Genomic DNA, 230,686 nt, shown 5'->3' with positions numbered 1-230,686 from the left:
TAGGGTTCGAGAAAAGCACCTCTGTGTCCGCCGCCTCTACAATTACACCATTTAAGAAAAACACGGTTCGACCGGATACACGTGCGGCCTGATGCATGTTATGAGTTACCATAACAATGGTATACTCACTTCTTAGTTCCTGAACAAGCTCTTCTATCTTGAGAGTGGATACAGGGTCGAGGGCAGAGGTTGCCTCATCCATTAGCAGAATATCAGGCTGTACCGCTAACGCTCTAGCAATACAAAGCCGCTGCTGCTGTCCACCAGACAAGCTAAGGGCAGATTTCTTCAGAAAATCTTTCACTTCCTCCCATAGGGCGGAGTGACGCAAGCTTTTTTCTACGATCTCATCCAGTTCACTTTTGGAACGGATGCCGTGTAAACGGGGACCGTAAGCTACATTGTCGTAAATCGACTTAGGAAAAGGATTCGGCTGTTGAAACACCATACCGACCTGCTTACGCAGGCTTTCCACCTCTACCTCATCACTATAAATATTTTTGCCACCGATGTTTACAGTTCCTTCTATACGTGTGCCAGGAATCATATCATTCATACGATTCAATGTGCGAAGCAACGTGGATTTCCCACAACCGGAAGGTCCAATAAAAGCGGTAACCTGTTTCTCCGGGATTTGCAGATTCACATTCTTCAGTGCGTGGAACGACTCATAGTAGAGATCAAGATTCTCTATGTCAATGATGGATTTCATTAGTGTTTACGTCTCCTTCTCATCATCTTCGATCTCCATGATAAGCTTTTAGTGTAAATACAGTTGGAGAGAAATGTTAACGCAATGTAAAATCAGTGAGATGAATGGGTCCACATCACAGTATTTCCCCAGAAGCCAACTAGTACTCCGAGCATTTCTTATTTATGAAAAGTATAGAAAAAATAGAACTCCAGTCACTCTAAATGACCGGAGCTCTTTTTTTATTAACCACTAATTTATAGCCTACGCCTCGAATCGAATCGATATGAACGGATTCTGGATCCAGCTCAAGCTTTTTACGAAGTGAACTCACATGCACGTCCACCGTACGCTGCCCGCCAATATAATCAAAGCCCCATACAGCATTCATGAGATCATCTCTCGTCAACACAACTCCTGGCTTACGAGCCAAATATAATAGCACTTCGAACTCTTTCGGCCGCAAATTAATACTATGACCACCGAGGGAGACTTCATATCTCTCAGGGTAAATCTCTAATTGACCTAAAATAATGGTAGAAGCAGAGATAGGTGTTTCTGTCGGTGCTTCCTCAGCAAGTCCAGAAATCCTCCGAAGTACAGCACTTACTCTAGCGAGCAGTTCAGAGACGCCGAATGGTTTGGTTATATAATCATCAGCTCCTGATTTCAGCCCTCTAACTACATCTTCTTCCGCATTTTTGGCGGTCAACACAATAATAGGTGTACGGATACCTTGTCCACGCAATTTATCAAGGATGTCTATGCCATTCATACCTGGCAACATCAGATCTAATACGATCAAGTCAAAAGGTTCCCTCGTCGCACGATCATATCCTGCCGTACCATGATCCTCTACTGTTACCTCGTAACCTTCCTGCGTTAAGTTATAGGACAGCAGCCGGGCCAGTGTCGGTTCGTCTTCAATGACAAGCAATCGTTGAGCCATAGGTTCCCCCGTCTTCCATTTAGTTTGATTTTTACAAAACAACAACAAAACAATCATATCACCACAATGTTAACTCGGTGTAAAATCGATGAGGTGAATTCACAAAAATCTAATCCACCTTTTCTTCCTGCAAGAGCGGCAACTCAATAATAAATGAACTTCCGATCCCCAGATCACTTTTAACCGAAATCACACCATGGTGCAAATCAATCAAGTGCTTCACAATAGACAGTCCCAGCCCCGTTCCACCGGAGCTTCTGGATCTTGCCTTATCCACTCGATAAAAACGTTCAAAAATACGCGGCAGATCCTTTTTGGGAATTCCCATCCCTGTATCGGTAACGGTAAATTGGACATTCTCAGAACCATCTGGCTTCAGTATATTCTTAACATAGACTTTTACGCTACCCCCTTCATGCGTGTAATTAATCGCATTGGAGAGCAAATTCATAAAAATTTGACGTAGTTTATCTTCATCGGCCTCAATGAACAGCTCCTCAGGAACCTCTACGTTAAGACTAATACTTTTCTTCTCAGCCACTTTGCTAATGGTTCCCAGCACGGAATCAAAGAATTCAATGATGTGAACAGGCGAGCAATCGAGTTGCACACGTTTAGATTCGATTTTAGATAATTCAAGAATATCTCCAATCAAGCGATTTAAGCGTTCGTTCTCATCATAAATAATTTGCAAGAAGGAACGGGCGGTCTTCTCATCCTTAACCCCACCACCCAGCAAGGTCTCAGCAAATCCTTTAACAGCGGCAACCGGCGTCTTCAATTCATGGGATACGTTAGCGACAAATTCACTTCGCATCCTCTCCAGGCGACGAATCTCTGTTACTTCCTGCAGCAGGAAGAGCATGCCTCTATACGTCCCATCCTGGATCATAGGCACTGCGTCCATGCGTACAATCCGCTCTCTCGGATTGTAAATACTTCGTTCTTCATGGAGCGGTTCTTTATTCGATACCCCTTCTTCAAGCAGCCGCGTTAACTCATAATGACGCTTTAGCTCCTTGTACGAATGACCCGCCATTTCACTGTTGCTAACATCCAGCATCCGCTCTGAGGCTCGGTTCAGCAGGGCAATTTCTTCGTCCGCATTGATCATTATAATGCCGCCAGTCATATTGTCCAGTACGCTTTGCAGCAAATCCTCATTATCACGAATGGTCTTAAGCTGAGCTTGAAGACTGTCAGCCATGGCATTTATCGCTGTTGCCAGTTGCCCGACCTCATCTTTACGCTTCAAATGGACTCTTGCATCATAATCAAGATCTGTAATACGCCGCGCAACTCTCGTGATTTGTTCAAGCGGTGAAGTCATACTAGATGCCACTTTGTAGCTGACAATAGTTGCTGCCAGGAACAAAATAACTAACCCCCCAGCCATAATCATCCAAGCACGGTTCAGTCCTTCCGCTACTGCATCCAGTCCCATCGAGACCCGAATGTAACCATCAAAACCTTGATTTGAAGTCACTCGCTCTGCTACATATAACATCTCGCGATCTAAAGTTTCGCTGTAACGAATGGCTCGGCCAGTCCCCTCTTTAGCCGCAACAATCTCCTCTTCACGATTAGCGTGATTGTCCATCTCCAGAGGATTTTTCTCTGAATCCCCTAAAACTTTACCTGACTTACTGATAAAAGTAATCCGGGAATCTAGAAGCTCGGCGACATGCTCTGCCTGCTCCGTGTAATACGGAATGGCATTGGTGGCGTTCATATCTACAAATTCCAATGTGCCTGCGAGTAGATTTATTTCCCGGGACATGTTCTCTTCGAGAGCAGCTATATGGGAGCTCTTAAACAGATGAGCCATCGTAAATCCAGTGCCAATCATGGAAATACCGATTAAGGCCATAAGTATAAACGTAAGACGAGCGCGAAACGGTTTCATCTGAAGTGTGCCTCTCCCTTTTTCATTGTATCTTTTATCCTAACTTCATTTTCATCAAAAAACCAGTGCAACTATTTTCGTGACATAAATCCCTACTATAATAGATTATATAAAAATAACAGCCCAAGTTGATTATCTCTGGACTGTTACTTTGTATTACTTTTGTAAAATATTATGATTTCATTCTATACAGGTTGCAAGAAACCACTGATTGCCCTGAGTATCCCTAATCCCCGCTCCTCTTTCCCCATAAGGCTTATCTAATGGTTCTTCAATGATGGATGCCCCGGCATCCAAGCACTTACGAAAGGTCTCATCCACATTTCTTACGTATAGATGAATAGCGAGCTGTACGGGTGAATATTTCTCATTCGCTTCGGAAACCTCAATAATCGAATCTCCTATTCTAAGTTCTGCATGTCTAATCTTGCCTTCATCATTCCGCAGCATATCATTAATTCTTGCATCAAAGCAGTTCACAACAAAATCAATCAATTGATCTGCATCAGCCACAATGAAATACGGAGTAACGTTAAGAAGACCATTTCTAATATAATGTGGTACCATTCGTAAACCTCCTTTAGACAAGCATAAACACCTTCGACGTCACTATCATATGGACACTAAGTGATTACACGAGGAATATAAGGATAAATTATAGCGTGGAACATATAAATTCTTATATTTTTGATAAAACCGGAGAAAAAGCCATAGCAGCGGATGTCCCCACTTTATGACTAATTCACCGGACTGTACCTGACTTATTTAAATACAGGTTCTTTAAACTGAGTTAATTTTGCTGCGGAATCTTTCTCTACATCTGCGTGCAGACTGTTGCCATGGGCATCCATCGTTACAATAGCAGCAAAACCATCCACATCCAAATGCCACATTGCTTCAGGAATGCCAAATTCCATAAAATCAACAGCATTTACCTTCTTGATGCATTCCGCATAATACTGTGCGGCGCCGCCAATTGCATTGAGATATACGCCCCCGTGCTCCTGAAGAGCTTTTAACGTTTTTGGACCCATTCCACCTTTTCCGATGACGGCACGAATTCCAAATTTTTTGATGATATCGCCTTGATAGGGCTCTTCACGGATACTAGTAGTCGGACCCGCTGCTTTAACATGCCAGCCTTCCTCGTCCTTCATCATTACAGGACCACAGTGATAGATAACTGCACCGTTCAAATCCACCGGAGCCTCATGATCCATTAGATATTTATGAAGTGCATCGCGGCCCGTATGCATTTCACCGGATAAAATTACTACATCCCCAACTCGTAAACTACGAATATCTTCTTCACTAATCGGTGTAGTCAGGCGGACTTCGCGAGATCCAGCAGCTGCATTGTCTTCACTTGCATCTGCCACCTCCGTTTCCGACGCCTGGTCCCGTCCATCATCAACCGAAATCCCTGTACCACTCTCGTACAGCCAGTCCTCTATATTGCCCGTTGACGGATCAACCAGCACGCCTTGGCGTCGGAAAGCCCAGCAGTTGTAGGCAACAGATACGAAAAAGCTGGCTGGTAAACGATTCATAACGCCGATCTTACAACCAAGCAGCGAAACTTCCCCACCAAAGCCCATCGTTCCAATACCCAGCTTATTGGCGTTTTCCATGATGTAGTCTTCCAGCTTGTTGAGATCCTCTATTGGATTAACATCCTCCACTTTGCGGAACAACTGCTTCTTAGCCAGCTCATAGCCAGTTGTTCGGTCACCGCCGATACCAACACCAATAAAACCAGCGCTACAGCCTTGCCCTTGTGCCTGATAAACAGCATGTAAAATACATTTACGAATTCCGTCCAGATCACGGCCTGCCTTGCCCAATCCTTCTAATTCTGCTGGAAGGCTGTATTGAATATTCTTATTCTCGCAGCCGCCACCCTTCAGAATCAGTCTGACATCTATTTTTTCCTCTTCCCATTGTTCAAAATGAATGACCGGTGTACCTGCTCCCAAATTATCTCCGCTGTTCTCACCTGTCAGTGAATCTACAGAATTTGGACGAAGCTTGCCATTCTTTGTTGCCCGTACAATGGCGTTATGAATATCTTTTTTCATCTCAATCTGATTGATTCCCACAGGTGTGTGAATAATAAATGTAGGCATTCCCGTATCCTGACAGATCGGTGATACTTGCTGCTCAGCCATTCCGATATTTTGAGCAATCGTAGTTAACGCAAGACCTGACCGGGTAGCTCTGTCCTCTAGTGCGCGACCCTTGGCGACCGCCCGGCGTACATCACCCGGCAAGTTCGTGGACGTTTCAACAATTAGATTATAAATGCTGTCTTCAAAATGCTGCATATTCATTCAAGCTCCTCTCAGCAGATCCAGATTATCAAAAGTCTGATACAATTAGTATAATAATATCATACCTAGCAGCTCATGAAAGGGGTTACTTTAAAATTGAACTACCATTTTTCCGCCTATTTATACCGGCTTCAATATATTCAGCGCTGGAGCCTAATGCGCAGCACCGCACCTGAGAACGTTGCTGAGCATTCTTTTCATGTAGCTCTGCTCACACATATGCTCTGTTCCATTGGCAATATTCATTATGGACGTTCATTAAACGCCGAAAGAGCAGCAACTATGGCCCTGTTCCATGATGCCAGCGAAGTGTTCACGGGTGACATTGCCACACCAGTGAAATACAATAATCCTCGGCTACTTACCAGCTTCCGCGAAATGGAAAGAATTGCTGCGGAACGCTTGACCGGTATGATTCCTCCCGAGCTTCAGGGTATTTACACGCAGCTCATGCAGCCGGAAGACAGCTCTCCAGATTCAGAGGACGTTCTGCTCCACAGCTACGTTAAGGCTGCCGATCGACTGGATGCTTACCTAAAATGTGTCTGGGAGGTTGCTGCGGGCAACCGCGAATTCGCAGCGGCGAAGGAGCAGACGGTAGCAAAGCTGCGCGGGCTTGGCTTAGAGGAAGTGGATTATTTCCTAACTCATATGGCTCCAAGCTTTGAAATGTCTCTGGATGAACTCTCTAACGGAAACTAAAATCCCAAGATCAATACAAAAAGCTCTAATTCGGCTAACCCTGAATTAGAGCTTTCTGTATAAGAATCTAGGTTTGGTTGGCTGAGCATCTACCCGTTTACGACCTCGCCACCATTTACATGGATAACCTGTCCGGTCACATAACTCGAATCGTCGGAGGCTAGATACACATAAGCTGGAGCCAGCTCCTCCGGTTGTCCCGGTCGCTTCATAGGCTGTGTACCGCCGAACTCACTAACCTGCTGTGCATCAAAAGTAGATGGAATAAGCGGTGTCCAAATTGGCCCCGGAGCAACGCCATTTACCCGAATGCCCTTCTCTGCCAAATTCGTAGATAAGGAACGCGTGAAGCTCAGAATGGCTCCTTTCGTTGACGAATAGTCCAGTAATTGTGGACTACCACGATAAGCGGTAATAGAAGTCGTATTAATGATAGCAGATCCTGCTTTTAGATGAGGCATAGCCGCTTTGGTCAAATAAAACATTGCAAATATATTCGTACGAAATGTACGCTCTAGCTGCTCGGACGTAATATCCTCGATTTTAGCTTGTGGATGTTGCTCCGCCGCGTTATTGATGAGAATATCCAGTTTCCCGAGGCCCTCTACCGTTTGTTTAATGAGATCTTTACAGAAGGATTCCACACCAATATCTCCAGGAATCAAAATGCATTTGCGACCTTCCTGCTCCACCTGACGTTTCGTTTCCTCTGCATCAGAGTGTTCATTCAGATATGAAATAACTACATCAGCGCCTTCTTTTGCAAAAAGAACAGCTACTGCCCGTCCGATCCCGCTGTCTCCTCCAGTAATAAGTGCCGCCTTGCCCTGCAACTTACCTGCCGCCTTATAATTAGCCGGCTCATATTTCGGCAACGGCTTCATTTCACTCTCAATCCCTGGTTGATGATGTTGTTCTTGCGGGGGTAAGGTTTTTGTAGATTGCTTGTTGTCTGACATAATCCCTAGCTCCTCTCGTGAAGCAATTGATAGTTAACTGATTGTCTTAGGATGGCTCAAGCGTATATGTTTATACGCTGGCTTTATCATTTTTTTCAAATTGCCGTATGGAAAGTTACTTACCACAATACAGATAGAATCAAACAATCCGAAGTTTTTTGAACACAAAAAACCCGCTCTCCTTTACGGAAGCGGGCTCATAGTCGTACAGATTAAATAATATCGTTAAATACCATGAAGAATACCATAAGCAGCAATGACACGGACAGCAGCGCACTAAGTGTACGCAATTTGCCTGTTTCTGCTTTGACGTCACGATTCTCACGAATTCCAGCAGCAGCAAGACGCAGAGGCTTGCTCATAATACCACCAAGTGCAAACATAGCTAGCAGCAGGACAACAATAATAATCATCCAGGCTACAGAATAATCGCCCTTGGTCATCATGTAACCACCTGTAAGCAGTTGAATCACCAAACCGTACTGTGCAAAGCGGTTAAATCCAGTAACTGCACTTAATGTACCTTCTTTTGCTGCAGGCGACAATTTCTCAGCACGACCGATGATGAAAGGCAGTACAAGGTAAAATCCTAGCGCCAGTGTCCCGATCATATGTAAGAAAAACAAAACATTCCAATCCATATCATATCTCCTCCAATTTAACTGTGATAATAGTTACATATAATTATACCCATAATATTAGAATAAGAAAAGCAACTTAGGTGTCCATTTATTGAAGTTGTTGATATAAAAAAAGAGAGCGCCCTTAAGCCTTTTCACGGCGTTCGGGACCCTCCCTTTCTTCTGACACAATCTACACAGATAATATTGCAGTTACGCTACGTACGGACTCCGCGGACTTATCCAAAGCCACTTTCTCCTCAGCCGTAAGCTCCAGTTCAAAAACCTTCTCAATCCCATTCGCACCTAGAAGAGCTGGAACGCCCAGAAATAGATTGTCATAACCATATTCGCCTTCAAGCAAGGCAATAACCGGAATGATCCGTTTCTTATCCTTCAAGATCGCTTCTGTCATTTGAACTAAAGAGGCAGCAGGAGCATAATACGCACTACCATTTCCTAAAAGGTCAACGATTTCCCCGCCACCCACACGTGTACGCTTCACAATCTCCTCGATACGATCCGCAGAAATCAATGTATCAATTGGAATGCCTCCGACACTAGAATAACGAACGAGCGGTACCATATCATTGCCGTGTCCGCCGATTACGAAACCACGTACATCTTCAACGGATACGTTCAGTTCTTGCGCAATAAAAGTGCAGTAACGGGCTGTATCCAGCACGCCGGATTGTCCGATTACTCGATTCTTCGGAAAGCCTAACGCTTCAAACGCAGCATAAGTCATCGCATCTACCGGGTTACTCAAAATGATTACGATAGATTCAGGAGCTACTTGCCTTACGTTCTCGCATACGGACTTCACAATCCCTGCATTGATATTCACAAGATCGTCGCGGCTCATCCCAGGTTTACGGGCAATCCCTGCAGTGATAATTACAATATCAGAATCTACAGCGTCTTCATAACTTGAGGTCCCTATAATATGACTGTCGAATCTCTGCACAGGACCAGCTTCTTGCATGTCAAGCGCCTTTCCCTTGGTTGGGTTCTCCATTTGTGGGATATCGAGCAGCACAACGTCACCAAGTTCCTTTTGAGCTAACATAAGAGCTGTAGTAGCGCCGGTAAAACCGGCACCTACCACTGTAATTTTATAACGCTTGATCGCCACAGATTCGCCTCCTAGAAATGATAAAGGTAAGGCTAATGTTATCTGGCAAATCTAACCTAAAGGTGGTTAATAATTTCGTCAGCAAATGCGGAGCATTTCAGCTCAGTTGCACCTTCCATCAGACGGGCAAAGTCATAAGTCACGGTCTTATTGTTAATAGCAGTTTCCATACCTTTATAAATCAGGTCCGCTGCTTCCTGCCAGCCCAAGTGCTCCAAGAGCATTACGCCGGACAGAATGACAGAACCAGGATTCACAACGTCTTTGTCTGCATATTTAGGAGCTGTACCATGGGTAGCTTCAAAGATGGCGTGGCCAGTAATGTAATTAATATTCGCTCCAGGAGCGATGCCGATGCCGCCGATTTGTGCTGCCAGTGCGTCGGACAGGTAATCCCCGTTCAGGTTCAACGTAGCAATAACATCGAAATCAGTTGGACGAGTCAGAACTTGTTGCAGTGCGATATCCGCAATTGCATCCTTGATAATGATTTTGCCAGCAGCTTCAGCATCCTTCTGAGCAGCATTAGCAGCAGCCTCACCATCACGTTCCTTAATCACATCATATTGGCTCCAAGTGAAGACCTTATCTCCGAACTCTTGCTCAGCTACTTCATAACCCCAGTTTTTGAAGGCACCTTCAGTGAACTTCATGATGTTTCCTTTGTGAACAAGCGTTACGCTCTTACGTCCGTGCTTGATCGCATATTCAATGGCAGCGCGCACCAAGCGCTTCGAACCTTCGGAGGATACCGGTTTAATACCAATACCAGAAGTTTCAGGGAAGCGGATTTTGTTAACTCCCATCTCTTTTTGCAGGAATTCGATGACTTTCTTCACTTCAGCAGAGCCTTCTTGATATTCAATCCCTGCATAGATATCCTCTGTATTCTCACGGAAAATAACCATATCCACCAGCTCAGGACGTTTAACAGGAGAAGGTACACCTTGGAAATAACGAACTGGACGCAGACATACGTACAAATCCAATTCTTGACGCAAAGCTACATTTAATGAACGAATACCGCCTCCGATTGGAGTAGTAAGTGGGCCCTTGATCGCCACAAAATATTCGCGGATAGCTTCGAGCGTATCATTTGGCAGCCATTCACCATATGTATTGAAAGCTTTTTCGCCAGCAAATACTTCGTACCAAGCGATTTGCTTAGTGCCACCATAAGCTTTAGATACTGCTGCATCAAGTACGCGCTTGGAAGCTTTCCAAATATCACGGCCTGTGCCGTCACCCTCGATAAAAGGAATGATTGGATGATTAGGAACTTGTAGTTTTCCTTCTTTAATCGTGATTTGTTCGCCTTCTGTAGGTAGATCGAATTTTTCTAGTTTCAACATTTGAGTGTATTCCTCCTAAAGTTTTGTGGGATTTAAATAGCATTGACAAGCATCGAACAAAACTCTCGTCAAAATTAAAAATATAAATTTAAAATACTATGGCTAGGGTTCATTCTACTAAACTTTAGGAGCAGCCTGCAAGGCTGCTCTCCTATCTTTCATCTACTGGAACGTATTTCTGTTCGACCATACCCGTGTATTCTGCACGTGGACGAATAATGCGGTTATCAGTATATTGCTCCAGAATATGTGCAGTCCAACCTGAAGTCCGGCTAATTGCAAAAATAGGAGTGAACAGTTCACGATCTATGCCAAGCTGTGTATAGACAGAAGCCGAATAGAAATCAACATTAGGTCTTAATCCCTTTTGCCCGGTAATCAATTGTTCAATATTTACGGACATGTCGTACAGGGTGGTGTCATTTTTCATCGTGCCAAGCTCCAGCGACATTTTCATCAAATGCTTTGCACGTGGATCACCATTCTTATACACACGATGACCGAAGCCCATGATCTTCTCACGGTTATCCAGTTTCTTACGGATAAACGGTTCAACCGCTTCCAAACTTCCGATCTCTTCTAGCATCTTCATAACAGCTTCATTTGCCCCACCGTGAAGCGGGCCTTTGAGCGCACCAATAGCGGAGGTAACCCCAGAATAAATATCGGATAATGTCGCAACTGTAACCCGGCCAGCAAAAGTTGAAGCATTCAGCTCATGGTCCGCATGAAGAACAAGTGCGGTATCAAGTGCTTTGACAGATACGCTGTCCGGATCTTTTCCCCACAGCATATACAGGAAGTTCTCAGCAATAGAAACGCCTTCTTTCGGAGCCACTGGTTCGAGCCCTTTGCGAATACGCGACAGTGCCGCCACAATTGTCGGGAGTTGTGCCTGCAGTTTTACCGCCTTAATCTCGTTCGCTTCTCTGCTCATATCGTCCGCCGCTTCATCATAGAGAGCAAGGCTTGATACAGCCGACCGCAATGCTGCCATGGTGTTGGCGTCTTTTGGATAGAGCTTCATTTGCTCGATTACCTGTTCAGGAATCTGTGCGAAGGCACTAAGATCCCGCTTGAGCGCTTCCAGCTCTGGCACCGTCGGCAGACTGCCGAACCATAACAAATAAGCTGTTTCTTCGAAGGTAGCATGTTCTGCAAGTTCATCAATATCATAACCGCGGTAAGTGAGTACACCATCCACAATGGAGCTAATGGATGAAGTTGTTGCAACGATACCTTCCAAGCCTTTGGTAGCTGTCATAGCATATCTCTCCTTTGCCAACAAGGTATAAAAACAATCTTAGTTCCATGAAAACATTTCCAATTAAAAGCATTAAAAAATCTAATAAGTGCGTGTAAGAACATCTCCGTCAGGAATGCTGTATGACCAACTTACTTTTTATCTTTATTTATCATACTGGATTTTGTCGGTTATGTGAACAATGTGGAAGCTTTGCAGCGCATCAAATGATTTTATCAGAGAGATAGAAAAAAACTTCTAACCCCCTGATTCAATGATTCCATTTCAGTTTATAGTTGCCGGCCCATTCTAATATTTATCCCGCATTCTAGTCTTTAAATCGATCCTATGAATATATATGAAGACGAGCTCTTATTCCCCTGTCTATGCAGGAATGAAGAAGGTGTGGTCTCGGTATGGATCGTTTGGTATTAAAAAGACTGCTGCGCGGCCTGTGGGTCGTTCTGGCAACTTCCATCCTCCTGCTCGCAATCTATTTATTACTTCCGCTGTTATACCCCTTGTTGCTTGCTTGGCTGCTCGCATATATCATGCATCCATTAGTGCTTATTCTTAAAGGCTTTAAATTACCAAGCTGGCTTGCGGTATCACTCGCGCTCCTATTTTACATAGGCGGAATCACACTAGTCTTAACCGCAATGATTACAAGACTCGTAAAAGAATTAATCGTCTTGCTGCAAACCTTTAATCTCCACACCGACCAATGGAAGGATCTTCTGATGTCCTTAAGCCAGAATGCAAGCATTCAGAATATCATCAACCAGATTAATCAATTTTACCAAGACAATCCTGACTATCATGCTACGATTGACAGCAATATCAGCAGAACAACGGAAACTGTAGGTTACGCAGTCACGCAAGTGGTCACGGGATTCTTTAATATAATATTGAAACTGATCTCCGCACTTCCTAGTATGGGTACGATTCTTATTGTGGTTGTCCTCGCTGCCTTTTTCATTAGTACGAGTTGGGAGCGTCATAATGATAAACTTACAGGCTGGCTGCCGACAGCATTCCTAAAGCCTGTGTCAGGTATCTGGAAAGATTTACGCAGAGCGCTCTTTGGTTATCTTCGCGCCCAGGTAATCCTGATCTCCATCACAGCGATCATTGTAGTCATCGGGCTGCTGCTGCTGGGTGTGAAGTCTGCATTCGCTATCGGCTTAATGATTGGCTTTGTGGATCTACTGCCTTATCTCGGTGTGGGAATTGTGATGCTGCCTTGGGCGCTATATTCTTATATGACGGACAATCTAGCGCTAGGGATAGGAATATCCATACTCTACGCTGTTATTCTTATTACCCGGCAGGTACTTGAGCCGAAAGTGCTCGCTAGCAGCATTGGACTTGATCCCCTTGCCATGTTGATTGGCATGTTCGCCGGTCTGCAGTTGTTCGGTATGCTAGGGCTGATCATCGGACCCGTTATCCTTGTAGTCCTTGTTGCCTTTAACCGAGCTGGCGTATTCCGAGCTTTACACAGCTACATTGTTAGCGGCAGATTAAGATAGGAACCGAAAAGCATCGATTCGTAAAATAGCAAACAGAGCGGGCCCTTCAGCAATGACAGGGGTCCGCTCTGTTTATTGTTGTAAAAAAGATTACTAACGACGGTAAAAGGTGAAGGTGCCATTCTTCATCTTCTTCTCAATCCACTTCAGCAAAAATATACGGTACAAAGGCCGGGTCAATGGAAATACTAGCGTAAAACCGACAATATCGGTTACGAAACCTGGCAATATCAGTAGTAATCCTCCGAAAAAAATACATAAACCATCCAGCATCGTCCGTCCAGGAACGCGGCCCTCCTGCATATGTGTTCTGCTGTCCTGCAGCACTTTTTTACCTTCAAATCGCATCATTAGTAGACCGATTACTGAAGTGGTCAGCATAAGCAGCAACGTTTTAAATGCTCCAAGTTGATCTGCTACGTAGATAAAACCGAATAATTCCACAGCAGGAATAATAAATAGTCCAGCCCATAACCATTTGCTTCTAATCATACTGAACCCCCTTCTTCCCGCAGCGCCTCTTTTATTGCGTGAAAGAGCTCTGGAAGGGCTCTATCCAGCCTAGCAGGCCTCCATTCCTGGTTCACCCAAACATGACTTGTCGTGCCGGTAACCAGCAGTTCCCCAGGTGGATCCATCGACCGCAACTCCCCTAGAGTAGCCAATAAACCTTCTGAATTTCTACCTTCTTCTTCCGAGAGCCTCCGCACTTGATACTCAAATACGACTCGCAACGCTGAGAAGGCAGTCATTCGCGCATACACGGAGATAAGATCATCATATCGTGCCGGACTTTTAAATTGCAAATCTGCTGAGGTGACAGGAAGTAAGACGCCTTGTTTCTCAAGTTCGCGATAAGTAAAACCAACCTGACGAAACATCTCCGTACGACCAGACTCAAACCAGTTCAAATAATTCGCATGATATACGACACCCATCTGATCACTTTCCTGATAGCGAACACGCAAGGTTGACTTATACCATCGGCTGGGCAATCCAGCTCTTTCTAATTCCATCTATTAATACTCCTTTCAGCATAGCAGCAGGGGAGCGTTTAAGCCTGGACCCCGCCTGAAGATAGCGTCGTCGATAATTTGCGCCGAGAGCTTCTGGCAACATAGAACAGCAGCATTGCTCCTGCGATAGAGCTCAACATACAAGACAGATTCATTACTTCTACACCGCCTTGATTGAGCAAGAATCCATTCAGTAAATTACCGACAATGCCAGAAAAACCTGCAAACACCATATTAAATACACTTTGGCCAGTGGCCTGCATCTCGTTAGACGTGATCTGAGATACATATTCGACTGCAGCAATATAAAAGAACCCAAATGAAAGACCATGCAGCACTTGCACTCCGATCATTACCGATGGATAAGGAAAAGCAACCTGAATACCCCACCGCAAAACATAAATAAGAGCCCCAAGGAGCAAGGTCCGCTCCCGACCCAACCTCTTAATCACTTTAGAAGCAAACAGCATGGAAGGCACATTCGTCACCGATGCGAGAAAGAGCGCAATCCCTGCATAACGCGTAGACCCACCAACCGATTGAAAAGCGATTACAAAGTATGTACCAAAAGCAGCCATCGTCTGGTTCACAAGAAAGCTCCCACCCAAAAACGCAAGGAAAACCCGATTCCCCAGCAGTTGTCTTACCCCCTGAGTAAACGATTGCCTCATCATATGATTCTCTTCCGCCTGCTTCGGCAATGTAAACGCAATAAGGACTGCAATCAGATTAAAAAAGAGAAAAGGCAGCCATATCGTGGATACAGAGAAGGTAGAAACGTATACCCCTCCTGCATAAGCTCCCAGAGCCGCTCCAATGCTCATCATAAGCCGGATGCTACCGTAAGTGGCTCCAGCTCTATTCGCCGCCGAGATCGCGTAAGAATCAGCTATAGGAGCCTGTGTAGAGGAGAAGATCGTTGAAGCGGTATAGACCATTAGCAGCACTATAAAATATTCGGAACGGTAAAAGACAGCTAATAAAGCTGGAACCGCCACACTTAGGATTAGTACTAAACGCGTCTGATTATACCGATCAGAGATAATCCCCCACATCGGCTGAATGGTGATTGCAACTAGTGTGCCTGTTGCCATTAGTATACCTATCTGTCCACTATTAAGTCCATTATGGACCAGCAGCAGCGAAAGATAAGAGCCAAATGAACCGCCGGCCAATCCTAAAAACAGATAAAAGCCGCGCAGCTTCGATAATTTTTCCATTTGTACTATGAGTCCTCCAGCTTTATATTTTTATATTTTAACAGAACACCCGTACTTCATATGTAATCATCGCATTTAATATAGCAGTACTATAAAAGGCGGTGGACAAGTTGAGCACAAAATATAATTCTCTCATGGTAAATCATCCTTGTCTAACAGACAAATCTAATGCGAGCAATAAACAAAGCTCTGCCTTTGGCTGGTCTTCTAAGAATTGGAGTGGTTACACTGTTACTGGTAGAAAAGGGGCATTCAATCGCATTTCTGGTGAATGGATCGTCCCATATATAAAACCAACCCACAAATCTACCTATTCCTCCGCATGGATTGGCATCGACGGCTTCAAGAACAGCAGCCTTATCCAGACGGGAACAGGTCATGAATTCGTAAATGGGAATGCACGTTATTACGCCTGGTGGGAAATACTACCTGACGCTGAGACCGTAATCCCTTTTCCAGTATACCCTGGAGATCATATGAAAGGTACTATCACAAAAATAAGCCATACGAAGTGGTCTATCTCACTCCGGAATTTAAGCCGAAATTGGACCTTCCGAACGCTTCAGCGATATACTGGTCCACAGACCTCCGGCGAATGGATTATGGAGGCTCCCGAGGTCGATGGTTCCATCGCAAAGCTGGCCCGCGTTGGTACTACCTATTTCAACTGCTGCCGAATCAATGGAAAACGACCTAGGTTAACTCTTTCAAATGGAGGGATCATGGTCCAGAATAACACCACCGTTGCGGTTCCTTCCAGTCCAAGCCCTCGAGGGGACTCTTTTAGCGTCAAACGTATATACTAACAGCATAAATGGATTAAGTACAAAAAAAGAGCTGCCTCATTTGTAGATTTTCACTACATCTGAGACAGCTCTTTTATTTAAAGAAATATAAGTTTCACACTATACATTATCCTTATATTTCTCACATAAACGCTTACCGTCCTTTAGGGACGCCAACCGCGTTTTGGCTTAGCTAAGTAAAAACTATGAATCAGGCAAAGCACTGTCGAGTACTACTCGATTGTGCTTACTTTTACCAAGTTAGTGGAACCGGAACGTCCAAGTGGAATTCCTGCAGTAATCACAACTAGGTCGCCAGCTTGAACCAGACCGGAATCCTTACCACCTTGGATTGCTGTTTCAAGCAATTCATCTGTGGAAGTAGCTACTTTACCGAATACTGGCGTTACGCCCCAAACGAGGGACAATTGACGCATAGTTCTTTCTTGTGTTGTAACAGCAATGATTGGTGCTTTAGGACGGTATTTGGAAACAACGCGTGCAGTATGACCTGTAACAGTCGAAGAAAGAATAGCCTTAGCGTTCAAATCCAAAGCGGAAATAGCAACGGATTGGCTAATAGCTTCTGTAACTGTAGTTTCTTGTGCAGTTTGTTGTTTCGAGAAAATTTCATGATGATCCAAAGCGGACTCCGCTTTCTCAGCAATACGGGACATTGTAAGAACGGATTCTACTGGATATTTACCAGCAGCAGTTTCTCCGGAAAGCATGATTGCATCTGTTCCGTCGAAAATAGCGTTTGCTACGTCACTTGCTTCAGCACGAGTAGGACGTGGGTTACGTTGCATCGAATCCAGCATTTGTGTAGCTGTGATTACTGGTTTGCCAGCAACATTACATTTTTGAATCATCAATTTTTGAGCCAAAGGTACATCTTCAGCTGGAATTTCAACACCAAGGTCACCACGAGCAACCATCAGGCCATCGGAAGCTTCTAAAATTTCATCAAGGTTGTCAACACCTTGTTGGTTTTCGATTTTGGAAATGATTTGAATGTGAGAAGCGTTGTTTTTCGAAAGCAGCTCACGAATTTCCTGAACGTCGCTAGCTTTGCGAACGAAGGAAGCGGCGATAAAATCGATGTCCTGTTCGATACCAAAAAGAATATCGTTGGTGTCTTTTTCCGTAATACCCGGCAAGGAGATGTTTACTCCTGGTACGTTAACGCCCTTCTTGCTCTTGATCGTACCACCGTTTACAATACGGGTCTTGATTTCAGTTCCTTGAATGTCGACAACTGTCAAACCAATCAGACCGTCATCAATAAGGATGGTGGAGCCTACTTGAACATCATTAGGAAGCTCGCTGTACGTGATGGAAATACGTTCTTGGGTGCCAAGGATTTCTTCCGTAGTTAGTGTCAGGTACTCGTCCTGAACTAGTTCAATCGGTTCTACTTCCAACTTGCCTGTGCGAATCTCCGGTCCTTTTGTATCGAGCAGGATAGCTACAGTTTTGTTCAGTTCCTTAGATGCTTGACGGATCGTTTTAATCCGAGCACCATGCTCTTCAAAATCGCCGTGGGAGAAATTCAAACGGGCCACATTCATTCCAGCCAAAATCAATTTTTTGATATTCTCCAACGATTCACTCGCAGGTCCGATCGTACATACAATTTTACTTTTCCGCATTAGGTTTTCCTCCGTTTTTTCGTTCTCTCTGTCTCACTTTTTCCAACTACAAAATCTACTACAAGGCTAACTAATTAAATAGGAACTTTGTCACATGTGCCTTTAACTACGCCCTTATGAATATTACTGCAACTTAGACACAAAATCAATGTTGTAGGCTCTTTTAGAGTAATTTGAGCTCGAATTATCTGTATGCACAAAAAAAATTAAAATAATCCCGAAATTACGTCGAGATTATTTTAATTCCAATAAAATCTATAATTTACACGAAATTGAATATGGTCCACTAAGTATGGTTATATGTCTTAAAGTGCAAATGGAAACACTCTTTTTACACTTCAGTTTCCACTTCTTCTTCAAGGAAAATCTGCTCCTGCTGGACTTCAGCAAACTCACCTATTTTACGGAATTTACGATAACGATCTTCTTTCAATTCCGCTCTATCCAGAGGAATTAGCTCCTGCAAGTGACGCCATAACGCATCCTTAATCGCAGCTGCCGTAGCTTCGTAATCACGATGAGCGCCGCCTTTTGGCTCAGGAACAATCTCTTCAATGACTTCCATTTCAAGCAGATCAGATGCCGTTATCTTCATGGCCTCCGCAGCTTGATCAGCCTTCGAAGCATCCTTCCATAGAATCGATGCCGCACCGTTAGGGGATATCACCGAATAAATGGCATGCTCCAGCATAAGCACTCTATTACCAACTGCCAGTGCTAGTGCGCCACCACTTCCGCCTTCACCAATAACCACACAGATTACAGGGACACCAAACTGAGACATCTCGCGTAAATTACGGGCAATTGCTTCAGATTGTCCTCTTTCCTCAGCTGTATTGCCTGGATATGCACCTTTCGTATCCACGAAGGTTATAATGGGACGATTGAACTTGTCCGCTTGCTGCATCAAACGCAGTGATTTACGGAAGCCCTCAGGGTGTGCACTGCCGAAAAAGCGTAAAATATTCTCTTTCGTATCCTTACCGCGCTGCTGGCCAATGACCGTAACCGGGACGCCGTTAAGCTTGGCGATACCGCCTACAATAGCAAGATCATCCCCAAACATTCGATCCCCGTGAAGCTCAATAAAATCTGTGAAGATCTGCCCCATAAGATCAAGAGAAGTCGGACGTCCCTGATGTCTGGCTAGATGCATTTTTTGGGAAGGGGAGATGTTAGAATAAACTTCCTCCTCAAGCACACGGTACCGTTCTTCCAGTCTTGCTATCTCATCCGTAAAATCAATACTCTTCTCTTCGCCGAACTGCTTTAGCTCGGCAATTTTCTTGCGCATTTCAACCAGAGGCATTTCAAAAGGCAACTCTCCTGCCAACCTAAAATCCCCCTTTCACATCATGCAATTCCAAAATTTTGGTCAGTGTGGCGCGCATTTCTTTACGATGCACAACCATATCAATCAAGCCATGCTGCAGATTAAATTCAGCCGTCTGGAAATCATCCGGAAGCTTCTGGCGAATCGTCTGTTCAATGACTATACGTCCTGCGAAACCGAATACCGCCCCAGGCTCAGCAATAATAATATCGCCCAGACTGGCAAAACTCGCAGAGACTCCGCCAGTTGTCGGATCCGTAATTATAGAAATATAAAGGCCGCCCACTTCGTTGAAACGAGCAAGCGCTGCACTTGTCTTCGCCATTTGCATAAGACTTAGAATACTCTCCTGCATTCTTGCTCCACCAGAAGTAGAGAAAATAAGGAGTGGAAGCTGCTTCTCCGTGGCTTCTTCAATCGCCCGGGTAATCTTCTCACCGACTACAGATCCCATACTGCCGGAGAAAAATTCGAAATTCATCACAGCTACAATCACTGGATGTCCGCCAATAGATCCCTGCCCCGTAATCACGGCATCAGTTTGTCCCGATTTCAGTTGCTGTTGCTCCAGTTTAGAGGCATAACCCGGGAATTTCAGCGGATCTATAGAATACATTTCACTATCAAACTCGATAAAGCCCTCTGGGTCTAACGTCATAGCAATACGCTCAACGGCGTTCAAGCGCAGATGATGACCACAAGTAGGACATACTTTAAGATTCTTTTCCAATTCCTTGCTATACTGGATCGTTCCGCATTTATTACATTTACTCATTAATCCTTCTGGAATTTCCCGTTTGGGGCGTTCGCCTTCTGCAGGCACGCCGCTTCGCTCCAGACGTTCTGAAGGAATAGTCGCGTACTTCCGTTTCTTCTGAAATAAATCTTTGAACACACCCGCACCTCTTCAGCCGTTTATTTGCGTTATGCAGCTTGCCGCTGTCATGACTTTTCTCTTGATAGAAATTCAGGGATGCAGAATAAGATTAAGGACTTCCTGTACTTCCTCCAGTTCACCCGAAGGAACCAATATCTCAAACTGCTGCTTGGACATATTGATTGGACGGCATTTTACTAAAAAACCTTCTTCAGTCAGCTTACTCTTAATCATATCCGCCACTTTGGCGGTCGGCGCGATATATATTACCGTCCACATGCCTTGCAAGGCCTCCCCAATCTTAATTCCCAGCCGTATCCCGTATAATGGAATTATGATAACACAGTTTTCTTTTTTCCCGCAACAGGCGTAGGGCAAAGGAAGCAAGACTGAGGAACTCGTTCAATCGAAATGAATCGGGTCATTTATTCCGTGTCCGTGACTAGAGGATATACTTTTGCCCCTTCCTGCCGATGAGCGATTCTAGCAGAAGCAGCTGCAGCGATACCCGCTACTAAGTCATCCAGGAACACGTGAATCCTCCCCTTATCATCGTTCAATTCACCAATGATTCCAAGCTTTATTTTGTCCAAGTACCCAAATCCTGTAAGTCCGATCATCCCATATACCCCTGTGATGCCAAGGGCTAGAGTCTCGTCCGCTCCATAAAGTGATTCATCCGCTTCCATTACTGCCTGAAGCGGCTGCGGAAGCAGTCTCTTCTCGGCCAGTTCATCAAGTGCGATCCCCGTCATTAACGTGTACTGCACTTCTCTTTTTCCCAATACAGATTTCACACTGGAAAGGCATTCTTCCTTGGATAAACCGGGGTAATAGACCGATTGTAAAATATATACGATTTCAGCAATGGAAGAAAGTGATACGCCTCTACGTTCCAACAGATCAACTGCCATTTGATAGGACATGATGTGATTCCCCTTTCCGCCCAGGGATTCGCCCTGTGGTTTCCTAATGTATGCGGAAAAAGGTGGAATTGTTCTTATTTTATTCTTACAGTACCTTCCCCGAGCATAGACTCGATAGCTGCGATTAGCTCTTCTGAAGGCTTAATCCGATAGTTATCGCTAAGGGCCAGGAGCTTCTGATCCCGTTCGTAGAACAGAATCGTCGCGACTGGGCCTGGATGATTCTGCAGCAGCTCCTTCAGATGCGACAGCTGCGCAGCATTCTCGGCGGCCGGCGTGATTTTGATAAAGACACGCTGGCCTGAGCCCGGCGCTGGCGCAGCGGCCGGTGCAGGTGTTGCAGGCGCAGCTGCGCCGCCTGCAGGTCTGCCAGCGGGGCCAGTAGCAGCCCCGCCGACCCGCGAAGCAGGAGCTGCGCCGCGTGGCGGTGCTCCTGCTGAGGCCGAGCGTCCCGCGCTATACGAGCGGGATGCGGCGGTACTACGGCGCTGCAGCAGGGCGCGGAGAGTCTCCGCGGATAGCAGCGCCACTTCCTCGGCCAGCAGCTTGAAGCCTTCGTCCTCCTGCTGCACCTTGGCGCGCAAGGCCAGCAGCGCGCCCTTGGCAATCAAGCTGCGGCTTCGCTTCCACACCTCGGGGAAGAGCACGACTTCGCAGCGCTCGATCTGATCTTCCCATTCGATGAAAGCCATCGATTTTCCTTGCTTCGTCGTAATTTCCTTAACGGAAACAACCATGCCGGCCGTAACCGTCTGACTCTCATCTGCGGCTTCACCAAGATCCATTAGCCGCTGTATGCCCGGCTCCTCCAGCAGCTCAGCGCTATCATCGAGAGGATGACCTGATAGATACAGCCCCAGCAGCTCACGTTCCATCTCCAGCTGCTGTCCTACAGTGAACTTAGGGATATCCGGATACCGAATTTCCCAGTTCGGCGTCTCCACCAAATCGTCGAACAGCTGAATTTGCAGCTCATCTCGCTCTTTGCGCCATTTCAGTGCAGCGTCAACGGTCTCGTCCAACATAGCCAGCAGCTGGGCCCTATGACCCGGCAGACAGTCAAAAGCTCCTGCCTGCAGCAAAGACTCCACTACCCGCTTGTTGCAGACCCGCAGATCCACACGTCGACAGAAATCGAGCAGGCTGTCGAATGGCCGCTCCTTGCGGACCGACATAATATTCTCCACTGCTAGCGTGCCGACGTTCTTAATCGCTGCGAGCCCAAAGCGGATATGCCCTGTTCCCGTTTCCTCTCCTGGAACAGGGGTAAACAGTACGCCGCTCTCGTTCACATCCGGCGGCAACACGCCGATGCCCGTGCGGCGGCAATCCAATACATATTCTGCCACCTTACGGTGAGTACCCATCACAGCGGTCAGCATAGATGCCATAAACTGCACCGGATAATGCGCCTTAAGATAAGCCGTCTGAAAAGCCAGCACGCCATATGCCGCCGCATGCGCTCGGGGGAAGCCGTAATCGGCAAACCTTACGATCATATCATAGACGGCATTGGCATCCGTTTCGTTATAGCCTTGCTGCAAGCTCCCCTGTACAAAATGGCTGCGTTCCTTATCCAGTGTCTCGCGCTTCTTCTTAGAGACTGCTCGGCGGAGCAAATCCGCTTCCCCAAGGGAGAATCCAGCCATAAGCGAAGCAATCTGCATGATCTGTTCCTGATACACAATAATTCCATAGGTATCCGCTAATATAGATTTCAAATCAGGATGCGGATACTCTACTTCGATTTGACCGTGCTTACCTGCTATAAATTTCGGGATAAACTCCATCGGACCCGGACGATATAGCGCTAGAACGGATACGATATCTTCAAAGCCATTTGGCTTCAAATCCTTAAGCACACGTCTTACACCCGCCGACTCCAACTGAAAGACCCCAGTCGTCTCACCAGCACCTAGCATTTCATACGTGAGCGGATCATGATCTGGTATGATTTTAAAATCTGGAACACTGCCACTCATTTCTTTAATCGAATTCATACAGCGCTCAATAATAGACAAGGTGCGCAGTCCCAGAAAATCCATTTTCAGCAGCCCAACACTCTCCAAATGCTCCATAGAGTATTGAGTTAACGCTGTACTTTCATTGCCCTCTTGAAGGGGCACAGCATCAGTTAGAGGTCCTTTGGAAATAACAACCCCGGCAGCATGTGTCGAAGCATGACGAGGCATACCTTCCACTTTCATTGCCATATCCAGCAAGCCTTTGATCTTAGGATTACTGTCATACAGCGCTTTAAGGTCTGGAGTAGTCTCCAGTGCTCTTGCAAGGCTGATTCCTAGTTGCCCTGGGATGAGCTTCGCAGCTTTGTCTACCTCGTTATAAGGTAAATTCAGCACCCTGCCCACATCACGAACCGCAGCCCGTGCAGCCATGGTTCCGAACGTAATGATCTGCGCCACATGTTCTTTGCCGTATTTCTCCACCACATAAGCGATAACCTCATCACGACGCTCATCACTAAAATCGATATCAATATCCGGCATCGTGATCCGCTCTGGATTTAAGAAACGTTCAAAGAGCAAGTTATACTTAAGCGGATCTACATCCGTGATTCGTAGGGAGTAAGCGGTAAGACTCCCCGCCGAAGAACCCCGGCCCGGCCCAGTAGCAATCCCCTGGCGATGACAATAAGCGATAAAATCCCACACAATTAGAAAATAATCGCTAAAACCCATACTCTCGATAACGCCAAGCTCATAGGCAAGACGCTTTTCAGCGGTCTCCCTTTGTTCAGGCGATGCCCAAAGCGGTGTGTCTATATACCGTTCTTCAAGCCCTTTAAAGCACAACTCCCGCAAATAAGCAGCGGAGTCCTTACCTTCTGGAATAGGTGAATAGGCAGGCAGAATATGCTGGCCAAAGGTAAGCTCCAAATTACATTTTTCTGCGATTACCAGCGTATTGCTGATAGCTTCAGGCACATGCGGAAACAATGCCGCCATTTGATCACTACTTTTTAGAAACAGCTGATCTGTTCCGATCTTGAGCCGTTCCTCATCATCCACCGTTTTACCTGTTCCAATACAGATCAGAACATCCTGTACCTCAGCATCTTCCTTGGCTAAATAATGAACGTCATTCGTAGCTACAAGTGGGATCTCACAGGCCTTGGCAAGTGCGATCAGCTTCGGATTTACTCGCTTTTGCTCGGAAATTCCGTGATCTTGAAGCTCCAGGTAGAAGTCTTCGCCAAAAATCTCCTTATATCGCAGCGCAGCCTTTCGCGCCTCGTCATCTCTTCCATGCAACAGATGCTGCGGTACTTCGCCGCCTAGACATGCACTGAGGCATATGATCCCCTCCGAATGAGCGGCCAGAACCTCCATATCAATACGCGGTTTATAATGATGACCTTCCAGATGGCCGATAGAAATCAGCTTCATCAGGTTCTTGTAGCCGGTTTCATTCTTGACGAGCAGAATCAGGTGATAAATCGGTTGATCTTTACGACTGCCTCGCTCACGGCGAGAGCCCGCGGTTAAATAAGCTTCACAGCCGATAATCGGCTTGATTCCATTCTCTTTACACGCTTTATAAAAGGGGATCGCCCCATACATCACTCCATGATCCGTAAGCGCCAGCGACTTCATGCCGTATTCGCCGGCCCGGCGCACGAGATCGGTAATGCGCGCCGCCCCGTCCAGTAAACTGTATTCGCTGTGCACATGCAAATGCACGAAAGGGCTCATTATCCCACTTCCTTTCTACTACAAAAATCAAACATAAATAGTTGTTCAAAAAGTCCGCTTTTGATCACGAAGCAACCCAAGAAGCTTACTCGACATCGAAGATTGAATTCAGGCGAAACTTCCGGTGCTCACGTAGCTTCCACTACGCTCCGCTCCTCAGTTTCTACCTTCTTTCAATCTTCTCAGTGCTGAAAACCGTACTTTTTGAACTCGCACTATAAGATGAAACTATTTTATCATATTAAAGGGGGACCCGCCCATAGAATGGATTAAGAGCACATGGACAGGCAACGATTATAGATGCCTCGTCCGGGAAGGGGCCTTTATGAGCATTTTTATGAGCAAAGCGATCCTCGATTTCTTTATCGCCTTCGGCATCGTCCTTGGCGGAGCTATGGTCGGCGGAATCGGCGCTGTAGTATCCCTGCAACCACCGACGCAAACGATGCTAGATGTAGCAGACCGGATTAAAATATGGGCACTTGCCGCCGCTGTAGGGGGTACTATGGACCCTTTACGGGTCATTGAAAGCAATATGATTGGAGGCAACCTCTCCCCAGCCATTAAGCAAATCATGTATATTGCCTTCGCCTTTCTCGGCGCTCATATGGGCAGCGAGCTAGTAAAATGGGTGTGCGGCAGGGGGTAACGCCAGTGAGAGTTCCACCATTCAGTCGTTTTCGTAGATTCACCCAAATTTCCGCTATATTCATGCTGGGGATCGTCGTAGGAGCCGTCATATACAACGCTATATACCATGTTGGATTTAACGTGTTATGGCTGAATAATGCAGACCTGCGTGTACAGATCGAGCAATATCAAGAGGATATTAAAACACTCAAAAAATACAATAATACCTCTACCGTAATCAGAGAAATCAAAATTCGATCAGAGGAAAGCAAAGCAGAAGGCTCAACCTCAGTTGATCCCGTAACGTTAAAATTAATACTTAGTGAAATACGATCTGATCTGGAGCCCATGCGTGGCCGCAGCATGTTCGATATTGACACAGACAGTAAACTGGTTAGGCTGCTGCTGGATGGCAAACTTTACATTGTGCGTGATAAGGAATACTCTGTCAAAATCCGGACGATGCTCGTCATGGAAGGCGTTCTGCAAATCTGGGTGGAAATCAATCCTTTTAAGCGCAACTAACAACAATCGTGTGATACAATAATGGACAGACAAAAGTGGAAATTACTTCAAGGCTTTTGCACGACATGATAAAGGAGCTGGCTGTCCATGGTTTTATTTATCAAGTACTTATTGTTCATCCTGCTGGTGATCTTTGTAATCGGCGCTGCTGTGTACAGCTTATCCTCTCGCCGTGCCTTAAATCCCCAAGATAAGGGGCTAAAACGCTCCGTCATGAATGTGATGCTGGGCGCTATGCTCGTAACGCTCTCCCTGATTTCCATGTTTCTATTTCGCGGCTCCACCATTAATATCATTGTTGAAGCTGCCTTTCTTCTAATCGGTGTATTTAACATCTTCTCAGGAATACGCAGCTATAGTTACTACAGCCGTAGCCGTAGCCAGGAACAACACCAGTCGAAAGCCTAGACTATCCCTCTGATAGGATTACAAGAATAAAATAGACTACCCTCTCTATCATCGTTGAGGGCAGTCTATTTAAGCATGTTTGTGATTCATTGTCTATTAGCCGTGATCAATGGATTGTAGCATCAGGACAGCTTTCGCTACCAGAGTATCTGAATAGCTGATCTCTACTTCAAGCTTACATGTACGGCGACTAATCTCGAGCAGTCTCGGCATTACAATAATGGCGTGTTCAATCTGTACCGGCCGGATAAAATAGGTGGACATATTATCTAATACATAGTCATTTCCTGTAATATCCTTAGCGGCCTTAAACGCAGAGAGCGTCATTAGCGTAGACAATATACCTTCAGAAATGGTACCAAGGTCTGTGGCCATCTGAGGCGTAATAAAACCATGGAAAAACAATCGGCCCTCTTCATCCCGCTCATCCGCAAAACCGTTCCAGATGAGATGATCGAAGGTCTCCCCAAGCTGTGGAGTGTTACGGACATCCCGCAGACTTTGCAGCACCTCTTTACGGGTTAGGGAGCCCACCAATTTGCGGTTACGGTCTACAATGGGTAGGAAATCGACGCCTTCCCACATCATGATCTGCGCAGCTGAAGCTAGTGAGGTATGCAGTGCGGCGGTAACCGGACTCCGAACCATAGCCTTTTCAATACTTTGCCCTTCTGTAAGGTCCTCTACTTCACGTCGGCCGATAATACCAATCACTCGGTTCCATTCATCTGTAACGGGAAAACGCTGCTCTCCAGTTTCCTCTGAAATCTGTCGTAGCTCACCTACGGTGCTTGAAATTTTTAACGTAATCATACGCGGTTTGCTGTCAACAATATCTTCTACCAGCATAATTTTTTTCTTAATCAATCTATCAAAAATCGCACGGTTAATCATTGATGCCACGGTAAACGTGTCATGTCTTGATGAAATGATGGGGAGATCCAGTTCGTCGGCTAATGCCTTCACTTCACGGCTCGTCCCGAAGCCACCTGTAACCAGAACTCCGGCACCCTGCTCTAGCGCCAAGGAGTGAACATCATCGCGGTTACCCACAATAAGCAGACTGTCTGCGTCTATATAACGAATCATCGCGTCGACCTTCATCGCACCGATTACATATTTATGTAGATGTTTACTCAGTCCGCTAGCACCGCCGAGAACATGGCCTTCCACAATATCAACCACGTCACCAAACGTCAGCTGTTCAGAAATGTTACGAGGCTTCTTTTCTACACGTACTGTACCAATCCGTTCCTTCGTAATAACAATCCCAAGATTCTCAGCTTCCTTAACGGCACGATAAGCCGTTCCCTCACTGACCAGCATTTCTTTTGCAAGCTTACGAACAGATATTTTGGAGCCTACCTTAAGACTTTCAATATGCTGCAGCAGTTGCTCGTGTTTAGTAATTGCATCGCCTTGACCTTCCAACTGTTACACCCCCGTACTCCGATCTGTACTATACTGTACTCATTATACACGGAGAGAATAGCACAGTACAACCGATTCATAAGCATCGAATTCGAATTTAATTGCCCGTTATTTAGCAACCTTTTCCTCTTTTTTATAGTCTGAGAGTTAAAGAAAGAGGAAAGGAGTATTATGGATATGAATAAGAACATGTTAATAATATTTACCAGTACTTTACTTTTCATAGGACTGATCGGCTGTGGAAATACGAGAACTGAAGTAAAACAATCAAGCCAAATAGAGCTGGATGCACAAAAAATAGTTTCTATTAACTTAATAGAAAAAGACCAGCCGGTGACGACTATTTCTGAAGCATCATCCTTGGAACGTTTCGTTCAAGTCATAACTACTGCAGAATATGATAAAGGACAATTAGATATTGCTCCAAGTGATTACAGAACAACCGTAAACATGAAGGACGGCATAAGTTATGAGTTCTCTTTTTGGATCGTCGGAAACAACAGTGGGTTACTCATTAAATCGGGACAAATGGGCCACTACCGTCTTTCAGATATCAGCAAAAAGGAGTTGTTGGACTTATTCCAATCGACTGTTAAAGAAGTTAAGAATTCTCCAGCAGACACTACTAACCCACAACCCCCTAACGTTCAAGTTACTGTTGGCGGTGAGCAATTCGATGCCATTCAAGGCTCTTATTGCTGGAATGACAATGGCAAAGGCGTCTGTGTAGATATGGCTTCTTACGATCAATTAGTTACCAAGCAGAAGGTACATCCCAAAGCCATCAGCCGTGACCAGGTAGAACTCAAATTCTCATCTGCACCCAAGGAGATAGAGGTGGTGGCTTCATTTCCTGGTGAGGAACGTCCGGACGAAGCTCTTTCCGTAGAAAATAACAGTTTTCAACTCACAGCAGGTAGCGGAAAACATCTGTATATAATCCAAGCAAGATGGCCTCAGGGGAGCGCCAGTTATGTATTTGAAGTGGAATGCTCTGTCAGTAAAGAGTAACCCTTTTGTTAGACAAACCGGGTAGTGGGTAGACGAATAGAGAATAGTCCCTAGAAAAAAGGGAAAATATGTTATGATGGAGAGGTGAAAGGGGATGACTTTATGCAATTTCTTTTTATACTCGCGATTCTCGTTCCTGCGGTATGGTACTACGCGGCTCTAGGTAAACGGATATCTGCAGAAGAAAAGAAAGCTGGAAAAGATCTCTCCGATGAGATCAATCCTTTTACAGGTGCAAGATAACTTTAATCCCCCTGCTTTGCGGGGCAATTTTAAAGCCCACCGGCTTAATCTAGTGGGCTTTTCTGTGAATCCAGGGGATTTATACCCCTCTTTTCGCCCATTCGGCGTTTTCACGGGAATATCAAATCTAGTTACTTAAGGAAGCTACCCCAATTCTATGATCTTTGTGTAACTCTAGTTTCTTCTTTCCATTTGGACTGCCATTGCTCCATCTTTGCTTTTCGCACAGCTTCCAAACGCTTGGTCTTCTCCTCATCAACACCGATAATAAAATGCAGATGTGCCGCAATGACCATAAAGGCGAAAAGTGACCAGACCACCCCAAAACCAAATACCCAGCTAGGCCCATTCGCAAGCGATAACTTCGGCAGAGCATACAAAAGCATGGCCAACGCCAGCAACAGATAGACACCATGTTTAAACTTGTTTCTTTTTCTCATAACTAACAGCTCCTCGTAGACAAGATATTCGATTGAATCTATATCTCTACTCTATGAACATGAAGCCCATAATATGAGACAAGTCCATAAAAAATATACTTCTATTCAAAAAATTATATAAAATAGTACGCATTTATATGGCTAGCAAAGCTTATATATGAGATGATAATTTCATTTAGGGGGCGATTTGGAATTGAATGCAACTTATACTCATACCGAATACATAATTCGAAAAAAGGTATTTTCGATCATGGGTGCGAAGCTTCATATTTATGATAATGCTGAGCAGCTTGTACTCTATTCACAAATGAAAGCATTTAAGTTAAAAGAGGATATTGCACTGTACACAGATGAATCTATGCAAAAGGAGCTTCTGCGAATAAAAGCCCGTAATGTGGTCGATTTTAGCGCTACTTATGATGTGCATGATACGGAGACTGGCGAGCACATTGGTGCACTGCGCCGCAAGGGACTCAAATCTATTTTGAAAGATGAATGGCTGATTCTCGATCGCCATGATCAGGAAATCGGAAAAATCAAGGAAGATAGCACCGCGATGGCTTTACTCCGCCGCTTCATCTCTATTATCCCTCAAAAATATAATATCGAGATGAATGATACAACGATCCCTACTTTCAAACAAAATTTTAATCCATTTGTTACAAAAATCATCGCTGACTTCTCTGAAGATCCCAAAGGAATGCTTGATCGCCGCCTAGGTTTGGCTGCTGGTATTCTTCTCTGCGCAATCGAAGGAAAACAAGATTAGCGGGTTTGCTCATACTAGTCACAAGAATAAATAGGGTGTTCCCAAAGCCAACCGGCTTCGGGAGCACCCTATTTAGATTGCACCTTTAATACCTTTCAGATGAATACCCGCTTACTAAAAGCGTTTATTCGCCATACAATTGCGACAAGCTCTCGGTAATGATCTTGTTTACATCCTCGATTACAACACTCAGGCGACGTTCTGCATCGAACAGACGGCGAATCCCAAGATTCATGTTAAGCACTTCGAATAATTTCTCCATCTTTTCCATTTCTTCCTGTGGAGGCATATCTCCGCTCATCATCCGTTGTTGAAGCTCCATTTGACCATTGCGGAAGTTGTCAAGCATCGCTTTGGCTTCAGGATCAGTTTCTACCAGTTTCATTGCGTTGGTGATATCCGCTACCTCAGTGCTTTCTTTAATGGCTTTCGCCAGTTCATGTGCTTTGTCGTGAATACTCATTATGATTCCTCCTAAAAGTTTTGTGAGCATATGCTTCCTGATTTCACTTCGTACAAAACTCACTTCGGAAGCATGAGCTTAAGTTTTGTGAGCCACTACTTCTCGATTCGTCTTCGTACAAAATTCACTTCGGAAGCGTTGCTTAAGTTTCCAAATATTGATTCATCCATGCTTGTTTCGCTTCTTGGGTCAGACTTATGAAATGATGCGGCAAGGTTTTTAAAGAGTAGGTCAATCACCAAGGGTCATATGTCTCCATATGATGAATGATATGTAACCCTTAGCTACCAAATTGCCGGCATCATGCTGCCTACCGGAAGGAGATCCACGATGTCCCAATTCAAGATCCCGGTCCATACGGTCCACTCGGGCATCCTGCAGGAAAACGCTATAATGCTTGGCGAACGATCCATGAAAAGACTCAAAATCCCGGCTCACGGAACGCTCCAGCTGGCTTTCGGCTCTTTCCGGCAGGAGGTTACCATTATCCCGGCTCCCAAATCCGAAAGCCTGCGTGTAAGCGAAGGACTGGCGCGGCGGACCGGATGGAAACATCGGCAAACCCTCAACGCCTCTTACAGCTCCGTAAGTCGTACCTTGCGACTTGGACCGTTGATCGGTGTACTCGTCAGCCGTGACCATCCAGATAATCTCGACAGGCTGTTTGGACCCATTACCATGTTCTGTCGAGAATTAACAAATGCCTGCCACGCACAAGGCGCCTATGTATATTTCTTTACCCCGGAAGCGCTGGAAACAAGCAGCTCTTCCATCCAGGGCTGGGTATACAACGAGGGTTGGAGGAAAATGAGTCTGCCCATCGCCGATGTAATCAACAATCGGCTAACGACGCGAAAGGTGGAGAATAAACCTAGCGTACAGCATTTTTTGGCGGATGTAAAATCACGGTATGGAACGCATTTCTTCAACGAAAAATTTCTTGACAAGACAGAAGTATTTGAAGCTTTAGCGCAAGACCCTTCATTGAAGCGGTATTTACCGGAATCGCATGCTTTAAACGGTTTTGCTGTGGTAAAGAAGATGTGTAGCCAATATCCAAGCGTATTTCTAAAGCCTGTACGAGGCAGTCTCGGCAAAGGCATTCTCCGAATCTCCAAAGATGAAGGCGGAGGATACCGTTTGTTATCAACTACCTCTATAGGTACACGCAAGCAAAGCTACCCGACTTTAGCTAAACTGTACCAGTCTATTGCTCCCAAGATGAAAACAACGCGCTACCAGATTCAACAAGGATTGCCCTTGATGGAGCTCGGTAAGCGTCCTGTAGATTTTCGAGCTCTTGTACAGAAGAATGGTACCGGTAAATGGGGCGTTACCTCCATTGTCGCTCGCACCGCTGGAAGCAATCATTTCGTCTCCAATCTAGCAAGAGGTGGCAGTCTTAGTACTGTCCGTGAAGCCGTTAGCAAGAGCAGCCTTCCTCCAGGTACCAAGGATAGCGTACAGCTTCAGCTTCCAAGAGCAGCACTTGCCATTGCAAGAGGCGTAGAAACCTTTATCCCTGCACATTTCGGAGAGCTCGGAATCGATCTGGCACTGGATCAATCCGGACGAATATGGCTCTTGGAGGTTAATTCCAAACCTTCCAAGAACGATAACACACCGCTAAACGATCAAAAAATCAGACCGTCCGTCAAGCAAATGATTCTGTATTGCCGCTATTTGGCCGGTTTATAAGGAGGACACAATGACTGAAACAGCTATGGGGTTCCTCGGCATTATGACGGGCCGTCGCCACGGGAATCCTCCGATTGCCGAGCCAGAATTTTGCAGTCATTTATGCCGTGCAGCTCCGCGATATAACCTTAAAGTCCTCGTGTTTCATCCGGACGGAGTAGCGGCAGACGGGTCATCTATAACCGGTTATACATGGAAAGACGGAAGCTGGCACAATACAACCTCTACACCACCAGATATCATTTATAATCGTTGTTTTTACAATAGTCCGAAAGAAAGAAAAGAAGCTTCGTCTGCCCTCTCTTTCCTTCACCGTTCACTACCTTGGTCAAGAGGTTTACCTGATAAATGGGGCGTATACGAGATCTTGAAGCGCAACCGAAGAGCCGCTATTTTACTTCCGGAAACTGTACTTTATACCGGTACACGCAAGTTAAGCAATATGCTTGCTGAAAGAGAATACGGAGTTTTCCTAAAACCCAAAGCAGGCTCTCATGGCAAACGTACATTGCATGCCATAATGCAGAACAGACGCTCTGGAGGAGGCATAAGAGTACGAGGGCGTGATGGAACAAATACACCCTTTCAATATGTATTCAGCTCGCAGGATGAAGGACTGAACTGGATTCATGAATTTATCGGCACACGCCGCTATATTATACAGCCTTATCTGCACCTAACTAATCGTGAGGGGCAACCGTTCGATGTGCGTGTATTGATGCAAAAGAATGGCCTCGGCCGCTGGGATCTTACAGGCATGGCCGTTCGGCTGGGTAATCATGGTTCACTGACTTCGAACCTGCATGGCGGTGGAACTGCGGTTCCTCCTTTGCCCTTTTTGCTTGCAGAATATGGTCAGGATGGAAAAGACATCATGCAGGAGCTTGCTACAGAAGCTGCATACTTGCCTCCTCTTCTGGAGGCCGCATGCGGTAGGCTTGGAGAACTCGGCCTAGATTTCGGTATTGATTCGAGCGGTCGGATTCATTTACTAGAAGCAAATTCCAAGCCAGGGCGCACGGTATTCCGGCTGACGGGCGACCGCCGGGCTGCTAAGCTCGCCGCCGAGAATCCACTGTCTTATGCGCGCCATCTGCTACTCACACAGCGACGGATACCATCCCTATCTACGGACAGCTCCGTTATAAACGGGAGAATGATAACAATGGTTCCTAAGGAGGATTCATAAATGAGTCTCACTTTTTGCAATGTGCATTTCACTAAGCAGCCCCAAAGAGTTGTATATGTATCAGGTGCACTGATGAAAAGCTTGAAATTAACCGGGAAAAAGAACATACGCCTTAGACTCGGTAAAGATGCCATCCCGACCATGATTAAGCCCATCAAGCGTGCCGGAAATCATCTATTCCTTGCCACTGGTGTAAAGAGTGCTATCAAGGTTCCGAAATCTGGTGGGATCTATTTACGCAATCTACAGAATGACGAAGTACAGCTTGGACCTTTAGTCGGTGTATTGTCCGATGGACCAGCATCTTCAAATCAACCCTTCGGTTCTCGCACTGGCTTCATAAAGCAATTGCTGCGGGAAGGCAGTAATAAATGTTATATATTTGCCTTTATGCCGCGTGATATCAACTGGCAGCAGGAGCAAGTCTATGGTTATTTCTTAACCGCAGGCGGCAAATTCGAACGTAAAATGGTTCCTCTACCTGATGTTGTCTACAATCGGCTACCCAGTCGGAGAGCGGAGACTTCACCTTATATCAACCAGCTTCGCGAACGATTTATGCGTAAGAAAATCCCTTACTTCAACTGGAGCTTTTTCAATAAATCCGATATTTATCGGTTGCTAGAAAATGACGGAGCTGCAAACCGTTACGTACCTGAGACCCACAGCAATCCCTCTTCCGAAAAAATGAGAGAAATGTTGGATCGCCACCACTTTGTGTACTATAAACCTTCCGCAGGCAGCCTGGGTCACGGGATTTACCGACTCACTTATCTGCCGAAAAAAGGGTATTTTGCCCGCTACCGCAAGGGTGGAAAAAACGTACTTCTGCGCTTCACTACCTTTGAAAGCCTTATGCGTATGCTTCGGTCACGACACGGTCAAGGCCTGCAAAATTATATCGTCCAACAAGGAATACGTTTGATTGAAATTGATGGCTGCCCGATTGATTTCCGATTCCATATGCATAAAAACGGCAGTAATCAATGGATTGTAGTCGGCATAGGCGCTAAAAAAGCCGGCCGGGGCAGTGTCACCACTCACCTTAAAAATGGGGGGGCTTTGCTTACACCTGGGCAGGCGCTCGGGCGTGTATTCGGGGGCAGAGCAGATGAAGTATTACAGCGTGCGAAGAGTACAGCCATTAAGCTGGCAGAATCCTTAGAAATCCAGCATCGTCATTTGCTCGGTGAAATTGGCTTTGATCTCGGCATTGATCAGGATGAAGACATCTGGATGTTCGAGGCCAACGCCAAACCAGGACGTTCCATCTTCCGTCATCCTTCCCTGCGCGCTGAGGGCAAAGCTTCCATCGAGCATATTTTGGAGCATTGTCTATACCTCAGCAAATTCCGCAGGAGGGATGAGATGTGAACACCCATATTCCGGATGAAACAAAACCCGTTATTGCCATACTGACAACCAGCGATAAAGTAAGGCAATTTAATGGCAACCGTAATAACTTCCGGGACATCATTCGCACAGGCAAGGAGCTGGGATTTCTTGTCTACGTCGTCACTGTCCGTGACTTGAAGCTCGAGGAACGGATGGTGAACGGTTATGTCCCATCATCCAGCGGAAGAATATGGTACAGCATTCCTGTACCTCTTCCACAAATCATCTATAATCGAATTCCTACCCGTGAGGATGAGGAAAAACCTGCTGTCGTACGCAAAATAGCTCAATGCCTGGAACATCCAGGCATTAAGCTATATAATCCATATTTTTTCAATAAATGGAGTCTATTTGAATGGTTGAAAGGCTCGTATGCTACCTCGAAGCATGTTCCAAAAACCAGACGTTTACGCAGTGCAAATACGCTTATCGCCATGCTAAATAATCATACCAGTCTCTATCTTAAACCTGAGAATGGCAAAGCAGGTAAAGGAATTATGCGTTTAAAATACCGTGCAGATACCACCTTACCCTATCGGCTGCAAATTCAAAGCGGCAAAAAAAATGTGACCTACAAAGCTGCCTCAGTAGAACGCCTCTGGGCACGGATAGGAAAAGAAAAGGGAAGCTCACGCTATATCGTACAGCAAGCTATTGAACTAGCGACTCACCGAGGACGCCCCTTTGATCTGCGTGTACTTCTACAGAAAAACGGCAGAGGCGGCTGGGCAATGACCGGCATAGGTGCGCGTCTAGCTGGTGCCCGCAGCATCACTACGCATGTACCTCGTGGCGGAAGTATCGAGGAGCCCTCCACCATGCTGGAAAGCACATTTGGAACTGAAAGAGCAGCCTCTATCTTAAAAAGTGTACCTACAACTGCTCTGTTAATTGCCAGACAAATTGAAAGAGCCTCTGATTCTATGCTCGGGGAGATGTCAATGGATCTCGGTATCGATGAGAACGGTGGACTCTGGTTCTTTGAAGCGAACTCCCGGCCGATGAAATTTGATGAGCCTGCGATTCGCAAGCTTTCTTTGGAGCGAATCTTTCAATATGGTCAGCACTTAGCACGCCATTCCAAGTAGAATTCATTAAAGGATGTGACACTGCATGCAGATATCCTCCATCTACGACACTGATCCTAAAAAGTGGAAATCGCGGTTAACCGGACTGCTTGAGTTTATAAGAGAGCATGGGGAGCGTCGGATTACAAACCAAGCTTGCAAGGTAATGGCCCGATTAACTCCAGAACAGTTGTCTGAGCCAGGTGTCTCGCTGCTTGTCGCCACCGTACGCGGTCAGAATGGGCGCCAGCTAGCAGGCGTAAGCTTCGTATCCGGTTTCGGTGAAGAGGCCTGTCTCGTTGCCGTGCATCCCTTATACCGAAATAGGCATACAGGCACCGCCCTTATGGCCGCCCAGTTAAATCGTTTAGGGCGTCTCGAATGCAGTGTTGCCAGCGATAATACAGCCAGTCTGAAAATGTGTTTCAACGTTGGTCTTGCCGCAGTGGCGCTTACTAGTGGCCCTACTGGCAAGCCAACTTTATTGATCCGGTCACCACAGAATACCGTCAGTACTACAAACTCTCCACAAGAAGGTGAACTCCTGTGCCAGAGCCCGTCTTAGGCATTCTTACTTTGTATATAAATGAAGCCAAGCAGCTTGAAGAAAAGGCCGTGTACCGGAGAATGATCATTGAGGGTAATCGAATGGGCTTGGATATTTTTGTGTTTACCCCCATGGATGTCCATCCCAGCAAAGAGCAGATCCATGCTCTTGTCTTTGATCCAAAGAGCGGGAAATGGTCACGTAAATGGCGTTCCTTCCCGAACATGATTTATGACCGTTGCCGTATCCAGCGCAGCACGCGCTTTCAGCAATTGCTTCGTTTCCGTGAACGCTATAAACATCTGCTGTTTCTGAATCGTCCACTGCGCAACAAATGGACCATACACCAAACGTTCTCACAAAAGAGTCGCTTCCGGCAGCATATGCCAGAAACATTACTGTATCATTCCTCTGCCGATCTGCACCGAATGCTGAAGCAGAGCCCGGTACTCTATATCAAGCCAGCAAACGGCACAGGTGGGCGCGGTATCCTTAGAATTGAACGGGTGAAGGGTAGTAAAGGGGGCTTTGATATTCAAGGCCGTCGTCAAGATCGCCGGATTATTCCACCCCGAAAGGTCTCTGCCTCCCGATTGGATTCTATCGTTCGACAATGGTGTATTGGTGGACGTTTCCTCGTCCAACAGGGGATCCCACTTCGTCTGCCTGGCGGACGTTTCCATGATTACCGCATGCTCGTTCAAAAAAATGGGCAAGGCGTCTGGGAACTGACAGGTATGGCAGCAAGAGTCGGAGCAGCCCGAAGCGTAACCTCCAATCTTCATGGCGGTGGGCACGCCGTTCGGGCGGAAACGCTGCTAAAGGAATGGCTGGGTAGTCAGGATAAAACCGATAAGGTTATGAAAACTGCCGAGAGGTTAGGACTTGATGCCGCTGCTTTCCTGGAAGAAAGTTTCGGAGCCTTATGTGAGCTCGCTCTGGACCTCGCTATAGATCGCGAAGGAAGAATCTATGTGCTGGAGGTTAATCCAAAACCTGCCCGTGAAGTGTTTGCCCGCTCTGGGGACGGTAACACGTATCGTAAAGCACTAGTACGTCCTTTGGAGTATGCGCTATGGTTATATAATAATAAAGGTGCCCCAGCGGCGGCTAAGACTACTGAGGAATAATATGATACACAAAAACAAAACAACCGCCACTCTGCAGGATGCAGAAGGTGCGGTTGTTTGTTGCGTCGTTTTTTCATTTTTGGCTAAAGCAGGCTTTATGAATTCATTGCTGCCATTATGGATTTATGATTCCGGACTGAATCAGAAGTCTTCTTACTGCAGCGGCTGCCTCGGCACGAGTTATATTCTCGTTAGGCGCCAGCCGCTCATTTCTACCTACAATGATGCCGGCAGAAAGATTCATTTTCACCTCTTTTTCTGCCCATTTGGCGATCGAACCCGAGTCCGTAAAGGACTGTAGCAGCTGTAAAAACTGCTCTTCACTGCGGGAAGACACTAGCTCCGTAATTTTCATCGCTCTGCTGACGATGGTCATTGCTTCTTGCCGGGTGATGCTGTTATTCGGTCTGAACGTTTCGTCAGGATAACCGGCAATCAGCCCCCTCTCTATCGCAACTTCCATTTCCCGTTCATACCACACATCTGCCGGGACATCACTGAAGGATACAGAACGCTTATCATAATTGACAATTCCCAAAGCTCTGACCATCATAGCCGTGAATTCCGCTCTGGTGATTGCACGCTGTGGCTCATAGAGCGTATCGCTCGTGCCGTTCGCAACGAGCCTGGAGCCCATAACATTAACATCCTGTTTGCTCCAATGCTGCTCGACATCCTGAAACTCTTCCGGATTCCAGATTAATCCGAAGACTCCGGTCTCGAGGCTGTTAATACGCGCATAATAACGTCCATTCTCTATATTTACATAAGTTGGCTGATGATAAATCTCGCCATCCTTGTAGAGAACACCTGTTGTAATCCTCATTCCTTCCGGTACCGGCAACGAATATTCTCCCCAACCTTGACTGGATACGGATCGGGTCTGATTTTTATACGAAGCTTCGATATAGAACTTAACAGGTTGACCTACGGGCTGTACCTGCTCCCTCTTGGCTGCAAGTTTGAATCCTTCAATGTAGCTCTGATCGGCTGCGGTTAATCCTACACGAATCACAAGGTCTTTCGGATTCATATGTTCTTGTCCAAACAGCTTCTGGATTGTATCCAGACTTACATTACCAGCATTCAGCTTGATAGTACCTAAGTCGGTTTCAACCTTAATCACTCCATCCTGATCCTGGAGTTCCTTCAGCCTCTCGCCAGTCAGTTCAGTACTTCTACTGTCTGCTGGTACTTTTACTGGTACTGGATCAGTGCTGACAACATTCGAGTTGCCAGGGTTCTGAGAGTCGCCCGGTTCCTTAGCTGCAATTTGAACCATCTGGAAAATACTGAATTTGTCGATCTGGAACTCTACAAAATCCGGTTTACCTTCAGCGGTGTACCCAATCCGCAGAGGAGAATACACCACAATATCACCGTCACTATGTTCAACATAGATTCTTAGGCGATCTAGGAAGGCATCTCTGGCACTGGAGCTTTGAACAGGAATCTCATTAGCCAACTCAGACAGTGGAATCCGGATAATCGTAGTGATCCCACTGTAGTTAGTCTCAATTCCTCGCGGCATTCCCTGCACTTTAAGGGTCTGGTCACTGGCTAGTGACAACTTCGTAGTACCGATATTAATAGCGTTCGTCTGGAAGGTCTTCTGTTCCTTCAAATCCTTTACCGGTACAATTCTGAAATACAAGTCTGTACCTGCAGCTTCCAGCTGCTTGATACTCGCTTCATCCAAATGAATAGATCCCAGACGAGTGACGATATCCAATGTAATATTACGTCCTGCAAGGGTCAATACGGCCGATGCTGGAATTTCTATAGCTATCTCGTCCGCAAGTGCAGAAGAATCGTCCACGTGATTTATAGTCAGACTTCGATTCGCCAGATCCGGATCATTCGGATTCACCACTTCCACCAAATTAAACATTATATCGTCGTCCACAATGATTGTATCAATCTTAGTCCCATCCGACATGTTGGTTCTTAGTATGTTGATGCCTTGCTGCAGCGTATTGCCATCGTTATTGATGGACAACTCGGCCTGTCTGGAGGTGGCATGACGGATAGCTCCGTCCTTTGTCACACCTAGTGCCTTGACAATCAGCAGATATTTTTTGGTTGCAGTTTTTCCTTTTCTGGTAAAGGTTGCGGTCAGAATGACGTTGGTCTCCTCATTTTTCCGGTTCACTCTGCCCTTAGCTTCTTTAGCGTTCTGCTCAATTCCGATGACTGCCGGGTGGTTAGAGGTCCATGTAATATCAGTGCTGTACTTTCCAGTCTGCAGCAGCACGAAGCCTTCAGTTACACTTTCCCAAATGTCACCTTCCGCAAAAATTGCAGCATCGTCTATCTTCAGATTTCTTGCTGCCTCATCCACTGCTTCTTGATCACTCAGCTTTATAACGATGACCGTAAACGTCCTCACTCTAGGTTCATCCGGCTTGTCCGGATCGGCAAGCTGCACGGTAAGCACTACCTTTACGTCCTCTTCATCCGGACCGGGTCTGCTAATCCGCCCATTGTTGGAGAGAATATCAGGATTACTCGATGTCCAAGTCAATAAGGAACCCGTATCTCCTTTGGTCGTCAAAAACACATTTTTCTTTACAGAAGTCTCGGAATCTCCTGGTGCATATCCAATATTCACATTAAGTTCATCCTGGGGAAGATCAACCAGACTGGTTCCCTTAACCGTGATGTAGAAGTCCTTTTCATGAAAGAATCCATCCTTCGTTACACGAGCGGTCAATCTGACAATCGTATCCTTCAACGGTCGTTTGATTTCACCTGTGTCACTGACAATATCGCTTCTATGGCTGATCCATACTACTTTGGAATCATAAAAGCCCTCCGAGATCAGCTTAATATTATGCGTTACGCTGTCTGCCGTATCCTGATCGGTATAGCCGATTCTCAACAAAGAGATTTCTTCATCCAATTGATCATTAACATCCGCAAGCTTTGCCTTAACGTTAAGGACAAACTCTTTCGTTAAGGTTACTTCACCCTTGCTTACCAGTGCAGTCAGAGTCACCATCTGGTCCCCTTCCAGATAACCAGGACGTGTTACCTTGCCGTCTGTGCCGATGACTTCCGCATTTGACGTACTCCATGCAATGCTGCTGCTGTTGCTGCCTTCCCTCAGCAGTTTCAACAGTGTCTTCACGTCCTCCTGGCGCTCATTATCAGCCCGGATCATCTTCCAGGTCAGCCCTGCCAGGTCTTCGCTTACGGCTTCACTGTCTGTCTTCGGCTGCTTGATGACTGTCACAACGAATTCCTTGGTCTGGACAGCTTCACCCTTGCTTACTTTCGCAATCAAGGTTACCGTCTGGTTCCCATCCAGATAACCAGGACGCGTTACCTTGCCGTCTGTATCAATGATTTTCTTATCCGACGTACTCCAGGTGATGCTGCTGCCGTTGTTACCTTCCTTCAACAGCTCTAGCAGCGTCTTCACGCCCTCTTGGCGCTCGTTATCGGCTCGAATCATCTCCCAGGTCAACCGATCTAAATCTTCAGTAACCGACTGCTCATCGGTACCCGCTGCTTTTTTGACAATAAGAATAAAGGTCTTGGTCTGGACAGAGGAACCGTTCCTGAACTCCGCTGTTAAGGTAACCTCTTGATCCCCTTTCGCGAATGAAGGTCTAGTAACGGTACCGTCAAGCGAGATGACCGCTTCATTCGTAGATGTCCAGATAATCTTACTTCCGTAAGCACCCTTTTCAAGAAGATAAACATCCGAGGTGACAGAAGCTTGCTGGATATTCTTTTCCCGGATCGCGTCCCAGGTAAGATCAGTCATATCCCGAACAATTAGAGAAGCTTCATCCGGCACCTGCAAATCGAAGTTATTCGAGGTGAGTGATGCTGCAGCGTCAATGACAATGGCAGGATCAACTGTGACCGAAGCAAACGCGGAAGCATCGAATTTCTTCGTTGCCTGTCCCGTAAAATGGACTTCGAGTATAGTGTCACTGATGCGCAACACAGTAAAGTCCAGTCCCTCCGGTAGGTTATTGATCGTTACACCAGTGTTAACCTCTTCGGTAAATCTGCCGTTTTTCAGGGTTACCGTCAAGGTCTCCGCAACCGAGCCATCGCCCGCGTCATGGAGAATGTCTGGAGAAGCCATAATGATCGGCGGCGGAGAACGGAATAAGACTGAGAAGGTTGTTGACGGGATTCCTGCAACCGTCATCTCCGCATTATTTATACTATCCGTGATTTCGTGGCTGTTTGCATGTCCAGCAATAGATAAGGTTATTTGGGTAGGATTGTCAATCGTAATACCGCCTACATCCAGTCCAGCCGGCCAATTCACCGCATATACTGAATCTGCAACGGATGCATCAAAGATTCCGTTCTTGAGTTCCAGGACCAGTGCATCGGCAATGCTGCCATCATTAAGATCGGATTCATAAACAGGGGAGTGAACGACCAGAAAAGGCTCCTTGTCCTTAAAATCAATCTTAAACGTATTCGTGCTTAGAGATGTCGGACTTCCGACAAGCTTATCAGCCGCTACTGTTACGTAGGCATTGTATATGTCCTCCGTCTCCAATGCGATGCCGTCAAAGCCGATTTGAAGCTCCTTATCAGAGATTCTCTTCAATGTCGTACTTAGTCCTTCAGGAAGATTTCGAATCTTGATATCAGTTGAACCAATATCCGAAGCAAATTTGCCGCCGGTAACGGACAAAAGCAATGTCTCGATAATCTGTCCGCTGCCGTATACGGCTTCCGAGACAAGGCCTTTATCCAAGCTCAGCATAGCTGGATCAATAAAGGTAAGACCGAAGGTCTTGGTTGTCAAATCAGAGGATGCCCCTATCAGATTCTCTTTGCCGACTGTCACAGATAAGTTATCTACACTAAATTCCTTGCTGTGGTTTACCGCTGCACCGGTCAGCTTGAAGTTAAGCTCGGTATCACTCAGCCGGGTCACCTCAAAGCCCAGTCCAGCGGGCAGGTTGTTGACCCGTATTTTATTCACATCAATCGATTTGGCCAGGGTTGCTCCAAGGATGTTGACCTTTTGGCTGCCCTTCACCGTACCATCATTGACCTCCGTCTCAGTCAGGGCGCCGCTGCCCTCATCCAGCTCGATTTCAGCGAGAACCTCTTTGAAGTCCCGCTCGTCCAGGCTCGTGTAGTAGGTGAAACTCTTACTCTCACTTGGAGCCAGAGCTCCCGAATCCCAGGTCATCGTGATGCCCGCATCTGCCACCACTTCCTGATTTTTAGGCTTCGGACTGTCATACGCCTCAGAGGCATAAGGATTTACATTGGTAAATCCGAATACGGATGCCTTAGCCTGCGGATTGCTTGAGTAGAAGAAGATAGGTGCTCTCGAACCAAATGCTTTATAGAGTGGATCTGCGTCCGAATTGGTCTTCGCTTCTACGACAGCAACGCCATCCTCCTCTACAGTATGAGTTACCCTATTAGCCGTTACATATGATCCGCCCTGGTCTACCGTATTATCCGGATCCATTGAACGCATATACCTCGCTCCATCCCAGGTCTGGTCGGAGAGATTCTTAAGTGTGACGTCATTACGGTAGAACTTGTAATCTTCTTTAAAGCTTATAACCTGCTTAATTTCCATTTTTCCGGCCCATGTTGAGACGATAGTCGCACTCAGGAGCCCTTTCTCCTTCTGCGAGGTATTCAATACCGTGGTCGGCATTTGCTTGGTGTTCATCACAGCCGAATTGGATTTCGCATATGTATTTCCGTCCACCTTATACCCTACAGCGAACCGTTCCTCGGGAGACCCCGGCAAATAATAATCCACCGGCAGATCCAGACCAGTGCCATAGCCGTCATGGTCTGCACTCATGCCAAGATTACTTCTACTGTTTGTTCCGCGGAAGTCCGCGGGTTTATTGCCCTCGGTGCCGAAATCGCCCCAGTTGCTGATTCCAAGCTCTATATATTTCCCTCCCAGGAAAAGCTCAGTTCCGCCTAATCCGCCATATTCGGCCCTTGCCCCCGCTCCATCTGCAGCCGCATTTACTGTTGCAGGAGCAACAGGAACGATGGACAATACCATAGATAGCACCAACATTATCGCTAACAGCTTATACCTCTTCATTGTTCACTCTCCATTCCTTATAGTCATTTTACTGCCATCAATTTTCAGATGTATAAATTCGCGCCAATCTTTCATTTATGCACCTGCAATCCTCCTTTTAGAGAATGTTGTAGTTTCATAAAACCAAATCAATCTCACAAAAAACTCACAAAAACTCGATTGGTGTCGAGATATTTACCCGCAGTACAAAAAAACAGAGCAAACGATGGCTCGTTGGCGCTCTGCCTGCATTGGTTATGAAGACTGTCGAGAGGTTAGGATTAGATGCGGTGGCTAAGACCGCTGAGGCGTAAAATAATAATCAAAAGCAAAATAACCGCTTCTTTGCAGGATGCACAAAGGCGGTCGTTTGTTTATTTCTAAATATTACCTATTCCAATTCCAGCACTTAAAGCAATAAAAAGAAAACTCATTATCATTTTTATGCTCCTTAGACTTACTTCCCAGTTTCTCATCATCAAATAACAATAAATTGTAAATATTCTCTTTTAGTTTTGATTGAAAGCTGAAAGCAAGTCGCCGCTTAGTTATCTGCATATTATCTTATTTTACATACCGATTCCTGATTGCAAATACGACCGCTTGTGTGCGGTCATCGACTTGAATTTTCTGGAGAATTCGATGCACATGAGTCTTAACCGTACTCTCACCAATATAGAGTTTACGGGCAATCTGCTCGTTGCGCAATCCATAAGCCATCTGCTGTAGAACTTGCAATTCCCTTTCTGTAAATGGATCAAGCAATGGTTCATATGAAGCTGAATCCAACGCTTTATCCTCAGGGGCTGACCGCACAGCTTGACCAATCACTTTGGCAGCTACAGTTGTACGATAAATAGCCTCCCCACGGTATGCGGCACGCACAGCATCAACCAATTCGTCAGGTGCAGCATCCTTAAGTAAGTATCCTACTGCCCCTGCGCGGATTCCTCGGTATACGTAGTCTTCTTGGTCAAAAGTAGTTAGGAAAACCACTTTGCAATCCGGCAGAGTTTCAACAATTCTACGGGTCGCATCAATCCCATCTCCCTCATGCATTTGTACATCCATCAGCACTACATGGGGTTCAACTTGAACTGCCAATAGGACGGCCTCATGGCCACCAGATGCTTCACCTACTACCTCCATATCCTCTTGAGCATTAATAATAAACCGCAAGCCATGTCTTACCAGATGCTGATCATCAGCCAAAAGCACCCGGATACTTGGGGTGGTCATAACTTCTCACCTCTTGTTCTATCTTTCGTATCATGCAGTGGAATGTTAAGTGTCAATTTCATCCCCTGTGGCTTCACAGCTTCAACACTTAAAGAACCTCCAGCTCTTTCGCAACGAGCCTTCATACTGGATAGACCAAAGCCAGGAACAACGACATGCTCTTCGCTGTATATGCCATTATCCTCCACAGACATCGCTAGTTTGCCTTCAATCTCCGAGATACATATTTCAACCTCTGAAGCCTGGGCATGGCGAATAACATTCGTCAGCGCTTCTTGAAGCGTACGATATAGTAATTCAGAAGTCTCTGGAGTCCAAAGACTCGTAGGTTCAGGAGTGAAGAACTTAATTGTAAACCCTGCCATTTCCCGTACCTGATTAACCAAACTGGATAAAGCAACTAAACCAAGCCCAACTTCATCGCTGCCCATCCGGTGTGCAACCGTACGTACTTCTTGCAAGCTATGTTTAACTACGTTCAGAATAGTAATCATTGCTTTATCCGCTTCTGCGGCATCTTTTTTCATCATATAGGGTAAAGCTTGAAGCTGTACAATCGCGGATGTTAACCCATTGCCGATGCTGTCATGAAGATCCATAGAAATCCGACTTCGCTCTTCAAGCACTGCATAATGTAGTAAACGTACAGTCGCCTCCTCCAACTCCCGATGTGTATCTTGCAGTTCTTCATGCGTTTGTTTTAGCTGCGCATGAACCTCCCGCAATTCCTCATAATGGCGTTTAGCAGCTTCATTAGTTTCACGTTTTACTCTGCTCCCCCAAAATAAAATATAGGTTCCTGCATGGGCAATGGAAAAGATCAGGATCTGATTGGGTGCCATTTGACAAATTCCAAAAATGAATGCATCCATACTAATTATGACTGTAGTTAGCAAAAGAGATGTGTAAATCGGTAAGCTTAACACAAGGTATCCTATAAGATAGAAGATGAATTCAGCAGCTCCATTGGCTACATTAAAAAAAATAGCATAGGAAACCGTGACTATCCAGATTATCACCACAGCAGCTATACGCACACGATTACCCCGAAGCCACTCTGGAACCCAAATCAAAATAAGGTAAGGAAGCCGGATTAATATTCCTATGACTAACTCTGTCCAAGCCGCCTCCTTCAGAAGACCAACAAGACTAAAGCACAATAGCAAGCTTAAAATAACGTTTCTAACCTGAACCGAAATAGACAGCCAAACCGCTGCAAAGGTCTGTTTAATGATATCCATCCCATTTCAATTAAATATTTTTGGGTTTATTACTGCAAACGTTGCACCTTTAAATAGAGAAAATAGCGGCTTGCACAGATGTTACCCAGCGGAATAAAAAGCATCGCCGTACTTAAGGAGAGCACAGAATAATGTGCCCCCCACGCGCCTGCCAGTTGACGAATGAGCATAATCACAATAAAAATAACGATGCTGGCCAAAGAGCCTTTAGAAGTTATTCTACCTGTAACAGGATGAATACGCACCTTCATTAGCTTTCCTCTCCAAGCACCCGCAGCTAATCCAACGATCAAGCACACGATACACAGCAGGATTCCAAATGGAGTAATTACAGACTTGCCAATACCAGACAGAAGGGAGTATGCAAGTACAGCAGGCAATATCCATAAGCGGGAGGCTTTCACCTCTTTCTCTCGTAATGCTAATAACATCACAACAATTACAACAATTACATAATTGAGCATGTTGGTCACCCTCTTTCGTTTTTCTATATTTGTTGAAAATAATACTTTAAGCTTAATTGAACTCCGGCACGTTGAAGTCCATCCACAGATGGATTCTGAACTCAACCGGAAGGTATTAAACGATGCGAATGCAAAAAAACCGCCCATTCATGGGCGGCCTAATCTACATGTTACCTTGTTTAATCCAAGACCATATTCGGTAAGAGCCAAACAAAGACGCAAACAATAAAAGTGCCAACATGATCAGCCAAATGCCCAGCCGATTTATATCCCGTAGCCCAAATACATTAGAGAATACAAATACACCACAGACTATAAAAAGAACATACATAAAAACATTAGGAATTACCCAAATAATCCGCAGCTTTATGTTTCTATTCTTCAACCCTGTCGCCTCCTTTGGAGTGTCATCTTTATTATACAAATAATTGATAGCAAAATTTAGAAACATCAAAAAAAGGCAAACCTCCACTTACGAGGTTTGCCTTTTTTTGTTTTCCAAATCTAAATCGCGATACTCCTATTCGCTAACCGATGCGTTGTCGTACAAGTCTATCAACTCATTGAAGGAGGTGATAATTACATCGGAGCCCTTCAGCTCATCCTGACGTCCAAACCCTGCATATGCACAGCCGATGACAGTTTGAGCATTTCCCTTACCTGCCTCCACATCGGACGAGCGATCGCCTACCATCCAGGCACTCTTGATTCCATGATTGTCCAGCAAAATGCGCAGCAATTCTGTCTTCGTCGCAGTGCCTTGACCACCCGCACTATACAATCCTTCAAATAACTCTTTAAGCTCATGCACCACAACTATACTGTGAATGTATTCCTCCAGCCCATTACTAGCCACAAACAATCGTACTCCACGCTCTTTTAGGGCAGTCAGTGTTTCGACCACTTCAGGATACAATAACGTCCCACCTGCTTCAAGTCCTTCGACCTCTAGCTGCAACAGCAGCTCATCTGCACGGCGGTGTACCGCCTCATCGGCATCAGGCATAACCTTCTTCCAAATATCTGCCAATAGCATCCCTAAGCTGCTTAGAATACGCTCCTCCGGTGGTGTAGGTCCTGCATATAGTCCCTCTTCCCGCAAAATATCGAACATTTTATGATATGCAGGTAATAAAAGACTTTCAGTCTGGAACAATGTTCCATCCATATCAAAAACAATCGCTTCCGGCTTGTTCAACTCCGAGTGAACCGCGTTCAGTTCTGTTCCTTGTACCTCATTACTCATCTGTTGTTCCTCCCCATTCTCTTTTGCTTCAGGTAAGCACATTCATCTGCACGAATTCTCCAGTACAAGCCCTATGATATATGATATCACTTCAGAATGTCCATGCTCTCCACATTTCTTGTTGCAGTTTATATTTCATTATGATATATTTCAATCTGTAATATAACACATTGAAATATAAAGGAGAGATATCCATGTCACTTCAATTAATCATGCGCTTTCTCAAGCAGCCTGCTACTATCATCGGGATCATAACTGCACTGTTGTTCCAAGTCTTTTTCAGTTTGATCTGGATTACAGGCTATGACCATGTAACCGATCGAGTAGATCGGTTGCCCATTGCTATAGTGAATGAGGATGGTGCCAATGCCCAGCCCATTGCCGAAGGGATTGCAGGCTCGCTGCAGTTCGTAACTAAACAGGACTTCACGCTGAAGGAAGCCCGGAAAGAGCTGGAAAATCGGAAAATTCGTATGATTATTAATATTCCGCAAGGGTTTACCGGACAGATCAGCAATCCTTCCACAAAGGCTGAACTCCGTTACCTCGTAAATGAATCCAATCCGCAAATGGTTAGCAATGTTATGCAGACTGTAGCCCTTAAAGTCACGGCTGCCATGAACACTCAAAGCAGTGATGCAACACTAAACCAAACCCTTGAAGCTATGAAACTGCCGAAGGCACAAGCAGAGGTCATCAAAAGTGCGGCAAGCAGCCGAATCTCCGCAAACGTTCAAATCATCAATCCCACAACTAACTTTGCACAAACTATGGTTCCGTTAATGATTGTTACTGCCTCCTTTACCGGAGCTATGTTGCTCGCTATGAATCTCCAAAAATCGTCCTCCAACCTGTCTGGCCAATTCGGTAAATGGGATCGTTTGGCAGCACGATTCGTAATCATGGGTGGAACAGCCATAATCACATCACTAGTGGGAACTATGATGGTTAACTCACTAGGGATTCACTCTAGCCGCGGTTTTCTACTCATGTGGCTGTTTGAATTCACCGTTATTCTCTCCTGTATGATCCTTGCCCAGTTCAGTCTGCTGCTTCTTGGGGACGCTGGCGCCTGGTTAAATATTGCGCTGCTCTCCATCCAAATGTTGGCTTCCGGCGCAACGATTCCTCGTGACGTATTGTCTCCGTTTTATAGCTGGATCGGTCCCTTCTCACCTGCTTACTACGCGGTAAATGGTATGCTCGACCTGGTTATCGGAGGTAATGGTATATGGAAAGATATGTTCTACCTACTCTGCATTGGCGCAGCAATAGCTGGATTAAGCATTATCCTAACCTTCATTCGTAAGGAAACTCAGTTATCGAGAGAGCAAGAGCCTGTACCAACAAATGCGTAATGATGTAGTTTGTCACTTCGATTATGCCAATTCAAATTGAGAGCGATATGCAGTTGTGATATGGTAGGAGGTGAACGAAAGGAGCGGTAACGATTCATGAACATACAAGATGTGATTCTAGGATTATTATGTGAAAAACCTCAATCGGGTTATGAGATAAAACGGCATTTCGAGGAATACTTCTCTTTTTTCTTTGATGCTAGCTACGGCACTATCTACCCAACCCTAAGTAAGATGGAAAAGCTAGAGCTAATCACCAAAGAATCCGTACGCCAGGAAGGCAAACCTGACAAAAATATATTTACTATTACCCCTGCCGGCTTGAATCAGTTCCATGCTTACTTGCAAAGACCGGCCGAAAAGGAAGTGCTGCGTTCAGATTTTTTTATGCATCTGTATTTCGGAGATAAGACCGATAAAGAGAACATAGATAATCTACTTCGGCAAGCATTGATAGAAAAGCAGGCAATGTACGATGATCTTGATCAGAAATTAAAGCAACTAGATTGCAAACTGTCCCCTTACCAAAAGCTGTGTATGGAACTCGGCCTTGTGCAATATGAAGCCTTTATCAAAAAAGTTCAAAGTGTGCTGGAGCCTGAATAAATATCGTTTGGGCAGTGGGTTTCCTATTTTTTAAGGGGATCTGCTGCTTTTTTAATGTGATATTAAAAAAAGAACCGGCAGCATGCACAATTCTGTGCTTGCTGTACCGGTTCTTTTTTTAACAAAAATGTGTAATCTATCGACTACACTCTGTCAAAGCTAGAAATTAGCTCATCGAGAACATCTTTGCTTACCATTTTACCTTTGAAATTGATGAGGTTCTCTGCGCTTCCGGAGAAGATACAAGTTGGCTCATATTTTCTAAGAATAATTTTCTCTCCATCTACAAAAATCTCGAGCGGGTCTTTTATGTCAATTCCCATCGTTCTACGTAGTTCAATAGGAATTACGATACGTCCCAATTCATCTACTTTTCTTACTATGCCTGTCGCTTTCATCATCGTACATCCTCCCTTGAATTAACATTAATAATCATTTTTGCTAAAAGCTATGTAGGCTTCTATGTGATAGTAATGATTACGCTATACTCTAATATTAAAGTGCTATTCATTCCCTGTCAATTTTATTTCTACAAAATATGATATTTATCGACAATTATTCGACAAAATGATGTACGTTTTCGACAAAATGCTGTAAAGCGAACCAAATTATTCGTCTTGAAATTAATAAATATCCAACATTGCGATTACAAATTAGCTTGCAGAGTATCCCTATTGATACCCTCATTTACCCAATACATCAAGTCTGGAAACACTCCGACGTAAATAAGAGCATAGATATGTTTAGTAGATTTAATACAGACTATTTATGCTTTATGCATCAACTTTTTTCGACAATCTAGCTTTCAACTATGTACTGGTTTAATATAAGTATTACATATTATTAATAGAAAGATCAAATATTGGATAAATTTAGTATAATTAATTGAATTTAATTACAAAAAAACCGACCAGTGATCTCTGGTCGATCTATTCTATCGTTATAGTGGCTTCTCCGTAACCCTGCCATTCGCATCAACAATTGCATTATAAGAAAGGTTATTCATTAGCTTGATCGTCTTCCTATTGTAAGAATCATCCATAAAGTTGGGCTGTCCCCCAATAATCTTGACTGGTGTAATCTTACTCGTCACCTGGGCATCATTAATCTCAAAATTCACTAGCATCGAGTGAAGCGTCTTTTCTCCACCACGTGTTGAACGATTAAACACAAAGTTTCCAAGTGAATAATAGATCGGTTTATTTTTGTAGTATTCAATGCCCATCAGGCAATGGCTGTGTGCGCCGAGTATGATATCAGCACCACTATCAATCATCTGTTTGGCTAGCGTACGGGCATATTTTTCAGGGTAATCCTTAAACTCTTCATTCCAGTGAATGTACACAACCGTGTAATCATTCTCCTTAGACATCTTCTGAATAGCCGTAAGCATAGGCTGCGAGGTGTACGCTGAGGCAGCTCCCGGTTTATTGTTGCCGGCATACCAAGAAGGGCCTGAAAGCACTCGACTTACCCCTAAGATAGCGATCTTCTTCCCCTTTACCGTCCGTGTATACGGTTTGAACGCTTCCTCTACATCTTTGCCTGCTCCTGTATGGCCAATTTTGTTTCGATCCAGATGCACCAGTGTGTCGAGCATAGCGTCTGTTCCGAAATCTAATATGTGATTATTAGCCAAAGATACGCCGTCAATCCCAGCATAGGTTAAGCCACTAAGCACTGTTGGTTTGGACCTAAAGGCAAAGGTCTTCTCTGCAGCCTTCCCTCGAATAGACACTGGCGTTTCTAGATTCGCGAAGGCGATATCTGCCTTTTGCAAGGTAGGTGCGACTTTCACAAACGGAAAGTTCACTCCGTATTTCGCGATCTGATCACCCACAAAACCATCCAAGAGAATATCACCAGCAAAAGCAAGTCTGATAGGTTCTGAAGATGGCGAGGCTGCACTAGATGCAATCGTCGAAGGGAGGATCAGTGATAACATAAGGGTTGTGAGTATCATTCTTCGCAGCATATTCGACCCTAATCTCAAAAATACAGCCTCCTATCATCAGCATTATCTATATTAGCTTATTCTAGCTTACTGGAAATAGATTACTAATTTAAGGGTAAGAAGACCTGTTATCCCTTTGATTTTTTCAAAACAGCCCGGAAGCACTGTAACCCCCCCCACAAATCTGTGGACACAGCATCTGCAGGCAACTCAAAATCCGTCTCCCCCCAATATTGAAAACCAGCCTGCAGCAGCAAATCATTCATAAGATTTAAGTTTACCGTTGGGTAATCGAATGTTAGCACGAGCAACCCTTCTTCATTCAACGTTCGGTGAAATTCCCGTAAAGTGCCCACCGTATCCTCTAAGGTCAAATGCTCCAGCACTGATATGCAAAAAATAGTGTCAAAGCTCTCGTCCTCATATGGAAGAGCCGCAAGATTGGCCTGAGCAAGATGCAAGTTGTTAGTTCTTCTAGCTATAACCTGTTTCGCCGCTTTTTCCCCGATCTCATCTGTAATTGCTTCTAGGATGTCCTCCCGGTAAATAACCCTGCTGTCCATATCGCAAGCATAAACCTCTGCACATACCCCAGCTAAATAAAATTTCAAGGGATGAGGAATTCCACAAGCAGCGTCCAGCACCACACCATGTGGAGAAATGAAGTTAATACACCACTCATATTCAAAGGGACGGCTCCACCAGGATTCTGGCAAATCATAAATTAACTTCTCACGACTTGCATCTGAGTTTACAAAAAAACGCGAGACAAAGGGATGTGTTGGCATGGCCAGGACTCCTTTTTAACGGAATTTAAGGTAGTGAGAGTATATTCATGATTTTCTGATTCATTCCATAACCTTACATAGACAAGAAAAAGACGGCTGCTCCCGAAGGAAACAAACCGCCTTTTTAAGGACCTACACTTATGAGAAGTATGAAAGCGGCTTCGCTTCAACTCCATGTTTCTCGATCAGCGTATCCAATAGCTCAGACCATTCTGCATCCACCGTGCATTGTTCAGGATGTGCCTCAAACCAAACAACCGACTGCTTTATCCCTTCAGTGAAAGGGACGGTCGCCTGGAAATCAGGCACGAGACGTTTGATTTTACGATTGTCAAAAACACTGCTGACCGCTTGATCGCCGATCAAGCCATCCGCCGTCCCTGAAGGAGTGAAGGCTGTGATAAAGTCTGTAGAGATATGAACCACTTTCGGCTCCACCCCTGCCGCTCGCCCGATAGCCGCATAGATCTGATTCCAGTTCAATACCTCGTCAGATGTAATATGAATGGCCTCCCCAATCGCATCCGGATGCCCTAGCAATCCGACGAACCCTTTTGCAAAATCTGAGTTATGCGTCAGTGTCCACAAAGATGTTCCATCTCCATGAATCACTATAGGCAAGCCGCGACGGATACGATCTATCAAGGACCATGGATGCTGTCCACTCGTGAGTGCCGCAGGGATGGCAGTGTTTCCGTAAGTATGGGAAGGACGAACAATCGTAGCCGGGAACCCGCTGCTCTTGTGTGCTTCCATCAATAGCTGCTCGCAGGCTATTTTATTCCTCGAGTATTCCCAATAAGGGTTCTCCAGGGGTGTCTCTTCTGTGATTACATAATTACGCTGCGGTTTCTGGTACGCCGAGGCTGAGCTGATAAATATATATTGCTTCGTCTTCCCTCTGAACAGGTCAATATCTGTCTGCACATGTTCCGGTGTAAAAGCAATCCAGTCCACCACAACGTCGAATTCGTAATTTCGTAATATTTCGGCAGCCTCCGCCGGGTTACGAATGTCTCCTTGAATCACCTTCGCCCCATCCGGAACGAATTCGCCTCTTTGTCCTCTGTTGAACAAATACAGCTCGATCCCTTGCTCTACGGCAAGCGGGGAAACAGCCTGACTAATCAGTCCCGTACCTCCGATAAATAATACCTTCATTTCAAACGCTCCTTATAGAGGATGTTCAAAAAGTCCGCTTTTGCTCACGAAGGATCACAAGAAGCGTACCCGACATCGAATATTGAATTCAGGCAAAACTTCCGGTGCTCACGTAGCTAACACTACGCTCCGCTCCTCAGTTTCTACCTTCATCCAATCTTCTCGGTGCTGAAAACCGTACTTTTTGAACTCTCATTTATAGTAAAAGTAAACCTGGCTCGTTATTTAATCGTTAACATAATCTCGCCATAAGTGCTTTGGCTGCCAACTCAGCAGCTTCTTAGCCTTCGCATTACTGAGTAACGACTCATGGCCTTCCAGCGGCTGACGGTAGTCCGTCACTTCTGGATAACGTGCGGCCATTAGCTCTCTGCTAGGTATAGCCATGCTGGTCTCATCTGCACATATGTTAAGTGCCACCGCACCGAGTCCGTCCGTTTCGATCGCCAATTGGCAAGCTGTCGCTACATCCCGTGTATCAATATAGCTCCACAATATCCGATCGCGCTGCGCTGGATCATGAATGAAGGAAGGGAAACGTTCATACGCGGATGGATCAATGACATTTCCGATTCTTAGGGAAACGACCTGTATGCCCGTTCTGCGCTGGAACATCTCTGCGGTCTGCTCATTCACAACCTTGGACAGACCGTAGCTGTCTTCAGGCAATTGTGGGTGATCCTCATCCATAGGTACATACTGTGGTCCTAGAGGGTTAACCGCAAAACAGATGCCATAAGAGGATTCACTGGAAGCAATAACGGCTTTGCGAATGCCTAGTCCAGCAGCAGCCTCCAGAATGTTGTAGGTGGATACTACATTGTTTTGAAAAGTGACTTCACTTGTCTTTATATTTGCGGCTGGGATCGCAGCCAAATGTACGACTGCATCAGCGCCTGCTAATACGCCATACACTTCACCCAGATTATTCAAATCAGCAATCAAAGTTTGGCACAAAGAATCCGGTGATTTCTGCGTATCTACATTCACAACCTCATACCCTTGTTCTACAAAATGCCGTACTACCCATCTGCCCAGCATCCCGCTTCCGCCAGTAACCACTACTTTCGCCATGATCATATCTCCTTTTTTTATAAAGCTGTCTCTATTTAAGAATCTCTTCAATTTTTTTCAAAGTATCCTCGGTAAGCTCTATCCCCGAAGCCTTAACATTCTCTTCAACCTGCTCCGGACGACTGGCACCCACCAGCGCACTAGCTACATTAGGCTGACGCAAAATCCAAGCCAAAGCCAGATTTCCCACAGAAATATTCAGCTCTGCAGCGACCCCGCTTAATTGACGAACCTTTTCAATCTTCTCTTCCGTAAACGCCTTCTTCAACCGATCCAGCTTAGCCGCACGACTGTCTTCAGGGATTTCTGCGTTATATTTTCCAGTTAGCAGCCCTTGAGCCAGTGGAGAAAATACAACCTGTCCAATGCCACGGCGCTCGCCGAGCGGAATGATTTCTTTTTCAATATAACGTTCGAACATATTATAAATCGGTTGGTTAACCACGATATGATCCAGCAAATAACGATCGGCTACAGCTAAAGCATCCGTCATTTGCGCCGCAGTCCACTCACTAACCCCGACATAATACACCTTACCTTGACGAACCAGATCATCCAGCGCACGCAAAGTCTCTTCAATTGGAGTTTCTGTATCAAAACGGTGGCAATACATAATATCCACGTATTCTACGCCGAGACGCTGCAAGCTTGCATGACACTGTTCCATAATATGCTTGCGGGATAATCCACGATCGTTAGGCCCTGTCCCCATTTCGCCAAATACTTTCGTTGCGAGCACATAGGATTCTCGCGGATAATTCCGCAAGGTCTCGCCTAGCACTTTTTCAGCAGCACCCTTTTCGTAAACATTGGCCGTATCAAAAAAATTCACGCCTAAATCGTAAGCGGTTTCAATGGCTTTAACAGCATTATCTCTTTCTACGTAACCTCCATATGTCAGCCAGCTTCCCAAACTAATCTCGCTAACTTTAAGGCCCGTTCCACCTAATCTACGATATTTCATAATAACTGCTCCTCTCCATAGTTCCGTGTTATGATTTCAGCAGGTTGCCTAGCGAACATATTCATTCTAGAATAGTTTGTATATAATAGGAAGAAGTGAAATTTAGTTTACTATATGATCTCTAGAGTAGTTACTATACAAGAGTATAGTGGCACCAAAACAGGAGGAGATTCCTTGACAACAGCTAAATCTAGCAATAATTATATCCCTAAAACCCCACTTACTATTGAATGTAATGTAGAAAAAACACTTGAGGTATTGGGCGGAAAATGGGCTTTTCTCGTACTAAGAGAGTTATTCGACGGTACCCAACGCTTTGGAGCGCTTCAGCGAAAAATCACTAATGTCAGCCCTCGCGCGTTAACTAGTACGCTGCGCCATTTAGAGGAACACGGGGTACTAGAACGTCACGTGTTTCCTACCGTACCGGTTACCGTGGAATATTCGTTAACTCCAAAAGGTGAGGACTTGCATCAAATTTTGAAGGAAATGAAACTTTGGTCTGCCAAATGGACGTAGCTTTGGTGAGCCGTGAACTAAATTAAAAAGAAGCTATCCAAGAAGTAGAGTACCTACTTATGGGTAGCTTCTTTTTTAGAAACAGGCACAATGCAGTCTTTACTTTAACCGGATAGTGTATGTGCGCTGTGCGCTAGAGTATTTCTTTGTTTTCTACCAAAACAGCCAAATGACAGGGAGGAATTCCTTAATTATTAGTTAGATGATCAAAGATCTCAGAATTTCAGGGGAAATTCCCTAATTATTTCAGAGATTCAGTTACGCTTGTACGGTACCCAGTTGTTTTAGCGTTACTATACGGATCTAATATTTATCCACAATCGCGCCGAGAACTGCCGTATTAACATAGGGCTTTCCTTTGAGGCTTAGCAGCTCCTTCGCAGTTCCTGTAACGACGACTCCATATAACAGTACGTCGCTGGCCTCCGGTGCCGCTTTACCCTTTTTCAAATAATTCGTGATTCGCTCAAATTCTCCATAATACTTGCCCTTCTTCTGAAGTCCATAGGCTAGTGATTGCAGAAATTCCTCTGGTTTCGGGTTAAATAACCCCTCCCATTTGACACCGTAACCGTATACTTGTCTCGCTGATTCTGGCAATGCATACTTGTTTGGACTACTTTCATTTGTGATAAACTCAAGTTTCTTCTTATTGTCATACGTATCTACCCAATACCATGCCTGTGTCAGCTCAGCCGGCAGCATTGTTTCAACCTCGGCCTGTGTATAGCTTTTATCAAAAGAAACTGCCATCTCTACCAGCTTACCTGGATCCATTTGTTCAAGCGCAGGGAGGTCATTCAACACTTTTCCGTTATAATTCACTCCCGGCACGTAGAATAACATTTCCCGCTGTCCATTTTGACTGTTATATCCTCGGTAGTATTCATAATTTTGGCTTGTCATTACCGGGTCAGGCACATTTATACTAGAATATCCCCTATTAAGCAGAGAAAAGCGGCTGCTCATACTAAAATCTAATTTTCGGGTATCCCATACAACAGGTACCCCCTCAATAACCTTGTAAGAGCTGATCTCAACTTTGCCCGCTAAAAATCCTAGATCCAGCTCCGTTCTCAACTCATGAAGGTTAGGACTACTAATCTCCATCATGATCTTCTCCTCATCCAGACCACGCATCGCTAACCAGCTTGTTAAATGAGCGTTGCCCAGCATGCCTCCGAACAATACTATAACGGTCACGACCAGAGAAACGATCGTATTACGAATCATTGTTTTTCGTTTTGCTTTCTTAATTACTTTTGAAAGGTTCTGATCATCCTGTTGTTCCCATGGAGCCGTCATTCCACTTCACCTCTGTACTTTTTTTGGAATTGCTTGCGGGCACGAAACAATGCCGATTTGACCGTATCCGTCGTGATCCCGAGGAGCTCTGCTATCTCCTGATAGGACAGCTCCAGCTCATATTTCATAATAATGAGTTGTTTATGGAGAGGTAGAAGCTCATCCAATACACGTTCGATGTCTTCTCGTTTCTCTTTTAACAGCACATAATCCTCCGGCAGTTCCATAACTGGCACATCCACATCATCAATCGGAATGACTATCCGCTTGCCGCGGCGGCACAGATCATAGTAGCGATTGATCGCCACTTTATATAGCCACGCACTGAATTTGTTCTCATCAATGGAATCGATATACAAAAGAGCCTTATACACCGTTTCCTGTACGATATCTTCCGCGTCGGCTGCAGGTGCCCCGAGACGAATCAAGTATTTTTGGATTTCTAACATTTTCGGTTGAAGTATCTGATGTAGCTGCCCGGGCTTCATCCTGCACCTCCCTTCGTATGTATAACGGTAAAGTTCTCGAAAAGTTAGCTACTCTTAGAAATAAAAAACAGAGAGATTTCTCCCTCTGCTGAACTCTTTTCATATAAAATTAGGCCAGATATGCAGCTACATGCGTTTTAAACTCCGCTGAAGGAACCATTCCCAGCTCCGAACGATAAGCCGTCTCGAATCTCTCATAGAGTCTTGTGATCTTTTCTTTATTTCCAAGTTTGGCATAAATAACAATCATTTGCTGGTTCATCTCTTCATGTAAAGGATATAAGCTTAAGAACTTTTCTAACCGTTGCTCTGCTTTAGGCCAGTCCTGTGAGGCACAATCATTGTCAATTAGGATACGCGTCCAGTTTGTATAATACTTAGCATAAACTTCCTCCAGTGAAATCTTCCACAGATAGGGCTTTCCATCCAGCAAGGGCCCCTGATATAAGAAACAAAGACGCTCCATTTGCGCAGTGTTTTGCTTCCCATCAACCATTTCTAAATGAAATCTTTGATAATCAAGCGCATCATAACTTTCATTTCCCGTCTCCAGCATATATCCATCATTCATTTTGCGGATTTCCATGCCGAAGCCTTTTTCTTTCAGCATTTTTTTCAAGAGGTATATCGTATTATACAAATTGGATGCCCCTCTCTCATCCTGCATATCAGGCCATAATAAATCTATCACTTTCCATTTGCTGATATAACGACCTGCATTACATAAGAAATAAGCGAATAATTCCTCCGCTCTGCGTGTGCGAAAATGAATAGGCTTGCCTTCTGAATCGCAGACTTCAAACCCACCGAAACAGCGGATCATCGGACCCATTTTCTTGGAATCTAGTCTCACCGCAGGTCTCATCCGTTTAACAAGTCGTTCAGTAACCCTGCTGATCGCTTCGGGTGTTATCGGCTTGAGAATATAATCTAGCGCACTTACCTCGAACGCTTCGAGTGCATAATTTTTATAGGCGGTTGTAAATACAATTTCCGGTGGATGCATCAGCTTCTGAATTCTGCTCGCCAGCTCAATGCCGTTCATTTTTGGCATTTCGACATCTATAAACACGACGTCTGGCTGTAGCTCAGGTATGCACTCCAGTGCCTCCAATGGATTTGAAAAGGTCCCACTAATGAGATAATCTGAATTGCGGCTGATCAGTACCTTCATCAAATTCAAAATCGGTTTCTCATCTTCAACAATCACTACACGAATCATCTTGTGTCTCCCCCCATGCCCCCAAGGCTTACTGGTAAATACATCGTCACTTTGGTCCCATACCCAAGGTCAGAATGAATCGTTAAAGTGGCTCCGGGTATAGCGCCTATGCGCTTTCGAATGTTATGGATACCGATACTGCCATCCAACTGCTCGTTTCCGGTTAATTGATATAACAGATCATCTGGTATTCCCACACCATCATCTTCGATGATAACTTTCATGTAGTTCCCTCCAGCTTGAACGGTGAGCGAAACTCTGCCCTGACCCTCTTTTTCAAACAGTCCATGTCTGATCGCATTTTCGACAAATGGCTGAATACATAAGGATGGGATTTCAACAGAACGCAGACCCTCATCCATACGGAAAATAAAATCGAACCGCTCTCCAAAACGAGCCTTTTCAATCTCCACGTAGGCTTGAATCAGCTCTAACTCCCGGTGCAAAGGAACCACTAAAGTGGAACGATCCATATCGAGAATATAACGAATGTATTGGCTTAGCATAGATAACAAATAGGCGGCTTTCTCGCCATCTGTATAGCAGAAAGAGATCACGCTGCTCAGTGCGTTATACAGAAAATGAGGCTTAATTTGGGCCTGATGAAAAGCATACTCATTTCGTATAGCTTCCTGAATCGATGTTTTCATCGCAATCAGCGTATGGATTCTCGCAATCAGCGTCTCTCCATCAAAGGGCTTCGTGATATAATCATTCGCCCCTGCTCGGAAACCTAATGCAATATCCGTTGGCGCGTCCTTAACTGTAGCAAACAGAATAGGTAAATTCAGAATGGAGTAATGCAATCGCAAGGTTCGGCACAACTCAATGCCTGAAATTTCCGGCATCATGACATCCAATATCACTAGATCCACATTGGGGTATTGCTTCATTTTGTCCATCGCTTCATTCGCCGAAAACGCCGTAATTACATTGTAACGATGCCGTCTTAGAATGTTCAGTAGAATATGGATATTAGATGCTTCATCATCCACGATTAAGATCGTATAACCACCACTCTGATCCATAATATCAAGCGAGGTATGCTCAAATTGCGCATGTTGCTCCACGCCCGTAGCAGCTACTTCATGATAGCCTGGAATCCGCTCTATTTTGGGCAAGGTGAAGATCATTCGAGTGCCATGGCCGATCTCGGACCAATCTACCCAAATCTCACCACCCATCCGCTCGATCAGTTTCCTGCTAATGTACAAGCCAATTCCCATTCCAGTGTAACCATCTTGTGGCAGCGGTTTATCGACTTGCTCAAAATATTCGAATATGGCTGTTTGCAGATCTGAAGCTATTCCAGTTCCCGTATCCTCCACTGTGACAGATACTGTATTCCCTGCTACACTGGCCGTGATCTTAATGATTCCTTTATCTGTATGCTTAATTGCATTGTGAACCAGATTGTACATGACTTGTCTTAATCGACTATCATCTGCCAGAACCCAAATATTAGGTTCCACTTGGTTATCTAATACAACGGACTTTCCTGCTAGTTCGAACTGAAGTACATCAAATACAATCTGTGAAGCCACCCTTAGATCAACCACTGTCTGCTGCAATCTTAACTCACCATGCTTCAAAAGACTCACATCAATCAAATCCTGAATGAGCATAGACAGCTTAGTAGAAGTGTCCTTAATTAACCAAAGATTCTGTTTCTGTATAGGATACAGATTATCTTCCCCGTCTTCTAATAAAAACGATGTCATATTCATAATGCCATGCAGCGGAGTCTTGATCTCATGAGAGGTGTTCATTAGAAATTCATCTTTAAGCTGGTTCGAGATTAGCAACTGGCGGGACAGCGTTTCCGTCTTGTCATACGTGTTGGAGAATCGTACAGCTAACATAATGTTGAAGAACACAATAAAACCAATCACTCCGAATTTACCCACCAAATCAGTCTGTAGAACATTTTCAGAATAAAGACTTACATCAAAGAAAAAAATCAGGAGCGAGATCGCCCCGCCAATGAACAGAAACAATTCTTTGCGATCCGTCGTTTCGCTCTGACTGCGAAGATATAAATAGATCATTCTTACGATGATCACTAGCATAACGATTCCAAGATAGGCTACAAACAAATATTTCGCACGAATATGTACACCATACGGGAGCACCAAAACCGAAGCCAGATAAAGGACAAATGGAGATAATACGAGCCTCATCCTCTTACTTGACATTAACCGGGACTCAACCGAGCAGTAAAACATAATAATGATAATTGCGCCGATAAACTGGCTAATTTCCAACAACTTGTAAACTTGTTCAAAAGGTACCCTGGGTAGTAGCTGCTGAAATATTTTCTCGCCATATAGTGAATTATTCAATGAGAGAATTAGCAAATATAAACCGCTGAGTAAGTATGCTTTTTCTCTACGCCCCACGAAAAAGAAGCTGAGATGGTATGCCCCAAACATGCCCAGTATCAAAATAATTCCAATATCTGAGCCGATCTGAATACTGTTCACTTTGGTAATATCCGCATGGACGCCCAGCGGGATTGAATTCACGATCCCTCCCGTAATAAAGTTGAAGTTAGACACTTGTAATACAATTTCTATCTCTGGGGTATTGGAATGAAAAAAAACCGTATACGGCGTATTTCCTGGCTTAAAGAACTCACTGTCCGTTGATGGAACCCCGCTCTCTCCCTCTTGCTTCCCATTGATAAATAACTTTTGAGACATACGGATACTTCTTATTTTCAAACCAAGAATCTCATCCGAATCTTTGACCAGCACTTTGAGTCTGTAGGTGCCCGCACCTTTGCGGTCCATCCCACCTTCTATAATCTTACCTTTCCATGTGCCTGGGACCGTTAAATAGGTAGATTGCTTATCTATTTTGGGCTGAATCTCAGATGGACTCAGTAATTCATTTTCATAAAACTCCCATTCTCCGTCCAGATCAACTAGTCCCTGCTTTTCAAAATCCCATCCTGATAAATCCAGTACGCCATGCTTTGCCACCGGGGTATCAAGGACCTGAATCGTTGGGGAATTTATACTTACTAATAGGGAAAAGGCAAGAATAAAAAACAACCCCATCCCGACTAATCCACGGTATTTCTTCGTCCTCAACCTTCAGGCTCCTCTCTTTGCGAGTAATTCTACTATTCTACCCTGCTGATCTCACCAAAATCTCGCAAATTCCCGCCTGTAAACTAATTCCAGACCCTTCATACTTTGCTGACGTTACTCAGTATAATCGGCACATAGGTAGGCGTCTATCTACTCTTTTATCCTATCCACCCCAAGCATCTCCAGCCCAAGCCGTACACGAATATCTTCTGCATTCTCAGTTAAATAAAGAGCGTAAGCTTTGATAATCGGCGTGTCTAACTCACATTGAAGTTGAAATAGCTTTAGCTGATCGAGATAAGGTTGGGCTATAGATCGTGGTAGAAATCCAAAGCCTGCTCCTAGTAGCAGCATGTCCAGCATAATCATCGAGTGATCAGTTTGAAGTATAGGCACATAGCCCGTTCCAACGATACTAGTAAACCATTCCGGAAACGGACCTCCCCACTCTAAATGACAATACTCCCGCTGAAAAAAATCCTCCCTGCTTACAGGCGTTTCTCTTAATTGTGTGGAGACCAGAATAATCTCATCTTCAAACAGGAGATGTCTGGTCACCTTAGGATGTTCCGGCGGGTCATATTTAATAGCAACCTGGACTATTCCGTCCAGCAAAAGATCACGTATCATATAGCTAGAATCAATATAACTTAGGAATTTGATGGCTACCTTGGGATGATCACGTCTAAATGAAAGAATATGCTGCAGGTAATAATAATGCCATACGGACCCGGGTCCACTCAAAATGATATAGTTCTCCAGTTCTTCGGATAGAGTCACCTTACTCTCTTCAAACAAACGAAGCATCCGCTCAGCATAGGGAACAAAAGATATCCCTGCCTGCGTTAAGCTAACATTCCGGTTATCACGTGTAAGGAGCACCTTGCCCACGGAGTTTTCTAAAGCTTTTATTCTTGCGGTAACGGCGGACTGGGAGATATGTAGATGCTCTGAGGCCTTGGTGAAATTTCGAATTCTGCATACCGCCAAAAAAGCTTCTAATTGAGATAAGTCCATGGATAACACCCTCTATGATTCAAAATATTAATGATTACGATCTATAAAATTCGTTATACAAATTATATGTATTCAGTTATGATTTCGCTATATTTTTAAACTTATAAGTGCTGGAGGAATTTATATGGTTAGCAAAGTGAGCATCGAACAATTACTAACGATTGAAGAATCAATAGATGAGCTTTCAAAGCTTCTGACACTGGTGGTGAAGGATGGAGCCTCCGTTGGTTTCTTACCACCGCTAGATCCATCAGCTGCTACATTATATTGGCACAATGTTTTGGCGCCCGATGTGATTCTTTTTGTCGCAAGAATGAATGATATTATCGTGGGAAGTGTACAACTACATTTATGTACAAAAGCAAACGGAACGCATCGAGCCGAAATCGCAAAGCTAATGACACACCCTAATTATCGCCGTAATGGTATTGCTCGTTCTCTTATGGAAAAAGCCGAAGAAAGAGCTAAGCAGGAAGAACGATCGTTATTAGTGCTTGATACAAGAGAAGGCGACCCTTCCAATCTCCTTTATACTTCAATGGATTACATACAAGCTGGACGTATACCGAGCTATGCAATATCAGCAAATGGTGCATTACAAGCGACGATTTTTTATTATAAAATCATTGGCTAGACATTTTGAACTTAAAAACATTCTAAATGGAAGTGTAGCGGAGGGGAAGTTTGGAACTGTAGGAGCGATAGCGCCCGCCTTTGTCACCGGATTTCAACCGTGAAGCACGGTATATAATCAAGAAATCTGGGGACAACAGCGGCCGGAAGTGCAACGCAGTCACGCAATTACCTTAATAGATAAATCTTAAGTTCAACTAATATAGACATTTGTGAAACACCAAGTTATAGTATTGATAATACTTTTAATAACTATTTTCAAAAGTCTAGAGGTGAATAAAATAAACCAAATCGCAAACAATTCTATTCGTGTTAAAAAGATAAATCAGGAGCTCATCAAGCAAGCCTTGAAATCGATGAAAGAAGGAACCAAATCAACGATTGCTACCGCCACCGGGTTAAGTGTTGCCACTTGCGGAAATATTCTGAATGAGCTTATGGAGACAGGTGAAGTCATTGAGACGGAGCTGGAGGCTTCGAATGGAGGTCGGCCGGCCCGAAGATTCATCTATAATGTCGATTTCTCCTACATCGCATGCATCTATGCCAAAATTGAAGATGGCCAACAATCCTTAACCTATGCCGTAACGAATTCCGTTGGCGAGCGTGTAGATGATGGATATATCAAGGCTGAGAGTATTGACGCTACAACCGTTGATCATTTAGTAGGCACACTAATTCAAGCCTATAACAACATCAAAGCCGTTGGCATTGGAATCCCGGGACTGGCTCACCGTGGTGTCATTAATATTTGTGATATCAAGACTTTAATTCATGCTCCCTTAGAGTCACTCCTCAGAGAGAAATATGAGGTTGAAGTCACAGTCGAAAATGATATGAATCTAACCGTTTACGGATTCTATAAGCAGCAGGATTACGAAGAGGATAAAACCATCGTCGTGTTGACCTTTATCAAAGGAGCCTTTCCAGGTGCAGGGATGATGATCGACGGGCATATCCACAAAGGCAATACTAGATTCGCGGGTGAAGTCTCCTTTTTACCGTTTGGAATGTCACGTGAGGAGCAATTTATCCGTTTGGGGCAGACGGAAACGTTTATCCCCTTGGCAGCGCATACCATCGCCTCATTGACAGCAGTTATTAACCCTGAAACGATAGCACTCACAGGCGAACAAGTTAAACAAGAGGATGTGCCACTTATCTATCAAAGTTGTCTGGCGTTCATTCCAGAAGAGCATATGCCTCATCTAATTGTGCTGGATCACCCTGATGATTATTACATGAACGGATTAATTGCGATCACGCTGGAAAGCTTGACCTATTCGTTGCAGCTGGTTGAAAAGCGCCGGTAAACCAACAAGAACTTCAGGAGGAATTACGAATGGCAACAAACAAAGAGAATATGATTGCAGGAAAGCTTTACATGGCTGGTGGAGAAGAATTAGCTAGAGACAGTAAAAGATCCAGAATGCTCACTCGTTTATTTAACAATACGACGGAAGAACAAGGCGAATATAGAGTAGAATTACTTAAGCAATTATTCGAGTCTACAGGTGAATCGTTGCATATTGAGCCACCTTTCCGCTGCGATTATGGCAGCAATATTACCGTCGGAAATAACTTTTACGCCAATTTCGACTGCATTATCCTGGACGTAGCAAACGTAACAATAGGTGAGAATGTTCTCTTTGGACCTAGAGTAAGTGTATATACCGCTGGCCACCCCATCGATGCGGACGTTCGAATTAGTCTGCTCGAATTCGGTACACCGATTACCATTGGAAACAATGTCTGGGTTGGCGGAAATGCCGTAATCAATCCTGGGGTAAATATCGGCAACAATGTAATCATCGGCGCAGGTTCAGTCGTGACAAAAGATATCCCTGACAATGTAATTGCGGTGGGAAATCCTTGCAGAGTGCTAAGAGAAATTACAGAGGACGATAAACAACACTGGGAAAAGCTTAAAGAAGAGTACTACAGAGACACCGAGCAATAAAGATACCCGATTCCGGAGGTTCTCAAGTTGAAAAAGCGTTTTGGAGGATTTAACAAGGTTTATGCCATGCAATTGGCAACGATCTTCTTGGGTTTTATTGTGTTTGGGATATCAGAAAATATTAAAGGGCCAGCCATTCCAAGAATTCAGTTTGACTTCAGTCTCGACGAAAAGCAGCTGGGCACCCTTTTATCCCTAAACGCACTGGGTTATTTGATCGCCTGTTCCTTTACAGCTGTATTGGTTCGGAAGTGGGGGATCAAGGCTGTCAGTATTATTGCTTTCGCATCCATGATATTCTCTGGCGTTCTAATTTACATCTCACATAGCTATCCCCTCTTCTCGGCTTCATACTTCCTGATGTATATCGGAAACGGAATGCTTGAGATTGGACTTGCCATTCTGGGAGCACGTATCTTCGTTAAAAATACCGGGACCATGATGAACTTATCCCATTTCTTTTACGGATTCAGTTCCACGTTAGCTCCCCTACTGGCAACAGGGCTGATGACGGTAAGTGTATTCGGTCATACTCTGGATTGGCGCGGAATGTATCTAATAATGCTTAGCCTTTCTTTACTGCCTATTGTATTTGCCTTACGGAGTACGTTTCCGGGTGATGATCTTCCGCATGAGGACCGAATCCCTTTAAAAACGCTCGTTCGTGATCCTGCTCTATGGCTCATGGTCCTAATCCTTTCCTTCGGGGTAGTGTCGGAGCTTGCTGTAGGCGGATGGCTCGTAAACTTCCTTGAAAAAGCATACCTGTGGGATACGGTTACTGCATCCGGGATGCTGTCTACCTTCTTTCTCTGCTTCTCGTTAGCAAGACTCCTACTCGGACCCGTTACTGATAAGATTGGATTTAACCTATCGCTTATCATCTTTTCAGCCTTCTCTGCCCTGTGTACGTTTGCCGCAATTTTGGGTGGAGAAAAGCTCGCATTTCTATTTGCCGCTGCAGGAATCGGGATTGCGATGATTTATCCCACGGTTATGGCTTTTATCGCCAAAAGATATCCACATGGCAGCGACACCGCCATCACATTTACAGTCACTTTAATGGGAGTAGGTAGCGTAATCGGCAACTATGCTATAGGGGCAGTGATCGAAGGTGTAAAGCGGCTTTACGATACGGAGTCACAAACAGGCTTGCTACGCGGACTTCAAGCTGGCTATGGTTTTATCGGATTATGTGCGGCGATATGTGCAATATCCGGTTGTGTGTTATATCGTTATTTACATCGCCGCCAAGAACTTATCTAACCTCATCTATATTACTTAACAAACCTGTCGATTTAATCGGCAGGTTTTTTGGATTTCAACTATAGCTTCCCTGTATGTGCTGCACCGAAAGGTGACCAAGATCATCAGTTGATGGACTAAGCGATCCGCAGCCCACTCATTAGCTCCAGTATTTTTCTAACAATTTGCTCCTCTTCGTTGCTCACCTTTTCCATTGCCAATTCACCAAGCTCTGTGTGTTCTCCAACACAAACCGAATGAGCGGAATGTCTAAACATTTCTATGTCGTTAGCATCGTTACCAAAAGCAATAAATCGCTGCATTTCTACGCCTAATTGTTGTAATCCTGTCCATTTATTTATGCCTTTAGGGCTAATATCTATAATGTCCTCTTGACCATGTCTATAAATCACAACAGGTAGTTTATGTAGCTGATCTAATAACTGTTCTCCGTTTAGGCTATTCAAAATAACTATCTTCACAAGCTCATCTAGCTCAGATGGATTTACATTTTTGGCAAGTTGTTCTGGATCTACATTTCTCCGAATGGGATGATCATCAGAACCCGAATATGAATAATCCCAGTGACTGTCAATCAAATAAGCTGCATTAAACTCTTCTATTAATTTCAAGAGGATGTCCGAAGTTTGCGCGTCAAAATGTATCGTCGAAATAACCTCTCCGCCTTTTGCAATAAATGCACCATTCCCGCCAACCATTGAAAAATGGTGCATATGTGCAGGCAACACAGGCAATAAATCACGAATAGGCCGGGCTGACGCAAAAATAACCTCATGTCCTTTTTCAATTAGAGTATCCAAGACTTGTACGATTCGTTTACTCAAAGGTTTGCCGCTAAAACATATGGTTCCATCTAAATCAAAAATAAATTTCATCGTCTATATCCTCCCCTTTTTCTCTATAATAACGAGTTCGTATATAATAGAAAGGACCGATGTCCAAAAAGGAGTACGCAATGAAAACTATTCAGGATCCAAATCTTATAGCACATTACATTACACAATTTAATCTAAATCAAGTATTCACGACATCAAAACATGCTTTAATTCAGTTACGTGTCTATGAGCAGAATGAAATCATTTTGCATGAGGGCGATGAGCTGGACGGAATTTATTTTCAAGTGGAGGGGCGTACTAAGGTCTCTTCTAGTGTGGGAACGGGAAAATCCTTGTTATTACGGTTCTGCTCACCCTTGTCATTATTCGGGGACATTGAATACGTGCAGGAGGTTGTGGTCCAATCCCAAGTGGAAGCGGTACAACAAACCTCTCTCTTATTTATCCCGAAACAAAAGATTGAGTCTGACCTAATGGACAACCATAGCTTTAAAGACTTATTGCTGAAACATCTTTCTTACAAGCTTCTAACCTGCACATCCGCATCACGAACGAACTTACTAGGCGCTGTCGAGGAACGACTTGCAAGTTATTTATTAACGATTAAGCTCGAGCGGGAGTTTGGAAAAGAAATTCAGACACCCTATATCCCAGATATAGCTTCGTTAATTGGGACTACTCCCCGCCATTTAAACCGTGTCATTCAGCGGCTCACCGACACGGAGATCTTATATAAAGTTAAGCAAGAAATTGTCGTGCTCGATTGGGAACGCTTGGACGAAATGTCTAACGGAATAAGATTTGAATAACCTAAAAGCCCATCATTTAATTGAAGATAAAATGATCGATGTCATCATAACGGATATCGATTTTTTCTCCGTTTCTTTTGACAAGATTTATATACAGAGGAGCTGCATCAACACTTCCGCCACCAACTAATACATGGTAGTCATCATTGATTTCATATTTGCGGATGTACAAACCTGAACCGACGTCTTCAAAGGGATACCCTTTAAAATCCTCCCACGACAACGCCTCGCCTTGCTGAGCTAGATCCCGTACTTCATCCATGGACAATATCGCAGCTTTTTTATCATTACAGGCTGAAAGTATAATCGTCAAAGCAAACAATAACAGCATTATCAAGTTACGCTTACTTCTCATTCATAAACCTCCAAACTTTATATTTTGTTATTTATAGGAAAATATAATGTAATAATAACATAGCTTAGACTAGATGTTAAAAAGGAGTAAAGCCCTTTTGGGGGTGCTTTACTCCTCTTGAAATCTTTACTAGGGAGGGATATTGGATGGGTCCGCAAGCTGTGACACTGGAAAATGAATATAAAAAAACAAGTCAATCATGGGGGTATCTGACCATAATAGACCTGTTCTATGTAAGGCTCTAGCTTAATTAGGTTATACCTTTCAAGCATTACTGTGCGTACAAACGAAATGACGAAATCTTTATACGGGTATTACTTAGCTTAATTGTGTTACTGGTTGAATAAAGAATTCATTCGGCACTGGGTAGCCCCCACCCTTGAATGGAAGCAAAAAGGCGTAAACAAAATTTTGCAAGACTCATTCGGTTAACATATTTAGAAACTCATCAAAGCTGTTACTTGTAAAATAAGTTACAGGGTCTAAATCTGAAGATTCTTCATGATTCCAAACGCAAACAGATGGCTGTATTTTATCAGTATTTCTATAGTCTAAACACACAAAGTCACCTGCAAATAGAACAGCTATTGGTAATAACTCAGTACCTACTAAGTTTTCGTCTGAAACAATTCTCTCATCTAACTGAGTTCTAACTACTCCTATATCGTAGAATTCATCATCCCTCTCCCCAGTTACCTTCAAGATACTTAAAAATCTATCAATTGCATAACTATGGTTGTTACACATAAAACTATCTTTTACAGGAGAAGCACCATTAAATTTTTTTATAAATTCTTTATATTCATCCGGTAATTTAATTCTCCACTTGTTTTCTTTTTCAGTCAGCAGAACATCATCCGGCAATGGATATATTATAGTTTCATCCTTAACTTCCATGTCTCTACCTCCTAAAAAATATTATCTCGGAGCGTCAGCCCACATACCTGCCGTCCGCCCACCATTGTGAGGTGTAATATTGTGAATACCAAATGGAACAAGTTCCATTTTACCAGGGATTTCCGTATGATGCCACGTCATTCCTTTTCTTGTGCCACCTATCTGCTCATCTAACCACTTAAACTGTTCTTTATCCGATAACTTCCAAGATTTTTCTGGTAGCTGAACAGTTTCTTTAACTACACCTGCACCGGCAAAATCAGCAAATCCATATCTCATTCCATCAACTTTTGTAACCTTTATTTCAGGAATATGTCTATTTGCTACTGCCATTTCTTTTATCTTTCTTTTTTGAGCAGCAGACAAGCTATCCCCACCAGGGATAGTATCATCCCAAGACCAAGGTTTGTTTGAATCAACTTGTTCTTTGTATATTTTTGCATAATCTTCAATTACTTCATTAAAATTCTTATTCCCATTTATAAAGTCATCTATATTTTTTAGATTTGCTTTATTTGCTTTACCCGTCCCCTCAATCTTACCACCTTTCACATCCCCAAACCCATTCATCTCATTTATATAATGCTCCTGCACAAATGTTTTGGGCAGTGAATTCGAATCCATGGGGATCTTTCCTACACTCAAAGGCACACCTTCTGGCGTGCTTAAAAATGGCTTGAATCTCGGGAGTTCAGCCAAGTGACCGGAATTCTGAAGGACTTTATTAAGGTCTTTCACGCCTTCCATCGCTTTAGTGGCAAAATCTTGTACCCCATCGGCCACTTTTCCTACCTTTGTACCCTTAGTCACAGATAGCCCCGGTACCAATACAGAAGCAGCTGCACCCAGCATGGAAGCCTTTTCCTCCGGCGTTCCCTCATTAAAGTTATGATACATCTTCTTCGCTGCTTCTGCCAATACTTCTGGATGTTGCATGATATAAGATGCTGTATCTGCCATTTCCTGTGTCGTCTTCTCCGGGTCTATGACAAAATGGAATGTAAACGTCACTGTATCCACTACACCCATAACGGTTTCCTCGATAAGAGATCCTACAAATGCCCGCGTAACCGCATCCGCTTGTACTACTTTTTTCCGCCATTCGGTCATTCCGTAGGTTGATTCCAACCACGAATAATATGCCGATAACGAATTGGTCTCGTTAGGTTTTAATACATGCGCATTAAAATAGTTGAGTGTTATCTCATTTTTATTGTTATATGCGGTAATCGGTGTCCCATCTGGAAGCTTCATCGGCGGAATATTCAGTCGTTCCCCTACGAGTTGGCGCTTAGCCCAGGCTCCCTGATCTCCTGGTTCCATCGCCATTCGGAGCATTAGCATATACGATTCATTCTGAACTAATGGTACGCTGCTGGTAGTAATCGACGGATCATAATCACACGCCTTAACCACTGGCTTCTTGAAATAACCGCTTAGATCCTTACCTGCTTTGTAATGGACTTCGTCTATGCCTAGATATTTCAGCTTTTGGCGTGCGTCTTCCGCCAGCTTATGCATTGCGTCCATTTGAGTCTTGTTTCCAAACGCTTGATATACTTTATATGCGGTCTGCGCTTTTGCGATTTGATCCCGTGCCTGGTAGATATCCTTCAGCTTGCTATGGGCTGCAATAGAGTCGATCGTTCCCAGTCCGGAATTCTTAACCGTTGTTTGGAGTTTCTGCACCAAAGGATCGCTATTCAACTCATCCCGTCCCATTAAAGCAGCAACCGAGGTGATCAGTTTCGTGACTATCTTCTGGGCATACGTTGGGATCGGAAACTGTCCACTTGCACTGCCTCCCCCAAGTTTTCCGAACATCCCTCCAAGAGTACCAAGCTGCTGAAAAAGTTGATTAGCCTGCCTCTTGTTCTCATCCTGTGCACCTTGAACACCTTTTACTGCAAGACGAATAATATCTTCAAGCTTTTCAGCTTCTACCGTCAGTTCATTGATAAGTGTCTGAGCTCGTATCAAATCTGAACCCAGCGGAATACCACCCCAGTTATTGGTCTGACCTCTCAGCTGCAAGTAAAGCCGGTTGGTATCTTGGCTTACCAGTTTGATTTTTGTCTGCAGGCGTTCGACTTCATCTTCTTTAAATACCATTTTGTCCAATGCCATTTATGACCTCCAGTTCTTACATTTAGACCATCCAATGCAATACTTCCTTCGACCCCACAGGTCTTTATGTACTACTTCATCTTTAAAAACTTAAGTATTTGGAGCGCATACCTAACCTATATATCGGCTTTACTTCCCATTATTTTACTTTAAATCCTTTCTTTTAATTTCTTTAATTCTAATCACTGCTGTAAGAATAAGTAGATAGCAAAAAAACAGGTGAAGGGTTGGGGAAACACATGTGACTTTGGACAAAACACAATTGCGAGAGTTTATCAAGGAGAGTAATTTAGTTTCTGCAAAAGATGAGCAGAATGCCTTAAAGGATCTATCTACCGAAACGATTCAGGAGATGTTAGAAGCCGAAATGGATACTCATTTGGGCTATGGCAAGCATGAAGACAGGGCGAAACTCACACCAAACAGTCTCAACGGAAAGAGTCGGAAAACGGTAGTCAGTGAGTAGAGCAGGAAATCGTTATCCCTCGAGACTGTCCATGGTAGTTTGAGCCTATTGTCGTTAAGAAGTATCCATCGCACAAAACGGGATCGAAGAACAAATTAGTTACCTTACCTGTATATGTTGACTGGTCGTCACCAGATTGCTTTCGTACACCCTAAACATCGTTACAAGGGTCAGTTAAGTTGCGGATAAAGTCCTATTCTTTGCATTTCACCTTTACTATAGTTGTCGTGCTATCCATCTTGAAAGGTGCGTTTTTTTCTTTCTCAGTATCACATTTTACAGTTGCGAGTAATTTTGAAAAAAACGCAGATAACAAAGGTAACAAAAAACAGGTCAATCATGGTTGTATCTGACCATAATCGACCTGTTTTATGTAACGCTTTAGCGTTAAATAGATTATACTTTTCAAGCATTACTGTACGTACAAGCGAATTGAAGAAATCTTTATACGGGTATTACAGGGGTTAAGCGTGTTACTGGTTGCCCCCGACTTCAGATTATAGAACTATATCTTGGAAGCCTACCTCAACTATTTCTTCATCCTCAATTTTCACGGCAAGCCCATGCTCTATTTCCCAAGTACAATTAAAAAGCAAACCAATTCTTCTAATTCCATTCTTACGTACTCTTCTTATAGTCAATTGAGTGGGTTCAACTAATTTGCCCATTTCTTCTTTATTCTCTATAATTGGTGCAATCTTATCAGCTTCATCCTCTCCTACCATATCTCTATACTCCATATAAACTTCTTGATAATAGTCAAAGATAGCATCCTCTATTTTCGTTATCATATTTTCCATATTGCCAACAAAATTAATATACGCTTCTTTTTGAGCATCTTGAAATTCACCTTCTTCGTTTCCATCAATACTTAAAATAACAATTCTCTCTTGTCCAAAGATCTTTACCTTCTGCTTTCCACTCCAGTATAAATCGTATGAAATTCCACCGAATAATTCATGGTTAAGGCTAGCCATTATGCCATTCTCCTAACTTTTCTTTAATATTATGTTCTCCTACTCCACCCAAGTGATTAAACGTTCCATTAATTTTGCCTGGTACAAGTTGCATACTCTCAAGATCATTTAGTTCATGCCAAGTGTAATTGTTGTCATCTCGCCAATCTGCTACATCATCAGCAGTCCATTTTTTCTCAGGAGTCGACCATTGATTAGCCAGTGTCTCATCAGCATTAGCAAAATTCTTTCTTCTATCATTAGTCATATTAGGGATTTTAACCTCGCCCTTGGTAAAAGGGAAAAATTCGGAATTGCATTCTTATATTCTACTCCATCAACACCTGCTTCATCCAGATACTCTTTAACTTCAGGTTTCTCAGAGACAAACTTAGACTCTCCTCTTTCTGCTTCCCATGTACCATTATTCTTTGGTGTACGGTCTAATCTCTCTTTATAAGAACTATACTTTGGTGTTACGTCATACCCTTTTGTTACATCAGCACCTTACCCGCCCCCTCAACCGCCTTCACTTCTACATCCTTTATTGAATGATTACTCTCACTCTTCCCTTCCAGCTTCTCTCTTAATATCCGGTCCATTTCATTCTTAAAATTGATTTGCATCGGAGTCTGTGGAAGTGCCGGGGTATCTACATCTAGATTATTTATCTTGAATTGAAAACCTTCATTTGTGCTGAATGCCGGCAACGGTTTTTGTACCTCAAAACCTTTTACAGAATCTAAACCTTTTGGAGGCTTTAGACCTCCGCCTCCTGTAGGAAGCAAAGATTTTTCTACCGGACCATACAACAGAGTTACCATTCCCAGACTGTTGAGCCAATGATCCGCTGACCATGCTTCGTCTGGATTAAATGCTCCTTTCGCCATCTCCACTGTTCCAAGTGTTAACCAATCCGCAAACTTCTCCTTTGAATCAAACATATGCTCTGATCGATCTTTGGCTGCCTCATATATCCCGACCGGGATATCTCCTGTTATCCCTAATGTTAACCAGTTGAAAAAGTCATAGGGGGAGTCTGTGGCCTTATCCGCACGAGTTCTTAATGTACCTACAAAACCCGTTCCAATCTCTTTAAAACTGTCTATCGATTTATAAAAGGCATTTTTTAGAATCCTCGGGTTTTGCTTGATCCTCCGTTTTATTCTTTCTAAAAAATCACTGTAGGGTAATCTACAATTGGGATAAATTCGAAGAATCCGCAAGAAAACGAACATAAAAAAACAGGTTGACTATGGTGGTATCTAACCATAATCGACCTGCTAGACGTAACGCTATTGCGTTATTTAAGTTATAAACCTAAGCATTGCCGTGCGTACAAACAAAATAGTAAAAATCTTTATATAGGTAATATATGAGATATATGTGTCATTGTTTGAATGATGGATTGAGTCGGCAAATGATTGATTCCCCTCGAGTTTAGACTCTTTTACTCATCATGATCTTCATCAAAGATAGCTTCAAACTCTTCATCGCTATAATTTCTATTGCTTGGTATATGATAACGTTGAGGTATCCCGTTATGATCTAGCACATGATCAACAGCACCGTCTTCATCAGAAACAACGAAAGTAATTTCGTCATCACCTTCATAATCTTTAGGAGTTATATCCGCCAAAACAAGCCACACACAACCCTTAATTCTATAAAACTCATTATAAAATCTAACAGACTTTTCTATATCATCATGTATAACTCCATACAGTTTAAACTTATCCTTATAATCTCGGGCTATCTTCAAAGCTTGGTTAGCTGTTAGATTAGTATTTATTCTTTCTTGCATTAATCATCAAATCCTTTCCAATTCGATAAAGGCCATTGTCCGTTCCTTAGTTTGAATATATATCTTTGTGCTTCATATATTTCTTCAATACTAAATTCACCTTTATTTTTCATAATTTCTCTATAAACATACTCTTCCTTTTCTAAAGTCGATAATTTCATATAATTTTCTTTTCCAAGTTCTCCAAAGTGCTTAGCGTGATAAGATTCATGAACTACACTTAAGTAAGAAGCATCAGGTCTTAATACGATCTGTCCAGTATTTGGATTGAAACCTCCCACAGCCTTTTCAGGTAGAATAGTTCCCTTCTTATCCATAATAACTTTTATATTATTTAAATTCATTTCGCTTTTAAACTTCTTTATGTCTCTGATACTCATAATTCTTAATCCATCAGTGGTTAATTTATTTTGTCCACTAACAGGCATTTCTTCCCATAATTTAAAATCAATAGTCTCTTGCACTAGATCTATTTCTTTTGGAATCTTTGGCTTTAGCAATCCGCCTTCTGTGGATAATAAAGATTTTTCTACCGGACCATACAACAGAGTTACCATTCCCAGACTGTTGAGCCAATGATCCGCTGACCATGCTTCGTCTGGATTAAATGCTCCTTTCGCCATCTCCACTGTTCCAAGTGTTAACCAATCCGCGAACTTCTCCTTTGAATCAAACATATGCTCTGATCGATCTTTGGCTGCCTCATATATCCCGACCGGGATATCTCCTGTTATCCCTAATGTTAACCAGTTGAAAAAGTCATAGGGGGAGTCTGTGGCCTTATCCGCACGAGTTCTTAATGTACCTACAAAACCCGTTCCAATCTCTTTAAAACTGTCTATCGATTTATAAAAGGCATTTTTAGAATCCTCGGGTTTTGCTTGATCCTCCGTTTTATTCTTTCTAAACAGATTATAGGAATCCAGTTGGGCGACTGATGAAGTCAATTTTATAACATCTCCCCAAGCCTTTCCACCTTGGTTTGTCATCACGTGTACACCCAGACTTACTCCAGTAGCAATCATCTGTTCCATGGTGGTTTGAATGCCTTCCAGTTGGCCTTTTGCCCAGGCTCCCTTCTCCCCTTTTTCCATTGCCGTCCGTAGTAGCAACTGATACGCTTCATTCTGAACTAGTGGTACGCTTCTACTAGTGATAGACGGATCATAATCACATGCCTTAACCACTGGTTTCTTAAAATAAGTGCTTAGATCCTTACCCGCCTGGTACTGGACCTCGTCTATACCCAAGGATTCCAGCTTCTTGCGTGCGTCTTCCGCTAGCTTATGCATTGCGTCCATTTGAGTCTGATTTCCAAACGCTTGATATACCTTATAGGCGGTTTGCGCCTTCGCGATCTGATCCCGCGCCAGGTAGATATCCTTCAGCTTGCTTTGCGCGGCTATGGAGTCGATCGTTCCCAGTCCTGAATTTTTAACAGTTGCTTGGAGTTTCTGCACCATAGGATCCCTCTTCAACTCATCCCAACCCATCAGAGTAGCAACCGAGGTGATCAGATTCGTGACTGCTTTCTGAGCCGTCGTCGGGATAGAAGAATTCCCTATTGCACTTCCGCCCCCAAACCTTTCGAACATACCGCCAAGAACACCGAGCTGTTGAAAAAGTTGATTGGCCTGCCTCTTGTTCTCATCCTGTGCGCCTTGAACACCTTTTATTGCGCCTCGAATGATGTCTTCCAGTTTTTCCGCTTCTACCGTCAGTTCGTTGATAAGCGTCTGAGCTCGTACCAAATCTGGACCCAGCGGAATCCCACCCCAGTTATTGGTCTGACCTCTCAGCTGCAAGTACAGCCGGTTGGTATCTTGGCTTACCAGTCTGATTTTTGTCTGCAGGCGTTCGACTTCATCTTCTTTAAATACCATTTTGCCCAATGCCATCTATGACCTCCAGTTCTTACACTTAGACCATCCAATGCACTACTTTTTTCGACCCCACAGGTCTTTATGTACTACTTCATCTTTAAAAACTTAAGCATTTGGAGTCGCACACCTAACCTATATATCGGCTTGACTTCCCATTATTTTACTCTAAATCCTTTCTTATATTTTTTGATTCTAATGACTGCTGTAAGAATAAGTAGATAGTAAAAAAACAGGTTGATTCTTGTATCTGATGCTTTATATTATTTAATTAACATTGTTAGAAATTCTTCGAAGTACTTACTTGTCAAATAAGTCTCTAAAATATATTGTGTAAACTCTTAAACCATTTAAATGAAAATAATAGAAGGGTTGGGGAAACACATGTGACTTTGGACAAAACAACAATTGCGGGAGTTTATCAAGGACAGTAATTTGGTTTCTGTAAAAAATGAGCAGAATGCCTTAAGGATCTATTTACCGAAACGATTCAGGAGATGTTAAAAACCGAAATGGATACTCATTTGGGCTATGGCAAGCATGAAGTCAGGGCGAAGCTCACACCCAACAGTCTCCACGGAAAGAGTCGGAAAACGGTAGTCAGTGAGTATGGAGAGCAGGAAATCGTTATCCCTCGAGACTGTCTATGGTAGTTTGAGCCTCTTGCCGTTAAAAATCCATCGCACAAAACGTGATCGAATAACAAATTAGTTACCTTACCTGTATATGTTGACTGGTCGTCACCAGATTTCTTTTCTGCATCGTAATCGTCGTTGCAAGTGTCAGTTAAGTTGCGGTCAAAGTCCTATTCTTTGCATTTCACCTTTACTATAGTTGTCGCGCTATCCTTCTTTAAAGGTACGATAGCGTCTTCCTCTCCCTCACTATCGCCACAGGGTAATCTACAGTTGCGAGTAAATTTGAATAAACCGTAAGAAAGCGAACATAACAAAAAACAGGTTAATCATGGTGATATCTGACCATAATCAACCTGTTCATTGCAACGGAATAGCGTTATTAAGTTATAAAATTAAAGCATCTTATGTGCGTACAACCGAAAGGGAGAAATCTTCAAACAGGTATTACATGGGTTATTTGTGTTATTGGGTGGATGATAAGTTCATTCGGCACTGGGTAGCCCCACCAATGAAAAAAACCTTGAAAGGCACGAAGCCAATCAAGGTTTTCATTAACATTAAGATTCAAATGTAGTTCTATCGGGGAAATGTCCATTTTCCCTAATGAAACAAACTGATAACTTTTGTGCTGCTCTATCGAAATAAAATTTTGTTGAAATGTTCGGGTCAGGAATCGGGTCTAATTCGGCAAACTTCCTTGTTATTTTATTTAATTCAATTCTCCCCATAACAATCTCATTCGGACCAAATTTATAAATAACCTTTTCCTCATCTTCCATTTCCTTAAGTAACAAAACGAATGAAGCCAATATATGTCTCCTCCTTATTATGGATTCCACGGACGACCTGATTCTAAAGTTTTATCATGTGCTGTCCTATAATTTGTTTTGAAGATTCCTTCGAATCTCGACTCAAACAATTCATGATTTAGTAAATCTATATCACTTTGATTGTACGTCCCTTTTTGTAGTCGTTCCCAAGCTTGAGCAATATCATAATCAGCATCAAAGCGCCCAACACCATGATCTTTTATATGTTCTTTGATAAACAAATGCTCCTTTATTCTCTGAACCCTACTATCCTTCATACCAGTATTTCTTGTTATTGATGCTACATCCGTGGTTGAACTCCTAAAAGTATCGTACATTTCATCGGCTTTATCAAGATTTCTTAAATATTCATCCGGGTCAAAAATATCAGATTTCCCACCTGACTGAACTTTACCCGTCCCCTCAAGAACCCCTTTCTTCTCTATCTCTTTAAGTAATTCCTTCTCTTTCTTTAAATACTCGCCGTAATTTGAGGTTTCTCGGGCGGCTTTACTTTCCCCAATGTTCTCCAATACTTTCTTTCTGATCTCTTCAAAATTGGGTACCTTTATCTTCGACAGCTTCCCACTTACAAATTTCATCGTACTTGCAAGTACTTTGCTTCCCGCCCTGATCGCTACATCTCCCGCACCTGCAATTACGGTATTGACTCCAACCGTAGCTATCCGTTCTCCTAAGCTTTGCTTTCCATCATCCCGATAATCATTAATGGTATCAAATGCTTCTCCTATCGTACCACTGATTGCACCCGATACCATCGATTTCAATAAAGTTGGTGAGAATTTCCCTAGCATGCCTGGGGTCTTTACTGCTTTTAAATACTTAAACGGTAGTCCTATGCTGATTAGTTGCCCTGCAAATTGCCCAGCCTTTTTCCCGTACGGATCGTCCATAGGATCTACATAACCCTTCGGTTTCGGTCCTACAATCCAATCGGTGATCGTTCCTGCCATTCCAAACGACGCCGTATCGATGGCATGGGTCAGAATACTACTTCCGCCCTCTAAAATATTGGCAATTGTCTGATTTCCAACGCCACTTCCCAGTAGACGGTTTTTGTCCGCTACCTCCTTCTCATGTTTTTCATAATAGGCCTTTGTCTCTGCAAATCTCCGATCCTGTTCCTCTATCGATAGGTCAAACCAGTACGTACCTTGCAATCGCTTGATTACTTCAGGATTGTTCCGATTTAAGATATCCTCATCCGAAACAAAATCATGTGGGTCATATGATCCTATCGTAGACTGTGGCTTCATCATTGCCAATTGTTGCTTCGCCCAGTCCCCCTTCGTGCCTTTCTCCATCGACATTCGTAGCAGAAATGCATATTTTTCATTCTCCATAAGTGGTACACTTTTGGTGGTAATCGACGGATCATAATCACACGACTTGACCGCCGCCTGCTTGAAATAGCCGCTTAGATCTTTCCCCACCTGGTACTGAACCGCGTCGACTCCCATGGATTCCAGCTTCTTGCGTGCGTCTTCCGCCAGCTTATGCATTGCATCCATTTGCGCTTGGTTCCCGAATGTTTGATATACCTTATAGGCGGTTTGCGCCTTCGCGATCTGATCCCGCGTTAGGTAGATATCCTTCAGCTTACTTTGCGCGGCTATGGAGTCGATCGTTCCCAGTCCTGAATTTTTAACAGTTGCCTGGAGCTTCTGCACCATAGGATCCCTACTCAACTCATCCCAACCCCTCAGAGTAGCAACCGAGGTGATCAGATTCGTGACTGCTTTCTGAGCCGTCGTCGGGATAGAAGACTTCCCTATTGCACTTCCGCCCCCAAACCTTTCGAACATACCGCCAAGAACACCAAGCTGTTGAAAAAGTTGATTGGCCTGCCTCTTGTTCTCATCCTGTGCGCCTTGAACACCTTTTATTGCGCCTCGAATGATGTCTTCCAGTTTTTCCGCTTCTACCGTCAGTTCGTTGATGATTATCTGCGCCTGCACCTGGTTTGATCCTAATGGGATACCACTCCAGTTACTAGCTTGACCTTTCAACTGGAGATACAACCGATTGGTGTCCTGGCTTACCTGTCTTATTTTCGTCTGCAGGCGCTCGACTTCCTCTACGTTAAATGTAAGCTTCGTTGACGCCATGTGATTCCCCCTGCTTGCTTCTAATAAAATTAGCTATGCAGCACTCTGCATAGCTAATTGCATTCTTATGTAGTGGGGCTCATGTTGTTGAAAGTATATTGATAGATTCTTAGAAACCTTTTTGAGAGTTCTTAATATTTTTAGAAAGTTCTGAATAACTCTTAGATACATTATTCATATGAGTTCCAATATCCTCAAGCGCTTTGCCAAATGCATCGAAAGTTTTCTGCATACTTTTTACCTTTTCGGCAAAATCTCTAGCTGCTGCATCCTCCCAAATACTATTCAGATTCGTTGCTGTCGTCATAATTTTTTTCATTAATGCATCGTACTCTTGTTTTTGTTTCAAAACCGTATTTGCCTGCGATGCCAATCCCTCGTAACTCAATGTAACTTTGTCTGCCATTCTTAACCTCTCCTTTAAGTAATTGTTTTTTATATAAAAATGAACTTAAAAAATACTTTTTTTCAGATCAATAAGATCTTTTAAGTTCATTATTATAGCTCCGGTTTTCTTATCAGTTTTTTTTGCAAACCCTATCTACCCTGCCCCTGATAGTCATTACGTACCGAGAAATCTGATTCAAACAGAATGATATCCCCAGAGGAAAAAGAGAACGTCTGTCCCATTTCATCTGTGCTCCCATTCATCTGGCCTTCAATCGCCCACATGTTAGCAATCGGTGCCTTGTAGCCTAAAATACGAGTGTCTGCATCTCCATTTTTAGTCGTATAGATTTGGAAATTCACCAGAATATAACCACCAGTGATGAACTCCTTCTCATGCCCATCTAATGCACCTCCATATTGATTCGCCAGAGTGACGATGTTTGTTCCCTTTTGCAGGATATATGGTGCAATCGGCAAGTTATACTCCCCGTACCAATGCTGTACGCTGCGGACGGCTGTGATTGGATTAACTACATTCGGGATGTCGGTCGGGCCGACTAAAGTTCGCGATTCAAAGGGCAGGACTTCCATGTCGTAACCGTAAGCGATTTTGGTTTTTCGCTTTAGATACTGTTTGTAGAACTTAAACCAAGGCGTCTTATTTCGCTCCGCTTGAGTCATTATATAGTTGTATTCATAGCTAGCTGCCGTCGATAATTCACCACTCGATATATTCCGCAAGCCATCCGCCAAGCGGTAGGTCCGGGTGTAGCTCAGCTTGTCCTTTGGGGAGCCGACGCCGATCATCTTATTCTTCGAACCGGAAATATCATAGTACAGATCGACAGGTGTCGCTGTACCTCCGTTTTTCGGAATAAAATAGAAGCTTGGCTCGATCCGGATACCCTCGCCCGGCTGCCACAGGTTCCCGATGGTCCGGAAGTCAAACAGGAAGGAATAGCCGTTATGTGGTACCGTCCTTTGCTCCGTGGGGTGAGAACCCTTGCGGATCGGCAGCTGCCACTGTGGCTGTCCACTTAAAGCGGTCGGTATGCCATTCTCATCATTTCCGCCGGTATAATACATCGCGTTGCTATGCTCAAATGTCCCGACACCCGTTCGAAACACCTTCTCAAACCGGAAATCTCCAATGTCCCAGATCCGGAAATTGAACAGCCGACCGACCACACCCACATTGAAGCTCTCCGATGCGCAGTAATTCCATAAGTCTCCGTTCCGATTCACTTCGCAAAGATCTGAACCATCCGATGGAGCATTAATCGCCCAAGACTGCGTCTGAACCGTATAGTTTCCTTCATCAACCCAGGTTGGCATCTTAAAGATCATGGACGGCGTCCCTACAGGAATGTAGATCCAAGTATCCTCCGGGTAATAATTGCCATTTTGAAACACACCGAAAGGAAATTGAATCCGCTTATTTTTCGTGTATTTGGCATAATCCCGGTTGCCGTACCCAGGGATATTGAGATGCTGGCCGCTCTCTGTAAAGTGTACGGTGAATGGCCGATCCAAGATCAGCACCGCCCTAGTCATATCCGGTGTCATACGTTGATCGAATGGGCGGTTATCGTCTGGAAGAAGCGAGTAGTTGACGACCGGTGTGTGCACGGTGACAGTATTAATTCCGTTTATCGGAAGCACCCTCTCCTCTGTTCCACCGTTGATATTTCCATCCATTGGTGTGTAGGTTACCTCCCCGGAGCTTGGAAGATTAGGAACATTCAGATGTGTAGGCTCAATAATATTGCCCGGACTGTACAGTACGTTTTCACCTATGGGCTGCGGGTTCGGGATGGTCGTAGGCGGAAGACCCATTTCTATAGCTTCATTCCCGTTCATGATCGTCTGCCCAGTGAAGACAAGGTTATCATTTTGCACTTTGATTTTCTTGGCGGCTTCCTCGGCTTTCGGCCGGAAAGTCTCTGTTTCATCGTCTGGTTCCGGCCGGGTCGTTCCTCCATCTTTAACAGTGGATGGAACAGTAATTGAATCCGGAGCATCAGGAGGATAATACTTGCCCGTGGTTTCTGCTGTAAAATCAGGGGCTATATAACCGTTAGGGTCTAAAGTAATCTGTCCTCCAGAAAAAGCATCATTCACCAATAACGCCCGAGCTAGGGAGTAAACTTCCAGTGTATCTATAGTCCAATAAGAATAAGGGCGTTCAATAGTGTAAGAGTATTCGACTTCCTTCGGTTCACTTGTCGGAGCGGGCACAGTCCCTGTGCCTGTGGGAGCCGGTTTTCTAGGATCCCATTTTAGGGTATATGTTTTTTGAATTTTAATGTTATACGTGCAAGTACCTTCCATCTCTACAAAACTATTTCGATAAAGATAACTCTGCGTCGAGACATGGCCATACAAGCTTTCAGAGCTTGGAATACCCTGCAGAACATCAAATTGTTCATTCCCGCGCTGATCTGCTCGTATCTCAGCAGCCACCTCAGGATCCAGATATTCGCCGGGGATCTCCTGGCCTGGAACAGGATCAGTGCATTCTACTGAGGAGTTTCCAGGGGTTGGGGTTGGTCCGGGTGTACCTTTGATATATACGACATATTGATCAGGATAACGGTAGCTATAAGTTTTAAAAATATACTCAAAGTCAGCGTAGTAAAACAGCATAGCTGCATTACCTGCGCTCAATTTTCGATAATACTTTGCATTATCATGCTCTTGTGTGTAAGTAATCGTTGCTCTATCCAAGCTCACTTGACCAGCAACATTAATAGAGTAGGGTAGATAATTGTCCAGCTTAGTCGATAAATCTGTCTTTCCGTGATCAGTTTGATTGGCCTCTACATCTGTTAAATAAAGTATTTTCACATGCTGATTCATGCTAGTAGTATTCTGAGGGATTAGTTGATCCAGAACAGATTTCGTGTTATCCATGTAGGCTGTACTAGTTATATTGGGATACAACGAATTCGTAAAAGGTTTACTGCGAATAAATTCATCTTCTTTTATACGAATAAATACATTTGGATACGCATCCGCTGGGGGACTTGTTCCAGGCCTACTTGGAGGATTACCTAATTTACTTATTATATGATAATCACCTCCAAAAGCTCTCCAACTCGTATCCCCGCTACCCATTTGCCAAGCAAACCATCCGCCATTTCCGGTATTCTCACTAGATACAAACTCAACAGGATCTCCTGAAAATTGTATTTCTTCATTATAGGTCTGGCTATTCACGGGTATTGTTCGAACCACTTGGCCATCTCTCTTGAACTCAATCTTGGTAATAATGTTTCCCGTTCCCGCATTCAGACCTAACGGCTTTGTTTTTAGTCCTGTATAACGATAAAATATCGCACCCGAATCTTTTTTTACAGCACTTCCGTTTGTATTGTATTTATTAGATAAATCTACGGTCTTCCAGATGTGTTCCCCTACTTCGGCGGCTCTTCCTGTTTGTGACTTCAATGTGATAAGCGTCAAGACTAATACCGATACCACTACACTGATTACTTTAATACACTTCATCAACATCCTCTTCACTATTGTTCACTATGAGGATATACACTTAAAATACGTACATTGGAACGAAAGTATCCAGAATTCGGTGTAGTTATCCATATCCACACTGATTCTCTCAACTTATCTTTCGCAACTTTAGGAATAATTAAATAAGGAGCATCACCATATTCTTTGTGAAAGACAGGGGCTGCCATAGTTAGTATGTCCTCTTTTTGCTTAGGATTGGGTAACCCTACTCCTTCAATTTCTATCTTTGCATATCTATCACTGAAATAACGATCTGGTGCATCATTTTTAACCGTTGACTTCCAATAGAGAAGATATGCTTTTTTATAGTTCGTTACGGGGTGACCAGAATTCCCATATTCTCCATAACCCCATTTAAGTGTGCTTAAAGAAGCAATTTGTTTTAAATTAGGATCATTCGGATCTTCTAAGTCAATCGCGATAAGTTCATGCAGGGTCGCCACGTACTTGTTATCCTTGGAGGTTAAGGTTAACTTATCTTCTTCCCATTGATCTTCTATGCTTTCATAGCGCGACCACTTTTCACCACGATATCCAACAATCTCCGGCATCACCGTAAAAATATTCGTCTTATGCCAGGCTATTTCTGCGCTACTAATCGCATACTTATCTGTCGGCAGCTTCCCTCCGCCTTTTACCGTTAATACACGCTCTACGGTAGCTACAGATTGCGCTCTAGTTGTATTTTCCTTTTCTCCAAGCTTACCTGCACCAAGTCCAGAGATTAAGCCCGACTTCGTAGCCAGATACATCCACTTGTCATCTTCCTTTGTCACTAATCCGGTTGCCCGGGCAGCGATACGCGCCATCTCTTGACGGGTTATTGTTTTGTTCCATTCCAGCTCCGAATTAGCAAAATCACTGCTCACGTACAACTTCGCCACTTCCGCAGCATTAACGTAACTTTCATACCATTTGCCTGCGGTCTCCTCCACGCTTTGCCCAGTCGCTGTCACGATCATTTTGATAAATTCCGCACGGGTTACGTTGGCATTAGGCATGAACAGCCCTCCCGGATATCCCACTACATACCCTTTTTTCACCGCCGTATCAATTCCTGATTTCGCCCAATGATTCGCCGTAACGTCACTAAATTGAACGGCGTCAGCCTTAACAGCTGAAGTTGAGGATGAAACTAAGCACACAGCGAGCAGTAAGAAGATCGAGACTGCTTTTTTACTTAGTTTTAATAGAGTATTCATATAAAACTTCCTTCCGTCGCTATTATGTATTAATAGGTAATTCTATTTATTAGACAAATCCACCGTCTTCCAGATGTGTTCATCTACTTGTGCGGCTCTTCCTGTTTGTGACTTCAATGTGATAAGCGTCAAGACTAACACCGATACCACTACACTGATTACTTTAATCCACTTCAGCAACATCCTATTCCCTACTGTTCACTATGAGGATTTACAATTAAAATATCTGCAAAGGAACGAAAATATCCAGAAGTCGGTGTAGCTATCCATACATATACCGATTCACTCAGCTTATCTTTCGTAACTTTAGGAATAATCTTATAAGGAGAATCATCTCGTTTCTTGTGAAAAACTGGTGCGGTCATCGTTAATACACCCTCTTCTTGCTTAGGATTGGGTAATCCTACTCCTATTAATTCTATCTGTGCAAATCCATCACCGAAATAACGATCCGGTGCATCATTTTTCTCCGTTGACTTCCAATAGAGGAGATATGCTTTTTTATAGTTCGATACGGGATGTCCAGGATTCCCATATTCTCCATAACTCCATTTAAGTGTGCTCAATGGAGCAATTTGTTTTAAATTAGGATCATTCGGATCCTCTAAGTCAATGGCAATAAGCTCATGTAGGGTCGCCACGTATTTATTGTCTTTGGAGGTTAGGGTTAACTTATCTTCTCTCCATTGATCTTCAATGCTGGCATATCGCGACCAATCTTTACCACGATATCCAACAATCTCCGGCATCACCGTAAAAATATTCGTCTTATGCCAGGCTATTTCTGCGCTACTAATCGCATACTTATCTGTCGGCAGCTTCCCTCCGCCTTTTACCGTTAATACACGCTCTACGGTAGCTACAGATTGCGCTCTAGTTGTATTTTCCTTTTCTCCAAGCTTACCTGCACCAAGTCCAGAGATTAAGCCCGACTTCGTAGCCAGATACATCCACTTGTCGTCTTCCTTTGTCTGTAATCCAGTTGCTCGAGCAGCAATACGTGCCATCTCTTGACGGGTTATTGTTTTGTTCCATTCCAGCTCCGAATTAGCAAAATCACTGCTCACATACAACTTCGCCACTTCTGCAGCATTAACGTAGCTTTCATACCATTTGCCTGCGGTCTCCTCCACGCTTTGCCCAGTCGCTGTCACGATCATTTTGATAAATTCCGCACGGGTTACGTTGGCATTAGGCATGAACAGCCCTCCCGGATATCCCACTACATACCCTTTTTTCACCGCCGTATCAATTCCTGATTTCGCCCAATGCTTCGCAGGAACGTCACTAAATTGAATAGGGTCCGCCTTAACTGCTGAAGTTGGGGATGAAACCAAGCTCACAGCGAGCAGTAAGAAGACCAGGGCTGCTTTTTTGCTTAGTTTTAATAGAGTATTCATATAAAACTTCCTTCCGTCGCTAATATGTATTTATAGATCTAGATTTACCTAACCGCACAATCCTCAATAAAATACCCTTTTCGCACGGCCTCCTCTGGATCGAATAGACTTTCTATAACAGTAACCCCCGGGGATACACAACTTTCTCCGTAAGCAATATGTCGCCCAGCTGAATTTCGGGTACCTACCAGAACCTTTCGTCGCATTACTGCCCCACGACCTAAGGAATATGCATCCAACAGTTCTCCACCAGGAAGCGGATAACCTTGAATAAAAGCCATGATCCCTACATCCTGTATGGATTGCTCCTGCAAGCCGCGGGGAAGGGTGAACTGAATCGACAAGCCCATTCGTTTCACCAGCTCCAAATGTCTGTTAATGGCTGTTGCCAAGTCTTTTTCAACGAGTGATGTGATCGTACTCTGCCGGATTTCGTGAAATAGTTCTATTGAGGTCAGAGGATTAAGATTGGTCTCAGCCGCCAGGGCTGTATAGTCCCCCTCATAGAATTCATTAGAGCTAGTATCATACACCCGCGCATTGTCATCCAAAGTGAAATAAAGCAAATTGCCGTTCTGAAGCTTGTAGTAGTAGGGACGCTCAGGCCAACTCACAGGCATAAGTTCGTCCTTCCCGCTATCACTAGCCGTGTCGTCCAGAGTAACCAACGTATAGCCGCTATATCCAAACATCACCAGTGCGGGTATATGCATTTTTAAATTGTTCATTTCAGTCTGGTTGTTCTCCAGCCCAAATTTCAAAGCTAAATTACTGTAAAAAACACTTAGCACATCCTGATCCAGTTGCAGCTGGCGTTCCCGCCCATAGTGCACTGCTGTGGTAGTAGGCTGCTGTTCCAGTCGTGACAGATAATCGCCAGCATCATCCACTGCGGCTTGAAAATCATCCGAATAGCGTTTATACATGTCCTGATTGAAGACCTGAAGATCTTCTCGAGTGTCGCCCATAAGAACAAGAGGAATGACCAGAATTAGAAAAACAAGCACAACACTAAGGGGCTTCACTTCGTACCATCCCCCCATACTTCAAATTGACCGGAATCATTTCACTATGAAACAAGAGCGATCGCATCCGTGAGGCAAGTGTCGTCCCTTCAGATTCCAGCCGGACATTAAACAGATCGCCTACATGCATGGTAAACCTTCTAGCTGGATCATCTGCAGCCAGTAAAGGTCCTGAATGCGGATATAAGATTTCCAAAATATCCTTGCTGAAATATCCGTCATATCGGACACTAAAGCTGTTCTGGAATGTAGAATAATCATCAGGATTCGTATATAAGGGCTGTAAATTCTTTTTGTAATACTCCATTTGCACTTTGAAAACACCATATGAAGCATCCAACGAATGAAGAAACAGCTCATAATCGGAAGTATCCACGTACCCTTTAGCACGAACGGTATCCACGAATTCCACCACGGCCGCATTGGCGGCGAGCTTAGTATTCCTTTCTACAACTTCGGATTGACGGAATGCCGGATAGACTCCGAACACAAATGCCAGCAAAATAATAATAATTACACCTTTCAGCGCGTCTGCCATGCGGCTCCTCCTTTCTAACGGGTGGCGGAGATTTCCGTAATCATCTCATCGGTTCGCGTGACTCTTAACTGATAAGCAGCATCAGGCACTCCACGAAAATCCACTGCTGTAAGGTCTGTTTCTTCATTAATTGCAATGCCATCGATATATAAAATATATTCCCCCTCCAGTGCTGGAGGGATCATACCGATGACCTGCTCACCGCTAATTTTGTTCAAATCACCTGTCCCTTTGTAAGGTGCCGATGCAACTGTCGGCAGCTCATAGTGCCTGTTTGGAACAGCACTCTCCATCTCCAGCCGCAAAAACGTAAATCCGCCTACGGCGAACAAGATCCAAGCAAAGAGGGTTAGTAGGAATTGGGTGCTAGTTTTCATTTAGCCTCATTTTGATCGAACACAATTAATCGGACCTCACCGTTATTGTCCCTATGTACGTTAGCCCTGAATAATGAAAGTGTATTTATATTATAATTTTCATCATTTTTCAAATCCTCGCTCTGATCCAGCATTTCCGAAACACTGTGTGATTTTGCCGAATGATTCTTAACAAAACCACCAGTGGGATTCTCATCAGTCTTTCCTGTTTCAGTATCATAGTAAGTCTCATAAGTATTTTTCGCATAGAATCCTTTGTCATTTATTCCTGTCTTAATAAGTATAGAAAACTGAGGGCGACCTTTAAATTTCATAGCCGCATTAATAACATCCTGACCCGAAACATTCTTATTGTCATAGCTATTGAACTCCGCCTGATCGATCATCTGAGTCTGGGCCAACGTCTGCTCTTGGGCACGGATGAAATAATTATTGATCACCAGATAGATACTTACACCCGCAGCCACAATTAAAATAGTCACTATAATTCCGATAACCCATTTAAGTCCTGTCGAAATATTCTCCATATTTGCTCTCCTTCCCCCTTATTTGGGCTGTGTAAATACAATCAGCCTAACCTCTTCGTTCTTATCTCTGAAAATTTCAGCCTTGAAGCGCCCAAGCGTATTAATGTTATATTTATCATCTTCTATATCCATCATTTGAGAAATAGTTTTAGAATCGCCTTTACCCGGAGTAGTAAAATCTAGCACTCCCCCAGAAGAAGATGGGACTGCATACTTAGTCCCATACGTATTATCCGCATAGAATCCATCTGTATTTTCCCCTGTTTTAATAAAAATCGCGAACTGCGGACGTCCCTTATACCGCATGGCCGCATTAATCACATCCTGGCCGGATACATCCTTATTATCATAGCTATTGAATTCCGCTTGATTAATCATTTGGGTTTGGGCCAGAGTCTGTTCCTGTGCGCGGATGAAGTAGTTGTTGATAACCAGATAAATACTTACGCCTGCGGCAATAATCAGAATGGTAACAATAATGCCGATAACCCATTTAAGTCCGGTCGAGATATTCTCCATGATGTTTCCTCCTCACCTTATTTAAAGCTGGTTTTTATTTTTTTGCTCTTTACGGATCTACTCCGCTACGAAAAAAATAGCTGCAATCCGCTCATTTTTATCTTTTATCAGCTTCGCCCTATATCTAGCTTGCGGACTAATATAATATCTTCCTGAAGCCTCCGAGAGTTCTTCTACATCTACACCTCTAGTATCAGGTCCCTCTTTGAAACTCCCACTGGAATAATCAAACGCACGGCAATAATCTTCTCCGTTTGGATTCATGCTAAATCTTCTTTCTGCCTCATTCTGACCATTGGCATATGGTTTTTCAATGTATAAGCAGAAGCCCTGCTGCGATTCGTACCTCCGATAAGCCGTAAGAATCTGGGAGCCGCTGACGATCTGATTGTCAAATGCGGAATATTGCTGCTCCGAAAGCTCCCTGGCCTGTGCCGCCGCCTGGCTATTCGCCAATTCGACAACTGGCTGTGTCTTCCCCCACAAGAACAGACCGGATGATATAATGGCCAGCGTAATCAGAATCGATATCGTTGTTTTCAAAAAGCTTGCTATATTCTCCATGCCTGTATCTCCTTCACATTTTGCCAGTTACAACAGTCAGGTCACCCAGCTGCTGGAAGGCCATATAGACGAAGGGAAGCAGTAAATATAAGGTGAACGTTGCCTGCATCGGCAAGAACCCAAACATTTTACCCAGTGTACTTTTCCTGCTGATGACCTTCTCATAGTGCTCCTTGCGCTGATCCATCGCGAATGCCCTCTCCGCATCCATATCATCAAACGCCTTCTTCACCGGGATCAGATCGGCTGCCACCTGCAAGCGGTCTGCGAGCCGTTCGAGGGGAACGAAACGTGCGTCCTCCTTCAGATTCTCAATAGCACTCCAGCCTCCAGCCTCATAATCCAGCATGCAGCGCAGCAGCTGCCGCTCAAAAATATAGCTGTAACGATGCAGCCACTCTATCATTTCGTACACGCTGATATTCGGAAATTGAGACAGCATCATGGAAAGTGTATTGAAGCCATCCACCTCATTCTGCATTTCCCACTTTCGCAGCTGAGTACGAATGATTAAGTAAGCATCCGGAAGATAAAACCCTGCCAACGCCAGCCCAAAAGCCAGCAAAAGCTCATACCATTTGTAATACTCCTCATGATATTGCTCTACCCTGTTCATTAACTGTGCAGCATAGGCATTCTGGTTCAGATTGTTCTGAAGGAAAGACTTATTCTCCGCTTTCTCCTGAATGTAGGGCAACATCTGATCCGGTGTAATATCCTTCGCTACCAGTTCTCCAATTAAAGTCTGCTCAAAAGCGTACCGTTCCTCGCTAAGCATCTTCTGAGATTCTGTCTGATTGCCGCCTGTGGTGATCTGCTTATTGGGGTACAGGATGTTATGCTTGATATTGGCATGGATCGAGAATTGAAGCGATACGATCAGCATAAAGATAACGAGTGCCGCTAATGTTTTCTGCAGAAAGAAGGCATGTTGCGACAACCCAGAGTTAGCATCCTTCAGTTTGCCGGCTACCTTGAAATGAAGAGGCTCATGTTCTGCCGGTGTGATCCGATCCACCAGTTTGAAAATCCATTTTTTCTTCAGGATCCGATTTAACCACTTACCCTCATCTTTGATAGATTGCGTGTCTTCATCCACACCCTTGAGAATCCGCAAGGCAATAAACGATATTATGAACGTGATATACAGTAAGATTAAAGAATATAACCCCCAGGCCGAATTGTAGTAATTAGATACAATAGGAAACATTCCCTCCGCCCAATTGCGGATTGGATCCAGCATGAATACCGGTGAAATGGCTACAAAAACGATACCGTATAACAAACGATCGATTCGTTCACGGCGATTAATATCCATATGAATCTCTTCTCTGATATTGCCAAGCATCGATAGATAAATCGAACGCTCCCCTTTATGGATATCCGCATCACCATATTCACCTATTTTGTAACTCACCCCAGCCAGTTGCTTCATATAACGGTTAGGTGCAATCTCATAATATTTCTGCAGTTCATCTTCCGGGTCCACCGCTGCCAGAATCCCGGCAATCTGCCTGGCATGCACGGCTACCATTGGTTTCGAGCGTTCCGCAGAATTCTCCAAGCTGACTTGCACCATATGTGTCTGATGATATTCATGACGAATATCCAGAATCATGGACGATTGGTCGTATAACATCTGCTTCACTAAACGCCCAATGAAGAGATCGCTGAGGACACCTCCAAGATATACTGAGACTAGCATAATAGTCGCACGGCTTACCCAGGATGAAGTCCAGAGGAATGAACTCAACGAAATGATCAGAATACAAGCAACAATCATTAGCGTCAGCGCAGCCGCACGACTTCTGATCATGATTTCATTGCCTGCATGAACCAAGGTCAGACGCGAGCGCATCCGGTGAAGAAGTTTCTTCACTAATGGCAGTTCATCAAGTACCGGATAAGTTTTATGGGCCTGCTCCAACCATCTTTTTTCCTTTGTTCTCGTTGGCAGGAGAGCCTTTAGTCGCCTTTGCTCTTGATATTGTGTTCCCTTCAATTTACGCTGCACTATGTTAAGCAGCACAAGCAGGACAACCAGTAGCACTCCCGAGGTTCCCAAAATAATCAACAATAGGTTTTGCAGATTCATGCGGATTGCCCCCAATACTTCTCAAGAAATGCAGCGAATTCTAGTGCATCCTCTTCATCCATATTTTTGCGCATTTCATCGATTTTACGGCTGCTGATCGGATGCTTGGTCACGTATTCTCCGGCTTCCCACATAATGACATCCTTATAGTCATAGGAACGCCGATCTGTCATCCGGCCAAAATATTCGGTCATGGTATCCATAAAAGCATCCAGCTTGTCCGTAATATTCTCAGGATCTTTGTAGTTCTGAGGATATTCAAACTGGGGATCAGCCGGGATAATCTCTGTAATCCGTTCGATATATCTTTTCCCAGCACGCAGTACCAGGTGGACGTTGAAGCCAAGTGCCTCAACAACCTGAACCTCAGCAATTTTCTCATTACTGAAGGCTCCCGATGCGATAAGACTATTGCGCAAAGCGCTGACCAAATTGGGCAGCGTTTTGCCGTGGTGTGTAAATAATGTATATTCAGAAGCTACCTGGGCTGCCTGAATCACATAACTGACCACACTATGAGTAGCCGCCTCACCAACAATATTCACAGCGCCATCCGTTTTTTTCTGCACATCCAGCCCATCCTGCCCACTAACGGAGGGGGTTTCTCTAAACGATAAAATATTTTTACCCGGATACATTTTTCTTGCCCAGATCTCGAAGGAAGTCTCCTGAATCCGGATATTCTTCGCATCAATATATTTGATCAGTGCCTTAAGCAGCGTTGTTTTCCCCGAGCCCTGTCTGCCAGTGATAGCAGTGACCTGATGGCCCAGGATGAGAAAAACAAGCATATCAATCGCAAGCTGTGCCCCTTGATCTTGAATCTGCTGATCCAATTCCACGAGCGAATCGTTAAATTTGCGGACAAAAAAAGCCCAGCTTTCAGCCATTTTGGGCCGCACAACCACGACCCGGCTGCCATCAGCCATATCGTTGATAATATAACCCTTTGATTCATTTAATTGCCCAGGGTTACCAAACCCATAGATATTTTGGCAAACCCGCTTAAGTTCCTTCTCAGAACCAAAACTTAAGAATTCCAGGTGAAGCGACTTTCCCCGATAGAACGTCCACACCGCATCATAGGATTGTGGTATGAAATGCTGCTGCTTCGTATATTCCAGAAAATCTGTAGTCTGAACGACATCAGGAGGCATGCCACTTGTTCCTCCATTGACTCCGTCGATGTTCTGATCTCGAAGCTCATCAATAACGCCGAGCCCCTTATAAATTTGATAAGCTCTCTGGACAATAATTTCAATCTTGTCCTGGATGGACAATCCCGGCTGCTCGGACTGATAGATATGGCGAATCTGCTCTTCGGTGATCTTATACCCCTTAGATCCATCAGGCAGCTTTTGCAGTGTATCCAGGCTATATTTGCTTACTATTACATTAAATGCATTCTGACCATGATCTTTTTTGAAAACATAAAGCAAGATATCGAAGCAATCCTGTGAAGTCAATCGATTCGTATGGCCGAAGCTGATAATCTTATCTACATTTCCTTCATCCAGACCGTAGGTCTGAACCAATAGATCCTTCATATAAAGCTTCACGTATTTTTTAGCGGATAGATCGCCGTGCATGCAACTTCGGAGCGCTTTCTGCAATTCCCTTCGCCGCGCCTTCCGACGGTTGTATTCTTCCTCACTTGGGCTTCCTTCATAAAGAGACGCAGCTATAATCTCCTCAAAAGCCCTTCTCAGAAATAGCACGATTTCATTCATATCATATTTCAGTTGGACGGAAGGTGGAGCAGCATCCTTACGTCTGCCCAGCCATAAGTAGAGGAACACTCCAATAGCTATCAGGACTACAAAGATCAGAATCAGATTAATCATTCGCAACATCCAATTCCGATACTGGAGAAATCTCCAGCATCCGGAAAATAAGCTGTCCCATATGTCGTACCGCCTCAGTGAAGTTTCCATCCTCACTAAACTCCAGAAAACGGGATTTAGCCTCTCTTGTCTTCAATAGAAACTGAACAAAACGCCGTTCATTTTGAGCATCCATATAACCAATATGATGTGGGATAACACCTACTGCTTTTTTCTTCAATTCATACAGCTTAATAATTCTCTCTTTATTGAACCTGGAGCTGCGCTCATAAGCCCCAATACAATAGAGGACTGGCTTATGGCTCGGAACAGGAGCTTTGTTCTTGTTCAAAAAATAGGTATCCAGACTTACCTGATTCTGATTTAGGTTAACCACAATCAAATCTGCCTGCTCCATAACCAGAGACACAACATCCGGATCATCTTCAGAGGAAAGGTCCACAAATAACAAATCATAAAACCTGCGATAATCCTTGTAGATATGCGGAAGCAAGAGCTTTGTCTCATGTTTCTCAGTACTCATAGATCCCCTAAGCAGTTCCAACCGATCCTTAAGAATGGACTCCGCATGATCTCTAATTCCTTCAGGTGTCAGCATTCCACACTGCACTAATCTCTCAATCGCATCCATTCCGCCGGTGGTCTGTGCAGACTGAAGCGTTGTTCTTGTCTGTGAGAATAAATGCTCAAGCACCCCTTGCTCCAAATGCGTATGTGTCATTAACACGCGGATATGATGATCTAGCGCTATGGTAGCCGCAACAGCTGCCATATTCGAAGTTGTTCTCCCCTGCCCTTGAGCAGGTCCCCAGAAAGCTACAAGCACAATTACCTACCCCCGTTTCCTTGCGTACTGCCACAGCTTCTTGATGTCTTGCTTTGGAACATCGCAAATTTCAATCAAAAAGTCATTTACAGCTTCGGCAAAATCCTTATCTACCTTAAGATCCACCCTTCCATCATGGACCCAGTCAATTCTTCGCTCCGGACTACTGATGTAACTGATTTTTGAAGTAATCACTGGATAATATTTATCCACATACTTCAGTCCAAGTCCGCATTCTTCTTCTATGATAAGCAGTACAGTAGGCATTCGTTTCTGATCCAGCAACATATCTACGTTCTCCATAGCCTGACGTTCATAGGTGGTTGCGAAGACAATAATCTCCTCCTCAAGACCCTCAGGATACCCATGATGCCAGTCATACAGAACGATATCCGGTTTGTCAGCTACGCTTGAATCAGCAATCTTTATACCAGACACTTCGCCTTCAAAATACTGATAATTCCTGCTGTTATCCGAAATAATCATGACATCGTTGTTGAAATAACTTTTCAACAGAATAGCCGCTGCCAGTATGAAATCGTGCTTCTCGCAATCCCCTGCGACAACAATGTGCAAATCGGTCACTCTCCTTCCAGCAGACTGTCATCTGTGGCTGCTTCTTTATTCGTCACACCCGTTGAACTCTGGTCTGCACTTGAATCGATCGGCGCTTGATTGGTCCGATCTATCACTCCGTTCACGGATTGGCTTTCATCAACTTTCGCAGCTTCCTCTGCTGCCGCCGCTCCCTGCACAGCCTTTCTCTGGATCACACCACTGCCGCTTGGTGCCTGTGCTCCCACACGAATTCTATCTTCATCCTCCATAACTTCGAGCCGTTTCTCCAGTTCCTTACGAAGATTGGCAGCAAGACTCCACTTGGCCTGATCTATAATGAAAGGATTATCCTTAATTACTCCAAGTACATCCAGATTAGGGACATAATTGACTACAGGTTCAGGCTGAAGCTCCGGTTCTACGTACTGTTTCATATACAGCTCCGCGTTATTTATGTATGCATCCACCAGGGCAGCTTGCAGGAGCTGTGCTTCTTCTTCATTGTCATTAAAAAATGTATATTGATTCGCTAAATCTACGTCCTTCAGCGACTTCTTTCCTACGACTATGTAATCCTCGCCATTCGGGAAAACGATCCGAATATCTACGACATCTTTTTTCGTTAACCGAAGCGGCAGTTTAATATATTCAGTCTCTTCTTTTCGTTCTGATGGCTCCAATCTCGCTTCATCACGTACCATTTCAGTAGTTACCGCTGTGCCTGACAATGCATCAATCTTCAAGTACTTGCCTACAATCGCTTTAGACTCACTGATCAGATTATCCGGTGAGGAGAATTTGGGTAGCTTCTCTTCCATTACATCCTCAGCGGTAATCACCTCTCCAGCTAGCTTTGGAGATATCAGAACATAGGCTGTCTGGGATTGATCCATATAGCGCTGCAAGACTTCATCTTTATCATTCAGCTGTTCTTCGTAAGCTGCCCGCTCGTCGATCAACTTAGCGTTATAATGGCGATAAGTTGCAAACCATACCCCGGATGTGGCAACGGCAACAAGACAACCTGATAGGATCGTATATCTCAGTATTTTTTTCCGCTTACGTATTGCCACTTCAAGACCTCATTTCCATCCCTATTTGATTTTCCCTTTCGATTTTGCGGCCGCCGCTGCCGCTGCTGCCCGTTCGGTGGCTTGTCTTTCAGCTTCCTTAATTCTGGCTGCCTCTGCTCTCTCTTCCTCCACCTGTAATTTATCTGCATAGTTCATCATATTTGATTCAATTTGGGCTATGGCGGCTTTAAATTCGTTCATTTTCTTTATCCATTCCTCACAATGCTGCTTAAACTCTTCCCCACCCAAATCTACCCAATAACCAGACACTCCTGTGATTGCTGCTCTCATCTTATCGCTGCACTCCTGGGCAGGGGAGAGAAGTCGATGGCAATCAAAAGCAATGCCCCTTACCATACCTGAATTCATACCCAGCCTCCTGATTGATAATTACCGGCTCTCCGGAACAAATGAAAATCCTATGCCTATTAATAACAAGGTCACAAACAAAACCGTCCCAACAATTCCCCAGAGCAGCGTTTGCTTGCGAAAGAGCTTTTTCTGAACGGTCAGCAGCTTCATTACCCATTCAACAGCCGCTTTATCTGGATACAAAGGATCTTGATGTGCAGGCATCAGAGTCGTTTGAATTTCTGCAAAATCCTTTTTCAACATTTGTAATACTTCCTGATGTCCATTTTCCAGCAGTAGCCTGCACCGCTTGCGCTCATAAGGATTAAGGGTGTTCAGCTTCTCTTTCAGCAGTTCATACTTCCACATAGCCCCGTTGCCTACCAAAATAGGAATTTGCGAGTTCCACCACAGCTCGAGTCCACTGGTGCCCTTCCGCTCCCGATGGATATCCACCCATAGAATGATATGCGTGAACTCACTGGCCAAAAGCTCCGAAATATCCCACGAATACCCTCTGCGATAGAAAGTGACTCCTTCATATTCGAACATGGTAGAAACCGAATCTTCTTTCTCACCCTTAAAAACAATCTGTTCAAGCGAACTGATTTCGGGCCTGTCATCTCCGCATACCAGGGGCTTCCAGCCCAGTTCTGCCAGACCCGCGGCCAGTAGAAACGCCGCTGCACCTACGTCTTCTTCCCCTCCGACACCACAAACTCCGATGACAAGTGGTACATTACTGCCCAGAATTCTCGCACTAACTGCTGGCGTAGATTTTTCTTCTACCGGAATAGATTGTTCCAGACTCTCCAGCGTTTCCGCTTCGGTTAATGACGGGGTCTCCTTTCTGGCCGGAGGCCCCGGTCTAGACGGAGTTGATCCTGCTGAAGAGCGAGGAGCAACGGATGGTCTCCTGTTGGCGGCATCTGCTACAGTTCTGGAACCGGCCGCCACTGGCTGTGGACGGGTAAGCGACTCCACCGGTCTCGGAGGAGCAGACGGTGCCTCTTCCACTGCCGCGTCAAAAGCTACTCTTGATGATGAGCCTTTAAACGAAGAAAAAAGGCCTTTCTTTTTACCCAGGATATGATAATAATCCCTTGTAGTTTTTTTCTCTTTGATCCAATTCAGAAGATCATCGCCCTGGAATTCCGTAGTGAACTGAAGATCATGTATGTTCATATTTACCAGGGTCCGTATAAATTCAATATCCGTTTGCAGCGCCGGGTCTAACTGAACGATCAGCCGAGTATGTTTAAGATATTTGCGGATCAGTGTCATGAAACTGATAATATCCGCAGCCTTGACCGGTGTGCCCAGACCCGCGCCGCCCTCCATAATTACAATGGATGAAGGATCGACTTCCTTGCTACTGAAACCACTTATAAAACTATGTAATGTAGAATGTTTACCAGAAATTACATAACCCTCATGCTCCAGCGACCTGGATAGCAGCATTATAAGTTCAGGTGAGCAGACTAAGTGTACGTTTTTCATAGGAATCCTCCTTTACGATCTCCCAGCTCAATAGGGCAAAATACGAACTATGGCTCCGTCCCCTTGTATAATCTCTGCGAGAACAGCATGCGGCCCCAACTCCATCCATTCTTCGCCCGTACGGCTGGCTTCACATTTAAATTCCCAGTGATCCGGAAGCCAGTTGGCTTGCTTAAGTAGCTCGATACATTGCCCTGTAGAAATAGAAAGAGAGACTTCCAAATCCAAATACTTCTCTCTTTCACCTTTAAATACAAAAGTAGTCAGTGCAGTTGACATAGTCTGATCCCCCAGATTTGTTAAGCTTCTTGCAGCCAATTACATAATTCATTTACTACTGTAGACAAGGATTGTGTGGTTTGACTGGCGTCTTCTTCCACCCCACGCAGCAGCCACATTTGATCTTCATGAATCAACAGGTTCAGTTCGCGAATCACCTGTGCCTCCTCGGTAATGCATTGGATTTCTGCCAAGGAAGTTATGAATGCACCTGCTTGAAGAGACTTTCCCACCCACGTTTCAAAATCCACTTCTTTATTTATCGCTTTTTGTAATTTATCTTTATCGCTCAATTCCCACACTAAAGGGATTCTCTCAATGACCTGATACATCAGCTCATGTATTGCATAAATCTCCTGAAGCTTATAGGTGTTACTTTCCGGCTGATGCTCAAGTTCAAACCAAACTTCATCCTGAACAAAATAGAAGACCTTGCAAGTCTGTCGATTCGTATGCATAAGCTGGCAAAAATAAGATTTGCAGCTGGATGCAACAGCGATACCTCTATGAAGCACTTCATTCACTTTGGCGAGCCCCGCAAAATCAACCTCTAAATATCCCTTCACTTCCAGCGACCTCATCTGAGCATCCATTAAGGAGCGTAAATTACGCTCCGACTCGTCTTTGAGATCGATTTCCAGACCTGGAAAACTAGTTCCTCCTATCAATGCAGTCAAATAGATAATTTCTAAAGGATGCAATTCAAACATTTCACGAGCCGGCTTCATCGCTTTTTTCACCTGCTTATCTATAGTTCTGTAATCATTTTGAGGCGTGAAATGGTCCCCTCAGTTAGCAGTATCGCTTCAGTATTATCCAATACCTCGTTCAGCTCATGGTATTCCATACTCTCGAGTAGTGGAGCATAAGACAAATGATCATTGGGTCTTCCATCGGACAACAACGCATGTCCACTGTTAATCAGTTCACCCGCAAAATCAGTGACCAATTGCATTTGATTCAGTTCAAACGAATCGCTGCCGACCAGCAGCATTACACCAAGTCCACCGCCAAACCTCGCTACCCGCTCCAAATGATCCAGTGAATCATTCTCCATCAGATCAAAAGCGGACTTAAGATGAGGCATTACAATGACGAGAAGCGGATACTTAGACAGAATATACTCTGCCTCGTCAAACTCTTCACGGTTTTGGGCATCTGCAAAAGCTTGCCGTGCATCATTTTTCCTTAGTTGCAGCTGATCCACTAAAGATTGTGTGAGCTGTAAAAACTCTTCAGCTGTGCACATATAGCGGGTAATCGTTGAACTAGCTTTCAAGCTCGGTATACTGACAACACCACTATCAAACAGATGGAATTCCATATTTACTTCGCCTGCCGATTTATCAAGAGCTTGTACTAAGGCGTTAAATCTAAAGTCCACATGCTTTTGAGTAGTATAAGACACTACAAAATTGCTAACCTGCTTTACATTAATCTCTACCGGAAGTGTAGTATCCCAATCCAGCCCGAGCGGTACCAGATAATTCCCCTGCGCTTGTTCCTTAGGCACACGTTCCAGAAGGTCTGCCAGTGAAAGCTTGTCCGGGATCACTGAAATCCCCACAGGGTTATTCACTCCTGCCACTGCTTTCATCTCCGAACTAATCCGGCGGAGAGAGGCAGCAATCTGATCATCCGAGCTGCCATCCACAGGAAGCGCGGTATGAAATTCCAGAATCCGGTTATCTTTGAGCAGTCCGCGCCCTACGGTATTCGTTGGTTCCATCCCTTCTGTTCTGCCCAGAATACTGGAATAATCCAATCTATCAGACATTTGATATACTAGAGCCTGCTTAATATTCTGGCTGATTCGGTAAGGATAAGAGTTTACAGCATTGGCAGCGAACACGAAGTATATCCCGTAATTACCGCCTTCACGCACCAACTTGGAAAGCTCTAAGATAAAGTCATCATAGGCTTCTGAGAATCCTGTGTAATTATCGAGCAGAATAACAATATAAGGAACCTTCTCTCCAGTGGCCGCACTGTACGAGACCAAATTGCTGATTCCAAGCTGAGAAAACTTACGTTTGCGTTCATCCAATTGGGACAACAACCAACTGATCAGTTTTCCAAGCTTTTGTTCGTCCTCTGGAAAAATAATATCCCCTACATGTGGAAGCTCGTGGAATACTCCCAAGGTGCGTGTACCAAAATCCAATATATAGAAATGAACGTAATCAGGTTCATATTTCAAGGCGAGGGACATGATAATTGTCTTTAACAGCGTAGTCTTACCGCTGCTCGGCGCTCCATAAACCAGTAAATGTCCATCCTGATTAAAATTAATATCCAGATTGTATTGCTCCTGATCTGACGGATTATCAATTCGTCCAACGGTGGCAATAAGATTCTGATCTGGCTGCTTCCATGATTGCCCATCCCAGATCTGATTCTGATCCATAACATCCGCTAAAGTCATAGTCTCCGGAAGTGGAGGCAGCCATAGCTGAAAAGCCTCTCCGATCGATTGCTCAGCAGAAATGGCAGCTATATGATTAACCACAGCCTGCAGCTCACTCAGTTGCGAGGCATGATCACTGTTTTTCACCTTAGGAATCAGAGCTCTGCGTTCACCACTTAGTGAAACGATATCCATCTTTGGACTTCCATCCTGATCTGTCTCCCCTGCTTGATAAGGCGCTCCGCTCCAGGAGGATTGGAACAAAGTGAACACTTCATTATTACCAACTTGCAAATACCCACGGCCTTTTTCTTTGATCTCTGCTGCCTCCGTGCGTTTCAGCATCTCCTGACTATCCGAAGGTGTCTGCACCTTCAGACATAGCTTAAATCTGGAGTTACTCCAGATCTGGTCATCGACTACGCCAGAAGGTTTTTGTGTTGCCAATATTAAGTGAATCCCCAAGCTTCTTCCGACCCGTGCCGCACTGACTAGCTCTTTCATAAATTCCGGTTGATCTGATTTAAGTTCTGCGAACTCATCTACCACTATGATCAAATGCGGCAAGGGAAGGTTAACTTCTTTATTGCGGTAAAGAACGATGTAATTATCAATGCTGGTCACTCCGGCTTCACTGAACAGTCGCTGTCTCCGCAAAAGCTCACTTTTGATGGAGGCAAGGGCCCGATTGATCTGATTACCGCCAAGATTGGTGATTGTCCCCACCAGATGTGGAAGTCCAAGAAAAGCATTAGCCATTCCTCCACCCTTATAGTCGATCAGTACAAAAGCAATCTCATGCGGATGAAAGTTCACTGCCAGACCCAAAAGTAGAGACTGAAGCAGCTCACTTTTCCCCGATCCGGTAGTGCCGGCTACTAGACCATGTGGACCATAGCTTTTTTCGTGCATATCGAACAAAAGAAATTTCCCGCCTGCCCCGAGCCCCAGAGGAATGGACAATGTACGGTTAGCCTGGTTTTTTGACCAGCGCTCCAATACCTTTAGAGCCTCTACCTGCTCAACCTCAAAGCTCTCCAGAAAAGTTACCATTGGTGGGATATAGCTGTTATTTTGACCTTCCTTAATTCTGAGCGGAGACAAAGAACGGGCAAAAAACTCTGAATTTTTTTTATCCAGAGAATCGGCAGAAAAATAATCCGCTAAATGACTTAACAGCTGATTAGTATCTTTTCGAACCATCCCCTTACCATCCTTGATTTCCAGAATAGCCTGGGAATTCAGCGGCAGCGCAACATCAATCTTTTCCGATGTAAAAATGCTGGTCACCCCAAGTGAAGCATTGGCCGAGAGCAAATACTTCATCATATCCGTGCTGTCCCACAGTTCAGGAGCAAAAACCAGAAAAACATAATGCGGGGTCTGCATTGGCTGTAGTCCATAACCATTCGTGCTGTTTTCTTCTCTTTTTCTAAGCTCTGGAAGTAATTCATCCGCAATATTGGAGGCATCAAAGGATGTTGTAGCCAAACTTCTCTGGCTTCGATTTTTATTCCATGTATGGGGCAACCATTTCAACCATTCCCAGTGCTGCAGATCATCAGGCTGCATCACGCATATTACCCTTACATCATCGTAGCCTTGGTGTGTTGTTAAATGAACTAGAACACCATTGAGGAAATCACGAACCTCCTGCTGTTTGCCGTAAATTCCGAGCGTATTAATATTCCTTAGCGGTATGTAGACCGGAATATCTCGCACAAAATACATCTCTTCGCATATTTTACTGGCGATTTCTTCAAGTGGGTTGTCATCGTCAATCGCTTTCGCTTTCGAGCTATATATTGGCACCAGAGCAATCGGCTGGATACCAACACCAACCCTGAGATTCAAAAAGTCATCTTCAATTCCGGTTTTTTCCCACAGCTGCTTGCTTCTCACCCGTACGATTTCAACACAAGATTGAATACTTGGATGGATATATGTATAGGCTTCTCTTTGCGTACTGGCGGCACTTTGTAAATCATTACGAACCTGGAATAAGTAGTTGAGATATTTCTTTTCAAGTTTTTTGTTCTGTTCATGATGTTTTTTCACACTGGATTTATAATTCAAAATTGAAACCATGACCGTCAGAACAGTCATACCCATGGTTGATATCAGCATGGTAAACGACCTGGTCAATGTTGACATAAATATAGAGATGACTAACATCCCGATGGGAGGGACTATAATCGTCAACCATGAGAAGGTTGGTTTTCCCGATGGTCGGGCAGGATCCTCCAAAACCAATTCGCCTTCCGGGTAATTCGGTTTAATTCGAGGGGTTCTTTGTACCTGATTAGTTAGCATTTCTTGAGTACTCATCTTTTTCATCACCACTGGATAGGAATTTTGGATTAACAAGAATAAATAGTGTAAATTTTAAATAAAAAATAAATTATTTTCCAATTTAGGAGATACATACTGCATTATCGGTTCGACGACTAAATAGTTTATATTTTCCATAACATTTTTTGCTAAAATGGTTCAAAGATCCCCAATAAATTACCATTATTTTCATAAAAGTAAAATTACTAGTGTATATAGATCCAGTTCTAAGGTCACCTGATCGTGCTTTATTTTTGATGTAATTTAAGACATTTGGCACATTTACTTTTTTTATTTCTTTTTTGTTCATCTTACTTCTCGGTACTAAAATTACGAGTTTTTTGTATCCAATATTCCATTTTAGACCCTATGCATCAGACCATTTCTACCATACTGGAGAGAATTCATACTTCTGGAAGGAATTAACCCGTGAAAAAACCAGGAAATCCCTGCTAACTCGAACTATTTCCCGGTATCAAATCTCATATATGTTTAAGCAAATGCAAACAGACAACCTCGTATGAGGCTGCCTGGCTACCCTGTATATTCATATTTTCGATTATTCCGAACATCAAATACTTGAACTTGGCTTTTAACGCAAATTTAAACGTTTATTTTCAAGCATATGAAATGTACTCAAGCGTAAAAACTTTCAGGCAAGATCCCCATCGGACTCAGATGACCTTGTTTGCTTCAAAAGATGCCGAAATGAGCTTTTTCGGACTCCAGAGGCGCTATTGAGTTGTTTTTGCGCAAAAACGAGTGCTTTTTGACCACATAACGGCTCCTGAGTCCGAACACTCCGCCAAAAGAAGCAAAATCATAAAATAGCGACTATACAGTCCGCAATCATGGTGCATTCGTAGCTCCATCCATACATTTGCATACGCTTGGTGCATGCAACAATGGCGTCTGAGCTAATGACCACCACTAATCGAAGATCACAGCCCACCCACCAGCTCCATTATTTTTCTAACAATCTCCTCTTCTTCGTTGCTCACTTTTTCCGTTGCCAATTCACTAAGCGCTGCATGATCGCCAACACAAACCGAGTATGCGGATTGTCTAAACATTTCTATGTCGTTAGCATCGTTGCCAAAAGCAATAAATTGCTGCGGTTCTATGCCTGATCGTTGTAGTCCTGTCCATTTGTTTACGCCTTTAGGGCTTATATCAATAATGTCCTCTTGACCATGTTTATAAATCACAACAGGCAATCTATGTAGCTGATCTAATAACTGTTCCCCGTTCAGGCTGCTCAAAAAAACTACTTTTACAATCTCATCTAGCTCAGATGGACTAACATTGTTGGCGAGTTGTTCTGGATCTACATTTCTCCGAATGGGATGGTCGTCGGAACCCGAATACGCATAGTCCCAGTGACTATCAATCAAATAAGTGGCTTCAAATTCTTCGATTAACTCTAAGATACGATCCGAAGTCTGCGCGTCAAAATGTATGGTTGAAATCACCTCTCCACCCTTTGCTATAAACGCACCATTCCCTCCTACCATCGGATAATGATGCATATGGGCAGGTAACACAGGTAATAAATCACGAATAGGTCTGGCTGACGCAAAGATGACCTCATGTCCTTTTTCAATAAGTTCATCCAATGCTTGTACGATTCGTTCACTCAAAGGTTTGCCGCTAAAGTATATCGTTCCATCTAAATCAAAAATAAATTTCATAGTCTGTATCCTCCCCTTTTCTCTATCTTAACGAGTTCATATATAATGGAAAGGACCGATGTCCAAAAAGGAGTACGCAATGAAATCTATTCATGATCCAAATCTTATATCACATTACATTACACAATTTAATCTAGACGCAGTTTTCCCTGAATCAATGTATTCTTTGATCCAAATACGTGTTTACGAGCAGAATGAGATCATTTTGCGTGAGGGCGATGAGCTGGACGGAATTTATTTTCAAGTGGAGGGACGGACTAAGGTTTCTTCCAGTGTGGGGACAGGAAAATCCTTGTTATTACGTTTCTACTCACCCTTGTCTTTATTTGGAGATATTGAGTTCGTGCAAGGGGTTATGATCCAGTCACTAGTAGAAGCCGAACATCAAACCACCCTCTTATTTATCCCGAAACAAAAGGTTGAGTCCGACCTAATGGATAATCACAGTTTTAAAGACTTATTGCTAAGACATCTATCTTACAAGCTTCTAACCTGCACATCCGCCTCACGAACGAACTTACTTGGTGCTGTAGAGGAACGACTCGCAAGTTATTTATTAACGATACAGCTTCAACGGGAGTTTGGAAAAGAAATTCAAACGCCATATATCCCAGATATAGCCTCTTTGATTGGGACTACTCCCCGCCATTTAAACCGTGTTATTCAGCGACTCACCGACATGGAGATCTTATATAAAGTTAAGCAAGAAATTGTCGTCCTCGACTGGGAGCGTTTGGATGAAATGTCTAACGGAATACGGTATGAGTAGGAACACTGTTAATCATTCCAATCATCAACTGTGGTAACTGCATAATCGAAGATATAAGGATCGATGTCATCCTAAACGGAAATCGATCCTCTTCTCTTCTCTTCTCTTCTCTTCTCTTCTCTTCTCTTCTCTTCTCTTCTCTTCTCTTCTCTTCTCTTCTCTTCTCTTCTCTTCTCTCCTCTCCTCTTCGTACCAGGGTATGTAAAGTTAGATTGCCCGTACCTGTGTAGCAGCCCCCAGTTGCACTTTATACATCTAAAAGCTCTCTATCCAACGCTATCACCCATTTAGTTGCACATTGTACAATTATTTAATCGAAAATGAACAGAATGGAGTGAGATCGGGACTTTTAGTTGTACGAATTACACTTATTAATCGAAAATAGTAGGCACACCCTCATATAGTTGTACTTTTTACAATTAAAATTGCCCATCAGTACCAGTGAAACAATTAGGGTTCAGACAAACCGCTAGAATGCACACTGAAATGTCAGGAGCTCCCCCCCAAGGGGCAAATCCTGAAACAGGTGCTTACGGATGTATGATGTGATGTATACGGAAAGATTAACTTTAGCAGCGACACCTCCTCCAGTAAACAAAGCAAAGAACCGATCCTTAAAAACCGGATCGGCCCTATCACTTCCTATTATTAACGTGTAACCAAGGCCAACTTTTCGTTTATCTTCACAGAAGTCCCCGCCTGATTTATGACTTTTGTCGTTTCGGTCGTATTCGTAATGATGATCGGTGTAATAATGTTGAAGCCTTCACGGCGGATGCTTTCCAGATCAACTTCCATCAAGATGTCACCTGCATTCACCGTATCCCCCGGCTGAACCCGAGTATTGAAGTATTTACCTTTCAGCTTAACTGTATCTATCCCCACATGAATCAGTACTTCTGTACCATCATGGCCTACTATCGCAATCGCGTGCTTCGATTTCGCCAGGGTAGCTACTATACCGCCAATAGGTGAAGCTACCTGCCCGGAGGATGGCTCAAGTGCCAACCCTTTTCCCATCGCCTCACTTGCGAACGCCTCATCCGGCACTGCTGAGAGCGGCAATACCTTGCCTGACATAGGACTAGTCAACAATGCGGAATTAACCTTGTCCGTTTCTATAGCACTGGAGTTTACTTCAATGGTCCCTGAATCTTGCACAGGATTGTTTCCGGACTCCTGAGCAGCATCAGCTGCAACCAGCGTATTATCTTCAACATCTTTGAAGCCGAACATGAGAGACAGCAGAAACGCTGCGACAAAAGAAACGACAATCATAATCACACCATAAATAATGTTTGTAGTTCCTCTTTCACCGGAAAAAGCAAGCAGAGCCATAATATTGTTCTGCGGAACATATAGAGTTACATGTACAATCCCCGCGAAGCAGCCTGCGATGCCCGCTGAGATAGCGGCGGCTAACATCGGTTTCTTCAACTTCAAGAGTACACCATACAAAGCTGGTTCGGTGATGCCCATCGTGGAAGAAATCCAAGAAGCGGAAGCTAATTGCTTCATCGACTTGCTCTTAGAGCGAATGGCAACGGCTAACGTAGCTCCAGCCTGAGCAAGGTTCGCACAAATCTGAGCTACCAGAATTAAGGCTTCCTGCCCGGTAGCTGCAAAGGCAGAGATGAATATTGGTGTAAGCGCATGGTGCATCCCAGTCATAACAATGAACGGGAAAGCAGCAGCAAGGAGAGCTACCATGACAAAACCGAGCGTGCCTTGCATCAATTCAATCACATAAGCCAGTCCTTGTCCGGCATAGTTCCCCAGCGGTCCGACAACGATTAGCGCCAAAGGTGCGCTGATCAACAATAGCAGCGTTGGATTTAACAGGATTTTCAGCATATTAGGAACGATTCGATCTATATATTTCTCAATATAGGACATCATCCATACTGTCAACAGGACAGGAATGACTGAGGCTGCATATATGACAGGTGAAACCGTTATCCCCAGGAAGGAGATTGGATCCTTAGAAGCCACCCAGGAAGAGAAGTTAGGATGGAGTAGAACACCTGCGACGATAACTGCAACTGAAGTATTGACTTTGAATTTCCGGGATGCACTAACCGCTAACAGAATCGGCATGAAATAGAATGCAGCATCCCCGATAATATCCAAGATTCGATAGGTGTCTGCTTCTGGTGACATCAGATCGAAGGTGGTCAACAGCGACAGAATGACCTTGATCATCCCTGCAGCCGTTAACGCCGGAATCATTGGTGTCATACAACCGGTAATCGTATCAATGATCCGGCCTAGGACTCCTTTGGTTTTACCGTTCCCTGGAGACTTACCGGAACCACTTTCATCTGCACTTTGCACATTAAGATCAATAATTTCTTTATAGACCGCATTTACTTCATTGCCGATGATGACCTGATATTGATCAGATGTTACGTTTACTCCCGCTACCGCTTCCATGCCGTTCAACTGTTCCTTGTCGGCTTTATCATTGTCTTTTAAACGGAACCGCAAGCGAGTCATGCAATGCTCCAGGTCAATGATGTTTTCCTTCCCGCCGACGAGAGATATGATTTGTTCCGCGATTTGTTTGTAGTCTTTTTTCATATGGTCTTCCCCCTTAACCGTTTTCATTCGAGCCCTTTGAAATTAACGGAGCCGCAAGTCCTCTTCCAGAGGACCGCTGCTACGTATATAGAGACCTCTCTAGAGGCACTCACCATTTGATTCAATCACCTTTTTATACCAGTCGTAACTGGCCTTTTTATACCGTTTAAAAGTACCCTTGCCATAATCATCAGCGTCCACATAAATAAATCCGTAACGTTTGGACATTTTGCCTTCACTTACACTGACCAAGTCGATGCAACCCCATGACATATAACCAATAAGCTCGACTCCATCCTGTTCTACGGCATCCTTCATATTGCGTAAATGATCGGATAGGTATTCAATTCGGTAATCATCTTGAACATGAAAGTCCTGATCTGGTTCATCAGCGATTCCAAGGCCATTCTCGACAATAAACAACGGAATCCGGTAGCGATCATATAATTGATTCATTGTTATACGAAGTCCAATCGGGTCTATTTGCCACACACTTCCACTTGGTGGTAGATAAGGATTCTTCACCGTCTCAAAACCATTCGTACGACGAGTCTCCAGTCCTTCCGTGGATGCTGCCGTACAAGCGCTTGAATAATAGCTGAAGGAGACAAAGTCTACTGTATGGTTCTTCAGAATTTCAAAATCCTCCGGTTCTGTGTGAATGTTGATCTTGTGCTTAGCAAAATACGGTGCGATATAATTTGGATATTTGCCGTATACCTGCACATCGGAGAAGAACAGTGTATGTTTGTCACTTTCCAGAGAAGCGAATACATCCTCCGGCTTACACGTATATGGATACGTTTTTCCAGCTGCTAGCATACAGCCGAACTTGATGCCCGGAACCATTTGCTTGCCCGCTTCCACGGTCAGAGCGTTAGCCAGAAGCTGATGATGCGCAGCCTGATATTTTTTCTCAAGCTTGTTATCTTCCGCTGTAAAGGTTAAGCCCCCGCCTATAAAAGGAATATGCAAAACCATATTCATCTCATTAAAAGGGATCCAATATTTTACTCGGTGCCCAAATCGGTTAAGCAGCGTCTTAGCGTAATTTACGTAAAAGCCAACCACTTGGCGGTTTGCCCAGCCCCCATAATGTTCCACCAAATGCATCGGCAAGTCAAAGTGAGAGATCGTAATCACTGGCTCAATGTTGTATTTCTCAAGCTCGTCCAATATGCTCTCATAAAATGCGAGGCCTGACTCCAGCGCAGTAGCTTCATCCCCATTCGGAAATAGGCGCGGCCAAGAGATAGAGAATCGGAAAGAATTGATGCCCATTTCCGCCAGCAATGCGATATCCTCTTTGTAATGTTCTCGGAAATGAATCCCGGTATGGCTCGGATAATGTTGGCCTTCTTCTGTAAAAATATTATCTTCGTCCATCATAACGTCTTTTAAACGACGGTCATTCATAGGCAGTACGTCAAAATTAGATAGACCTTTTCCATCCTCTAAATACGCACCCTCGGTCTGTATAGCCGAAATAGCGCCGCCCCACAAGAAATCTCGGGATAATTTCATGATAAAACCTCCAAGTTGCTAACAATTTGTAAATGCTCTCATTGATGAGCACACAGCCTGTTTTCTTTAGTTGCCTATGCCTATAATAAGGCTTGCTACGAAAGATTGAATCCCTTGATTTTGTCAAATTGTTCTCATATTTGGTCCTGTCCAAAGGCACCTTTGATGGTTGAGCTTTTATATTGCAGAGGCGCAATTCCAATACTTTCCTTAAACAAACGATAGAAGGTCTTAGTACTTCCGAAGCCCACCTTGCCGGCGATCTCCGTCACAGGATCATCTTCATTGAGGAGAATCCATTTCGCTTTATCAATCCGATATTCGTTCAAAAAGGTGACAAAAGTTTTGCCGGTATGCTTCTTAAAGAATTTTGTGAAATACGATGGGGTGAAGCCCAGAATTTTGGCAGCATCCTCAAGTTTTATAGGATGGGTATAGTTTTTCTCCACATACTGGAAGACCATGGACAACTGCTCAAGAATTTCACGGGAATAAGGCTTATTGCTGACCATACGCGGTTTAAAATGATCCAGTTCGCGATACATCACAGTGATCAGCTCACATAAAAGGCTTTTAATGGCATATGCGTAACCGATCTGCTGCGTCTTGCCTTCCTGATATAGCTCATTCAATAACTGAAGAATCTTTTTCTGAACCTCTGGCCGCCAGTACGTGGAATACGGTTCAATTGAGGCAAACAGCTCCTTCAGCGTAAAAGGTGTGTTGTTCAGAATCATCACGTCCTGAAAAAAACTAAGGTCAAATTGGAAGACCAGCCGCTCACTTTTAGGTGAAGCCATCACATAATGAATGTCTCCACCTTTGATGAAGACGAACTCATTTTCTTTGAGCTGCATCGGCTGGTCATTTACTCCAAGGTTCACTTTTCCTTTTACAATCCAGATAATCTCCATTTCCTTGTGCCAATGCGGTGTAGTCAATATATTGCCATCGTTCTCAATACAGCGGTACGGAAAGGCTTTATCCAGTCGTGGGAATTCCAAATAAATGGCCATCTTATCATCTCTCTAACTTAATTTAGTGGATTAATAATCTCATTTATCACGGATAAAGGCGAGTTTGGCTATTGAAGCTGAAACGTAAAAAGAGCTATCCAGTACCCAACCAGGGAAGCATGGACAGCAAATTTTAGGGATCATTAATGATTCCATTTCTCTCATTTCGTAAGTGCTCCACCGTCCCGGCGAAACTGCTTGGGGGTCAGGCCAGTGTATTTTTTAAATAACTGTGTATAGTAACTTTGGCTGCAAAATTTAAACATTAAAGCGATTTCGGAAATAGACTGATTCGTATGAATGAGGATCGACTGCGATTCCTCAATTCTACGCCGGTTGATAAATTCCGTGAGCGGCATACCCGTTTCACGCTTGAAGCGGTCGGACAAATAACTGGGATGCACACCGACATGTCCGGAAATCAAGCTAAGGTTCAAATCTTGAAACAGATGCTCGCGTATAAAATATATGGATAGATTGACAATATGTGAATAGTGAAGGTTCTCCTTCTGCTGCCGCATCACTGTGATGAATTGCAGGACCATTTCATATTCATATCGATGAAGTGCATCAAGCTCCGTCGAAGCTTCCACTGCACGGATGAACGTATCACTCAGCTGAAATGCTGTCTCAGGGTCAACACCACCGCGGATAATCGCACGTGTAAACAAGGTGCAGGATGCAATCATAGCGTTTTTCTTGGAGCGCAGCGGATATCGGGCTAGCGTAGCGGCTTCCATTGCGTTAATTCTATGCAGTGCTTCGAGTGCCCGGTTCTCGTCTCCCAGTCGGATAGCTTCCAAAAGCTCATGTTCATAATCCAGCGGAGGATGGACAAATCCCTCTGTCAGATCCACAGAACGTGTGGACCAATATTCCGGTAGTTTATGTTGTCCTTTAAATCCTTTAAGTTGATCCATACTTGTTAACCTCACCTAAAAATTTTGATAATATGCTAAATAATTTAGTATAATCTTAGCTCTTTCGGACTTAAAATTCAATTCATAACCATCAAGGGAGGAAACACTAGCATGAGCTGGAGCATTGCTAATCAAGGGTTATCAGCAGATACCCTGCTAAATTTGGAAAGTATTTTTGCGCTGGGGAACGGATATTTGGGCGTGCGTGGAAATTTTGAAGAAGGCTATTCCGATAATGAAATCCGCAGTATCCGCGGTACGTATTTGAACGCTTTTCACGATGTGATTGACATTCCCTATGGGGAGAAGCTGTTCGCCTTTCCAGGGACCCAGCAAAAACTAGTTAATATTATTGATTCCCAAGAGATAAATATTTATATAGGCGAAGATAAGGAGCCCTTTGCACTTACTGAAGAGAGTGTGCTTGCTTATGAGCGTAACCTCCATATGGACAAGGGCTATTCGGAGCGTAAAATCCACTGGAAATCCCCCTCCGGTAAAGAACTCAAGCTGCATTTCCGGAGACTCGTTTCTTTTACTACCCGGGAGCTATTTGCTATTCATCTTACACTTGAGCCTGTTAATTTCAGTGGTCCAATTCAAGTTGTATCCCGTGTAAACGGCGATGTTAGTAATTATACGAATCCGAATGATCCACGTGTAGCAGCTGGCCATGCCAAACGCCTAAGTGTAGTAGCGTCTGATGTTCGCGGTGAATATATATGCCTGGAGAATAAGACGATGGCTTCCGGTCTGCGGACCTCCTGTGTCACCCGTCATGAATGGGACGGTGATTGGCTGGTTGAAACTCTAGCTGGAGAAACCGATGCTACAGTGACAGCAACTGCATCTATATCCGGTCCGATGTCTATGACCAAATGGAATGTTTATACGGATACACTACGCCATGAACAAGGTCTTGTAGATAGAGGAATTCAGGTACAGGAATCACTCCAGAACCGTTCCTTTGAAGACATGCTGGAACAGCAGGAGCAATATTTAGCTGACTTCTGGAAGCGTTCCGATGTAGGGATTGAGAATGACTCATCACTTCAGGAGGGGATACGGTTCAACCTTTATCAGCTGCTGCAATCAGCCGGACGCGACGCGCACAGCAATATCTCTGCCAAAGGTTTATCCGGAGAAGGATACGAGGGTCATTATTTCTGGGATACGGAAATTTACATGTTCCCTGTGTTCCTGATGACTTCTCCTGACTTGGCCCGACAGCTCCTATTGTACCGGTACTCCAAGCTGGAGGAAGCAAGGGATCGTGCTAAAGAGATGGGCCATGCCCAAGGTGCATTGTTCCCATGGCGGACGATTTCGGGTACAGAATGTTCCTCCTTCTTCCCATCCGGCACAGCCCAATATCATATCAGCGCGGATGTAGCCTACAGCTATATCCAATATCATCTCGCGGAAGAAGATGACGCCTTCTTGCTCCAATACGGCGCAGAGGTGCTATTTGAGACGGCGCGGTTGTGGATGGAAATCGGTCATTTTTACGAAGGTAAATTCCACATTGACGAAGTAACCGGTCCAGATGAGTACACTTGCCTGGTGAACAATAACTATTACACTAATGTAATGGCTAAACATAATTTAAAATGGGCAGCGCGCAGTTTCGCTCGACTTCAGGAGTATGACAAGGTTGCATTTCAAGCACTATGTATCCGTCTGCATGTTACTGAACAGGAAGCGGATAGCTGGCTGAAAGCAGCGAATGCCATGTTCCTCCCTTACGACGAGAAGCTGGGCATTAACCCGCAGGATGATACTTTCTTACGTAAAGCGGTCTGGGATTTCGAGAACACACCACCGGAGAAACATCCGCTGCTGCTGCATTACCACCCGCTTACCCTGTACCGTTATCAGGTCTGTAAGCAAGCGGATACCGTACTGGCTCATTACTTGCTGGAAGACGAGCAGTCGCTAGAAACCATACGCAAGTCATATGATTATTATGAGCAAATCACTACCCATGACTCTTCCCTGTCTTCTTGCATATTCAGCATTATGGCCTCGAAAATCGGGTATAAGGACAAGGCGTATAACTACTTTATCGAGACTGCTCGGCTGGATCTCGACAATACACATGGAAACACCAAAGATGGATTACATCTCGCCAATATGGGTGGAACGTGGATGGCTATTGTGTACGGTTTTGCCGGAACACGACTCAAGGAAAATGGCTTATCGCTCGCTCCGTCCCTACCTACTGGCTGGCAGAAATACAATTTCCGCCTCACCTTCCGCGGGCGTCTCATTGCTGTAACCATTCGCGAGGAAGGCGTGGAGCTTGAATTGCTAGAGGGTGAAGCACTGGATCTAATTCTCTACGGCCATTCGGTGACTCTGGGCAACGACAAGCCAGTAACTCAAGCACTACAAGCCTAATTCATAAGGAGCACAATACAATGAATGCAACCTCTCAAATTCAAGCCGTAATCTTTGATCTGGACGGCGTTATTACCGATACCGCAGAATATCATTATCAGGCTTGGGGTATGATTGCGAAAGAGCTGAGCCTCCCGTTCACCCGAGAGTTCAATGAGAACCTCAAAGGTGTATCGCGCATAGCCTCTCTGGAGTTGCTACTTGGACAAGCGACAACTCTGCACACCTACTCTCCCGAAGAGATGGAGGAGATGGCGAACCGCAAAAATGAGTTTTATCAGCAACTCATTAAGCAGTTAACCCCGGCCGATGTGCTGCCTGGTATTTCTGAATTGCTCGCCGAGCTGAAGAACCACGGAGTGAAGACTGGCATTGCCTCCGCTAGCAAAAATGCCTTTACTGTTATCCGCCTTCTAGGTATGGAGAAAGACTTCGGAGTTATTGTAGATGCAGCCAAGCTTGCCCGCAACAAACCAGACCCGGAAGTGTTCCTGACCGCCGCCGATGCGCTTGATGTAGATCCGCAATTTTGCGTCGGGGTCGAAGACGCAGTCGCCGGGGTAGAAGCGATCAAAGCGGCAGGTATGTTCGCGGTATATATCTCCTTACAGGAGAGCTTGTCCATCGCTGATATGAACTTGAACAACACTGCTGAACTTAACTACTCCGAGCTAAACCAGCAATTCTCTAATAAGAATAGAGTAAGCTAAATAATTGGGTATCCCAGTCTAAATATATGTAAGTTACGAACTAAGCCGGCAAGCTCATAAGGGAAGCTTGCCGGCTTTTGTTTGAAATATGCTTTTCAGAACATCCGCTTCTGATTTCGATTGTCAATAACCTATTGATAATATTTCGCTTGTGCTTTCCACATCGTGCTGTACTCCTGCTGATCTTTCAACAATTGATCATGTGGACCGTATTCACGCAATTCACCATTGTTAAAAAGTGCGATTTTATCGCAGAATTTACAAGCAGATAACCGATGCGAGATATAAATAACGGTTTTATTTGCTGCCAAGAGATTGAAGTTGTTGTACATCTCAAACTCCGCATAAGGGTCTAGCGCAGCTGTAGGCTCGTCCAGAATAAGAATAGGTGACTTTTTGAGTAAAGCTCTAGCAATTGCTATCTTCTGACTTTCACCACCCGAAAAGTCTGTGCCTCTATCATCAAAGATTTTAAATACCTGTGTATCTAGTCCTCTTTCTAAATATTTCATTTTTGCTTCCAATCCTACTTGATTAAGCACTTCTTCCATTTCCTTATCCGATGTTTCGCTATCCTTCACGCATAAGTTGTCTTTGATAGAAAATGAAAATAATTTATAATCCTGAAACACAACACCTAAGATTTTCATATATTCATCGTATTGATAATCTTGAATAGATCTTCCATTCAGAAGAATCTCTCCTTGATCAGGTTCATACAATCGGCACAGCAGTTTAATAAAAGTCGTTTTACCTGCGCCATTTTGACCTACTATAGCTAACTTCTCTCCATTTTTTATGGTCATTGATACATTTTTTATTGAATAGCTCTCGTTTCCCGCATATTTAAAAGACACATTACAAATTTCAATCTCAACATTCATGAGTTTCTCAAGACGCTCTTCTCCGCTTTTCATTGTCGGACTTAGACTTTCAAATTCTCTAAACACCTCAATATATTTACACATTTGTCTAAACTCTACATAGGCATTCATTGCTAACGAAACTTGTGCAGAAAAGCTATTGGCGGCAGAAATATACATAACAAAACCACCCATTTGAATTTCACCTGTAACTACTTTCACAACCATGTAGGTGTAGATAATGACCATTTGCAATTGAAGATTAACACTGGCCAGTCCCTTATATCTCCCCACTTTTTCGTATAGCCCTCCAAAACCACGAACACTTTCATTATGGTAAGTATCCACTTTATTCAGCAAATAAGGAGCCATCCCAAACAAACGGACATCTTTAGCCATGGAAAAATCAACAGCCAGTTTGGAATAATAACCAAATTTCCGATTCAGAGGAGTTAATAATTCATGAAAATTGAATTGAGCTTGCTGCGACTTTCTAAAGATAAAGGTATTAAGTACAATCATCCCAATAATTACCACGATGATTCCAACGTTTAAAGTAGAAACTAAGGCTGTTAATCCCAAAAGGGAGAGCATTGTTTGCAGCAAAGTCTTCATACTAACTAACATTTTACGTATAACATCCTGCTGACGAATGGGAGCAAGCGCCTGTTCTTTAAGATCTAGCACTTTGGAATTTTCTAAACTCTCATAATCCAGATTCATAATATGATTTCCAATATGTAGCTCTAAACTATCCATGACCAAGAAATTGGACAGTTCAATTTGTTTATTTAGGTAACTCTGAAGTAACCCCAAGACAGCATTACCTGCCACCAAAATTCCTATCCAGAGGATAATATTCATTTCGCGGCCGGCCCCCATCAATTCATCAATCAAATATTTGGGAAGGATGATGTTTATAAACGGGAAGATTGCGCTGCATAATGAAGATACCACCATTAGCGGGATGTACGATTTAGACATGGAATGTACCAGCTTCCAAAAGTAGAGGGTCACATGCCAATCCTTTTTCAGCGCAGGGAATGGATTCATAAGCTAGGCTTCACTCCCATTATAATATTGTGCTTGAATCTGATACATTTGATTGTATTTTCCTCTGCGTTCCATCAATTCGCTGTGAGAACCAGCTTCGGAAATCTCTCCTTGCTCCATATACAATATCTGGTCACAGAACCGTGTGCTAGACAACCGATGAGAAATATATAATGCTGTTCTCTCACCGATCATTTCATTAAATCTTGTATACAGGTTGAATTCAGCAATTGCATCAACTGCTGCAGTCGGCTCATCCAAAATAATCAATTCTCCATTCTTATAAAGCGCCCTTGCCAACATCATTCTTTGGTTTTCCCCTCCAGAGAACTCAACACCTTGATCATCCAAAAACTTTTGCATTGGGGTGAGAATGCCTGATTTCAAAGAGGCGACTTTTTCGCTTAGTCCCGCTTTTCCAAGACTGTCATGAATTCTTAAAGCATCAGACTCTCTATGCTCTTTTAGAGAAATATTCTCTGCTAGTGAGAAAGCGAGTACGCGAATTTCTTGAAAAACCGTAGAAAATAATTTCCAATAATCCGTTTTAGCAAACTGTTTGATATTGATTCCATTCAGCGTAATCTCTCCACTATCGGGTTCATACAACCTGCATAACAATTTGATAAGCGTTGTCTTACCAGCACCATTATGACCCACAATAGCAAGTCGTTGATGCGGAGGTATGATGAAGGATATTTTATTAAACACAGGCAAGCTGTTACCAGGATAAGTAAAGGAAACTTCTTTAAATTCTATCGAATAAGGACCTGTTGGGAGTGCATGCATTGCTCCTTCCCCCTGCTTATCATGCGGCTTCTCTAAAAAGTTACGGAGTTCCTCTATGTATAAATTCTGTGTGCGCAGATGGGCTAAATCTTTCATAAATCCCTGAAGAACGCCAGAAAATCCAGCGACAGCAGTTGTGTACATCACAAAATCACCTATAGTTATCCTCTGATGAAGGTAAAGATACGCCAAATAACCATATACAATCCCCTCACGGAACAACCGGATCAAAATATCTAATATTTCACTCTGAAAATAAGAGCTGCTGATAGAGGACTGAATTTTCTGTCTATTTTGAACGCTTGAATGGTATAGTGACACCAATGTATTGTTAAAGGAATTAATCCGAATTTCCTTACCAATAGTAAAGTCTTGCATAATATCCGTATAATACCTTCTCTTCCTCTCCAATTCCGAAAGCTGTTGTTCATGTTCATACTCATAACGTTTAGCACGAAGGGAAAACACATAAGAACACCCAATACTTACAATTAGAAAAACAATAACACCAAAACTTAATCCTCCAATTACAGTTATATAACCCGCAAAAGCAAGAAATCCAGCCAGACTTGCAAAAAATGTATGGAATAGTCCCTGAAATCCATTCTCCACACTTTGTAGGGAACGCTTGGCCTGCTCCATCTGATTAAGATAACCGGGATCTTCTGTATTTTTGAAATCAACATTCATATTTTGTGCAGTGTGGGCGTGGATCTGTTTAAATACAACTTTCATTAATTGAGTTAAACCCAAATTTTGTAGATATCCTGTAAAGTAGCTAATGATAGTCAGTAATAAAAACATCAGTGAAATTAGGAAGATAAACTGCTGAAGTCTTTGCTGTCCGGTCAATTCATCTATAATAAATTTTGGGAATAGGATCAAAAGGAAGGGCTGTATAGCCGAAAGAAGCGTTACAGTTGAGTAATAAATAATGGAACGTCTACTGTTAGTCCAGGATGTGTAGAGGACATAGCCAATGCTGGTACAAGTGGAGGTTAAGGATTTTGTTCTCATTACGGAAAGTTCTCCTTAGTATTTAAAATGTTTCTTGATTACATACATTTTATCAATACTATTATTTGGAAACAGTATGAATAAATTAGTATAAACAGTATTATTTTAGGTGGATTAACTCATGAATTCATGCATCACAAATAAAAAGGTTCTTGATAGCCGAAGCTAGCAAGAACCTTAATCTTTAGTTTCATCCTCAGAACACCGACTTCTAATCGCCATTTCGGGCATTTTCACAGCATTTCAGCTTTATCAGATCTATCTTTAAAAAGCTTCTTTATCGTGAGTCCAAATAAAACACAGCAAGTCAGTGCCGCACAAAAATCAGCAATAGGCTCAGCTATAATCACTGCATCTGTTTTCGGGCTAATAAATGTCGGGAGCAAAAGTACTAATGGAATAAGCAAGATAATCTTACGCAAGATTGCGATAAAAATAGAAACCCGGGCTTGTCCTAAAGCAATAAATACTTGTTGAAACGCTAATTGAATACCAAAAATACAAGTGCCAAGGAAAAATATCTTCATTAATCTAGCCGTCAGAGCCACAAGCTCAGGATTATTGGTAAAAATGATAATGGGCAGCTTCGGAACAAAAATGGCTACGCCCCACATCGACAATCCGAAAGCTGCGCAAAAAACACTGCAATATAAAATAGTGGATTTTACACGTTCGAAATCGCGAGCTCCATAATTATAGCTAATAATAGGCTGTGCCCCTTGCGCAAAACCAGATAACAACGTCCCAAAGATTTGCATCAGCGTGCCCATAATCCCCATGGCAGCAACGTACAGATCGCCTCCAAATTTAGCTAAGGACGTGTTAAATACAATTTGAATTAAACTTTCGGTCGACATCATAATAAACGGAGAAAGCCCCAATGCAAGTACACTTGCAGCTTCTTTAGGTTTAATGCGCATATTCGATAGACGCAAGCGCAGATGAGCTCGTTTAGAGATTAAGAATCCCAATACCCAAATCGCCGAAATAAATTGGGCAATTACAGTTGCCAACGCTGCACCCTTAATGCCCATATTCATCTCAAAAATAAAAATGGCGTCAAGGACGATATTCACAACCGCTCCAATGCATACCGTGAGCATGGCTGTTTTGGCGTATCCTTGTGCTGCAATGAATGGATTCAATCCTAAAGAAATGAGCACCGCCACAGTTCCTAGAAGGTAAATGCTTAAAAAATTGTCGGCTAGCGGCAATGTATCGTGACTCGCCCCGAATAACGTTAAGAATGGCGACTTAAAGATAAGAAACAAAGCAGTTAGGATTATGGATGCCATCAGCAGCATAGTAAAACAACTTCCCAGTAATTCTTCTGCTTTTTTATGTTCTCCTTCGCCCATCTTTATGGAAGCTAGGGGTGCCCCACCAGCTCCTATTAGAGCAGCAAATGCTGAAATCAACATAATAATCGGAAAAGATATACCTATAGCGGATAAGGCTAGCGTCCCCCCCTCCTCCATTCTTCCGAGGAACATCCGATCAACTACACTGTACATGGCATTGATTAGCTGAGCTATAACGGCAGGAATAGCCAATAAGAAAATAAGCTTGGGTATACTTTGCTTGGCAAAACGATCCTTCATTTGATTATTCATTTAATTCAATTCCACTATAGCTTCTCGCAGGCTTTTAGGAAGCTTTTTGACAACCATATCGTAGGAATGGTCTATCATGTCAAAGACATCCGACTCTGACAAGGAACCATCGATCATGATTGAATTCCAGTGTTTTTTGTTCATATGAAATCCCGGTTGAACGCTCTCATGTTGCTCTCTAAGGTTTTCCGCAATGATCGGGTCACATTTTAGATTTAAGCGAACGACCTTCCCTGTTTCCTCAAAAATAAGCGCGAACATTTTATCAGCTACTTTGATGACCAATGGAGTGGGGCCAAACGGATGCTCTTGAGTCGCTCCTTTCTTTTTCAAACAGTATTCGATGATATTATTCTTCAAATCTCTCTCTCCTTCGCTGATCAACAATATGATCATCTCTGCCTTTAACCACGTTTCTTAATTATATCATTTTGTTCAGCTGAGCAGTTTCTGTATAATTTTTTCAGCTTTGAGATAACTCATATTTTTGGAGCAGACGACCGCAACATCTGAACATTTATGGGCATACTACCTACGTTTAAATTTAAATATAAAGGAGCTTTCTTATGACAGGAATTTTAGGTGGCAACCCCAAGGATGAACCCATGCATTATGGAGAGATCTTTAGTGTATGGCAAGCTTCGATGGTAGCAAAGGGCGCCCTTTCGTGTTACCGAGCTTACTTATATCATGCCGGCGACAATGATCTCAAAAAAGTATTAAGCACATTAATTGATCAAGCTGAGCTTGAAATTAGTGAGTGTGATACGCTGCTGGCAGATAACGGGATTGCTTCAGTACCAGCGATGCCGAATAGACCCGAAGTTAAGCTTGAAGATATTCCTATAGGTGCACGATTCACAGATCCCGAGATTGCTGCTAAAATTGCTGCCGATACTGCTACAGGATTGGTAGCTTGTAGCCAGGTTATGGGTCTTTCTATCAGAGAAGATATTGGTGCATTATTTGCAAAATATCACCTAACTAAAGCAGCGATAGGCGTTAAAATCCTCAATTTGAGCAAGAAAAAAGGGTGGCTAATTCCTCCACCACTTCAGGTAAAAAGACCAGCGTCTGAATAAGCCTTAAATTTGTTTAGCTCCTTTCCGTTGCTGGTGCGGAGCTTCTATTTTAAAGCCATTTCTCATTAGTTGATTGCACCCTGAAAAGGCCTTCGATAAATCGGAGGCCTTTTTGGTTGTCCCACAAATTGTTTCTTTTGAATAGGCTAAGCGATAGAAATGGCTAAGCCTGAACCTAAGAAATGCAAAGGGAATGAGAGCTGTATAAATTTAAAAAGAGTAAAGTGACCTATTGGTCGCTTTACTCTTTAGTATCACTCAGAATACCCGCTTCTGATTCCGGTCATCAATAATAATCTGCACGGCTTCTTTAAACCGAATCGCATGGATAATCTCCCGCTCCCGCAGGAACTTGAGGCTATCCTGCAGATCCACATCATCTGTCATGTCAATCAGCCACTGATATGTAGCCCGGGCCTTTTCTTCCGCTGCAATGTCCTCATACAAATCTGCCAGTGGGTCACCCTTAGCTTGAATATAAGCCGTCGTAAACGGTACGCCTGAGGCATTATTATAGAACAGGGCATGATCATGCGCGGCAAAATGAGGACCTAATCCAGCTTCCTCTAATTCGCATACCGACGCGTCCTTTGTCAGCTTGTAGATCATGGTAGCAATCATTTCGAGGTGGGCGAATTCTTCTGTAGAAATATCGTTCAAAACGCCAATAACTTTATCCGGTATCGTGTATCTTTGATTCATATAGCGCAGGGCTGCGGCCAGCTCGCCGTCTGCTCCTCCGTATTGCTCACTTAAATAACGCGCCATCCGGATATCACATTTGCCGACCCGTACCGGATATTGCAGCTTCTTCTCATATATCCACATTCGGGAACTTCCCCTCCTCTAGAAACTTAGTTCTTTACAGTACACACTTCTTATACCTGCCAAGGCCAAGGCGTCTGATTCCATTCCCACGGACATTTCGAATAAGCGCGGCCAAAATTCTGCAGCGGACCATATAATTCCTGAAATTGATTCGCTAGCTTGGTACGTTCCTGAGTCAGCTGATTAAATTGTTCAATACTTCTCAAATCATCAGGATGAGTATTTAGATATAAGTTCAACTCCACTAAGGCAAAGTCAAGTGTCTGCAGCTGCTCAAGCAATTCATAATAACGTTGATCGCAAGGATTTGCCTCCATAATCTATTTTCCTCCTCCTTTGCACTTGGATTCATACGGACTGTAAAATGCTGGCCATAACGTGCCATACCTTAGAGCCTCCTGCAAACTAAACTGAGGTAAATCTGGCGGCTGAAAATTAACAAATTGATTGGGTGGAACTACATAAGTCTTAAACGGCACCGGCGGGCAAGGATCAAATGGGCCCCTAAAGGGGGTGTACCTCCGTACCTGTGATTCCATCTTTTCGTACCTCCTTTGTTCCTGTTCCTTTTTTGAAGACTCTGAACATAGCTTCCTTAGCTAACTTATGACAGCAGAACACAATATAAAACGTTATTTACAAAAAAAGCTCCCAGGCTTGTACTTTTCGTGTAATTACACGACAAATAAGCTGCCTTCGGAAAAGTACCGAAAACAGCTTGTAACTTGGATCATATTGAGTATTAAGATCAAGACTTCACTTTTTCGGACGACTCTTCGTGGGTAATCTCAAGGATATCCAACATAAATACAAAGATGGGAATACCAAGAAGAAGTCCCCACACACCTATATAATGCTCAGAAAACAACAACACGATAAAGGTGTAGAACATCGGCAAATTCATTTTTGTAGACATCAACTTAGGATTCAAGAAATAGCCTTCGATAAAATGCAATACCGCAATAATCCCCAGCACATAAGTGACTGTTGTCAGACCACCGATGTTGTAGCCGATGATTAAGAGCGGAATGAGCGAAATCAAAAAACCAACCACCGGAATGAGACTGAGCAGAAAAATCAAGATCGAAAGGGCAAATAAATATGGGAAGTTAAGCAGCCACAAGCCAATTACAGTAAGACAGGTGTTGAACATGGCAATGAGAATTTGTGCTTCAATTACTTTCCCAAAGGAAACGATGAATTTTCGGCTGAAATACTCCAAATCTATATAAAACCAGGCAATCCGGCTCTCTCTCATCCTAGAAGTGAAACTGACTACCCGGTTCTTCTCCAGAATAAACACAAAACTTAGAATGGTCGATATAACAAATGTCGCACCCCAGTTGCTAACCTTCAGCACATAATCGATACCTCTTTTGATGTAGGACTGATAGTTAAGGTCCCTGAACATATCATACAAATACAATGTAATCTTGTTCTGCGGAAGATCTTCTGATTTGAGATTGGTAAGGAAGATGGTTAATTGCTTAATCTGTTCCAATACTTTAGGGAGATATTTAGCAAGGGCCAGTACAATCACTGCGATTAAAGCGAGGTATAAAATGACAATAATCACCTTACTGTTAACCTTCATAAATTTACCGATTTGTTTACTAAGCAATGTCTGAAAGCTGTTCATGACAAAAGCAATCAAAAACGTCAGCAACACCAGATTAAGCATCCCTCGAATACTGAACAGCAGCAACCCGATAAGTGCGAGAATAAAAAAACGCCTGGTGGTTATATTCGCGTAGAATCGCTTCAATACATTCATAGATCTTGCTCCATTCAATTGCGATTAATATTGCTGATCATCCATTGGCTATAAAAAGGAAAACCTTGCCCCCACAAAAAAGCCGATGGAAACAAAAAGGAGTGACCAGGTTAGGGCTCCTGCAGTCGTTATGAGTATATATTTTTTGAAAGACATCGCACTGATTCCTGAGATATAGCTTGATACATGCCTCAGACCGGGAATGAAATAGGCAATGAAAATCGCCCAGTTGCCGAACCGCAAAAACCATCTTTTCATACTGGCAAAACGCTTGGGTGTAAGTCCAACCCACTTGCCGAATTTTTCTACCACAGGTTGCCCTAGTCTTAAACCAATGGTATAGCTGATAAGCATTCCTGTGATAGATCCCATGAAACAAACCAATACAGAAAGTGAAAAGTCCAAAACCATAACGGATGATAAATAGCCTACAAACAGCATTAACACCTCATCCGGTACAGGAAGTCCGATAATCCCAAGTGCCATAAGGGCAAATATGGCTAAATATCCGTACTGCGAAATGATCTCAATAATCCAAGGCATGGGTGTATCACTTCCTGTTGAAGGATTTTTTAAGTGACGGAAATGGGATACGACTGACCATCATTACGGACAGTATTGCCATTAATACGATGACTAGTCCTGGTTTCATGCGTTCATCTAGTAAAGAAATCATCGACAGAATGACTCCAGCAGCAGTAATGGGCATCCCCACGAACCCTTTGGAAGGCGCCGACAGATTAAATCTGGCCAAACGAAGTGCACCACAGATCAAAAAGAAAACTGAAGCTGCAGGTCCAATCCAGTGAGCATCTTCTAACCTATACAATAAGATAAGGAAGGTTGGCGCTAAACCAAATGATATAATATCCGCCAATGAGTCCAATTGTTTACCGAATTCACTGGTACATTGCAGTATTCTTGCCAGTAATCCATCGAGTACATCGCATATTGCCGCAAACAATATCATTAATAAAGCCAGGCTGTATCGTTCTTGAACCGTGAAATACAAAGATAGTGATCCAAGCCCCAAGTTTCCAAGTGTGCACATTGAAGGCAACCAATTCAATTTCATACGGTTTCACCCCTTTCATTGTAGTATTTTTTGTAGATCCGTTTAACCTTCAAAGGTCACAGTAAAGCTGACGCCGTTCTCCGTATTTTTCACTGTATAAAGACAAGCGTGCATATCTAGTATTCGCTTCGCAATGGAAAGCCCCAGACCTGTACCACCCGTCATTCGACTGCGAGACGGCTCAGACCGATAGAACCGTTCCCAAATTTGCTCTAGCTGATCTTCGGGGATGGATTCTCCTATATTTTGAACTGTGAATACAATAGTCTGGGCATGACTCTCAATATTGACAGTGATAGAACTTCTTTCTTCCGCATGTCTGATAGCATTGGTCATAAAATTCAGCACAACTTGTTCGATCCAGTTCATATCAGCATATATTGGTAATTCGTTCGCAGGAATAATGATGACCTCCAAATGTTTTTCACTCAGCAAGTGAACCAGCTTGTCCGTCACCTTTTCCGTCAGTTCACTTAACATGAAGGAAGTTTTCCGAAGTTTAATCGTGCCCGACTCCAACCGAGCTAGATCTAGCATGTTTTTAACAAGAAACTCCATTTTATCTGCTTCCTCAATAATCACCTTAATGTAGTGATCCTGCTTTCCGGCGCTAACACCGTCTTCTAATCCCTCCGCAAAACCTTTGATAATACTGAGCGGTGTCTTCAATTCATGGGAGGCATTAGCAAAAAAGTCCTGCTGCATGATCTCCATTCTTTGTTTCTGCTCCATATCCTCAACCAGCTGCTGGTTGGCCTCTCTTAACTCTCGTAAAGCAGAATCCAGACTTAGTGATAAAGTAAACATGCTATTAGAAAGACTGCCTAGCTCATCCTTCTGCCGAATCGATGTATCCCCTGTAAAGTCCAGAGAAACCATCCGTTTGGCTATGTTGTTTAACTTAATTAGCGGACGCGTGACCATTTTCGAAAAAAAGAGAGAAAGAACCAAAATCAGAACAATACCGCCTATTCCCAGATATAAAAAGAACCAACGCAACGCCTCGTTCGAATCCTTGACTTCCTGTAATGAGGTAACTGTGAATAGTAGTTCAATTTCTCCGTTACTTTGCTTAAGGGGCATGATAATCACAGAATTACGACTCCCACTCCAGGGAGCAATCCAGTCTTGCTTCTGCAATTTCAAATTTTTGAAGTCGTCTATCTGCGCCGGCGTCAAAGGAAACCATTCCTCTAGAGCCTCAAACAGTATGCCTTGGCGTGGATTCCATATTTTCATATCAGGCAGTACAATTTCTGCAACTGTACCAGATGCATGAATCATCCCGGTTTCTTCCGTCTCCCCTATTGTCCCGCTCCCTTTTTTTGTAATACTTATAGGGTAGAGTATAACGGGTGAAGAACTGTCTTCATCCAGAAGTTCACCTTCAACGCTCAACTGATCATCTACTTTTATGTTTGCTGCTCTAAGCGCATCCCCGTACTGATTCATGAATAGGGATAAAGAAACAACCATACTCTTTCCATCATCATCAATTAACTTTATATGAAATGGATCTTCCGAATTCATTTTTCCATCCAGCTTCAAAATAACCATTTGTGTTTTATTCCGCAGCATAAACCGAACGAGCTCCTGGGAGGTTCGAGTGCTTCCCCACGGCTCGCTTATATATCTTGCAGCAAAGCTCTTAAGATGTTTCTCCACGCGGTTCTCTTTTTGTTTTTGGTAGAAATTATCAAACAATAGCGTTTGGCTTAGAATGACCATCCCATAAAAGCAAAGGAAAAAGATAACAGTCATCACAAACAGTTTAAAAGTAATTCCGCGTCTTCTCATGCCTCTTCCTCAAACATGTACCCTGTACCAATCACCGTACGAATAAACCGAGATTCATACCCCAATTTACTTCTAAGCTTTTTAATATGACTGTCCACAACTCTGGAGTCTCCTTCAAATTCAATTCCCCAAATCCGACTAAGGATCGTATCCCTTGAAATGACAATCCCTTTATTTCGTATTAAAAGCCATAAAAGATCGTATTCCTTAGGGCTAAGCTCCACTTCCGCATCTTCTACCTCTAACCGATGAGCTAAGGTGTTAAACATCGCAGAACCAAATTTTATTATGCTGGATTCAGGCTGATGGGTGCCTTCAACACGCTTCATAAGTGCATTTGCCCGGGCTACCAGCACCTTTGGACTAAATGGCTTTGTAACATAATCATCCGCACCTAATTCAAATCCATAGATCTTGTCTTCATCTGTGGACTTGGCAGTTAACAATATGATTGGTATCGCTGATTTCTCACGAACTTCTCGGCACACTTCAAAGCCATTCATGGCAGGCATCATGATATCCAAAATCAGCAGATCCGGCAGCAGTGAGTCAAACCAAATCAATGCATCTTTTCCATTATCCGCTTCGAGCACTTCCCAATCATTCTGTATGAAATAATCAGACACCAGTTCACGAATACGAATTTCATCCTCAACGAGAAGAAGCTTCTTTTTCAATCTAGACCCCGCTTTCAAATCATTTATAAACATTAGCATAGTCGAACGCTATGTCCTTTATGTGTCCACAAAAAACTCCCCCTGTCATGAGCCATGCAGCTCTAGCAGGAGGAGTTCATTTTATCCCTGATCACCCGGAACAATACGTACTATTTTCAATAGGTTAATCTTTATCCTCGTCTTGTTCTGAAGAGGTTTCTTCATCCTCCACACGCGGTTCGTGATGAATATTAATTCTAGTAATCCGTAGTCTTGTCGATTCCTCTACTTCAAAAACAACATCTTCAACTTTAACTCGTTTACCCTTACTTGGATTACCTTCCAGCTCCTTAAACAACCAGCCACCTATGGAATCCACTTCATCATCTTCGATCACTACACCTGTAAGATCGTTGACATCTTCAATCAACATCCGGCCCTCAACGGAAATATACTCTCCATTACGCTCCACACTTGGACGCTCATCTTCGAACTCGTCATGAAGATCGCCTACGATTTCTTCCAGAATTTCTTCTGCTGTCAGTAGCCCGGCTGTACCGCCGTATTCATCAACAACTAGCGTTAGCTGAGCTTTATTCTTCTGCATAAATCGCAGTGTGTGGCTAATCTCCATCGATTCCGGTACGTTAAGGATCGGTCGAACCAAAGTCGTAAGATCATTCTGCTGCTCAGGTGGAGCAAACAACAGGTCGGTAATATGAATAAAACCGATAATACGGTCCTTATCTTCAAAGGCAACCGGATAACGTGAATGTCTCGTTTCGGTAATGATCTTCATGTTTTCTTCGAGCGAAAGATTACTGTACAGCACATCCATGTCCGTACGCGGCATCATAACTTCACGTGCGAGCAGATCAGAGAATTCAAAGATATTATCCATCAGCTTCATCTCATCTTTATCAATGACACCACTCTTAGCACTCTGATTCATCAGGATACGAATTTCCTCTTCTGAGTGGGCGGCTTCTCCCTCATTCGCAGGCTCAACACCCACTAAGCGAAGCAATGCGTTCGCCGATGCATTCAGTACCCAGATAAAAGGCATGAACAGATTATAGAAGAACATCAGAGGTGCCGAGAGCAATAGCGCAGACCCTTCTGTTCTTTGAATTGCAAGGGATTTCGGTGCAAGCTCCCCAAGTACAATATGTAAAAATGTAATAATTGAAAATCCAATAACAACAGAAACGGTAGAAATCAGAGTACCATCGGTAATTCCCATCTTATACATTAACGGTTCGACGAGCAGCTCAGAAATGGCCGGCTCACCGACCCAACCTAACCCCAGTGAGGCAAGTGTTATCCCGAATTGGGTGGCAGATAAGTACGAATCCAGTTTCTTATTGACCTTGAGTGCATATCCAGCCATTTTATTACCTTCACTGACAAGTTGGGTCAGACGAGACTGTCTGACCTTAACTAATGAGAACTCCGCTGCTACAAAAATACCGTTCAATAATACGAGCACCAGAACAAGCAAAAGATTAAGCATTAATCTCCCAACTTCAAATTCCGTATGCACCACGTTAACAACGCCTCATTTCTACAGATTGATCGCTTTTCTAGTTTTGAAGTCCACTTCCGGATAATACATATCCGCTACTAACAGGTTAGGTCCGCAACAACCAGCTGCATCACAGTAACAGTTTACCTTCTGGTTCAGCGGATGCTTCGTCTGCCAATCGATAAATATATCATCCAATTTTTGGTTATCTATGTTGCCAAAGGCTGCGATATCCGCGAAATCTGTAACAAAAACATCTCCAGTAAACATATTTACGTTCACACGATTCCGACCATCCGGATCATTACGAAGCGTAACATTCTTCTCTGCACGCATTCTACTTAGCAACTTCTGATCTTCTTCCAGGAAGCTACATGCAAAAAACGGAAGCGTGCCGAACAGCATCCATACCTCTGGATCACGCTGGTCCAGTAACGAATGGATCGCAGTCCGCATTTCATTTAAGGACAACACTGGCAGTGCGGAAGCAAAGCTTGAATTGTACATCGGATGAACCTCATGTCGTTTTGCTCCCATGTCAAGAATCAGCTTATGAATTTCAGGCAGCTTAGTGTGGGTACGGTAATTAATCATAGTTTCCGCAGAAATTAACATACCATCCTCATTTAACTGACGAGAGTTCTCAATCATTGTATTATATAACCGGTAAGCGGCTTCCTTGGCAACCGCATGACCACTGTTCGCAAAACCGACTTCATGAAAATCATCACCGTTCACATAATTAAATGAAATATGCATAACGTCCAGATAAGGAAGCAGCTTCTCATATCGGGAATATGGCATTGTCAGATTAGAATTAATTTGTGATCTGATTCCCCGCTCCTTGGCGTACTTCAACAATGGCACAATGATATTATCTACTGTTCCGGCGCGGAACATAGGCTCTCCGCCTGTAATACTAATGGTCTCCAGATGTTCAACTTCCTCTAAACGGTCTAGCATATTCTTAAGGGGTAGCATATCCCCTTCTCTAGAGGTTAGACTATCACCTACAGCACAGTGCTCGCATCGCATATTGCATAAATTGGTTACAGTGAATTCCACACTCGTTAGCACATGGCGGCCATGCTTACGTAGAGAAGTGATTGGATCCCATGGATCGTAACTTGGCGACAGCTCCCTCGGTGAAGATATTAATGGTCTTAAAACATTCATTTGTACTAGCTCCTTTAAATCTTATTCCTATTATTAACCCAAAATCATGAAGAAAGAACGATGACTTACCCTATATCATACCACGTTAGTCAAAAAAACTGCACTTTGGATGTCTTTCTGGCCGTCTTTACTTACCTTACATTTCAAAAAAATAAAAGCAGCGAGACGAAAAATAGGCTTCCGACATCTCTTCGGACAAGCCTAATCTTCTCTCCACGCTGCTATAAATAATCAATTTTGCGTTTCCAAAGAACCGCCTTGTTCTGCGACGTCAATAATAACAACGGAGAGGGCTTTACTAAGATCTCGTTCAAATGGTACGACTTTCTCTCCTTCAGCACCCGTAAGCACACGTATGGTGGGCCTGTGAGGCGTACTTGGATCTATTTTGACCACAACCCCGCTCTCACCCGTACTAAGCTTCACCGTAAGTCCCAGCGGATAGATAGCTACGCGATCTCTAAACAGCTCTAAATGCTTCTGCTCATACAAAGTACCGGAACCAACATAGAGGGCCTCAACGGCTTGATGTGGCAGCATAGCCTTTTTGTAGACTCTATTGGAGGTCATGGCATCGTAGGAGTCCGCTATACCCAGCCACTTGGCATATTCATGGATTTGGGGTCCTGTTAATCCCCGAGGATATCCGGAACCGTCGATGCGTTCATGATGCTGCAAGGCACAATGTGCTGCGAGCAGCGGGATATTCGGTTCCTCCTTTAGAATCTGAAACCCGATCTCGGTATGAGCCTGCATGTGGCGGAATTCTTCATCACTGAGCCTGCCGGGTTTCTGTACGATTTTTATCGGAATTTGTGTCTTCCCAATATCATGCAGCAGCGCGCCAAGCCCAATCACTCGAAGTTCCTCTTTGCTATACCCGTGAGCTATACCAAGCACTAAAGTGTACAAGCAGACATTCAGGGAATGGACATATAAATAGTTATCAGCAGTGTGCATATCCATCAGCATGATCATCGGATCTTCTTGCAAAGACATATCATCTAAAATATTATCCATGATCTTAGAAAATTTTTTGTCCAGATGATACAGACCCTTGGTAATTCCTGAAGCCCCAGACATATGCTGAAATTGATTACGAATCACCTTTAGGGCCTGATTGCGCGTCTCATCCTGTAGAATACTAGTAATCACAATATCGTCTGTGACAGAATCCTCTATGTAGATATAGCCGATGTCAATCCTTGCAAGACGCTTGATCAATGCATCCGTAAGCTCCACCCCATCCGCGAGTAGAGTTAGACCTTCATCATTATATATTTTTTTACCTAATTTCATGCCTGCTTGAAGCTGATTCACGGATACTAAACGCACTAAACTCACTCCTGCCTTTAACGGTAAAATACTATTCTGTATTGAAATCCTTGGGCAACACGCTTTGTCTATACCGTTTTGATGGACATTCAGACAGGTGTACCTTTAAGAAAATCAGATGTGTCTAGGTATATGCCAATGGACATTAACGCATAATAAACAACCAGAATACAGCAGCAAGTATGAATCGATAGATCGCGAAATGCGTTAATCTAATTTTCTGAATCAATTTCATAAACAAAATGACTACTATATACGCCACTACAAAAGAAATCAAAAATCCAATTACAAAATAACCAATCGACTCACTTGTGAAATCTTTATACGAATCCAGCAGTTCATATCCGGAAGCCGCACACATGATAGGAATCGCTATGAGGAAAGAAAAATCCGCAGAGGCCTTATAGCTGACCCCGCTTAACATCCCTCCAGAAATCGTAGACCCGGAGCGGGAGAAGCCAGGCCAGAGGACCGAAATAATCTGATACAATCCAATCGCCAGCGCCTGTCCGTAAGACAAATCATCCAGTTCGTGAGCAGTAATCCGTATTTTGCGTCTGTTCACCCATTCTGCTACAATCATTAGAATCCCTCCGGCCACAAGCGCCCAGAGCACAGTGGAAGCACCAAAGAGACTTTTGATAAAATCACGGGCAAAAAATGCCACAGCAAGCGCTGGGGCAATCCCAAGAATCACATGAATTAAATTCAGACGGGATGCCGGCATAACGCCTCCTCTGCCCGAACTACTACGTCCTATCCCTAACAAATTAAGCACACGCTTGCGGTAAACAAGTGCAATCGCCAAAATCGCCCCTAGTTGAATTACAATTTCATAAGTCTTCATAATCGAATCTTGCTCAGCGAAACCCAATAGCTTCGTAGTCAAGATCATGTGCCCGGTCGAAGATACAGGAATAAATTCAGTGATCCCTTCGACAATTGCTAGAATAATAGCGGTAATCGTGTCCATAACTGTCCTCCTATTTTTGGAAATCTAGCACTGTTAGATCGAGCCTATAAGTGTAGATTATGAGCTGTTGGCCTTATTCAGACTTAGCCTCCCAGCGAGTAAGCAAGCATTCATCGAGGCTGTTTGGACGCTGTAACTCCATCCGCAAGAGATCGCGCAAAAAATGTGGTAATAGAAACAAAGCATCCTTCCCATTCGCGATCGTCTCATAGCCAGCCCTGAAAGTAAACATGTCCAGCGTACCAACATTATACTCTCTTTCATCCTCCAGTGGGTTTCCTTCGACAAAAACTGCAACACTCTTATCATACGGTATCTTTAGTGGGTCGTACAAGATTTTTAATCCATCTACTGCCAAACTGCCCAGATGAATCCCGCGGAAACCGTACCCGTAGATGACCTTATTATAAAATTCCTCTGTAAGGCTCTGTTCCAAAGCTGTGCGAATATCTTTACCCTTTAGCTTAATTATGCAAGTATTGATGGGAGAAGGACAAAGTGCGTGTAGCATCCCTGTCGTAACCTCGCCTTCCGGCAATGGTCCTAGCAGTTGACCCGTGTTAACTAATGACAAACTAGTTCCTGTAAATCTACGTACTGCTTGTGCCAGAAGATTGCCAAAAGGAGACTCTCCCTGCAAATCCAAAGGAAGCTCACGATCTGTAATCGCTACTACTGTCTGAAGAGATTCACGACCATGCTCCAAATGAATTGCGACGGCAGGACCTACAATCCCTTCCTTAAGTAAGGGGTCAATTGAAATACAACCACCTGTAACCAGGTAGAATTCAGCTTGTTCATCTCTCCGCTCAAATTGCAACTTCCCGAGATAACGCCCGAATTTCCCCGCTCCGCATACCGCTGTTCCGTTAATCATGAGCGGCTCTTCCAGCAAATGATGCGTATGTCCACCAAGAATGGCATGTACGCCCTCTAACCGTTCTGCCAGAATTTTATCCGTAGGAAGTCCGAGATGAGATAGAACGATTAAAATATCCACCTGTGGCGCTAAAAGTTGGCATTGTTCCCGGAGCGCAGTCTCAGGATCTAAAGCATCCCAGCCCAAAAGGGAATAGAACGAAGTAAATGCCGCTGTTGCTCCGGTCACTCCAATTCTAATTCCATCCTTCTCCAAGATCGCATGACACTTCATCCAGCTTGGTGGCTTTCCTGTCGAAGACTCTACAAAATTACAACAAACTACCGGACACTGTAACCCGGCAAAAATAGATGACAACATTTCCTGTGAGAACGTAAGTCCCTCATTATTGCCAATGGTTACAGCATCATATCCTGTTAAGTTTAATACGTCGATGTTAGCCTGACCCATAGTGCCTTCTGTTTCAACAGCTGCACGATCCATATGATCACCAATATCCAGCAGCAGTACAGGCTCTTCTCCCGCTGCAGCCCTTTGTGCGAATATTTCCGCTGCCATCGGACTTACCATTTCAAAATGGCTATGTATATCATTGGTATGAAGTATGGTCAGTCTTTGCGGCACATGCCCCATAAGCAACATTCCTCCTACCCTTGAGCTGCTCTTTAATGAAGCAGTCGGTGCGTGATCTTATAGAGCCTAGCATAACATTTTCAGACACATTATGGTATATTGAAGACATCAGATCATACATCAGAGGAGAATAAAAATGCATATTACTATCCGACTATTCGCGGGTCTGGCTGAGACAATCGGCTCTTCTTCTCTGTCCTTCCAAGCGACTGAGATTCCCTTAACAGCTGGCAAGCTGAAGGAGCTTCTATCTGCCTCTTATCCGAACGCAGCATCCCAAATTGGGGCTTCTTTAATTGCCATTGACCAAGAATATGCTCCTGATGATTCTATCATCACAGCGTCTTCCGAAGTCGCACTTATTCCTCCAGTTTCCGGGGGGGAGAATGGCACTATATATGAAACTTCTACTAATGGTCTCTACAGTATATCGGACCAGCCTTTAAATGCAGAGAAGCTTCTAAATGCTGTTCTTGACGTCGATCACGGAGCATCCTTAGTATTTATCGGCACTACACGTGAAATGACCGGTGAACAACGTACAACCGCACTTCATTATGAAGCCTATATTCCTATGGCCATAAGTAAACTAGAGGAGATTGGTAAAGAGGTCAAGAACCGCTGGAGCGCAAACTGCGCCATATCTCACCGCATTGGGCATGTAGGTTTAAAGGAAGCAAGTGTTATCATTGCCATCTCCACACCCCATCGCGATACCTGTTACGAAGCCAGCCGCTTTGCCATTGAACGATTGAAACAGACGGTTCCCGTTTGGAAAAAAGACATTAATGAATCGGGCCAACATTGGGTGAACTCTGATCAAAAAGCTTTCGATATAACCTCCAAATAATCTTTTCTCCTTTTTGATTGAAAAATCTGAACTTTGTTGATATTCTGGATAAAATCGGATAAAAGGTGGCATAGGCATTGAGAGTACACGTCTCGGATCTAAAACCTGGTAATCACCTTAACGCGGACGCGTATAGTTCTAGGGGTTTACATGTATTACCAAAAGGATCGCTGCTCCAAATAAATGATATTGCCAAGCTGATGCAGCTCGGAGTTGATTATGTTGATATCGAGACGTTAGAGGAAGAGGTATCACCCCTCAGCAGACCTTCAATTATTCAAACGGTGACCACTAGTTTTGATACCATGATTGACGGCTTCGAGTCTCTTTATATGGAAGCGTTATTAAAAGGAAGCTTCAACCAATCCGTGGTAAACGACATTCTTCAGCCTTCGCTTCAAACTTTGGACAAGCATAAAGATGTAGTGTCCCTCCTGCTTTTGCTAGATCGGGAAGATAACTATACCTACAATCACTCCCTTCAGGTAGGCATGCTCTCTTATTATATTGCGATATGGCTTGGTTATTCCAAACAAGAATGCTATGAAATTGGTCGTGCAGGATATTTGATTGATATTGGAAAATGTCGGATTTCACCCTCTCTCTTGAATAAACCAGGCAAGCTAACGCCAGATGAGTTCGAGGAAATCAAACTACATACAAAGTACGGCTACGAAATTATACGGAATTCCATGGACGATTCTTACACAGCTTTGGCTGCTCTCCAACATCATGAACGTGAGGACGGCTCTGGCTATCCGAGCGGTCTAACCAAAGCCGATATTCATCCTTATGCACAAATCGCAGCTGTAGCTGACATCTATAGTGCGATGACTTCTAAACGAGTCTATCAGTCGAAGCAAGAGCTTATTTCCGTCCTGCGTGAAATAAACAATCTAAGCTTCGGTAAACTGAATGCTAGAACGGTTCAAGCGTTTATCCAGCATTTAATGCCCAATTTCATCGGCAAGCGTGTGTTGCTGGACACAGGTGATATTGGCGTGATTATTATGAACAATATGGTCGATATTTTCCGTCCACTGGTAAAGATTGACGGAATGTTCGTGGATCTTTCCCGCGAACGGAACGTTGCCATTGTAGAAATTTATATGGACTAGGGCGCTTTGATCCCCCGTTTTCTTTAGGGGGGATCTTTTCTGTCATCATATTTGATGATTGGAGTACAAATTTTTTGGCGAGACTAATATATGGCTTAACTATTTCCAGGAGGTAAAATGTATGCTTCCAGTCCATGAACGTCTTGCCGAGCTATTCACTCTAAGTCGTCTACGTCAGCTTACAGCCTCCGAAGAAACGGAACAACAGCAATGCCTTCAGGTGAATGCTACTTACTGCTTCGAGATGGCTCGGCTACAAAATGAAATACTGTTAGCGGAACAAACAACGGATACACAGTGGCATCAGGATATTTGTGCCCAAATGTTTGAGTTACGTGTAACGGGTAGATTGCCTAAACGCCCGAAATAATTGGATGTACGATATAAAACAGCCCACTCCTCAGTTGCTTTGGCAAGGGGAATGGGCTGTTGTTCTTTGCTATAGAAAGCGGAACTGCGCTTCTATTAAACCGTTATACACACCATCACGTGATGTCAGTTCCCGGTGGGTTCCTTCTTCTTTAATCTCACCATGGTCCAGAACGACAATTTTATCCGCATGGCGAATGGTAGATAGTCTATGAGCGACGATAAAGGAGGTCCGGCCCTGAAGTAAGATTTTGAGTGCCTCTTGAATCTTCAGCTCCGTTTCTGTATCAATACTTGCCGTAGCTTCATCAAGGATCAGAATCCGTGGATTCGCCAATAGTGCACGGGCAAAGGAGAGCAGCTGACGCTGTCCCATGGACAAGGCACTACCACGCTCTTCTACCTCTGTCTCATACCCGCCAGGAAGCTTCATAATAAAGTCATGGGCGTCTACGGCTTTCGCAGCATTTTCCACTTCTTCATCGGTAGCATCCAGTCGGCCAAATCGGATATTATCGCGAATCGTTCCTGAGAAGATGAAGGTGTCCTGCAGCACGATTCCGATCTGCCTTCTCAGACTATCTAGTGTAACTTCACGGATATCTTCACCGTCAATCGTAATTCTTCCGCTCTTAATATCATAGAACCGGCCAATCAGATTAATAATTGTACTTTTCCCTGAGCCAGTATGACCCACCAGCGCGATCGATTGCCCAGCTTTTACATCCAGATCGATGCCTTTTAAAGCCGCCCGACCTTTTTCATATTCAAAAACAACTTTATTAAAGGTAATATCTCCACGAATCATCCCTAGTGGTTTAGCCCCTGGATTATCTTGAACCGAAGGCTGCTCATCCAAATATTCAAAGATCCGTTCTGAGGAAGCCATCGCTACCAGGAGCTGGTTATACATCTGCCCCAGACGGTTGATCGGGTCCCAGAAGTTGCTGACATAAGAACTGAACGCTACCAGCAAACCGACAGTAAGCTCGCCAGATTGGATGAGATACGCTCCTAGCCAAAAGAGGATCATCGTTCCAAAACCACCAGTGATCTCGATCATCGGCCCGAAAGCTTGGTTCATCGCAGATGCTTTATTCCAGGACTTTTTGCTGTCTGTATTCATAAAATCGAAATAATTCATGTTTTCACGTTCTTGTGTATAGGCCTGTGTGACTCTGATCCCCTGAATCGATTCGTTTAAGTGAGAATTAATTCTAGAGTTCTTCATCCGCACATCCTGCCAAGCGATCCGAATCTTCTGACGCAGCTTAGTAGAAATAAAGAACATGATCGGAACCGTAACCATTACTGCAAGACCAAGTTTCCAGTTGATCAATAACAGAATAATGGTAATCCCCAAAAGCTGTACACAGTCAATCATCAGATTGACTACCCCGTTCGTGAACAAATCCTGCAGTGAGTTGATATCATTCGTTACACGTACTAATACCGAGCCTGCCGGGCGTTTATCGAAGAAGTTAAAAGAGAGCTTCTGAATATGCTTGAACAAGTCAGAACGCAAGTCATAAATGACTCTTTGTCCAATGATGTTCGTGTACTTAATCCGGTACACACCTGCAATCCATTGAATGAGATATAAGACAATGACACCTGCCGTAAGCGAATAAAGAAGTGTTAAGCTTGGATTCCCAACCTTAGGCGCTATAGCACGGTCGATAGCTAAACTTGTCAAGAAAGGAACGGTCAGCTTCGTAATGGTTCCCAGAATCATCATGATAGATACCAGTGGAAGCATCTGTTTGGCGTAAGGCTTCATATAGCTGAATAATCTGGTGAACTGCTTCCAGTCAAACGCTTTGTCGATAACATCATCGTCTTTGTACACGAAACGTTCATCAAGTGTCTTCTGCTCGGCTGCTTTACGCTTTGCTACCGTAGCGGTGTTCTGTTTGGCTTCAAGTTTCATATGCCTCACTCCTCCCCTCTTCCGGTAGCTCTGGCCAGATAGTCAGCATATTGTATCCGGTATACATCTTGGTATGGGCCCGGAACCTCAATTAGCTCCTGATGAGTACCACGCTGCTGAACATGACCTTCGTTCATGACAATGATCTGATCCGCATGTCGCAAGGAGGATATCCGATGGGCAATTATAAGTGTTGTACGCCCATTCATGACCTCCTGGAATCCTGCTTGAATCTCATGTTCCGTTTCCATATCGACCGCACTAGTCGCATCGTCGAGGATGAGAATACGCGGATTCTTAAGCAGGGCTCTTGCGATCGCAATCCGCTGCTTTTGTCCGCCAGAGAGCCCCATCCCGCGTTCACCCACTACAGTGTCATAGCCGTCTGCCATCTCCATGATGAAATCATGCGCCTTTGCCAGCTGTGCAGCACGGATAATCTCCTCCATGCTTACATTTTTCAAACCATATGAGATATTGTTGCGGATGGATGAGGAGAACAGGAATGTTTCCTGGAATACGGTGGCAATCTGTGACCGCAGACTGCGCACACTATATTCTCTAATATCAATGCCATCCAGCGTAATACTCCCTTCATTGACATCATAAGCACGCATCATCAGTTGAGTAATAGTGGATTTACCTGAACCTGTGCCTCCAAGAAATCCGATAATTTCACCTGATTTGGCTTCAAAATGGATGTCAGTAACAGCAGGCATTTTGTTCCCGTACGCAAAGGTGACATGATTAAAGGCAACGTCCCCTTTAACCTCGGAAGGCACCAGTTCACGGGCATCCTCTTTATCCTTCACATCAATTTTTTGATTAAGTACTTCAAGTACACGTTCTCCCGAAGCTTTGGACTGTGTATAGTTATTAATATGAAAGCCTAGCCCCCATACCGGTCCAATGATGTACCAAATCAAACTGAAGAAGGCAACCAATTCCCCTAGTGACATTTTCCCGTTAATGACAAGTGTACCACCCACGCCTAACAGGATAGCTATACTCACCGATGCTAAAAGCTCCATGACAGGAAAGAACTTACTCCAGAGCTCTGCGGCAAAAATCTGATTATTCTTATAACGTTCATTACGGTGTGAGAATTTCTCAACTTCGTGAGCCTCTCTAGCAAACGATTTGACAGTTCGCACACCCGTGATATTCTCCTGTACAGCCGTTGTCAGAGAACTCAGCGCAAGGCGCATCTCTTGGAAGGCCGGATGAATCTTGGACTCAAATCTTAAAGCTACTGCTGCCAGAAATGGCATAGTAATCAAAGTAACCAATGTTAGCTGCCAATTAATGGTGAACATCATAATAGAACCAAAGAACACCATAAAAAACACATTTAGCAACTGAGCAAAACCAAAACCGATAAAGTTCCGAATCGCTTCCAAATCCCCGGTCAGCCGGGACATCAGATCTCCTGTTTTCGCGGTATCATAATAACGGAAAGATAGAAATTGCAATTTCTCATAACAAGCGTTACGTAGCCGATATGCTAGAAAATTACCTAACCGCCCTCCGTAAAAACCATGTGCAAATTGCAGGCATGCTTTTACGATTACTACAGCTAACACACTGAGAGCCAACACAGGCACCTCTTTAAACTTGAGTGGAACAATTACTTCATCGATCAGCTTCCTTAACAAATTGGGGGTAATTAGCCCCACTGCAGTTGCGGCGGCCAAGCATACAATCGAAAGAATTAAATAATGCAGCTTCTCTCGGTAATAGCCTCGCAGTTGCCTGAGAACATCCATATCTCTCCTCCTTAAAGCTTTACGAAGTAAAGCTGACCTTCGTAAGCATAGACTTAGCTTTACTTCGTAAAGCTATTTTTTAGCGCTTTCAATTTAGTGACTTTAAGCAGTGTATCATCCCTAATTTAAAGCGGCAAAGGGTAGAATTGAGCGTTTATCCTGTTATTTCGGAAAAAAGACCCATATATAGGTGATAAACGACCATCATTGTCTTAAAATACTCGAGTTTCCTCCTTAATGCTGTTGAATTAAGAAACATCATAATCCTTAATGTGACCGCCTCCTCCAAAAAAAACTTTTATCATGCTTTTTTGCATAAAATTTGGATTTTAGGCCTCTCAAATGAAAACCTCACTTCAATTTCCAATAAAAAAATACGTATTCGAGTGACTTGAGCATAAAAGCATCAAGATCACTGCGAATACGTATTTTGTATTACTTATTAGAGTGAAGCCGGAACCTTGATAAATCAAGGTTAACCGATACTTCCCTCCATTTCGAATTTGATCAAACGGTTCATTTCGACTGCATATTCCATCGGCAGTTCTTTGGTGAACGGTTCGATGAAGCCCATAACGATCATTTGAGTTGCCTCAGCTTCTGTTAGGCCGCGGCTCATTAGATAGAACAGCTGCTCCTCAGAAACTTTGGATACCGTTGCTTCGTGCTCAAGAACGATGTTATCGTTCATGATTTCATTGTAAGGAATCGTATCCGAAGTGGATTCGTTATCCAAAATGAGTGTATCACATTTGATGTTCGATTTCGCACCTTCTGCCTGACGGCCGAAGGAAGCAAGACCACGATAAGTCACTTTACCGCCGTGCTTACTAATTGATTTCGATACAATGGTGGAAGTTGTGTCTGGAGCCAAATGGATCATCTTGGCGCCTGCATCCTGATGCTGGCCTTTACCCGCTACCGCGATGGACAGCACTGAACCTTTAGCTCCACGGCCTTTAAGAACAACCGCAGGGTATTTCATAGTCAGCTTGGAACCGATGTTGCCATCGACCCATTCCATCGTAGCATTCTCTTCTGCAACCGCACGTTTTGTAACGAGGTTGTAGATGTTTGGAGCCCAGTTCTGAATCGTAGTATAACGAACGCGTGAGTTCTTCATACACAAGATTTCAACAACCGCACTATGCAGAGAATTCGTGCTATAGATTGGCGCTGTACAACCTTCTACATAATGCACGAAGCTGTCTTCGTCAGCGAGGATCAAGGTACGCTCAAATTGTCCCATGTTCTCGGAGTTAATACGGAAGTAAGCCTGCAAAGGAACTTCACATTTCACACCCTTAGGAACGTAGATGAAGCTTCCGCCTGACCAAACTGCACTGTTAAGTGCTGCAAATTTATTATCGGTTGGAGGGATGATCGTCCCGAAGAACTTCTTAAGAAGTTCTGGATGTTCACGCAGTGCAGTATCGGTATCTGTAAAAATAACCCCTTGATCTTCAAGGCTCTTCTGCATGCTGTGGTATACAACCTCAGATTCATATTGTGCCGAGACGCCGGCGAGGAACTTCTGTTCCGCTTCAGGAATACCCAGCTTATCAAAGGTTTCCTTGATTTCGGAAGGAACTTCTTCCCAAGTCTTCCCTTGTTTCTCGGAAGGTCTTACATAATATTGAATATCCTCAAAATCTAAATCGTCCATATTGCCGCCCCATGTAGGCATTGGCATTTTACGGAACTGTTCAAGGGATTTTAAGCGGAAATCAAGCATCCACTGTGGTTCATTTTTGATTGCTGAAATTTCTTTAACAATTTCGGCCGTCAAACCTTTACCAGACTGGAATATCGACTTATGCTCATCACGGAACCCGTACTGGTATTCTTCCATATCAGGCGCTTTCTTAGCCATGGTGTCAGCCTCCTTGTTCTACTATTATTTATGTTGCTCTTCTTCGTCAATTCCTTTACGAAGTGCGTTCCAAGCCAGTGTTGCGCATTTGATCCGCGCAGGAAATTTATTCACACCCGATAGGGCTTCGATATCTTCATACTCTCCAAAATCCACATCTTCACCCTTCATCAATAAGGAGAAGTTATCAGCTAGTTCAAGCGCACGTTCAACCGTTTGTCCTTTGATCGCCTCAGTCATCATCGAAGCCGATGACATACTGATCGAACAACCTTCACCGTTATAACGGGCATCTTTTACGATTCCATCCTCTACCTTAAGCTGAAGTGTAATACGGTCACCACAAGTTGGGTTATTCAGTTCAATTTTCAGAGCATCATCTTCAAATGAACCACGATTCCGAGGACTTTTATAATGATCCATAATTACGCGTCTGTACAAGTCATCCAAGTTCATAGCCGAAGTACTCCTTTGTCTTGATTAAAGCGTCCACCAGTCGATCTACATCCTGCTCGGTGTTATACAGGTAAAAGCTCGCACGTGCTGTTGAACTGGCTTCCAGCCAGCGCATCAGCGGCTGACAGCAGTGATGACCAGCACGGATGGCAATACCCTCCGCATCTAGTACTGTAGCGACATCATGCGGGTGAACGTCACCCAGATTAAAGGTGACAACGCCAACCTCACGATTGCGAGGACCATAAATAGTTAAACCATCTATTTCAGATAGACGTTGCTCTGCGTAAGCTGCAAGCTGCTTCTCATGGCTGTGAATCGCATCCATGCCGATTTCTTGCAAGAAATCTACTGCCGCACCTAATCCAACAGCACCCGCAATGATCGGTGTGCCTCCCTCGAACTTCCAAGGCAGTTCCTTCCATGTCGATTCGTAGAGACCGACATCATCAATCATTTCGCCACCGAACTCAACAGGCTCCATAGCTTCCAAAAGTGCTCTTTTGCCGTACAAAGCTCCAATTCCAGTCGGTGCTAGCATTTTATGTCCGGAAAGTGCATAGAAATCACAATCCAGATCCTGCATATCAACCTTCATATGAGGTGTGCTCTGTGCGCCGTCTACGACAATTACCGCACCGTTACGATGAGCAATTGCCGCAAGCTCTTTAATCGGATGAGTTACTCCCATAACATTAGATACATAAGCGATAGCAACGATCTTAGTTTTATCCGTAATCGTCTTCTCAGCATCTTGAAGCGTAATCGTTCCGTCAGGTTGCAACGGTATATATTTTAAAGTAGCACCTGTCTTCTTAGCTAGCTGCTGCCAAGGGATCAAATTACTATGATGCTCCATCAGGGTGATGACAATTTCATCGCCTTCACCCACTGCAGATGGCCCGTAAGAAGAGGCAACAAGATTTAGGGCAGTGGTTGTGCCGCGCGTAAAGATGATTTCTTTAGTGCTGCGGGCGTTAATAAACTTAGCTAGCTTCTCCCGGGCTCCCTCGTAGGCATCTGTTGCACGGCTGCCTAGAGTATGGACGCCACGGTGTACGTTGGCGTTATCCCACTCATAATACGACTTGACCGCCTCAATCACTTGACGAGGCTTCTGTGAAGTAGCAGCACTGTCCAGATAGACCAGTGGATGTCCGTTCACATTCTGGTTCAGTATGGGAAATTGCTCCCGGATGGCATTGCTAATCATTGACCTAACTTCCTTTCCACAAGAGATTGGAGCTGATTGCGCAGTCCCTCTAGTGGAATTTGCGACACAACAGGAGCCAAGAAGCCATAGATGATCAGAGTTTCTGCATCATGCCGTGTAATTCCGCGGGACATCAGGTAAAAGACTTGCTCGTGATTGACCTGTCCTACGGAAGCGGCATGGCCTGCTGTAACATCATCTTCATCAATCAGCAGGATCGGATTGGCGTCACCACGGGCTTTTGGACTCAGCATCAATACTTTCTCCGTTTGCTGACCGTCGGCTCTTGTAGCACCTTTCTCGATCTTGGTAATTCCGTTGATGATAGAAGTCGCATTATCACGCATAACCGCACGAGTGATCATGTCACTTGGGGTATTTTTGCCGAAATGCTGAGCTTGAGTAGTGTAATTCAGTTTCTGTGATCCCGTACCCACAGCAATTACTTTAGCATCCGAGCTAGAGCCATTACCTTTAAGCACAGACTTGGTATCACTTGCTGTATCACCATAGTTCATCTCTCCAACAATCCATTCGATCGTTCCGTCATTCTCAACAACAGCGCGGCGGTAAGTCACATCTGTTGTATCCACGCCCAGCTGATGCACTGTAGCATAACGTACTTTAGCACCTGCACCCACGAATACTTCTACAGCACCATTGTGCAAGCCAGCTTCCTCTTTATCCGACACGTAGTTGTCTACATATGTCAGGGAGCTGTTAGTATCCGCTACAATCAGAATGTGAGGAACAAATGAAGCTTCCGCATCATCTGTTAACAGCACCGCCTGAAGTGGAGTTTCAACCACTACATTCTTAGGAACATAGAGGAAGACTCCCCCGTTCCATAGTGCTGCATGAAGCGCAGCGATAGAATGCTCGTCAGGCTGAATCGCCTTATGCAGGTAACGTTGTACCAAATCTCCGTGCTCTTTAACAGCCGTTTGCAGGTCAGTAAAAATAACACCTTGTGCTGCAAGTTCAGGAGCTAGTCGTGTATATACTGCACCAGAGTTACGTTGAATAATCAGACTGCCTTCTTCCTGATCCTTGATCAAGGAGGAAATGGAAGCAGGTGCATCCTTCAGTGAAGCAATGGTTTCGCTTGCTTTGTAGCTACCATAATTGTTCACATTCCAACGATCAATCCGTGTCTTCTCTAATTTAGGCAGTGTCAGAGTAGCTGCCAGTTCTAGTGCTTTCAAGCGGCTTTCTTTCAGCCAACCCGGTTCGCCGCTACTATGCGATAATTCGCTCAAGCGCTCGGCATCCACCGGAAGAATGGTCTGTGTCGTCATAAGTGTTCTCCTCCTTCCTGGCGTTTCTTACGCGTCTTGCCCTACTGTTTCGTCTTCAATTCCAAGTTCTTCTTTAATCCATTCGTAGCCTTCTGCTTCCAGACGTTGTGCAAGCTCAGGACCACCGGATTTCACAATTCTGCCCTGCATCATAACATGTACAAAATCAGGCTTGATGTAGTTCAAGAGACGTTGATAGTGGGTAATAACCAGGAAACCGCGATCTTCACTCCGCATGGAGTTTACGCCTTCGGCAACAATTTTCAAAGCATCAATATCAAGACCAGAGTCAATTTCGTCCAGAATCACGATTTTTGGATCTAGCATCATCATTTGTAGAATTTCGTTACGTTTCTTCTCACCACCGGAGAAGCCTTCGTTCAGGTAACGGTGTAGGAACTCAGGATTCATGTCCAGTTCCTTCATCTTCGCTTCCATAAGACGGATAAAACGAATCAAAGAAATTTCGCTTCCCTCTTCACGACGGGCATTAATGGCAGAGCGCAAGAAATCGGAGTTTGTTACTCCAGAAATTTCACTTGGGTATTGCATAGCAAGGAAAAGACCTGCACGTGCGCGTTCATCAACTGCCATCTCCAGAAGATCTTCACCTTCAAGTGTTGCTGTTCCTTCAGTCACTTCATATTTAGGGTGACCCATAAGAGCTGACGCCAAGGTACTTTTACCTGTACCGTTTGGTCCCATGATGGCGTGAATTTCGCCACCTTTCATTTGAAGGTTAATCCCCTTCAAAATCTCTTTTCCCTCAATCGTCGCTTTAAGTCCCTCAATGACAAAATCTGCTGCCATAATATTATTCCCTCCATTGATCGATTTGCGAAATCAAAAGTTGTATTGAAACAGGATGATCCTGATTCCCAGCACAATTAGATTCTATATCACATTATAATTATTATAAATTGAATCACAATGATTATCAATGATTCTCAACAATTTTATAACAAAGCCTGTTTTTTTACAAATATCTCTTTTTATTTTGCCTATGATGTACCGCATAATTTCGCTATTTTTAGCGTTGACTCCAAGTACCACACAATGATGATCAGGTTAACGCAAAAAATAAGACCTCCCGCAGGAAGCCTTATTTCATGCGCTTTATCGTTTAGCTAAGAAAGGAACGCAGCATCCATTGATGTTTCTCAAGATCACCACGAATTTTAATAAACATGTCGGAGGTTGGCTGATCCTTAATTTCCTCAGCAAGCTCAATGCCTTCTGTCAACTCTTCAGAAATAGTAGCGAAGTCTTCAATCAGAGACTGGACCATTCCGCGTGTATCCTCTTTACCCGTAGCTTCTTGAATCGTTGCCAATTCCAGATATTCTTTCATCGTCGCAGCGGGACTTCCCTTGATGCTTAGCAGACGCTCTGCAACTTCATCCATTTGCAGCGTCACTTCATTATATAGATCCTCAAATTTCACGTGAAGAGAGAAGAATTGTTCTCCTTTTACGTACCAATGAAAATTATGGATTTTAACGTACAGTACATTCAAGTTAGCAACCTGACGATTCATAATTTGTTCCAATGAAGTTGTATTTACTTTATTAGATGCTTTAGCCATGAGATGATCCCATCCTTATCCTTTATATTTACCGGGCTGCTTAATCCTTCGTCCGGCAGCAACTTGTCTATTCTTAATTTACCCCTTAGCATGTAAGACGAAACAAGAAGTACCCTTCCATAAAATCTCTGTTTCAATTATTCACACTAGAGACGCTCTCTATAATGTTCAATTTGTGATTCTTGCCAAAAAAACACAAGAGGCCATTGGCCTCTTGTGTTTTGGATTTTGTAAGATGGTTCAGTCAGACCATAAGAAGTAATGCATCCGCACCCGTCATGCCGGGTACGATACCTAGACGCTCCGCTTCAATGGTAACCGACTCCAATGGGGCAGCTAACAGCTGAGACAGCGTACGTACACCAACCGCCCTGGCTGCGATAATATTCCGATCACTGAGCTTTTCATTGAGCAAACCAACATCCAGCGCACCACACATAATATACCCTCGGCTTGTGCTGATTGAGAGCAGCGTTGTTTTCGGAAGCTTAACCTCTACCCCGATCAGCGTATGTTCACCTACGATAATGGGCTCCATAGTAACCAATAGCAGCACCTCCTTTATTCACCAACCACGATGTATATGTATGCTTCACCCCCTGCTGATGTGCAGTTGGTAGTCCTAGGCTTTTCGTAAAAACACAGTACCTTGGTCCCATTTTCTCTAGTGTCAGGTATATGATTATTACTTGTTTAATGTTATAGTTTATTTACATTCTTATAATTGTAAAGAAATGTTCAAACGAAAAGCTGGGGGATCTATGGACGAGAAACTACAACACACAGACGGCAACTATTTATTTAATGTCGACATCCTGATTAATGCCCGTACCAACCCGCTTGCATTGCAATATCTGCTTGAAATGTTGAACAATAATGACAAAATCACAGATTTCAACATTAACTCCGGTCTTGAATTAGGGAGAACCATTGACAGCTTGCTTCGTTCTGCCAAACTAGCCTTGAATCAAAGCTCTGCTCCTCCCACTTCATTTAAGCTGCCTCCAAAGACCGCTAAAAAGCAGCTCGATAAACCGATAGATAAACAGGCAGAATTACCTGCACAGCAGTCAGCTATTGAGACACCAGCTGATGCATACGGGAAAATTCGACAGTATATTCAGAACAACCAATTAGTACGTTTACGAGCGAATCGGTACGGAAAACAAGTGTCCATGCCCTGTCGTATTTTAAATTTTGATGAAGCAGCCAACTCAATTAGTGTCTATCACGTGGATGAGAAACAGGTATACAGCTTTAATTTAAATGAGATCGACGAATTTCTGTAAACGTATACGTTACATAAATAAGCATCCGCCCCTATAAGGAACGGATGCTTATTTATCAACTTCTGTAATTTGATCGCTTAGGATGCCTCTTTGCTGCGTGAGAATGCTTCCACAGCCAAACATAACCAGCCTGCTATGAAGCATACACCACCAATAGGTGTAATCGCTCCAAGCACCTTAATCCCGGAAATACTCAGTACATACAAGCTGCCCGAGAACAAAATCGTGCCTGCTATTAATAGCCTTCCTGCCCAGCGTAACCGGGTGCTTTCTCCCCATTGACCCACAGCCAGCGCTATCAGAATTACACCCAGCGCATGTACCAAATGATACTGTACACCCGTCTCATATACCTTCATATATTCTTCGCTAATAACAGGTTTTAATAAATGAGCGCCAAAAGCGCCTATTCCTACTGCCAGCATTGCTAGCACAGCCCCCCAGGCCATAAGTTTCCGTTGCATGCGATTACAACTCCTTAATATTAGACTTCTTCTATCATAAACGATTACCGATTGCTTTTTCCAGCAGCCATTTACGAATTAGCCACAATAAGGGGTTGCTTTTTTAGCATCAATATGAAAAAGTGGATATAAACAACATTTCATTCTTATCTCTCAAGGAGTGCAACCTATGAACCTTAATTCTCTCTCAAAATCTGACGCGCCTACAGCAGAGGTAGGAAATACCCAACCTGATCTGAGCCAACCAAGTGCTGGTTCGTCGTCTTCGTACCAGAAAGCAGATCATGATCTACAACACTCTGGACCTGGTATTGCTTCTTTCATCATCAGCCTCGTGACCATAATGGGTTATGCAGCTCTCTTCATCTTCATTATTATGAAGGCTTCTTCCATGGTTAACGAGAACTCGAATCTACTAGCCGAATCCTCGCAGTCCATCATGCTTCTTGGAATGACTGTTATTATTCTTTCAGCTCTTAATGTAATTGGTGTTGTCATCGGCATTATTGGACTTTCCATCCGGAAGAGACGTAAAGTGTTCGGCATCATAGGCACAATCATTAATGGTGTGATTCTCTTACTCTTTATGTTGCTTATTACTATTTTCTTAGTCAATGCCGGGACGTTATAACGTTTCTATCAGATTCCATAATAAAAGGGCTGTTCCTGAATTTAATCAGGGCAGCCCTTTTATTATTCCTAAATGATAAAGTTCTTTATTTTGCAAGGGATAGTTTCGAAAGGATCCGCTGTTTAACTGTAGCATCGCCATCCACTGCTTTTTCTACATATTCAAAAACTACAGCATCATCCGTATTTAACTTCTCAAGAACGCTCTCCATACCAGCTGTGATCTCAAAAGCCGTAGGACCTTCTTTGGTCTCAATCTCAACAGAATGACTATCTATTTGTCCGACGTAAACGCCTGTTCCTTTAAGAATTTTGGCTTCTGGATTTGTAGTAGGTTTGGGCGCTGGAGTACTAGGATTCTCTGTGGGTGCAGTTGTACTCGTACTTTCTGTAGGTACGGGTGTGCTTGTGCTCTCCTCTGTTGGTACTGGAGAAGCTGTTGCAGTTGGTTCTGCAGACGGCTGTGCCGAATTATTAGTAGCGCCGCAAGCGGTTAGGGCTAGTGTTAATGCTGCTATTGCAGCTATGGCGGGTAAGGAACGTTGTTTTTTCATGGTGATTGCCTCCTCTATGTTTAGCGGTTATTTTCAAAGTCATTTTGACAAGCCTACTCTATAAACGTTTTCAACTCTGCTAAGGTTTCATAATACATTACTTTTTAATAACTTCCATTTTTTAATAGGCATCCGCCGGATGCAGGCTGAAGCGAGATTAATACAATAGTGTTGAGCCTGATTTATCCCTAAGGAGTGGTCCCCTTGAGAATCGATATCGGCTGCGGATCCAGTAAAGAAGCAGGTTATCTCGGGATCGATCGTATCGCGTATCCCGAGGTGGATATTGTCTGTGACATTAGCCAAGGCATCCCTTTACCGGACAATACCGCTGAGTTTGTAATGGCTAGTCGTGTACTACCCTATATCGACGATTTATCCGCGGCTATGTCGGAAATTCACAGAATTTGCATCCACAAAGCCATTGTTTGTATTCTGGCCCCGTATGCCCACAGTTTTGTTCATATGTCCAATCCTTCCTTTAAGCAGAAGTTTGATGAATATACTCCGAGGTATTTCACAGGATCCTTTTTTCAGCCCCCGTCCGGTCCAGTATGCCCATCGATTCCTGACTATCCAATCCCTGTGCCGCCGTTCGATTTTCGGTTAATGCGGATGGAGCTTTTCTATCAATACCCTTATGAAGATCCACTTTATGAAACAGAAGAACTAGAAATACTAAAGACGCTTCAAGCCAATGTTGTGCATGAGATCATGTACCATTTCACCGTAATCAAGGCAGAAATTTCTATTCATGAGCTGGAAATGATGAGTAGAGGGCATTACGCTGAACCCCGTGTTCTTATGAAACGCAGGCTAAAATCACACGATAGACAAAATTTCCTATAATTTATTGATGGGACATACAATTATACCCGAATTACATCATAGGCTAACATACAGGTATTAACTTTGCCGTCCTGATTATGGGACGGTTCACTTTTTTAAAAGCAAATTAACCTCGAAGGAGGTGAGAATCATTCCACTAGTCGTACGGGCAACGATCAATGCGACCGGTGCTATCACATTTACGGGCAACACACTTGGACTTAGTCGCTCCGATACGGTCGGAGTGCCAGGGACACTAGACAGCATCGGCGGTTTCACCACTGTTAACACTACATCTATTTTTGGCACCTATCCCAATGGAACTACAAGTCTTTATACGAGCAACAGTTCATCCGCTATACTGGTCCTGCCATCAGGCAGCACTGTGCTATATGCAGAGCTGATATGGGGCGGAACCTATATCAATGGAACCGTAAACCTCAGTGCAGCAATAAACAACCCTGTCTCTTTGATAAATCCTGCCGGGAGTACGTTCAGCATAACTCCCGATGCAGCAACTAGTAATACTGTTGATTTAGGAAATGGCGCATCTGCATATGTTCGTTCTGCTAATGTCACCAGTATTATTTCACAAGGCGGTGCCGGAACCTACACCACTGGTGGTGTAGTTGGCACGATCGTTATTCCTAGTGATTCCACAGCTAACCATGCGGGCTGGACACTTGGTGTAATCTATCAAAATACATCCTTGCCCTTCCGTAATATGTCCTTACGGGCAGGTGCAATACTTGTACAGGCAACTTCAGCACCAGTCTCTACTACAATAACAGGCTTTGCAACTCCAATTACAGGTGCACTTGGAGGTAGGGCACTATTTAGCGCACAGGAGGGTGATGCGAACCGTTCGGGAGACCAGGCATTATTCGGGCCTACATCAACAACGCTCGTAGCTTTATCAGGACCCAATAACTTTGCCAACAACTTCTTCGCTTCACAGATTAACAACGATCTAGGTGTACTGGATACCACTGGAACATTCGGAAATCGCAATCAAACAAACGGAAATCCCGGCACCAACATCATCGGTGGCCGACAAGGCTGGGACATTACTAATGTCGATGTATCAGCCAGACTTGCAAATAATCAGTCTTCAGCGATTTTACAATTAACTACCTCCGGTGATGCTTATGTACTTAATGGAAATGCCATACAAGTAGATATTAATGCACCTAAAATAAACGTTACTAAAAGTGCCAATGTGTCCGGTCCGATTGTCGGAGATACGGTAACTTACACTGTAATCGTCAGTAATACTGGAACAGCAAGTGCGGCTAGCGTCGTTTTATCAGATGCGCTGCCAGCAGGATCGACCTTTGTCACCGGAAGCGTTGTAGTGGCCGGCGTCGCAAGGCCCACCTTTGACATTACAGCAGGAATCTCTTTGGGGTCATTGGCTCTGAGCACTTCAATAACGGTTACATATCAAGCTAAAGTCACTTCATTACCACCAAGTCCGCAGAATATCGCTAACACCGCAAATGCTGCTTTTACATTTCAAAGTGTAGCTGGCGGTTCTATCATGACGGGGGTCATTCCATCCAATACGGTAACTTTACCCGTATATTCGCCCATCCTTAACATTGTAAAATCAGCAAATACTGCAAATGCGACCGTCGGAGATCAAATTACCTATACACTTCAAATCACCAACACTGGTAATATCGGTGCGCTAACAACAGTTACGGATAATATTCCTACGGGGAGCTCTTATGTTGCAGGTAGCTTTACCGTCAATGGATCTCCTGTCGCTGGAAATCCAGCTACAGGAATTGCTATTGGGACGATCGCTGCTGGAGGCAGCTCTACTGTTCAATTTCGTGTCTTAGTCAACAGCCTTCCATCTCCACCGCAACTGGTCGACCAAGCAAGCGCTGCTTATACCTTTCAGGTTCCAGATGGGCGAATTATTGCTGGATCAGCCTCATCCAATACTTTGTCTATTCCAGTGAGACTCCCTAATGTTGCCGTGGTCAAAAGCGCAGGATTTGCTGATGTCGCTGTTGGCGATACACTCCTTTATACCTCCGTTATCACTAACAACGGGATCGAAGCAGTTACTAATGTCATCCTTACAGACACCATACCCACTGGGACTTCACTGGTTTCGGGAAGTGTTACAGTTGCAGGGACGTCACAACCCTCTGCAAATCCAGGAACAGGCATTACTGTTGGTTCAATCGCTGCAGGGAGTTCGGTTACCGTCACCTTTCAGGTCAATGTTATCTCATTGCCTAGTCCAGCACAGCTATTAAACAAGTCTACAGCATCCTACAGTTCAGGAGCCTTTACTGGTATTTCACTTTCCAACACAACTACGACTCCAGTATATCAACCCAGCATTCAAATTGTTAAAAGCTCGAACACCGCTAGTGCAACCGTAGGTGGCAATGTTCTTTATACGTTAAATGTTCAGAATTCTGGAAATATTGGAGCTGCTGTAACCTTAACCGACAATATTCCCTCAGGGGCTACCTTTGTATCGGGTAGTGTAACTGTAAACGGAGTCGCACGACCAACAGATTCTCCACTTACAGGCATTAATCTAGGTACAGTGGCCTTAGGAACTGTTGTGCCCGTAACATTTCTAGTCACTGTCCAATCTCTTCCTTCACCACCTGTTCTGAACAATCTAGCCAGTAGCAGTTACACCTACCAATTACCAAGCGGCAGATCCTTATCCGGAACTAGCCAATCAAACACCGTCAGCATCCCTGTCTCTGCCCCTAATGTTACGCTAAGCAAAACCGCAAGCGTTGCAGATGTCGCAGTCGGAGAGAATCTGACTTACACAATCACAGTGTCCAACACAAGTAGCGTAGCTGTGAGTAACATCGTCGTCTCTGACACCATTCCTACTGGAGGCACCTTTGTAGCAGGTAGCGTTATTGTTGGCGGCTCATCGGTGCCAGCCGCAAATCCAAATACAGGAATATCTATTAGTAGTATCGCTGCAGGCAACTCTACAACACTTTCTTTTAAAGTGAACGTGTCTTCTTTACCAAATCCAGCACAGTTTGCAAACAGAGCCAGCGCTTCTTTCACCTCCGGTGCCTTTACCGGTTCCTCACTCTCGAATACAGTAGTAACTCCTGTTTATCAACCGATCATTAGTATGGTCAAAAGCGCGAATACAGCTCAGGCATCCGTTGGGGGATCTTTGTCTTACTCGATCCTCATTAGCAATACAGGAAATATTGCAACCACACTACTATTGACTGATACGCTTCCACCCCAAGCTGTATTTAACGTTAATAGTGTAATCATAGGTGGAACACCTTTACCCGGCTACAATCCTGTAACCGGCATTCCTGTAGGCCCGTTGGCACCAGGTGACAGTGTGTCCGTAAGCTTTCTGGTCACGATAACTGCATTACCACCTACACAGGTGTTGCTAAACTCCGCTTCAGCAACATTTAGCTACACCCTCCCAGATGGGCGTCAACTTGGAGGAACTGTAGTGTCGAATACGCTCTCTGTCCCTGTTTCTGCCCCTAACGTCAGTGTCAATAAAAGCGTGAATGCTACTGACGCCGTTACAGGTGACATCCTTACATTCACCTCTGTATTGACGAACAACAGTATTGCTACAGTTAGCAACATCATTCTCAGCGATCCACTGCCTGAGAATGCAGCTTTTATTCCCGGAACCGTAATTGTAGGCGGCATTACCCAGCCGCTAGCAGTTCCGTCCGCCGGCATTCCAATCGGTAGTCTGGGTCCAGGCGCCACAGCTACCGTAACATTCGAGGTGAGGATAACGATGCCGATACCATCACAGATTAATAATCAGTCATCCGTCAGTTTTACATCCGGTGTATTCTCCGGTTCTTCTTCATCTAACATTACTAGCACACCAGTCACTCAACCACAGATTTCCTTATTAAAAAGTGCAGTCGATGGAGATGGGGATGCACTGGTTGTAGGTGATACAGTCATCTACACGGTGGTTGTAAGTAATACAGGTAATCTTGCTGCAAATGTAACTTTAACCGATAACATTCCTGTTGGAACTGTCTTTAATCCTAACAGTGTTATTGTAGGAGGCATGCCGCAGCCAGGTGCAGCGCCCGATACCGGTATAGCTGTAGGCAGTGTGGCACCGGGGACCAGTATCCCTGTTAGCTTCTCAGTTAATATCGTGACGCTGCCATCACCACAACAAATCAGCAATCAAGCTTCTGCAAGCTTTACCTTTACCCCTCCTGACGGTAGACCTTTAAGCGGAACTGCTGTATCTAATACAGTCACACTACAAGTCTCAGCTCCTAATATCGTCGTTGTCAAAAGCTCCACCTCAACTTCCGTAGCGATCGGAGATACGGTCACTTACAACGTAAATATTACAAATAGCGGTATAGAAGCTGTCAATAGCGTAATACTTAATGATCCAACACCAACCGGTGCTGCTTTTGTAACAGGGAGCGTATCCGTAAATGGAGTGCCTTTTCCAAACCTGAACCCTTCTTCGGGGATATCAATTGGTACCCTAGCGCCTGGAGCTTCGACTCTAGTTGCATACAGTGTTATCGTGACCTCTGTTCCTCCTACTGCTTCACTTATCAATAAGGCATCTGTAACCTTTACATCAGGTGTTTTTTCCGGTTCGACTTTCTCCAATACAGTTACCATTCCTGTGTACCAGCCGAACATCTCGGTCGTCAAAACAGCAAGTACGAATAACGCTACAACAGGTGACGCTGTTAGCTACACCCTGACCGTGAGCAACACAGGGAACTATCCGGCAAGCTTAATCATTACGGACAATATTCCTGCGGGTACTACCTTCGTTCCGAATAGTGTACTCATTAATGGACTCCCCTTAGCGCAAGCGGATCCATCTACGGGGATTCCAGCTGGAGTTATTGCACCCGGTGCCACTACTGCAGTAATATTCACTGTTGATATCACCTCACTGCCCAATCCTCAGCAGTTGGTCAATCAGGGTACCGTAGCCTATAGCTTCACTTTGCCTGACGGCCGCACACTTGGTAGTTCCGTCCTATCCAATACAATCACTATCCCTATCTCTTCACCAAATCTGGCTGTAGTAAAATCTACACCTACCACATCAACAACGGTGGGTGATACGATTACCTATACGGTTACGATTACCAATAACGGAATTGAAACGGTGAATAACGCCGTCTTCACGGATGCCCTTCCTGCGGGTACTACATTTGTATCCGGCAGTGTTCTTGTTAATGGTGTGCCTCGTGCGGGGGGCAGCCCTGCCACGGGGGTAACCTTAGGCAGTATCGCACCAGGTGTAACCGTAACTGTAGCCTTCACGGTGAACACAGTCTCATTGCCGCCTTCAGGTCTACTAAATAACCAGTCAACCGTTAGCTTCACCTCAGGAGTACTCTCTAATGTAGCCTTTTCTAACATTGTATCAACGCCTATTTATTTACCGATTCTAGCCGCAGCAAAAAGCTCCAATACAGTTCAAGCGACCGTCGGTGATACCATAACCTATACAATTAACGTAACCAATACAGGGAATTACGGGGCTTTAGCTACACTAAGTGATACCATCCCTTCCGGAACGACTTTTGTGCCTAATAGCGTACTTATTCAAGGCGCTCCGGCTCCAGGAGCAGATCCTGCAGCTGGCATTCCACTTGGTGTAATATCCGCAGGTGCAACACTGTCTGTCATGTTCTCAGTACTCATTACAACACTGCCAGCAAGCCAGCAGCTGATAAACCAAGCTTCCGTAGCCTTTGCTTACACCTTGCCTGATGGTCGGACATTTAACAGTTCGATCAATTCCAATTCGACATCGATTTCCGTATCTTCACCAAATGTCATCGTAACTAAGTCTTCACCAGCTACAGATGCCGTTGTTGGCGATACTATTACCTACAACATGACGGTTACCAATAGTGGAATAGCCAACATCAACAACGTAAATATTAGTGATCCAATACCGGCTGGATCTACATTTGTCACTGGGAGTGTGCTCGTTGATGGTATTCCACATCTTAATGCCAATCCTGCGAATGGCATCTCACTCGGCACCATTGCACCGGGCGTTTCAGTCAATATCTCGTTCAACACTATCGTCAATGTGCTGCCTAATCCTGCTACGTTAACCGACCAAGCTTCCGTAAGCTTCACATCTGGGGCATTCTCAGGATCTTCATTCTCTAATACGCTTGTTATTCCTGTTTATCAGCCTATCATCGTTGTTATCAAAGGTGCGGATAGAACTGCTGCAACTGTCGGAGATACGATTACGTACTCCCTGAAGGTAACGAATACCGGTAATCTCACAGCAAATGTAGTCATAACTGATACGATTCCTAGCGGAGCTATCTTTGTTCCAAATAGCGTACTTGTTAACGGAGTGCCGCAACCAGGATCCGACCCGTCTACTGGATTAAATATTGGAGCAGTTGCTCCGGGAAGCACAATAACAGTGACCATAACCCTTCAGGTTACAGTAGCTTCTCTTCCGTCACCGCAGCAGTTAGTCAATCAAGCTTCATCAACGTTCTCGTTCACACCACCAGATGGTCGTCTACTCACCGGAACTTCAGTTTCGAACGTCTTAATTATCCCTGTTTCTTCTCCGGATGTAAGTGTCGTTAAGAGCACTGCCTCTGTAGATGCTGTGGTCGGCGACATCATCACTTATACAATTGTTGTTACCAATTTGGGAATTTCACCTGTCAATAACGTCATCATAGTTGACCCTATCCCAGCAGGCAGCCAGTTTGTAACAGGCAGCATCACTGTAGACGGAACCCCACGACCTAATGGCAGCCCGGCTTCCGGTATTGCCATCGGAACGATTGCTGCTGGTGCTTCCTCAACCATCACCTTCCAGGTTCAGGTAGTAGCGTTATGATTCCCGGCTCACGTACCCAGCCTGTCGTAACCAATCAATCTATGGTACTCTTCAACTCGGCAGCGGGTGTTGACGGCATTGTCTATTCCAATACCGTTAACACCCCGGTCGTGGGCCCCGTGCTTTCATTGCTGAAGAGTACAGACAAATCCCATGCCTCATTAGGTGACACTCTAGTGTATACCATTACAGCTTCCAACAATGGGAACACAGAAGCTGTGGTAACTGTGTACGACACTCTTCCAGAGGGCGTATCCTTTATTTCTAACAGCGTGCTTAGAGACGGTGTGCCTCTCCCAGGGGCTACACCGTCTTCAGGCATAACGCTAGGTTCCATCGCTCCACAGAGTCAGGTGAACATCGCCTTTCAAGTCGTTATCATCTCACTGCCTTCTACGCTTGTGCTACAAAATAAAGCACTAGGCCGTTTTTCTTTTGCTACACCGGAGGGAAGGATCATTAACGGGGATTTATATTCTAATTCCGTATTCGTTTCTTTGCTTTCGTATCAGCTCTCTACCTCGTTGACCGCAAGCACTCCGACCTCTTTTATAGGCGATGTAGTTACCTATACATTACGGCTCACGAACGAAGGTAACAGCCTATTAAATCAAATCAGCGCAACGATATCTATTCCGAACGGAGCTGTGTTCATTCCAGGGAGCGTCATTGCAGGTGGAGTCTATTATCCAGAATCAGATCCTATGCAAGGAATAGGAATCGGTCAGCTTGATAAAGACCTAAGTATTGATATTTCTTTTCGTGTTCGAGTGACTGAGATCCCTCCATCCTTGGACCTGACTAATCGGGCAACTGTCACTTATACCGTCGATGACGATCCCAATATAACCGAGAGTAACACCGTCGTTGTCTCACTTGTTCTGGCAGGTGTCACCATCAGCAAGAGAGTAGATCATGTTACAGCAGCTCCAGGTGACAACCTAAGATATGAACTAACTGTAAGCAACAGCGGGAACTTGGCCGTAAATGCAATCCTGACGGATGCTATTCCTCCCGGCACTCTTTTCGTATGGGATAGTGTTCTGTTAAATGGAGTCATGCAAAAAGGAGCCCGTCCCGCAGACGGCATTCAGCTTGGTACTTTAAGAGGCGGAACTTCAGCAGTCGTAGTCTTTCAAGTGAGCGTCCCCGCAGCTATAAACATTCAGGCCATCGGAGCTGTACAAAACCATGGAAGTGTTCAGTATACTTTTGTACTCCCGGACGGACGAACAGTAAGACAAACCTCTCGTTCCAATACCGTTACTACCTTAATCGTCACACCTGTGATTTCTCTCGAAACTCATGCAAAGCCTACCCTTGTGGAAGAAGGAGAACATGTCCAGTGCTGGGTCTCCCTAACGAATAGTGGGAATTGGCCAGCAAAAATATCCCTTGATCGGCTATCACCGGAGGAATGTCTTATTGATCCTAGCAGTATTGTGATTGACGGAATTCCAAATCCACAATCTTCATTTAACGGTATCTTGTCGCTAGGGACAGTCAAAGGTGCTGTTACTGTAAACATCCATTATTTTGTCAGGGTAAGTGAACATGTAATGATGCGTTTCCTTAAAGGCTTAGTAACCGCTCAATATTCTTTCAATTTGGATGGACGTGAATATGCTGGCGAGAGCCAGTCGAACAGTTATACATTGACCGTGGATGAGATCAGCGAATAAGAAATCACATATCCCCCATCCCCATGAATATACTTTAGTTACAACCCAAGAAGAAACGACGTTGTCGTCCTCTAAAGACGATAACCGTTTCTCGTAGAAATATAAGGATAATGTATAGGGTAAAACCTATACTTTCTTATATTTTCAAAACATCCTCACAAAGTGAGGCTTTGCAAAAGGTTCCCTCGATTAACATTCATATTCCATGGGAGGTGGTCATCCTGTCGCATTCATCTGGTCCCTTTTCCTTTGTAGTCTCAAAAGAAGACTGGTCCCTTCATCGCAAAGGCCATCAGGATCAGGAGCGTCATCAACAAAAGGTTAGAGAAGCTATTAAGGATAATTTGCCGGATCTCGTGACCGAAGAAAATATTATTTTGTCAGGCGGTAAGCAGATTGTTAAGGTTCCGATTCGCAGTCTGGATGAGTACCGAATTATTTATAACTTTCGTAAGCAAAAGCATGTAGGACAGGGCGACGGGGAAAGTCAGGTCGGCGATGTACTTGGGCGGGATTCACAGTCAGCACAGCCCGGCAAGGGGGAAAAAGCAGGCGATCAACCTGGTCAAGACACCGTGGAAGCAGAGGTCAATCTGGAGGATCTAGAGGACATCTTGTTTCAGGATATGGAGTTGCCACATCTGAAGCCCAAGAATAAGGAAGAGATTGAGGTTAAATCCATCATCTTCAACGATATCCGTAAAAAAGGCATGATGTCCAACATCGATAAGAAACGTACCCTGCTGGAGAATCTTCGGCGTAATGCAAGCAGAGGAAATCCCGGCATTCACAGCATAAGTCCTGATGATCTGCGCTACAAAACATGGGATGACATTCGAACGCCTCACTCCAATGCGGTCATTATTGCGATGATGGATACGTCAGGTTCGATGGGATCTTTTGAAAAATACTGCGCCCGCAGCTTCTTCTTCTGGATGACCCGTTTTCTGCGCCGCCAGTATGAGAAGGTAGAGATTGTCTTTCTCGCCCACCATACGGAGGCCAAAGAGGTCAGCGAGCATGATTTCTTCACACGTGGCGAGAGTGGGGGAACCATCTGTTCCTCAGCCTATCAAAAAGCGATTGAGATTATCGATAGCCGATACCCGCCAGCGCAGTACAACATTTATCCGTTTCACTTCTCTGATGGCGATAACCTCACCTCCGACAACGAACGTTGTGTGAAGCTAATTGGAGAATTGCTAAAACGAAGCAATATGTTTGGTTACGGGGAAGTGAATCAGTACAACCGCAGCAGCACACTAATGTCCGCTTATCGTCATCTGAAGCACGAGCAATTCATGCATTATGTCATTAAAGACAAAAAAGAAGTGTACCAGGCGCTAAAGACCTTCTTCAGTCAAAAGGGTACTGTAACTTCATAATCACCTATACATGGGTGTCCCATCAGTCATTTCATGGCTTTTGGGATACTCATATTTTGGGGATTCCTCTACCCAGCTTGGGGGCTCCAAGGTTCGGAGCTATCGGATAGAAACCCATATAAACAGCCTCCACATCCCAGTGCTTGGGAGGGGAGGTTGTTTATATAAAGGAGCTCTAATCAACTGTCTGAAGCCGTCTCACAGTGCCTTTGTTATCGCTTCTTCCAAGTGTGCTGCACCCACTACAATCTAATGAGCCTTTTCCCTATCCTTGCCTTTGTCAGACTCACCGGCATTTCTATTCGCTGTATCCCGGTCCTGCATCATCTCTTCCACCGTTTTCACCTTCAGGCGAGCAGCGCCTTCGTTATTAGTCTTCGTTGGAATCAGATTTCCTGTAGCTAAGCGCTCCTTCGCTTTTGCAATGGCCTCGCTGTATTGTGGCAGCCACTGCTCCCCAGCTACGAGCATCTCATCGACCATCTGCCAGATTTCTTTCGGGTTACATACGGCACCTACGAGCGGATCCATCATAAAGGCTTGACGCAGCAGCTTGTCATCGCCATGCACCGCGGCTTCGACGGCTAGACGTTGCACTGAGATACTAACGTTGCACACCGCTGCGAGACCAAGCGGTAATTCTCCCACAAGCGGCATCGATATCCCGTTCCGGTCCACATACCCCGGTGCTTCGATGATCGCATCATCCGGCAAATTAGAGATCACACCATTGTTCACAGTGTTAAAGTGACCTCTGTACACTCTGCCCGTTTCCAATCCTTCAATAATAAAAGAGCCATGCTCTTCTCCACGATTCTCCACCGTATACTCCAGTGCCGGGTCCTTCATCCAATTCGGAAAATCCGTTTCGAACCAATTCCGCCCTTCAGTGCAGACACGTAGATATCCGCCAGTCTCTCCGTTAATCCAGCTTCCTAGGTCGATCCAATCCATAATTTCATCGCTCCGTTTACGGTACCATGGCACATATTCACTTAGGTGACCATTGGATTCAGTACTGTAATATCCAAACCGGCGCAGCATGTCGATCCGAACTTTTTCTGTGCGACTGAATTCTGGATGATTCTCAAAAGCTTCTAAAAGACCTTCGGTCAAATCCTTTCCCTGATGACTCGCTGAAATATACCAAGTCTGGTGATTGATACCCGCACAGATAATATCGACTTCTGACTTCTTCAGCCCATACACATCTGCAATTTGCCCATGCCCATGCTGCACTCCATGACACAGACCAATCGTCCGTACACCGCCGTATTTGTTGCAAGCCCAAGTCAGCATAGCCATAGGATTCGAATAGTTAAGCAGGAGTACATCCGGCGCAGCCATCTCCCTAATATCACGGCAAATATTCAGCATTTCCGCAATCCCGCGCTGACCATACATAATGCCTCCTGCAGAAAGGGTATCCCCTACGCACTGATCGACGCCGTATTTCAAAGGAATATCCACATCTGTAGCAAATGCTTCCAGCCCACCCATACGAATAGTACAAAATACGTACTTGGAATCCTTCAGGGCTTCTCTTCGATCCGTCGTTGCCTGGATTTGAATATTTAATCCATTCTCTCTAATATCACGTTGGCACAGTTCGGTAACCATCTCCAGGTTGTGGCTATTAATATCCATAAACGAGACTTCAATATGATTAAATTCCGGCACGGTTAGTAAGTCCCGCAACAATCCACGGGTAAATCCAATGCTGCCTGCCCCTATAAAAGACACTTTAAATGACATCCTTATCATCCTCCGGTAATGAATTGATTGTTCCTGTCCATTGTAGCAGGGGCACAAGGGAAAGCGTAACCAATATCATGACCTCTTTTGAAGGAAGGTGTCAAAAATCCTAACTTGTCTATTGAACATCCATCTCTTCATAACTCCAAGCATGACGCTCAATGGAATTACGATATTCTACGGGTGTGCAGTCAGTATATTTCTTGAAGAGGAGATGAAAATATTGTCTGCTACTAATTCCTACATAATCGGCAATTTCAGCAATCGGAATATCACTTTGCCCCAGCAGCATCTTCGCTTTCTCCATTCGCAGCATATTCAAATAATCACTGAGTGTCCTACCTGTATGTGACTTAAAAATACGATGCAGATATCCGGGATGCAGATTGACCGCGGCAGCGATATCCTTAACCTGAATACTCTGGTCGTAATTCTGATGCAGGAATTCGATACTACGCCGCACATAGAGCTGTGACGGCTGTTGACTGGCATGAAGCTGATCCTGTCGCAAGCTAGATAATCGAAGCAGAAGCTCACAAAACAATAAGTCGACCATACTTCCACCTTTCCCGCCACTTTGATCAAGCTCCAGTACAAGTCCTTTTAGAACATGATAAATTTCCTCCGGATCAGGCATGACTAGACTGGAAAAGGGAACCTTTAACCATTCAGCAAGTGCCGCTTCTTTCCGAGCGAGCTTGCCGATAGATGGAGCAACCCCTGTATATTCCGTAAATCCAAACTCCACATTCAGCATTCTACAGGGCGCCCCATCCTCGACAATCAGTCTGTGCGGAACATTCGCATCAAGGATGATCAATTCTCCCCGTTTTAATCTAAATCTCTCTTCTTGCCCCGCTCTCGGGTGAACATCCACGACACAGCTCCCTGAGATCAAATACATAATTTCGGTTGAATTATGCTGATGGTAGGACATATAGTAATTGTTCCATTGTTTATAATAGTAAGCAAAAAAATGAGGACTATAATCCCCTTCAATTAATGCCTGCTGAAAAAGACTCCCACTAAGACTTAGATGCAAATTTGTCAATCGATCACTCTTTTCTACTATTAAAATGTTAATCCAAGTGTATCTCCCAAACTCCTTCTAAGACAAGAAGAACGCCTTAAAGTCATTAAGTTAAAAAAACGAGCAAAACTCCAATACATAGGAGAGTTGCTCGTTTTATTGTTTTTACTAATAAGATTTAATTCTCATACTTGAAAAGAAACCATAGATTGCTTAAGATCTGCTGCTAAGCTCTCTAGCTTTTGAGATAAAGCAACAAGCTCCTCACTTACAGTAAACTGCTGTGAGGACATCGAAGCTACCTCCTCTGTCGAAGCCGTTGTCTGCTGCACTATGGCACTGACACTCGCCATGGATTCGCCTAATTGACGCTGAAACGCTATCAGTTCATGAATAGAAGATGAGGATTCATTAATATGTCCCATGAAGTGTTCCATTTCCTCTTTCACACTGGCAAATATCGTCGATGACTCCCGTACGGAAGAAATCTGTTCACGAAACTTTGGAGCGGTCTCATTGATATCCTTAACGGTGTTCTCAATGTGTAGACCAATCTCTTCTGTAATCTTGGAAACCGATTGAATCGACTCATTCGATTGGTTAGCGAGCTGTCTGATTTCATCCGCAATCACTATAAAACCTCTGCCTGCCGCACCCGCTCTTACCGCTTCTATGGTGGCATTTAGTGCCAAGATATTGGTCTGCTTATTCACGGCTATCATAGGACTAAGAATACTGCGAATTAAATGTGTACTCTCTCTAAGCTTATTGGAGTTTTCTTGTATCCGATTGAACATCTCCACCGTAGATTCACTCTGCTCTACTAGCAGCTTCATCAGCTCTGTCCCCTGATCACTAACCTCGATAACCCGCTCCGCAGAAGCATCCATTACTGTATTTAATTCAGTTACTTGGCTCATTTTACTGCCAATGATTTCGACATTATGATGGCTTCTTTCTGCTTCAGCAGCAAGGCTGGCGGCTCCAAGTGCAATCTCACCCGTAGCAGACGCGACCTCTCTGGCATGAAGTGAGGTTGTACCTGATGCTTTAACTAATTGTTCCGAGGTACCCAGCACTTCATCCGCTGACATCTCACTCTGGCTTGCCAGAAGAGAAATTTGCTCCATCATTTTGTTGAAGCTATGCCCAAGCCGGCCAATCTCATCCTTACCTTTAAAATTCGTTCGTACCCGAAGATTTCCTCGTTCGCCATCTTCCATTAAAGTCGCCAGCTTACCCAGAGGACGTCCAACCAAACGAACCAGAATATAACCAATTAACAGGGCTATCACGGCAGCTGCCAGCACCACAGAGAACGTGATATACAGAAGCTTGTCCGCCGACTTCGTAAAATCACTGACCGGTGCATAGCCCATGAGTGTCCACTTCGCAGTTTTTAAAGGCTGATATACGACAAGCTGCGGACTTCCGTTCTCATCGGCTGCTGTAAAGGAATGTTTCTTCTCTACATCTTGCTCATCTGTTACTTTTATGTAAGAGGGTTGACCCAGTTTAGCATGATCCGCACCATAAACTATGTTACCTTCTGTGCTCAAAATTCGAATCTCACCCGTAATTCCAATCTGAAGATTAGACAACATTTCGGTCATGGCCTTGCCTTTAACTTCGATCAGCATATAATACTCCGCTTCAGGATGTACAAGATTGCGAAGCAATCTCCCCATAGTTAAAGTAGGTTCAGTATAAGCATCAAAGAAGCCCTTCTCACGAACCGGAAACCACACTGGCTCCCCTTTAGCATCTGCAATTTGTTTCAGTCTTTCCGCAATACCTTCATCACTACGAAGGCCACTAATGCCAGTAGATTTATACGATTCCGTTTCTTCCAAGCTCTTAGATACCAGTCTGACGCCATACATCCGCTCATCTGATCCTTTAACTAAGTCTAGCTTTCTACGAATCCGATCTTCCGCGGAAACTTTGGCTACCGTTGTAAGTTCTCCACTTTTTATGTTTTCCAAATCACCTTTTAATGCGGAGTCGAGGGCAAACTGCCTTGAGAGCGCTTCGTATTCTGTTAGGACAAAATCCAGCTTGTCCGCTGCTTGAACTACAGACTGCGAAGAGGCTGCGGCAACCTCATCTGTAATGATATCTTTAGCAGCAAAATATGAAGTCAATCCTAGTACAGAAGATAAGAGCACTATGGAGCTGAATAGAATAACGAACAGCTTTATTCCAACGGATCTAATTTGTAGAGTCCATAGCTTTTTCATTATGTTCACTCCCTATAATGGAATAAGGGTACAGCCCTCCATTTCTGTACAAAGGCTGTACCCTGTTCATTCTTTAGTTTGAAGTATTTCCGTTTACCCTTTACTGGCTCCTGCGGTCAATCCATCTACAAGCAGACGCTGCAAGAATACAAACAAAATCATAATCGGAATAGAGATCAGAACAGCACCGGCAGAGAACAAGGTAAAGTTAGTGTTTTGGTTCGTGTTAACCATATCCCACATTCCAACTGCGACGGTCCAGTTTTCCTTCGTCCGTAAAATAAGTCTGGCAAAAATGAAATCGACCCAAGGACCGACAAACTGAGTCAGTGCCATGTAAGTGATCATAGGGCGTGACAAGGGAAGAATAATTCGCATAAAGATACCGAAATTGCTCGCCCCGTCTATTCGAGCCGCCTCATCCAAAGAACGAGGAATGGTGTCGAGGAAGCCTTTGGCGATAAACGTCCCCCCGAGCGGCGCCCCGGCTGCATAAACGATAATCAAGGCAATATGCGTATCCAGCAAATTAAACTCCTTAAGGAGCATATAAATGGCAATCATACTCATAAAACCAGGGAACATCCCAAGGATCAGAACCGTAGATAATGCTGTTTTACGCGCTTTAAACCGGAATCTGGATACAGCATAACTGGTTAACAAGGTAAGTACTACACCGATAAGCATGGAGAATATGGCTATTTTCAATGTATTCGCATACCAAGTTCCAAACATATAGCTTGGTGACGTGAACAATTCTCTGTAGTGATCGAAGGTGAATTGTTCAGGGATAAAAGTTTTGCTGTACAATGATTTACCAGGCCGGAAGGAAGCAAATAGAATCCAGAGGGCCGGATAGAGTGCCGCTATCGACAAAGCAATCAAGATGATGTAACTACCACTTAAGCGAATAAAGTTCGCGATCTTTCTGCTCATTGGATCATATCCTCCTCTTTGAATGATTTCGTCCGGCGGTAATTGTACAGGGAGAATGAAGCAACAATGATAAAGATAATAATCCCTATTGCCGAAGCCATGTTGTTTTTATTCTGATCAAGTGTTAATTTGTATAGCCAGGTTACCAGCAAGTCCGTGGAACCGGCATATTGATAATCACCATTTACAGGACTACCACCTGTTAATAGGAAGATCGCATTAAAGTTGTTAATGTTACCTGCGAATTGCGTAATTAAAGTAGGCGCTGTGGAGAACAATACCATCGGTAACGTAACAATACGGAACTTCTGATAACCTGATGCTCCATCCACCTCAGCGGCTTCATACATATCCCGAGGGATTGTAGTCAGTACGCCCATAATAAGTAACATTGAGACTGGAATACCAACCCACATGTTAACAATAATTACGGTAACCTTAGCCCAGAATGGATCTGTCAGCCATGGTAATCCGCCCATTCCAAAATACCCAAGGTATTGGTTGATCGGACCGAATTGACCGTTAAATAAATTGCGCATCAGCAGCAAAGAGATTAGCTGTGGTACTGCGTAAGGCACAATCAGAATAACTCTCCACATTCCTTTGAAACGAATACCTTTTTGGCTCACCAATAAGGCTACCAATAGTCCTCCGAAATATGTAGTAATCGTTGAAAGAACTGCCCAGATAATCGTCCATGTTAATACACCATAAAAGGTGTGGCTCCATGTTTTGAGAACTAATAAATTTCGGAAGGTCTGAAATCCAACCCAGTCCACCAATTTAGCGGGTGGAAGATGATCAGGTGCGGAATAGTTCGTAAACGCCAGCAGGATCATGAAGATGATTGGCATGATTGTAAAGAATAGAACACCAATACCCGGCAAGACCAAGAACGTCTGAGCGAACTTATAATCCAGTATATAGCGAACACTTTGTTTAAAGGTGTTTGCCTGAAGACCGTTATCGCGTTTCTCTCCAGTCTTATAAGCATCTTTAATGTTCAAATACCAAGCGAGGATTATGATGATAAGCATTAGAATGGTGATCAAGCTTTGAATCAAAATATAAATCGAGTGATCACCAGCTACCATCTTAGCAATGCCTTTTACTTTTACCAAACGGCTAGGGTTCTCTCCTAGTGTGACAAAACCCCATAAAGCAGTAGCAAGATTCTGAATAAAATAATAAACAGCGGCGGCTTCTACAACTAAAAACATGATTCCTTTGATGAATTGGCGGTTATATATTTGTCCCAATCCCATGAAAATCGTCGACAGTATTGCGGCCCTCGTGCGATGTCGCTGCATTTCGCTTCCGTTCTCCTCTCCGAGTGAAAATAAGAAGCTGCCCTCCGCTAAACATGCGACGGGCAGCTTGATTCACTGTATGCTGTTAAGACTGTGATTTATGATCCTTATTGCGATGAACTGTTGTTCAAATCTTTGATTTGTTGAACGGCTTTGTCCATTGCTGCTTTTGGATCTACACCCTTATCCCAAATTTCTGGGAGTGCTGCATTTACAGGGCTCCAAACGTTACCCATTTCAGGGATAGAAGGCATTGGTTGGGAACTCTTAGCTTGTGCTGCAAAAGCGGATACGAATGGATCATTAACGATTTGTGGATCAAGAAGCGCTTCGTTGTTAGTAGGAACAGAACCGATCGTTTTGTTCAGTAACAATTGAGCGTCTTTGCTTGAAGCAAAATGAGCGTACAATTTAGCAGCATTCGGATATTGAGTAAACGAGTTAACTGCGAAAATTTTGATACCAGAGAATGTGATGGCTGTTTTGCCATTTACTGTAGGGATCGGTGCGATACCAAGGTTATCTCCGAGAGCGGCTTTGTAGCCTCCAAGCTCCCAAGGACCAGTGATATCCATCGCTACATCACCAGAGTTGAACAAGCTGCGTTTGATATCACTATTGATATCTCCACTCTTAATTGGCAATGCTTCTTTCATTTTCACAAATTCTTTAAGTCCTGCAACAGCTCCATCATTAGCAAGTCCGATATCTTCTTTATCTGTACCGTCCTTACCGAACAGATATCCGCCATCGGAAGCGATAAACATGTAGTTGAAGTACAAGTTTCCTACTTCCCACATAATGCCGTATCTGTTCTTGGATTTATCGGTGAATGTTTTGCTGAAAGCAAGAACATCGTCAAAAGACTTAGGTGCTTCTTTAACGAGTGATTTATTGTAGAACAATGCATAAGTTTCTGCTGCTCTTGGGTAACCATACAATTCGCCTTCGTACGAAGATCCGATAATCGAAGCTTCAGTATTGCTAGCTTTTGTTTCTTCACCGAAGACATCGTTTGGAAGAACCAAGCTCGCACTTGCCGCTTTACCTAAGTTGTCGTGAGGAATAAGGATAACGTCTGCAGCTAATCCTGAAGGACCATCTTGCGTAAGTTTAGTTACTTGATCTGGTGGTGCCAACTCTTCGATCTTGACTGGAACGTTATATTTCGCTGTGAACTGCTTAGCAATTTCATCTGCGAATGGTCTTTCTTCCTTACTTTCCCATACGACTAGAGTCGCTCCATCTTCAGGGACAATCTCTCCTGTTGCAGCTGCATCTGTGCTCTCTGGCGCTGCAGTCTCTGTAGTGTTGTTAGCAGCATTAGTAGCTTTTGCTGCATTGTTTCCCCCGGCATTCCCATTGTTGTTCGAACCACACGCTGTAACGGACAGTGCCATAGAGACAGCAGCGGTGATAACCATCACTTTTTTCAACTTCATTACTTTAACCCCTCCCAATTTTAAAAAAGAATAAGATGGTAAAATAGTAGAACCAGAAACTTGCGCAAACGATTTCAGAAAAGCTAAAAAAAAAGTTATTCTTTTAGCTCGCTCCTTCTTGAGGTGCAATTCGCAGTGCAAGAAAGCGCTTCATTCATGAATACATCATACAACAGTATCGTTTGTTTTTAAAAACGTTTGCACATACCATATTTGACCATTTTCCATTAATTGATAAAGACTATAGGCATTTATCTCCATTTTTCACATGATATCTTTTAATTAATCGATAATTCATGTGTTTAAAAATGGAATTGTTAATTTATTTGCCCCTCATATCCCACAAATTCACTTTTCCTATAGATTTACAATTATCTGAGCGTAGAAACGCGCATATACTTAAGTGAAAATTTGTGCAATGGTTTGAACAAGAGTATTGAAAGCCCTTTTATTCCATGTTATAATCCAAATCGTTAAGAGGCACTCCAACATGAATCAACGCATCTATTGTCTGCCTCCTGTTTTATATAACTAAAAGGCAATGTTACTTATGAAAGGTACAACCTCGGACAAGCTACTTCGCGGCGGTTGTGCCTCTTTGTTTTGTGCAAGATTGCCTCATCATTTGCGCATGTTGCATAAAAAACTGTGCAACCAATAACAATAGCGACATTCTAACCTCCACGCGCTGTGGTCAATGGTTCGGAAAAGTATCGCTCACAAAACTTAAGCGTATGCTTTCGAGGTAGTTTTGCCGAAGCTGGTCAGGGAAGTATCGCTTACAAAACTAAGCGTATGCTTTCGAAGTAGTTTTGCCGAAGCTGGTCAGGGAAGTATCGCTTACAAAACTAAGCGTATGCTTTCGAAGTAGTTTTGCCGAAGCTGGTCAAGGAAGTATCGCTTACAAAACTAAGCGTATGCTTTCGAAGTAGTTTTGCCGAAGCTGGTCAGGGAAGTATCGCTTACAAAACTAAGCGTAAGCTTTCGAAGTAGTTTTGCCGAAGCTGGTCAGGGAAGTATCGCTTACAAAACTAAGCGTATGCTTTCGAAGTAGTTTTGCTGAAGCTGGTCAGGGAAGTATCGCTTACAAAACTTTAGGAGGACTTATTCATGTTACTGGAAGCTGTGTACCATCGCCCGCGGTTAAATTGGTCTTATGCCTATAATGAGAGTACGATTCACTTGCGTCTCCGCGCTAAAAAAGGGGATTTAACAGAAGTATTTGCTTTTGCAGGGGATAAGTACACTTGGGATACCACGAAAGAGCTAATTCCCATGACCCTCTTCACTTCTGATGCTATGTTCGATTATTGGGAATGTGCTTCAGTTCCCATCTATCGCCGATTGAAATACGGATTCTTACTGCAAAAGGATAACGAGAAAGTTTGGATGACCGAAAATGATTTTCAAACGAATCGCCCAGAAAATCCAAACAAGCTTTTCGAGTTCCCATTTATTAACCCCGTTGATGTGTTCACTCCACCTGCCTGGGTAAAGGACGCTGTTTTCTATCAGATCTTCCCTGAACGATTTGCAAATGGTGACCCTAGCCTTGATCCAAAAGATGTTCAGCCATGGGGAGCAGAGCCAACACCAACCAATTTTTTTGGCGGCGACCTGCAAGGGGTTATTGATCATCTGGATCATCTTAACGAGCTTGGCATCAATGCTATTTATTTCACACCACTCTTCACTGCAACTACTAATCATAAATACGATACAGAAGATTACATGAAAGTTGATCCGCATTTCGGGGATATTGCAACGTTAAAAAAACTCGTCGACCTCTGCCATAAACGTGGAATTCGTGTGCTGTTAGACGCTGTATTCAACCACTCCGGTGGAACCTTCGCTCCATTTTTAGATGTTCAGGAAAAGGGAGAAGACTCCATTTACAAAGACTGGTTCCATATTCGTGAGTTTCCGCTTAAGGTTGTAAACGGCATTCCTACTTATGATACTTTTGCCTTTGAACCACATATGCCAAAGCTTAATACTGAACATCCTGAAGTTAAAGAGTACTTACTGAAGGTCGCTGAATTCTGGATTACAGAAGTTGGAATCGATGGTTGGCGCCTTGATGTAGCCAATGAAGTAGACCATGATTTCTGGCGTGAATTCCGCAAGGTGGTAAAGCGCGCTAATCCTGAGGCCTACATCCTTGGAGAAATCTGGCATGAATCTGCTCCGTGGCTGGAGGGTGATAAATTCGATGCTGTCATGAACTATCCCTTCACTGATGCCGTCTTAGACTTTTTTGTTCACGGTAACCTTGATGCAGAGGGATTTGCCAACTCTATCGGCAGACAGTTATCGCGTTACCCACTGCAGGCAAGTGAAGTTGCCTTCAATCTGTTAGATAGTCATGACACGCCACGCTTACTTACGCTGGCTGCGGGCGACAAAAATAAAATGCGATTAGCTGCACTATTCCAGTTCACCTTTATGGGTACTCCTTGTATCTATTATGGCGACGAGTTCGGAATGGACGGTGAGGGTGACCCAGGTTGTCGTAAATGCATGGAGTGGAACCCTGAGAAGCAGGATCATGATCTGTTCGAATTCTACCGTCAGCTCATTCAAATACGCAATGAGCAACCTGCACTTCGTACGGGGACATTTACTTTCTTGGAGGCAGGTCGACAAGGCAGTAAGATAGCCTATGAGCGCCGATTGGATCTTGAGACTATAGTTGTACTGATCAATAGCGAAGAGACCGCTCAAACGTTCCGTGTTGACGTAGACGAGCGAAATTGGGAGAACTTATTCACTGCCGATACAGTGCGTGCTGAGCGTGGCAAGCTGAACGTGAAGATGCCTGCTTATGGTTTCGCTATACTTAAAGCAATCAACTAGATTTAAGCCTTTGACCGTAAAAAACATAACATAATAAAACAGGGTATCTCACTAGCTATGATAGCTGTGGGATACCCTGTTTTTAATTAGAGATTACTAAGCATGACTTACACATTATTAGCCAACTACTAATACTTCGGTGCACTACAATCAGCACACCGAAGTCCAGTTTACTTGCTCATTAGCGTATAAATAATCTGTGCGCTTTCGGCGCGGGTCATCCACCCTTTTGGAGCAAATTGATTGTTCTCTCTGCCTTGCAGAAGCCCTAGACCTGCCGCAGTCTTCACGTAGCTATCTGCCCATTTGCTGATACTAGATGCATCTGCAAATGTCGTGACACCCACTGCTGGGTCGATCTTCTTACCAGACTTCACTTCAAGCGCACGGATTACCATGATAGCCATTTCCTCACGGGTAATGGAAGCATTCGGTGCAAAGGTATCCTTGCTTCGACCACTAACAATGCCGAGCTTAGACGCTGTTGCTACGTATGATGAATACCATGCATCTGACTTAATATCAGTAAATTGAACCTGTCCCTCAGCATTTAAACCGAGTGCACGAACTAGTAATGCGGTAAATTCTGCACGGCTAACGTTGCTCTTCGGATTAAACTCGGTTGTTGTAACCCCTGAAACAATTTGTTTTGCTGCAAGAGACTGAATTACGTTAAATGCCCAATAGGTATTTGGAACATCCTTAAACGACTTCACAATCTCAAGTACACCATATTTGCTAAAGTGCGTGACTTGTGCAGATATCACGTCATCATTCAGCTGTCCTCCTACGTACTCAAGCTCACCATTATCGCCCAAATAGTAGATACCCAATAAATCTTTATTGAATTGGCCCTTAATTTTAAACGAAATCGTAATCGGTTCATCGAACTTCTTAACTACAATCCGGGTACCGTCTTTCTTCAAAATACTAAGTCTCAATTCAAACACATCGGATAGCGAAGTTACGGTTCCTGCCTCTTTGTTTAAACCATCTACTACTGCTTTCGCAGCAGACTGGACCAATGGATTCAGCTCCAACAGGATTTGAGCACCTTCTGCATCCACAACTGAAGCTAAACTTGGTATTGTACTTAACAGTTTGTTAGGGATAGTAACTAATAAATCCCCCATTCTAAATACTAGATTATTCGATCCTAACGTTTTTGCAGCTTGCAACGGTAACAACACTGCTGTCTTACCTGCAGCAATATCGATTTGCACCTTTCCATCTTTACCATTTTTCAAGCTGTCCTCACTGACAACTTGAGTGTCAGCAGGGGTTGTTGGGCTAACAACGTTACCACCAGGTGATGGTGTTGCTGTCACTTTAGATACCCCAGATAGAATAACCGTACCCCCATCATCTCTGCCTGGTAGATCAATGGTTACTTTTTGATCAGTGGATACCGTGAAGGTTTTACCACTATATTCATCTTTTGCAGTCGAATTGGCAGTAAACGGTACTGGAATCGTTGCAGATACCTCACTAGTCTTAGTGTTAATAACCGTTACAACGTTCTCATCTTCATAAGATTTATTGAAAGCTAGATAACCTAAATCATCTGAGCCTGCCAACTTCGTGCGTGTACCTTTGGAATATACTTTGGAGTATTTTGCACGGATATTCAACAGCTTCTGATAATGATCATGAAGTGGCTTCTCTGCAGTCAACTGATCCCACGGCATATCTTTACGGTTCTCACTGAACTCACCTTTAGACATGTCTCCTGCATTTTTGCCCGATTTTCCTAGTTCTTCTCCGTAATAAATGACTGGCTGTCCCTTGGCGGTGATTTGCAGAGCGGCTGCGATTTTCAGCTTGCCTTTGTCTCCATCTACATAATTGGACAAGAAGCCATCCTCATCATGACTACTTAGGAATTGAGCCATCACCTTTGTATTGTCTAGCTTCGTCTCACGTACCTGTAGATAGGAATCCACACTGTTTATTTTGCCATCGGTAAAATCCTTCGCTGCTGTCTTAAATCCAAAATCAAGCAGACCGTCCATTTGACCAGTTTCGAGCATTCCACCATTACTATCAATGGTTCCGCCGAAGTATTCACCGGTCATTTTGAAGTTTGGATCAATTGAAGTCAATGCATTTTTAAATGCTTTCCAAGTTGTATCTTCTACATGTTTGACTGTATCCACACGGAAATAGTCAATCGTATCTCCACGTTCCGTCCGAGCGTTGTCTAACCAGCCTGTTTGCCAATCGATAATTTGTTTGCGAATGGCTGGATCTTCTGTTTTGAAATCCGGCAACCCTGCAAGCTCGCCTTTGATTGGATCTGTATCCGCGGATACACCATCCGAACGAAGCATTCCTTCAAAACGCGCTTTATCCTCTGCTGTAATTGTTGGATCGGTATCCGTAGCCTTAAGACCATAACCCGTATGATTAAGTACAACGTCTACCATGATCTTGATGCCCTTGTCATGTGCCTTCTCGATCAATTCCTTGAAGGTTTCCATATCACCAAGATGCTCGTCGAGTTTTGTAAAGTCTTTGGCCCAATAGCCATGATATCCGTATTGTTTGAAGCCATCACCTTTATTAAAATCAATATTATCTACAATTGGCGTAATCCAAAGTGTGTTAATACCGAGTTCTTGTAAGTAATCTAAATTCTCGATCATGCCTCGGAAATCCCCACCATGATAAGCTTCTAGATGATCTTTATCTACATTCTCGTTATTCGTAGGATCTCCATCCTTAAATCGGTCTGTAAGCGCGAAGTAAATACGAGCCTCATCCCAATCAAAATCAAGCTTATCACCTGTATAGGTTCTAGCTTTAACCTCGATTGTTGCATTTTGCTTATGCGCATTGCCGTACTGGTCCACGAGCGTGATCGAAATATTCTTGATTCCCGCAGACACCGTGTCCTTTACAGCAACCGTCTGTTTCATCAATTCTGTATCTAACTTGACCCTGCTTGGTCCTCCAAGGTTAGTTAAATCCATATAACCTTCCGAATACTTTACATCGTCTGAAGAAGATGCATTGATCGTTACAACCGCATTCTGATTTGATGTAACTGCTTCTGGACTTACGGATGTCGTAATCGTAACGTCAGGAATATGATACACCACAACAGATTCATCATTCACCGTATTCTTAGGATCCGTTAATTCAGTAGTGACACCGTTTTTCGTGATCAAAAACGTATACTTATACGTACCTTCTACTAAATCAGTCAACGTATAAGTGAACCACTCATTAGCGGAATCGTAAGTCATCGGATACGAAATGCCATTTACTTTTACTTTAGCAGCTGTAATCGCAGCCATATTATCATTACGGAACAAGGCATCATCGCGGTATCTAAACGTAAGCGTTCCATCTTTTAGAATTGGACCGTTAATACTTGGCTTGATATCAAACTCTTTAACCCCGCTAGTTACGTTCACTTTCGTGAACCCTTCACCCGGCGTCAATGGAATTTCACGATCATCCCCGTAAGGATCCTTAATCGACCAATCGGTACCTTTACGAATGACGAACCCTACTTTTGTCGCATTCTCAGCAACCTCAATTAGGACACTCGCTTTACCATCCTTAAAGGTATTAAAATCAATCTGGTCATTTTTAACTCCCGTATTCCAAACCCAGATGTTCCAATCCTTATAATCCTTATCACTACGCGTATAAGTGAACAGGACATATCTCTTATCCGTAACCTTAACGGTAACAGATGTAGAAATACCGCCATAAGTGATGGTAATTACAGCTGTTCCATTGCCAATCGCCTTCACTTGACCTTTATTGCTTACTGTAGCCACTTCAGGTTTATTGGAAGTGTAAGTAGCTGATTGTGTAACGTTTCTTCTGCTGTTGTCATCATATCTCGCAAAAACAGAAGTTTGATGCGTATTGCCTGCTGCCAGCGTATAGCTCACATTCTCGGTCTCCAAAGAAGTAAGCGTAGCGGCTTCAGCTTCCATTTTGATAATTACAGCAGTTAAAGGCTCTAACATAATTGAATTTGCGGTTAAGGAGAAACCGCTCCATTGACTCACCGGAATTGCAGTGACACCAGCTTCATCATTGTCGACAAGCACCTGACCACTCGTCAAATCGTCCGAAAGGGTCAGTGTTCTTGCTGTGCTATCGCCATTCATGAAGACATAATAGATACCTGTGCCATCTGTAGCTTTGTTTGAATAACCAATAACAAGATCATCTGTCTTCATTTCTGGAGCAGGAATTAGGTTAACATTGGAATTAACCAGATCCTTGTCTCCCAATCGGAATGCGTCCGTGGACTTTCTCAGTTCCATTAGACCCGAAGTATATTTTCTTGTCGTGTTCTGGACAGGGAATTGTGATTCATCCGTTGCTTTCGTCCAGTCAAACATGTTGACCGCATCCGAAGAATCATACGAATCATGAATGAAATAACCGAAGGATTTTCCTTCGCTATCAAACATTTCAGTGTATTTATCCTGAGGAACCGTAGTATCCTTCCACTGCTTAGTACGTCCATATTCCTGGCCCGCATGAATGAAAGCTGTTCCTTGAGAGGTTAGAACAAGCATGTTGCCAAGTCTAATCCGCTTCTGGATTTCAAGCTCATTCTCTGCAATTGTAGGATCCTTCTTGATCGTTTGTGCAATCACATCATGCAGCGTCAAGTTATCATGTGCTTCGATGTACGGAACGATATCCCCTGGATCATCAGTGGGCGTATTAGATGGTTGTGCTTTAATATTGTTAAAGATTGTCGTGATTGGACGCGCACCGCCCGTAATAAATCTAGGCTGACCTTCAGAGCCATAACCAGATTTCAATTCATTACGGAACTCATCAGAGAAAACACCGACGCTATCCGTTTTATCCATCCAGTCCTGATCTGCACCTTTCCCAGCAAGGGAAGGATCAGCTGCAGCACCGCCGAATGTTCTCCAACCTTCACCAATAAAAAGAGCCTTCGGATTAATTGCTGCCGCGGCATCATAAGCATGCTGCACAGACTCTGCTGTCGCATCGCCCATCATATCCCAGCGCATCCCATCAATCTTGTACTCTTCAAACCAGTATTTCACGGAATCTACCATTAGTTTCTCAGCCATTTTGTGGTTGGTGGCCAGATTGTTTCCGAAACCTCCGATAAAGTTGCCCGTTGCATCTTGGAACGCATAGTAATTAGGTACGATGTCGTTTAAGAATTCTTTTTTAGCCATATGTGTGTATACTACATCCAGAACGACACCCATTCCAGCTTCATGCACGGCGTCAATTAAACCCTTTAACTCTTTAATTCGCTCTTCAGGATCGGCAGGTTTCTGAGAATAAGCACCGTCTGGAGAGAAGTAGCTGTGAGGATCATAACCCCAGTTATATTCATTGTTTTTGGCGGAATAATCTGTCTCTCTAGTCCCCATCTTTGTTTCATCCCCGTAATACCAAGCCATTACAGGAAGTAATTGAATATGAGTCACACCAAGAGATTTAATATAATCGAGCTTCTTTTCAAAAGCGCTATAAGAGCCCCATCTTTCGCCGCTCAGGCTATCTTGAATGGATACATCGGATGTAAAGTCTCTGACATGGACTTCATAAATGATAGCGTCCTCTCGTTTTTCATAACCTGTAATGTCAGCATAACCAAAGGAATCCGGGTTCGTTTGGCTTAAATCAACGATAGCCGCTTTACCGACAGTATCACCGCCGACACCAGCAGCACCTGTAGTATCCACAGTAAATACCGCCATTGATTTAGCATAAGGATCTAGAACCTTATTAGTTACACCGTCATTTGTTACTTCGTATTGATAAAAGAATCCTCTTACATCATTTGTGGTAGTGCCTGTCAGGTCATTTGGTTTTAACTTGACCGACCAAACCCCTTGCTCTCCACTCGTTAAGTCCACACTACCCACTAGTACATTGGAGTCGTTCTTATCGTATACATTGACGACAACCGAACTAGCTTTAGGTGCCCACAATTTTAACGTGGCTGTTTTGTCAGCGTTGTACGTAGCCCCTAGATCGTCTCCCGTATAATTGTACATTTCATCAAGCATTCTCCAACCACTAGCCGCTGAGACCGTTTTACCTGAATAAGTAACGCTAAGCGGAACTTTATCCAGATCAAAGGCTGCTGTATCCACTTCAATTGAAGTTTTGCTGGTAATGGTTACAGCCGATACAGGAATAGAAACACCGTCTTTATCTTTAACGGTAATCTCATTTTTCAATGCTGCTGCATCCAAGCCGTCAGTTAACGTAAATCCAAGGAGGATTTTGCTAGTTGATAACACCTCTGCGGAAACTAAACCGATAGGTGTTTCACCAAATGGAGAAACATATACATTGTTGTCTCCTTCTTTTATCCACAGCTGATTGTAACGATCCAGCAGAGTAAAGCCTTTGTCACCGCCGTCCTTATTATCACCATTCAACGGGTTCACTACGAGAAAACCTATTTTTTTTGCAGCTTCTTTCAATGGAATATCAATATAGGCTCCAAAGCGTCCTACTTGATCTGCTTGGAATGGAACTGCATCTTTAGGCCAATCCTTAAGTGAAACTGCCACATCATCCCACAACCATAATCCATACTGACTTTGATTGGAATCTGATCTCATATAGTGGATCCGAACGGTATTTGCCGGAAGCTTAACTGGTTCATAAGGCGTAACTACATCGGAACCTTCTTTGATCCACACTTCATTGGTTTGTGGAGTATTAATCGCGAAGTTCTTATCTCCTCCATCTTTGTCACCACTAGCACGCTTTAGTGTGATGAATGAAATTGTCTTGGCCCCGTCCTTCACCGGCACATCTACATATGCTCCATAGGAATCCAATTGTCCTTCAGGAAAGGGAGTTGCACCCATCGCCCAACCATCAGAAGGGCTTACAACATCACCCCATAACCATAATCCCTTATCGGTGTAATCACTAGATTGATAGTGGACACGAATATGCCCTGCTGGAACAGGTGTAACCTCTACAGGTTCCGAAGGAATTTTATATTCTGCAGTTACACTATGTTCTCCCGTGTTGTACTTAAAGGTTACCTTAAGATCTAACGGTAAACTCAATGTCAGATCGGTCTCCGGATAAGACATATCTTCTGATTCTGTAGCTCCTGGAACAAAAACCTTGTATGTGTAATCTCCCTGCGGCACAGTAACAACTGTACTGTAGACACCATCAAAATCAGGATCTGATAAAGTAGACAATACTTCTGCTGGCAGGTTTCCTGTTAATCTTGGCAGCTTATCCGCAGCAATTGGTGTGTAGTACGTAGAATCAGCTATTTTATGAGTGATGTCATTGTAATAAAAGGTTACAGTCGTTTCTTCTTCAAACTTTATGTGGATATTCTCTCCATCATTTTTCCCTTGAGGGTTTGTATACTTTGCAAAGCCATAGTTCTCATCCCAACTATCATTCAGAGCAACCTTGTAATTATATTCCCCCGCTGGTAGAGTCCCAGTAAAAGAATACAGACCATTGTCTGAGTAAGTCATTTGGGTGACTACTGATGTCTCATCCCAATCCTTACCGGGATTTTCCCCCCCAGTAGAAATAAACTGTGATTGCAAATCACCGACCAAAACTACCTTTGTCGTTTCTGCAGAAACCTTAACAGGGTGTAAGCCAAGACTGGAAAACACAAGAGCAACGATCATGAAGATCGCGAACGTCCTCTTACCCCATAAATTTATTTTCATTTTTGTAAAACCTCCCATAATTATGAATTGCTTTTGTGCAAGCGGATACATAATTTCTCGAACCCCGCCAATTATTCTGAGGTTATGAAATCATGTGTCTTCCTTCTGTTGTTGGAGAAAGTCTATGTGTGTGGCTCGTCAAACCGGATTAACAGCATCACCATCCTTTTCAAAGTAAAAGATTATCAGAAAAACAATGAACTCAGTGCAAACGTTTGCAACAAGTCTTGCACAAACCTAAGTACATAAAACTCATTCTTAAGTACAACGAATTCCGCCCCAAATTCAGCCAATGTAAACGCTTGCTATATTTTGATTTACATACTAATGCTGTATTTATGGTATTGTCAACCAGTATTTTTATGTATTGAACGAACTCGAATTATCATAAAAGTAAAAATAAAGAAAAGTAATCCTGATAATCCCATTAGGATTTATCCGATTTTTTGAGATTTTCTCTAATTCCATTCCTCGAATCGAATTTAGTATATACTCATCAATTGTTCTAAAAAAATTTGAGCCACACGTTTGCATTTATGAAATGCTCCTTTCGAAGAAATTGGATATTTTTTATACATATTAAGATCAATCTTGCTAATTTATTCATGCTTTTTTGGTGAAAACAAACAATTTTACATATAAATTTCTAATACTCTTTCCAAAAGTAGCAATATTACCCCTTCCAAATGACTTTATCTATTTACAATTTAGATCGCTTAGATTAATATTACTGTGTAAAGCAAACGGTTCCATAAGGAGGTTTCTATGACAGTTACCATTAAGGATGTGGCCAAGAAAGCGGGAGTATCTCCCTCCACGGTATCCCGGGTATTGTCCAATCACCCCAGAATCAGCCTGGAAACTTCCCGCAAGGTCAAAGCTATTATGGAAGATATGGGCTATACACCTAACATGATGGCTAAGAGTCTAGTGTCGAAAACTACAAACAGCATATGCTTCAGTCTTCCTAAACCAGCTGAAGAGCTGTTCTCAAATCTATTTTTTATGGAATTAATCCGGGGGATCGTTACACAAGCTAGCCGTTCCGGCTACGACGTGTTAATTAGTTCCGGAGCAAACGAGAAGGAAGAATTGGAAGCCGTTTCAAGACTTCTAAAGGGTCGTCGAGTAGATGGTGTTATACTGCTTTACTCTCGTACAGATGATGCTGTTATTGATTTTCTAGAGAGTAACGATTATCCATTCGTACTGGTAGGCCGAAGTGATCGGTATGAGAATATTTTATCTGTCGATAACGATAATGTGATGGCAGCATATGATGCTACAAACCACCTCATTGCGATGGGTCATGAACGTATTGGCTTCGTAAGCGGACCACCGAATCTAATTGTTTCTCGCGATCGTCTCGCAGGATACCGTAAAGCATTGCTGAATAGCGGTCTTGAAATGCGTGATGAATGGATTGTAGAAGGTGAATTTCTACAGGATAGCGGATATAGAGCGATGTCTTTTTTCATGAATTTGCCTAATCGGCCTACTGCTTTAGTTGCAGTGGATGATATGGTATCGTTCGGAATTTTACGCGGATTGAATGAACTGAAATACAAAGTGCCTGACGATCTCGCTATTGTAAGCTTTAACAATATTCCATTATCTGAATTATCCAGCCCTCCGATCAGTAGTATTGATATTGGAATTTATCATCTTGGCTACACTGCATCTCAGGTACTTATCCAGAATATCAAGAGTCCGAACCACGATGCTGGTTATACAAACCGATTTGTTATTCCACATCGCCTGATTGTGAGAGAGTCATCCATGTACGCTCATGCTAAGAACAAAACCGAATGAATAAGTGAAGCGATCAACGCTTCATTTATTTTTTGAAAATCTGTACAAACGTTTGCGCTAAATTACTAAAACTTCTTGATCCAGTTCTTTTCAGGGTGAATATTCGAATCTGAGGTTAAGATAAACTTAACATCTTTAGCAAAGCTTATACGAATTGAAAGCAAACCCAATGGATCACGATACTGTCACAAATTTTAGGAGGTACCACAATGACGGAAATTAAAGCCTGCTTGTTCGATTTGGATGGTGTTATCGTTGACACTGCCAAATACCATTATATCGCATGGAAAGAGCTTGCAGATGGATTAGGGTTTCTCTTCACAGAACAAGATAACGAACGCCTTAAAGGAGTCAGCAGAACGGCCTCGCTAAACATTTTGCTGGAAATCGGCGGACTAACTATCGATGAAGAAGAGAAAGCTAAGCTTGCGGAACAGAAGAATAATCGATATGTCGAATATATTGCGAAAATGGACAGCTCAGAGATTTTGCCAGGTGCGCTTGATTTTCTGAAAGAGTGCCGTGAGAATGGCATCAAAGTTGCCCTCGGTTCTGCTAGTAAGAACGCAATGACGATTTTAAATAATACCGGATTGACCCCTTACTTTGATGCGATCATTGATGGCACACACACTAGTGCTGCTAAACCTGATCCGGAAGTTTTTCTTTTAGGTGCTAAAGCACTTGGCGCTGATCCTAAACACTGTGTTGTCTTCGAAGATGCAGAAGCAGGAATTGAAGCTGCAACTCGTGCTGGAATGTTCAGCGTTGGTATTGGTTCACCGGAAACGCTCAATGCGGCGAACATCGTCGTTCCATCGCTCGCTCATATGAGTGTGTCACAACTCAAAAAATCTTTTGCATAAAGTCTAACGAACATTAATCAACTGAAAGTGTTAATGTGATTCGCCCTGCTACATTCCACTTATAAATGAAATATGTATATCTAGAGGTACGCTTGAAGTGGAGATGGCGAAAGGATTGTGTAGAAGCGCTAGCGTTCGCCTTTGTCCCCAGATGCTCACCTTTAATTCTTTTAAGCATCGGGGGACAACAGCGATCGGAACAACCTTTCGCCAGCGGAGCGACTCACAAGCACCCAAGTAGAGATATAGTTCATTATATATCCCCACAACATATTTAAAGGAGCCGGTTATCGTGAAACAATATTTAACAATTGATGAATGGTCCATTATTGAAGAATCCTTTGATCCACAGACACAAGAAATCTCTGAAAGTGTATTTAGCCTTGGCAACGGATTTATGGGTGGCCGAGCTAATTTTGAAGAGCAATATAGTGGAAGCAGCCTGCAAGGCAGCTACATGGCTGGCGTATACTATCCTGACAAAACACGGGTCGGCTGGTGGAAGAACGGCTATCCCGAATATTTCGCTAAAGTACTGAACAGCACGAACTGGATCGGTATTAACATCGACATTGAGGGCACTCCTTTAGACTTGGCAAAATGTACGGTTTCCGATTTCCGTCGTGTTCTTAACATGAAGGAAGGTACGCTTTCCCGCTGCTTTACTGCCACGCTTGAAGATGGTAAGGAAGTAAAAGTTGAGAGTATACGTTTTGTCAGCATGACTCGTCAAGAAATTGGGGCTATTCGTTACTCCATCACTCCTGTTAATTTCTCAGGCAAGATTACAATCACTCCTTATCTCGACGGCGATGTGAAGAACAAGGATTCCAACTATGACGAGAAATTCTGGAATGAAGTTGAGAAACAAGCAGGCACTGAAGGCGGGCATCTTACTCTTAAGACTAAAAAGCTCGATTTTCATGTAACCTCTGCAATGGCTTTTGATATCCAAGTCAATGGTGAGAAGGTCAACACTGAGGCTGAAGCGATTGAACAAGAGAAATATGTAGCTAGCAAAATCAATGTCTCCGTACAAACTGGCGATCACATCGTCATTTATAAATATGTTGCTAACGTAACCTCGCGTAATCATGGTCTTGGACAACTGGTCGATGCCGCTCAAACGGCTTTACAAGCTGCTAAGGAAGCTGGTTTTATAACCCTTCTGAACGAACAAATAGAAGCTTGGAGAGAGAAATGGAAAGAAAGCGACATCATTATTGAAGGTGACGTTTCGGCTCAGCAAGCGATTCGTTTCAATATTTTCCAGCTAAACCAAACCTACAATGGTGAAGATGACCGTCTGAACATTGGACCTAAAGGCTTTACAGGTGAAAAATACGGCGGCAGCACTTACTGGGATACAGAGGCGTATTGCGTTCCCTTCTATCTCAGTACAGCGGACTCCTCTATTGCCCGCAACCTGTTAATCTACCGTTACAAGCACTTGGAGAAGGCTAAAGAAAATGCTCGTAAGCTTGGTTTTGCAAAAGGTGCGTTGTACCCAATGGTTACAATGAACGGTGAAGAGTGCCACAACGAGTGGGAAATTACTTTTGAAGAAATTCACCGTAATGGAGCCATTGCTTATGCGATTTACAACTATGTGAACTACACAGGAGACAAAGCTTATCTGGGTCAATATGGCCTTGAAGTCCTTGTGGAAATCTCCCGCTTCTGGGAAGAACGAGTTCACTATGCAAATCGTAAAGACAAATACGTGATGCTTGGCGTAACAGGCCCTAATGAATATGAAAATAACGTAAATAATAACTGGTACACCAACCGGATGGCTTCCTGGACTATGGAATATACCTTAGAAGCACTGGATTATCTGAAAAAGAATGAATCCACGCGCTATGCAGAACTAGTTGATAAATTAGGGCTCCAAGAGAGCGAAACCGCTAAATGGAATGATATCATCGCTAAGATGTATTATCCTGCGGATGAAGAACTGGGTATCTTCTTGCAGCAAGATGGCTTCCTAGACAAAGAGATTATTCAAGTTAAGGATCTGGCAGCTGAGAACCTGCCACTTAACCAAAAATGGTCGTGGGATCGTATCCTGCGTTCTTGCTTCATTAAACAAGCGGACGTTCTGCAGGGATTATATTTCCTAGGAGACCGTTACGATCTGGATACCAAAAAGCGGAATTTCGACTTTTACGAGCCGATCACTGTTCATGAGTCCTCCCTATCCCCTTGTATCCACTCTATTCTAGCCAGCGAACTAGGATATAAAGATAAGGCTTATGAAATGTACTTGCGTACTTCAAGACTGGATCTTGATAACTATAACAATGATACCGAAGACGGCTTACACAGCACTAGTATGGCCGGTACTTGGATGTCAATCGTACATGGCTTCGGCGGATTACGTGTGCATGATGGCCGACTGACTCTGAACCCATCGAACCCAGGTCACTGGAGTGCATACTCATTCAAAATCATGTTCCGTGGCTCCCGTCTAAAAGTAAGCGTGTCGGATGCACAAGTTACGGTTACGAATGAAACGGATATCCCAGCTTCTATTACTATCTATGACAAAGAATATACCGTGAACGGCCTAAGCAGCATCACTGCTGACAGCAAATCCGTCACTGTATAAACCGACACCACAAGAGACCCTTGAAGCCAATAGCTTTTTAGGGTCTCTTTAATTTTTTCCTAAATGGATAACTTATATAAGGAGTGATTATTAATGAAAAGAACCTTTTGGAAGGAAGCTGTCGTTTATCAAATCTATCCACGCAGCTTTCAAGATAGTAATGGTGACGGTATTGGAGATCTGCAAGGTATCATTTCACGTCTGGATTATTTGCAGAAGCTCGGTGTCGATGTAGTTTGGTTGTCACCAGTATATAAATCGCCAAATGATGATAATGGTTATGACATCAGCGATTACGAAGATATTATGGATGAGTTCGGCACGCTAAAAGACTGGGAGGAACTACTGACCGGACTGCATGATCGTGGTATAAAACTAATGATGGATCTTGTAATCAACCACTCTTCTGATGAACATCATTGGTTCGTAGAGTCCCGTTCGTCAAAAGATAATCCCTACCGTGATTACTACATATGGCGTCCAGGTGGACCGAATGGCGAACGCCCTAACAATTGGAGCTCCATATTCAGCGGTCCGGCTTGGGAGCTAGATGAGACTACTGGCGAATACTATCTACATCTGTTCTCACGCAAGCAACCGGATCTCAACTGGGACAATCCAAAGCTGCGCGAGGAATTGTACAAGATGATTACCTTCTGGCTTGACAAGGGTGTGGATGGATTACGGATGGACGTCATTAATTTGATTTCTAAAGCGGAAGGACTGCCTTCCTTTCAAATCGAGGGCGAGGCGCCAGAGGAACTTGCTTGGGGTGGCGATTACTTTATGAATGGCCCCCGGGTCCATGAGTTTTTACATGAAATGAACCAAAAGGTTCTTTCGGGCTATGACATTATGACCGTCGGGGAAACGCCAGGGGCTTCGGTAGAGGATGCCGTTCTTTACACAGACGAAGATCGTGAAGAGCTTCAGATGGTATTCCAATTCGAGCATATGGACGTAGATTCCGGTCCAGGAGGCAAATGGGATGTAGCCCCATGGACATTAACTAAACTGCGCGACATCCTTCATAAATGGCAGGTCGGTCTGGCTGACAAGGGTTGGAATAGTCTGTACTTGAACAATCATGACCAGCCGCGTATGGTTTCACGATTTGGTGATGATGGGAAGTATCGCATAATATCTGCCAAAATGCTCGCTACCTTACTACATACACTTAAAGGTACCCCCTATATTTACCAAGGTGAAGAAATTGGGATGACGAATGTAAAATTCACAACGCTGGAAGATTATAAAGACATCGAAATTTTGAATATGTACCGTGAAAAAGTAACTGAGGGTGGCGCAGATCATGAGACGATTCTGAACGCTATCCATGTCAAAGGCCGAGACAACGCCCGTACCCCAATGCAATGGGATGCATCAGCTAATGCTGGATTTTCAGAGGGAGAACCATGGCTTAAAGTAAATCCGATTTATAAGGAAATTAATGTAGAGCAAGCATTGGCGGATTCTGATTCAATCTTCTACTACTACCAGGAATTAATTGCTTTGCGCAAAAAAAATCCGATTATGGTATATGGAGAATATAAGCTGCTACTGCCTGAACATGAGAACATCTATGCCTATACCAGAACTTTAGATGATGAACAATGGCTGATCCTGCTGAACTTCAGCGAGGCTCCTCAAACCGTTGATCTCTCCGCAGAGCTGAGCACCGTGACTGATTTAATCATTGGAAATTATCCGGATGATTCACCCACACGAGAAATTCTGCGTCCTTACGAAGCAAGAGTGTACAGATTACAAAGCTGACTCTCTCCGTCTTCCTGAGTTATACTATATAGGATGATTTTGTTAAGATCATTCTTCCATCAGCAACCTGTCATTAGAGAGCAAGGAATAACAGGATTTGCAAATGGTGGCATGATAGTATGAACTCAAAGGGAGATGGCAGGCTTGGAATGGCTTATCCGCATGAAAGAAGCTTTAGATTATATGGAGAGTAAAATGGAGGAAACCTTTAATATAGAAGATATAGCAAAGGTGGCTTATTCTTCCCCTTTTCACTTCCAGCGTATGTTCTACATGCTTACCGGAGTATCTGTCAAAGACTATATCCGTAAACGGAAACTAACTCTGGCGGCACAGGAACTCGCTATTTCTAAAGTTAAGGTGCTAGATGTCTCATTAAAATACGGATATGACTCTCCCGAGTCGTTTGCCAAAGCATTCCGCAAAGCACATGGAATTACTCCTTCTGCTGCGCGGGAGTCAGGGGTACAGCTCAAAGCCTTCCCTAGACTCTCCTTCCATCTATCACTGAAGGGAGATAAAGAAATGGACTACAGAATTGAGACAAGAGAAGCTTTTAATGTTATCGGACTAGTTGAGGAAATGACAACGAAAGATGGGGAGAATTTACGCCGTATCCCCCAGCTGTGGATTGAAGCTAACGAAAATGGTACGTCGGATAAGCTGATTGAGATCGGTGTTGATAAGGACATTCTTGGGATTTGTAAAGATTTCAATCACGAAAAAGAAACCTTCTCCTATTGGATTGCTGTCGAAGCCTCTCCAGAGACGGATGCTCAGGGCTTTGCTTCTACGACGATACCAGCTGCGAGCTGGGCTGTGTTCACCTCAGTTGGGCCAATGCCGAATGCTATTCAGCAAGCATGGTCACGGATCTTTCAGGAATGGTTCCCTGCAACAGGCTATGAGCATACAGGAGGACCCGAGTTTGAGTTATACCTTCCGGGAAGACCTGATGCAGAGGATTATCGCTGCGAGATCTGGATACCGGTTATGAAAAAAAATTAAAGCTTACTAAGACTATTCGGAATTCCGGATAGTCTTTCTTTCTTTCAGAATTTCTACGATTTCATTTTGAGAATCGGCTTAATCTTGGTATAATAAATAGATTATGTGATTCAATAATGACTATTGTCGTCCGATTATCGGTGAAGGAGAAATTCATGTCTACTGTAAAAATATTTTCAGACAGCACTTCCGATTTGCCTCAAGGCTGGAAGGATACTTTTAATATCGGCATCGTTCCCCTTTACGTAGTGTTTGAAGAAGGAACCTACAAAGATGGTGAAGATATCACACCAGAGGAAGTGTATCGCCGTGTAGCCGCAAGCGGAGTATTGCCAAAGACTGCCGCGCCTTCGCCAGCTGACTTTATCGCCGCTTTTCATCCGGTAATTAACCGTGGAGATGATATTGTATATATCAGTCTCTCCTCGTCACTATCCTCTACATATCAGAATGCACTTTTGGCTGCCGGGGAATTCCCTGAGGGTCGTGTACAGGTTATTGATTCACAGACCTTATGTGGAGGCATTGCTCTTCTCGTTATGAAAGCTGTCAGAGCCGCTGAAAAAGGTCACAGTGTCATTGAGATTGCAGCTATGCTGAAGCAGAGTCGCAATCTTGTAGAAACAGAATTCGTGGTAGATACGCTAGATTACTTATATATGGGTGGACGCTGTTCAGGTATGCAGAATTTCATCGGTAGTCTGCTAAAAATTCGTCCTGTTCTTAGACTTGTAGACGGCAGCATCGTACCTACTAGTAAAATTCGTGGCAAAAAAGAAAAAGCCGTGGAACAAATGCTCCAGAACGCCTTGGTTAACATCGATCGGATGGATAGAGAGCTGCTCATCGTTGTACATACCTTGGCGGAAGAAGATGCTCGCTATCTAGAGACAGCGATACGAGAGAAGACTCAAGTCAATGAGATAGCTATCCTCAACGCAGGTTGTGTTATTGGTAGCCATTGTGGTCCACATACTGTAGGTCTCATGTATATGCTTCAAGATTAATCATCTCATGCAAATCTCCGGCCATTGCTTCGCAAATCAATGGACCGGGGATTTGTGCGTTTACCACTCCTGATCTGAAGTTGAATTTTACTCAACCTCATTTTTTATGAAGGGTAACATAAACCGGAACGTTGAACCTTTATTCTCTTCGCTTTCTACAAAGATTGTCCCACCCATCAGCTCAACCAGCTGCTTACAAATCGCGAGTCCCAGCCCTGTACCGCCATATTTACGGTTGATGGTCGGGTGCAGCTGTGAGAAGGATTGAAATAATAAATTGAGTTTATTATCGGCAATCCCAACACCTGTATCACGTACAGAGAATTCTAGCAAATATTCTTTTGAATCCGAAAGTGGAATGTTCTTAACCGATAGTGTAACGCTCCCATGCTCTGTGAATTTCAGAGCATTCCCTACCAGATTAACAATAATCTGCCGCAAACGGATCGGATCAGCCAGTAACGTTGTTGGAACACTCGTATCCGCCCACCACCGCAAGGCCAGCTTCTTCTCTTCGGCTTTAGGCGTAAATAAATCAATGATGTCCGATATCATCTCTCGAAGTTCAAACGATTCGGTTTGCAGCGGCATTTTACCCGCTTCCATCTTGCTGAAATCAAGAATGTCATTCAAGATCTGTAAAAGCGTGTAACTACTGCTTCGTAAAATCTCGACATACCCCCGCTGTTCTTCTCCAAGATCGGTTTCAAGTAAAAGGTCTGACATCCCTATCATTCCATTCATCGGTGTCCGAATTTCATGACTCATCATTGCTAAGAAATCCGATTTGGCTTGCGCCGCCTGCTCTGCAGATTCTTTAGCGCGAATGATTTCTTTTGCATTCGTGATATCACTAAAAGCAATAACTGCTCCTGAGATCATCCCCCCATCCATAAGCGGCGCCACCCGATAATTAACGAAGAGGCTCGTTCCATCCTTACGCCAAAAGATCTCATCATCTTTCCTGCGGATAATTCCATCTGCAATCGTAAGACTGATCTGACAATCAGGGGTTGAATAACGTGAGCCATCGCCTTGGATTTGATGAATATATTCCATCAGCTTCAGGCCAACCAATTCTGTAGGCTGGTAACCTAACATATCCGCTCCCTCACGGTTAATAAAGAGCGTTCGTCCCAAATGATCTAGTACAAATATTCCAGCTGAGACGGAGTTCAGAATAAGATTCGCTCTCTTATTCTCGACTTCAGCAGCAAAAGTAGGTTTGAAGTTAGACTCAAGTTCTACCTTATCCGATAATTTAGCATGAAAAGAATCTGCCAATGCATTTAGCCAGTCATGCAGCCCTTCCGAATAATGATGATAGTTGCTATTATCCACTTGTATGATCGCGAATACCCCGACAATTCCCTCATCTATCGTTATAGGAATAAAATCCCCCCTCACGGCGTCTGCTTTGGGATTGTTCAAATCTTGCAATTCAAAGCTAGAGGGATTTCCTTGCAGGGCAGCCTCAAAGCTAGCTACATCAACAAGGTATAATCTTTTATGTGCTGTCAGACCTATATCTCGGAACGATGCTTCTGCACTGGATTCTAGATAGAACGTACGATTCGTTCCTACGCAGCGACCTTGCCGATCCAACACAAATATCAAATTAGGATGATGGTCATATAACGATTTATAAGCGCTCTCTTCCGAAAGCAATCGTGTTAGAATGGACGTCCAGTCTTTATCCACAATTCATTTCACCTCAGGCTCTCTCATCCATTATCATTACCCTAAAATGAACGGAAATCATCTTAAATTTTAAATTCTTCTATTTTGATCATTATAGCAAATATACTTTAATCGGTCGCAAATAAACACTAAATCCCCCTTTAGAACCCAACCACGATGACTTACACATCGTACTGAGATTCTTAAGAGGGATTTCTGTAAATATTTTAGGCTATATCTTTATGGTCAATATTGCGAATGGCCATATAGGCAATACCTGCTCCTAACAATCCAAGCGAGATCGACACCGCCGCTAAATTACCTAAGCGTGCTTGATCAAATCCACCAGAAATTAGGGACGTAACTAACACAGCCGAGACGATGGTGGCTGGAACTGATTTTTTCTTCATTCCAAAGTACAATGGGATCAGAGCGATACCCGCTGCATAAAATGCGTTTGCACCCAACTTAAACAGTTCTGAAGTAATCATAGGAAGGTTTAACTCACCAGGAATAAGTCCTACAAACGAATTAAATCCTATTAGCATAGCGCCAACTACAATGTCTGACACAATGATAGCAACAAATGTGAAGGCGAATACTATCAATATTTTCGCCGTCATTAGCTTTTTACGTGAGATAGGATACATGAAGAGAAGAGTAATCGTGTTGTTCTTATACTCATCAATCACCAGCCTGCTAATAATAACGGAAGCGAAAATAATGTAAGCAGCCTTAACAAAAACGAACACACCCTCAAACATATCTGCATAAGAAGCGAATGACGGTTCATTCTCATTTCGATCCACGAATAAAACCATAATCATAAACCCAAGAATAGCGAGATTGACGATTGCTGCTCCTGTGAGAAGGGTCTTTAGCTTATTCTTCCGAATCTCCAAAGATATTAATTTAAGCAACGCCCTCACCCCCAATCAATTGTAAAAAATAATCTTCCAGCGTATGTTGTTTCTTGCTGATGCTTTCAATCTCCACGTCTGCTAGCACTAACGCCTTATTCAGATCACGTTGTGAGATTCCGCCGTCATATATTCTTACTGTAATATGGTCCAGCACTTTGAAATTATTGAGGCCAAGCTTTTGCTTGAGCACGTACACTGCTTTATTAATCTCATTCGTAACCACTTCGATATACTCTGTATTTTGACCGCGAATGGAATCCATCGCCACCTCTTCTACCAGAGCACCCTGCCGGATCACACCGATCGTATCAGCAATCTGCTCGATTTCCCCCAGAATATGACTAGATACAAGTAACGTCATTCCATATTCACGGCTGAGCATCCTGAACACTTCACGCATCTCTTTGATACCCACAGGGTCTAGTCCATTAATCGGCTCATCCAGAATGAGTAGCTCCGGTTTCGTCATAAAGGCTCTGGCAATACCAAGGCGCTGCTTCATCCCAAGCGAAAATTGCTTCACCGGCTTTTTATCGATACCTGTAAGCTTTACCAGCTCCAGTGCTTCGCCAATCGCTTGCGGATCATAATAGCCCATGTATTCTCCATGCAGGATCAAGTTTTCTTTGGCTGTCAGCTTATCATAGAACACTGGATATTCAATGATGCAGCCCATCCGTTTGAGCATTTCATACGAATGATTTGTCATTTTTTCATTAAAAAACTCAATCTCGCCACTCGTCGGTTTAACGAGGTTCGTGATCATTTTCATGACCGTTGTTTTGCCGGCACCGTTCGGTCCAAGAAAACCATAAATTTCACCTTGTTTAATATTCATATTCACATTGCTGACAGCTTCTTTGCCTTGGTAGGTTTTTGTTAAATTTCTTGTTCGAAGTATCGTAGTCATTTCCGTGCTCCCCTTTGTTTTCGTCTCGTCTTCCTTAGTTCTTATTGTACACAGCAGAATTTTCTTTTTTATTACTCGATTCTTACGAAAATCTTAAGCTGTACACAATTTCACTCCTTAGAAGCTTAGTCTGCGAAAAGAAAGGGTAAATACCGTTCTCACAAACGGTTGACTAACCAGTGTAATGGTTCCATTCATCTGCTCTGTTAATCTTTTGGTAATCGTCAGACCCAGACCACTCCCTTGATATGATCGATTTCTCGAGTCCTCCAGTGTATAGAGCCGTTCGAATACTTTATCCTGGTGAACTTCACTAATGCCTTTTCCCCTGTCCCAAACATCTATGTATACTTTGTTCTTATCACTATAGAGTTTCAAACCTAATACGCCTCCGGCATCCCCGTAAGTAATCGCATTCGATAACAAATTGGTCAGTATCCGGTCAAGCGCCTCTTCGTTTCCCATGAAATAAAGCGAGTCATCAGGGATCTCTATTTCTACCTCACTGCCCTTGGCGCTTAGGATATCATAGAAAGAGAGAATATTACGTCTGCACACCTCGCCTGCCTCCACACGTGAAAGATTGATTTCCCGATCCCCCGATTCCAGCTTGGCCAAATCAAAAAACTTGTTCATCAGATGGATCACTTCATTCGCTTTTTGGTGAATTGTGTTCATCATACGTTCCCGTTCCTCGGCTGGCATATGCTCATCCTGCAGAATTGTTTCAATATAACCGAGTACTACCGTTAGCGGAGTCTTTAGATCGTGGGAAATATTCGACAGCATATTACGCATGGATTTCTCCAGCTTCACGCGCTCAATGCTTCCTTTATGGTTAACGTCGAGCAGCCGGTTTAGATCAATTAGCACACTTTGCAGCTCTAAATTACTACTAAATAACAGCAGTCTTTCGTGTGAACCTTCGGCCATGATGCTACTTAGTTTGTCATGAATATATTTCAGGTCTTTTGAAGCTTTACGCGAATGCTGATATTGCCATCCAATGACGACGAGCAGGAGTACAATGATCACACTAAGCGCCATACTCATTATAGCTGTTCTCCCAGCTTATACCCGATCCCCCATAATGTCTTGATGAACTCTGGATGGGAGGGATCATCTTCTATTTTTTCACGTAATCTTCTCATATGTACATTAATAACGTTCTCATCTCCGAAATAATCATCTGCCCATACGCTAGCATAAATCTGCGCTTTGGTGAAGACTCTGCCCGGATGCGTAACGAACAGCTTAAGAATATGAAATTCCTTAGACGTTAACTTCACTTCTTCCCCGTTTTTTAGCGCAGAGAAATTATCCAAATCCACAGTCAGGCCACCAATGGAAATCTTTTGCTTCGCAGGAATTGGAGCTTCCGGTTGGATGGTGGGAGTAACATAACCCGCTCTTCGAATCGCAGCCTTCACTCTTGCAGCTAATTCGATCATTGAAAATGGCTTGGTAATATAATCGTCTGCCCCAAAGCCAAGTCCAAGTGCTTTATCCACATCACTGTCCTTGGCCGACATGATCAACACAGGAACTAGACTTTTCGCACGGATCGTCTGGAGAATATCCGTCCCACTGCGCTTGGGCAGCATGAGGTCTAATAATACAAGATCAAAAGGATTACTAGTACGGAATGTTCTTTCCGCTACTTCACCATCAAACGCCGTTTCCACTTCATAGCCCTCTTTTACTAAATAGGACCTAACCATTTCACTAATTGCTTCGTCATCTTCAATTAATAATATACGGTGCATGAATACTGCCTCCAATGATTTGAGAATAAAAATTAGTTAAAAACTTAAGGTATTTCTTTAAGGTACACGTGACTGCGGGGAATGTTTGGACTTTCGGCCGCTGTTGTCACCAGATTTCTTTGATTATATACCGTGTTTCACGATTGAAGTCCGGTGAGCCTATGCTTCCGAAGCGAGCTTTCCTACGGAAAGCTTTCAGGCGGACGCTATCGCTCCTACAGTTCCAAACTTCCCCTCCGCCACTCTTCCTTTTTAGAATGTTTTAGTTCAATTTATTTAAATTATTCGTAATGCCCCTTAACCTCAGGAAGTTGCTTATAAATGCTCCCAGCCTGCACGATTTTAATGATCGTTTGGGCTAGTTCAGTCATCTGACCGTCATCCTCAGTATTCTGGCATTCCGTCCACTGATAATGACGCTCTCCACTATTAATCTGAACCGATAAATCATAACTTTCAGCAGGTTTTCGATTACACTCGGTAGATAATTCTTTTTCATCTAGGTAATTCGCTAGTACCATTTCTTTATAGATTTGTCCTCGTTCCTGTTCAGAAAGCTCAAAATCGCTAACCTCGACTACTTCCCCATTCTGGAGATCTTTGACCAACTTCTTCTCTATCGTATTAATTTCGTTCTTTTGGTTCACACCATACTTTAAAACAAACTCAAACTTATCTTGTTTCGTTACGTCAAAAGGAATCTGTAGCAGCTCGATCTTTGCTTGTTCGCCCTCGCAGCCCGTTAAGGTATACGACAGAAGTTTATCCGTTTCGTTTCTAACAAGGTTCTGACAAGTGTATGTGGTTACTTGGGGATTACCAAACGTATCTTCGGAATTATCATGCCGCATTTCAATCCCTTGGTCAGTATATTTCAAGTCATTAAAGATCGGATCACCTTCAATTGTGTAATGAACCACACGCTGCGTACCCGCTTTATTTTGGATAAAAGCATCCAGCTTCTTGAGATTCTTAACAATCATTCCATGGCTGTTTATCACATCTTCTTGTTCATTAATGGTAGTTGTGAATTTGTCTTCTCCATTGGATGGCTGGTTAAAGCAACCGGTTACTATAAGCGCTATAAAAATCAGAAGAATACCGCTCGATCTCATCGATCATAACCTCCTTAAACACTCCATAAGTAGAATCATTTGTTAAAGTATACCAATAATAACGGGGGCTGGGTATCCCTCCAGAGGGATATCTGATGATAGAGAGATTGATAGAAATTTAAACCAGATAGCAAAAAAAGCCGATTGGATATCCAATCAGCCCTAATTATTGTTCAGTTTCAATTGAATCCAAGAGATCAGTCAAATAATCTTGAGATTCCGATAAGCGTGTGTTCGAACACATTTTCTGATGTAAATATACCCATAGATGAATCAGCCAATCCCTTCTGGAGGGCGGGACCAAATAAATCGATGCTCTTGGCAATCTGTCCGCCGATAACGATGCGAGTTGGCTGATAGTCTATAACATAGGACTTTAGCATCTCAGCCAATCGTGTACCGAATTCTTCAAACACCTTACAGCACAAGCTATTACCATCTTTTGCTTGCTCTGCGAGTTCCTTCACGTCCATTCCTTTTTCTAGAGCTCCCATCTGCTCAGCCAAGCGAAGAATTCCGCGACGTGAGAAGGCATCGTCTATGGAGCCCTCTAGGAAAGGTTTATCATAGAGCCAACCGTCCTTGGGAACACCTGGTCCTTCGTTCAGGAGCGATGCATGATCAATAAATGCAGAGCCTAACCCTGTCCCTAAAGTTAACGAAATATATCGTTCATTTGGAAATAACCTGCTTACGCCTAAAGCAAACAGCTTCGCATCATTCTCAAATCGAATATCTGCCTGCAGCAGGTGCTTCGCCCATTCCTTATGTTGTAAGGTATTGAACCGGGTATATAATACTTCTCGTACATTCTTACCATACAACGCCTCATATTTACTAAGTCCCTGAATATAACAGATACCATGCTGATAATCAAAGGGCCCGGGAAAAGCAAGACCGATATTCCAAGTACAGTCTGCGGATTTTCCTAGTGTAACGCTATAGAACTGATATTGATCTTCGAATATAGAAATAAATTGGTCTATAATCACATCGGCATCTTGGTCAGCGAAGGAAGGATGTTGCTTGCAGCTAGCCTGTAGCAATTCTCCATCCACGACCAAACCAGACTTAATAAAGGTTCCTCCCACGTCTAAAGCAATCACGACTTTAGGCTTCAAAGGAGACTCACATCCCATGCCTTGGATACGCCAGCCTTCACAAGCTTACATGGTTTGTTTCCGATATTTATTATTTTGTAAGCACCAAACACGGCTGGGAGGATATATGATTCAGCATATTGTAACTCGATATATATAGATTCATCTGCACAGGATACTATACGGACCTTTTCTCCCTCAACCAAGTTATACATTACCATTTCGTTATTTGTATGGTCCTCCCATGTATCATGTAAGTGCACACGATGAACATAAAACAGTAGATCTTCACGCTGTCCAAGAACATACTCTTCGTTCATGCCCTGCTTTTTCAGCAAGCTTGGCTTAGGAATCAAATTGTCCTCAACCCATGCCGTTTTTTTATCGAAATCAATATTGTCAAAAGCATGTTCAATATTAATAGGACGTGGCTTGCCATCCATTCCTTTACGAAGAAAATCGTAGATTTTGAACGTAAACCACCATGTCGTAGAGGATATTTCGAGCACTAAGTTATTCTTTCCAGAGGCATGAACGGTCCCTGTCGGAATTAAGAATAAATCCCCCTTATTCGCTTCATATTGATTAACGAAGTCAGTGATCTGAATCGGTTCACCAGTTTCTTGTGCATCGTGTACCGCGTTAAAGAATTCCTCCTTCGTACATTGTTCGGTCAGTCCCAAGAACACTGATGTATTCTCTAAATTCTCCATGATATAATACGATTCTTGTTGTGCCATAAATTCATTAAATGTCTCACGAATATACTCCTGCTTCGGATGTACCTGGCATGACAAGCTATCTCCGTCGATGGTATCAAGGTAGTCGAAGCGAATCGGAAAATAATCACCAAACAGCCCGACAATACGATTCCCGAGAATGGCCGGATGCTCATAATGCATGACTATGAGGAAGGGTACCTCGATTATTTCGTCGTTGTATTTCAGCAAAATAGAGTTCTCCGGTGCAATCGGCTCAAAGCTCCATGCGCAGTTGGCCCACTCCTTCGGAAGCTCCGCGAATTTCTTCAAATATTGACCGCCCCATATCCCTGGCGCGAAGAATGGTTTCACACGCATAGGGGACTTGGCGATATCTGCAATCATCTGGCGTAGGGTGAAGACCGTCGTTAGCTTGGGACACTCTGGCTCATTCATATCCACATAATAGTGGATCGAATCCAATACTTCTTTTCGGTAAGTTTCCAGCACTGGCCATTCCACAAATAGACAGATTTTATACTTCTCCACCACATCTCGGTTCCAACTAAAGCCGAAATTCAATAAATGTGCTTTATGTTCCAATTGCTGATACTCACGAGATACATCCAAGAAGTAGGTAATATCGTAGTTGCCGTTCCCGAGCCAATAAGCCCCTGGTCCGAACGTGATGATGAAGGTTGTTTGGTCGACAGGTAATTGAATCTGTTTTTTGAAGTTGTCTATCTTATCTTGTGCTTCTGGAATGAAATAATCTGTAATGTTAGCATCCGAAAAATAACCAAATGCACGATTATCTGTAATATTCGCTTCAAAGAACTTGCGCAGCTCTTCACTAGTCTTCATAAAGCTATTGGTTCCGATGAGAACTGTCTTATGCCCCTCTTGTTCCAATACATCTATAATCCTTGCCAGGACGTGCTGATATCGGGCACCATGCGTTCCGTCAATAGCTACATTAATAATACTAGTGGAATTCATCGCAGCTTGTTGTAGGAGCGGGGATAGTATTGCCTCAAAACCTCGCTGGACTCCGGCTTTTGCATATGGCGTAACTGTATCTGGCTTTATTTGTTGAATATACCGAATAGGGTTAATAGGTCTTTTCTCGAACATAGTTGTCACTCCTATACAGTTAGTGAGCTCTATCCCGCTCATAGTGATTTATTTTAGGGCAATATGCCTGATTCCAATGCCTTCCACACAAGCTGTGCGAACTGGCTGTTCGACCAAGCGAACCACTCACGTGTAAATTGGGTTGAATCATTGACATCAAATCCCTCATGCATAAATCCAGTACCAGCATCTGTCGACTCACAGATTTCAATCATCTCGAGCATCTCTTGCGGATCAACTGCGGTTAAGCCCTGCATCGTATAAGCAAGATGCCATACGAATCCCGTGCTAGTATGCGGACTGCCAATGCCGCTGAGCTTCTCGCCTTTGAAGAAATAGGGATTATCCTCACTCAGAGCAAATTTGCGGGTATTCAAATATATCGGATCGTCTGGCGCACAGTAACCTAGATAGGGCGCTGACATTAAGCTCGGAGTACCTGCATCGTCCATCAATAAATGGTTACCGAAACCATCCGTTTCGAACGCATACATCTTGCCGTATTTGGAATGGTCAATGATTCCATAAAGCTCAATGGCATGCCGGATTTCTTCTTCCATTGCCGACATTCGGGCTACAAGCTTTGAATCTCTATATACATATTGAGCAATTTCCTGCAATTGTCGAAGCGTTACAGCGGCGAACATATTCGATGGAATATTGAAGTGAAAGTCACACGCATCGTCACTAGGGCGGAAGCCTGACCAGATCAGTCCAACATTATTTACCGGCATCCCCAAACCGTTCTTACGTAATGTATCTATCATGATGCCGTTGTGACGTTGAAAGCGGTAGGTTGACTGCTCCTTGTGCTCCTGCTCAATCTGCCATACGTTCAACATCTTCAGTAGTGAGGTTCGGAAAACTTCATCAAAAATCCCGGTGCGTCCAGTTTCTTTCCAATATAGATATGCCAAGCGGAATGAGAAGCACATGGAATCCAGCTCAAATTTACGCTCCCATACCCAAGGTGAGCTGTCTGTCTCATCCGTTGCATTCCAGTGCCAATCATTTGCTGACTCGTTAAAGGCATTCGCATAAGGATCAATTTGAATATAAAACATATGACGGCGTATTAAGCCTTCTAGAATCCGCCCAAGCTCAGCATCTTCCTTGGCAAAAGGAACATAATGAATAACCTGCTCAACAGAGTCACGCAGCCACATCGCCGGAATATCGCCAGTTAACACAAATGTTGTTCCGTCATCCAACAGCTTAGTAGTTGTTTCTAGTGTATTTGGAAAACAATTCTGAAATAATTGACGCAGCTTCGGACGATGAGCCAGACGTTCACTAGCGTCCTTCATGACTTGCTGAACCGCCTGAGGCAGAGGGAACTTATTAATTTCAATAGTAGGTAAACGATGCTCTTTCATAATTTGGTAACCCTCCTGTGATTACTATCTCAAGTTACGAGGAACAACCTCTAAGCTTGTTGAAATGGTATTTCCTACGTTCGATCCAATCATGATCTCAAATTTGCCGGGCTCAACCGTCCACTGCAAATCAGAACCGACAAACTGCAGCTCCCGCGGAGTAATATGAAATTGAACGGTACGCATCTCACCAGGCTCAATATAAATCTTCTGAAATCCTTTTAATTCTCGTTCCGGGCGTGTGATTGTGCTAGTGCAATCTTTGATATATAGTTGAACAACCTCATGTCCAGCTACTTCGCCAATATTCGTAACCTCCACGGATACAGTACAAGAATCATCCAACTCTATTTGTGTCTGATCCAAGCGAATATGCTCGTATTGATAGCTTGTATAGCTTAGTCCATAACCAAACACATATTGCGGATGAAAGTCCACCTCGAGATAGCGATGACCTCTGGAGCGTTTCTTATTGTAGTAAATCGGTAATTGCCCTGGATGCTTTGGAATGGATAGTGTAAGCCGGCCGGATGGATTATAATCCCCGTACAAAATATCAGCAATCGCATGCCCGCCCTGCTGTCCCGGGTACCAAGCCTCCAGAATGGCATCCGCATGCTCATCTACCCATGGCTCGACAATGGGACGACCATTGATATAGACAACAATCAGTTTTTTGTTCAAGCTGTGCAGCTCCTGCAGCAGATCAAGTTGCACACCGCATAAGTTCAGCTCTGCACGATCGAAACCTTCCCCACAATCCATATCACTAAGACTAAATTGATCCGTAATGACGGCAGCCCCTGTCTTCAAATTAATCGTACCTTCACCGAAATCACGGGCACTTGATCCCCCGACAACCGCAATAATGGTATCCGCTGCTGACGCCGCCTCCATTGCCAGCTCAAAGCCTGCTTTCGATGGATCTTTCACGCGGCAGCCCGGAGCATACAGCACTTCGCTGAGTCCTGCACATTTAGCACGAACCCCGTCCAAAACGGTAATAATGTGATGACGCTCCTGTGGTGAAGTATAGTCACCCAATTGATTATAAATATTGTTGGCATTCGGCCCAATAACAGCAATCTTACCAAGGGACGGAGAAAGCGGCAGAGCCTTATCATGATTCTTCAAAAGAATAATGCTTTCACGTGCAGCTTGTCGCGCCATCTCTAAATGCAACTGTTGTCCAACGACACGCTGTGCTGTAGCCGGATCAACAAAGGAACGTTCAAACAATCCCAATTCAAACTTCGCATGCAGAATTCGTTCGACTGCGAGATCAACATCGGAAATGTCAATCAGCTTTAGCCGCAATGCATTCATTAGACATCTGCCAAATGTTTCACCAGACATCTCCATATCCACACCAGCTTTAAGTGCAAGTGATGCTGCCTCTTCTTCGGTCTCACAAATCTGGTGACCGTGTTTAAGCTGGCTGATCGCACCACAATCCGTAATGACGAAGCCGTCAAAGCCCCATTGCTCACGAAGTACATCTGTTAACAATGCCTTGTTCGAGGTACAAGGAACACCATCGATCTCATTGTAAGCTGTCATAACAGATTTGGCCCCAGCTTCAATTGCCCTCTGGAAAGGCAGCAAATCCTTCTCCATTAACTCGCGTTTTCCCATCCGCACGGTGTCAGCATTACGACCACCATCCGAGCTGCCATACGCGACGAAATGCTTTAGTGTTGCCAGGATCGAATGGTCTGTATTTAATGAATCGCCTTGTAAGCCCCTCACTGCAGCAACTGCCATTTCACTATTCAAATATGGATCTTCCCCAAAGCATTCTTCTGTTCGCCCCCAGCGCGGATCACGTACAATATCTAGTACTGGGGAGTAGGTGGCTGCCCCTCCCCCAGCCCGAGTCTCTGCAGCCACTGCTTGGCAGATCTGCCGGAATAATTCCCTATTCCATGTACTTCCCATGGCAAGCGGTACGGGAAAGACGGTGTTGCCAATCGCCATATGACCATGAGAGCATTCCTCGCCCAGCAGAATCGGAATACCCAGACGTGTATGCTCAATCGCATATTGCTGGATCAGATTCGTTACTTCTGCGCCTTCCAAAGGTGACAACCCCGTTTCCAATGTTACCTCTGTCCAAGGATCTGCACGCAGCACACCATACAAAGAACCCACGCCACCGTTTGCAATTGCTTCCTTAAATACTTCTGTCAATTGAATCTTGCCTTCTGATTTCTCATACGCCTTCCAGCCAAAGGGCTGGAGGAGCTGCCCGATCTTCTCCTCCAGCGTCATTTGAGCCAATAAATCTATAGCACGCTCATGAATCGGCAAGGATGAATCTTTATATCTCATAGCTTACAATTCCTCCCGTTCACATGAACTAGAATTGTCTCCACGCCAGGATTCCTGCATTCATCCCCCGACACATGTCGAACGATACTTCAGGGTTGTTAAACTTCTCACCCCATGTAATGTAATAGCGGAATTCATAGAAGCCGCCAAGCGTAGCTGCAAAGTTGGTTTCCCAATAGTTATTCATCACCCAGGCGTACAAGTGTGCAGGGTCCTGTTCCAGTCTGGCATCGCCATTCAGGAGACGATATTTATGCTCCAAGGAGCCTAGTTGAATCAATGGAGTGTCTGGCATCGCAATCACAATACCTTGCTCCTTCGAAATATACGCAGCACCTTCACCAACAGCCGTATAATCAGCCAAGCTACCTGGCAATTGATCCTTACGCAGTCGAGTTAATGCATCCATCTTATCCACCCACAGATCCTGCGCTGGAGTTGTCAATGCGCCGCCAAACGGAAGTGAAATATACAAATTCTCAGGCTTCCACACACTCTCCTTATGCATACGTACCGCCACGTCCACACGCGGACGATCCGCATACACGGTTAAGAACAAGGAATAATGCTCGCAACCAGAAACTTCATAGGTTAATTGAATCATGCTATAAAGCTCTCCCTGTCCAACAATCACTGCACTTGTCAACATACCTGTAGATACAATCGCATCCGGACCTTTCCGATTACGGCCCATAAGACGGCGAACCTCCGTCATCTCGACCACCTTTGTGGCTGGCGTAACATCATATACCGGCGTGAATGCATGATGATTCCGGTCCGCACGCAGCAGCTCCTGCCCAGTCTGCTTATCCTTCCAAGAGGTGATTCCTTCACCCTTCTTCCATTCAATGCGTACAAATGGTGTTTCAGCATAGGTGGATGTCACATGGAAGTCCTTTACTTCATGGGTAACATCCAAATCCAATACACGATCCGACGCCACATAATCGTTCATATATGCGGTTTTGATTGTTGGCTTAACCGCTACGATATGAAGCACTTTTTCTTCCCGGGGCTCCAGCATGACCGGAATGGTTACAATCACCCCGCGATGCGCAAGACGCAGTTGAGATGGGAGCACCTCACCTGTATTGAAATCACGCACCTCAAACCCTTCTTTAATCTGCTCGTAATACCAACCCTCAAGAATAAGATGAGCATGATCCTCCTGAACATAGCTGTAGGGATTGCAAATTTTGAACTTCATCGGCCGACCCGGTGCAAGCAGTGCATCTCCCTTGGCTTCAAGGATTTCATACAACGCACGATGTGCAGCGGTGCTCGCATTTGCAGCGAACGCTTCCTTGCGCAGCCCTAACTCTTGAACAAACGGGTTCCAAGGCTCTGAAATCGAAGAATGATAGCCCCATGTGTGCTCAGCGAACATCGTTAATTGATATTCCATTTCTTTAATAGCTTCCGGGGATATGATGTCATAATTAGGATCCAGTCTTCTTACCTTTTGATACACCCGCTGTGCCTCACGGAATACTTGTACATGCTTTGGTGTCGAGCCAACCCCATCCGTCCACCAATCGGGCCAATCTCCGCGATAGATAGGAATATCTTCCGGGTGCTGTACTGCATGGGCACGGACCTCTGCAAAGAAGTCATCTAACGTAGCCATTTGAATTACAATACGCTCCCCATGCTTCTCGTTCCATTGCTGGATAAACTCTATGGCCGCCGCATTTGGCGGGTTATTATCCGTAGGCAAGCCTGAGAACATTGCCGGAAAGAAATCAAATGCATAGCCATCCTCTGTCAGACGATCGATATAACGCCCGATCCGTTGTTCAGCTATTTCAAAATCCGCGCCCTTGCTCATATCAAACTCATCTTTAATCGTATATTTACCGCCCATGCCAGGTACCAGCCCCAGATCATTTCCGAACACATAATGCTCTCCGCTCCACGTCAACAGGCGATCCCCTGAAGGCATCTCCCACCAGAACGGCTGCTGCTTCTTCCAGCAAGGGAACATTCCGTGATGCGTATGAATACAGGTGGACAGATTCTGGATCCCAGCATCCAGCAGGACCTGACCATACCCCCAGCTGAAACCGTTGATATCTGCTGTCATTGCCGATGTTACAGGAATTTTTATGGACTGTCCGTAATCACACACCCGCGCAATCATCGATTGGAACAGCTCTTTACCAATTAATTCTGTCATATTTAGATAAGTCCCCGACAACCCGATATCTCCCTGTCTCACGCCTTCAGCGAACTCTATCTTCTCTTGCTCTGTCGCCTGCATCAGAAAGGTTTCAATCGGCCAAAATGTCTCACAAACCCACTTAAAGCCTTGCCATTCCGGACGGCGTCCCGATTTGCTTTCACGTAAAATATGCAGGACCTGGCGAATGAAATTAACATGATACTGCTGAATTTTCTCCTGACGCTCTGTATATCCGATATCTGTATGAGAATGATGGATTGCGTATATTTTCCAAGGTCGTTTAACGGACATCTCGATCTCTCCCTATAGTTATTCTAACTAGCCATGATGCTGCGCTTTCTCTACTAATTCTCTAGCGGGTACTTATCCATATAGTCGAACAACTCATCTACAGTTGTGAACGCAACCCCTGTTACCGTATCAGCACAGCCATAGTAAATTGCAATTCGGCCTGTATCACCATCGGAAAGTGCTGCGCAAGGGAAGGTGACATTCGGCACATCTCCTACACATTCATACAATGTCTCTGGTCCAAGAATATAGTTCCGTGAGCGTCCTAACACCTTCCATGGCTCATGCAAATCTAATAAAGCAACACCCATCCGATAAACGAACCCGTTACATGTATTTATTACACCATGATAGATTAACAACCATCCGCGATCTGTTTCGATTGGAACCGGTCCTGGACCAATTTTCTTCGATTGCCATGCAGAAGCGTCCGAGTTGATCGTACCCATCACGTAACGATGCTTTCCCCAGTACGTCAGGTCAGGGCTCTCACTAAAAAAGATATCTCCAAATGGTGTATGCCCTGTATCACTTGGACGGCTTAACATCGCATATTTTCCATTTATTTTGCGCGGAAATAATACACCATTCCGGTTGTATGGAAGGAAAGCGTTTTCTAATTGGTGAAAGGTTTTGAAATCATACGTATATGCGAGACCAATGGTAGGACCATGGTATCCATTACACCAAGAAACATAATATTTATCCTCGATTTTGCAGACGCGTGGATCGTAACGATACTCCCGCTTTGTTACATATTCGTCGCCTTCGAATTGAATCGGATTCTCATTAATCTCCCATTGAAGCCCGTCCTGACTGAAGCCAGCGAATATGTCCATACTTACAGATCTGGAGTCACAACGGAATACCCCTGCATACCCCTCTTCAAAAGGAATAACTGCGGAATTAAAAATACTGTTCGAGTTTAATTGTGCATCTCGCTGAATAATCGGATTATGGGTATATCGCCACACTGGAGCGTTATAGCCACTCGGCTTATCCTGCCAAGGAATATTTGATAGTGCTTCACCAATAATTTTGCTCATTTCATAAACTCCTTTCATGTGTACAATTGTGATCTGCAACAACGTTATCAGGATGTCTAACCCTGCTTGCACCCCTACTTTAAATCATAATAAAGCGCATTAAAAGGGAATTCATCCTGAATCTAACGTTTGTTGACTGAAGTATCATGTTTCTTAACTAATTGAACAGGTAGCATCACTTCACGCTCTCATTTAAGCCTCTATACAGTGCATCAAGCAGCGTGTGTGTCTTATCACAGCTATATTCCCAGAACATGGCGCCCGCAAGTCTTTCACGTTTGACATACTCACATTTATGTGTGATCGAATCCACGTCATCATAGGAAATAAACGTGTCTCCATTAAATAAAAACGGTGCTTTCGCCTCATCGTCCCAATGCCGTGTGTAGCCATTCTGATTGATGTAATTAGCAAACAGTTCTGTATATTCTGGGCCATAGCCACCTGTTGTGCCGGCCATTTGTAGAAATCCATGATTCTTATTCGGCACCTGCTTCCACATTCGGGAATAGAACGCCACGCCAATGACGATTTTCTCTCGGGGGACGCCTGCCTGAATGAACATATTCACCGATGCCTCTGTACTGATACGATACAAATCTCCTGTCGTATGAAATAAATTTGTATGATGTCCCGTTAGAATCTGGAATCCGCCACGCATATCGTAGGTCATCAACTGTATAAAATCCAAATATCGCTGTACTTGATCCATCTCGGTGCCATCAATGTAATACTGATCAGCACCTGCCGCAATTGTAAGCAAGTAATGCCTGCCATCCGCTGTACCTTTCACATCTAGTGCATCTCGAATCGCCTTTAATAGCAGTGTGAAATTGCATTTATCATCCGGCGAAGATTCAATATCTGCTTCACTGTAACAAGGGTATTCCCAATCCAAATCGATTCCATCGAACGGGAAATCTGTTACCACTTGCATAGCCGACGCTGCGAATTTCTGACGTCCTTCTTCGGTAGAGGCAGCCTCAGAGAAGCCCCCATTCCCCCATCCGCCAACGGAGAGCAGCAGCGTCAGATTCGGATACATCGCTTTCATCTCTTGTAGCTGGTTCGTGCATTTCAAATGTGCTGTTGTAATCTGCTCATCCTTCACATAACCAAATGCAACGTTAAGATGCGTTAACTTCATCAAGTGGTCACGCGTTAGCTCAGATAGTTTGGAATCACTCACGTAGCCTGCTACAATCATTTGTTGATCCATCCCTTCACACCCTCGTTAAGATTTGAATCGCTTCCTTGCTCGCTGCAATCTTATATCCTGATGACATGTACCGAATCTGATCTTCACGGTCCACAATGATAAGATGCGGGAAGCCCGCTTCACTCGCTTGGGACGATGCAAATAATTCGGGCAATAGATTATATGTTGAATCACGTACAAACACTGCATTTGCAGGAAGATCTGGATAGTCCTCGGAATGAAACGAAGCTGCCCATTGCTTGTCACCAACAATAAGAATGATGGGAGCACCTAGCGCATTAAACTCTTGCTTCAACTCAGAGAGTTCACGAAGCAAATGCTTTGAAGGCTCTCGTTCCGGCTCCAGCCAAGCGACATAGGCGCCCTTTCCACCAATAAGATCTGCGAAAGACTGTTCTACTCCTGCCCATGAGGTCAGCTGCTTAAGTCGTTCCACCTTGCCGTACACTGGAATTTCTAATGTAGATTGACGATATTTCATGACCAGCTTCGTCTCTTCCCCTTCTGCAATATGGAAATAAGTGAACTTTATAAGCACGGTGCCATCCTTTAATCGTACGCCTGTCGTCAGACGGTATGCTCCCTGCTCAACCTCAAGGGGTGTATCATATAGGTCATTTGCGCCATGCGGGTAACATAAGGTTTTATAAAAACCGTTCTCCAGCCGAGCTAAGGTGAAATTCTCATAGTAGGAAGCCGTTGGTTGGACTGTCCCTGCACCTTGATCACGATGAAGGATGAGAGTGCCGTTCGCTAATTCTATCCCGCCTCCAACAACGCCTTTAGTAAATTGAGCATCCACGAAAATATTATCCACCATAAATTGCGGCTTGGATTCAATGGGATGCAATCGCGCTGGGATTCCTAAACTACGACAAATGGATACGAACATGATATCCAGGGAACTGCGATCACCTACGCGCAATTCAAAGGTACCCACTGCCGTTCCCTTCCCTTTCAGATTCGGAAGGTCTGTCCATATATCCCACGTTTCATCTATGAATTGGACTAGCTTCGTTGGGTCCTGAAGGAACAATGCCACCTCATCTGAAGTGAAAGCTTGTTGGAAAAATGTACGATACGGTGTAATCATCTCGGAATGTACACGAGGACGCAGAATGTAGGGAACGAACACTTCCTCCGTGAGTTCACCACGTACAGCAAGTGCACCAGCCACATGATCTGTAAGGGTTGGAATGAATGTGTCGATTAAATCCTTGTCATTACAACACTCTAATAACCGTAATACCCATTCTCCATACACGGATGTCGCTGCCTCCAGAAATGCGGCTATCTCTACACTGTTACCACGTGCCTTCTGAAGCACTGTCCATACACGATCTTCCGGGAGACCCAGTGTTATCCCGAGCCTCCTCGCTGCTTCTTCTGTCACAAAAGTCACTTCATATTTCGCTCGAATCGAGATCCCTTCCTCCAAACGTTCATGATGTCGCTGGATACGAGTTTCAGACAGTTCCTCTATGACCTCACCTTCACACGCTGGAGGCGGTACCATATCATAATCGACCACCGTGCCTGCATCGGGCTGATTTTCTTGATCCAACACAAGCTCAACACAATCACAGGCCGCGACTGAAATTTTCACTTCCCCCCACTTCCCACTCTTTACCGCACGAATCATGAGGTCACCGAGACCTGTTTTGAAGGTGGCTTCCCCTTGAGCATTGGTAGATAGGACGGCTATCGGGTAAAATTCGGCCATGTTATACACTTGGAACTGTACTTCTGTATCCTGCACAGGCTGCTCGAATTCATCCTTCACATGAACCGTAATTATCCGTGTGGATGCGTAATTTTCCAATACATTAATTTCAGTGAACCACTCATCTGCAAGCGTAATCTCTTCTGGACCTTGATAGTTAGCGAGAATACGTGTGTTAATTAACATCGCTCTACGCGCTGGAGGTCCAAACCACCCTTGATTAGGACGGGCTTCCGGTTCGCAAGCCCCAATAAAATACCATTCACCGTCTGCCCATGCCTCCACCCATGCGTGGTTATCATCACAATGAGCCCAACGTGGCGTATACACTTGACGTGCAGGTATACCTATACTGCGAAGGGCTGCCACAGCTAGTGTGGATTCTTCACCGCAACGCCCACGTGCATTTCGAATCATCGTTAATGGCGAAATCGTCCGCAAATCACTCCCAATGTACGTTGCCATTTCATGACACCAGTAATTCGTCTCAAGAATAGCTTCCGTCATAGTCAACTTACTAGTTCGCTTCTCTAATTGCTTATGAAGAATATGGCGGTGATCTTCAATGTTTTCGGTATTAACACGATAGGGCAGCACGAAATGTAAAAATATATGATCCGGTACTTGCCATGGCATATCTCGGCGAATCTTAAGTGTCGTTCTCACATGATTCAAGAAAAGCTCTCCACTGTAATCCGCCAAATCATTCACTGGCATATACGCATAGAGATACTTAAGTGCAATTATTTCTTCTTCCGTCAAGTCCTGTTCAAAGATTTGAAATAACTGCGTTGCACGTCTCTTGGCCAAAATCTTCTTCTCCTGAAACTTACGTTCAATCAGTTCCATATCCAATCACTCCTTCCAGAGAAACCCATCCTCGCGAATGTAAAGACGGGACGTCTTATCTGATGTTGATGCAGATATTATAAAAGTTTTAGTCGTCGTTTCAATGCTTGGTTCAATGGTCCATGTATCCTCTTCACATAATGTAATAAAATCGGTTGTGAACATGCCGTGTGTTTCGTAATAGTTCCGCTCACGATAATAGAGCTTCCGTAATTCCCATTTGATATGTTCATCCCGAGGGATGTCGAAGTGATATGGACCCGCTTCATTCACGAATACAACATAGCCCCACAGTTCTGGATAATGCATATTAATGATTCCTTGTGGTGACCACACCCAATTATCCTCAGGATAAGGCTTTCCTGTGTCGGGGTTGTGAAGCTTAAGATACTTATCATCGACAACCTCGGTCTGCCATTCAACACGTGAAAAATTAACACGCCAAAACTCCCCAGCGTATGGTGATCGTCGATCCGTGGCACATTCTTTTAAACTATTCCATGGTATTGCAACTTCAACCGTCCATTTCCGATTGTCAGCGTGCGGGTTATTTAACTCACCTTCGATATGAACAGCCGTCTTCAAGCCTTGGATATCCCAACCGTTGATTGGAGGACCTCCGTCACGATAAGGTTTCACAAGGAGTAAGTCCCATACCGTGTTCAAGGCGTTAATCTCAAACTCGTAATACTGATGGGAATCTCCTGTCGGATCTATAAAAATCTCAAAATCATTGTCGTAAAAAATAACGGAATCACGTTCTGTCAGCGTTCCCCAGATCTGATCTTCCATCAGCTCTGCACCAAAGTAAAAATACTCATCATCCCACAGCATCTTTACTCTCGTATCCTTTCCTGGCATCGGACGCAGATCTCCTTCAATATCCACAAACTTTTCTGTCCATGCTGCATGCTGCCAAAAGGGCTTATCTAGCTTCCCATCCAAGACAAGCGACTCCGTCGCTCGTCTGCACAGATAATGCTTGGGGGCGTATGAAACCATGTGAGGCGCTGGTACTCCACTTCGATTTACCATGTGAATGCTCCTCTATCCGTTAATGTACTTTAGTTGTGCGTTACAACTGCGCCTGAGCCGCCGTACATCTCAATTTCTTCATCGAATTCCAATTTAAGCACTGTCACTTGATCATGCATTTCTTCAGGTGTTATATGAATCCAAGTTGTACCTGGTATGTGAAACCACGGCACACCACCGTGAATTTCATGGGTGAGCTCCTTGCCTGAGTGAAGCACCGTAATCTTTGTAATGGGATTACACAGCCCTTTGAGGCAAATGTTCTCCCTAGGTGTATCGTAAACGAAGAGGTACAAGTTCTTCTTATCCGGAGACAATGTACTGCCACCTAAATAATAGCGTGTCATAATACCCTCTTGTGTTCCATAGATGGCTTCTTCATGTGTACGTATCCAATCACCTAGTCCGAGCAAGATCGCTTCCTGCCTAGGATCAATCGTTCCATCCTCCATGGGCCCAATATCTAACAGCATATTCCCGCCCATGCTGATACAGTCACAGAACATTCGGATCATTTGATTCAATGATTTATAATTGTGGTCTGTATGCACATAACCCCATGACGTATTTATCGTCGTGCAGAATTCCCACGGACCTTCCGGACGCGTAATGGGAAGACCTTGCTCGGGCGTCTTATAATCCCCATACCCTTGCAAGCGTGAGTTTATAATAAGATCAGGATTAAATGATTTCAGATAATCTTTGAATGCTGGCAATCCCCACTGCTCTGCGCTTCGTTCCCAATCCCCATCGAACCATAACAGATCAACCTGACCATAATCCGTTAACACTTCTCCCAGTTGGTTACGGTTAAATGCCAGAAATCTCTCCCATCGCTCTGGATCTTGGACACCATCCATCGGACTTGAATAACGATTTACCTGACTCAAGTCATCTGGTACGACGCCTTTCTCATACACTGATGGATAATCAGGATGAGACCAGTCAATGAGGGAGTAATACATCCCTACGCGAAGACCCTGATCTCGAATCGCCTCAGACCACTCCTTAATAATATCTCTCTTGGCAGGTGTCGCCTTCATAACGCTCAAATCACTGAACTTCGTATCAAATAAGGCTACTCCGTCATGATGCTTCGTCGTTAGAACAGAATACTTGGCTCCTGACTTCGCAATCAGCTCTGCCCAATACTTCGCATCAAATTTAGAGGCCGTAAAGCCATTCAATTGCTTCATATAGTCCTCATAAGACATTCTCCCGTTATAGAAAGACCATGATTCTGCAACTCCTTGTACCGCATAAATCCCATAGTGAATGAAAATTCCTAGCTTTGCATCGGTGAACCACTTCTGCATCTGCTCTTCCTCCCATAGTTAACTCGTTATTTTATGCGAAATACATGTGCAATTGGGGCAATTCCCGTAAGCTCGCTCTCTGGTAAATGAACGATCAATCCAGTTGTTGTTCGTTCAAATGTTAGATTCTCTTGTCCGCCAACAAGATCTATTTGCGTCACAGCCTGCTCGAGTGAAATACAAATCTCACTGATCACGAGTTCCTGCTCCTTTGAGTACAGATGGATAGCATAGATGACATCACCTTTTTTCGTGAAATGTGTATTTCCAACGGAGTATGGCGCACATATGCGTGTTCCATAAATCGCCTCACCATGGACTTTGAGCCAACTGCCCATTCCTTTCATCCGATCCATCGCTACTCTTGACAAGCGGCCATCTGGTTGTGGTGCGACATTAAGTGCCAGGTTACCACCTTTGGCTACAACTTCAACGAGCAAATGAATTAATTGACGTGTCGTCTTGTAATGATCCTCATACCGATAAGAGAACGCAGTCCCCATCGTAATACAGCTTTCCCATGGGATATGCAGGGGACGCGCGGGCAACGTTTGCTCTGGTGTAACGACATTCTCATAAGGTCCGCCAACGGTACGGTCTGCACTTAGTAGCCACGGCTGATGCAGACGTGCCTTCTCTACCACTTCACCCAACCGAATATCCTGTGGATTATTCTTATTCTGTGGACACACCCATCCCGCATCCAACCAGAGCATTTCAATCCGACCATATTTCGTCATCAATTCCATGATCTGATCATGTGTGTACTGTACGAATTGCTCCCATAGCCATGGATAATCTTGTGTTGGATACGAAGGACCTCGATTCATGAACGTCCCCGTCTCCATACCTGGGGCCCAGTATGTTGGTGTGTGCCAATCCGCTTTGGAGAAGTAGGCAGAGATCCCAAGTCCCTTGGCCCGAAAAGCATCAAATACGTTCTTACAAATATCCGCGTACTTATGTGCATGGAAGGGACAATCCTTACCCGTGATGCGATAATCTGTTGTTTGCGTATCCCACATACAGAAGCCATCGTGATGCTTCGTTGTGAAATTTAAATATTTGAAGCCACCTTCTGCAGCAACCTCTGCCCACTTCTCAGGCTCAAAACGGAGCGGATTAAAGGTTTTATTCAGCCCGAAGTATTGCCGCTTCAGCTCCGTCGAATCAACCCCCCAATCAATATCGTCCCGTGACCAATCTCCATCTTTATCACTAAGCGCCCACGATTCAACAAGTCCAAGCTGCGAATAAGGTCCCCAGTGCATCATCAAGCCCAGCTTCTGATCCTTGAACCATTCCAGCTGATCTAATAGCTGCGAATCCTCCGGCTTAACGTACTCCTCCTCTGTGCTGTAATTGTGAACTCCTTCAACAACAATTTGCTCCTCGACAACATTAGCGTCACTCATTTGCACGACCTCCATGCAGCTCTTCTGAGGCTGCGATTCTATTGATTTAGTATGATATATTTTCAAAAAACATTTGACATAAAAATAAATATCCGCTATAAACATCCTATTATGGAATATAAATAAGTATTCAAGCGCCGATCTATATCTTGCTGTATTCAAAGCTTGATAGAAACATCTCCATGTATACTCCATAAAAAGGGGGAAACCACTTTGAACTATAACTATTTCAAATCGAAATTGTTTCTGAAATTCACTGGTTCGTATCTACTTATCCTTCTTATTCCGCTTATATTTGTAATCGTTTTCATTTACCGAAATGCTACCGATAATTTACAAAAGGAGATTGAAAATGCTCACTTTAATCAGCTCACCCAAATTAAAACGGTAGTGGATGGACGCATGAATGATTTAAGAGATATGGCGTCACGGATGTCATACGACGCTCGTCTCGCTCATTATCGCATACTGGATCCTTATGAAAGTCGTGACGCGATAGCGGCACTAGATAGCTACAAATCTTCCAATTCCATTGTGGAGGATATATTTCTGTACTATCATCATGACCCTAATATTTATTCCAATCATGGCATGTATAGCCTGGATGTATTTCGTAGCTCCTATCAGTTTGGAAGCTGGAAGAATGATGAACTTGTGACTGCTTTAAACTCGTCCAAATTTCCATCCATTCGACTTACGAACATGCTGAATCAAAATTCACCACTCGAGCAATCTGTATTAACCTACATCCTGCCGATCATTCCCAACACCTCAGATCCATATGCTTCTGTCATGTACCTCATTAAAGAGAAAGAGTTGGCATATCTGATCGATTCCGTTCTCGGTAACTATCGAGGATTAACGTATATTTTTGATAATCATGGACGTGTTTTATCCTATAGTGGCCATGGAGATACAGTTAGCCAACAGGATATCCAACGGTTATCAGAGCTTCCACCCGGCATACATAATCTATCGATAAACAACGAAGATCATTCGGTTATTTCCGTCACATCGGATGTCAATGGCTGGTCATATGTGACTTTAATGGCGAGTAATCAATTTTTCAGTAGCGTGCTTAATGTTCGGAGCTTCATCATTATTTTATTCATTGTGATCGCCATTGTAGGAACGGCCATCGCTCTATTATTCGCTCGGATGCAATATCTTCCGATTGCTGAGCTCGTTCGCTTCACGAACAAAAAAACAGATACACCGGCCTCCGGAAATGAGCTCGAGTATATACGATCAACATTACAGCAGTATAGCTCCAAGGTTGATCTCCAAGAGCCCTATGCACGCAACCATGTTCTCTCCATGCTATTAAAGCATGGACATGCACAAATGATGACGCATGGAATATTCGATACCTTTCATCTGCACTTCGAGCAAAGTCATCATTTTGTCATGATGATGGGCTGGGATGACTTAGAACAGCAGCATCTTCAGGCGCGACAAGAAGTACATCGCAAGCTTGCGTATATTGAATTTCCAGCGCTTGCTGCACAAGTATACGGTGTAGAGCTCCCGCAATTGGATCAGCTCGCACTCATTGTGAGCTTACAGCTCGAAGATGATGAGGCACTCGCTGCACAAATCGTTCATATCGTGGATGCGATCCGTGAATATACATTAGGCATAATGGATATCCACCCGATGATCGGTGTAGGCAAATGTTATGAGAGCCCTCAGCAGCTTAATCAATCCTTTGTTGAGGCTTGCTCCGCCTTCGAATTACGTAAATCGACCGAGCATGGAACCACCGTGTATTTTGAAAAGCTATCCAGTGCCCATGATCAAACGGTGTTACTCCCTAGTAACGAGCTATTAAAGCTTGCACAAAGCTTGAAGCAGGGCAACTACGAGGTCGCCAAACAAATTATTCACACCGCCATCCATGGGCTTGATAATAAACAACGATCCACCCTGCTGATGCGATGCGTATTGTTCGACCTGCTGAATACCATGCTCAAAACTGCAGTTGAGTTAAAGATGGATAACATGATGCAGTCTGCTTCTCCCCATTTCATGAATGGTCCCGTTCATCTTATAGAGCAGAATTTCTACCGTTTAGCCACTCAGATTTGTACACAGGTAGAGCAGACGCATAAAAAAGAAGAACATTCACTTATGGATCATATCGTTGCTTTTATCGACCAGCACTATGTTGATCATTCACTTAGCCTTGAATCTGTTTCTGCTGCGTTTACGATTTCACCTTCCCATCTCAGTCGTTCATTCAAGGATAAGGTCGGCATCAACTTCGTCCAATATATTTGGCAAAAACGATTAGATAAGGTCAAGGAACAGCTCGTAATAACAAGTGATCCGTTAAAAGATATTATCCAGCGCGTCGGCTACCTCGACACACCAAACTTTATTCGAAAATTCAAAAAGGAAACCGGTTATACCCCGGGCCAGTATCGACAGATGAATAGTAATCATCCCAATACTGAGCCTAACGATACCGTATAATCCTTTCTCGGTTAGGGTTCATCATAACTTTCCGGTCATGCCTAGCATGACCGGAAAGTTTTTCAAAATATGAGAATGTATAAGCTTCACAAATTATTTGCTAGCAGCCCATGTATCGTATGCTTGTTGATACGTTGATTCGAGCTTCTCATACCCCATTTTTTTCATTTGAGCGATATATTTATCCCAATTGGTTAATGGCTCTGCGCCTGTAACGAATTTTGCTTCCATTTCCTTCACGTATTTATCCAAATCGGAACGGAGTGTTTTGATTTCCGTCTGTTGGTCTACCGTCAGGAATACCGATGGGAAGGGAGCCTTTGCAATAGGTGTAAGCTTTGTAGCTGTTTCTTTGTCAATCCAGTCATCAAAGCTAGTACGAAGACCTAAAACATAGCTGTTCTCATAGGAACCTGGTGTATTAATCCCGTAGTTTGGCGTGATTGTACCGCGGTATTCTTCACGATCCGTACCATCTGGAACTGGCAGCCATTCTTTCTCGCCTGTTGCTTTATCTTTGTATTTAAATAACGTACCTTCAGGTCCATATGCCCAGAAGGAATACCCTTCTTCGCTAAATTGGTAATCAATCCAGCGCATACTTGCTTCCGGGTTCGGGTTCGTGTTAGAAATCGCGAAACCGCCAATGGTGTTAATACCAGGATGCTTGCCGTATACAGGTGTTCCAGCAATATCACTAGATACAGGCTGCATCATCAGGTTATCTTCACTCGGTTCACCACCAAGCGTGAAGTATGGAAAATAATCGGAGAATAAGGCCACTTGATTGTTTTTCCCTTTTGCTTTCTTCTGCTCATCGGTTTGAGAGAATGTTTCATGATCCAGCAAATTCTCGTTCCATAAGCGATTCAAGAAGGTTAAATATTCTTTGTAGGCTGGTTCAGCTTGTGGAAAGTGTACTTTGTTCTCCTTATCTACGTAGATATCCTCGTTATACATCCCCCAGAATCCGAGGAAGAACATCCGTAAATCATCTAATTTCACAGAGGATAGAGGAACCTCATCGTCTTTACCGTTTCCGTTCGCATCTTCCTCTTTAACCTTCTTCAAATAGTTGTATAGCTCTTCTGTTGTCTGCGGTAATTTGTTCTCCATGCCGAACTTCTTCAAGAACTTCCCGTTATACCACATCGGTCCACGATACCATACCGCAGATGGCTGAATATTGCGTAGTGCATAGATATGTCCATCTGGTGTTGTCATTGATTTGCGAATATCCGGATTTGCATCGAGAATTTTTTTTAAATTAGGTGCGTAGCCCTCATCAATGTATTTTTCTAAAGGCAGCAACAATCCTTGACTTCCGTAGGTAACTTGATCCGATCCTTTTAGATCCGCCGCATAAAAAATATCGGGAAGCGTACCGCTTGCAAATACCAAATTCTTTTTCGTCTCAAAGCTGTCTTGTGGGGCGTTTTGAATCTTTAACTTAATATTCGTCATCTTCTCGTATTCCTGAATAACAGGCATCTTGTTCCAATCCTGACGCCCTACATCCGGTGCCATAATAGAAAGCTCAATCGGATCATCCACGATAGGAAAGCCCGTCTTATGAACCTCTGCGGCTGTGTCTGAGCTTTCTGTGCTTGCCGTCCCCTTATCGCCACTCGATCCACATGCAGTAAAAATAGAAATTGACATGGAAAGACATAACAACATGAGTCCAGTTTTACGATAATTCATCATACAAAAACCTCCCCTTTTTTACTTGTATCTTAAGATCAACCCTTAACAGAGCCAATCATGACACCTTGCACGAAATAACGTTGCAAGAATGGATAGACAGCAATAATCGGAAGCGTAGATACGATAATGACCCCATACTTCACAAGTGAAGCAATTTCTGCCTTGTTGTTCTGGGCTGCTGCAGCTGTCGCATCGATAATGCCACCTACTTGAGATTGCATTTCCTGAAGAACGAGAATCTGACGAAGCACAAGCTGCAATGGATATTTCGCATCATCATTCAGGTAGATCATGGCGCCGAAATAGCTGTTCCAATGCCCTACCCCGTAGAATAAGGCCATAACTGCGATAATTGGCATCGATAACGGGAGAACAATCCGCAGGAATAATCGAATATTCGTCGCGCCATCGATTTGAGCCGCATCTTGAAGCTCAGCTGGAATGGAGTTCGCGAAGAAGGTACGAGAGACGATAATATTCCAGATTGACGCTGCGCCAGGAATTACCAGTGCCCACATCGTGTTGACCATGCCTAGCCCTTTTACCAACATGTATGTAGGGACGAGACCGCCTCCAATGAACATCGTTACCATGAACATCCCCATGAAAAACCCACGGCCTACAAAGTCCTTACGACTGAGTGCATATGCCGCTGGCATCGTAACGACCAAGTTAATCGTTGTGCCTAGCAATGTATACAAAATCGTATTTCCATACCCCGTCCAAATCTTCGAGTTCTGAAATACAATCTCATACCCCTTAAAGGTAATTCCTTTTGGAAAGAGCCACATTTCACCGGAAGCAACCATCTTCGGATCACTGATGGATGCGCTAATAATATATAAGATGGGATATGCGACTAACAGCAATGCTATTGCCACATACGTATAGATGCAAATTAGGAATATTCGGTCTCGCTTAGATAGCTTTATACCTGATACCATAAATTCCAACCTCCTTCTACCATAGACTGTTCTCGCTCGTACGGCGGACAATCTGATTCACCGTAATGAGCAGGATGCAATTGACAATGGAGTTAAATAAACCAACAGCTGTTGAGAAGCTATATTGCGCATCGACAAGACCAGATCGATAGACAAAGGTTGAAATCACATCAGAGCTTGACATATTTAACGAATTTTGCAGAAGTAATATTTTCTCAAAACCTACACTTAACAAGCCACCCATATTCAGAATTAATAGAATGGTCATGGTCGGTATAAGCGCTGGTATATTGATGTGGCGAACACGTTGGAAGCGAGAGGCCCCGTCAATGATTGCCGCTTCATGTAAGCCTGGGTCTACACCCGAGAGTGCCGCCAAATAAATAATCGTCCCCCAACCCGCACTCTGCCACACGCCTGAGAATACATACATCGTCTTAAACCAACCAGGGCTTGTCAGAAACTGCGGTGCACTAAAGCCTAAACCTTCAATGGCATGAATAATCATACCGTTCGATGGAGACAAGAAGGTAATAATCATCCCCGCCATAACAACCACAGAAATGAAATGAGGTGCATACGTAACGGTCTGAACAAGTCGCTTGAAGAAGCCATCCTTCACTTCGTTAAACGCAAGCGCCAGAATAATTGGGATTGGGAATCCAATGGCTAATTCATACAAGCTAATACTGAGCGTGTTCCACAGCAAATCCCAGAAATAGTACGAGTTAAAAAATCGAATGAAATGATCAAAGCCTACCCATTCACTGCCAAAATAGCCTTTTGACGGAATGTAGTTCTTAAAAGCAATCTGAATCCCATACATCGGTCCATAGCTGAAAATGAGGAAGTAAAAGAATGCAGGTGCGATAAAAATGTAAAGCTCCCAATTCTGACAAATCTTCTTCCATGTCTCGTTTCTGCCCTTACGCTTTTCTTTCGGTGCTGAATTCACAGTTCGCATATGTACGCTTCCTGTTTCATGCATCGCGACATCCCCTCCTTATAGGTAATGATGAGAACATTCTGATCATCGAGTGAGCATCATTATCTATCGAATTGTTATCAATCGCATTAATGCTAGCGCTTACATTTACACTATATAGAATCGAGCGAATCGTAAATATGTCATTCTCGCTTATCAAGAATTTCGTGTTGTACTGCGGGATGATATACGTTTCACCGCTATGTTGATGTTCTAAAAATGTGTCATTCTTGCGCTTTCCGCTCATCATTCCGTTGTATTACAATGCCAACACTGCTCACAGTGGCAATGTGTATAAATCTCCATAGCACATGTTTTTTTTGCGCATTTAAAGGGAATTCATCCTAAATCTAACGTTTGTTGACTGAAGTATCATGTTTCTTAACTGGAAGCATCTCACTGTACTTTATAAAATTAATTCAGGGAAAGCGGTTACAAATGGCAGCATGTATGAAACACATGAAGGAGCGGATGATATGAGCACTAAACTTGAACGCAGCAAAATTAGAAAGCGCATACACTGGCGAAAGCAAGATTCCGAGTTAACCCTGCTCGCCTTGCCGACATTCATCTGGTATATCTTATTTTCTTTCTTACCGATGTTCGGTATGATTATTGCTTTTAAAAACTTCAAAATCAGCGGCAACTTTATTAGCAACGTAATAAATAGTTCATGGGTCGGCTTCAAAAACTTTGAATTCTTATTCAAATCAAATGATGCCTGGATCATTCTTCGTAACACGATAGGGTATAACATCATTTTCATTATTCTTGGCATCGTGTTACCGGTAATGTTCGCCATTATGATCAGCCTGCTGCATAGCCGCAAAGCAAGCAAGGTTTATCAGACCATGATGTTTCTCCCCTACTTTCTGTCATGGGTAGTTGTCTCTGCTGTAGGCTGGGCCTTCTTCAGCTTTGATAAAGGCATCCTCAATCAATTTCTTGTGGGTATTGGGCATGATGCAGTGAATTGGTATATGGAACCGCAATATTGGCCCTACATTCTTATCTTTTTAAACATCTGGAAGAGCATTGGTTATGGCATGATTATTTATCTGGCCACCATCACGGGAATCGACAGCACCTATTATGAGGCTGCAGTTATTGATGGAGCTTCAATCTGGCAGCAGACACGCTTCATTACCTTACCCATGCTAAAGCTAGTCATTGTTATGATGTTCATTCTCTCAGTAGGCCGTATTTTCTACACGGATTTCGGACTATTCTATCAGGTCACACGAGACTCAAACTCCCTCTTCAATGTGGCCACAACAGTTGATGTCCTAGTTTATAAACAGCTAAAGACCGCCACCGTAGGAATGGCATCCGCTGCCGCTTTCGTCCAATCGATGCTGGGCTGTATTACCATTCTAAGTGCTAACTGGATCGTTAAAAAAATCGATTCCGACAGTGCAATGATCTAGGAGGAGAGATTATGGCAAAGACACCCACCTATCAATCTGGTTTGGAGAAATTCAACCGCACAAGTAACGGCATCAATGCTTTGTTCACCCTAATTTTTATTCTGCTGGCCATTGCCTGTGTCGTGCCTGTGATCGTCGTGTTATCCATTTCGCTTACCGATGAATCCTATATTCGTGAAACAGGATACAGCATTTTTCCAACCGCTCTATCCGGAGATGCTTACTCTTATATCGCCAAGCAAGGAACGATGATTCTGCGGGCGCTAGGTGTATCCCTACTTGTAACTGTCGTAGGTACTGCACTTGGCGTGCTGCTCACCACAACAATGGGATATGTCATTTCACGCCCGGCTTACAAGCTCAAGAACTTTCTCACCTGGGTTGTATTCATCCCGATGGTATTTAACGGGGGGCTTGTCTCCAGTTACTTTATCAACACAAATTTCTTGGGACTCAAAAACAGCGTTTGGGCACTCATCCTGCCGCTCGCAGTATCCTCCTTTAACGTTATTATTTGTAAAACCTTTTTCAGGAGCACGATCCCTGATGGCTTAATCGAATCTGCTGAAATTGACGGGGCTAGTCAGTTTCGCACCTTCTTCTCAATCATTCTCCCGATCTCCTTGCCTGTACTAGCTACGATTGGACTGTTCCTCTGCTTCGGTTACTGGAACGACTGGTTTCAATCGATGCTGTATATCGATAATCAGAATCTCTATTCGCTACAAGCGTTACTTAACAGCTTAATGTCCAATGCCGATGCGCTCGCCCGAAACTCAATAAGCATGGGTATCAGCTTTGCTGAGCTGGTCGCAACAATGCCTAAAGAATCTGCCCGTATGGCTGTTGCTATTCTCATCGTGTTGCCTGTTGCCTGCGCGTATCCCTTCTTCCAGAGATACTTCATTACCGGCCTTACCATTGGCGCAGTCAAAGGCTAGTCCCGAAATAAGCCAAGCCAAGCTTGGTTTATGATATATAACCGTACTTTTACTACGGTACTATTCATCATTCAACACTAGGAGGAGTTAAAGTGAAGAACACCCTAAAGTTCGCCTCAACATTGTGTATTCTCGCATTAATGCTGTCCCTGCTTGCTGCATGTGGCAGCTCAAAGCCAGCGGCGTCCACAGCAACCAATGAAAACGAGAGTGGCACAACTGCTACTGATGCACCAACCACCAAGGAAATTCCTACATTGGTATGGTGGCTGATCGGCGGACAGGTTCCTGAGAATTTTAGTAAAGCCGTTGAGCAAATGAACGAATACACCGCTGAGAAAATCGGTGTCAAAGTGGACATCAAAGTGGCTAGCTGGGGAGAATGGGATACAAAAATCAACACCATTGTGAATACGGGTGAACCCTTTGATATGATGTTTACCAACAACACAAAGTACAGTAAGCAGGTCGCTATGGGAGCGTTCGCGGACATTACGGATCTGGTACAAAGTGAGGCCCCTGAACTTTACAAGTCTATCCCTACCAAAGTATGGGATGGTGTGAAAATTGGCGGAAAATATTTTGCTGTACCGACGTATAAAGATTCTTCATTAACTCAATATTGGGTATTCGATGACAAGCTTGTACAAAAATATAATATTGATTACCAAAACATTAAAACGATGCAAGATTTAGACAAACCTTTTCATGATATGAAAGCTGGTGAAGGCAAAAGTTTCTACCCGTTGCAGTTGATCCAAGGCGAAGGCTTCCCGGGCATTTTAAACAATTATGATGATATGACTTTAGGTTTCAATCCTATTGGAGTAAACGTTGAGGATGCTTCCAGGAAAGTCGTGTCCGTGTTTGAACAACCGGAAGTTATGACTAACTTAAAGCTGCTACATCAGTGGTATAAAGATGGTATTGTTAACCCGGATGCACCAACTAAAACTGAAGGCGACAAATACAGAGCATTCTTCTCCGCACAAGCCTTCCCTGGCGCAGAAGCTGGCTGGCAAATCACCGCAGGGATAGACAAATACGTCATGACTCAAATTTTTGGGCCTTTGTATACAACTAGTACAATTCAAGGCTCCATGAATGTAATCTCGGCAAATTCCAAATACAAAGTGGAAGCTATGAAATATTTGCAATTAGTGAATACAGATCCTAAATTAAGAAACATGCTTGCATTTGGTGAATTAGGAGTCGACTATAAGAACATTGACGGAGAGAAATCCATTGAGCGGATCAGTGATACATGGCCTTTGGCAGCGTACTCCCAAGGTACCTTCTTCAATCTTGCGGTTACGAAGGGAGCTCCTCTAGATCAGTGGGAACAAGTAAAAAAACTGAACGAACAAGCGGCATCCTCTAGCGTATTGGGCTTCGCACTTGATATTGGTGAGTTGCAGACTGAGGTTGCTAACTGCCAAGCTGTATATGATAAATATAGATATGAACTGCTTACAGGCGCTTCTGATCCTGAGAAGGTAATCCCTAAATTGCTGTCTGAGCTGAAAAATGCAGGAATGGACAAAATCATGCAAGTTGCTCAAGAACAAATCAACAATTACTTTAAGTAAAGCTTATCGAACTCACATGGTATATCAGCGCTGATATACCATGTATTTTCCTTTCATACTTTAAAATTCATTTGAACTAAAGTTACGCTTCATATATATTTACAGTGAATTATATGCTCTCTCAACCACAGCAACGAGAGACTTATTCCTCTATATTATGTGTCTGACCTTAGGGGGCATTACAAATGAGGTTTTGGAGGAGTTCTTTTTTTCACATTAAAATATATCGTAATAAATTTTGGGCATACCTGATCTTCATTGTAACCATCGGGTTAACACTGGGCACTATGACCAGCGCTATTCTTATTAATCAATGGATCGGAAACGCACGGATTGAAGCTGCGAATGCCTTTTCCCGTATTGAGAACAACTTTCAGAATGATGCCGACCGGATTGAAGCTTACATGCAAAGATTGTATTCCAATCAGGATCTGATGAAAGACGTCCGTTATTTTATGAGCCCTTCCGTAGAAGGGTATCTGACTAAAAGATTGAAGAATAGTCCTTATTCATCACAATCACTGCTCTCTTTTCCTGAGGATACTAAAACATATCTTTACAGCTGGGCCCAGGGAGATATTACTCAAATCAGCGTTCATACCAAGGACTACGGAAATGTTATCTATTTTAATAGTTTTGGTATTCCTAGCTTCCAGTTTGGCGTTCCAAATTCTGACGAAATCTTTGATGAAAGTATACAAAAGGGCTTCGTCTCTCGCAAAAAACTAAATCAAAGTGCTACAGAACCAGGGGAAATCCACTTCCAGATCAGTAGCAAGCGAATATTCAGTATCGTAAATAATTATCAACTCGGTAATGCGGCTATAATCAACCCCTCTACCGGGGAGATATTCAATATTGGTAATAATAAATCCATGACGGAAGAAATCACCCAACAAGCGGTTGCGAATAATAATAATCATGGCTTTATCGTATATAAAGGATATATTCCCATTTTCTATGTTACCTTTACATCTACCAAGTACAATTATCGATTTATTAGTACAGTAGACTTGGCTGCACTAATAAGTCAGCATAGCACGGTGTTGCTCAATATATTTATGATCGTCTTTACCGCTATGATCTGTGTACTCCTGCTCGTAGTCTACAACCTTCGTGATGATTCGCGATTTCTGCACCGTATTATACAGTCAATCAAACGTGCGAAAACTGCTGACTTCACCCCAAATAAGCCTGCACGTTATCGTATGAATGAATATGGTATGATTGCCCGAGAAGTCGACGATATGATACACCAATTAGACAAATATATTCGAAATGAATACTTACTTAAGTTAAAACAGCAGGAAGCAGAAATGAAAGCGCTTCAACATCAAATCAACCCACATTTTCTTTATAATACCTTGGAGGTTATTCGATCTACTGCATTGGTTCATCAGAATGAGCCTACCGCAGATGCGATTGCAACCTTGGGAGCGTTGTATCGAGAAATTGTTAAGAAAGAAAATATTATTTCAATAGGCAGTGAACTAGAGCTGTTACGAAAATACCTGCAAATTATGGAGTTTAAATATCCTGAGCACTTTTTTTACCAAATTGATGTTGAAGATACTATTCTTGCTCTTTCTACTGTGAAGTTCTGGATGCAGCCCTTGGCAGAAAACTTCTTTGTCCATGGGTTTGATATAAATAAGGAATTTAATTTATTTATCGTGTCTGGTTGGGAAGATGAAGACTTCTATAGACTGGATTTCATTGACAATGGCGTACGAATTGATGAAGAACGGTTAACTGCCATCAGACAAATCCTCTCGAGTAATCATGACCATGCCACCAAAAGCATTGGATTATATAATGTCTATGCCCGGCTTAATTTTTTCTATCAAGACGATTTCTCGATTAGTATTGAAAACAACGATGAAGCTGGTGTCAAAATCTCTGTACAGATTTCTAAGAGAGGTGATTAGATTTGTACAAACTTTTGATTGTGGATGATGAACCTCAGATTTTGGAAGGTATGAAACGTATTCTGGATTGGGAGCATTACGGATTTAAACAAATAGAAACCAGTGATTCCACTGAAGATGCCGTATTTAAAGCTGTAGATTTAGTGCCTGATATCGCTATTATCGATGTGTGTATTGGCAAAAATCTAGGATATGATGCTATCCACAAGCTAAATGAAGTGAACCTTCCAACCAAATATATTATTATAAGCGGCTATAGTGACTTTCAATATGCCCAACAGGCCATTCGTTGCGGAGTAAAGGATTACCTATTAAAGCCTGTGGATCGAATCAAGCTGCAGGAGGTCATTGAAAAAATAATAATCGAAGATTTACATGGCACGATTAAAGATGTGAATGCTGACTCTATGAGTATTGATCCAGTACTGGGAATGCATTACGATGCCTTCTCAAAGCTGGTCAATCGTATATTAATTATGATTAAAACAGAATTTGCTCATAATATTTCATTAAAATCCGTCGCAGACCGGTTTCAAATGAACAGCACCTATCTGGGACAAATCTTCATTAAAGAAACAAGTATGAAGTTCTCAGAGTATTTAATGAGCTATCGCATGCATCGTGCACAGGAGCTCATCCAAACGACTAATGAGAAAATACACTGGATTGCCCTTTCTGTTGGTTATAACAACCTGAACTATTTTTATACACAATTTCAAAATCATTTTGGTACCTCTCCCTCAAGTTTACGGATGAAAAGTTAAGGCTGGATCTATATTGCAAAGTGATTTAGGGGGCCGTGTCATGAATAGATATAGCTGCTTCATCTGTGGCATTATTCTGCTGTTCATTACATTGTTAACTGGCTGCACCAAGCAGAATTTGAACGCTGCGAACTTTAATGCAGAACCCACTGTAAATCTGATTTATTATACAATCGGTGATCCTGATAAGGATCTTGCCCTTGTCAACAACAAAATTAACGAGATATTAATGAAGAAAATTGGAATTACCATAACTTACAATAAAATTGGTTGGCAGGAATATGATGATCGCATGAATACAATGATCTCCTCTGACAGCCCTTTTGATATTGCGTTTGCTCCTGATTATGCCAAATACGCAAATCGTGGAGTATGGCTTAAATTAGATGACTATTTCACGAATCTAGCCAAAGAAATGTACCTTGCGATTGACCCCATCTTTTGGAAAGGGGCCAAGATGGATGACGGGTTTATCTATGGTGTCCCCACTAACAAAGAATTGGCTGTGCGTGAGCATTGGATGTATCCTGATTCTTTGGTCAAAAAATATCACGTCGAAGTTAACCAATATAACACACTGGAATCGCTGGAACCTTTGCTTCGCATGATACAAAAAAATGAACCCGATTATTTACCCATGGAGCTTGATCGAGACTCACACAATTTTTTTGCTATGTACGGCTACGAATATATAGGGGACAACAGACTCCCATTAATGATCCAATCTCTGGATCCTACAGCTCCCGTTGTCAATATCTTCGAAACCCGTGAAGCCAAGCATATATTAGATACGCTAAGACGTTATTACCAATTAGGGTTCATTAATCAAGATGCCGCCTTAAGAGAACCAGGAAGTTTGAAACGTGGTCTTAAGGTATTTTGGGAATCTGGTAGTGGCGGTCCACTCTCTGAGAGCGTCTGGAGTGACGATCTGGGGTATAAAATTGTAACCAATCCAGTAACAGCCGAGGTGGCAACTACGGAAGCCGTGCGCGGAGGGATGATGGTTGTGAATGCAAATACGAAGCATCCTGTGGAGAGCATCAAATTTCTAAACCTATTGAATACTGATCCTGAACTGCGTAACTTATTTCAATACGGCATTGAAGGCGTTCATTATACGCTGGATCAGAATGATCAGGTTATCCTAATTTCGACAAAAGACAGTCAAGGAAATCCGCTTCCTAAGGCGAACGGCGGCTACACTGGCATACAATACACTCAGGGAAACTGGTTTATCTTAAATACATTAGGTGGAAGCTACCCTGACCCATTAAACAAGTGGGAACAATTCCGCATCTACAACTCCCAGGTTGTGGAGTCCGAAGTACTGGGCTTTACTCCCGATCTGTCAGAGGTCGATGAACAAATTGACAACATTGAGATTGTCTGGCGCAAATATTATCCAAGTCTTATGACAGGCAGTGTCGATGTCGATACCATTCTCCCGAAATTCAACCATGAGCTGTATGAAGCAGGTATTGATAAAGTACGTAAGGAAATCCAAAAGCAATTAGATATTTGGAGGAAATAGAAAGTCACTGTAAAGAAAGACCCCCAAGAAAGACACTTTAGACAAAGTGACCTTCTTGAGGGTCTTTATAAGATTAGTGACCCATCATCATCGCTGGATCTACCTCTTCACTGATTTTTTCAATTTGCTGCATCTTCGGCTTGCGAAGAATTAGCGACATAACGATACCAACACTTACGATACAAGCGGTCAGGAAAAATGTATCTCCAAATCCAGCTACTAAGGCCGTTTGTGGATCGCCTGTTTTTCCGATTGTCGCCATGTGAGTATTAATATGAGATGTCAGATAAGCTGTAAGACCTGTTACTGCAAACGACACGACAACCTGTTGAGCTGCTGAGGTCAACGGCGTCACACGGCTAACCAAATCACGTGGAGCTGAGTTTAATACATGTGTATTGAGTGGCATCATGGTTGACCCCATACCTAACCCCATCACACACACCGCGACAATAACCATCCAAATCGGTGTATCCACATTTACCGTCGAGAGTATAAACATCGCAGCGGCGATAACACTCAACCCACAGAATGCTAATGGACGAGCTCCAATTTTATCAAACAACCGACCACTAATCGGCATCATCAGACCCGCGCACAACGCTTGCGGCATCACGATCCAACCGGTATGAAGTGCGGTATAACCTTTAATATTCTGTAAATACAAAGGAATCATCAGTGTAGCTCCGAACAATGCCATCTGTACGATCCAAGTAAGAATAATACCACGTGTGAAATCAGATGATTTAAACACCTTCAGTTCGAGCAATGGATACTTCTGTCCAAGCTCCACTATAATGAACAAGATTAATGCGATACCACCGATGGTTAAGCCTGTAATCGCACCGGTTGAAGACCAATCTGTTCCCCCTTCGCTCACACCATAAGCAAGCATAGCGAACGCGATTGGCGCAAGACACATCCCGAGAATATCAAGATGTGTTGACTTCTGAGGCTCAGTCTTCGGTAAATATTTCTTACCCAGAATAAAGGCCAAGATGCCAATTGGCAAATTGATAATGAAGATCCAGTGCCAGCTCACATAATCGACAAGATAACCGGAAATTACAGGACCAAAAGCTGGTGCCATCAACATTGGAATCCCAAGAACACCCATAATAGAACCGCGACGTTCAGGTGGAGCTAATTTGAATACCATCGCCATTCCGATCGGTGCAACCATACCGCCGCCTAGACCTTGAATAATACGGAATAAAATCAGTTGCTCGGGTGATTGTGCTAAGCCGCATAGAAGTGACCCTAAAGTGAACATCACAATCGTTATAAGGAAAATTCGCTTTGCGCCAAATTTATCTGTCATCCACCCGGCAAGTGGAATGACTGCGGATAGTGCTAATGTGTACCCCGTTATTGCCCATTGAATCGTCTTTAGATCTGTATTGAAATATTCCACTAATTTGGGAATTGCATTATTAACAACTGTACTATCCAGAATAACCATAATCATACCAACGATAATCGCAAGCAGAGGTGGCAGAATAGCTTTTAGGGAGAATGTGTCGCCTTCCTGCGTAAGGGGTTTTGTTGCAGCATTTGATGTCATTGTGATACCTCTGCTTTCTAAATTTTGACTGAATATTTGTGAAAATAATGCTCGAAAAACAAGTCGATGCTCTCCTCAATCGATAAAGGGATATCGAGTAGAGACGATTGAATGCGATCGTTCGGCTGACATTTAGCAGCAGGATTAACTTTGGTGAACGGTGACATAATGGCAGCAAACATATGCTGTGTCATCAACAATAAAGTCTTTGGATCTGTTATACCTGTCACTTCTGTCATGACTGCTCTTAATTTTTCGAACCCTTGTTGCTTCATAAAATGTACATATTCGGCCACCGATTCAAACAATGGATCATGGCCAAGAATTCGCTTAAGCAAATCAGGATAGTCTTGAAGAAATGAAGCGTACGTCAAAATGAATTGTTTCAACCGTTCGATTGGCGGATGCTCCACAACATCAAATATGTCAAACGCTGAGCGGAATGTTTCCAGAATCATCTTCATTGCTTCATGAATAAGCTTTTCTTTCGACCCGAAATAATAATTAATCAGCGCTACATTAGTGCCCGCTTCACTAGCAATTTTCCGAATGGTGACACTATCAATCCCTTCAGACTTAATCAATTGCAATGTGGCGTCCAAAATCTTCTCCTTCGTCATATAACTCTCCTCAACTCTACATACATTTAAACAGCGTTTAAAACAATGATTAATATACCTTGAAAACTTAATACGCGTCAATGGAAATTTCAGAAAATACCCCCACTGTTTTCAACAAAGGCGGAATCATGCGATGCAGGGCTTAAATTTGAAGAACAAAAATAACCGGCCGAGAATATATCTCGCCGGCTAATTGTGTTTGTTTGTTCTCCTAGCCCTTTATCGAACCGATCATAACACCTTTTTCAAAATATTTCTGAATAAACGGATACACAATGAGAATCGGTAAAGTAGATACAATAATAACTCCATACTTAACCTGGTCAGCAAATTG

At 43.7% G+C, this 230,686-nt stretch carries 183 protein-coding genes and 3 pseudogenes (2 of these 186 only partly in view); 52 read left to right on the top strand and 134 right to left on the bottom strand.

Features of this window, described 5'->3' with window-relative positions; translation table 11 throughout:
• The 5 genes from pstB to MHB64_RS09410 all read right to left on the bottom strand — a co-directional run.
• Window positions 1–712 carry the 5' portion of a phosphate ABC transporter ATP-binding protein PstB gene (gene pstB, locus MHB64_RS09430; RefSeq protein ID WP_042186541.1) on the bottom strand. Its footprint begins 44 nt before the window's first position, so 712 of the gene's 756 nt are visible here — the first part of the coding sequence; its start codon is at window positions 710–712; its stop codon lies off the left edge, out of view.
• 199 nt (window positions 713–911) lie between these two features.
• On the bottom strand, window positions 912–1,640 hold the full coding sequence (locus MHB64_RS09425) for a response regulator transcription factor (RefSeq protein ID WP_042125998.1): 729 nt from the start codon (window positions 1,638–1,640) through the stop codon (window positions 912–914).
• A 109-nt stretch (window positions 1,641–1,749) separates the two neighbouring features.
• Window positions 1,750–3,546, bottom strand: coding sequence for a two-component system histidine kinase PnpS (gene pnpS / locus MHB64_RS09420; protein WP_094878342.1), 1,797 nt, complete (start codon window positions 3,544–3,546; stop codon window positions 1,750–1,752).
• 180 nt (window positions 3,547–3,726) lie between these two features.
• A complete protein-coding gene (locus MHB64_RS09415) occupies window positions 3,727–4,113 on the bottom strand; it encodes a VOC family protein (protein WP_094874022.1) in 387 nt (128 codons plus the stop codon).
• 194 nt (window positions 4,114–4,307) lie between these two features.
• The gene (locus MHB64_RS09410; RefSeq protein WP_341136061.1) at window positions 4,308–5,870 is read right to left on the bottom strand and encodes a fumarate hydratase; all 1,563 of its coding nucleotides are present in this window, start codon (window positions 5,868–5,870) and stop codon (window positions 4,308–4,310) included.
• Window positions 5,871–5,972: 102 nt separating this feature from the next.
• On the opposite strand from MHB64_RS09410, the gene yfbR reads away from it, so the two are divergent.
• Window positions 5,973–6,578 (top strand): 5'-deoxynucleotidase, encoded by a 606-nt coding sequence (gene yfbR, locus MHB64_RS09405; RefSeq protein WP_094874021.1) that lies wholly within the window; start codon window positions 5,973–5,975, stop codon window positions 6,576–6,578.
• A gap of 89 nt (window positions 6,579–6,667) precedes the next feature.
• On the opposite strand, the gene MHB64_RS09400 is transcribed toward yfbR, so the two are convergent.
• The 5 genes from MHB64_RS09400 to MHB64_RS09380 form a co-directional block, all read right to left on the bottom strand.
• Entirely contained in the window at window positions 6,668–7,537 is an 870-nt protein-coding gene (locus tag MHB64_RS09400; RefSeq protein WP_094874020.1) for an SDR family oxidoreductase, read from the bottom strand.
• 212 nt (window positions 7,538–7,749) lie between these two features.
• Entirely contained in the window at window positions 7,750–8,178 is a 429-nt protein-coding gene (locus MHB64_RS09395) for a hypothetical protein (protein ID WP_042125989.1), read from the bottom strand.
• A 172-nt stretch (window positions 8,179–8,350) separates the two neighbouring features.
• Window positions 8,351–9,292 (bottom strand): malate dehydrogenase, encoded by a 942-nt coding sequence (gene mdh, locus MHB64_RS09390; RefSeq protein WP_094874019.1) that lies wholly within the window; start codon window positions 9,290–9,292, stop codon window positions 8,351–8,353.
• A gap of 56 nt (window positions 9,293–9,348) precedes the next feature.
• Window positions 9,349–10,644, bottom strand: a complete 1,296-nt coding sequence (icd, locus tag MHB64_RS09385; protein ID WP_094874018.1) for an NADP-dependent isocitrate dehydrogenase — start codon at window positions 10,642–10,644, stop codon at window positions 9,349–9,351.
• Window positions 10,645–10,795: 151 nt separating this feature from the next.
• Complete coding sequence (locus tag MHB64_RS09380) at window positions 10,796–11,908, bottom strand: citrate/2-methylcitrate synthase (protein WP_094878343.1); 1,113 nt, start codon at window positions 11,906–11,908, stop codon at window positions 10,796–10,798.
• A gap of 395 nt (window positions 11,909–12,303) precedes the next feature.
• On the opposite strand from MHB64_RS09380, the gene ytvI reads away from it, so the two are divergent.
• The gene (gene ytvI / locus MHB64_RS09375) at window positions 12,304–13,419 is read left to right on the top strand and encodes a sporulation integral membrane protein YtvI (RefSeq protein WP_341134221.1); all 1,116 of its coding nucleotides are present in this window, start codon (window positions 12,304–12,306) and stop codon (window positions 13,417–13,419) included.
• A gap of 93 nt (window positions 13,420–13,512) precedes the next feature.
• On the opposite strand, the gene MHB64_RS09370 is transcribed toward ytvI, so the two are convergent.
• Genes MHB64_RS09370 through MHB64_RS09360 form a run of 3 tightly spaced genes read right to left on the bottom strand, consistent with a single transcriptional unit; the run spans window position 13,513 to window position 15,655 of the window.
• Window positions 13,513–13,911, bottom strand: a complete 399-nt coding sequence (locus MHB64_RS09370; protein ID WP_042186523.1) for an FxsA family protein — start codon at window positions 13,909–13,911, stop codon at window positions 13,513–13,515.
• Window positions 13,908–14,435 (bottom strand): acyl-CoA thioesterase, encoded by a 528-nt coding sequence (locus MHB64_RS09365; protein ID WP_341134220.1) that lies wholly within the window; start codon window positions 14,433–14,435, stop codon window positions 13,908–13,910. The genes MHB64_RS09370 and MHB64_RS09365 overlap by 4 nt, the downstream gene beginning before the upstream one ends.
• 38 nt (window positions 14,436–14,473) lie before the next feature.
• Window positions 14,474–15,655, bottom strand: a complete 1,182-nt coding sequence (locus tag MHB64_RS09360) for an MFS transporter (protein WP_094878345.1) — start codon at window positions 15,653–15,655, stop codon at window positions 14,474–14,476.
• A 134-nt stretch (window positions 15,656–15,789) separates the two neighbouring features.
• Here MHB64_RS09360 and MHB64_RS09355 point away from each other — a divergent pair, with 134 nt between their 5' ends.
• Window positions 15,790–16,461 carry a G1 family glutamic endopeptidase gene (locus MHB64_RS09355; RefSeq protein WP_094874030.1) on the top strand — a complete coding sequence of 224 codons (672 nt, stop codon included), beginning with the start codon at window positions 15,790–15,792 and terminating at the stop codon, window positions 16,459–16,461.
• 212 nt (window positions 16,462–16,673) lie between these two features.
• On the opposite strand, the gene pyk is transcribed toward MHB64_RS09355, so the two are convergent.
• The 6 genes from pyk to MHB64_RS09325 form a co-directional block, all read right to left on the bottom strand.
• Window positions 16,674–18,092 carry a pyruvate kinase gene (gene pyk, locus MHB64_RS09350; RefSeq protein WP_094874013.1) on the bottom strand — a complete coding sequence of 473 codons (1,419 nt, stop codon included), beginning with the start codon at window positions 18,090–18,092 and terminating at the stop codon, window positions 16,674–16,676.
• A 331-nt stretch (window positions 18,093–18,423) separates the two neighbouring features.
• Window positions 18,424–19,425, bottom strand: coding sequence for an acetyl-CoA carboxylase carboxyltransferase subunit alpha (locus MHB64_RS09345; protein WP_341134219.1), 1,002 nt, complete (start codon window positions 19,423–19,425; stop codon window positions 18,424–18,426).
• A gap of 1 nt (window position 19,426) precedes the next feature.
• Window positions 19,427–20,320 (bottom strand): acetyl-CoA carboxylase, carboxyltransferase subunit beta, encoded by an 894-nt coding sequence (gene accD / locus MHB64_RS09340; protein ID WP_042186509.1) that lies wholly within the window; start codon window positions 20,318–20,320, stop codon window positions 19,427–19,429.
• A gap of 72 nt (window positions 20,321–20,392) precedes the next feature.
• On the bottom strand, window positions 20,393–20,581 hold the full coding sequence (locus MHB64_RS09335; RefSeq protein WP_042125966.1) for a hypothetical protein: 189 nt from the start codon (window positions 20,579–20,581) through the stop codon (window positions 20,393–20,395).
• A gap of 146 nt (window positions 20,582–20,727) precedes the next feature.
• Window positions 20,728–21,228: a phosphatidylglycerophosphatase A family protein gene (locus MHB64_RS09330; protein ID WP_042186505.1), complete on the bottom strand. Its 501-nt coding sequence runs from the start codon at window positions 21,226–21,228 to the stop codon at window positions 20,728–20,730.
• Between the two features lie 74 nt (window positions 21,229–21,302).
• Window positions 21,303–24,941, bottom strand: coding sequence for a DNA polymerase III subunit alpha (locus MHB64_RS09325; protein ID WP_341134218.1), 3,639 nt, complete (start codon window positions 24,939–24,941; stop codon window positions 21,303–21,305).
• Window positions 24,942–25,266: 325 nt separating this feature from the next.
• Here MHB64_RS09325 and MHB64_RS09320 point away from each other — a divergent pair, with 325 nt between their 5' ends.
• The 3 genes from MHB64_RS09320 (at window position 25,267) to MHB64_RS09310 (ending at window position 26,504) form a co-directional block, all read left to right on the top strand.
• Complete coding sequence (locus MHB64_RS09320) at window positions 25,267–25,590, top strand: YtrH family sporulation protein (RefSeq protein WP_042125960.1); 324 nt, start codon at window positions 25,267–25,269, stop codon at window positions 25,588–25,590.
• A 5-nt stretch (window positions 25,591–25,595) separates the two neighbouring features.
• Window positions 25,596–26,096, top strand: coding sequence for a DUF4044 domain-containing protein (locus MHB64_RS09315; protein ID WP_094874150.1), 501 nt, complete (start codon window positions 25,596–25,598; stop codon window positions 26,094–26,096).
• 87 nt (window positions 26,097–26,183) lie between these two features.
• A complete protein-coding gene (locus tag MHB64_RS09310; protein WP_280786982.1) occupies window positions 26,184–26,504 on the top strand; it encodes a YtpI family protein in 321 nt (106 codons plus the stop codon).
• A gap of 96 nt (window positions 26,505–26,600) precedes the next feature.
• On the opposite strand, the gene MHB64_RS09305 is transcribed toward MHB64_RS09310, so the two are convergent.
• On the bottom strand, window positions 26,601–27,935 hold the full coding sequence (locus MHB64_RS09305; RefSeq protein ID WP_341134217.1) for a DRTGG domain-containing protein: 1,335 nt from the start codon (window positions 27,933–27,935) through the stop codon (window positions 26,601–26,603).
• Between the two features lie 177 nt (window positions 27,936–28,112).
• Here MHB64_RS09305 and MHB64_RS09300 point away from each other — a divergent pair, with 177 nt between their 5' ends.
• Together MHB64_RS09300 and MHB64_RS09295 are read left to right on the top strand one after the other, a co-directional pair.
• A complete protein-coding gene (locus MHB64_RS09300) occupies window positions 28,113–28,946 on the top strand; it encodes a hypothetical protein (RefSeq protein ID WP_341134216.1) in 834 nt (277 codons plus the stop codon).
• Window positions 28,947–29,048: 102 nt separating this feature from the next.
• On the top strand, window positions 29,049–29,189 hold the full coding sequence (locus MHB64_RS09295) for a hypothetical protein (protein ID WP_179085720.1): 141 nt from the start codon (window positions 29,049–29,051) through the stop codon (window positions 29,187–29,189).
• Between the two features lie 155 nt (window positions 29,190–29,344).
• Here MHB64_RS09295 and MHB64_RS09290 read toward each other — a convergent pair whose 3' ends face one another.
• Window positions 29,345–29,629 carry a hypothetical protein gene (locus tag MHB64_RS09290; RefSeq protein WP_094874146.1) on the bottom strand — a complete coding sequence of 95 codons (285 nt, stop codon included), beginning with the start codon at window positions 29,627–29,629 and terminating at the stop codon, window positions 29,345–29,347.
• Window positions 29,630–29,822: 193 nt separating this feature from the next.
• Between MHB64_RS09290 and MHB64_RS09285 the strand changes: the two genes are divergently transcribed.
• The gene (locus MHB64_RS09285; protein WP_094874145.1) at window positions 29,823–30,398 is read left to right on the top strand and encodes a hypothetical protein; all 576 of its coding nucleotides are present in this window, start codon (window positions 29,823–29,825) and stop codon (window positions 30,396–30,398) included.
• A gap of 124 nt (window positions 30,399–30,522) precedes the next feature.
• Here MHB64_RS09285 and MHB64_RS09280 read toward each other — a convergent pair whose 3' ends face one another.
• On the bottom strand, window positions 30,523–30,861 hold the full coding sequence (locus tag MHB64_RS09280; RefSeq protein ID WP_076121521.1) for a YlbF family regulator: 339 nt from the start codon (window positions 30,859–30,861) through the stop codon (window positions 30,523–30,525).
• A gap of 330 nt (window positions 30,862–31,191) precedes the next feature.
• Here MHB64_RS09280 and MHB64_RS09275 point away from each other — a divergent pair, with 330 nt between their 5' ends.
• The 6 genes from MHB64_RS09275 to MHB64_RS09250 are packed head-to-tail and all read left to right on the top strand — an operon-like array spanning window position 31,192 to window position 37,887.
• On the top strand, window positions 31,192–32,559 hold the full coding sequence (locus MHB64_RS09275) for a YheC/YheD family endospore coat-associated protein (RefSeq protein ID WP_094874144.1): 1,368 nt from the start codon (window positions 31,192–31,194) through the stop codon (window positions 32,557–32,559).
• Window positions 32,560–32,569: 10 nt separating this feature from the next.
• Window positions 32,570–33,748, top strand: coding sequence for a YheC/YheD family endospore coat-associated protein (locus MHB64_RS09270; RefSeq protein WP_094874143.1), 1,179 nt, complete (start codon window positions 32,570–32,572; stop codon window positions 33,746–33,748).
• Entirely contained in the window at window positions 33,749–35,122 is a 1,374-nt protein-coding gene (locus tag MHB64_RS09265) for a YheC/YheD family endospore coat-associated protein (protein ID WP_094874142.1), read from the top strand.
• The gene (locus MHB64_RS09260) at window positions 35,119–36,231 is read left to right on the top strand and encodes a YheC/YheD family endospore coat-associated protein (RefSeq protein ID WP_341134215.1); all 1,113 of its coding nucleotides are present in this window, start codon (window positions 35,119–35,121) and stop codon (window positions 36,229–36,231) included. The genes MHB64_RS09265 and MHB64_RS09260 overlap by 4 nt, the downstream gene beginning before the upstream one ends.
• A 25-nt stretch (window positions 36,232–36,256) precedes the next feature.
• Entirely contained in the window at window positions 36,257–36,775 is a 519-nt protein-coding gene (locus MHB64_RS09255) for an N-acetyltransferase (protein ID WP_341134214.1), read from the top strand.
• Window positions 36,757–37,887 (top strand): YheC/YheD family endospore coat-associated protein, encoded by a 1,131-nt coding sequence (locus tag MHB64_RS09250; RefSeq protein ID WP_094874139.1) that lies wholly within the window; start codon window positions 36,757–36,759, stop codon window positions 37,885–37,887. The genes MHB64_RS09255 and MHB64_RS09250 overlap by 19 nt, the downstream gene beginning before the upstream one ends.
• A 115-nt stretch (window positions 37,888–38,002) precedes the next feature.
• On the opposite strand, the gene MHB64_RS09245 is transcribed toward MHB64_RS09250, so the two are convergent.
• From MHB64_RS09245 to MHB64_RS09220, 6 genes are all read right to left on the bottom strand, one after another.
• Window positions 38,003–43,954, bottom strand: a complete 5,952-nt coding sequence (locus MHB64_RS09245; protein ID WP_341134213.1) for an S-layer homology domain-containing protein — start codon at window positions 43,952–43,954, stop codon at window positions 38,003–38,005.
• Window positions 43,955–44,497: 543 nt separating this feature from the next.
• Entirely contained in the window at window positions 44,498–45,172 is a 675-nt protein-coding gene (locus tag MHB64_RS09240) for a response regulator (RefSeq protein ID WP_094874136.1), read from the bottom strand.
• Window positions 45,169–46,413, bottom strand: a complete 1,245-nt coding sequence (locus MHB64_RS09235) for a sensor histidine kinase (RefSeq protein ID WP_341134212.1) — start codon at window positions 46,411–46,413, stop codon at window positions 45,169–45,171. Before MHB64_RS09235 ends, MHB64_RS09240 begins: the two co-directional genes overlap by 4 nt.
• 29 nt (window positions 46,414–46,442) lie before the next feature.
• Window positions 46,443–46,877: a hypothetical protein gene (locus tag MHB64_RS09230; protein WP_341134211.1), complete on the bottom strand. Its 435-nt coding sequence runs from the start codon at window positions 46,875–46,877 to the stop codon at window positions 46,443–46,445.
• Between the two features lie 163 nt (window positions 46,878–47,040).
• Window positions 47,041–47,262, bottom strand: a complete 222-nt coding sequence (locus MHB64_RS09225; protein ID WP_341134210.1) for a hypothetical protein — start codon at window positions 47,260–47,262, stop codon at window positions 47,041–47,043.
• A 135-nt stretch (window positions 47,263–47,397) separates the two neighbouring features.
• The gene (locus MHB64_RS09220) at window positions 47,398–48,123 is read right to left on the bottom strand and encodes an HAD family hydrolase (RefSeq protein ID WP_094874133.1); all 726 of its coding nucleotides are present in this window, start codon (window positions 48,121–48,123) and stop codon (window positions 47,398–47,400) included.
• A 194-nt stretch (window positions 48,124–48,317) separates the two neighbouring features.
• Between MHB64_RS09220 and MHB64_RS09215 the strand changes: the two genes are divergently transcribed.
• Together MHB64_RS09215 and MHB64_RS09210 are read left to right on the top strand one after the other, a co-directional pair.
• Complete coding sequence (locus tag MHB64_RS09215; RefSeq protein WP_341134209.1) at window positions 48,318–49,481, top strand: YhgE/Pip domain-containing protein; 1,164 nt, start codon at window positions 48,318–48,320, stop codon at window positions 49,479–49,481.
• A 96-nt stretch (window positions 49,482–49,577) separates the two neighbouring features.
• Window positions 49,578–50,087 carry a PadR family transcriptional regulator gene (locus MHB64_RS09210; protein WP_094874131.1) on the top strand — a complete coding sequence of 170 codons (510 nt, stop codon included), beginning with the start codon at window positions 49,578–49,580 and terminating at the stop codon, window positions 50,085–50,087.
• A 143-nt stretch (window positions 50,088–50,230) separates the two neighbouring features.
• Here the strand turns inward: MHB64_RS09210 and MHB64_RS09205 are convergent, their stop codons facing one another.
• The 6 genes from MHB64_RS09205 to MHB64_RS09180 all read right to left on the bottom strand — a co-directional run bounded on the left by MHB64_RS09205 (window position 50,231) and on the right by MHB64_RS09180 (window position 56,028).
• Window positions 50,231–50,488 (bottom strand): AbrB/MazE/SpoVT family DNA-binding domain-containing protein, encoded by a 258-nt coding sequence (locus tag MHB64_RS09205; protein ID WP_042125931.1) that lies wholly within the window; start codon window positions 50,486–50,488, stop codon window positions 50,231–50,233.
• 539 nt (window positions 50,489–51,027) lie between these two features.
• Window positions 51,028–52,032, bottom strand: a complete 1,005-nt coding sequence (locus MHB64_RS09200; RefSeq protein WP_445671633.1) for a CapA family protein — start codon at window positions 52,030–52,032, stop codon at window positions 51,028–51,030.
• Between the two features lie 137 nt (window positions 52,033–52,169).
• Complete coding sequence (locus tag MHB64_RS09195) at window positions 52,170–52,829, bottom strand: class I SAM-dependent methyltransferase (protein ID WP_094874130.1); 660 nt, start codon at window positions 52,827–52,829, stop codon at window positions 52,170–52,172.
• A 138-nt stretch (window positions 52,830–52,967) separates the two neighbouring features.
• A complete protein-coding gene (locus MHB64_RS09190; protein WP_094874129.1) occupies window positions 52,968–53,990 on the bottom strand; it encodes an SDR family oxidoreductase in 1,023 nt (340 codons plus the stop codon).
• A 225-nt stretch (window positions 53,991–54,215) separates the two neighbouring features.
• Entirely contained in the window at window positions 54,216–55,064 is an 849-nt protein-coding gene (locus tag MHB64_RS09185) for an NAD-dependent epimerase/dehydratase family protein (RefSeq protein ID WP_094874449.1), read from the bottom strand.
• Between the two features lie 31 nt (window positions 55,065–55,095).
• Window positions 55,096–56,028, bottom strand: coding sequence for an aldo/keto reductase family protein (locus tag MHB64_RS09180; RefSeq protein ID WP_341134208.1), 933 nt, complete (start codon window positions 56,026–56,028; stop codon window positions 55,096–55,098).
• Between the two features lie 174 nt (window positions 56,029–56,202).
• Here MHB64_RS09180 and MHB64_RS09175 point away from each other — a divergent pair, with 174 nt between their 5' ends.
• Window positions 56,203–56,547 carry a winged helix-turn-helix transcriptional regulator gene (locus MHB64_RS09175; RefSeq protein WP_042186450.1) on the top strand — a complete coding sequence of 115 codons (345 nt, stop codon included), beginning with the start codon at window positions 56,203–56,205 and terminating at the stop codon, window positions 56,545–56,547.
• 303 nt (window positions 56,548–56,850) lie between these two features.
• On the opposite strand, the gene MHB64_RS09170 is transcribed toward MHB64_RS09175, so the two are convergent.
• From MHB64_RS09170 to MHB64_RS09150, 5 genes are all read right to left on the bottom strand, one after another.
• Window positions 56,851–57,852 (bottom strand): anti-sigma factor, encoded by a 1,002-nt coding sequence (locus tag MHB64_RS09170; RefSeq protein WP_094874450.1) that lies wholly within the window; start codon window positions 57,850–57,852, stop codon window positions 56,851–56,853.
• On the bottom strand, window positions 57,849–58,340 hold the full coding sequence (locus MHB64_RS09165) for an RNA polymerase sigma factor (RefSeq protein ID WP_094874451.1): 492 nt from the start codon (window positions 58,338–58,340) through the stop codon (window positions 57,849–57,851). Before MHB64_RS09165 ends, MHB64_RS09170 begins: the two co-directional genes overlap by 4 nt.
• Window positions 58,341–58,449: 109 nt before the next feature.
• Window positions 58,450–59,562, bottom strand: a complete 1,113-nt coding sequence (locus MHB64_RS09160; RefSeq protein ID WP_094874452.1) for a response regulator — start codon at window positions 59,560–59,562, stop codon at window positions 58,450–58,452.
• Window positions 59,559–62,624, bottom strand: coding sequence for an ATP-binding protein (locus tag MHB64_RS09155; RefSeq protein ID WP_445671632.1), 3,066 nt, complete (start codon window positions 62,622–62,624; stop codon window positions 59,559–59,561). The genes MHB64_RS09160 and MHB64_RS09155 overlap by 4 nt, the downstream gene beginning before the upstream one ends.
• A gap of 183 nt (window positions 62,625–62,807) precedes the next feature.
• Window positions 62,808–63,674 carry a LysR family transcriptional regulator gene (locus MHB64_RS09150; RefSeq protein ID WP_341134206.1) on the bottom strand — a complete coding sequence of 289 codons (867 nt, stop codon included), beginning with the start codon at window positions 63,672–63,674 and terminating at the stop codon, window positions 62,808–62,810.
• Between the two features lie 124 nt (window positions 63,675–63,798).
• Here MHB64_RS09150 and MHB64_RS09145 point away from each other — a divergent pair, with 124 nt between their 5' ends.
• The 4 genes from MHB64_RS09145 to MHB64_RS09130 all read left to right on the top strand — a co-directional run bounded on the left by MHB64_RS09145 (window position 63,799) and on the right by MHB64_RS09130 (window position 67,533).
• Complete coding sequence (locus tag MHB64_RS09145; protein ID WP_341134205.1) at window positions 63,799–64,308, top strand: GNAT family N-acetyltransferase; 510 nt, start codon at window positions 63,799–63,801, stop codon at window positions 64,306–64,308.
• Between the two features lie 271 nt (window positions 64,309–64,579).
• Window positions 64,580–65,620 carry an ROK family protein gene (locus MHB64_RS09140; protein WP_341134204.1) on the top strand — a complete coding sequence of 347 codons (1,041 nt, stop codon included), beginning with the start codon at window positions 64,580–64,582 and terminating at the stop codon, window positions 65,618–65,620.
• 29 nt (window positions 65,621–65,649) lie between these two features.
• Window positions 65,650–66,267: a sugar O-acetyltransferase gene (locus MHB64_RS09135; protein WP_341134203.1), complete on the top strand. Its 618-nt coding sequence runs from the start codon at window positions 65,650–65,652 to the stop codon at window positions 66,265–66,267.
• A gap of 66 nt (window positions 66,268–66,333) precedes the next feature.
• Window positions 66,334–67,533, top strand: a complete 1,200-nt coding sequence (locus MHB64_RS09130) for an MFS transporter (RefSeq protein ID WP_341136060.1) — start codon at window positions 66,334–66,336, stop codon at window positions 67,531–67,533.
• A gap of 116 nt (window positions 67,534–67,649) precedes the next feature.
• Here the strand turns inward: MHB64_RS09130 and MHB64_RS09125 are convergent, their stop codons facing one another.
• Window positions 67,650–68,408: an HAD family hydrolase gene (locus MHB64_RS09125; RefSeq protein ID WP_341134202.1), complete on the bottom strand. Its 759-nt coding sequence runs from the start codon at window positions 68,406–68,408 to the stop codon at window positions 67,650–67,652.
• Between the two features lie 80 nt (window positions 68,409–68,488).
• Between MHB64_RS09125 and MHB64_RS09120 the strand changes: the two genes are divergently transcribed.
• Complete coding sequence (locus tag MHB64_RS09120; protein ID WP_341134201.1) at window positions 68,489–69,178, top strand: Crp/Fnr family transcriptional regulator; 690 nt, start codon at window positions 68,489–68,491, stop codon at window positions 69,176–69,178.
• Between the two features lie 16 nt (window positions 69,179–69,194).
• On the opposite strand, the gene MHB64_RS09115 is transcribed toward MHB64_RS09120, so the two are convergent.
• The 3 genes from MHB64_RS09115 to MHB64_RS09105 form a co-directional block, all read right to left on the bottom strand.
• Window positions 69,195–69,533 (bottom strand): hypothetical protein, encoded by a 339-nt coding sequence (locus tag MHB64_RS09115; protein ID WP_341134200.1) that lies wholly within the window; start codon window positions 69,531–69,533, stop codon window positions 69,195–69,197.
• Window positions 69,534–69,953: 420 nt separating this feature from the next.
• Entirely contained in the window at window positions 69,954–70,430 is a 477-nt protein-coding gene (locus MHB64_RS09110; protein ID WP_094879051.1) for an SMI1/KNR4 family protein, read from the bottom strand.
• Window positions 70,431–70,451: 21 nt separating this feature from the next.
• On the bottom strand, window positions 70,452–72,557 hold the full coding sequence (locus MHB64_RS09105; protein WP_341134199.1) for an HNH endonuclease signature motif containing protein: 2,106 nt from the start codon (window positions 72,555–72,557) through the stop codon (window positions 70,452–70,454).
• A 241-nt stretch (window positions 72,558–72,798) separates the two neighbouring features.
• Between MHB64_RS09105 and MHB64_RS09100 the strand changes: the two are divergent.
• Window positions 72,799–73,130, top strand: a pseudogene (locus tag MHB64_RS09100) (transposase); the annotation flags it as partial.
• 390 nt (window positions 73,131–73,520) lie between these two features.
• On the opposite strand, the gene MHB64_RS09095 reads toward MHB64_RS09100, so the two are convergent.
• The 5 genes and pseudogenes from MHB64_RS09095 to MHB64_RS09075 form a co-directional block, all read right to left on the bottom strand.
• Window positions 73,521–74,000 carry a DUF6985 domain-containing protein gene (locus MHB64_RS09095; protein ID WP_094879041.1) on the bottom strand — a complete coding sequence of 160 codons (480 nt, stop codon included), beginning with the start codon at window positions 73,998–74,000 and terminating at the stop codon, window positions 73,521–73,523.
• Window positions 73,993–74,274 (bottom strand): annotated as a pseudogene (locus MHB64_RS09090) (HNH endonuclease); the annotation flags it as partial. The gene MHB64_RS09095 and the pseudogene MHB64_RS09090, both read right to left, overlap by 8 nt.
• 199 nt (window positions 74,275–74,473) lie before the next feature.
• The gene (locus MHB64_RS09085; protein WP_341134198.1) at window positions 74,474–74,923 is read right to left on the bottom strand and encodes a hypothetical protein; all 450 of its coding nucleotides are present in this window, start codon (window positions 74,921–74,923) and stop codon (window positions 74,474–74,476) included.
• A gap of 506 nt (window positions 74,924–75,429) precedes the next feature.
• Window positions 75,430–75,783, bottom strand: coding sequence for a hypothetical protein (locus tag MHB64_RS09080; RefSeq protein ID WP_094874828.1), 354 nt, complete (start codon window positions 75,781–75,783; stop codon window positions 75,430–75,432).
• Window positions 75,783–77,681 (bottom strand): zincin-like metallopeptidase toxin domain-containing protein, encoded by a 1,899-nt coding sequence (locus MHB64_RS09075; protein ID WP_341134197.1) that lies wholly within the window; start codon window positions 77,679–77,681, stop codon window positions 75,783–75,785. The genes MHB64_RS09080 and MHB64_RS09075 overlap by 1 nt, the downstream gene beginning before the upstream one ends.
• Window positions 77,682–78,071: 390 nt before the next feature.
• On the opposite strand from MHB64_RS09075, the pseudogene MHB64_RS33885 reads away from it, so the two are divergent.
• Window positions 78,072–78,304 (top strand): annotated as a pseudogene (locus MHB64_RS33885) (transposase); the annotation flags it as partial.
• A gap of 554 nt (window positions 78,305–78,858) precedes the next feature.
• Here MHB64_RS33885 and MHB64_RS09065 read toward each other — a convergent pair.
• The 24 genes from MHB64_RS09065 to MHB64_RS08950 all read right to left on the bottom strand — a co-directional run bounded on the left by MHB64_RS09065 (window position 78,859) and on the right by MHB64_RS08950 (window position 106,267).
• On the bottom strand, window positions 78,859–79,110 hold the full coding sequence (locus MHB64_RS09065) for a hypothetical protein (RefSeq protein ID WP_076284165.1): 252 nt from the start codon (window positions 79,108–79,110) through the stop codon (window positions 78,859–78,861).
• A gap of 17 nt (window positions 79,111–79,127) precedes the next feature.
• Complete coding sequence (locus MHB64_RS09060) at window positions 79,128–81,239, bottom strand: hypothetical protein (protein ID WP_341134195.1); 2,112 nt, start codon at window positions 81,237–81,239, stop codon at window positions 79,128–79,130.
• 109 nt (window positions 81,240–81,348) lie between these two features.
• On the bottom strand, window positions 81,349–81,645 hold the full coding sequence (locus MHB64_RS09055; RefSeq protein WP_094874805.1) for a WXG100 family type VII secretion target: 297 nt from the start codon (window positions 81,643–81,645) through the stop codon (window positions 81,349–81,351).
• Between the two features lie 131 nt (window positions 81,646–81,776).
• A complete protein-coding gene (locus MHB64_RS09050) occupies window positions 81,777–85,139 on the bottom strand; it encodes a DUF5704 domain-containing protein (protein ID WP_341134194.1) in 3,363 nt (1,120 codons plus the stop codon).
• 14 nt (window positions 85,140–85,153) lie between these two features.
• Window positions 85,154–86,362: an S-layer homology domain-containing protein gene (locus tag MHB64_RS09045; RefSeq protein WP_341134193.1), complete on the bottom strand. Its 1,209-nt coding sequence runs from the start codon at window positions 86,360–86,362 to the stop codon at window positions 85,154–85,156.
• 42 nt (window positions 86,363–86,404) lie between these two features.
• Window positions 86,405–86,545: a hypothetical protein gene (locus tag MHB64_RS09040; protein WP_341134192.1), complete on the bottom strand. Its 141-nt coding sequence runs from the start codon at window positions 86,543–86,545 to the stop codon at window positions 86,405–86,407.
• 8 nt (window positions 86,546–86,553) lie between these two features.
• A complete protein-coding gene (locus MHB64_RS09035) occupies window positions 86,554–87,762 on the bottom strand; it encodes an S-layer homology domain-containing protein (RefSeq protein WP_341134191.1) in 1,209 nt (402 codons plus the stop codon).
• Window positions 87,763–87,806: 44 nt separating this feature from the next.
• Entirely contained in the window at window positions 87,807–88,787 is a 981-nt protein-coding gene (locus tag MHB64_RS09030; protein WP_341134190.1) for a hypothetical protein, read from the bottom strand.
• A complete protein-coding gene (locus MHB64_RS09025; protein ID WP_094870410.1) occupies window positions 88,774–89,325 on the bottom strand; it encodes a hypothetical protein in 552 nt (183 codons plus the stop codon). The genes MHB64_RS09030 and MHB64_RS09025 overlap by 14 nt, the downstream gene beginning before the upstream one ends.
• A gap of 14 nt (window positions 89,326–89,339) precedes the next feature.
• On the bottom strand, window positions 89,340–89,702 hold the full coding sequence (locus tag MHB64_RS09020) for a hypothetical protein (RefSeq protein ID WP_341134189.1): 363 nt from the start codon (window positions 89,700–89,702) through the stop codon (window positions 89,340–89,342).
• Window positions 89,699–90,229: a hypothetical protein gene (locus MHB64_RS09015; protein ID WP_341134188.1), complete on the bottom strand. Its 531-nt coding sequence runs from the start codon at window positions 90,227–90,229 to the stop codon at window positions 89,699–89,701. The genes MHB64_RS09020 and MHB64_RS09015 overlap by 4 nt, the downstream gene beginning before the upstream one ends.
• Before the next feature lie 18 nt (window positions 90,230–90,247).
• Window positions 90,248–90,748, bottom strand: a complete 501-nt coding sequence (locus MHB64_RS09010; protein ID WP_341134187.1) for a hypothetical protein — start codon at window positions 90,746–90,748, stop codon at window positions 90,248–90,250.
• A gap of 57 nt (window positions 90,749–90,805) precedes the next feature.
• Window positions 90,806–91,312 (bottom strand): hypothetical protein, encoded by a 507-nt coding sequence (locus MHB64_RS09005; RefSeq protein WP_341134186.1) that lies wholly within the window; start codon window positions 91,310–91,312, stop codon window positions 90,806–90,808.
• A gap of 13 nt (window positions 91,313–91,325) precedes the next feature.
• Window positions 91,326–93,407 (bottom strand): hypothetical protein, encoded by a 2,082-nt coding sequence (locus MHB64_RS09000; RefSeq protein ID WP_341061611.1) that lies wholly within the window; start codon window positions 93,405–93,407, stop codon window positions 91,326–91,328.
• Window positions 93,404–95,251: an ATPase, T2SS/T4P/T4SS family gene (locus MHB64_RS08995; protein ID WP_094878482.1), complete on the bottom strand. Its 1,848-nt coding sequence runs from the start codon at window positions 95,249–95,251 to the stop codon at window positions 93,404–93,406. The genes MHB64_RS09000 and MHB64_RS08995 overlap by 4 nt, the downstream gene beginning before the upstream one ends.
• Window positions 95,244–96,077, bottom strand: a complete 834-nt coding sequence (locus MHB64_RS08990; RefSeq protein WP_341134185.1) for a hypothetical protein — start codon at window positions 96,075–96,077, stop codon at window positions 95,244–95,246. Before MHB64_RS08990 ends, MHB64_RS08995 begins: the two co-directional genes overlap by 8 nt.
• Window positions 96,078–96,083: 6 nt before the next feature.
• Complete coding sequence (locus tag MHB64_RS08985) at window positions 96,084–96,653, bottom strand: hypothetical protein (protein ID WP_094878481.1); 570 nt, start codon at window positions 96,651–96,653, stop codon at window positions 96,084–96,086.
• Window positions 96,654–96,658: 5 nt separating this feature from the next.
• Entirely contained in the window at window positions 96,659–97,708 is a 1,050-nt protein-coding gene (locus tag MHB64_RS08980) for an SAF domain-containing protein (protein WP_341134184.1), read from the bottom strand.
• A 21-nt stretch (window positions 97,709–97,729) separates the two neighbouring features.
• Complete coding sequence (locus MHB64_RS08975) at window positions 97,730–98,077, bottom strand: hypothetical protein (protein ID WP_341134183.1); 348 nt, start codon at window positions 98,075–98,077, stop codon at window positions 97,730–97,732.
• A gap of 21 nt (window positions 98,078–98,098) precedes the next feature.
• On the bottom strand, window positions 98,099–99,559 hold the full coding sequence (locus tag MHB64_RS08970; RefSeq protein ID WP_341134182.1) for a hypothetical protein: 1,461 nt from the start codon (window positions 99,557–99,559) through the stop codon (window positions 98,099–98,101).
• 27 nt (window positions 99,560–99,586) lie between these two features.
• Entirely contained in the window at window positions 99,587–99,838 is a 252-nt protein-coding gene (locus tag MHB64_RS08965; RefSeq protein WP_094870399.1) for a hypothetical protein, read from the bottom strand.
• A 20-nt stretch (window positions 99,839–99,858) separates the two neighbouring features.
• Entirely contained in the window at window positions 99,859–100,566 is a 708-nt protein-coding gene (locus tag MHB64_RS08960) for a hypothetical protein (protein WP_341134181.1), read from the bottom strand.
• A 20-nt stretch (window positions 100,567–100,586) separates the two neighbouring features.
• The gene (gene essC, locus MHB64_RS08955; RefSeq protein WP_341134180.1) at window positions 100,587–104,573 is read right to left on the bottom strand and encodes a type VII secretion protein EssC; all 3,987 of its coding nucleotides are present in this window, start codon (window positions 104,571–104,573) and stop codon (window positions 100,587–100,589) included.
• A 944-nt stretch (window positions 104,574–105,517) separates the two neighbouring features.
• Window positions 105,518–106,267, bottom strand: a complete 750-nt coding sequence (locus MHB64_RS08950; RefSeq protein ID WP_341134179.1) for an HAD family hydrolase — start codon at window positions 106,265–106,267, stop codon at window positions 105,518–105,520.
• Between the two features lie 79 nt (window positions 106,268–106,346).
• Between MHB64_RS08950 and MHB64_RS08945 the strand changes: the two genes are divergently transcribed.
• A complete protein-coding gene (locus MHB64_RS08945; RefSeq protein ID WP_341134178.1) occupies window positions 106,347–107,036 on the top strand; it encodes a Crp/Fnr family transcriptional regulator in 690 nt (229 codons plus the stop codon).
• Window positions 107,037–107,684: 648 nt separating this feature from the next.
• Here MHB64_RS08945 and MHB64_RS08940 read toward each other — a convergent pair.
• The 4 genes from MHB64_RS08940 to MHB64_RS08925 form a co-directional block, all read right to left on the bottom strand.
• Window positions 107,685–109,616 carry a beta-glucoside-specific PTS transporter subunit IIABC gene (locus MHB64_RS08940; RefSeq protein WP_341134177.1) on the bottom strand — a complete coding sequence of 644 codons (1,932 nt, stop codon included), beginning with the start codon at window positions 109,614–109,616 and terminating at the stop codon, window positions 107,685–107,687.
• A gap of 99 nt (window positions 109,617–109,715) precedes the next feature.
• Window positions 109,716–111,140: a 6-phospho-beta-glucosidase gene (locus tag MHB64_RS08935; protein WP_341134176.1), complete on the bottom strand. Its 1,425-nt coding sequence runs from the start codon at window positions 111,138–111,140 to the stop codon at window positions 109,716–109,718.
• Between the two features lie 134 nt (window positions 111,141–111,274).
• Window positions 111,275–112,156, bottom strand: a complete 882-nt coding sequence (locus MHB64_RS08930; protein ID WP_094870394.1) for an AraC family transcriptional regulator — start codon at window positions 112,154–112,156, stop codon at window positions 111,275–111,277.
• Between the two features lie 161 nt (window positions 112,157–112,317).
• Window positions 112,318–113,076: an AraC family transcriptional regulator gene (locus MHB64_RS08925; RefSeq protein WP_341134175.1), complete on the bottom strand. Its 759-nt coding sequence runs from the start codon at window positions 113,074–113,076 to the stop codon at window positions 112,318–112,320.
• A 111-nt stretch (window positions 113,077–113,187) separates the two neighbouring features.
• Here MHB64_RS08925 and MHB64_RS08920 point away from each other — a divergent pair, with 111 nt between their 5' ends.
• Window positions 113,188–115,476, top strand: a complete 2,289-nt coding sequence (locus tag MHB64_RS08920; protein ID WP_341134174.1) for a glycoside hydrolase family 65 protein — start codon at window positions 113,188–113,190, stop codon at window positions 115,474–115,476.
• Window positions 115,477–115,496: 20 nt separating this feature from the next.
• Window positions 115,497–116,186, top strand: a complete 690-nt coding sequence (gene pgmB, locus MHB64_RS08915; protein WP_094870391.1) for a beta-phosphoglucomutase — start codon at window positions 115,497–115,499, stop codon at window positions 116,184–116,186.
• A 131-nt stretch (window positions 116,187–116,317) separates the two neighbouring features.
• On the opposite strand, the gene MHB64_RS08910 is transcribed toward pgmB (MHB64_RS08915), so the two are convergent.
• The 4 genes from MHB64_RS08910 to MHB64_RS08895 all read right to left on the bottom strand — a co-directional run bounded on the left by MHB64_RS08910 (window position 116,318) and on the right by MHB64_RS08895 (window position 121,881).
• Window positions 116,318–118,009 carry an ABC transporter ATP-binding protein gene (locus MHB64_RS08910; RefSeq protein ID WP_341134173.1) on the bottom strand — a complete coding sequence of 564 codons (1,692 nt, stop codon included), beginning with the start codon at window positions 118,007–118,009 and terminating at the stop codon, window positions 116,318–116,320.
• 96 nt (window positions 118,010–118,105) lie between these two features.
• On the bottom strand, window positions 118,106–119,908 hold the full coding sequence (locus MHB64_RS08905) for an ABC transporter ATP-binding protein (protein ID WP_341134172.1): 1,803 nt from the start codon (window positions 119,906–119,908) through the stop codon (window positions 118,106–118,108).
• Between the two features lie 233 nt (window positions 119,909–120,141).
• On the bottom strand, window positions 120,142–121,521 hold the full coding sequence (locus MHB64_RS08900) for an MATE family efflux transporter (protein ID WP_341134171.1): 1,380 nt from the start codon (window positions 121,519–121,521) through the stop codon (window positions 120,142–120,144).
• Entirely contained in the window at window positions 121,522–121,881 is a 360-nt protein-coding gene (locus MHB64_RS08895; protein ID WP_094870387.1) for an MmcQ/YjbR family DNA-binding protein, read from the bottom strand.
• A 206-nt stretch (window positions 121,882–122,087) separates the two neighbouring features.
• Between MHB64_RS08895 and MHB64_RS08890 the strand changes: the two genes are divergently transcribed.
• Window positions 122,088–122,603 carry a DUF3231 family protein gene (locus MHB64_RS08890; RefSeq protein ID WP_094870386.1) on the top strand — a complete coding sequence of 172 codons (516 nt, stop codon included), beginning with the start codon at window positions 122,088–122,090 and terminating at the stop codon, window positions 122,601–122,603.
• A gap of 258 nt (window positions 122,604–122,861) precedes the next feature.
• Here the strand turns inward: MHB64_RS08890 and MHB64_RS08885 are convergent, their stop codons facing one another.
• The 13 genes from MHB64_RS08885 to MHB64_RS08825 all read right to left on the bottom strand — a co-directional run bounded on the left by MHB64_RS08885 (window position 122,862) and on the right by MHB64_RS08825 (window position 135,255).
• Entirely contained in the window at window positions 122,862–123,431 is a 570-nt protein-coding gene (locus MHB64_RS08885) for a manganese catalase family protein (RefSeq protein WP_042186391.1), read from the bottom strand.
• A gap of 50 nt (window positions 123,432–123,481) precedes the next feature.
• Complete coding sequence (locus MHB64_RS08880) at window positions 123,482–123,748, bottom strand: spore coat protein CotJB (protein WP_094870385.1); 267 nt, start codon at window positions 123,746–123,748, stop codon at window positions 123,482–123,484.
• 3 nt (window positions 123,749–123,751) lie between these two features.
• The gene (locus MHB64_RS08875) at window positions 123,752–123,970 is read right to left on the bottom strand and encodes a spore coat associated protein CotJA (protein WP_094870384.1); all 219 of its coding nucleotides are present in this window, start codon (window positions 123,968–123,970) and stop codon (window positions 123,752–123,754) included.
• Between the two features lie 209 nt (window positions 123,971–124,179).
• Complete coding sequence (locus tag MHB64_RS08870) at window positions 124,180–125,205, bottom strand: AI-2E family transporter (RefSeq protein ID WP_094870383.1); 1,026 nt, start codon at window positions 125,203–125,205, stop codon at window positions 124,180–124,182.
• A 48-nt stretch (window positions 125,206–125,253) separates the two neighbouring features.
• A complete protein-coding gene (locus tag MHB64_RS08865; RefSeq protein WP_094870382.1) occupies window positions 125,254–125,748 on the bottom strand; it encodes a DedA family protein in 495 nt (164 codons plus the stop codon).
• Between the two features lie 7 nt (window positions 125,749–125,755).
• A complete protein-coding gene (pssA, locus tag MHB64_RS08860; protein ID WP_094870381.1) occupies window positions 125,756–126,280 on the bottom strand; it encodes a CDP-diacylglycerol--serine O-phosphatidyltransferase in 525 nt (174 codons plus the stop codon).
• A gap of 42 nt (window positions 126,281–126,322) precedes the next feature.
• Window positions 126,323–128,077 (bottom strand): sensor histidine kinase, encoded by a 1,755-nt coding sequence (locus MHB64_RS08855; RefSeq protein ID WP_094876197.1) that lies wholly within the window; start codon window positions 128,075–128,077, stop codon window positions 126,323–126,325.
• Window positions 128,074–128,754 carry a response regulator transcription factor gene (locus MHB64_RS08850; RefSeq protein ID WP_094870415.1) on the bottom strand — a complete coding sequence of 227 codons (681 nt, stop codon included), beginning with the start codon at window positions 128,752–128,754 and terminating at the stop codon, window positions 128,074–128,076. The genes MHB64_RS08855 and MHB64_RS08850 overlap by 4 nt, the downstream gene beginning before the upstream one ends.
• A gap of 163 nt (window positions 128,755–128,917) precedes the next feature.
• Window positions 128,918–130,246 (bottom strand): hemolysin family protein, encoded by a 1,329-nt coding sequence (locus MHB64_RS08845; protein WP_094870414.1) that lies wholly within the window; start codon window positions 130,244–130,246, stop codon window positions 128,918–128,920.
• Window positions 130,247–130,297: 51 nt separating this feature from the next.
• Window positions 130,298–131,434, bottom strand: a complete 1,137-nt coding sequence (gene yfkAB, locus MHB64_RS08840; RefSeq protein WP_341134170.1) for a radical SAM/CxCxxxxC motif protein YfkAB — start codon at window positions 131,432–131,434, stop codon at window positions 130,298–130,300.
• A gap of 231 nt (window positions 131,435–131,665) precedes the next feature.
• On the bottom strand, window positions 131,666–132,769 hold the full coding sequence (locus MHB64_RS08835) for an HD-GYP domain-containing protein (protein ID WP_094870378.1): 1,104 nt from the start codon (window positions 132,767–132,769) through the stop codon (window positions 131,666–131,668).
• A 145-nt stretch (window positions 132,770–132,914) separates the two neighbouring features.
• Window positions 132,915–133,742, bottom strand: a complete 828-nt coding sequence (locus MHB64_RS08830) for an undecaprenyl-diphosphate phosphatase (RefSeq protein WP_094870377.1) — start codon at window positions 133,740–133,742, stop codon at window positions 132,915–132,917.
• 73 nt (window positions 133,743–133,815) lie between these two features.
• A complete protein-coding gene (locus MHB64_RS08825; protein ID WP_256989819.1) occupies window positions 133,816–135,255 on the bottom strand; it encodes a bifunctional metallophosphatase/5'-nucleotidase in 1,440 nt (479 codons plus the stop codon).
• Between the two features lie 136 nt (window positions 135,256–135,391).
• Here MHB64_RS08825 and MHB64_RS08820 point away from each other — a divergent pair, with 136 nt between their 5' ends.
• The 3 genes from MHB64_RS08820 to MHB64_RS08810 all read left to right on the top strand — a co-directional run bounded on the left by MHB64_RS08820 (window position 135,392) and on the right by MHB64_RS08810 (window position 137,593).
• On the top strand, window positions 135,392–136,105 hold the full coding sequence (locus MHB64_RS08820; protein WP_341134169.1) for a molybdenum cofactor biosynthesis protein: 714 nt from the start codon (window positions 135,392–135,394) through the stop codon (window positions 136,103–136,105).
• A 77-nt stretch (window positions 136,106–136,182) separates the two neighbouring features.
• The gene (locus MHB64_RS08815; protein ID WP_094870374.1) at window positions 136,183–137,223 is read left to right on the top strand and encodes an HD-GYP domain-containing protein; all 1,041 of its coding nucleotides are present in this window, start codon (window positions 136,183–136,185) and stop codon (window positions 137,221–137,223) included.
• Window positions 137,224–137,344: 121 nt separating this feature from the next.
• A complete protein-coding gene (locus MHB64_RS08810; RefSeq protein WP_094870373.1) occupies window positions 137,345–137,593 on the top strand; it encodes a DUF7667 family protein in 249 nt (82 codons plus the stop codon).
• 69 nt (window positions 137,594–137,662) lie between these two features.
• On the opposite strand, the gene MHB64_RS08805 is transcribed toward MHB64_RS08810, so the two are convergent.
• The 9 genes from MHB64_RS08805 to MHB64_RS08765 form a co-directional block, all read right to left on the bottom strand.
• Window positions 137,663–139,522 carry an ABC transporter ATP-binding protein gene (locus tag MHB64_RS08805; RefSeq protein WP_094870372.1) on the bottom strand — a complete coding sequence of 620 codons (1,860 nt, stop codon included), beginning with the start codon at window positions 139,520–139,522 and terminating at the stop codon, window positions 137,663–137,665.
• Between the two features lie 5 nt (window positions 139,523–139,527).
• Entirely contained in the window at window positions 139,528–141,288 is a 1,761-nt protein-coding gene (locus MHB64_RS08800; protein ID WP_094876189.1) for an ABC transporter ATP-binding protein, read from the bottom strand.
• Window positions 141,289–141,763: 475 nt separating this feature from the next.
• Entirely contained in the window at window positions 141,764–143,161 is a 1,398-nt protein-coding gene (gene sufB / locus MHB64_RS08795; protein ID WP_042186357.1) for a Fe-S cluster assembly protein SufB, read from the bottom strand.
• A 24-nt stretch (window positions 143,162–143,185) separates the two neighbouring features.
• The gene (sufU, locus tag MHB64_RS08790; protein WP_094870370.1) at window positions 143,186–143,617 is read right to left on the bottom strand and encodes a Fe-S cluster assembly sulfur transfer protein SufU; all 432 of its coding nucleotides are present in this window, start codon (window positions 143,615–143,617) and stop codon (window positions 143,186–143,188) included.
• Window positions 143,604–144,830, bottom strand: a complete 1,227-nt coding sequence (locus MHB64_RS08785) for a cysteine desulfurase (RefSeq protein WP_094870369.1) — start codon at window positions 144,828–144,830, stop codon at window positions 143,604–143,606. The genes sufU and MHB64_RS08785 overlap by 14 nt, the downstream gene beginning before the upstream one ends.
• A complete protein-coding gene (sufD, locus tag MHB64_RS08780) occupies window positions 144,827–146,128 on the bottom strand; it encodes a Fe-S cluster assembly protein SufD (protein WP_042186353.1) in 1,302 nt (433 codons plus the stop codon). The genes MHB64_RS08785 and sufD overlap by 4 nt, the downstream gene beginning before the upstream one ends.
• A gap of 27 nt (window positions 146,129–146,155) precedes the next feature.
• Window positions 146,156–146,938: a Fe-S cluster assembly ATPase SufC gene (gene sufC, locus MHB64_RS08775; protein WP_042186351.1), complete on the bottom strand. Its 783-nt coding sequence runs from the start codon at window positions 146,936–146,938 to the stop codon at window positions 146,156–146,158.
• 313 nt (window positions 146,939–147,251) lie between these two features.
• A complete protein-coding gene (locus tag MHB64_RS08770) occupies window positions 147,252–147,713 on the bottom strand; it encodes a Dps family protein (RefSeq protein WP_094870368.1) in 462 nt (153 codons plus the stop codon).
• A gap of 244 nt (window positions 147,714–147,957) precedes the next feature.
• Window positions 147,958–148,260 (bottom strand): YunC family protein, encoded by a 303-nt coding sequence (locus tag MHB64_RS08765; protein WP_094870367.1) that lies wholly within the window; start codon window positions 148,258–148,260, stop codon window positions 147,958–147,960.
• Window positions 148,261–148,474: 214 nt separating this feature from the next.
• On the opposite strand from MHB64_RS08765, the gene MHB64_RS08760 reads away from it, so the two are divergent.
• Window positions 148,475–149,002, top strand: coding sequence for a hypothetical protein (locus MHB64_RS08760; protein ID WP_094870366.1), 528 nt, complete (start codon window positions 148,475–148,477; stop codon window positions 149,000–149,002).
• Window positions 149,003–149,079: 77 nt separating this feature from the next.
• Here the strand turns inward: MHB64_RS08760 and MHB64_RS08755 are convergent, their stop codons facing one another.
• Complete coding sequence (locus tag MHB64_RS08755; RefSeq protein WP_094870365.1) at window positions 149,080–149,466, bottom strand: DUF423 domain-containing protein; 387 nt, start codon at window positions 149,464–149,466, stop codon at window positions 149,080–149,082.
• Window positions 149,467–149,635: 169 nt separating this feature from the next.
• Here MHB64_RS08755 and MHB64_RS08750 point away from each other — a divergent pair, with 169 nt between their 5' ends.
• Window positions 149,636–150,097 carry a hypothetical protein gene (locus MHB64_RS08750; RefSeq protein ID WP_094870364.1) on the top strand — a complete coding sequence of 154 codons (462 nt, stop codon included), beginning with the start codon at window positions 149,636–149,638 and terminating at the stop codon, window positions 150,095–150,097.
• A gap of 85 nt (window positions 150,098–150,182) precedes the next feature.
• Here the strand turns inward: MHB64_RS08750 and MHB64_RS08745 are convergent, their stop codons facing one another.
• Complete coding sequence (locus tag MHB64_RS08745; RefSeq protein ID WP_094870363.1) at window positions 150,183–150,650, bottom strand: hypothetical protein; 468 nt, start codon at window positions 150,648–150,650, stop codon at window positions 150,183–150,185.
• A 204-nt stretch (window positions 150,651–150,854) separates the two neighbouring features.
• Here MHB64_RS08745 and MHB64_RS08740 point away from each other — a divergent pair, with 204 nt between their 5' ends.
• The 4 genes from MHB64_RS08740 to yhbH all read left to right on the top strand — a co-directional run bounded on the left by MHB64_RS08740 (window position 150,855) and on the right by yhbH (window position 161,419).
• On the top strand, window positions 150,855–151,499 hold the full coding sequence (locus MHB64_RS08740; RefSeq protein WP_094870362.1) for a methyltransferase domain-containing protein: 645 nt from the start codon (window positions 150,855–150,857) through the stop codon (window positions 151,497–151,499).
• A gap of 121 nt (window positions 151,500–151,620) precedes the next feature.
• On the top strand, window positions 151,621–158,352 hold the full coding sequence (locus tag MHB64_RS08735) for a beta strand repeat-containing protein (RefSeq protein ID WP_341134168.1): 6,732 nt from the start codon (window positions 151,621–151,623) through the stop codon (window positions 158,350–158,352).
• Complete coding sequence (locus MHB64_RS08730) at window positions 158,349–160,034, top strand: DUF11 domain-containing protein (protein ID WP_094870360.1); 1,686 nt, start codon at window positions 158,349–158,351, stop codon at window positions 160,032–160,034. The genes MHB64_RS08735 and MHB64_RS08730 overlap by 4 nt, the downstream gene beginning before the upstream one ends.
• Window positions 160,035–160,255: 221 nt before the next feature.
• Complete coding sequence (yhbH, locus tag MHB64_RS08725; RefSeq protein ID WP_094870413.1) at window positions 160,256–161,419, top strand: sporulation protein YhbH; 1,164 nt, start codon at window positions 160,256–160,258, stop codon at window positions 161,417–161,419.
• A gap of 249 nt (window positions 161,420–161,668) precedes the next feature.
• Here yhbH and MHB64_RS08720 read toward each other — a convergent pair whose 3' ends face one another.
• From MHB64_RS08720 to MHB64_RS08695, 6 genes are all read right to left on the bottom strand, one after another.
• On the bottom strand, window positions 161,669–163,174 hold the full coding sequence (locus MHB64_RS08720; RefSeq protein WP_341134167.1) for an alpha-glucosidase/alpha-galactosidase: 1,506 nt from the start codon (window positions 163,172–163,174) through the stop codon (window positions 161,669–161,671).
• 118 nt (window positions 163,175–163,292) lie between these two features.
• Window positions 163,293–164,225, bottom strand: a complete 933-nt coding sequence (locus tag MHB64_RS08715) for an AraC family transcriptional regulator (RefSeq protein WP_373455813.1) — start codon at window positions 164,223–164,225, stop codon at window positions 163,293–163,295.
• 164 nt (window positions 164,226–164,389) lie between these two features.
• Window positions 164,390–166,444: a methyl-accepting chemotaxis protein gene (locus tag MHB64_RS08710; protein ID WP_341134166.1), complete on the bottom strand. Its 2,055-nt coding sequence runs from the start codon at window positions 166,442–166,444 to the stop codon at window positions 164,390–164,392.
• Between the two features lie 93 nt (window positions 166,445–166,537).
• Entirely contained in the window at window positions 166,538–167,380 is an 843-nt protein-coding gene (locus MHB64_RS08705) for a sugar ABC transporter permease (protein WP_094870357.1), read from the bottom strand.
• Window positions 167,377–168,690, bottom strand: coding sequence for a sugar ABC transporter permease (locus MHB64_RS08700; RefSeq protein WP_094870356.1), 1,314 nt, complete (start codon window positions 168,688–168,690; stop codon window positions 167,377–167,379). Before MHB64_RS08700 ends, MHB64_RS08705 begins: the two co-directional genes overlap by 4 nt.
• A gap of 107 nt (window positions 168,691–168,797) precedes the next feature.
• On the bottom strand, window positions 168,798–170,132 hold the full coding sequence (locus MHB64_RS08695; RefSeq protein WP_094870355.1) for a sugar ABC transporter substrate-binding protein: 1,335 nt from the start codon (window positions 170,130–170,132) through the stop codon (window positions 168,798–168,800).
• A 1,110-nt stretch (window positions 170,133–171,242) separates the two neighbouring features.
• On the opposite strand from MHB64_RS08695, the gene MHB64_RS08690 reads away from it, so the two are divergent.
• On the top strand, window positions 171,243–172,988 hold the full coding sequence (locus MHB64_RS08690) for an alpha-glycosidase (protein WP_094873921.1): 1,746 nt from the start codon (window positions 171,243–171,245) through the stop codon (window positions 172,986–172,988).
• A gap of 170 nt (window positions 172,989–173,158) precedes the next feature.
• Here the strand turns inward: MHB64_RS08690 and MHB64_RS08685 are convergent, their stop codons facing one another.
• A complete protein-coding gene (locus MHB64_RS08685; protein WP_341134165.1) occupies window positions 173,159–180,682 on the bottom strand; it encodes a pullulanase in 7,524 nt (2,507 codons plus the stop codon).
• A 765-nt stretch (window positions 180,683–181,447) separates the two neighbouring features.
• Between MHB64_RS08685 and MHB64_RS08680 the strand changes: the two genes are divergently transcribed.
• The 6 genes from MHB64_RS08680 (at window position 181,448) to MHB64_RS08655 (ending at window position 189,762) form a co-directional block, all read left to right on the top strand.
• On the top strand, window positions 181,448–182,494 hold the full coding sequence (locus tag MHB64_RS08680; RefSeq protein WP_094873917.1) for a LacI family DNA-binding transcriptional regulator: 1,047 nt from the start codon (window positions 181,448–181,450) through the stop codon (window positions 182,492–182,494).
• A gap of 209 nt (window positions 182,495–182,703) precedes the next feature.
• Window positions 182,704–183,360 carry a beta-phosphoglucomutase gene (pgmB, locus tag MHB64_RS08675; protein WP_094878404.1) on the top strand — a complete coding sequence of 219 codons (657 nt, stop codon included), beginning with the start codon at window positions 182,704–182,706 and terminating at the stop codon, window positions 183,358–183,360.
• Between the two features lie 292 nt (window positions 183,361–183,652).
• Entirely contained in the window at window positions 183,653–185,971 is a 2,319-nt protein-coding gene (locus tag MHB64_RS08670) for a glycoside hydrolase family 65 protein (protein ID WP_094878403.1), read from the top strand.
• 93 nt (window positions 185,972–186,064) lie between these two features.
• Window positions 186,065–187,747 (top strand): glycoside hydrolase family 13 protein, encoded by a 1,683-nt coding sequence (locus MHB64_RS08665; RefSeq protein ID WP_341134164.1) that lies wholly within the window; start codon window positions 186,065–186,067, stop codon window positions 187,745–187,747.
• Window positions 187,748–187,891: 144 nt separating this feature from the next.
• Entirely contained in the window at window positions 187,892–188,755 is an 864-nt protein-coding gene (locus tag MHB64_RS08660) for an AraC family transcriptional regulator (protein ID WP_179281728.1), read from the top strand.
• A gap of 155 nt (window positions 188,756–188,910) precedes the next feature.
• On the top strand, window positions 188,911–189,762 hold the full coding sequence (locus MHB64_RS08655) for a DegV family protein (protein ID WP_094873906.1): 852 nt from the start codon (window positions 188,911–188,913) through the stop codon (window positions 189,760–189,762).
• An 87-nt stretch (window positions 189,763–189,849) separates the two neighbouring features.
• On the opposite strand, the gene MHB64_RS08650 is transcribed toward MHB64_RS08655, so the two are convergent.
• The 17 genes from MHB64_RS08650 to MHB64_RS08570 all read right to left on the bottom strand — a co-directional run bounded on the left by MHB64_RS08650 (window position 189,850) and on the right by MHB64_RS08570 (window position 213,874).
• Window positions 189,850–191,463 (bottom strand): PAS domain-containing sensor histidine kinase, encoded by a 1,614-nt coding sequence (locus MHB64_RS08650; protein ID WP_341134163.1) that lies wholly within the window; start codon window positions 191,461–191,463, stop codon window positions 189,850–189,852.
• Window positions 191,464–191,669: 206 nt separating this feature from the next.
• Window positions 191,670–192,371 (bottom strand): ABC transporter permease, encoded by a 702-nt coding sequence (locus tag MHB64_RS08645; RefSeq protein WP_341134162.1) that lies wholly within the window; start codon window positions 192,369–192,371, stop codon window positions 191,670–191,672.
• A complete protein-coding gene (locus tag MHB64_RS08640; RefSeq protein ID WP_341134161.1) occupies window positions 192,355–193,275 on the bottom strand; it encodes an ABC transporter ATP-binding protein in 921 nt (306 codons plus the stop codon). The genes MHB64_RS08645 and MHB64_RS08640 overlap by 17 nt, the downstream gene beginning before the upstream one ends.
• A 117-nt stretch (window positions 193,276–193,392) precedes the next feature.
• A complete protein-coding gene (locus tag MHB64_RS08635; protein WP_341134160.1) occupies window positions 193,393–194,328 on the bottom strand; it encodes a sensor histidine kinase in 936 nt (311 codons plus the stop codon).
• A complete protein-coding gene (locus tag MHB64_RS08630; RefSeq protein ID WP_094873897.1) occupies window positions 194,328–195,041 on the bottom strand; it encodes a response regulator transcription factor in 714 nt (237 codons plus the stop codon). The genes MHB64_RS08635 and MHB64_RS08630 overlap by 1 nt, the downstream gene beginning before the upstream one ends.
• Window positions 195,042–195,322: 281 nt before the next feature.
• Window positions 195,323–196,156, bottom strand: coding sequence for a DUF4362 domain-containing protein (locus MHB64_RS08625; protein WP_341134159.1), 834 nt, complete (start codon window positions 196,154–196,156; stop codon window positions 195,323–195,325).
• 197 nt (window positions 196,157–196,353) lie between these two features.
• Window positions 196,354–197,277 (bottom strand): ROK family protein, encoded by a 924-nt coding sequence (locus MHB64_RS08620; protein ID WP_341134158.1) that lies wholly within the window; start codon window positions 197,275–197,277, stop codon window positions 196,354–196,356.
• Window positions 197,274–199,091, bottom strand: coding sequence for a class I mannose-6-phosphate isomerase (locus MHB64_RS08615; protein WP_341134157.1), 1,818 nt, complete (start codon window positions 199,089–199,091; stop codon window positions 197,274–197,276). The genes MHB64_RS08620 and MHB64_RS08615 overlap by 4 nt, the downstream gene beginning before the upstream one ends.
• Window positions 199,092–199,144: 53 nt before the next feature.
• Window positions 199,145–200,467, bottom strand: a complete 1,323-nt coding sequence (locus MHB64_RS08610; RefSeq protein ID WP_280788377.1) for a glycoside hydrolase family 125 protein — start codon at window positions 200,465–200,467, stop codon at window positions 199,145–199,147.
• Window positions 200,468–200,491: 24 nt separating this feature from the next.
• Window positions 200,492–202,798, bottom strand: a complete 2,307-nt coding sequence (locus MHB64_RS08605; RefSeq protein ID WP_341134156.1) for a glycoside hydrolase family 3 N-terminal domain-containing protein — start codon at window positions 202,796–202,798, stop codon at window positions 200,492–200,494.
• A 28-nt stretch (window positions 202,799–202,826) separates the two neighbouring features.
• A complete protein-coding gene (locus MHB64_RS08600; protein ID WP_341134155.1) occupies window positions 202,827–205,271 on the bottom strand; it encodes a glycoside hydrolase family 38 N-terminal domain-containing protein in 2,445 nt (814 codons plus the stop codon).
• Window positions 205,272–205,324: 53 nt separating this feature from the next.
• Entirely contained in the window at window positions 205,325–206,317 is a 993-nt protein-coding gene (locus tag MHB64_RS08595; protein WP_094873884.1) for a glycoside hydrolase family 130 protein, read from the bottom strand.
• A gap of 175 nt (window positions 206,318–206,492) precedes the next feature.
• Window positions 206,493–207,536 (bottom strand): glycoside hydrolase family 18 protein, encoded by a 1,044-nt coding sequence (locus MHB64_RS08590; RefSeq protein WP_341134154.1) that lies wholly within the window; start codon window positions 207,534–207,536, stop codon window positions 206,493–206,495.
• Between the two features lie 4 nt (window positions 207,537–207,540).
• Window positions 207,541–210,108, bottom strand: coding sequence for a transglutaminase domain-containing protein (locus MHB64_RS08585; protein ID WP_341134153.1), 2,568 nt, complete (start codon window positions 210,106–210,108; stop codon window positions 207,541–207,543).
• Between the two features lie 6 nt (window positions 210,109–210,114).
• Window positions 210,115–211,143: a carbohydrate-binding family 9-like protein gene (locus MHB64_RS08580; protein ID WP_094874573.1), complete on the bottom strand. Its 1,029-nt coding sequence runs from the start codon at window positions 211,141–211,143 to the stop codon at window positions 210,115–210,117.
• Window positions 211,144–211,172: 29 nt separating this feature from the next.
• On the bottom strand, window positions 211,173–212,459 hold the full coding sequence (locus MHB64_RS08575; RefSeq protein WP_341134152.1) for an alpha-L-fucosidase: 1,287 nt from the start codon (window positions 212,457–212,459) through the stop codon (window positions 211,173–211,175).
• Between the two features lie 26 nt (window positions 212,460–212,485).
• Window positions 212,486–213,874, bottom strand: coding sequence for an alpha-L-fucosidase (locus tag MHB64_RS08570; RefSeq protein WP_341134151.1), 1,389 nt, complete (start codon window positions 213,872–213,874; stop codon window positions 212,486–212,488).
• Window positions 213,875–214,087: 213 nt separating this feature from the next.
• On the opposite strand from MHB64_RS08570, the gene MHB64_RS08565 reads away from it, so the two are divergent.
• Complete coding sequence (locus MHB64_RS08565) at window positions 214,088–216,349, top strand: helix-turn-helix domain-containing protein (RefSeq protein WP_341134150.1); 2,262 nt, start codon at window positions 214,088–214,090, stop codon at window positions 216,347–216,349.
• A gap of 93 nt (window positions 216,350–216,442) precedes the next feature.
• Here the strand turns inward: MHB64_RS08565 and MHB64_RS08560 are convergent, their stop codons facing one another.
• From MHB64_RS08560 to MHB64_RS08550, 3 genes are read right to left on the bottom strand one after another with little or no spacing between them, the layout of a single operon-like run.
• Window positions 216,443–218,056: an extracellular solute-binding protein gene (locus MHB64_RS08560; protein ID WP_341134149.1), complete on the bottom strand. Its 1,614-nt coding sequence runs from the start codon at window positions 218,054–218,056 to the stop codon at window positions 216,443–216,445.
• A 35-nt stretch (window positions 218,057–218,091) separates the two neighbouring features.
• Entirely contained in the window at window positions 218,092–219,000 is a 909-nt protein-coding gene (locus tag MHB64_RS08555) for a carbohydrate ABC transporter permease (RefSeq protein WP_094874569.1), read from the bottom strand.
• A gap of 16 nt (window positions 219,001–219,016) precedes the next feature.
• Window positions 219,017–219,964: an ABC transporter permease gene (locus tag MHB64_RS08550; RefSeq protein ID WP_094874576.1), complete on the bottom strand. Its 948-nt coding sequence runs from the start codon at window positions 219,962–219,964 to the stop codon at window positions 219,017–219,019.
• Between the two features lie 497 nt (window positions 219,965–220,461).
• On the opposite strand from MHB64_RS08550, the gene MHB64_RS08545 reads away from it, so the two are divergent.
• The 6 genes from MHB64_RS08545 to MHB64_RS08520 all read left to right on the top strand — a co-directional run bounded on the left by MHB64_RS08545 (window position 220,462) and on the right by MHB64_RS08520 (window position 228,168).
• Window positions 220,462–221,412, top strand: coding sequence for an ABC transporter permease (locus tag MHB64_RS08545; protein WP_094870502.1), 951 nt, complete (start codon window positions 220,462–220,464; stop codon window positions 221,410–221,412).
• Window positions 221,413–221,423: 11 nt separating this feature from the next.
• Complete coding sequence (locus MHB64_RS08540) at window positions 221,424–222,353, top strand: carbohydrate ABC transporter permease (protein ID WP_094870416.1); 930 nt, start codon at window positions 221,424–221,426, stop codon at window positions 222,351–222,353.
• A gap of 92 nt (window positions 222,354–222,445) precedes the next feature.
• Window positions 222,446–223,942 carry an ABC transporter substrate-binding protein gene (locus tag MHB64_RS08535; RefSeq protein ID WP_094878105.1) on the top strand — a complete coding sequence of 499 codons (1,497 nt, stop codon included), beginning with the start codon at window positions 222,446–222,448 and terminating at the stop codon, window positions 223,940–223,942.
• 185 nt (window positions 223,943–224,127) lie between these two features.
• Window positions 224,128–225,870, top strand: coding sequence for a sensor histidine kinase (locus tag MHB64_RS08530; RefSeq protein WP_280788387.1), 1,743 nt, complete (start codon window positions 224,128–224,130; stop codon window positions 225,868–225,870).
• A 2-nt stretch (window positions 225,871–225,872) separates the two neighbouring features.
• Window positions 225,873–226,634 carry a response regulator transcription factor gene (locus MHB64_RS08525; protein ID WP_280788388.1) on the top strand — a complete coding sequence of 254 codons (762 nt, stop codon included), beginning with the start codon at window positions 225,873–225,875 and terminating at the stop codon, window positions 226,632–226,634.
• Between the two features lie 40 nt (window positions 226,635–226,674).
• Window positions 226,675–228,168, top strand: a complete 1,494-nt coding sequence (locus tag MHB64_RS08520; protein ID WP_341134148.1) for an ABC transporter substrate-binding protein — start codon at window positions 226,675–226,677, stop codon at window positions 228,166–228,168.
• Window positions 228,169–228,241: 73 nt separating this feature from the next.
• Here MHB64_RS08520 and MHB64_RS08515 read toward each other — a convergent pair whose 3' ends face one another.
• The 3 genes from MHB64_RS08515 to MHB64_RS08505 all read right to left on the bottom strand — a co-directional run.
• A complete protein-coding gene (locus MHB64_RS08515; RefSeq protein WP_341134147.1) occupies window positions 228,242–229,732 on the bottom strand; it encodes an MDR family MFS transporter in 1,491 nt (496 codons plus the stop codon).
• Window positions 229,733–229,749: 17 nt separating this feature from the next.
• Window positions 229,750–230,352 (bottom strand): TetR/AcrR family transcriptional regulator, encoded by a 603-nt coding sequence (locus tag MHB64_RS08510; protein ID WP_094870421.1) that lies wholly within the window; start codon window positions 230,350–230,352, stop codon window positions 229,750–229,752.
• A 211-nt stretch (window positions 230,353–230,563) separates the two neighbouring features.
• On the bottom strand, window positions 230,564–230,686 hold the end of the coding sequence (locus MHB64_RS08505) for a carbohydrate ABC transporter permease (protein WP_445671631.1). Its footprint extends 780 nt past the window's final position; only the last 123 of its 903 coding nucleotides appear in the window; its start codon lies off the right edge, out of view; its stop codon occupies window positions 230,564–230,566.

The organism is Paenibacillus sp. FSL K6-2859 (genome assembly GCF_038008265.1).
Taxonomy (GTDB): Bacteria; Bacillota; Bacilli; order Paenibacillales; family Paenibacillaceae; genus Paenibacillus_AQ; species Paenibacillus_AQ nitricinens.
Note: the sequence above shows the minus strand (reverse complement) of the source record. Positions and strands in the feature narration are given on the sequence as shown.

Coding starts and splice junctions, on each gene's coding strand:
- MHB64_RS09425 (WP_042125998.1), bottom strand. CDS start 1,640: ATGGCTCAACGATTGCTTGTCATTGAAGACGAACCGACACTGGCCCGG.
- pnpS (WP_094878342.1), bottom strand. CDS start 3,546: ATGAAACCGTTTCGCGCTCGTCTTACGTTTATACTTATGGCCTTAATC.
- MHB64_RS09415 (WP_094874022.1), bottom strand. CDS start 4,113: ATGGTACCACATTATATTAGAAATGGTCTTCTTAACGTTACTCCGTAT.
- MHB64_RS09410 (WP_341136061.1), bottom strand. CDS start 5,870: ATGCAGCATTTTGAAGACAGCATTTATAATCTAATTGTTGAAACGTCC.
- MHB64_RS09400 (WP_094874020.1), bottom strand. CDS start 7,537: ATGTCAGACAACAAGCAATCTACAAAAACCTTACCCCCGCAAGAACAA.
- MHB64_RS09395 (WP_042125989.1), bottom strand. CDS start 8,178: ATGGATTGGAATGTTTTGTTTTTCTTACATATGATCGGGACACTGGCG.
- icd (WP_094874018.1), bottom strand. CDS start 10,644: ATGTTGAAACTAGAAAAATTCGATCTACCTACAGAAGGCGAACAAATC.
- MHB64_RS09380 (WP_094878343.1), bottom strand. CDS start 11,908: ATGACAGCTACCAAAGGCTTGGAAGGTATCGTTGCAACAACTTCATCC.
- ytvI (WP_341134221.1), top strand. CDS start 12,304: ATGGATCGTTTGGTATTAAAAAGACTGCTGCGCGGCCTGTGGGTCGTT.
- MHB64_RS09370 (WP_042186523.1), bottom strand. CDS start 13,911: ATGATTAGAAGCAAATGGTTATGGGCTGGACTATTTATTATTCCTGCT.
- MHB64_RS09365 (WP_341134220.1), bottom strand. CDS start 14,435: ATGGAATTAGAAAGAGCTGGATTGCCCAGCCGATGGTATAAGTCAACC.
- MHB64_RS09360 (WP_094878345.1), bottom strand. CDS start 15,655: ATGGAAAAATTATCGAAGCTGCGCGGCTTTTATCTGTTTTTAGGATTG.
- MHB64_RS09355 (WP_094874030.1), top strand. CDS start 15,790: ATGGTAAATCATCCTTGTCTAACAGACAAATCTAATGCGAGCAATAAA.
- pyk (WP_094874013.1), bottom strand. CDS start 18,092: ATGCGGAAAAGTAAAATTGTATGTACGATCGGACCTGCGAGTGAATCG.
- MHB64_RS09335 (WP_042125966.1), bottom strand. CDS start 20,581: ATGTGGACGGTAATATATATCGCGCCGACCGCCAAAGTGGCGGATATG.
- MHB64_RS09330 (WP_042186505.1), bottom strand. CDS start 21,228: ATGTCCTATCAAATGGCAGTTGATCTGTTGGAACGTAGAGGCGTATCA.
- MHB64_RS09325 (WP_341134218.1), bottom strand. CDS start 24,941: ATGAGCCCTTTCGTGCATTTGCATGTGCACAGCGAATACAGTTTACTG.
- MHB64_RS09320 (WP_042125960.1), top strand. CDS start 25,267: ATGAGCATTTTTATGAGCAAAGCGATCCTCGATTTCTTTATCGCCTTC.
- MHB64_RS09310 (WP_280786982.1), top strand. CDS start 26,184: ATGGTTTTATTTATCAAGTACTTATTGTTCATCCTGCTGGTGATCTTT.
- MHB64_RS09300 (WP_341134216.1), top strand. CDS start 28,113: ATGAATAAGAACATGTTAATAATATTTACCAGTACTTTACTTTTCATA.
- MHB64_RS09295 (WP_179085720.1), top strand. CDS start 29,049: ATGCAATTTCTTTTTATACTCGCGATTCTCGTTCCTGCGGTATGGTAC.
- MHB64_RS09290 (WP_094874146.1), bottom strand. CDS start 29,629: ATGAGAAAAAGAAACAAGTTTAAACATGGTGTCTATCTGTTGCTGGCG.
- MHB64_RS09280 (WP_076121521.1), bottom strand. CDS start 30,861: ATGAGTATTCACGACAAAGCACATGAACTGGCGAAAGCCATTAAAGAA.
- MHB64_RS09275 (WP_094874144.1), top strand. CDS start 31,192: ATGTCCCAATTCAAGATCCCGGTCCATACGGTCCACTCGGGCATCCTG.
- MHB64_RS09270 (WP_094874143.1), top strand. CDS start 32,570: ATGACTGAAACAGCTATGGGGTTCCTCGGCATTATGACGGGCCGTCGC.
- MHB64_RS09265 (WP_094874142.1), top strand. CDS start 33,749: ATGAGTCTCACTTTTTGCAATGTGCATTTCACTAAGCAGCCCCAAAGA.
- MHB64_RS09255 (WP_341134214.1), top strand. CDS start 36,257: ATGCAGATATCCTCCATCTACGACACTGATCCTAAAAAGTGGAAATCG.
- MHB64_RS09245 (WP_341134213.1), bottom strand. CDS start 43,954: ATGAAGAGGTATAAGCTGTTAGCGATAATGTTGGTGCTATCTATGGTA.
- MHB64_RS09240 (WP_094874136.1), bottom strand. CDS start 45,172: ATGACCACCCCAAGTATCCGGGTGCTTTTGGCTGATGATCAGCATCTG.
- MHB64_RS09235 (WP_341134212.1), bottom strand. CDS start 46,413: ATGGATATCATTAAACAGACCTTTGCAGCGGTTTGGCTGTCTATTTCG.
- MHB64_RS09230 (WP_341134211.1), bottom strand. CDS start 46,877: ATGCTCAATTATGTAATTGTTGTAATTGTTGTGATGTTATTAGCATTA.
- MHB64_RS09220 (WP_094874133.1), bottom strand. CDS start 48,123: ATGAGTAATGAGGTACAAGGAACAGAACTGAACGCGGTTCACTCGGAG.
- MHB64_RS09215 (WP_341134209.1), top strand. CDS start 48,318: ATGTCACTTCAATTAATCATGCGCTTTCTCAAGCAGCCTGCTACTATC.
- MHB64_RS09210 (WP_094874131.1), top strand. CDS start 49,578: ATGAACATACAAGATGTGATTCTAGGATTATTATGTGAAAAACCTCAA.
- MHB64_RS09205 (WP_042125931.1), bottom strand. CDS start 50,488: ATGATGAAAGCGACAGGCATAGTAAGAAAAGTAGATGAATTGGGACGT.
- MHB64_RS09200 (WP_445671633.1), bottom strand. CDS start 52,032: ATGTTATCACTGATCCTCCCTTCGACGATTGCATCTAGTGCAGCCTCG.
- MHB64_RS09195 (WP_094874130.1), bottom strand. CDS start 52,829: ATGCCAACACATCCCTTTGTCTCGCGTTTTTTTGTAAACTCAGATGCA.
- MHB64_RS09190 (WP_094874129.1), bottom strand. CDS start 53,990: ATGAAGGTATTATTTATCGGAGGTACGGGACTGATTAGTCAGGCTGTT.
- MHB64_RS09185 (WP_094874449.1), bottom strand. CDS start 55,064: ATGGCGAAAGTAGTGGTTACTGGCGGAAGCGGGATGCTGGGCAGATGG.
- MHB64_RS09180 (WP_341134208.1), bottom strand. CDS start 56,028: ATGAAATATCGTAGATTAGGTGGAACGGGCCTTAAAGTTAGCGAGATT.
- MHB64_RS09170 (WP_094874450.1), bottom strand. CDS start 57,852: ATGACGGCTCCATGGGAACAACAGGATGATCAGAACCTTTCAAAAGTA.
- MHB64_RS09165 (WP_094874451.1), bottom strand. CDS start 58,340: ATGAAGCCCGGGCAGCTACATCAGATACTTCAACCGAAAATGTTAGAA.
- MHB64_RS09160 (WP_094874452.1), bottom strand. CDS start 59,562: ATGATTCGTGTAGTGATTGTTGAAGATGAGAAACCGATTTTGAATTTG.
- MHB64_RS09155 (WP_445671632.1), bottom strand. CDS start 62,624: ATGGGGTTGTTTTTTATTCTTGCCTTTTCCCTATTAGTAAGTATAAAT.
- MHB64_RS09150 (WP_341134206.1), bottom strand. CDS start 63,674: ATGGACTTATCTCAATTAGAAGCTTTTTTGGCGGTATGCAGAATTCGA.
- MHB64_RS09145 (WP_341134205.1), top strand. CDS start 63,799: ATGGTTAGCAAAGTGAGCATCGAACAATTACTAACGATTGAAGAATCA.
- MHB64_RS09135 (WP_341134203.1), top strand. CDS start 65,650: ATGGCAACAAACAAAGAGAATATGATTGCAGGAAAGCTTTACATGGCT.
- MHB64_RS09130 (WP_341136060.1), top strand. CDS start 66,334: ATGCAATTGGCAACGATCTTCTTGGGTTTTATTGTGTTTGGGATATCA.
- MHB64_RS09125 (WP_341134202.1), bottom strand. CDS start 68,408: ATGAAATTTATTTTTGATTTAGATGGAACCATATGTTTTAGCGGCAAA.
- MHB64_RS09120 (WP_341134201.1), top strand. CDS start 68,489: ATGAAAACTATTCAGGATCCAAATCTTATAGCACATTACATTACACAA.
- MHB64_RS09115 (WP_341134200.1), bottom strand. CDS start 69,533: ATGAGAAGTAAGCGTAACTTGATAATGCTGTTATTGTTTGCTTTGACG.
- MHB64_RS09110 (WP_094879051.1), bottom strand. CDS start 70,430: ATGGAAGTTAAGGATGAAACTATAATATATCCATTGCCGGATGATGTT.
- MHB64_RS09105 (WP_341134199.1), bottom strand. CDS start 72,557: ATGGCATTGGACAAAATGGTATTTAAAGAAGATGAAGTCGAACGCCTG.
- MHB64_RS09095 (WP_094879041.1), bottom strand. CDS start 74,000: ATGGCTAGCCTTAACCATGAATTATTCGGTGGAATTTCATACGATTTA.
- MHB64_RS09085 (WP_341134198.1), bottom strand. CDS start 74,923: ATGTTTGATTCAAAGGAGAAGTTTGCGGATTGGTTAACACTTGGAACA.
- MHB64_RS09080 (WP_094874828.1), bottom strand. CDS start 75,783: ATGCAAGAAAGAATAAATACTAATCTAACAGCTAACCAAGCTTTGAAG.
- MHB64_RS09075 (WP_341134197.1), bottom strand. CDS start 77,681: ATGGCATTGGGCAAAATGGTATTTAAAGAAGATGAAGTCGAACGCCTG.
- MHB64_RS09060 (WP_341134195.1), bottom strand. CDS start 81,239: ATGGCGTCAACGAAGCTTACATTTAACGTAGAGGAAGTCGAGCGCCTG.
- MHB64_RS09055 (WP_094874805.1), bottom strand. CDS start 81,645: ATGGCAGACAAAGTTACATTGAGTTACGAGGGATTGGCATCGCAGGCA.
- MHB64_RS09050 (WP_341134194.1), bottom strand. CDS start 85,139: ATGAAGTGTATTAAAGTAATCAGTGTAGTGGTATCGGTATTAGTCTTG.
- MHB64_RS09045 (WP_341134193.1), bottom strand. CDS start 86,362: ATGAATACTCTATTAAAACTAAGTAAAAAAGCAGTCTCGATCTTCTTA.
- MHB64_RS09040 (WP_341134192.1), bottom strand. CDS start 86,545: ATGTTGCTGAAGTGGATTAAAGTAATCAGTGTAGTGGTATCGGTGTTA.
- MHB64_RS09035 (WP_341134191.1), bottom strand. CDS start 87,762: ATGAATACTCTATTAAAACTAAGCAAAAAAGCAGCCCTGGTCTTCTTA.
- MHB64_RS09025 (WP_094870410.1), bottom strand. CDS start 89,325: ATGGCAGACGCGCTGAAAGGTGTAATTATTATTATTTTGCTGGCATTT.
- MHB64_RS09020 (WP_341134189.1), bottom strand. CDS start 89,702: ATGAAAACTAGCACCCAATTCCTACTAACCCTCTTTGCTTGGATCTTG.
- MHB64_RS09015 (WP_341134188.1), bottom strand. CDS start 90,229: ATGGAGAATATTTCGACAGGACTTAAATGGGTTATCGGAATTATAGTG.
- MHB64_RS09010 (WP_341134187.1), bottom strand. CDS start 90,748: ATGGAGAATATCTCGACCGGACTTAAATGGGTTATCGGCATTATTGTT.
- MHB64_RS09005 (WP_341134186.1), bottom strand. CDS start 91,312: ATGGAGAATATAGCAAGCTTTTTGAAAACAACGATATCGATTCTGATT.
- MHB64_RS09000 (WP_341061611.1), bottom strand. CDS start 93,407: ATGAATCTGCAAAACCTATTGTTGATTATTTTGGGAACCTCGGGAGTG.
- MHB64_RS08995 (WP_094878482.1), bottom strand. CDS start 95,251: ATGATTAATCTGATTCTGATCTTTGTAGTCCTGATAGCTATTGGAGTG.
- MHB64_RS08975 (WP_341134183.1), bottom strand. CDS start 98,077: ATGAATTCAGGTATGGTAAGGGGCATTGCTTTTGATTGCCATCGACTT.
- MHB64_RS08970 (WP_341134182.1), bottom strand. CDS start 99,559: ATGAAAAACGTACACTTAGTCTGCTCACCTGAACTTATAATGCTGCTA.
- MHB64_RS08965 (WP_094870399.1), bottom strand. CDS start 99,838: ATGTCAACTGCACTGACTACTTTTGTATTTAAAGGTGAAAGAGAGAAG.
- MHB64_RS08960 (WP_341134181.1), bottom strand. CDS start 100,566: ATGAAGCCGGCTCGTGAAATGTTTGAATTGCATCCTTTAGAAATTATC.
- essC (WP_341134180.1), bottom strand. CDS start 104,573: ATGAGTACTCAAGAAATGCTAACTAATCAGGTACAAAGAACCCCTCGA.
- MHB64_RS08950 (WP_341134179.1), bottom strand. CDS start 106,267: ATGAAATTTATTTTTGATTTAGATGGAACGATATACTTTAGCGGCAAA.
- MHB64_RS08945 (WP_341134178.1), top strand. CDS start 106,347: ATGAAATCTATTCATGATCCAAATCTTATATCACATTACATTACACAA.
- MHB64_RS08940 (WP_341134177.1), bottom strand. CDS start 109,616: ATGAAAAAAGACTACAAACAAATCGCGGAACAAATCATATCTCTCGTC.
- MHB64_RS08935 (WP_341134176.1), bottom strand. CDS start 111,140: ATGAAATTATCCCGAGATTTCTTGTGGGGCGGCGCTATTTCGGCTATA.
- MHB64_RS08930 (WP_094870394.1), bottom strand. CDS start 112,156: ATGGCCATTTATTTGGAATTCCCACGACTGGATAAAGCCTTTCCGTAC.
- MHB64_RS08925 (WP_341134175.1), bottom strand. CDS start 113,076: ATGGATCAACTTAAAGGATTTAAAGGACAACATAAACTACCGGAATAT.
- MHB64_RS08920 (WP_341134174.1), top strand. CDS start 113,188: ATGAGCTGGAGCATTGCTAATCAAGGGTTATCAGCAGATACCCTGCTA.
- pgmB (WP_094870391.1), top strand. CDS start 115,497: ATGAATGCAACCTCTCAAATTCAAGCCGTAATCTTTGATCTGGACGGC.
- MHB64_RS08910 (WP_341134173.1), bottom strand. CDS start 118,009: ATGGTGGTATCTTCATTATGCAGCGCAATCTTCCCGTTTATAAACATC.
- MHB64_RS08905 (WP_341134172.1), bottom strand. CDS start 119,908: ATGAGAACAAAATCCTTAACCTCCACTTGTACCAGCATTGGCTATGTC.
- MHB64_RS08900 (WP_341134171.1), bottom strand. CDS start 121,521: ATGAATAATCAAATGAAGGATCGTTTTGCCAAGCAAAGTATACCCAAG.
- MHB64_RS08890 (WP_094870386.1), top strand. CDS start 122,088: ATGACAGGAATTTTAGGTGGCAACCCCAAGGATGAACCCATGCATTAT.
- MHB64_RS08885 (WP_042186391.1), bottom strand. CDS start 123,431: ATGTGGATATATGAGAAGAAGCTGCAATATCCGGTACGGGTCGGCAAA.
- MHB64_RS08880 (WP_094870385.1), bottom strand. CDS start 123,748: ATGGAGGCAAATCCTTGCGATCAACGTTATTATGAATTGCTTGAGCAG.
- MHB64_RS08875 (WP_094870384.1), bottom strand. CDS start 123,970: ATGGAATCACAGGTACGGAGGTACACCCCCTTTAGGGGCCCATTTGAT.
- MHB64_RS08870 (WP_094870383.1), bottom strand. CDS start 125,205: ATGAATGTATTGAAGCGATTCTACGCGAATATAACCACCAGGCGTTTT.
- MHB64_RS08865 (WP_094870382.1), bottom strand. CDS start 125,748: ATGCCTTGGATTATTGAGATCATTTCGCAGTACGGATATTTAGCCATA.
- pssA (WP_094870381.1), bottom strand. CDS start 126,280: ATGAAATTGAATTGGTTGCCTTCAATGTGCACACTTGGAAACTTGGGG.
- MHB64_RS08855 (WP_094876197.1), bottom strand. CDS start 128,077: ATGAGAAGACGCGGAATTACTTTTAAACTGTTTGTGATGACTGTTATC.
- MHB64_RS08845 (WP_094870414.1), bottom strand. CDS start 130,246: ATGCTTAATCTTTTGCTTGTTCTGGTGCTCGTATTATTGAACGGTATT.
- yfkAB (WP_341134170.1), bottom strand. CDS start 131,434: ATGAATGTTTTAAGACCATTAATATCTTCACCGAGGGAGCTGTCGCCA.
- MHB64_RS08830 (WP_094870377.1), bottom strand. CDS start 133,742: ATGGACACGATTACCGCTATTATTCTAGCAATTGTCGAAGGGATCACT.
- MHB64_RS08825 (WP_256989819.1), bottom strand. CDS start 135,255: ATGGGGCATGTGCCGCAAAGACTGACCATACTTCATACCAATGATATA.
- MHB64_RS08820 (WP_341134169.1), top strand. CDS start 135,392: ATGCATATTACTATCCGACTATTCGCGGGTCTGGCTGAGACAATCGGC.
- MHB64_RS08810 (WP_094870373.1), top strand. CDS start 137,345: ATGCTTCCAGTCCATGAACGTCTTGCCGAGCTATTCACTCTAAGTCGT.
- MHB64_RS08805 (WP_094870372.1), bottom strand. CDS start 139,522: ATGAAACTTGAAGCCAAACAGAACACCGCTACGGTAGCAAAGCGTAAA.
- MHB64_RS08800 (WP_094876189.1), bottom strand. CDS start 141,288: ATGGATGTTCTCAGGCAACTGCGAGGCTATTACCGAGAGAAGCTGCAT.
- sufB (WP_042186357.1), bottom strand. CDS start 143,161: ATGGCTAAGAAAGCGCCTGATATGGAAGAATACCAGTACGGGTTCCGT.
- sufU (WP_094870370.1), bottom strand. CDS start 143,617: ATGAACTTGGATGACTTGTACAGACGCGTAATTATGGATCATTATAAA.
- MHB64_RS08785 (WP_094870369.1), bottom strand. CDS start 144,830: ATGATTAGCAATGCCATCCGGGAGCAATTTCCCATACTGAACCAGAAT.
- sufD (WP_042186353.1), bottom strand. CDS start 146,128: ATGACGACACAGACCATTCTTCCGGTGGATGCCGAGCGCTTGAGCGAA.
- sufC (WP_042186351.1), bottom strand. CDS start 146,938: ATGGCAGCAGATTTTGTCATTGAGGGACTTAAAGCGACGATTGAGGGA.
- MHB64_RS08770 (WP_094870368.1), bottom strand. CDS start 147,713: ATGGCTAAAGCATCTAATAAAGTAAATACAACTTCATTGGAACAAATT.
- MHB64_RS08760 (WP_094870366.1), top strand. CDS start 148,475: ATGGACGAGAAACTACAACACACAGACGGCAACTATTTATTTAATGTC.
- MHB64_RS08755 (WP_094870365.1), bottom strand. CDS start 149,466: ATGCAACGGAAACTTATGGCCTGGGGGGCTGTGCTAGCAATGCTGGCA.
- MHB64_RS08750 (WP_094870364.1), top strand. CDS start 149,636: ATGAACCTTAATTCTCTCTCAAAATCTGACGCGCCTACAGCAGAGGTA.
- MHB64_RS08745 (WP_094870363.1), bottom strand. CDS start 150,650: ATGAAAAAACAACGTTCCTTACCCGCCATAGCTGCAATAGCAGCATTA.
- MHB64_RS08730 (WP_094870360.1), top strand. CDS start 158,349: ATGATTCCCGGCTCACGTACCCAGCCTGTCGTAACCAATCAATCTATG.
- MHB64_RS08720 (WP_341134167.1), bottom strand. CDS start 163,174: ATGTCATTTAAAGTGTCTTTTATAGGGGCAGGCAGCATTGGATTTACC.
- MHB64_RS08710 (WP_341134166.1), bottom strand. CDS start 166,444: ATGAAAAAGCTATGGACTCTACAAATTAGATCCGTTGGAATAAAGCTG.
- MHB64_RS08705 (WP_094870357.1), bottom strand. CDS start 167,380: ATGAGCAGAAAGATCGCGAACTTTATTCGCTTAAGTGGTAGTTACATC.
- MHB64_RS08700 (WP_094870356.1), bottom strand. CDS start 168,690: ATGCAGCGACATCGCACGAGGGCCGCAATACTGTCGACGATTTTCATG.
- MHB64_RS08695 (WP_094870355.1), bottom strand. CDS start 170,132: ATGAAGTTGAAAAAAGTGATGGTTATCACCGCTGCTGTCTCTATGGCA.
- MHB64_RS08690 (WP_094873921.1), top strand. CDS start 171,243: ATGTTACTGGAAGCTGTGTACCATCGCCCGCGGTTAAATTGGTCTTAT.
- MHB64_RS08685 (WP_341134165.1), bottom strand. CDS start 180,682: ATGAAAATAAATTTATGGGGTAAGAGGACGTTCGCGATCTTCATGATC.
- MHB64_RS08680 (WP_094873917.1), top strand. CDS start 181,448: ATGACAGTTACCATTAAGGATGTGGCCAAGAAAGCGGGAGTATCTCCC.
- pgmB (WP_094878404.1), top strand. CDS start 182,704: ATGACGGAAATTAAAGCCTGCTTGTTCGATTTGGATGGTGTTATCGTT.
- MHB64_RS08665 (WP_341134164.1), top strand. CDS start 186,065: ATGAAAAGAACCTTTTGGAAGGAAGCTGTCGTTTATCAAATCTATCCA.
- MHB64_RS08655 (WP_094873906.1), top strand. CDS start 188,911: ATGTCTACTGTAAAAATATTTTCAGACAGCACTTCCGATTTGCCTCAA.
- MHB64_RS08640 (WP_341134161.1), bottom strand. CDS start 193,275: ATGACTACGATACTTCGAACAAGAAATTTAACAAAAACCTACCAAGGC.
- MHB64_RS08635 (WP_341134160.1), bottom strand. CDS start 194,328: ATGAGTATGGCGCTTAGTGTGATCATTGTACTCCTGCTCGTCGTCATT.
- MHB64_RS08630 (WP_094873897.1), bottom strand. CDS start 195,041: ATGCACCGTATATTATTAATTGAAGATGACGAAGCAATTAGTGAAATG.
- MHB64_RS08625 (WP_341134159.1), bottom strand. CDS start 196,156: ATGAGATCGAGCGGTATTCTTCTGATTTTTATAGCGCTTATAGTAACC.
- MHB64_RS08615 (WP_341134157.1), bottom strand. CDS start 199,091: ATGTTCGAGAAAAGACCTATTAACCCTATTCGGTATATTCAACAAATA.
- MHB64_RS08610 (WP_280788377.1), bottom strand. CDS start 200,467: ATGAAAGAGCATCGTTTACCTACTATTGAAATTAATAAGTTCCCTCTG.
- MHB64_RS08605 (WP_341134156.1), bottom strand. CDS start 202,798: ATGAGATATAAAGATTCATCCTTGCCGATTCATGAGCGTGCTATAGAT.
- MHB64_RS08600 (WP_341134155.1), bottom strand. CDS start 205,271: ATGTCCGTTAAACGACCTTGGAAAATATACGCAATCCATCATTCTCAT.
- MHB64_RS08595 (WP_094873884.1), bottom strand. CDS start 206,317: ATGAGCAAAATTATTGGTGAAGCACTATCAAATATTCCTTGGCAGGAT.
- MHB64_RS08590 (WP_341134154.1), bottom strand. CDS start 207,536: ATGGATCAACAAATGATTGTAGCAGGCTACGTGAGTGATTCCAAACTA.
- MHB64_RS08585 (WP_341134153.1), bottom strand. CDS start 210,108: ATGGAACTGATTGAACGTAAGTTTCAGGAGAAGAAGATTTTGGCCAAG.
- MHB64_RS08580 (WP_094874573.1), bottom strand. CDS start 211,143: ATGGTAAATCGAAGTGGAGTACCAGCGCCTCACATGGTTTCATACGCC.
- MHB64_RS08575 (WP_341134152.1), bottom strand. CDS start 212,459: ATGCAGAAGTGGTTCACCGATGCAAAGCTAGGAATTTTCATTCACTAT.
- MHB64_RS08570 (WP_341134151.1), bottom strand. CDS start 213,874: ATGAGTGACGCTAATGTTGTCGAGGAGCAAATTGTTGTTGAAGGAGTT.
- MHB64_RS08560 (WP_341134149.1), bottom strand. CDS start 218,056: ATGATGAATTATCGTAAAACTGGACTCATGTTGTTATGTCTTTCCATG.
- MHB64_RS08555 (WP_094874569.1), bottom strand. CDS start 219,000: ATGGTATCAGGTATAAAGCTATCTAAGCGAGACCGAATATTCCTAATT.
- MHB64_RS08550 (WP_094874576.1), bottom strand. CDS start 219,964: ATGCGAACTGTGAATTCAGCACCGAAAGAAAAGCGTAAGGGCAGAAAC.
- MHB64_RS08545 (WP_094870502.1), top strand. CDS start 220,462: ATGAGCACTAAACTTGAACGCAGCAAAATTAGAAAGCGCATACACTGG.
- MHB64_RS08540 (WP_094870416.1), top strand. CDS start 221,424: ATGGCAAAGACACCCACCTATCAATCTGGTTTGGAGAAATTCAACCGC.
- MHB64_RS08530 (WP_280788387.1), top strand. CDS start 224,128: ATGAGGTTTTGGAGGAGTTCTTTTTTTCACATTAAAATATATCGTAAT.
- MHB64_RS08520 (WP_341134148.1), top strand. CDS start 226,675: ATGAATAGATATAGCTGCTTCATCTGTGGCATTATTCTGCTGTTCATT.
- MHB64_RS08515 (WP_341134147.1), bottom strand. CDS start 229,732: ATGACATCAAATGCTGCAACAAAACCCCTTACGCAGGAAGGCGACACA.
- MHB64_RS08510 (WP_094870421.1), bottom strand. CDS start 230,352: ATGACGAAGGAGAAGATTTTGGACGCCACATTGCAATTGATTAAGTCT.